The sequence below is a fragment of the Clostridium boliviensis genome (genome assembly GCF_033342255.1).
GTDB classification, from domain to species: Bacteria; Bacillota; Clostridia; order Lachnospirales; family Lachnospiraceae; genus Lacrimispora; species Lacrimispora boliviensis.
On record NZ_JAWONS010000133.1, the window covers coordinates 1 to 216,596 of the forward strand.

Consider the following 216,596-nt stretch of genomic DNA (forward strand, 5'->3'; position numbering starts at 1 on the left):
ATAGTTTAAATTCTATATTATTGATTACATACGGTAAATCTGGTACGGATAAACTGTGGATTTTCCACTTCATCCAAAATAGCAACAGCCATGGTTCCGCTTGTCACAACTGATTCGCCTTTGGAGGAGGTCAGCAAATGATCCTTTCCTATAACAGGGACCGTAGCTTCTCCTGGGACAAATTCAGCCGATGGGGATACGCCTACCCAGTTCACATTTTCAATGTTTCTCAAAAAATTAAGGGTTTTATATGCCTCCACTGGAATGGAAATCCAGGGTGCGACATCAGGTATGGTTTTCAAAGTGTCTAGAAACAGCTTGTTGTTTTCATCTAACAGGCTGGCTGCACCTAGAATAAAAAACAGTCTGGGCTTTCCGGTTTCACGGAAAAAACTTACGAGTGGATTGTCAACACTTTTTTAGACAACTTTTTTAAGGTTAGTAAGTCGATACTCTTTGGGGGTCAAATAACCAAGCGAGGAATGAATCCTATGGTTATTAAACCAGTTTACATAATCAGCCAATTCGTATTGTAACTGCTCTAGCGTCTCATATTCCTGACCTTTCATAAATTCGGTCTTGATTATTTTAAATGTAGCCTCTGCTACCGCATTGTCATAAGGACACCCTTTCATGCTCAGAGAGCGGCGAATGTGAAATGTTTCAAGCGTTTCATCCAGAGTTTTATTTTTAAACTCATTCCCACGGTCGGTGTGGAAAATCTGTATTTTTTCCAGATTTACATTGACTCTGGAAAAAGCTTTGCTCACCAGCTTGGCATCTTTGCTCTTGCCAGCACTGTAACCAATGATTTCCCGGTTGAACAGATCAACAAGCACACAGATGTAATTCCAGCTGTTTCCTACCCGTACATAGGTCAAATCGCTGACTACAACGTTATATTGCGGCTGATCGGAGAAATCCCGGTTTACTATGTTTTGCACTTTGGATTCATTACATTTATCCACATGCGGCTTGTATTGTGCTACGGTATAGGAAGATACAAGCCCCTCTTGCTTCATGATTCGCCCAATGCGTCTACAGGAAACCCTGAGGTCTTTTTTGGAAAGCTCCACTTTGATTTTCCGGGTACCATAATTATTCCGGCTCTGCCGGAATATCTCCCGGATTTCAGCTGGCAGACTATCTTCTGGTTGTTTCTGCGTTGCTTCATAATAATAGGAACTTCTAGGGATGTTTAGGACTTTACACATTGCTGATACAGAGTATTTGTGAGCATTTGCCTTAATCACATTTACTTTCGTCCTAAAATCAGCGCTGCTTGTTTTAAAATGTCGTTCTCCATCTCCAATTGTTTATTTCGTTTACGCAGTTCAATTAATTCTTGCTGTTCTGTGGAACGGTTATCTTTCTCGTGGAAAGAACCAGAGGTGGCAGACTGCTTGAGCCATTTATCCAGCAATGAGGTGGCAATATCGTATTCACGACAGATATCACATTTTCTTTTTCCATTATGGTACAGCTGAACTAACTGCTGTTTAAATTCATCCGCATAAGAACGGGGCTTTCTTTTTTCGGTCATGATCATTACTCCTTTTCTATCTTCTATTTTACATGACCTTAAAATATCTGTCCAATTTATTGTAGCCTATCCACATTCAACCATAGATGGATACGGCAGTAATGGAGGGGATGCAATTGAAGTTCCTAAGCCACCCACCGCAGAAGAAACTGAAAGCGTGCTGCTGGATTATTACAGGGAGTTCTTAGATGTGTGTTATGTCGTACTTCCATCTGATAAAATTAAGTTAAATCAAGCAGTTGAAATCCCTGTTTTGCCGGATAGCAAGATTATTGTTGAGGCAAGTTCAGAAACAACTATTTTTGATAATAGTGCTAAAAATCCAGGTTCTGTAATGTGTGATATAAGCAATGGGCGAGCATTTTCAGGTCAAATAGATCTTGGTGATATGATTTCTATTACCTTAGAGGGATTTGAAGAGGCTCAGAGTATTCTTGATATTGTATTTGATATAAATTCATCTGTGGAAGTAGGTGCTTCAGTACTTGAATCAGGGCTAAAAAGTGACGAAACAGGAAATTGGGCATATGTAGCATATTCAATTAAAAAAGAAGTTATGGTAAAAGACGATTTTCCACCAGTGGAATTTGTTTTCAAATTTACATATTGTGTAAAGATCCACAATGGAGGGGACCCTACTATATTTGACCCTATCTTTGCATTTGTTGAAGAACACAGAGAGGAACTAGAAATAGTCGGGGTTGCATTAATTGTTATTATTGCTGCTGTTATTGCGTGGGAGGTAGGAGCAGGAACTGCAGGAACTGTAGCGACTGGTGCTTTTATTGAAAAAATATTAAGTAAACTTGCTCAAATTATTTAAACACGATTTTATTTGATCCTTACATTATTTTTATATAGATAAAAAAAGAAAGGTTGTTTTCGCAATTTAGAGAAAACATTCATTCTTTTTTATTATTGCCTTAGCTTTATTTTTTTAACATTAGTACATTTCTTTTTTAAAAAAATTTTTAAGTTCTCTTTTGACACATTAGATAATGAGTGTTTTGTTATAATTACAGGGTTTCCTGCTTTTGTTTTCATAAAGTAATGATTTTCTGTTTCAATTATTTTAACAAAATCAGAATATGGGATTTGAATATTGATATCTGCTTCATTGATGGACACACAAAGGTACTCATCATCAAATCTGAGCTTATAAACCATATTTTCTGTATGCATATATCCTTTCATACTTTGCATATAGCGATTAACGATCGAAATTAGTTTGTGGCGATATATTAAATAAACCAATAAAGCTAAAAAAATAAAAAAGATTGACATGAATGTAGAAGCATGGAGTATCTCATATATAGATTGACATAAAAAAACTATGCTCGTTATTGTCATCATGGGGCAGATAAAGCCAGGTAGCAGATATTTTTTTGTTTCCATTAATGTTTCCTTATTTGATACGCCTATAGCTTCAAACGTATGATGCATATAAAAAAGCTCCTTACTGTATATTGTACAATTTTATTTTTTTGTTTTTATCTACTATATAATCCATCCATTCGTATTTCTCGCTATCATTATAAAATGTATTATAAACGGGAAAACACATATTTTCACGGGTAAATAGCGCGATATATTTTTTTGTCTCAGTAATACGACTAATATTAATGTAATCTATATCAAAACCGGATTCATCTGATTCTTTGGATATAGTCATATGATCATCATAAAATTTCAATTTATAATTAAAGTCTAACTGTTCAGGACTTATTACAACAAGCAGCCTTTTCATAATCAATTTTCTTCCAAGTATTTTTTCAATATATATGAATAATGCACCTATAAAAAAAATATTAGCAAGAGAATTGAACCTAAGCAAAAAAAAGAAAAGTGCCAATGATACAGATATTAATATGACAATATTGATAAATAGAGTAAATGATGGTCTGTGTAAATGTTTTTCAAAACTTTTTAGTGTTTTTTTGTTTATTGATCCTCTTACAACAAAATTAGGTTCCATTTATCTCCTTTCTTTTTATTTATATGAAGTTAATAATATAAAAGCAACGGTTATAGTGTTGGATTTTTATCTCCATCCAGTTATTACTATTATTATATTTTATTATAAAAAGTTGTGTCAATTAGTTTTAGCTTAAATGATAACAGTAATCGTGTGTTCTGGTTTAATTATCATAGCATTGAATTTAAAAATATGCAATTCGCTATTAATTATGTGATTTTATTTATTAAGCAGATAAATTAATTTTTTTGATAGAAATGTAGTACTTTAATTGTAAAATAATTTTTCCGTCTAAAAAGGAAAAATATAACAAGAAAAAACATAATTTATACTTACCTAAGTTTCCCCCATAATTATGATAGATTTCACGAATCTTATCACATATTTCCTTTTTCTCCTGACGGTATTCTTTCTTAGCTGCCTTCAGATAGTTGTAATAAGCGTTCGGTAGAATATTCATATGGATCAGAAGCCATCTCAGTCCATAGATATCCTTGTATTCGTCAATTAATCGATATGCCACTAATCGATTTCCTTCGCAAAGAATGCCGCTGCTTTTTTTAAGAAGTCGTTTTCCTTTTCAAGTTCAGCCTTTTCCTGGCGAAGCTTACCAACTTCTTCCATTAATTCTAACTGGGATTTGGCAACATCATCTGTTTGGCATTCTTCACGGTATGCACGTACCCAATTTGAAATTGAGGCTTTGGAAACGCCATATTCTGCAGCAAGACTTGCGAGAGTTCTTCCTTCTTGAATATGCTGCTTTACGATTTTTTTGCGTGTAGCATCTGAAAACTGTGTCATTGGCTTACTCCTTTTCTAATGAATATTCTACTCATTAGGCAGGAGTGTTACTTAATTGGAGAAAACATTTTTTGTATAAAAGTAAAGAAAAAACAAAATATGATGTTATTCCTGTTATGAATAAAATGGATGTAAAGAAGAATATTGGGAAAAATATTGAGGATATAAACCATTTTTTGAACTTATATGTAGATAGAGGTTTTACGTTATCACTTGATAAAATAATGGAAAACTATGGAGTTGATGTATATTGTGATAAAAATATAATTTCTAGAAGCATATTAAAGCAAAAAACATCATTGACAGACGCTGATGATTTAGGAAATGTAGATCTATTAATAACTAATGTGCCATTTGGAAAAGTAACAGATGCGACCGAACAAATAATGGAAAATGGAAAAAAGAAATATGGAAAATCATTAGAAGTAAATGCATTGTATGAATGTATTGATTTATTGAAGCCAGGTAAAATAAAGGGAATAAATAAGGTAGAAGAGGGTGGAGTTGGAATAATCATAGTTCCGGATTCTATTTTAGAAAATACGAATAAGTCAATAAGGGATTATATGATTTCTAGATGTGATATTCTTGCAATAAAAATGAATTTTTTCTCAAACTACCATTAATAAATCCAATTGTCTTACTCATAAAATATACCTCCATTTTTAGTTTGAATTCTATATTATTGATTACATACGGTAAATCTGGTACGAATAAACTGTGGATTTTCCACTTCATCTAAAATGGCAACAGCCATGGTTCCGCTTGTCACAACTGATTCGCCTTTGGAGGAGGTCAGCAAATGATCCTTTCCTATAACAGGGACCGAAGCTTCTCCTGGGACAAATTCAGCCGATGGGGATACGCCTACCCAGTTCACATTTTCAATGTTTCTCAAAAAATTAAGGGTTTTATATGCCTCCACTGGAATGGAAATCCAGGGTGCGACATCAGGTATGGTTTTCAAAGTGTCTAGAAACAGCTTGTTGTTTTCATCTAACAGGCTGGCTGCACCTAGAATAAAAAACAGTCTGGGCTTTCCGGTTTCACGGAAAAAACTTACGAGCTTTGCAGCCAGATCCAGGTGTAAATACGCTTTAGCGGGAGCTGTTGCAAAGGCATTTATAATGACATCAAAGCCCTCAAGATCTGATCTTGTTAGATCAAATACATCTTTATCAATTACTTTTACTCCGCTTCCTAACAAAGATACTGCCTTATCCTTATGCCGGACAATTGCAGTGACTTCGTGTCCGCGTGATACACTTTCTTTGTAGAGGGCAGTGCCGGCCATACCGGTTGCACCTATGATTGCAATTTTCATATTTGCTCACATCCTTTCTTTTTCTTTCAGACTCAAATTTTAATCAAATGAGTCGGAGTTGCTTTATATAAATTCTTTTATAATGTCAGCCAGGCTAATGGCAGATAACTTTTCCTCTGTTGCTGATTGTATGTTGTTGTATAAATGTTTCAATGTGACTTCTATCTTTGCCCCTACTGGACAGTTTGGATTGGTGTTGCTATGAATACTAAACAAATCCTGATGGTCTTCTGCTGCAAAAAAGATATCAAGAAGTGAAATATCTTTCGCCTCTCTGGCAAGACCTGTTACACCAAGCTTCGTACTCGTTTTAATTAGCTTTGCCTTCTTTAGACGGCTCATTAAACGTCTCACAAGGGCGGGATTGGTGTTAATGCTGGAAGCGATGTACTCAGATGTGACGGGCTGCCCCTCCATCAGTACAATCACACTCAATATATGAATGCTTACCGATAATTTAGTTGAATACATAAGTGCCTCCTTCTGTAACTATTTTAGTTACAAATATGCGTTTTGTCAAGTGCTTATTTTCCTTTTTTTCTGGTATGTTTGTTCCATAGTCCCGATTCTCCTAAACAAATGACGACTTAGGGTAGTTATATGTCATAAGAATAAACCATTATCGTTTAAGCAGTCCGCAATTTATGTGTAAAATATATTTTACGGAGCAGCTGCAAATTTTACTAGTATTATTTAGTGGGTTTGGACCACAAACATTAAGGATTAAATTTATTTGGAATATTAAAATTTTAATAGTATAATGAATTAATTAATTTTTAGTTGTAGTAAACGTTATATATATAATAGGGAGGGGTAAATAAATGGAATTTAGAAAAGTATTTGATACGATTCCAGAGAAGTTTGACAAATGGCGGCCTAAATATTGTAAAGAGGCTTTTGACTGTATTATTAACAATGCAGAACTTGATTCTTCTAAATCTGTACTTGAAATTGGTCCGGGAACTGGTCAAGCAACTGAACCGATTTTAAGAACTGATTGTAATTATCTTGCAATAGAGCTTGGAGAAAACCTTTACGAGTTTACGAAAAATAAATTTAAGGATTATTGGAATTTTCACATTGTAAATGGGGATTTTGGAAATTACGATTACGGTGATAAGCAGTTTGATTTGATTTATTCAGCAGCAACAATTCAATGGATACCTGAACAAATTGCCTTTACAAAAAGCTATAAACTGCTTAAAGGTGGTGGACATCTCGCTATGATGATGATGCGTGGAGATTATAAAACGCCAAATGAAACTCTATTTAATGAAATTCAAAACGTTTATTCCCAGTATTTTAAACCAGAAACACCGTACACACAGAAATTGATTTATCGTAACGCAGTTAATTATGGTTTTGTAGATTTTCAAGAATTTAAGTTTCACAGCAAACGGGAATTTAATGCTGAAAATTATATAGAGTATCTTGGTACACATTGCGACCATATTGTTTTAAAAGAGCCTTATAGATCAGACTTCTTTAAAGGTATAAAATCTGTAATACAAAATCATAATAATCGAATTGAATTTTACGACACTATTACTTTGTATTTGACCAAAAAGCCGTAACTAATATATGAATTTGGAGTGAAGATTATTTGTGCTTTTTATGGGAAAGGAGATATTACTATGCAATATAAGTTATATAATGATGTGCATGAGTTTTATAAAGATACATATGACGTTCTAATGCGTGATGAGGCGCAAAATATGATTCTTCTAGGCAATATTATAATCGGTAATGAAGGGAAAGATAAAACAGATTGGCGTGACTCTGCTAAGTGGGTGATGGCAACTGTTTCTGATGTTAACGGTATTTGCCTTACTGCTCTGATGACGCCTCCACATAATATCACACTTTATTCTACAGATAATATAATTAATCATCAAGCTATAAAATGTTTAATAGATGGATTGGCTGAATATAATATTCCGGGTGTGACTACCGAAAAAAAACTAGCGGACATATTTGCTAAAGAATATACTGCTCAAAAGGGATTAACATTTAAGACAACAATGAGTCAGAGAATATATGAGCTTACTGCTGTGAACCCTGATATTGAGCAACTTGGAGTTGTTAGATTATTGGAAGAAAAAGATATGCATTTTTTCCCATATTGGCTGGAAGCGTTTAATGCGGCAGTAGATTATGGAAAAACAGAAATGTTTATTCCTCAAGATGCTAACGTGTATCATTATAGATTGTCTACAAAAAAACTTTATGTTTTAGAAATTGAGGGCTCGCCTGTTTCTATGGCTGGCTTTACGAGAGAGATGCAGACAGCTGTGGGTGTAGCATTTGTATATACACCTCCATATTTTCGTGGCAATGGTTATGCATCATCATGTGTTGCACAATTAAGTCAAATAGCATTAGAGAAAGGCTTTACTAAATGTGTATTGTACACGGATTTGTTGAATCCAACATCCAATAGTATATATCAAAAAATCGGATATAAACCGATTTGCGAGTCACTTATGTTAAAATATGAGTAGTTATGGAAAAGACTTCGATTCAATAAGATGAACGGTAAAACTAATTCCGTAGTCAGAGTAGTTGCCAGATCGTTGTTAAAAACTAAAAATACGGTAAATATAACGCCGCCCAAAATGGGCGGCGAACTTATTGACTTGGTCTGGTTATTTACTATTTACCGTATTATCATTAATTTGGTGGTTATTAGTTTTTTCATTATTTTTCTGATGAATCGGGAATAGATTTTTTTGAATAGACTGATTTTTGCGTTTGTATAATATTCTTTTTCGAACCATCCATGCTCTTTCCAGTATTCAAATGATATATCCTTTTTCTTTGAGGATCCTAAGGCTTTAGATTGCATTGCCCTGAACATTGCCAATTGATATAGGGTAGGGGTTGATTCTTTGTTTTTAAATAGGTTATTAACCAAATGGTTAATATTGTTTTGAACATTCTGCTTATAAGCCTCGTCTGTTTTTAGCGTAGCTCCACAGACTCCTACAGTTCCGGCAATTTGAAATCCCCATCCAATTGCGCACATTTTCATATAGCTCAGTGTTTCTTTTAATCCAGATCCTCCTGTAGAAGAAACCAGAATTGCCCTTTTATGAAAGAAACGGGGTCTGTGGAACATGAAGGAAAAGTTATCATAAAAATTTTTCATTAATGCTGTTACATGCTGCTCATAAACGGGGCTGGCAAAAATCACAACATCGCACTCCAGCATCTTATTTAAAAGCATGGTGGTCACTTCCTTATGGGGGCAGTACTGCTCTCCTTTTGTGTAGCACAAAAGGCAGCTTTTACAGAATCCAAGTTCGATATCATTAAGATAAATATAATCTATTTGGGTTTCCTCTACCCTGTTAAAACTTTTTTGAAGCATTTCTATTACGTTAAAGCAATCCCCTTTTTTTCTTGGACTGCCTAAAATAGCTGTAACTTTCATCAGATTTTTTCTTCCTTTCCTTTAAAAAAATTTCACCAGACGAATTGTAAGTTTAAATGTTATGACTCCAATTGTCTAAAAAGTCTGTTGTTTGCCTCCAGCTTTCCAGACATGCCTGTTTCCATTCTTCCAAGCCTACATTCCATTTCTTTAGATTGGCAATTGACTGATATGGTAAAGTAAGCATATGGCCTGCTTTTTCATAGGTACAATGCTTGTAATGGTGTTGAAACTTTTTTTCGTATAGTCTATGTACTGCTGTTTCACAATGAAGGAGAGAGGGCCATATTGAATCTGATTCTGAGGAAAGAAATAATATAGGGCCATTGATCTTTTCAACGGCAATACTGGCTTTATCCGTCTCTCCCCTTGTAATTAACTGCTGATACATCCACCGTATAAGGTCTTTTTGCCCCAGCATTTTTTTAATTATCATCTGAAATAGAATAGAATTAGAAAACTTTAGGAATGGAAGTTCCTTTCCACCATAAGTCCACGAGGAATGACGTGAAGTGATCTTATCTTTTAATCCTTCATAGACATAACAACTGGGTGTGTTGGCGATTACACAGGTAATGTCAGGAAAGATTGAGGCAGCTTCAAGAACAAGTTCTCCGCCCTTGGAACGTCCATAAATTCCAATCTGTTTTTCGTCGACACTTTCCTGTTTCTTTAACCATTCAATGGCGTTTTCTATGATTTCTAGTGGGATCTGGCTCAGATTTGGTGAAGCACCATTCATTCCGAAATAACAGATTGCTAATGCACAATATCCGCGCTGAGCCAGGACCTCTGCAATAGCTTGTGCAATCTCTATTCTTCCGTCACTTCCACTTACAACAATAACTGCAGGTCTTTTCTTGATGATATCTGAGGTAAAACAGCGTGCAATAAGACCTTTTTGAACAATGGTTTCGCTTTTTATTGTTTCATCGCAGAACTGCCGGGTATGTTCTTTAGAAGTCAGAATCTCACCATTGGCCTCTACGGTAAAAAGAATATGAAAACTCCGATTTTCACTTACTTCGGAAAGTTCTTTTGTAAGTTTTACCGGACAGTGTTCCCGAATTTTCATTGAGTAGAAAAGTCCCATTGCATCACACATTTGATATGTCCCCTTAACCGGCGCAGCCTTTCCTAATGAAAGATTGCCATTATCATCTGCTATAAAAACGCCATAGGACTCCCATACTGAATTTTGTCCCTGCTCTGACATTCCCGAGTTAATGCAATAATAATCATTGCTTACAGCACGAATAATGACCTTTTGATTTTGCTGCAATCCGGTGAGTGTAATATCAACTGATTGGTCGATGAGGGATCTTTCGGGAATGATATTTATATCACAATTTGTATCCATTCTATAACCTCCAATTTATTCAAGAGAAATTTTCTCCTCGTAGCCATGCCAAGCGCTGCCGTCATAAGTAGTGAGCTTCTTCAAAAGTTTCCATAATGTCTCAGCTTCCACTTCATCAAAATCCTTAAACAGTTCGTTTAAGTAAACATTACCTCTATTATAGTAATTGTTTAAAATGTTTCTGCAATTTTCTGTGACCTGAATACATACGGCACGGCGATCGGAATCACTTTTTCCAATTGTGACAAATCCTTTTCTTTCCAGGACAGTTACCAGTTTTTTCGCATTTTGTTTTGAGTACCCCATCATGTCGGCAATTTGATTATAATTGGCCTTGGCCTCTGGCAGGTGCAGGATAGTCAGCAGTGTCATCCACTGCCGGACGGTAATGTCTCTATCTAACTTATCTCCTTCTGTTTGGATTTTATTGGATAAATAAAATATTGTAGAGAAGATTTGCTGTAAATAAAATTGTTTCATGATACCTCCTTGAAAATATAGGACAACTTGTTGTCTATTAGTATATCATGTGATTTTTGCTTGTCAAGTATTCTTATAAGTGAATTTTAAAGTAAAGATATGGTAATTATAGTGTTTTCTTCAGTTATTACACTGGTTCATTTTACAGAGAGCAGCCTGTGTTTTGCCGCTGAATTGATAAAGGTTAACAAGAGTACGTTTAGATCTCTCTTTTTTGAATGCTCTGACTTATTAAAAAAAGTATTTTGGTTAAGAATTGAAACAATTTAAAACAATACAAAATAATAAAATAAATATTGACACAACCACCACATATCTGTATAATTTAAATAATTTTATAGGTAAAATGCTATAAATTAAGACGAAACAATAAAAGTAATACAAAAGGAGAGGAAAAATGAAAAAAAGAGTATTAGCTTTAGGTACTGCAGCATGTCTGGTAATTGGAGCTCTTTCTGGTTGTGCATTTACCGGAGGTACCGGCGGCACAACTACTGGTGATTCTTCACAGAGTTCAGGTGCAAGTGAATCTGTTTCTGACAAAACGACGGCTCCGGCAGCAGGTGATCAGGTGCTTAGCATTTATGCGAACGCAGAAATCAAGACTCTGGTACAGTGGGCAGCTTCTGACAGCCAGTCCTCCATGGTAAATAACAACGCATTTGAGGGTCTGCTTCGCCTGGATGAAAAAAATGAGGCCCAGCCTGCACTTGCAAAAAGTTATGATGTTTCAGATGATAAACTTACATACACCTTTCATTTAAGAGATGGCTTGCAGTGGAGCGACGGAACTCCTTTAACAGCCAGTGATTTTGTATTCTCCTGGTTAAAGCAGATGAGCGCAGATGCGACTAACGGTTACAGCTTTATTATGACAGATTATATTGTAAATGGTGCTGAGTACAATGAGGGTAAAGTTAGTGCGGAAGAAGTTGGTGTGAAGGCTCTTGACGACAAGACATTCCAGGTAACAATTAAAGCACCTACTCCTTATTTTGCACGTTTAACCGTACTCTGCCAGTTCTTCCCTTTAAATGAGGCATACGTTACTTCAAAAGGCGACCAGTATGGCTTAAGTGCAGATAATATGATTTACTGTGGTCCTTACGTAATTACCAGCTATGATCCAGCAGTTGGTGCTACCCTCAAGAAGAATGATAAGTACTGGGATGCGGCAAATGTAAAGATTGAAAATACGCAGGTAAGAGTTATGAAAGATGCTTCTGCAGCTTTAAATGCTTATCTGGCAAATGAGCTGAGCCAGGTAGCACTTGATTCTTCCAATGTGGCTGCTTACGAGAATAATCCGGAATTTAAATCTGAAAGCGAGTTCAGAACAGAATATCTGCAGTTTTCCTTAAGCAATCCGGTTATGAAAAACAAAAATATTCGTAAGGCTGTTTCTGCAGCAATTGACCGTGATACTCTGGCTAAGGTGATCCTGGCAGATGGTTCTTCTTCCAGCATTGGTCTTGTAGCGGAAGGTATGTATGGGGACGGAAGTAAGACCTTCCGTGAGCTTAACGGAAATTTATGCCCGTTTAATGCAGAAGAAGCGAAAAAGTATTGGGAAGAGGGATGCAAGGAGTTAGGTGAGACTCCGAAACTGACACTTCTGGTACGTGATGATTCTGTGACAAAAGCTGTTGCGACTTACATACAGAGTGAGTTAAATAAGAATTTAGGCATTGATATTACAATCGATACGAAGACGGTTCAGGCTAGAAATGAATTAATGGATAACGATAATTATATGTTTGCTTCCACTGCATGGGGCGCTGACTATGATGATGCCATGACTTATCTTGATTTATGGACCAATGGTACTCCTTACCGCGGCTCCTATCAGAACGAGAATTATAATAAGCTGATCAACGATGCAAGAGTTGAGACTGATGATGCGAAGCGTCTGAATATGCTGCTGCAGGCGGAGAAACTTCTGGTTGATGAAGATGTGATTGTTGCTCCTTTGTATCACAGAGGATCTGCTACACTGACTAAATCAAATGTAAAAGGACTGGTTAACCATCCCTTCGGACCAGATGTTGAATTTAAGTACGCTTACTTTGAATAATCCGCGGCGGGCAGAGGTTTGCCCTTACAGCTAAAATGCGGGAAATGAGAAGAGCCGCCCCTTCTTTTTCGAAATTGGAGGAGGACGGCTCTTTTTGGAATCTTATGAAAATAGGAATGCAAAGGAGGATACAGCATGATAAAATATATCTGCAAGCGTCTGATTTATCTGGTGCTGACATTATGGGTCATTGTAACGGCGACATTTTTTCTGATGAAAAAGCTGCCCGGCTCTCCTTTTGATGCGGAACGTTTTAATATGATGTCTGCACAGCAGCAGCATGTTGTTTTAGAACAGTATGGATTAAATGAATCTCTGCCAAAACAGTATGTAAAGTATATGGGAAATATTCTCCATGGGGATTTCGGAACTTCTTTTACCTATACGGGACAAAAGGTAGCGACTGTAATAGGAGGAAGAATCGGTCCGTCGGCATTGATCGGAATTCAGGCGGTATTGATCGGTTTGGCTCTGGGACTTGTCCTGGGAATTATTGCGGCGTGGAAACACAACAGCGGAATTGACTATTTTACCATGATTGTGGCTGTGCTGGGAGTTTCTGTTCCCAATTTTGTGGCAGCGGCTCTGCTTCAGTATTATGTGGCTTTAAAATGGGGCATCCTTCCGGTTGGCTTCTGGACGGACTGGAGATGCTCGGTTCTTCCTTCTATTGCCCTGTCTTTTTCTGCGACTGCCATGGTCGCACGGTTTATCAGGACAGAGATGTTAGAAGTATTGGAGCAGGATTATATCATTACTGCTAAGGCGAAGGGACTGAGTCCTATGAAAGTACTGATGCGTCATGCAGTGAGAAACTCTATTATTCCTGTGGTAACTATTCTTGGACCGATTGTTGTAAATCTTCTGACGGGATCTCTGGCAGTAGAAAATATTTATACCATTCCGGGAATCGGCAGCTTATTTGTGGATAGCATTAAGGCCAATGATTATTCTACAATCATGGGAATTACGATTTTTTACAGCGCTTTTTACATTTTTGTAGTATTAATCGTTGACATCGCTTATTCTCTGATTGATCCAAGAATACGCCTGGCAGCAGGAAAGGAGGCGTGAGTATGGATGAATTATTTGTGAGGGTTCATGTGGATGAATCTGAAAAAGAACATATTGCTCATCCCAATCTGACCGCATTTCAGGAGGGATGGCTCCGTTTGAAGAAAAATAAAGCGGCTGTTGCCAGTTTGTTTACTTTAATAGCAATTGGTATTTTGGCAATACTGGCTCCGGTATTTTCTGCTTATTCTTATAAAGAAACGAATTATGATATTATTTATCAAATTCCTTCCATCACACATTTGTTTGGAACGGATCAGTTTGGACGGGATCTGTGGGTGAGAACGTGGATGGGGACCCGGATATCACTGCTGATTGCATTTGTGGCTGCATTTTTGGATTTAACTGTTGGGGTAGCGTATGGAGCGGTTTCTGCCCTTATAGGCGGAAAAGTGGATGCGGTTATGCAGCGGTTCATTGAAATACTGGTGGGAATTCCTCACTTGATTATTGTGATTCTATTGATGATGATTATGCCGGCTGGCATTTGGACTATTGTTGTGGCTCTTTCTATTACCGGCTGGGTGAATATGGCCCGTCTGGTCAGGGCGGAGATTTTAAAGCTTAAGAATCAGGAGTTTGTACTGGCAGCCCGTGTTTTGGGAACCAGCACTTCCCGGATTATATGGAAGCATCTGATACCCAATACGGTTGGGGTAATTGTCATCAATGCTATGTTTACCATTCCGTCTGCCATATTTACAGAGGCTTTTTTAAGCTTTATAGGTATTGGTATGCAGGAGCCTAAGGCCTCTCTGGGAGTTTTGATTAATAACGGATACCAGGTGCTTCGTAATTTTCCCCATGTACTGATTTTTCCTGCCATTGTTATTGTTCTTATTATGGTATGTTTCAGTATTCTTGGAGATGGTCTGCGTGATGCACTGGACCCAAGAATGAGAAAGTAGGTGAAGAGTCAGTGAGCAGATTACTAGAAGTTAATCAGTTACGGGTACAGATACAGACACAGCACGGTACGGTTCAGGCGGTCCGGGGAATCAGTTTTCATTTGGATGAACAGGAGACTCTGGCAATCGTAGGGGAGTCCGGTTCTGGCAAGTCCATTTCTGTAAAAAGTATTATGGGACTGCTTCCTAAAAATGGAAAAATTGTAGAAGGCAGTATACTTTTAGAAGGAAAGGATCTTGCAAAACACAGTGAGCGGCAGATGCAGGCAGTTAGAGGATCTGATATTTCTATGATATTTCAGGACCCGATGACCTCTTTAAATCCTACTATGACCATTGGTAAGCAGATTGTGGAGGTGCTGAAAGAACATCGGAAGGATATGACAAAGGCTCAGATGAAAGACCGTGCTCTTGAACTGATTTCTTTGGTGGGCATATCTAATCCGGAGGCAAGGTATGACCAGTATCCCCATCAGCTTTCCGGAGGTATGAGACAAAGGGTAGTTATTGCAGTGGCTCTGGCCTGCGATCCAAAGATTTTAATTGCTGATGAGCCTACAACAGCGCTGGATGTAACGATTCAGGCCCAGATCCTGGATCTGATGAGGGATTTACAGAAAAAAATTAAAACTTCTATTATTATTATCACTCATAATCTTGGAGTTGTGGCTAATATTGCAGATCGTGTTGCTGTTATGTATGGAGGACAGCTGGTGGAAACTGCTGATGTGAGAGAGTTGTTTTATGAAACTGCTCATCCTTACACAAAAGGGCTTCTGGCTTCTATACCAAAGGCTTCTGAAAAGGGAAGTGAGCTGACTGCAATTCCGGGGACACCTCCGGATTTGATGGAACCGCCAAATGGATGTCCGTTTGCGGCCAGATGTACGAAGACCATGGAGGTCTGCAGGCAGTATCCTCCTGAGGATATGCTTTGCGGCAAAACCCATTATGCGCGCTGCTGGCTGCTTGATGAGCGGGCAAAGGCCCTAAGGGAATAGGAGGAAACCAGAATGTCGGCGGATAAGAAACCTTTATTAGAAGTAAAACATTTGAAAAAGTATTTCCATGTGGGGAAAAACCAGACTTTAAAAGCCGTGAGAGATATCAGCCTGGATATTTATAAAGGAGAGACTCTGGGACTGGTGGGAGAGAGCGGATGCGGAAAGTCCACTTTTGGCCGGACGGTAATTCAGCTGTATGAACCGACTGAAGGAACAATTAAATATGATGGGCGGGAAATTAATAACAGTCTTTCGCAGGCGGATCGTCATGATTTTACAAGGAAAATGCAGATGATTTTTCAGGATCCTTATGCTTCCTTAAATCCGCGCATGAAGGTCATGGATATTATTGCAGAAGGAATGGACGCTCATGGAATCTGTAAAGGACAGGAGCGGAAAGAGAAAGTAATTGAGCTTTTGGAAACGGTAGGGCTTTCCGGGGAGCATGCAAACCGTTTTCCTCATGAATTTTCCGGGGGACAGCGGCAAAGAGTCGGGATCGCCAGGGCATTGGCTGTTGATCCGGAGTTTATAATCTGTGATGAACCCATATCCGCTCTTGATGTTTCCATTCAGGCTCAGGTAATTAATCTGCTGAAGGAGTTACAGAAGAAGAGAAGCCTTACATACCTCTTTATTGCTCACGATCTTTCCATGGTGAAACACATCAGTGACCGGATTGGCGTTATGTATCTGGGAAGTATGGTGGAACTGGCAGACAGTGAGACGTTGTTTGATGATCCGGTGCATCCATATACACAGGCATTGCTTTCTGCAATTCCAATCCCTGACCCGGATGTGGAGAAGACCCGGAACAGAATCATGCTGGAAGGAAGTCTTCCTGATCCTATCCGTCTGACGCAGGGGTGCCTCTTCGCCGGACGATGCCCCTATACGGAAGAACTCTGCAGCAAAAAAACACCGGAGATGAAAGAAGTAAGACCGGGACATTTTGCGGCCTGCCATAAAGCGAAATAAGATGGCAATGAAAAAAAGATTGTTAGGAGAAAATGATGAAAGACTATATCTTGGAGGTCTGCGTGGATTCTGTGGAGTCTGCAATAGCGGCAGTACGGGGAGGAGCCCAAAGGCTGGAGCTCTGTGCGAATCTGGTGATTGGAGGAACTACTCCTGGAGTGAGCCAGTTTAAGCAAATACGCAAAGCCTGTGATATTCCCATAAATGTACTGGTTAGGCCCCGGTATGGCGACTTTTTGTATACAGATTATGAGTTCCAGATGATTGCTGAGGATGCCCGGATGTTCCGGGAGCTTGGTGCAGATGGTATCGTGACAGGCTTTTTAAAACCGGATGGAAACCTTGATGTGGAACGGTTAAAGGTGCTTAAAGAAAAGGTGGGGAAAGGCAGTCTGACTCTTCACCGTGCTTTCGATGTATGCCGGGATCCTTATAAAAGCCTTGAGGAGGCCATAGAAGCGGGAGCAGATACTATACTGACCTCGGGACAGCAAAATACCTGCTTAGAGGGGAGAAAGCTTTTGGGGGAACTGATCCGCAAGGCAGCAGGCAAAATTGATATTATGGCCGGCAGCGGAGTAAATGTGAGTACTATGGCCTGTCTGATGGATGAGATAGGCGCCAGGATTTTTCATATGTCAGGCAAGGAGATCGTGGACAGCGGTATGATTTACCGGAAAGAGAATGTAAGCATGGGAATTCCGGGAATCGGTGAATACGATATCTTCCGCACGAGGGAGGAAGAGATACGCCAGGCAAAAAAATTAATGGAGGAAAAAGCATGTTTACGGAAGAACGTTTAGACAGGATATTACAGATTCTTCAGGCTGAGGGAATGGTGAAGGTAAAGGATTTAAGTGCCCTTTTTCAGGTGACAGAGGATTGTATACGAAAAGATCTAAAAAGCCTGGAAAATGCCGGAAAGCTGAAACGAACCTATGGGGGAGCTTTATTGTCCCAGGATTATCCACTGAAAAGAGATGTAATTGACCGAAGGGATACGAATATTGAGAAAAAGATGTTAATTGCCCAAAAAGCGTTTGATCTCATAAGCGGGAATGAAACCATTTTTCTGGATATTTCTACTACAAATATTATGGTTGCGGATCTGCTTGCCAAGTCCCATAAGCGGGTGACTGTAGTGACAAATATGATTGATATTATGCAGACACTTGCTGTGAATCCCAGTATTGTCGCTATCGGAACCGGAGGAATTATGTACCATACGGTCAATGGATTTATGGGAGCGGCGGCCATTGAGATCATTAAGCAGTACAGTTTCGACCGGGCATTTATCGGGACCTGTGGTCTGGATCTTACCGATAATTCCATTACTACTCTGGGGGTGGAGGATGGGCTGACAAAGAGAGCTGCCATTGCCAGCAGCAGGCATAAGTATCTGATAATGGAAAAGGATAAATTTTATTTTAATGATTCTTATAAATTTGCCCATTTTGATGACATTGATGGAATTATTACGGATTCAAGTCCAGATGAAGCTACGTGCAAAAGGCTTTATTCAGCCGGGGTCACCATCCTTTAATTGTTTGATGAAGGCTTTATGGAAGAATAAAATGAGATGATTACGCGGAGGAAAATTTGTAATGTTTACAGAACATTTGCAGAGGTATGCCCAGGAAAAATATGAACTCAGACTTCCCTATTTAAAAGGGTTAAAAGGGGAAGTTGAGAAAGCCATGGAAGGCTGTAGTTTTGAAGAACAGGTGCTCATGAAATTTCTATATGGTACGATGCCCCTTAGGGATGCCGGAGAATATGAGTTTAACGTATTCCTGGGATTTGTAAGGCACTCTCTTATGGTTTATGAGCAGATGGAATGGTGTCAGGAGATTCCGGAGGATATCTTTTTACATCATATATTATATTACCGGGTCAATACGGAAAACATTGAAGACTGCCGTCAGTTTTTTTATGATAAGCTAATTGACCGGGTTAAAGGACTTTCTGTGAGAGATGCAGTGCTGGAAATCAATTACTGGTGTGCAGAAAACGGAACTTATGAGTCGTCCGATAACAGGACCATTTCTCCAGTAACCGTATATAAATCAGGAAAAGGCAGATGCGGGGAAGAATCCACCTTTGCAGTTACAGCCTTCCGGAGTGTGGGCATACCGGCGAGACAGGTATATACACCCAGATGGGCCCATTGTGATGATAACCATGCATGGGTTGAGGTGTTCGTGGATGGCAAATGGTATTTTCTGGGGGCATGTGAGCCGGAGGAAGTACTTAATAAGGGCTGGTTTACCAATGCTTCTTCCAGGGCATTGCTGGTACATACCAGAACCTTTTCTGATTATTCAGGTGATACAGTGAATGAGTGTCTGGGACAGGAGGATTTGCTGGTTTATTATAATGAAACGGCCACCTATGCCTGGACCAGATTTTATGAAATACAGGTGCTTGACGAGGAGAGTAATCCTGTAGAAAACGCTTTGGTTTCGATTGAAATACTTAATATGGCGGAATATTGCAGCGTGGCGTCCCTGGTAACGGACAATCAGGGTAAGGTGACAATTACCATTGGTCTGGGCGATGTACATGTCTGGGCAGGTAAAGGAAAACTTAGCTGTGAAGCATGGATCTCACCAGAAGAGGAAGATCATGCAGTGCTGTATTTAAGGGATGAAAACAGGAAATCCTTCCGGGAAGTTTGGATCGATACAGATGTGAGAGCTCCAAGGGACTATCCTATGCATACGTTTAAGCTTACCAGAGAACAAAAACAAAGAAACAGAGACAGGATTAACAAAGCGAATCAGGTGAGAGAGGAAAGGATTGCAGGGTACTTTAGAGAAGAGGACTCTGTGAGTTCCGGGCAGAACCACATTCTACGGTTATCGGCGGGTAATTTTGATGAGATTTACAGGTTTATGAATCAGGATAAGAACCCGGATCGGAAAATTATGCTGGAGAGTCTGACTATCAAGGATTATAAGGATGCCAGTGCGGATATCCTGGAAAGTCATTTAAATGGAGCGGCTCCGTACCGTAAGATCTGGGAAGAGAACAAGAAACTGGATGTTTATGGGAAGTATATACTCTGTCCCAGAATATTGCTGGAAGAGATGACGGACTACCGGGGATTTATTGATGGATTCTTTGGTGAGAGGCAAAAGGAAGAATTCCGAAGAAATCCAAGGGCTATTTGGCAGTACGTGAAGCACAACATAGGTTTTGAACCGAAGCTTGATTATAAGACCATTTTTTCTACACCAGCTGGAAGCCTTAAGCTTTTACAGGGCAATCTCCTTAGCCAGAAGATATTATTTGCAGCGATCTGCCGTACCTTGGGCATTCCCGCCAGGATTAACACTGTGAATCTGGAAGCGGAGATATATGAAAATGATGGTTTTGTATCTGTGACTGGAGAGGATGAAGGAGCAAAGCCTCTCACTGGTGAAAAGGGAAAACTGTTATTGCACGCAGATACGGATATTGTACCAGTTTACTATCAGACGTGGACCATTGGTATGAAAAAAGATGGGCAGTTTATAACTTTGGATTATACTGGGTTAAAGTTTAATGAAGGCTTTTTGAATCTGGATTTAGCACCTGGAGAATATCGCCTTGTTACTTCCGTCCGCCTTCCAAGTGGAAACCAAAATGCCAGTGAATATTTATTTGAGTTGAAAACTGATGAAGTAAAGACGGTCTCTATGCGCCTTAGGATTGGAAGAATGGAGGACATGCTGGTTGACTATGTGATAAATGATTTTGAAGTGAACATGAAAGATCATGTGGGCGATCATATGGTTTTTGCATCGGAACTTATGTCTGAGAAGGCCAATATACTGGCTGTCTTATCTGAAGGGCAGGAACCCACCGAGCACGTCCTTAACGAAATGCTGGAGCAAAAGGATTCCTTAAATGCTCTGGATGCCCAGATTATTTTTCTGCTGCAAGGCGAAGATTCTTTAAAAAATTTAACCGTGCAAAAGGTTCTCAAGGCAATTCCCGGAATCAAGGTGGGTTACTTTAACTTTGATGAGGGGGTAGAACCGTTGGCTCGTAAAGTGTATGTGGATCCTGAAAAGCTTCCGCTTTTAATTGTCACGAACCCAGGGTTAAACGCAGTTTACGCATGCAGCGGCTACAATGTTGGGAGTGTGGCTCTGATGGAGAAGCTATTATGTTTAAGTGAGTAAAATGCAGTTAGAGAAGATGCTGTGGGGTATAAGTTTTGGCGCTGTTTTGTCATAATGACGGACAGCGCCGTTTTGATGTTCTGATTAAATTCTTTTTCTAATCGCTTGAAATTTATTACGTTTAGTGATATGGTTATTACAGTAAACGTAATATAGATGGGAGCGATAATTATTCGGGATAATATAAAAGGCGGTGCATTGACTGAAACAACCTTTCTTGTTTTACTGGCCGTATATCAACCCAATCATGGGTATGGAATCATGCAGTTTATTGATAAAGAAACCAATGGACGGGTTGTTTTAGGCGCGGGCACTTTGTATGGAGCTATTAATACATTAGTAAAGAAGAAGTGGATTGTTTCTTATGATGATGAAGCTGGCAGCAAGAAAAAAGAATATGTCATAACTGATGTTGGAAGACAAAAAGCGGAGGAAGAGTTACAACGAATGAGAGAGGTTGTGAAATTGGCTTCTGTTATCATGTCAGGGGGTAAAAGCGAATGAGTAAAATAGTATTCCGATACTTTTTTGATTTTATGGACGGTCAGGAAAGATGGTTAAATCGTATGGCTGAGTGCGGTTTTCGGCTAAGAAAATGTGGTAAGATCACCTATGTTTTTGATAAATGTGAGCCTGATGAATATGAATATAAAGTAGAATTTGTGGGACATAGGGCGTATCTCCAGGCGAAGGACTATGGAAGATATCTTGAAAGCATGGGATTTCAGACCTTTTCAAAAAATATTAATCTCAACTATTCATTTGGCAGGATCAAATGGCGGCCATATGCAATAGGATTGGGACAGATTGCTACATCACCAGGAGGGATCAATAAGGAACTTTTGATTTTAGAGAAAAAAAGGGATGGTAAACCTTTTGAACTGCATACAGATCTGGCTGATAAATTGGATATATATAAAAGGGTTAAGCGAGCGTATGCCTGGGCCGTGTTAATGATACTTCTGCTGGAAGTTGTGACGTTAGTGCCAAATACATCTTCAATATCGGATACAATGCTTTTGACAGTCAGAATAGTCCTGATATTTACTGGCGGGCTGTTTCTTATCCCATTGGTAAAATATTTCAGATTGGTAAAGTGCCTGAAAGAGGAAGGGAAAATCTATGAATAAGTAATATCTGAATGAGAGTATTGATCCATTGCGTAATGCAATAGACAAATCGAAGCATTCTGTGACAGGATGAATATGTTCCATTTTGTTATTATTACTTTGTCAGGAGGTGTTTGAATGGAATGGGTCAGGAGTCTTAACAAAGCAATTGAATATATGGAAGATCACTTGCTTGAAGAGTTAACCTGTGAGGAAGTCGCGGCGCACGTCTATATTTCTAATTTTCACTTTCAAAGGTGTTTCAGTCTGTTGACAGATATGACCGTGGGAGAGTATATCAGAAACAGACGTCTTTCTCTTGCTGGTCAGGAACTTGCTTCGTCTGATAAGAAAATAATCGATGTAGCATTAAAATACGGGTATGAGACACCGGAAAGCTTTACAAAGGCGTTCGCGCGTTTTCATGGAGTTACGCCGACTCAGGCTAAGGTTGAGGGTTCCGGGCTGAAATCCTTTAGTCGCCTTTTGATCAAAATAAAATTGGAAGGTGGAACTGTTATGGATTACAAGATTATCACGAGAGAAGCATTTAAGGTATTGGTTATGACAAGGCTGTTTAAAACGGAAAGTAGTTTTACAGATCTTCCGGATTACTGGACGGAATATTTTTCGAAGGGTTACGATAAGCTGGTACCCGGCGATATGGGGATTTGCGAGCCGGAACTGCCGGATTCTGATGAATTTAGATACGGAATCGGTCAGGAGTATGCCGAAGGAGCAGAAGTTCCAAAAGGATATGAACTAATGACTATTCCGGCAAATACCTGGGCCGTATTTAGGTGTATTGGTCCCATGCCTTTAGCCATGCAGGAAGTCTGGAAGCGAATTTATAGTGAATGGCTGCCACAGGCAGATTATGAGCGTATTCAGGGAAGCGATTTTGAGGTATATACAGAAGGCAATAATCAGAGTGAGGACTATGTCAGCGAAATCTGGATACCTGTCAGAAAGAAATAAATACAATGCTTTCAACTGAGACAATAGCAGATGAGGAAAAAGGAAGATGCCTTTTTTCTGATTTGCTATTGCTGTTTTATAAGAATTTAGGTTACTCACTCAAAGCGTGAGAAAACTCTTAGAATGCGTTATTCTAAACATGAAATTCTTATGTTAATATCTATATATGAATATAAGGAGGGATTAGCGGATGAAAATCATGATTGCCGAGCTTAGAAAGAATAAAGGAATCAGCCAGCAGGAACTGGCAGATGTTATGGGTGTGGCATACCAGACTGTAAGCAAATGGGAAACAAATGTGACATTCCCGGATATAACGCTTTTGCCTCAGCTGGCGCAATACTTTGATGTTTCAGTTGATGAGCTGCTAGGATTAAAACCTTTGCCGTCACTAACCTATATTCCTTCTGAATCGGGGATGAAAGGTTACTGGAGTGAGCGCCTGGAATACTTGAAAAGAACCCGGGATTCTTTATGGAATAAAGATTATCTGCAATTTCTGATAGAAAAGGTTTGGAAAATTAATAATCCAGTCAATATTCTGGATTGTGGCTGTGGCTATGGTTTTTTAAGCAGTATGCTTATGCCGCTTATGCCTGAAGGCAGTACTTATACAGGAGTAGATTTTAGTGAAAACCTTATTAACGAAGGTAGAGAGGCACTTGGCAGTGTCAACAATCATATAAGATTTATTTGTGATAATGTGTTGACATATGAATCTGATTTAAAATACGATTTTGTCATAACACAGGCAGTTTTAAGGCACATTGATAATCCTCAGTTGTTTCTTGAAAAAATGATTTCGTTTACAAAAAAAGGTGGCTGCCTTGTATGTGTTGAGGTCAACAGAGAATTGGAAAATGCGGGGCTTTATATTGAGGGTATGGATTATGACTATTTATGTGAAAATCCTGGATTTAGAAAAATGTGGAGCACTGAATTGGAACGTCAGGGAAGGGATTATTCCATTGGTATGAAAATTCCCCACATGATGAGACAGCTTGGAGTGAAAGATATTGATATAAGAATGAGTGATAAGGTTAGTTTTATTTCACCGGAATCTTATAATTATAATGAAAAAATGACAGATTTTATACAAGCTCAGGAGTTTTATGAGCATAAAACAGATGCCTGGAGAACAAGGGCTATTGACCGGTTTATGAATCACGGAATGGATAGAAAAGACGCAGAACATTACTGCAATAAGCAAAATAACATTACTGATTATATATATCACAACCGTGAGACACTGGCTTATACACATTTATATGGACTTCTTATCTCTTTTGGCACAATATAGTTTAGTATGTGAAAGCTTGGTATTGATTATCAGCAGTTAATGGGCTAAAATTATGAGTAACTATTAGGTGGATAGGAGGATATCATATGTCTGAAGAGAGATTTGAGAGAATTTATGCGCAGGGAAAGATTGCAACTGTGACGGAAATATGGGTAGATAAGCAAACGGGTGTAAACTATATATTTCACAGAAATGGCAATGCATCTGGGTTTACTCCCTTGCTTGATGAAAACGGAAAGCCTGTTATATCGGCTAAATGATATGGGAGGGAAGAGGATATGAATGTTCTGCAGATAAAAGACAACCTGGTTTGCGAAATATCAAAATGTAACAATGTTATGGGCATAGCGCAAACAGGTGATATAAATGCAAAACTGGTACCTGGGCAAAGTGATATTGATTTGTTCGTTCTTTGTGAGGCTATCCCGGACTGGAAAGAACGCGAACAGGTACTGGAGAATGGATAACATGATTCTCCTCTTATTTTATTGGCTGTCTGGATAAGTTGACTAAAAAATCATAAGCTTTCTTCTTCTCTGTCTCAGGCAGTGTTAAATAAATTTCTGCTATGGCTGCCATCTCATCCATATCTCCGGTCCGGTAGATATCATCATACGTTTCTTTGAGCAGTATCCCATCCTCTGGTTTGAATGTACCGCTCTGCCAATGGCTGTTTTCAGTAAAGTAATTCTGACAGCCAATTAAATAATCTGGAGTTGTTTTCAGAATCACTGCTAATTTTTCCAGAACGTTTGCAGGGACTTTCTCAATATTGCCATTTTCATATCGGAAGACTGTCGATCTTGAAACACCTAACAGACTTGCCACATCGTCTGCGCGCATCCCTAATTGTTTCCTTCTTTTTTTAATTCTTTGACCCGTTATTGACATATTTTTACCTCCTGATTGTATCATAGCATTAATGTTGCAAGAATGCAACAAATATAGAAGCAAATATGCGATTAATGATTGACATTTCATTACGTATGAGCTATCCTATATATCATATAGTGGCATAAATGCAACTGCATGGGAGTGGTAATAACCTTATGCTGTATTTTTTTATTATACAAGTAGCATTAAAGCGACTGAACGCGATTGGAGAAAGTTGCAAAGATTAATCAAAAGGGGGGGCTTATCATGAATCAGCGAATTGTATCAATCATCAATGACCTGGCGCCGGAAGGTAAGATCAGTCTGGATCAGCTAAGCCAGCATTATCAAATTTCTAAAAGAACATTGCGTAATGATATCAATGCAATTAATGAATTATTAATTGATAATGGATTTTGCCCCATTACATTTGATAAAGGGCTGGTGATTCGGCAAAGTGATTTTGGGAGGATCATGCCGTTTGTACCAAAACAGGACTTATATTCTTATCGATTATCAAGAGAAGAACGGGGGTCTCTGGCTGCTTCCATTTTAGTTTCTTCTTCTGGCTTCATCACACTTTCAATGATTGCAGATTATCTGTATGTGAGCAGGGCAACGATCATCAAGGATATGGATTTAATTAAAAATATATTAAAGGATACTGGCTTAGAGTTAATATCTTACCCCAACAAAGGATTGTGGGTACAGGGTGCAGAAAGCTTAAAAAGAAAATTTATTCTTGGTCTGATACAAAAGGAACAGATGTTTTTAACGGAGGATGAAAAAGGGAAAACAAAATTTGTCCTGCAGGCCGGGAATGCGATTGTCATTCGTAAAATTATTACTGAGCAGGAAAAGCTGCATGGTTCTCATCTGACAGAGGAATCATTTCATTTTATAACAGATTATATCCGGGTAATGATACAGCGCAATAAACAGGGGGAATATGTGGAGCCTCAGGGATACGGAACAGTTGGGAAACAATACCGCATGGCACAGGATATTTTAAAATTCATTTCACAGTATTGCAATATCTTATCAACTGAAGATGAAGTACTATTTTTAGCTAATATATTGGAGGGTGTCCGTTATCTGAAACAGAAAGATTTTGCAGATGGAAATACAATTAAAATTCAGCTTCTCACCAGAAAATTAATTGAAAATATTTCTGATGATTTAAATATAAACCTTAACGACGATTATGATTTTTATGAGAATTTGTCCAACCATCTTCACTCTATGTTCTATAATAAAACTGGTTATCTGCCTTGTGAAGATTCGTTTCAGACGATTATTCAGAATAATCCGGAGGTTTTGGAGGCTGTGCAAAGATGTGTCAGTCTTTTTTTCCCATACATAAAGAGGAAAGTTGAGCAGATTGAACTAATTTATATCACAATCCATATTTGTGCAGCCATAGAAAGAAAAAAGAATAAAGATGTGGCATTTCATGTTGTACTGGCCTGTAATGGAGGGGTGGGAACCTCCCAGCTGCTGTTGGTAAGATTGAAGAAGCATTTTAACTTTAAGGTGGTGGATATTGTGTCCTCTCATGAAGCTATGCTGATAACGCCGGACCAGGCAGACTTGATAATTACTACAGTTCCGTTAAAAGATTGCCTGGTTCAGCATATTGTTGTCAGCCCTCTTCTTAATGATGAGGATTATATTCGTGTGGGCAGTAAGATCGATACCATTCGGGATAGCAGGCATTTACCAATTCGCAGGGAGAAAAAGGAGATAACGGTAAATAGTATTATAAGAACTATGCTTCCGGTTATTAATAAGTATCTGCCGGAAGCGGAACGGTCCTGCATGGAAGAGATAAAACTGTGTCTGGAAAATTATCTGGGAGAAAAGGATACGGGAGATATCTTTTCCCCCTGTCTTCACCATTTGCTAACTGCAGATTTTATTTTACTGGATGTGGAATGCTCCGATTGGAGGGAGGCGGTGAAGCGGTCTGGTGAAATTCTGATGAGGAAAGGATATATTGAAGAGCAGTACATTGATGCTATGATACATAACATCGAAGAGAACGGGCCATATGTTATGATCTCAGAAGGGTTTGCTTTTCCTCATGAAGGTCTAGAGAGGGGAACTTTGAAACTTGGGATGTCTCTGATTCGTCTGAAAACTCCCATTTCATTTGGAAATGAAGAATTTGATCCGGTAGAGTTTGTCTGCTGCCTTTCTGCAGTTGATCAAAAGTCTCATTTAAAGGCGTTTTTTCATTTGGTGAATATGCTGCAGAATCAGGAATTTAAAAGAGCGCTGCGGGAGGCTGTGGATACGGAGACGATGATTGCTATAATTGAACACTTTGAATATCGGGTGGACTAATTGTGAAAAAGGTTCTTTCATAATTTGTGCAAAGAAATATACTAATCTAATTTCCTGCACAATTTATGAAAGAACCTTGACTGTTTTTTAGGCATGTTTGATGCTATGATCGAACCAGTAAGGAAAACACAGGAAAGGAGAGAAGAAGATGCTGTGGAAGGAATTAGACAGGGAATTGATTTTTCTTGATTTAGATGTGCAGTGCAGTGACCAGGTAATGGATATTTTGGGCGGAACATTGGTGAAGGCGGGATATTGCAAACCAGATTATGTGAAAGCGCTGAAAAAAAGAGAAAAAGAATTTCCCACAGGGATCGATACGGGCTTGTTAGGAATCGCAATTCCTCATACAGCGGTTGATTATGTAAACAAGGGTAAAATTGCAATAGCCAGATTAGTGAACAAGGTGCCGTTTCATCAAATGGGGAATGATGAGGAGGTGGTAAATGTAAAACTGGTTTTTATGCTGGCTGTTGACAATCCTGAGCGGCATTTGACAAAGCTTCAGAGCATTGTGGAGGTAATTCAGGATGAATCCATATTAATGAGGCTTCTGAATGCGAAAACGGAAGAACAGATGATTGATGCAATTAAGGAAAAGGAGATGAGTGAATGCATAAGAAGGTGATTGTGGCATGCGGCGGTGCAGTTGCAACTTCTACTATAGCAGCAAATAAGGTGGTGGATTTATGCAAAAAGAATGGAATCGATGTTGAGATCTGCCAGATACGCATATCTGAGATTGATTCTTATTTGACGGGAGCAGATTTAATTGTTACAACTTCAAAGGTTAAAAGGGATTATGGAGTACCTTTGATAACGGGGATGCCATTTATTTCGGGGGTTGGGGTTGAAAAAACGGAGCAGGCAATTCTGGCTGTATTAAAGAGCTAAATTATTAAAAGAAGGAGGAGTATAAGATGGGGGTATTTGGTGATATCATTAATTACATCATTCATATGGGCGCATCGGTAATGCTGCCTATTGTCATATCTGTTTTAAGCGTATGTTTAGGTGTGAGAGTGGGGAAAGCGATCCGGTCCGGATTGATGATTGGCGTGGGATTTGTGGGGCTTGGACTGATTGTCGATATGATGAATGCACAATTGGGACCTGCAGCAAAAGCAATGTCACAAAATTTTGGTTTGACTTTAAGTGTAGTGGATATTGGGTGGCCGGGAGCATCTCCCATGACATGGGCATCCAGTATTGCAACGGTTGCAATTCCGGTTGCAATCGGGGTGAACATACTTATGCTTGGATTGAAATGGACCAAAACAGTAAATATTGACATCTGGAACATCTGGCATATGACTTTTACTGGTGCCATTGCTTATGTGGCAACCGGAAATTTTGCAATAGGAATTGCAGGAGTTATTGTTCATGCAGCAATATCCTATAAGTTTGGAGATCTCTGGGCTCCTTTGATGTCGGATTACTTTGAACTGGATGGATTGACAGTGCCGCACGGTACCTCTGCCTATATGGCTCCGGTTGCCTGCGCCATCGATTATATACTGGATAAAATACCTGTTATTAAGAATATTGATATTTCTGTTGATTCACTTCAGGAAAAGGCAGGAGTATTAGCAGAGCCAATTGTAATTGGCGGAATTCTGGGTTCCGTTGTTGGATTTCTGGCAGGGTACGGACCTCAGGAAGCGTTACCACTTGGCATTAAGATGTCCGCCGTTATGGTATTAATGCCGAAGGTTGTAAAGTGTATTATGGAAGGTCTGATGCCCTTATCTGAGAAAGCAAAAGATATATTATCTAAAAAATTTGGCAGTGCTGATTTCTATATCGGACTGGATCCCGCAATTCTCCTTGGAGATCCTCAGGTAGTGACAACCGGACTTATTTTTATTCCTCTTACCATTCTAATAGCAATTATTGTACCGGGAAACACCATTCTTCCATTCGGTGACCTGGCAACAATTGGTTTCTTCATTGCGATTGCTGTTGCTGTGCATAAAGGAAATCTGTTCCGTTCCATTATATCCGGCAGTGCAATTATGTTCTTTACAATCTGGGTGGCCAATGAAACCATACCCTGGGTAACGAAACTGGCCCAGACCACCAATTCTACAGATGGTGCAAATTTAGTGGCGGCATTGGACCAGGGAGGGTGCCCGATTACATATATCTATACACAGATTTTTACACAGAAGAATATAATAGGCCTTATGGTTGTTGCGGTTATCTATACAGTTTGTATTGTTTTTGCAGTCATGCATTCCAGGAAGCGTCAACAGGATTTGAATGTTTAATAATTACTCGGTACATTAATATTTTTAAATTTTGGGGAGGGCAGAAGCGCTCTGTGGCATTTCTGCGCCCCAAAACAGAAAGGATTGTATATGAAAGCAGGAGTGGTTCATGCAAGGGGAGATATTCGTTATGAGGAAATTCCAACACCTCAGGTTAAGCCGGGGCAGGTTTTGATTAAGGTGAAGTACACCGGTATCTGTGGTTCGGATATTCCCAGAGTCAATGGCGATGGGTGTCATTTTTATCCCAATGTACTGGGGCATGAATTTTCCGGTACGGTTGCAGCGGTTGGAGAGGGAGTACATACAGTTTCGGCAGGTGACCGCGTGGCAGGAGTTCCCCTGGTTCCATGCTTGTCCTGTGAGGATTGCCAGAAGGGAGATTACTCTCTCTGTAAAAATTATAGCTTTATTGGTTCAAGGGAATATGGAAGCTTTGCTGAATATGTAGTGGTTCCGCAACGGAATGCAGTTAAATTCAGTGACGAAGTTTCGTTTGAACAGGGGGCTTTTTTTGAACCTTCTACCGTTGCACTTCACGGCCTGATTGGTGCTGATTATCAAGGCGGAGGAACCGTAGCAGTTCTTGGTGTAGGTACAATTGGTTTGTTTACCATGCAGTGGGCGAAAATCTTTGGTGCTGCAAAAGTGGTGGTTTATGATATTTGTGAGGAGAGGCTGGAACTTGCAAAAAGACTGGGAGCGGATGGAACGGTAAATACAAAGTCACCGGATTTTCTGGAACAGGCAATGGATGCTGTTGGCGGTAAGGGATATGAATATATTTTCGAAACTGCAGGTAATACGGAAACCATGAAACTGGCGTTTTTGCTGGCGGCAAATAAAGGCAAATTAAGTTTTATTGGTACACCTGCCAGAGGGTTGGTTTTTTCTCCAAAAGAGTGGGAAAACCTAAATCGGAAGGAACTTCATCTGACCGGATCATGGATGTCCTACAGTCCGCCGTTTCCGGGAAAAGAGTGGGATCTTACCGCACTTTATTTTAAGAACGGTCTCTTGAAATTTTCATCGGATCTGATTTACCGGATTATTCCTTTAAGTGAGATTGATTCTGCGTTTCAACTATTTCAGAGACCTGGGGAAGTAAAAGGAAAGATATTAATTGACAGTGAAAGGTAGTGATGTGCCAATGATAACAACAGTGACTATGAATGCCTCCATTGACAAAGCATATCAGATAAAAGGATTTTTATATCCTGGTACAGTGATGAGAGTGTCTGGTTACAGAAACAGTGCAGGAGGAAAAGGATTAAATGCAGCCCGTGTGATCCGTTTATGCGGTGTGCCGGTAAAAGCAACGGGAATAGTGGGAGGATGCAATGGTGATTATCTGTTAAATCTGTTAAGCCAGGATGGGATTGAATATGATTTCTTTCGGGTTAGAGGAGAAACAAGAAGCTGCATCAACGTTTTAGGGGAAGCGGGGTCATCAACTGAATTTTTAGAGCCGGGCTGTGAGGTTACAGAATCGGAGCAGGAAGATTTCCTGGAATTTTTCCGTCATACAATTCAGGATAGCAGCATGGTCATCTTATCAGGCAGTGTACCCAGAGGATTTCCACCTGACATATACGGCAGACTGATACGAATTGCCAGGGAATCTGAAAAAACAGTTTTTCTTGATACAAGAGGCAGCTACTTAAAAGAAGGAATTACAGAGAAACCGGATTTTGTAAAGCCGAATAAGGAAGAACTGGAAGAGCTGATGGGACGCAGGCTGGAATCCATGCAGGCGCTGATTGAAAGCGGAATTAAGCTGCACAAACGGAATATACGGTATGTGGTTGTATCTCTGGGAGCAGACGGAGCGCTCCTGATGTGTGATGATGGGTGTTTTCATGGGATATCACAACGGATTTATGCAGCCAATACAGTTGGCTGCGGTGACTCTATGGTAGCGGCTTTTGCAGCAGCATTGTACCGGAAAGAAAAACTGAAGGATTGTCTGGCTTACTCGGTTGCTGTATCAGCGGCAAATGCACTGTCAAAGAAGACGGGGTATTTTGAGCGGGATGACTTAGAGCGGGTTTTAGGGGGAGTGACCGTAAAACGGCTATGAGGGGAAAGGAGAAACTATGCCTCTGGTAACAACTAAAAAGATGCTTTTAGATGCGCAGAAAGGCAATTATGCCGTGGGAGCCTTTAATGTGGAGAATATGGAGATGGTGATGGCAGTCATTCAGGCAGCAGGAGAACTGAATGCGCCTGTTATTTTGCAGACCACACCTTCCACCGTAAATTATGCGGGACTGGAGTATTATCTGGCAAATGTAAGGGCAGCAGCAGAGAATGTCAACGTTCCGGTTGCCATGCATCTGGACCATGGTTCCAGTTTTAAATTGGCAATGAGGGCTTTGCGTATCGGCTATACATCGATTATGATTGATGGATCACGGGAGCTTTATGAGGCGAATATCAGATTATCCAGAAGAGTGGCAGATGCATGTGAAGCCTCTGGTATTCCGGTGGAAGCGGAACTCGGTAAAGTGGGCGGAAAAGAAGATGACCTGGACGGAGGCGGGGGGAGCGCCTATACCGATCCAAAGGAAGCAAGAGAATTTATTGAAAAAACAGGAGTTGATTCTCTGGCTGTTGCAATAGGTACCGCCCATGGCCTGTATAAGGGGGAGCCCAGGCTGGATTTAGACCGGCTTTCAGAGATTGCAGCAATGGTACCGGTGCCGCTGGTCCTTCACGGAGCCTCAGGAGTGCCGGATGAAATGGTAAAAAAAGCAATATCCTGTGGGATCTGCAAGGTAAACTATGCAACGGAACTGAGAATCGCTTATAGCGAAGGGGTAAAGGAAGTGCTTTGCCGGGAACCTGGTGCCATTGATCCGAAAAAATATGGTGCATTAGGAATTTATAAGGTTAAACATTTTGTTATGGATAAAATGCATACCTGTGGTTGTGTTGGAAAGGGGTAAGGGAAAATTACAAATGGTTTATGAAATCAGTAATTTTGCTCTGTCTGCGAAAGTCAGTGAAACAGGTGGAGAGCTGTTATCCATTCGGAATAAAAAGGGGAGAGAATTCATCTGGCAGGGGAATCCGGATTACTGGAGAGGTCACTCACCGATCCTGTTTCCGATATGCGGAAGCTTAAGAAATAATCAGGCCAGATTAAGGAACGGGAAAATGGTTAACCTCTGCCGCCACGGATTCGCGAGAAAAATGATATTTACCTGTGATTTTGCAGGAGGGGAAAAGGCTCAGTTTACGTTAGTGAGCAACGAAACCACGTTTGATGACTACCCGTTCCCGTTTTCTTTGGTAATCCGTTATGAACTGAAGGGAGCGTCTGTTGAGACCAGATACATTGTTACCAATACAGGGAATGAGGATATGCCGTTTTATATTGGCGGACATCCTGGGTTTTGTTGTCCTGTTGATAAGAATGCGTCATTTGAAGATTATCTGGTTGAGTTTGAACACGAAGAAACATGTACGATACCGGCCCCTGTTCTTGAAAACGGATTAATTAATATGGGAAGCAGGAGGAAGTTCTTAGATAAGCAGAAGGTTATTAAACTGACTAATCAAATGTTTGATAATGATGCAATTATTTTAGATCAGCTGCATTCCAGAAGGGTTCAGTTGATCCATAAAGACCGGACGCATGGTGTGGAGCTGGAATTTTGTGATTTTCCATATCTGATTCTGTGGTCAGTTCCAGGTGCGGCATTTGTTGCCTTGGAACCTTGGAGTGGACTTTCTACGTGCGACGATGAGGGGGATATTTTTGAAGATAAAAGAAATGTCATGATTTTAAAATCCGGAGAATCGCGAACGTATCGCTATACGATTAAATTATTGTCTTGATAATAATTCTTAAAAGACAGCAGCCCCATATTACTTTATATAAAGGGGCTGCTTGCTATTTTATTGTGAGATTTCAGATTACTGAAGTTCATTTCTCCAGCAGGCTATCCACAAGTGTTTATTCTTCGCTCAATAGTACACGTTCAATGTGCATGGCTAAATAACCGATTTCTACTTCTTTTATTTCCAGTTTTAATGCGATACTTAATTCGTCACAGATTGTAGTTGCTATCGTAAAGGAATCCGGAATTTTAAATTCCAGATAGTCATTGATGTTCAACTTTAATTCTTCGTTCTTTACCACTCTGGCTACCATATATTTTACATGGTTCATAAGCCTGTTATAAGACAGGGACATGACATCGATCTTACATTTTTTTTCATTTTCAATGATGTCTACACATCTTCTTACCGCCTCAGCCATCTTCATCGAGATTGAGGTGTGAATATCCTCTTTAGCAGCATGAATATGCAGGGAAACATATCCGATTTCATCATCATCAATATAAATGTTCTTTTCTTTTTTTAAAATATCACGTAAAATCAATGCTGCCTTAAATTCGCTATGGAATAATGCCTTTATATCTTCTGTGAGCGGATTATATATCTGCTCCCCATTCTGGATTCTCTGTACCGCAAATGAAATATGATCCGCCATTGGAAACAGGATGCCCCGGTCAAGCTTTCCAACCCTTTTCTCTGCCTCATCTAAAATTGCATTGGCGTATTCAAAATATTCAGGTGAAACACTCTTAACCAGATCTTTGTTCGTACCTCGTTCTGACTTTTCCTGTAAAGAGTAAACAGAGCAATCCTTTGCTGACTCAAAACGTTCTGATACCTTTTTCCCAAATCCAATTCCTTTTCCCAATAAAATATATTCTTTATTATCATTCATATCAATTGCGATTATACTGTTGTGATTTAATATCTTACTTATGCGGTACATATCGTAAACGCCATCCTCTCTGTATGTCTATTCTTTCCATTTTATCATGAATAAAACAGAAAGAATAGGACATTTACAATCGGCATTTTACTATTACTTATTCAAAAGTATCCACAGCAAATAATGGCTCACCTGCTTTAACCGCACCATTTGCAATTAGTCTTATCTCCTGATTATCCTGGAGTTCTGTGCAGATGACTGGAGAGCATATGGATGGTGCTGCTGTTTTTAAGTATTCTAAATCTATTTTAAGGAGTTTATCCCCTTTCTTGACCTTTTGTCCATTTTCCACAAATACCTCAAACCCTTTTCCGTTAAGTTTGACCGTATCCATTCCCACATGGATAATCATCGTGATACCAAGGTCCGTTTGATAACCTATCGCATGTTTTGTATCAAAAACAAAACAGACTTCCCCATCTTCGGGTGCAGTAACTATTTCTTCTGTTGGCGTAACTACAGCACCATCTCCCATCATTTTTCCTGCAAATCCTTCATCCGGCGCAGTTGTAATATCTGCAGCCTCCCCTGTAAACGGACTGGAAATGATTATGGAATTAATCACCTTTTTTTCTTCTTTAGATCTTACGTTTTCTGACGAATCATGGTTCTCTGTATAATTAAAGTCTGACTCCTCTGGTGCAGTCTCTAAATAGTCTTCAAAATTTGACTTGATAATAGTCACTCTCGGGCCATATATAATCTGTACGCCGTTTCCTTTATGCACGACACCACTGGCACCTGTTGCTTTTAACACATTATCGTCAACAAGTTTTCCATCTGTTACTGTGCAGCGAAGTCTTGTCGCACAACAATCCACTGATGTAATATTCTTCTTTCCTCCAAGGCCTTTTAAGATACCTGCTGAAACAAAGTCATCCAGGGTTTCTTTGTTTCCATTTTTTTGAGCATTTACATCGGCTCTTGTATACAGTTTTATTTCTTCCTGCTTATCACGGCCTGGTGTCTTTAAATCCAATTTCTTGATTAAGAATGAGAATAGAATATAATAAACCAGGAAATATCCAATACCTACGATTACAATCCATATCCAGCTGGTCTTTGCATTTCCCTGAAGTATACCAAATAAAAACATATCAATAAGTCCGCCGGAAAATGTCATGCCTACACCAACACCACATATATGCATGATCATATAGGCTGCGCCTGCCAAAACACAATGAATCCCGTACAGTAACGGAGCAACAAATAAGAACGTAAATTCAAGAGGTTCCGTGATACCTGTAAGCATTGAGGTAAGTGCTGCGGATAATAATAATCCTCCAACAACCTTTTTGTTTTCGGGTCTTGCAGTGCGGTACATGGCAAGTGCTGCTCCTGGAAGTCCGAAAATCATAAGCGGAAATTTTCCTGACATAAAACGTGTAGCCGAAACAGCAAAATGTTTTACAGTAGGATCTGTAAGCTGGGCAAAGAAAATATTCTGCGCACCTTCGATCATTTTGCCAGAAACCTCTAACCTTCCACCAATACTTGTCTGCCAGAATGGCAGGTAAAATACATGATGAAGACCAAATGGTATCAGAATCCTTTCCATGAAACCATAAACCCATGTTCCGGCATAACCACTATTTAAAACAACATTTCCTACTCCATATATTCCCAGCTGAACAACTGGCCAGACATAATACATGAGAATACCTACAAAAACATATACCACTCCGGAAACAATCGGTACAAATCGTGTTCCCCCAAAAAATGACAGCACCTGCGGAAGTTGTATCTTATAAAATTTATTATGAAGTGCTGCTACTCCTAAACCTACAATAATACCTCCAAAAACACCCATCTGCAATGATGTAATACCGCAAACGGAAGTTGTAGCACCTGCTAAAAGGCCTTCTCCATTATCATGAATACTGATTAATGAGCTAATAGAAGCATGCATAATAAAAAATGCAATTGTCGCAGCCAAAGCTGCAACTTCCTTCTCTTTATTTGCCATACCGATTGCAACGCCAATTGCAAAAATAATTGGTAAATTCGAAAATACAATATTACCTGCACTATTCATGATCTGTAGCAATGCATTGAGAACGGTTCCTTCGCCCATGACCTTTGTAAGCCCATAGGCGTCTAACATGGTTTGGTTGGTAAAAGAACCACCTATTCCCAACAGCAGACCAGCAACCGGTAAAATTGCTATTGGTAACATAAAAGATCTGCCAATTCTTTGTAGTACTCCGAAAATTTTGTCCTTCATTAATAAGACTCCTTTCAACTTCTTAATTATATAATCTTTGATTTTGAAATGCTTATCATAAAGCTTTTTCGTTTCCGGACACAAAAAAAGCATTAACCAGCATAAACATTCCAAAAATATTCATGCATAGTTAATGCCTGATTAATCAGTAACACACTATAACTGTTAAATTATATATTATTCTTTCAATTTTGTCAAACATTTTCATCTTGAGTTTCCGTAGATTTAACAACAGTACCTTCATTTCGTAGGTGATTTATTATAGATGAGTATAAACAGAGTTTCACTCTGGGCATTTATGGTAATAATACAGAGACAGAATTTGCTCCTTTTCTAAAGAAATTAAATGCGGCCGGATTTTTTACTGCTTTCCTCTGAAGAGAGAATCAGGTACAATAAGACCAGGAGGGATGTGATCGGGCTTTTGAGTAAAAAAGTGGAATGTATTCTATGTCTTGATGATAACCTCTGTATGAGGGGATTGAATAAATGTGAGTGGGGACTATGGAGAAGAAACGATGAATAAAAAAATTATAATGAGTCAGGAAAGGTTGCTGCACGGAGGTGATTACAATCCGGAGCAATGGCTGGATTCCCCGGATATTCTGAAGCGGGATCTGGAGCTTTTTTTGAAGGCTGGTATTAATACGGTCACAATGGGGATGTTTTCCTGGGCATTATTGGAGCCTGAGGAAGGAAGATACCAGATTGACTGGCTGACTGAAATCGTAGATCAGCTGTATCAAAAAGGAATTTACACAATTCTAGGAACACCTTCCGGGGCAAGGCCTCAGTGGCTGGCAAAGCGGTATCCGGAAGTACTGCGGGTTGATGAGAAACGACAACGGAATTTGTTTGGAGGACGGCAAAATCATTGCTATACATCTCCGGTTTATCGGCAGAAGGTTAGAAAAATCAATGTGATTTTGGCGAAAGAGCTGGGAAGCCATCCCGGTGTTCTGCTTATTCATCTTTCCAACGAATACGGAGGAGACTGTCATTGTCCGTTATGTCAGGAAAAATTCAGGGGCTGGCTGAAGGAACGCTACGATACGATAGAGGAATTAAACCGCAGATGGAGTACCACATTCTGGGGGCATACGTATCAGAGTTTTGAACAGATTGAGAGCCCTTCGTCCAAGGGGGAGCTGCTGCTTCATGCCTTGAATTTAGACTGGAAAAGATTTGTAACCGCCCAAACGGTGGATTTTGCCGCACAGGAAAAGAAAGCAATCCGGGATGGTGGCTGTCAGAAGCCTGTTACCACTAATTTTATGGGGGATTATGATGGGCTGAATTACAGAAAATTTAAAGGAGTTATTGATGTCGCATCCTGGGACAGTTATCCGGAATGGCATAGAAAACCTGTACCTCAGACTGCCGCAGAGACTGCGTTCCAGCATGATTTTATGCGCTCGCTGCTAAAAAAACCATTCCTGCTGATGGAATCATCGCCTTCCTCTACAAACTGGCAGGAGGTGAGCAAACTTCGAAAACCGGGAATACTGCACGCCGCATCTTTGCAGGCCGTAGCTCATGGCTCTGACAGTGTGCTGTATTTTCAGCTGCGCCAAAGCAGGGGGGCATCGGAAAAATTTCATGGTGCCGTGATTGACCATTATGGAGGTGAGGATACCAGGGTTTTTCAAGAAGTGTGTCAGGTTGGAGAGACACTTGGAAGGCTGTCAGAACTTGCTGGAACGGTTCAAAAACCAAAGGTTGCGCTGATCTGGGATACGGAAAACCGGTGGGCATTGTTTGATTCACAGGGACCTAGAAATGCCGGTATACCCTATAAAGAAACGGCAGAAAAGATGTATGCAGGAATGCGCAGGCTTGGACTTGATATGGATATCATTGACATGGAGGATGATCTGGAGAATTATCGTATTGTTCTGATTCCCATGCTTTATCTGTTCCGTGGAGGAATAGGGGATAAAATCAGGGAATTCGTAAAAAACGGCGGAACTGCTGTAATGACCTTCTGGTCCGGAGTAGCAGATGATACGGACCGCTGTTTTCTGGGAGGTGTACCTGGAAAATTAACGGATGTATTTGGTCTCAGGAGAACAGAAATTGATGGATTATATGAAGGGGAAGAAAATGCTGCGCTTCCAGTTAAAGATAATTTTCTTTCTCTGGAAAGAAGATATACCTGCCGGAATCTGTGCGAACTGGTAAACGTCTCGGATGCCAGGGTGCTTATGACCTATGAGAAAGATTTCTATAAAGATCTTCCGGTTGTAACCTGTAATCAATACGGAAAAGGGAAGGCATATTATATCTGTGCTGATATGGAACAGCAGTTTTATAACGATTTCCTGGAAGCAGTGCAAAAGAACGATAAGATTGAAAAACCCCTCCCTGATATTCCGGATGGAGTAGAAGTGACTACAAGAGAGTCTGAGGAAGCAACATATGTGCTTATACAGAATTTTAATGCAGATTCGGTTAATCTAAAATTGCCCGACCATGGCTGTGAGGTAATTTATGGAGAAACAGAGGGCAGTCTGAAGGGGCTTTCATCTGTTATAATAAAAATATAAATTTATGCTTTTATAAAATCAGGGCAGGAATCCTGTTTGGGGAATCCTGCCCTTGTATAGAATGATTCTAAATAGTAACATCTGGATTTTGAAATAATTTGAAATAAGTGATAGTCTCCTGATAATCTGCCTCATCTTTATATATATTTGCTGCTTTTCCAATGGCAAGTGCAAAATCCACATATTCATTACCAGGGCTTAATACGATATTGCCGTCTAAAGTTTGAGTATGATGTGAATTGGCTTCAATACATAGTGCCTCTGCCACAACATCCCTTCCGGCGCAAATACCACCGATTACTTTATTATTCTTTTTACATTCTCTGATTAATTGATTAAGTTCTGACAGCTCCCCTTGTTAAATTAGACTGTAGCTTTTGAGTTACTTAAGAAGAAAGCGCTAAATACCATAACAACAAAACATATGATAAGAAAAGCAATTACAGCAGTACCATGTGCATACCATGCGGCAATGATCATAAAAATACAGCCTGCAAGGGATATACAGGGCATTATGAACCGGTTAAATATGCTTAAACCTTTGCCTTTTACTATAAACATAATAAAGATAGGAATGTACAAACCATACACGGTAACAATGGGAAGTTCGGATGAATCAAAAGTGAAAAATCCGAACCAGCTGGCAGTAAGATTCGCACCGTAAAAATAAAACAGCCAGATACCACAGAGAAATAATCCTAAGATTGCAGAGTTAACAGGCATGTTGGTCATAGGGTCTACCTGATTGAAAACCTTAGGCTTCGGACCTAAACCTCTTGCTGCAAGAGAGTAAATTCCGCGGGTGCAGCCAAGCATCAGTCCGTTTAACGTCCCCAGACAGGATATAATTACAAATACAAATAACAGGTTGCCTCCGATTGATGTGAAGACAGTCTGGAATGCCAGTTTGGCTCCTGCTTCTCCGCCTGCCATAATTACTTCGTTCTTAACGGTGCCGGCGAGTCCGATGTAATACAGAATGTATGCGGTCATGGTAATTAAGGTTCCGGTAATCAGAGCGAGAGGAAGATTTCTTTTTGCATTCTTAAGCTCTGCATTAATACAGGTTGCAATAATCCAGCCCTCATAGGCAAAGCTTGCAGCAACGATGGCTGTAAACAGTCCGTTAGAGGTGCTTTGAGATACGGTATGTGTAAAGTTGTAAACGGTCATACCGTTGTGAAGACCGGTAAGAGTTCCGATAATTGCCATTAAAAAGAGAGGAATCAGCTTAATGACAGTGGTGCTTACCTGAAATTTTCCTGCTAAAACAGGAGATAAAGCGTTAATGGTAAAACTGGAAATAAGGTAAAGGCAGGCAATCGTCATACACTCACCTCCGGTAATGGAAAAACCAAAGATAACAGAAGTATACCGTGCGGATACCCATGCAAGGACGGAGGTGATTGTAGGATAGTAAATAATTGCCATAAAACTGCCAACGTAATAGGCAAATGATTTTCCCACCGTTGCCTCTGCATAGTCTACAATACCGTTAATGTACTGATATCTGGTAGCCATAACGGAAAATGTGTATGCACAGGAAATCATAATGATGCCGCCAATAACCCATGCAAGAATGCCCTGCTTTAAATCGCCCCCTGTTGCAGTCAGAATCTTTTCTGCCTTAAAAAATACACCGCTTCCAATTACGATGCCTACAACCATAGCGATGGCTGTAAATAAACCGTACTTTTTTTCTAATTTCGCTTCCATAGTTCAACTGTTCCTGCTCTTCTATCGTATTTTTGTGAAAAATCCTTTATATTTTATCATAAAATGATTTACAATTCAGCAAGATTTTATTACCAGGAGCAAGTTTTTTAACTGCGTAAACCTATGAGAAACAGCTGGGTCTGATTAATCTTTCTCTTCTTCACAGCCTTGGGATGCATTCTGGGATTGATTCCGGTACTTTGGCTGTTCGTATAGATCCATAATATAATCATTGGCTTTTCTTTTTGCGGAATCCGTAAGCGTTAAGTAAATCTTCGCCATAGCGGTGATCTTATAGCGGTCGTCCTGGCAGGCGTTTTCCAGAATCGCCCGTAAGCTGTCCGTGTGGTAGCCAAGGCCTTCGTCTTCCCTGAATAAGCAGGCGTTTTCTGCATCTGCATTGACATGCATCCAGACGGGCGCATCCCAGCTTGGATGTTCAAAGCAGTCGTCCTGCCAGCCCATCAGATATGCAGGGGTGGTTTTAAGAATGCCTGCCAGCTTTTCCAGAACATTGGCAGGTACCTTTTCTATGTGTCCGTTCTCATATCTGAAAATGGTAGACCTTGAAACGCCTAATTGGGCGGCTACATCGTCTGCACTCATCTCTAATTGATTTCTTCTTTCTTTGATTCTCTGACCAGTGATTGACATATTCATACCTCCTGAATGTATCATATCATCAATGTTGCAAAAATGCAACGGAAACAGGTGCGTTTTTGCGATTTATATATTGACTTTTTAATTTCTTTGAGCTATCCTTATATTACAGTAGTAGCATTAATGCAACTGGAAAGGGGTGTATTATTTGAACATACAAATGTTAAAGGAGAAGATGGCAGAATCAGCTTTGACTCAGGAAGCAGTTGCAGATGCCATTGGAGTAAGCAGATGTACATTTTATCGCAAGATGAAGAGAAAAGGGAACACGTTTACAGTGGAAGAGATGAACAAAATTATGAAGATGATCCCTCTGACAAAGGAAGAAGCAGCAAGAATTTTTTTTGCCTGGTAAGTTGCATTTATGCGACTGCATATGATCTGCAGAATTATTATAGATTATATGTCAACTTATTCCTGAGTGGTTACATAGACGCTGGTGTACCTGATTATCAGGTATTCCAGCGTCTTTTAGCAGGAGTGCTCCCGGATATGGATTTTCAGAAACTGAAAAGATTTTCACTGCCATTTTCTCTATAATAGCAGGTAAGCAGAATTTTCATAGAAAAGAGAGGTGGAATCAGTGATCTATACGTTGACAGCAAATCCGGCGATTGATATGAATCTCTCGTCTTGTGGAATTATGGGAAAGGTGGTGAACCGTACCTTTGATGCGGTTTACACTCCCAACGGAAAGGGGTTGAATGTCAGCTACTGCTTAAAGCGGTTTCAGACCCAGTCTGCTGTTCTGGGGTTTTTCGGGGGCTTTTCCGGTCGTTTTGTTGTTGATGAGACCAGGAAAAGGGGAATTAAGACTTATCCGGTCTGGGTGAATGACACAACCAGAATTAATATCTTTTTAAATGATGGAAAGGAGGAGTATAAGTTTGTAAATGAAGGTTCCTATGTTTCGCCGGGGAAGCAGAAGAATCTGTACAGGCTATTGGAGACACTCAACGATATGGATACGTTAATCATCAGCGGCAGTCTTCCAAAGGGGGTTAAGGATTCCTTTTACGATGAGGTGATGGAGATTTGCCAGAGAAAACGGACGCCCGTTATCCTGGATATCAGCTCACCACATTTAAAATATCTAATCGGCTGCCGGCCGTATCTGATTAAACCTAATGACGAGGAGATTAAAGAAATCTTTGGAATCGTGATGCGGGATGAAGCAGATGTTAAAGATGTGCTGAAAGATCTCTATGAAAGTGGAGCCAGGAATATTCTTCTCACCTTAGGAGATCGGGGGTCTTATTTTTATAATGGCAGTGCTCTGTACCATGCAGGGACGAAGAAAGTCCGGCTGGTCAGTTCGGCCTGTGCCGGTGATGCAGCACTTGCCGGTTTTTTAAGCATATGGATGAATCAGCCATATGAGATAGAGGGAGCATTAAAACGTTCCGCAGCAGTAGGAGCCAATGTGGCAGAGAGCAGCGGACTGGGTTTAATGGATAGAGTGGAAGATTATACAAAAGAAATTATTGTGAGAAAGGTGGAGGGTGTATGAGATTACTTGGAGTAACCGGTTGTCCTACGGGAATCGCCCATACGTTTATGGCGGAAAAGGCTTTAAAAGCGGCAGCTGAAAAACTGGGGTGTCAGATCAAAGTGGAAACTAACGGAGCCATAGGGGTTGAGAATGCTTTAACGGAGGCTGACATACAGGCGGCAGATGCGGTTATTATTGCCAGTGACAAGAGTGTAGATCTGGAACGTTTTAACGGCAAGCCGGTTCTGGAGGTATCGGTGGGAGATGGAGTCAGCAGGGCGGAGGAACTGGTAAAAGCATGTCTGGCTGGAAGTGTTCCTGTCAGGAGAGGAACGATCAGCCGCAATCTGAATCCTCAGCCGCAGCAGAATGCTGTCCGTCAGATTTATAAGCATCTCATGAACGGCGTTTCTCATATGCTTCCGCTGGTGGTGGCAGGAGGTGTTCTGACAGCGGTCTCTTTTCTGTGGGGAATCTATTCTTTTGATCCGGCATCGGAGCAGTATAATCCGATTGCTGCCCTGATCAAGTCGGTAGGCGGCTATTCAATGGGATTAATGGTCACGGTTCTGAGCGGTTTTATCGCCCAGTCCATTGGCGGGCGCCCAGGGCTCCTTGCAGGACTGGTGGGAGGTGCTATTGCGGCAGGAACGGATGCCGGGTTCCTGGGAGGAATTGTCTCCGGCTTTTTATCCGGATATCTTTCTCAGGGAGTTGTCAGCTCATTAAAAAGGCTTCCCAGGCAGCTGGAAGGATTAAAATCTATTTTTATAGTTCCAATCATTACCATTGGAGGTGTTGGCATACTGATGATGCTGTTTGCCCAGCCATGTGGGGCCCTCAACCAGTGGATGATGGCGGCATTGACAAAGATCCAGAATACCAGTCCGGTACTTTTGGGAATTGTTATTGGAACCATGTGTGCGTTTGATATGGGAGGGCCGGTTAATAAGGCGGCTTACGTGACGGGAACCGTTCTTCTCGGTCAGGGAAATTATTATTTTATGGCGGGCGTTTCGGCGGCCTGCATTACTCCTCCCCTGGTTCTCGCCATTGCCGCCACTCTTAAGAAAAACAGGTTTTCTGAGGAGGACCGGACTGCAGCAATGGTTAATTATGTCCTGGGTTTTACCCATATTACGGAGGGTGCCATTCCCTTTGCAGCAAAGAATCCATTGAAGGTAATACCGATTCTTATGCTGAGTTCATCTATTTCAGCCGTTTCCACGTATCTTATGAAGATAGAAGTGCCTGCGCCCCATGGTGGATTTCTGATTCTTGGTTTGGTTAATAAACCGGCTGCATGGGTTCTCTGCATACTACTGGGTTCTTTCATCGGCGCTATATTATATATTTTAGTGACTCCAGTTGCAAAAAAGGAGACAGCGCAGTGGAAAACGGCAGGGGCCTCTTTCCTTCCAGCCTCTTTAATAAAGGAGGAAACGATATGCCTTACTCTTGAAAATACCGGAAAAGAGGAGGTGATTGATGAGATGGTGGCAATGCTTTATGCAGATGGAGTATTGCAGGATGCAGAGGCATTTAAGAAAGAGATTATGAAACGTGAGGAAGTCTCTTCTACGGCATTTGGCGGTGGAATTGCGATTCCACACGGCAGATCACAGGCGGTTCGTATGCCTAGAGTTGCAGTTGGTTTATCAAGGAAGGGAATATCATTTGACTCATCGGATGGTGAACCGGTTTATGCCGTGTTTATGATTGCCGTGGGAGAGGAAGAAGATGATGTTCATTTAAAACTCCTTTCTGCTCTTTCTCAAAAGCTTATGGAGCCAGGATTTTTATCAAGGCTCAGGGAATGCAGGCAAAAGGACCAGATTACACGGCTGATTACGGAAGAATAGGAGAGATAAAATGCCATTAGTTACTTCAAAAGATATGTTGCTGGATGCTCAGAAAGGGAATTATGCGGTTGGTGCCTTTAACGTGGAAAATATGGAGATGGTCATGGCAGTCGTGGAGGCTGCACAGGAGATGCAGTCACCTGTTATTTTACAGACAACGCCGTCTACGGCCAGATATGCTGGTCTGAACCTCTATTATGCCAATGTAAAAGCAGTGGCTGAGAGAGCGACAGTTCCGGTTGCACTTCATCTGGATCATGGCAGCAGCTTTGAACTGGCAGTTCAGGCATTGCGGGAAGGGTATACCTCTGTTATGATAGATGGCTCCCATCTGCCATGGGAGGAGAATAGCCGGTTAGTCAGACGTGTTGTGGATGCATGTCGCCCCTGCAGGGTACCGGTTGAAGCGGAATTAGGCTGCATCGGAGGGAAAGAGGATGATGTGGACAGCGGCGGAACCGGTCTCACCTCACCGGAACAGGCTGTGAAATTCGTAGAACAGACCGGTATTGACTTTCTTGCAGTAGCAATAGGAACTGCACATGGTGTCTATAAACGGAGCCCCAACATTCGGCTGGATCTTTTAAAAGAGATAAAAAAGAGAGTTTTTATCCCCCTGGTGCTTCATGGGACCTCTGGCTTAGAGGATGAGGTTGTGAGAAGCTGCATTCAGGAAGGAATCTGTAAGGTGAATTATGCCACGGATTTAAGAATTGCGTTTACTGATGGCATGAGGCGGATTCTCAGTGGGGACAAATCTGTCATAGATCCCAAGATTTATGGGAATATGGGAAAAGAGCTGGTAAAACGATATGTGCAGGATAAGATCTGGGTTTGTAAAAGCAGCGGGAGAGGGTTTTAAAAAAGAATAATTACCGGCACTGTTTATATAATGGTAGAAATAGAAGGAATCCAGATTGTTGCTGGTAAGGGGGATGCATGATATTATCTGATGATCGGATCCGTGAGGGGTATACAATCGAAGCGGTTGGCGAAGAGGACTTAGACCAGTACGTGGAATTAAGAAAAGAATTCTTGAAACCATTTGTGGATCAGTATTATGGCGGCTGGGTTGATGAGATACAGAGGATTATTGCAGACGACCTATTTCATAGAATGAGAAAAGATGCAAGTTTTTTAAGCGTCCGGATGAACGGAATAATCATAGGATATCTTACACATAAGGAACAACCGGACCAGATTACAGATGTCTCTGTTATCATGTCTGCGTCCGGCCGGGAGAGAGAACTGCTGGGAGAATATCTTGATTACATTACCTGCTTATCCGATCGGACTAAAAAACCAATCTTGTTAACGGTCTATCAGTCGTCCCCTCTTGCAGATCTTTACCGGAAACATGGATTTACTGTCTATGGTACATCCAGGACCCATTACCTTATGAGCTATAACATAGAAGATGCCAGTGGTTTGGGGGACTATAAAAAACGGATTTTTTCAAGATAAACATAAAGAATATATCACAATCATTAAATAAGTTCATGCGTTTGTAGAAATACAAGTGTATGAACTTATTTTATTTAGTTAGTACTGTGAGAGAACCAGCAGGAAAAGTTACACAAATGATAGGAAAAGTTACATTAAAAGAAAAAAGAGTTACATTTATGATATCATGCAAGCAACTTTAAAGAGTGATAAAGCTCAATTTAGAATAAGTACCTGCACTATTCTATCAAGAGGAAGGGGAATTTAATATGAATAATATGAGAAATGCAGTGAAAAGAATTAATTTTATTAATCCAGTTGGTAATGTTATGAAAGAAATGGAAGAGGCAGAATTAAACAGAGTTTCAGCAGGTGCCGGAGTACTGAGAATGTCTGGCGGTGTTGTATGTACAGCAACAGCAGAATGCTATTATGGCACTTATCTTAAAAGATGTTGTCCTAAATAAATTAATACATATTAACTATTAATTATTAATTAAGAATAGTGCAGGTATTTATTGTGAATTGAGGAGAAAATATTATGATGTCAATAAAGAGTTATTATATAAAAGAAAGAAAAATATTAGATGAAAAAAAGGGAAAAGAGGAGGTTATGGATTACTGGAGGAAGATATTAAAGGGTGTAGATATGCATATTTTCCCATCAGTATATGGAATTTCATTTAAGTCTATTTTGTTTCCGAAGTATACTGAACCTGTATTTACACAGGATATGACTCTTCTGAGTCAAATAATGATTTTATATAAAGAATACCAATCGGATCCTCTCGAAACGGTAACAATTCCGGTCGATAAAATGTTCTTTTCAAGTTTTTATAATCATTTTCTTCAATTTGGAGTATTTACGTTAAAAAAAGTATTTTCTGATTTACAGCCAAGTATTATAAAAAGCTATTCAAGGGCACTGCTAGATAAACTTGGAAGTGTTTCTTTAAGAACTTTAATATTTGAGATGTATATAAGTAAAGAAAGTGGACTTTTAGAGGGAAATCCATCTGAACAATATTTGCAATATAATGAAGATTATTTAAAAGATAAGAATTATATAGCAGAGCTTTTTCAGTTATATCCGGGTTTGGAACGGTTATTATTTGAGTCTATTTTAATTACTAATAAATGTTATATTTCTTTTTTTACACGACTGAATAACGATTGGAAAAAAATATGTAATAATTTTGAAATAAAGGACAAAAACTTAGTTGTTGAATCTTTAAAATCAGACACATCAGATTCTCATAATGGTGGAGAAACTGTATTTATCCTTGAACTTAAGAATAGGAATAAACTGGTATATAAATCCAGAAGCTTAAAAGCAGAGGTGTATTTGCAAAAAACCATAGAATTTATAAAACCCGGTCTTAAATATGATTTGGGAAAATTCAATATACTTGACTGTGAAAACTATGGTTGGGAAGAGTTTGTAGAAAGTGATTGCTGCAGAAGCCACGAACAGTTAAAACGATATTATTATAGATTTGGATCACTTATATTTATCAGCTATATTCTTAATGCAAATGATTTTCATGAGGAAAACTTAATTGCAAATGGCGAATATCCCAAAATCATAGATGCAGAAACTATTCTTGAGAATTGGAAAGCATCTGACCAGCTATATGCAAGAGATAACATAAATATCATGCTAAGACAATCGGTTTTGTCTTCGGGTCTTCTACCAAAGAAAAGGTTTGATAAGAAGGGGCAAGGAATTGACATGAGTGCAGTGGGAGGGCAGGGAGGAACGCTTTACCCATTCAAAATTCCACATATTGTTGTCGAATATACATCCAATATGCATCTTGAGTATAAAAATCCTGTGAAAGAGGAGCGGGATAATCTGGCCAGGTTAAATGATTTATTTGTGCCTGCTGCAGAATTTTCGGATGATATTGTGGAGGGATTTAGTGATGCATATACATATGCTTTTGCTAATAAGAATAGTTTGTGTGATCTATTAAATAGTTTTGGTGATTTAAAAGTGAGACACCTGATACAAGATACCCAAAAATATAGTATGATACTGCATCTGTCTTATCATCCTGATTTTCTTCAGGATTGTAAAGATAGAGAATTGTTTTTATGTTCTTTATACAAAGACTGTACGTCTGATAAATCGGAAGACATAATCAAACATGAAGTGGATGATATGCTTCATATGGATATACCGTATTTTACAGTTATGGCAAATGAGACTATGTTAAGAGATGGCAGGGGGCAGTGTATTGAAGATTACTTTTCTCATACAAGTATTGAATATGCATGCCATAAAGTAATGGAGTTGAGTGAAGCTGATTTGGAGAAACAGGTGATGTTTATAAACATTGCTTTGGATGATGTGGATAAAACAAATGAAAGGAACTCAAAGATTAAACATATTACTTCAAATAAATCTGTTTTGACATATGAGTCTGAATGCGAAGAAACAGTTAAAAAAATTGCTGATTACCTTATACGTAAAGCCGTGTGGGGAAAAAATAAAAAAGATATTAGCTGGGTCGATGTACTGCCTCTTGGTGATGATGATAGCTTCTCGTGGGATATACGACCTATTTCCGTTTACTTGTATGAAGGTCTGGCTGGTATTGCTATATTTTTTGCTGCTCTTAATAAAGTTTTTCAATGTGAAAAATATGAACAGGTTTTAAATGCAGTAGCAGAATCATTATTTCAATATACAGATAACTTATTGGAAGACAGACAGGATCTTAATGAGGAAGATAGTGGTATTTTTAATGGAGAGGCTGGTCTTGTTTATACATATTGCCTGTTATTTAAGATCACAAACAGTAAAATCTATTTAGAATATGCGGTCCGTCACGTAGATATTTTGGCAGCAGCTATTCAGAATGATAAAAAGTTTGATTTGGTATATGGAAATTCCGGAGCTGTAATCGCACTGGTTGAAATGTATGAAATAACAAATGATAAGTCTTATTTACTACTGGCACAGCAAGCTGGAGATATTTTGATAGTATCACAAAATCACAATGGGGGTTGGACCGGAAATCCTAAAATGTCTGCGCTTGCCGGAATGTCTCACGGAACCAGTGGAATCATTTATGCGCTGACAAGATTGTGGGAATATACACAAAATGAATATACGCTAAATGCCATAAAAAATGGATTGAAGTTCGAACAAACTCTATATGACCAGACGTATAAAAACTGGAAAGATGAGAGGCACTTTAAGGGAGAAAAAATTTCAGATAAAAACATCTATACAGTTGCATGGTGCCATGGTGCTCCAGGAATTTTATTGGGAAGAATTGGCATGTTAAGTAGTTTTAATGATGAGTGCAAAAAAATTATCTTACAGGATATACAAAATGCTATTGAAACTGTTTATGAAAATGGGATCAGTAATAATAATTGCTTATGCCATGGTAATATTGGGAATACAGAGATTATACAGGAATATTGTAAAAAAATTGGTGATATAAAATTAGAGACGGACATTAAAGAAATTAGAAAAGAAATTGTAGCAGGTATTGCTCAAGACGAATGTCTGGGGGTAAGCTCTCTATATGGTTATTGTTCAATAGGATTTATGAATGGAATGTCGGGGATTGGGTACTCGCTTCTTAGAGATTTATCGGGTGAATTGCCCTGCGTTTTAGCAGTTAATATGAGGTGATAATATGCCAAAAAAGAAAAAGGTTCCATTGATCAGACAATTAGGTACAACTGATTGTGGAATTTCATGTCTGACGATGATTTTTCAGTATTATGGTTGTAAATTTAATCAAAATGATATAAGAGCAAATTTAAATATTGGTCGTGATGGATTATCTTTGTCTGATATGAAATATATTGCAGAAGAATATGGATTTCAATTTACGGCCTATGAGGATTTTTTGGTAGAAGAAAATATCAGCGATAATTTACCGCTTATAATGTGCACAAAAAATAACCATTATTTTGTAGTAACACAGAAAAAGAAAAATAAATATGTTATAAATGATCCAGTTAATGGATTAAGGCATATGTCATTTCAGGATTTGTTAAATGAATGTGAACGATATATTATTAAAATTATACCAACAAAGGACATTAGAAAAAAGAGTAAACATGTTATAAGTTCATCTATTAAAATTAAATATTCTTCTGTTGTTTTTGCATTTATATTGACTCTATTAACTCAGTGTATTGTTTTGCTGCCTTCACTTACAATTCAAAAGATAGTAGACAAAATGGGAGAAGGTCCTGGCGTATATAAAACTCTTATATATTTTGGAATTGCATTCTTTATTATGATTGCTTTTTTTTGTGCGAATCTGTTGAAACAAAACATAATACTTCTGGTACAAAATAGTCTTTATAAAGAAACAATACATTATATGATTGATAAATTGTTTCATATTAATTTAAAATTTTATGAAAGTCATTCATCTGGTGACCTGCAATATAGATTTAACAGTGTAAACGACATCTATGATTTTGTTTCATCGTTACTTATATCAACTATTGTAGAAATAATAACAGGAATTATATGCGCTATTTTTATGATAGGACAATCATTTGTTTTATTTTTAATGACTTTAATAATAATTCTTCTTCAGTTAATCTATATTAGTTTGATTAAAAAAAAGTTAGATGAATTGGTTATGAACTATATGGCGGAGAGAAGTAAGCTTGAGGGAAAAATGGTAGATACTTTAGTAAATATCCAGCAGATCAGATGTATGAGATTAAGTGAGATATTAAATACGGGTCTTAAACATGATTACGATAAGGTGATAAATTTATTACGGAGAAAGAGCATTGCAGGAAATTTTCTTGAATCAGGTATTAATGCAATAGGTATCATAACTCCACTATTAATTTATATCTGTGGATCATACTTTGTCTCTCTAACAGAAATGACGATAGGGGGGCTTATTGCTTTTGTGACGTTATCATCATATTTTATGGCACCGTTTAATACGGTATCGATTGTAATTCCGCAGTTAGGTAACTTAAAAGAGACATTATTAAGAATGGAGGAATTCCTTACATATAATGAAAATGCTGTGAACGGACAGATATCAATACCACATTTCGAGCATCTAAAGCTCAAAGAACTCAGTTTTTCTTATGGTAACAGTAATAAAAAAGAATTATCTGATATTAACTTTGAATTAAGAGCAGGTGAACGTATTGCTATAGTAGGTACATCTGGAAGTGGAAAGTCAACACTATTAAAAATTATAATGAATGTTCTATTTAATTATGCAGGTAAAATCACTCTAAATGGAATTGATATAATTCAAATTAACAGAGATGATATCGACAGGATATTTACGATAGTTACGCAGACACCGGTTGCTTTTAGTGGTTCAATTAGGGATAATATAGACGTCCTGAATACCCTGTCTGATGATAAACTTAATAAAGCTGTCAGGGTTTCAGAAACACAGGACTTTATTCAAAGCTGTCCAATGGGTATTAATACTTTTATTGGGGAAAACGGCCAGAATATTTCAGGAGGACAAAAGCAGAGAATTGCAATAGCCAGGGCAGTAGCACTTGAACCAGAGGTCATAGTATTTGATGAGGCAACAAGTAATTTAGATACAATTACAGAAAAGAAAATTTATGAAAATATAAAGAATGAAGGTGTAAGTCAGATTGTAGTTACCCATCGCTTAAATACGATTCAGGATTTTGATAGGATATATGTGATCGAATCGGGAAAAATAATTGAGTCAGGAAAACATGAGGAATTATTGAGCAATAAATCATTGTATTATAGATTAATTAACTCTAAACCTTAGGTGAATGCCCTCATATAGGAGGTTATATTCTATATGAGGGCATTAGTCTGCTAATTCAAAAGATGAGGTACTACTACAAATGTTAAAATGCATAAGAGATACTTTCATAATGAAATCTCTCCTTATTGTTATATGGGCGATACTTTAGCTCTGGCTCTTTTGCCCTTGTCGTAAGAACTTATTGTTTTTTTTATTTTTTACTGTTTTATGAGGTGGGTTAGTGAATAAAATAATTTGGCTCGTGAGCAAAAGTACGACAGCCAAAGTTAAAATAGACATAAAAAGATTAGCAGGTTCAGCAGTGTTCATGTATATTCCTGTGTCAAACCGGATAACGGTTAGACCAGATAAAATCGGGTATATACTGCGAAGAGTGGCATTTTTAATAAACATAGAACTATATCCAAATAAAAAAGATATGATAACTCCTCCCATAAAGGCATCACGTTTTCGGCTTGTGAAAGTAATAATGGGAAGAACTGAAATAAATGTACAGAGTGCTATACCAGGCATCTGAATAAGACCTTTCAACAAAATAGTTGTACTTAAACCAGTAATGCCAGTTACTAATCCCACAATAATAGTTATTAAGAAACTATAAAAACCAAATAACACACTTAATATACTCATAGTAATCAGCTTACCTATAATAAGATTTTGAAAATTGATTGGAATTGTGAATATATTTTTAAGTGTATCATCTGTATATTCACGATTAATTAAATACCCCCCAATCAGTGTGAAGGTAACTGGCATAAAAATAGTTGCATTGTTCCAGATAGTATTATCTATCATTGCTGAGATATTAAAATTTTTTATCTGAGATTCGGGAGTAGAGACAGTTTGCGTAAAAACTGAGAGAATAGCTGGGAATGTCATTCCAATCATACCAATAAGCAGAATATGAAATCGTTTTAATTTTATAAACTCTGTTTTTATAATGCAGAACATGAAGAAGCTCCTTTCTTAATTTTCTCTGCTGTTGTAGATGCAAAACATTATATAAATACATGCAAATGCCTCCAGCAGAAGTACTAAAAAGCAAATGGGTGTAGATGCAAAATATTCGCTAAATCTGTGGTAAAAAGCAGTTTGTATATCTCCAACTGGATTATAAAACTGATATAACCATCTAAATATCATTGGGACAGGCATTAATGTGCCAGCGTTTAATCCAATGGGCTGCATCATTATCGCATCGCTGAAATGCATTACATAGTTTATAAGCGTATAAAAGAAAACAATGATAATAGAAAGCAAGTAGCTTTTATTAAACCAAACAACCAGAACAATGCATGGGAGGGCTGCGGCCCATATCAATATGCCGGTGGAAACAGTCAAAAAAAATTGGAAAAAAGGTTGAATAATGGGTATGTTTTGTACGATTGCAATTGCCGTACTGACAGCAAAACCAGTAATCTGAAATACAATTGAAAAAAACAATAAAACCAACAGCTTTGCAATCACCAGTTTTTTTGGTGGTATAGGAATACAAAGTAGATTTTTAAGAGTGTTATTATCCTGCTCCACAAAAAAAAGATTGGATGCCAAAATGATAAGCATAGGCATTAATAATAAAAAAGCATTGTCTTCTCTTACGCCAGATTGTATACTTGCAAAATTAGATTCCGATAACAGCGCAGAGTTAAAAACAGGAAAAATTATTGCAGCCAGTATACCAAATAAAAAGATTCTTCTTCTTTTAAATTTAATAAACTCTGCATGAAGAAGATTATGCAATTCCTTCACCTCCTGTTACTCGTTTAAAGTAATCTTCCAATGTATCTTCGCATGTATGTGCTTCTGAGACCTCTAATCCATTCTCTATGAAAGTTCGGTTTAATAAAGAAACAGATACTTTATCATCATATATACGAATGCTGTGGTTTCCTCCTACTATAAAGTTTACTGTTTTAAAGTCTTTTTCCAGTATTCTGGCGGCCTGAGCTGGATCAGATACTATAAAATTAATATATTTACTATTTTTATCTTCTAAAGCAGAAAGACTTTGTTCTTCCAGCAGAATTCCGTGATCAATAATTCCAATATCGTCTGCCAGTAAAGCTATTTCAGAAAGTATATGGCTTGATATTAGAATTGTTTTCTTTTTTACCTCGCATAGTTCACGTATAAAGGAACGGACTTCAGCAATTCCGATAGGATCAAGACCATTAATTGGTTCATCTAGTATCAGCAGCTCCGGATCGTGCATAATAGCAAGAGCAATAGCCAGGCGCTGTTTCATACCAAGTGAGTATTGACAGAACAACTTCTTATCATTGTAAGGTAACCCAACTACTTCTAAAGCATCTTCAATTGCTTTGCGTTTTGATACTCCTCTGAGAAGAGCAAAAATTTTCAAATTTTCCGTTCCTGTTAAATTTGGATAAAATCCGGGTGATTCTATCAGGCTTCCGATACGTGGTAAAATTTTTCTTTCGTTACCATATATGTTTTCACCAAATATCCGGATTTCCCCAGAAGTGGGATTAGATAAATTTAACAGCATTTTCATGGTTGTTGTTTTACCTGCCCCGTTTCTGCCAAGCAAACCGTAGATTCGCCCTTGTTTTACGTGTAGATTCAAGTTATCAACACTTTTTTGCTCTCCATAATGTTTAGAAAGATTTTTTGTTTCAATCATTAATTCATCCAAACCGTAAACCTCCTTTTTTAAAATTATACTAACACCCCAATCTTGCATTAACCTTGCCCTAACCTTGCATTAACCTTGTATTTGGCCTATGTGCTCTTAATCTCTATGGGAAAACGGACTATAAAAATGGTATAGTGATTTGGTTCACTCTCTGCGTCAATCATTCCATTCATCTTTTCCACCAGCTGCCTGACAATTGATAAACCTAACCCACTGCCTTTGTCAGAGCGCCCCTTATCGCACTTGTACAACCGTTCAAAAATGTGCTGCAGATCAGCAGCATCAATCCCGATTCCGTTGTCTTTTATGCGGACTGCAATATCGGTATCTTCTTTTTCCATTTGTATTTTTATTACGGAAGCCTGGCTGTGGCTGATAACATTTTGAACAAGGTTGTTTATAATTCGTTCATAACAGTCTGGATCTACATTTGTCAAAAAAGGCTTTTCGGGAATCTCTATTTCAAAATGAATCTGTTTCTCTTCAAAAATAGGAACCCAGTTTTTTAAGATATTACGTGTCAGCTCAGCAAGTTCAATCTGCACTGGTGATAAAGTAAATTCACTGGAATTTAATTTAAACCAGTCAAATAGTACATCAATATAATTTTTTAGATCATGAGCTTTTAATCTTGCTGTTTCAATATAATTTTCTTGATCTTCCGGGGAGGCTACGCCCCTGTGTATTGCGTCTAAATATCCGATCAGAGTAGTTAGGGGTGTTCTTACATCATGAGAAAGGCTGGTCATAAGCTGCCGGTTCGCTTCGTCCGCTGATCTGAACTGATAAATTTGTTCCTCATAGTTATAAACAATTTCATTTAATTTATAGGAGAGCTCTGCAGTCAGTTCATTGCTGGCAGCCAGAATTTTCCGGTTTCCATTACCACTTACGATATCTGATAAAGCCATTGCCATTTCCTGTAATTGTTTCCTGATATTAATTAATTTTGCAAAAAAAATTCCGCAAAGAAATAATGATATGCATAGAATTAAAACTAGAGTATACGTCAGTGTCACTTTATACCTCCCTGTTAAACCGGTAACCGATACCTTTTACTGTCTGAATATACATTGGCGATCCTGAATCAGGTTCTATTTTTTTTCTAAGACGACTTATAATAGCCATAATATTGCTGTCATCGTATACATAATCTTCACCCCAGACTTCTTCGTATATCTGCTGTTTGGTTAATATTTTTCCCTGATTTTTTGCACAGAAAAGTAAAATATCAAACTCTTTTGGAGGTAATTCAAATGTACCATTTTTAGTAGTAACACTTCGGTTATCAATATCAATGATCAAATCTTTATAGGTAAGTGGCTGTGATGTGTCGCCCGTAACATTAAAACGGGTGTATCTGCGGATCAGTGAGATTATTCGGGCGATTAATTCTTCCATATTAAAAGGCTTTGTTAAATAGTCATCAGCACCGGAACGGAGACCGAAGATTTTTGATGCGTTGTCGTTTTTGGACGTCAGCATGAGAACCGGAATGCTGCTTATATGTCGTATTTTCTCAAGAATCTGAAAGCCATCCATTCCAGGTATCATTACATCCAGGATAATAAGCTGATACTCTTTTTTTTCAAGAATAACTAGTCCGTCCAGACCTGAGTAACAGTAATCTGCAATTATATTTTCTTTTGAAACACTCTGCTTGATTAAAGAACACAATTCTTTATCATCATCAATTACTAAAATATTATAGTTCATATTTTGTCCCCCTGACCTTATGGTTTTTCATTTTTAGTGTAAGCTTTGAAACGAATAATTTCAAGAGAATTAAATTTTGATAATAATGTTGACTTAAACAAATATAATTTACTGCAGATAAATATCTCCTATTTTTTCTTGATTATGTCATTTTTGCAAAAAAAAATGTTAAAATATAATTGCTGTATCTAATCAGTTATTTAATTTAGGGGGGCTAACATGATTAATAATGAAGGGCGAAAAATGGATTTGAGACTGGGCTGGAAATGATATTTTATTCCAGTCAGAACCTATGCAGGTGGTTTGCATATGACAAATTTCTGGTCTTGTTTTTTGCTTTCCTGTTTGATTCAGGTTGGGGTATTAATGCTTTTCGAAATGGTTTGTATACCACTCGTGGTCTCATGGCTGCTTATTGCAATTTCAATGATCATGCTTTTGGTGATTGCACCTGTTCCAACTATTAACAGGCAAATAGATGATTTAGAAAGCAGGTACATGAGTAAAAAATTAAAATTAGTTTTTATACTCATTATATTACTAAATATGATTTTAACTTATCTTTCTTATGTAAATTATCTTTCATTAATTGCAATAACTATGATAGTGGTTTTATTCTCAGCAATTGCAGGAAAAATAAAATATTACTATGAATTGAGTAAAAACAAGATTTGATAATTACCCTAATAGTTTAACACAGTTCTTTTCTGTGTCTTACTATTAGGGTATTGTTTTTAAAGGCTTTTTGCCAATAGTTGTGGTTTCCATATCCCGACCTTTTTTCTATGATGTACTGTGAAGTATCCGGGTACGGAATCGGTTGATTAGATGATTACCGGCTGAATCTGTTTCCCTTCCAGCGCATATTCCAGTGTCTTACAGATCAGATCTGTGCGGGCAATCATAGAATTTGGCTTCTTAATCGGATTATCCTGGCCAAAGGGTACAAAATAGATGTTTTTAACATTGTAAAGAGTACCAATATTTTTAAAATTCATACCAAGTGCATCATTGGTGGAAAGGGAGATAACCAGGGGCCTTTCGTTTCTTAAATGAGCTTTTGCAGCCATAAGCACCGGAGAGTCGGTGATTCCGTTAGCCAGCTTTGCCAGTGTGTTGCCGGTGCAGGGGGCAATAAGAAGGATATCCAGATATCCTTTGGGACCGATTGGTTCTGCATCCTCCAGCCGGAGTATAGGCTTGTTGCCTGCTATCTCCGTAATCCGGTCAATATATTCTTTTGTGCTGCCAAACCGGGAATCAGTGGTCTGGACGTTGGAAGAAAAAACAGGGTAGATATCTGCGCCCTCATCAGCAAGGACTTTTATTTCTTCTTCTATTTTGTCAAAAGTACAAAAGGACCCGGTAATCGCCAGGCCTACTTTCTTTCCTTCCAGTTTCATATAACACTCCTTTGCCTAAACAGTTTCAGATAAACAGGTGAGAATCGCTTCATACAGAATTTTAGCCGAGGTTTCGGGAGCATAGATTCCAGGGAGACCGAGGCAGAGTTTTGCGCGGATTCCCTGCTGCCTGCAGGCTTCAAAGTCCACACCGCCAGGGGCGGAAGCAATATCGATAATGGTTGCTGTCCGCGCTGCCAAAGAGACCAGTTCCTCAGGAATAACCAGCGCGGGTATGGTATTGAAGATAAAGTCGTATCTGCCTATTTCCTTTTCTAAATCGCAAAGCAAGACAGTCTGAAAACCCATGGATGAAGCGAGGGCCAGCTGGTTTGCTTTTCTTCCAGCAATGGTGATTGTAAGATCAAGCCCTTTCAGCTTCAGAGCCAGTGTTCTGGCACATCTTCCAAAGCCGGTAATCAGGCATTTGCTTTGATGGAGACATCCGGGGCTTAACCGAATGGCCTCGGCAATGGCGCCTTCTGCAGTTGCTATGGTATTTTTTATGGTTACATCTTCCATATCCATATAGTCGAAGCAGCCTATTTCATTTTTTCTGGCATATTCTTTTACGTAAGACGGAATGCTGCCTCCAAACAGGATATGATTGGAGGTGAGATGGCTTAAGAGATCGCCGATTCCAAGGTTGCTTATAACATGCTCAGAAGACAGGCTGATTTTATCCCTGGTAAATGGAATAGGGCAGAGAATAATATCGCAGTTTTCCATGGCTTCCTTCAGAGAGAAGTCCGGATCGTCTCCGCCAGAATGAAGAACATTAAAAAAGCCGTTTTCAGATAAAATGCGGCTTAAATAAAGCTGTCTTGAGTCGCCGCCTAATAGAAGAAATTTATGCATACGGTCATCACTCCTTATACTGGTTTATATGATTAAAAAAAATGATTTGTGTATGGTACCAACCGGGAATGTTTGTCATATTTGTTTAGTATGAACCTATTTTTGGGAATGAGTGTTTATGAATAATGGGATTTTTAAAGGCTCTGCTGCAGCCATTGTTACCCCTATGGATAAACAAGGCGGTCTGGACCTTACAGTAATGGAACGGCTGCTGAAATTCCAGCTGGAGAATGGTACCGATGCGATTGTAGTAAACGGAACAACAGGTGAATCCTCGACTCTGCAGGAAAAGGAAAAGCTGGAACTGCTGGAATTCGTGATACATTATGTAAATCACAGAGTTCCGGTTATTATGGGAACAGGAAGCAATTCAACGTCCTGTTCTGTCCGGCTTTCCAGAAAGGCACAATCGTTGGGAGCATCGGCGCTTTTGCTGGTTACACCATACTATAATAAGACATCCCAGCACGGACTGGTGGAGCATTTTAATACCATAGCGGACCGCGTGGATATACCGGTGATCTTATACAACGTCCCCACGCGTACAGGAGTTAATATTGAACCAGAAACTTATTTAAAGCTTTCAGAACACCCCAACATCAGAGCTGTAAAGGAGGCCGGAGGAAATATCTCTCACATTGCAAAGATAGCAGCTCTCTGCGGGGACCGGCTGGACCTTTATTCCGGAAATGATGATCAGACGGTTCCGGTTATGTCTCTTGGAGGAAAGGGTGTGATTTCCGTTCTGGCAAATATCATGCCTTACGAGATGCATACCATGTGTGAGCTGTTTTTTAAGGGAGAGATAAAAAAAAGCAGGGATATGCAGCTGGAACTGCTGCGGATCATGAATGCCATGTTTATGGATGTGAACCCTGTTCCTGTTAAGGCTGCCTTATCCATACTGGGGTTGTGTGAGGAAAAATACAGGCTGCCTCTGGTTCCGTTAAAAGAATCGGATAAAGAAAAACTGAGGGAAATTATGGATTTATATTTTCCGATGCAGACATAATAAAATAAAGCGGGGCGTTAAGCGGATTTGAAACGGCCCCGCTTTTATTTCTTTCTAATATTAACCAAATTCTTTATTTTATTAATTGATATTCTTTGCGGTTGCTATCCAGAAATCTCCATGCTATATTAGGAATAATTATGGGGAGAAAGGATGTCTATGATAAACAAGAGAAAAAAACGCATATTTACAAAGCTGCTCTTCGGGATTTCCATGCCAGTTATCATCATTTTAATCTTATCAGGATTACTGATTACCACGCAGGTGGGAAAAAGTATGGAACACCAGTCTATGGAAAATCTTAATTCGGCTTCCTTAGCGGCAGCAAATCAGGTGGACTCGTTTCTGACTTTTTATCTGGCGGAGATGAAGAGTGCGGCTGCAAGCCAGCAGGTGGAAACGTATTTAAAGAATGCCACTGGAAAAGTCCGGCTTCCTGATAGTGAAGGATATCCGGAAATTCGGAAAACCCTGGATAAGCTGCAGGCAACGGATAAGGACAATATTCTTGCTGCATGGATTGCAGATCTGGATCTCAGTCAGGTCACGCAGTCTGATAACTTCACATCTGAAGACGGCTGGGATATCTCAAGCAGGCCCTGGTACCGCGCCATGGAGCTGGATCACCCGATACTGACAGAACCATATGTGGATGCAAGCACAGGACAGGTGATTGTCAGTGCTGTCTGCGGAGTTTATGATGGCAGTACAGGAAAACCACTGGGTGTAATGGGACTGGATATTAAATTGTCCCAGCTTGTTACGATCATGGGCAATTACCGGATCGGAACAGACGGATTTGTAGTACTTGCTACAGAGGGCGGACAAATTGTATATCATCCGAATAATGACATGATTCAGAAGAATGTCACGGAAGTGGATGTGTCTGAGAATATAAAACAGGCCATAACCACGCAGGCAGCAGGAAGCTATAAGTACACCATGAATCAGAAAGAGTATTTTGGGGCCGTAAACCGGGTGGGGGACTCCGGGTGGCTTGTACTTTCCAGTATTCCAAAGTCAGAAGTGCTTGCTTCCCGTATGGCTGTGACCACTACAATTACAGCAGTATTTTTTCTGGGTTCAGCGCTGCTGGTATTATTAATTGTTCTCATTTCCAAGGGCATGACAAAACCGCTTAGAAAACTGTCTCATGTTGCAGAACAGATTGCAGAAGGCAAATTGGATCTCGCCATGGAAAACTTTGATAATGACGAAATCGGTATGGTTGCTTCTTCTTTAGGCAATACCGTATTGCAGCTGAAAGATTATGTAAACTATATCGATGAGATTACTTCGGTTCTCAATCAAATTGCAGACAGAAATCTTGCCTTCCAGCTGGAATATGATTACAAAGGGAATTTTGAAAAGGTAAAGAGTGCCCTGCTTAAGATCCGGACAACCTTAACCGCGACGATGGAGCGGATCATATCTGCATCAGAACAGGTGGCTTACGGATCACAGAACATATCCGGCAGTGCACAGTCTCTTGCCCAGGGAGCAACGGAGCAGGCCAGCGCTGTTGAGGAACTGGCAGCTACCATCAATGATATCTCACATAACATTGATAAGAATGCACAGGATTCTACCAGTGCCAATGAGCAGGCGGTTAATGCAGCCAATGAACTGGAAATAAGCAGCAGGCATATGGAAGCCCTGGTTAATGCCATGGAGGAAATCAGTGAAAATTCCGCTCAGATCAGCAAGATTATAAAGACCATTGAGGATATCGCCTTCCAGACTAATATTCTGGCGCTGAATGCAGCTGTGGAAGCAGCCCGGGCAGGAGAAGCGGGAAAAGGCTTTGCAGTTGTAGCAGATGAAGTCCGCAACTTAGCTTCTAAAAGCTCGGAAGCAGCGCAGAATACCACACATCTGATTGAAAGTTCCATTCAGTCTGTTATGAATGGTTCCAGCCTGGTAAAGGAGGCGGCAGAGTCCTTATCAACAGCAGTAGCTGGCACCCGTTCCGTATCCGGAATGATTGAACGGATTTCACAAGCCTCCGTCAGACAATCGGAAGCGATCCGCCAGGTTACGGTAGGGATTGATCAGATTTCAGCAGTGGTGCAGACGAATTCCGCAACTGCGGAGGAAAGTGCTGCAGCCAGCAAAGAGTTGTCTGATATGGCAAATGTGTTAAAAGAACTGGTAGAAGAATTTAAATTAAATCATCAATAAAATAAATATGAGGCTGTTAAACCAATCAATTAAGATTCGGTTTCGCGGCCTCTTTTTGTTATTATGTATTGGTTATGCAGTTTTTTGATCTACCAGAAATTCGGATATGGATTCCAGAACTTCGTCATGGTGGTTGTTGTAAATAATCAGTTCCAGATCGGTGTCGGAACAGATGGTCATGATACCCAGAAAGGATTTGGCATCTATGATAATACTGCCTCGGCAAATGTCCATATCACATTCAAATTTACTTACTGTTTTTACGAATGCAGTTGCTTCTTCAATGTTTGTTAAACGTATTGGATATCTTTTCATATGTCCCACCTCTTGCGTTTTGTGATAATTGTATTAAAATGAATACATCACTAGATTATAGGATTCATTTTAAAAATAAACTATGTCCAATTTTGTATAAAAACCGTCTTTTCTTGCAAACAATGTGGAAAAGGTGTTATAATAATTGGGGGGAAGGTCATGTGAGGCTGCCGTTTGGAGGTAAAAATGGATAGAAAACTTCTGAAATTTTTAAGGAATACATCGGAAGAAAAAAACGGTATTATCAAAGATGCATCTTCAATTGTGTCATACTATTTAAAAGAGCCGGGAAGCAATGTGGTAGATAAAGATAAGCTTATTGAACCGGGAAGACTGATGAGCCTTTACTGTCAGCCGCCTCATATAGCAATTCCGGACCACAGTCATAATTATGTGGAGTTGGTTTATATGTACAACGGTTCCACAACCCAGGTAATTAATAAAACCAGACGAATTAAGCTGGAGACCTACGATCTTCTTCTTTTAAGGCAGGGAACCAGTCATGCCATAGAACCAGCCGGCGAGGATGACATCGCAGTTCATTTTTTCCTCTTACCGGAATTTTTTTCCCATCCGTCGTTAATCACAGAGGATGGAAGTATTTTAAGACATTTTATTGCAGGTGCTGTATTAGGAAATCATTCGGTAGCCGATTATCTGCATTTCCGGCTTCAGGATATTCTTCCTGCCAGGAATCTTCTGGAGAATATGATCTGGTCCCTGATGGTGGGGAAAAAGTGCAGGCAGGAGATCAATCAGGTGACGATGTCTATGCTGGTAATGGAGCTGCTTCATGACGCAGATGAGATAAAATCATACGATACGGTCCGGTATGAAGAGCAGATTGCATTAACTGCGCACAAGTATCTGGAGAATAATTATTCCACGGCGACACTGGAGGAATTTTGTTTAACGGTCATGCAGCCGACCTATTATGTAAGCCGTCTGTTTAAGCGTTATTATCAGATGACTTTTACCGAATGCCTGCAGCTCATCCGGCTTTGCAGGGCAGCCAATTGTCTGACTGCATCCTGCAAACCTGTGGAAGAAATTATACAGGAAATCGGATATGAAAACAGCAGTTATTTTCATCGGCTGTTTAAAGAACGCTATGGTTTGACGCCAAAGCAGTACCGGGATAAATCCAGGGATTAATTCTGAAAAGATTATGAAATATGTGCTCATAACATTGACTTTGGCTGGATAGGTTATTATAGTTAAGGCAAAGAAAAGGGGCGATAACAAAGCATGAATCAAATGAAAGATCAGTTTATAAGATTTATGACCGGAAGATATGGCGCCGATAAGCTGGGACGGTTTTTAACGGCAGCAGCATTTGTACTATTTATAGCTGGTCTGTTAATAAGGGGTTCCTGGTTGGATTTTATAGCGGCGGCAGTCCTTGCGGTAAGCTACTATCGTATGTTTTCAAGAAATATCAGGAGACGTTTTGAAGAAAATCAAAAGTTTGAACGGCTTTGCTTTTCTGTTGCGGAAGCTTTTCGCAGATGGCGTTTCCGGCTGCAGCAGGCAGTGAAGTTTCATATATATAAGTGCCCTGACTGCGGACAGAAAATCAGGATACCAAGAGGAAAAGGAAAGATAAAAATTCATTGTCCCAAGTGTAATGCTGATTTTATTAAGAAAAGCTAGTGATAAAATATAGAAGGGAATAATTATGAGTTTACAATTTAAGCCGATCGAGGCGATCGATGTTGAAAAGATGGCTCCATTTTACGCCTTACGGCCAAATAAGACCTGTGACAGTGTGTATCTGGATTGTTTTATCTGGAGAGAGTACTATCATGTGAAATACGCAATCAGTGATAACAAGGCGCTTCAGTTTTTAATGGAAAAGGATGGCCAGCCATTTACAGCCATGCCGATGTGCAGGGAAGAAGATCTTCCTTATTATTTTAACGAAATGGTGGATTATTTTAATAAAGTATTAAACAAGCCCCTTCGGATCTCTCTGGCGGATGAAGCAGCTATTCAGTATTTAAATCTGGATCCCGGCCAGTTTGAGGTAAAAGAAGTAGAGGATTTAAAGGATTATCTTTATAGTGCCGAAGCATTAAGGACATTATCCGGGAAAAAGCTTCATAAAAAGAAGAATCATCTGAATTCCTTTTTAAAGGAATATGACGGAAGATACGAATACCGGACGCTGTGCTGCTCAGACAGGGACAGTGTAGTGGAGTTCTTAAATGAATGGTGGGAGAATAAGGTTGAGGCTGCGGAATTTGCCCGTCAGCTGGATTACGAAGTTATGGGTATTCACAGTATCTTAAAGAACTGCGCCTTTTTAAATGTAAGAATGTCAGGCGTATTTATAGACGGTGTATTAAAGGCCTTCACTATAGGAAGCTACAACCCATTTGAAAAAATGGCAGTCATTCATATTGAAAAGGCCGATCCTAATGTAAAAGGTCTCTATCAGTTTATTAACCAGCAGTTTATCACACATGCATATCCGGAAGAGTTACTACTGGTGAACCGGGAAGACGATGTGGGCATGGAAGGCTTAAGAAGAGCGAAGATGTCCTATTATCCAATTGATTTTGCAAGAAAATACGCGGTAGTACAGAAGGGTTTCTAACTATGGTACGGTATTTGAAGCAGGAAGAAAAAAGTGAAAGCCGGGCATTATGGGAAAATGTTTTTTCAGAAGATTCCAAGAGCTTTCTGGATTATTATTATTCGGACAGAGTCCGGAAGAATAAAATATTAACCGCATGGAGCGCAGATCATTTAGCTGCAATGCTTCATCGGAATCCTTATGATGTGGTGGTAAAGGACCGCATATGGAAGGTGGATTATATTGCTGGAGTTGCTACGGATCCGGCATTCAGGCACCAGGGCTATATGAAAAGGCTGTTAAACCGGTGCTTTTTGGATATGTATATGGAACGTATGGAATTTTCCTTTCTGGTTCCGGCTAATCCTGCTATCTATCATCCCTTTGATTTTACCTATATCTGTGATCTGCCGGAACGTGTGCTCAATGAAAAAGGCAGGACCCAGTTAAGCCGCCGTGCGTTTATGGAACGGTCGGATGACAGCAGAGAGGCTGCCAGATTTGTAGGCCGTCAGCTGGAAAAGAAGTATGAGGTATATGCTCACAGAGATGAGGAGTATTACCGGAATTTATGCAGAGAGGTAAGAAGCGACAGAGGAGATATGCTCTTTTTGTTTACCAGAGATGAGAGGGAGCGGCTGGCAGGTGTCTGGGCTTATTACGGAGAACTTGCTCAAACACAGAGAGAACTAATTGTTCTTGATGATTATGTGAAGGAAGTCGGCAGCTTAAGACCTGCTGTTATGGGCCGCATCATTCATCTGGAGCAGTTTGTAAAAGTGATCCGGCTGAAAGAAGACTGCCCAGTCAGCGAGATGGAGCTGTTTATTGAAGTAAAGGATGAGTTTATACGGCAGAACAGCGGTGTATTTCTCTGGAAACTTAAAAAAGACGGTTCTGATATGACCCCGGTATCTGAGAATAATAAAATAAAACCTCATCTGTCCATGGGAATCAGTGAACTGACTTCCTGGCTTTTCGGATACGGAAAGCCGGAGGTGCCGGAAAACCGTCAATCAATGGTTGAACGGATCAGACCTTTAGATGGTGTATATTTTGATGAAATAACCTGATTTTTCTTTACTGGAGATCAGTTTGGGGCGGATTCAGCTGAATCCGCCCTGCATATTGGAGGGATAAGAAGATGAATGAACAAAGTCTGTTAAAGGACTGGATCAGTGAGAGCCAAAATATTGTATTTTTTGGCGGAGCAGGCGTATCCACAGAAAGCAATATTCCTGATTTCAGGGGCGTGGACGGGCTCTATCATCAGGAGTATCAGTATCCTCCGGAAACCATCATCAGCCATAGCTTTTACCGTTTCAATCCAGGAGAGTTTTACCGTTTTTACAAAAATAAGATGCTGTATCCCGAAGCAAAACCCAATGCGGCTCATTTAGCCCTTGCAAAGCTGGAGGAGATGGGAAAATTAAAGGCGGTTGTGACTCAGAATATCGACGGACTGCATCAGGCAGCCGGCAGTAAGAATGTGCTGGAGCTTCATGGATCGGTCAGGAGAAATCATTGTACCAGATGTATGAAGTTTTTTACATTGGAAGAGATGCTTTCTTCCATGGGGGAAGATGGGGTCCCAAGATGCAGCTGCAAAGGGATTATCAAGCCGGATGTAGTGCTGTATGAAGAGGGTCTTGATGAAGATGTGATCAGCCGCTCGGTGGCTTCCATTTCCCAGGCGGATTTGCTCATTGTAGGCGGAACATCACTTACGGTCTATCCGGCAGCCGGACTGATCGATTATTACAGGGGTAAAAGAATGGTGCTTATTAATAAAACCGTCACTCCAATGGATGACAAAGCGGATCTGGTGATCAGCGGCAGCATCGGGGAAGTACTTTCCCGGGCAGTTGGCATTTAAAAGCGTTTCAGGAGAAGAAGGAGAGTAAAACGATGTATCAGGCAGCAGAAGACAGATATAACACAATGAAATATAAGCGTTGCGGAAGAAGCGGAATCATGCTCCCCATGGTTTCTCTTGGATTATGGCAGAATTTCGGGCTGGAGAAGCAGCTGCCAGAACAAAGAGAGATTCTTCTGAAAGCATTTGATATGGGAATCACCCATTTTGACCTGGCAAACAATTATGGATTTCCGGCACCTGGAAAAGCAGAGGAAAACTTTGGTAAGATTTTAAAGAGTGATCTGTTTCCATACAGGGATGAACTGATTATTTCTACAAAAGCCGGATATGATATGTGGCCGGGACCCTATGGTAACTGGGGATCCAGGAAATACCTCATGTCCAGTCTGGATCAGAGCCTGAACCGCATGGGACTGGAATACGTTGATATTTTCTACCATCACCGGCCAGATCCGGAGACTCCTCTTGAGGAGACCATGGGAGCACTGGCTGACATTGTGAAGCAGGGAAAGGCTCTCTATGCAGGAATATCCAATTACGGAGAACAGGAAGCCGTAAAAGCTATTTCCATATTACGGGACATGGGAGTACCATGCCTCATTGACCAGCCAAGATACAACATGCTGGAACGTGGCGCAGAGGAAGGCCTGTTTGGAGCCTTACTGGAACAGGGAACTGGCTGCATCTGCTACAGTCCGCTTGCACAGGGCGCGTTGACGAATCGTTATTTAAATGGCATTCCGGCGGATTCCAGAGCAGCCAGAAAAGGAACTACCATTGGTGGCCGTTATCTGACGGAAGAAAGGCTTGGACAGATCAGAAAACTACATGAACTGGCTGGAAACAGAGGTCAGACACTGGCGCAGATGGCTCTCTCCTGGGTACTGCGGGAACCTGCAGTCACTTCAGTTTTAATAGGAGCCAGCAGCGTAAGACAATTAGAGGATAATACCGCCTGCTTAAAGAATCTGTCATTTACCGGACAGGAACTGAAGGAAATCGATAATATATTAAAATAGCTGTTTATTGAATGGTGAGACTGAGCGGATAGGACAGGTGTATGTATGATCTATGAAGTTGGAGATGTTGTAAAATTAAAAAAGCAGCATCCATGCGGAAGTCAGGAGTGGGAAATTCTGCGTGTCGGAGCAGATTTTCGCTTAAAATGCATGGGCTGCGGTCATCAGATAATGGTTTCCAGGAAGCTGGTAGAGAAGAATACCAGGGGACTTAAGGGAAAAGATGGACAGCCAAAGTCATAAAATGTCCATATGACAAGAAAAAACAATGAAAGTGGGAAAAGGACTTGCTTTTATTAAAGAGTTACGGTATAATATTGTACCGTGACATATATTAATCCTTGCTCCTGTAACTGAAGACAGGGGCCAGAGACCACAAGGAGGTAAACAAGCATGAACAAATATGAATTAACCGTTGTTCTGAACGCAAAGCTGGAAGATGAAGAGAGAGCAGCTGCCATGGAAAAAATTAATGGTTACATTACTCGTTTTGGCGGCACTGTAACTGGCGTTGATGAATGGGGTAAGAAGAGATTAGCTTACGAAATTCAGAAAATGAAAGAAGGATTCTACTACTTCATCAAATTTGATGGCGCGTCCACAACACCTAACGAATTAGAAGAAAACATTCGTATTATGGAGCCGGTTATCAGATACTTATGCGTGAAACAAGAAGCATAATAGATAAAGAAAGCGTGATCGTATGAACAGAGTAATCCTTATGGGCAGATTGACCCGTGATCCAGAAGTAAGATATTCTCAGGGCGAGCGTACTATGGCCATCGCAAGGTATACCCTTGCAGTTGATCGTAGAAGCCGCAGAAGTCAGGACGGCAATGAGCAGACGGCTGATTTCATCAACTGCGTTGCATTTGACAGAGCAGGTGAATTTGCTGAGAAGTATTTCCGCCAGGGTATGAGAGTACTGATTTCCGGAAGGATCCAGACTGGAAGTTATACGAACAAAGACGGCGTAAAAGTATATACAACTGATATCGTTGTAGAAGATCAGGAATTCGCAGACAGCAAGGGCAGCGGATCAGGCGAAGGCGGAGGCTATCAGCCAACCTCAAGACCTGCTCCTTCCAGTGCAGTCGGCGATGGATTTATGAATATTCCGGATGGAGTCGAAGACGAAGGACTACCATTCAACTAAATCTAACAGGAGGTATACCAATGGCATTTAACAGAAATGATAAAGCTGACGGCCCAAGAATGAGAAGAGGCGGCATGCGTAGAAGAAAAAAAGTCTGCGTATTCTGCGGCGAGAAGAATGGCGTTATCGATTATAAAGATGTAAATAAATTAAAAAGATACGTGTCTGAAAGAGGAAAAATCCTTCCCAGACGTATCACTGGCAACTGTGCAAAGCATCAGAGAGCACTGACTGTTGCAATCAAAAGAGCTAGACATATCGCTCTTATGCCTTATACAATGGAGTAAATCCTTATTTTATAAGGGTTTGCCAGCTGGGTAAGAGAGTTTTACTCAAAATTTACTCAAAACGGGATGATATTTCCGGGCGGTTTACTGGCTGGGGAGAGAGTTTCGTGATATAGAAAGACTTCACATGAGAGTGTGGGGTCTTTTTGCTCTTTGTCAATAGTTGGGGTGGGATTCCTATGAATCCCGCTCCTTTCTAACGTTTAGAGCTGTTTCAATGGTTCATACTACTGTATGCTGTTTTTGGGCATGCCAAATAAGCCTATAAGAACTTCGTTTTAATACCTTAATCTTATTGTTAAATCCTTCTGTAACGCCGTTTTTTATGCCATATTTAAAGGCATCTAAGATTTCTATTCTCCAAGACTGGAACATTTTCGCACATTTTTCGAATTCTTTAATACCGTCTTTTTTTTGATGGAAATAAATAGGCTGAGGTGTTGAGGATAGGGAAATGGAAATGGTCTGTGCGGGAATGCTTTTAAGACAAGCTGGTTAAAGATGGAAATTTTGATTAATATGGTATATAATTAGTTATTGATAGAGTATTGCATATTTATATACATTATAGCTATAATGAGAAGTTGACTGAGTCATTTATTATAATACACTATTTTCTAAATGATGAATAGGGAGACATAATATGAAAAACTTCACTATTTTTTGTGAATGCCATGATTTAAAGAACCAGCTACTGTAACGTGATAATATTTAGTGTTCTATGCATGGTCATCCATATACTCTGAAAGGTGGATTATCAATAGTTTTCTAGACAACTTTTTTAAGGGTAATCATTCTGTATTACACCGGTGTCAGGTATCCCATTGAAGAATAAATCAGATAGGTGTTGTACTGTTTAAGAGCAGCAACATCTATCTTTTAAAATTATACTATATCATATGTTTCCAGATTATTTTTTCTCGCTAATAGCACCATCACGATAACCATTCCGCAACTTAGCATCACTTTATTGTTGAAATATAATAATAAAGTCAGTATATGACCATGCATTAGAGTGTTTGCCGATGTTCCATCTACGAAATGTATTATTACCCGTCATCGGGGCGATTTCAAATTCACCTTTTTCTTCAACAAGTGAAATACAGCGAGAGATGAACTCTTGTACGCTTTTATGGGCATCATGAACCATTGTAAAGGCTTTTAATGTATCCTCATTCATCATATAAAATCCCCTAAAACCGGAAAATCCTTTTTCATAAAAATAATGAGTTAAATCATTGCAGATTGGACATCTTCCCTAATTATTCAAAAATGAACCTATCAAAACAAATGCAGCAAGCATAGGGAAGCCAATTATCTTTTAATTGCTCAGTATGTCTTTCCGTAATATTCCAGTCTCATTGTTTTGAGGTGTTAGTAAGGAATGATGGGATAAAGTGCTAATATTGGTACTTAACATGTATAATATTGGCACTATGGTTGTAAAACTTATAATCTGCATTATACTAAAAACAGAGAACGAGTAGTTTGTCTATAAAATTGGGAGGTGGTATTTATGCAGATAGTACATTGAAACTGATAAATTTAGTCTGGAAAGGAATAATTAATGAATCATAATTTAATGAAGAAGGTTGGTTTTGTTAAAAAAGGAACAACAGATTATTGTAGGTGGTGCCAGTACAGCTGCTGGTCTTATAATAAGCGCTTTAGGACTACCGGGCGGGACTGCTTTAGCTATTGGTGGTTATATATATACTATCGCGGCGGCTGTTTCTCCTTATAAGATGGTAGTTAATCAAAAATTATATGAGGTATATTTTTCATATGATAACGTATATTATACTCACTGCTATCATGAAACAATAAAGTCATATGATACAGGCAATCATCTTGTTGATACAAGGACAGAGTATCATCAGTCTGTTGGTGGCTAATCAATACATGCTAGAAATGAGGATTTAATAATGAATAAAAATGAAACTTTTATTCTGTCTCCAATTGGAATTATTCCACCATGCATCTTTGAAATGTTTATCTTTCTGTGCTTTCGTTTTGCAGATTGGAGACGGGAATTAAACTCCGAATTACAATTGCGGGTATTGTGGGGAACAATAGCAATAACGCTGTTTTTCGCTATATATTACATTTCTATGCTTATCTGGGTAAAGAAGAATTATAAGAAAGAGGACAGAACCAATCTGATTTTTAAAATTTGTTTAGTAGCAATACTGGGGTTTATGTCATCTATTGTAGGCTATTTTTTATAAGAAAGAACTGAGTAGTGATCTTTTGATTTACTGTAGTGCAGATGAACTGGAAAATTAAAGCGCGGTCAGGCAGTAGTGGCAATCTGTCTGACCGCTTTTCTTTGTTCGCCAATGGGATATTTAATTTTATCAATTTGGTTGAACAAAATATGATATACGTTATAATGAAAGAAACAGAGCAATAACTTAACAGCACTAAATAATGATTAGATGTAAGAAATGAGGTTTCCGTCTATGTATGAAAGAATGCTCGACAAATCGGTCCGGCCCGATTTGGATCAACTGATTGAATGGTGTGGTAGATACGGTAGCTGAAACGTATGAAAAATTGCGTCCTGGATATGTTCCGGAGTTGTACAAAGATATTTTTAAATATATTCCAATTAATAAGGCGAGTAAGGTTGTAGAAGTTGGAATTGGTGGCGGTCAGGCGACACTGCCGATTTTGGAAACGGGATGTAACCTGACAGCTGTGGAATATGGATCAAACTTTACAGAACTATGTCGTAGAAAATTCAACGGGTACTCCAATTTTTCGGCGGTTACGGCAAAGTTTGAGGATTTTAAATGCGATGAGAATACATGCGATTTAATATATTCAGCATCAGCGTTTCATTGGATACCTGAGGAGATTGGTTATACAAAAGTATACAAACTATTAAAAAGCGGTGGTACTTTTGCACGTTTTGCCAATCATTCGTTTAAAGATAAAGGGCGGGAAGAGATTCATGAAGCTCTTCAAAAGATTTATTCTGTCTATATGCCAGGAAAGCTAAATAATGTTGAATACAGTGAATCAGATGCTGAAAACCGTGCTGAAATAGCCCGGAAATACGGTTTTATTGATATTGGTTATAAATTATATCATAGAACTAGAACCTTTACTGCAAAAGAATACACATTTCTGCTTGGAACTTATTCCGACCACATAGCTATCGATAAATGTACAAGAATAAAGTTCTTTTCAGAAATAGAGGCTGCGATAAATAATTTGGGCGGTAAAATTACTATATACGATACGATGGATTTACAGCTTGCAAGGAAGCCATAGGCGTTGCGTTTGGATACATAGAGGGGGGAGTAATGGAAATAAAAACAGACTCATTAAATATTATAGACTCATTAATGGCAATATTTGAGAAACATAAAATGCAGCGAATTTGTATATTAGCAACTACTTGCTGTGGTAAGTCTACATTAAAACAGAAGATTCCTGGTACCGCGGATATGGATGAGGAATTGTGGCCTCAATTAACCAGGGATGAAGAAGCATTTATCTGTCAAAAACCATGGACGAAGGAGATTGGAGATTTTGCAGGCAGGCTTGTGAAAGAAAGAGTGGCAGTTAAAGCGGGTCATCCATTATTTTCTCTGATACTTCTGGATTGTGAAGTGATTGTTTATCTGGATATAAGCGATGAACTGCTTGCAGAGCATTGTAAAAAAAGGGGAACAGACTTTCTGGATGCCAAAAATGTTAAGAATGCTATTGAAAATACATGGCAAAAGCAGCGGGAAAAGAACGATAAGATATGTTACTATCTGGAAGTCACACAATGACAGGAAAGAACAGATCGTGGGGGGAAGCTGATGAACCAGGATATAATAAATTATTACAAAGTATATGATGAAGAAGGCAGGTTGTTTCGGAATAACAGTCACAAGATTGAATGGCTGACCAGTATGCATTATCTAACGAAATGGATAAAAAAAGGCTCCTTTGTATTGGATGGCTGTGCCGGGACTGGGAATTATGCATTTCCATTAGCTGAGATGGGTTATAAGGTAATTGCCGGAGATATAGTGCCTGAAAATGTTGATATTATCAGGGAGAAGCAAAAAAGTAATCCCGTATTAAATGATATCTATGTTGGAAGCATGCTTGATCTTTCGCAGTTAAAGAGTGAAAGCTTTGATACTGTTTTATGTATGGGGGCATTTTATCATATTGATAATGAAATGAGATCAAGCATAATGAAAGAATGTCTCCGTGTATTAAAGCCGGGTGGATTGCTGGCAGTTTCTTATATCAATGCAATGGCCGGTGTAATTGCTGGTCTGGGTGATAATTTACAAAATATGGATGAGGCGGAGAAGTGGTTTGAAAACAAAACATCAGATGGACTATTCATGTATATGACTCCTATGCAAATGGAGGAAATGGCTTTGAATTTTCATACCCGGATAGTTACTCACTTCGCAGCTGACGGGATAAACTACTTACTTTCCGGTAAGTTTGATACGGCTTCTGATGATAATTTCAATCGGTGGTACCAGTTTCATTTAAAAACGTGTGAGGATAAAAGTCTGTTAGGATATAGTTTACATGGAATGATAATTTTGAGAAAATAAATAATTAAAGAGGGTGCTGAATGTTATTGCAGAGAAAGCAAACAGAACTGTGATTTATATGAGGCAGAGGAAATTGTTAAATCAGGAAATAAATATCCTGGTATGGTGTGTCATTTAATACACTATCCAGAGGGAAATGTATGCAGCCCATTTAAATTAAAAGAGAATGTTTTTGAAGAGCGGCCAATCTGGAACAAGGGAGTTTTTTATTTTTTAGAAGTTGATTTTTCAAAACAAAAGATACAAATATATAGCTATATCCCACACAGCCAGAAACTTGAGATTGTAAAAGATCTGCCCTTAGAGCTTGTGGAAGATTGCTATAATCTGAGACTGGCAGTGTAACCTCTCATGCTCACCCGAGACGGGAATGATGGAATTTATGAAATCGTCTGGCCGGAGAATAAAAAAATAGAAATAGGGGAAACGGAATACAAATTATGAAAACTGAAATTATTTATTTTTCTGCAACAGGTACAACAAAAGCAATAGTCACAGCAATTTCAAAAGGTTTAAGAGGTGAAGTGCATTTTACTGATATAACTCTGCCAGAGAAACGAAAAGACGCAATTGAAATAGATTGCGATTTAGTGATTGCGGCGATTCCTGTTTACGGGGAAAGAATTCCTGATTTTCTGTATGATTATATAAAGAATGTTCAAGGAAATGGAACATACCTGGCAGCAATATCCGTTTATGGAAATATAGGATTTGGTATCAGCCTGGAGCAATGGAAACGTTTTGCAGAGACGAACCATTTCAGATTAATTGCTGCCGGGGCATTCATAGGTCAGCATACCTATGCCTCCAGAGAAGCTCCGGTCGCTTATGGAAGACCGGATGAATCAGATATACGGGAGGCCCGGACTTTTGCCGTAAATATTCAGAAAAAAATAGATACTGGTGACTCTAAGTGCCCTGAAATACCTAAATGTACATTGCCTGGATTTATAACAAAACTTCCGGATTCGGGTACACGGCTTCTGGTAAGGCAGCCCCGGATAAATAACAGGACTGCCTGCAATAATTGCGGAGCCTGCGTCCGAAAATGTCCGGTGGGCGCTATTGACTCCGAGACCTTGGAAATCAGTGAAAATAAGTGCCTTCGCTGTTATGCCTGTGTGAAGATCTGCCCCAAAAAGGCCAGAACAGCCGGTCTGCGGCTGCCCGTTTTACGTACTGTATTCAATCGTGCAGGTATGAGAAAGAAGGAAAATCAAACATTCCTATAGAAGGATACATCGGTATTTGAATATCCAGGTGAGTAAAAAATGGGCCGCCGGATTCGGCCCTTTTAGATAGAACGGGACAAATCCGGAAGCCCATTATTATTTGCGTTTAAACCGTTTTACAATTTCCATAATCGGTATAATTAAAACAGAGATCAGTACGGCTACCGCATATTCCATAAGTGAGATATGCTCGAAAGAGAATGCTCTCCTTAAAAATGGAACGTAAATAACAGAAGTTGTCAAAACAAAAGACAGAAGCAGGGAACCATTTAAAAATCCATTTTTCGTTTTCAAGGTAAAGATAGAGTTATATCTCGATCGCATGTTAAAGGAGTGAAACATCTCGAGCAGTGACAGGGTAAGAAAAGCCATTGTCATGCCGTCTGCGCTTTTCGCAATTTCCCACACCCCGCTTTCTAAGTAGTGTCCGATAAAATACGCTGCCAGAGTCAGGAATGCGATCACAAATCCCTGAAAAGCAATTTCAACACCTACACCACCTGCAAATATACTGTCTTTCGGGTCACGAGGCGCCCGTTTCATGATATCGGCCTCTTCTGCTTCCATGCCAAGTCCGATAGCAGGAAAGCCATCGGTGATCAGATTAATCCACAGTAAATGAACCGGCTTTAAGATGGTGAAGCCCATGAGGCTGGCGGAAAATACGGCGATTACTTCTGCCAGATTGGACGAAAGCAGAAACTGGATTGCTTTTCTTATATTATCATAGATTCTTCGGCCTTCGGCTACTGCGGCAACAATGGTGGCGAAATTATCGTCAGCCAGAACCATATCTGCAACGTCTTTGGTGACATCAGTTCCAGTGATGCCCATTCCCACTCCAATATCCGCTTCCTTGATGGCAGGAGCGTCGTTGACTCCATCGCCGGTCATGGCAGTTACTTTTGAGAGCTTTTTCCATGTTTTCACAATGCGGACTTTATGCTCGGGCTGTACTCTGGCATAGACAGAAAGCCCCGTAATCCGTTTTTCCAGCTCCTCGTCTGTTAATTTTTCCAGCTCTCCGCCTGTGATGGCCATGCTTTCATTTTCGAGAATGCCCAGCTCCTTTGCGATGGCTACAGCAGTCGCCTTATGGTCACCGGTGATCATAATCGGACGGATGCTGGCACTCTGGCATTCTTTGATGGCTGCTTTGACTTCCGGACGGACCGGATCGATCATACCGGATAGTCCCAGGTAGATCAGGTCATTTTCCAGAACTTCAGGAGTGAAGGAAGGTGGCTTATCCTGCCATTCCCGCATAGAAGCGCATAATACGCGAAGTGCCCGGTCGGCCATGGCTTTGTTTGCCTGTATAATATCCTGACGGATGTCGTCGGTCATGTTTACAATGCTGCCTTTCATATATGCCTTGCTGCAGCGTTTCAGGACTTCGTCAGGTGCGCCCTTTGTGAACTGGATTATGCTGCCGTCTTTCTTTTTGTGAACGGTAGACATCATTTTTCGAACGGAATCAAATGGTGCTTCACCAATTCGCTCATAATCTTTAGTCAGATCGGTTTTTGACAGGTTGTATTTATTTGCATCATTTACCAGAGCGCATTCTGTAGGTTCGCCTACTGCCTGATGGCTTTCCGGGTCAAGCACGGCATCAGAACAGAGTGCCATGGCGGTCATAAGAAGGTTATCATCAAAAGATGAGTGTTCCACTACGGTCATCTTATTCTGTGTTAAGGTTCCGGTCTTGTCAGAACAGATAATCTGGGTGCAGCCTAAGGTTTCTACGGCTGTCAGTTTTCTGACAATTGCGTGCTTGCGTGACATCTTTGTTACTCCTATGGACAGCAGTATGGTAACCACCGCTGCCAGTCCTTCCGGAATGGCGGCAACTGCCAGAGAAACAGCAATCATAAAGGTGTCAACCATTTCTTCCAGCCGTGGGCTGTTTCCTGATGCTGTAATTCTTATAATATTTACAGCAAACATTAAGGCACAAATCACCAGAACCATGATGGACAGCACCTTGGAGAGCTGGTTTAATTTGATCTGAAGAGGTGTTTCCTCGTCTTTTGCTGTATTAAGGGCATCTGCAATATGACCGATCTCGGTTTCCATTCCTGTGTGGCAGACTACGGCTTTTCCCCTGCCGTAAACGATAGTAGAACCGGTATAGATCATGTTTTTTCTGTCTGCCAGCCCAACCTCTCCCTTTTCAGCATTTATCACATCACTGATTTTAGAGACAGATACCGATTCACCTGTCAGTGCGGCTTCTTCTGCTTTTAAGCTGGCGCTCTCCAAAACCCTGGAATCAGCGGGGACTGAATCGCCTGCCTCCAGAACGATGATGTCACCAGGTACCAGCAGTTCTGAGCGGATGATCTCAAGTTTATCATTTCGAATGACTTTTGATGTGGCAGCAGTCATTTCCTGTAAGGAAGCTATGGCAGATTCAGCTTTGGACTCCTGATAAACACCCAAAATGGCATTAATAATGACGACTAGCAGGATTATAACTGTATCAATCATGCTTTCCCCTTCATAAAGGGAGGTAACTCCGGAAATAACTGCGGCTGCAATCAGAACAATTGTCATAAAATTAGAAAGCTCTTTTATAAATTTTTTGAAGAGACTTGTCTGCTTTCCTTCTTTTAATTTATTTAACCCGTATTTACCCTGCCGTTCGTCGGCCTGGGCCTGGGTGAGCCCTTGAGGAGATGTCTCAAGCTGGATTAAGACTTCATTGGATTCCAATAAGTATTCTTTTTGCATTATTTTTCTCCTAAATTTACTTTTTATGTTGCAGTTGACCAGTGATAGATAGTGTTTCCCTTTTTTGCATTATTTATCAGAATAAATCAGTCATCATAAGGTGGTCTGGCTGATTTCCGGGTTTTTTGCAGACTAGAGGAGATCCATGAATTTTCTCAGTCCGTCCCGCGTGTCATCACTGTTTAATTTAGAGTAGGATGCAGCCTTTTGGAATGACTGAAACGATTTTACATCTTCAGTCAGAAAATTATGAAACAGCAAATCGAAAAGTACCAGTATGAGGATTTCTCTGCTTATAATGTTGCTGCTAAGAAGCAGGTCAGTTTTTGGTATCAGCAGAATGATGCTGGCATAGGGAGAACACAGGGATTTCTCATAATTGGTTATGAGCAGAATATCGCTGCCGTTTTTTTTAAAATCAGCCAGTATGGAAGCCAGCTGCTTATGATTGCCGGAGAGAGATAACGTGATAAAGAGATCACTCTCCTGAGAGAGGCTTTGATATAACTTGAGTGTATCATAGTTGGTAAGTGCCTGTACGGTAAGACCCAGAGTCATAAATTTGTGAGTAATAATCTCGGCAGTATTCTGATTAAAGTTAAGACCAATAATAAAAATCCTTCTTGCTTTTAACATCAGCTCTCTGGTGTGGTTAATGTCTGATGGGTTGGTTAGATGAAAAAGGCTGTCTAAGAGCATCTTGTAGTCATTGAGCAGAGCCGAATAATCAGAATGATTGACAGAAGAAGAACTTTTATCAATTTCCTTCTGCATGGTATATTTTAATTCGTTCAATCCGGAGTACCCTACTTTCTGGGCAAAACGGATAATGCTGGCATCCGAAGTTCCAATCTCCTTTGCCAGCTCCTGGGCACTGAGTTCAATAAATTTCATTGTGGATTTTTTAATGTATTGCACGATTTTCCAATCCGTTTTAGTGAACTGGTTGGACATGCCGTCAATGCGGGCCATTAATGTAAACAGTTCATAGTTTTCTTCCATTTATGGTATATTCTTCCTTTCAATCTTTCCAAATTGGAAAGCCGTATTGTTATTTTTGTAGCGGTTATGTAGTGAATTTCAAATCAATTATATCATATTTCTAATTTAAAATACAATATTCCTTCATTAAAAAAGCTATAATTACAAAAAAAGTAGTATAATACATAAAATAAATTGTGAAAATAATATAAATACAATATTGACATAAAAAATGTAGTATGCTACAATTCGAATTACAAAGGGATTAAAAATATGTTATACGAGGAGGTACGATATGGAGAAACCGCAGATTTTGCTCTTAACTCACGGAGGCTGGGGAAAGGCGCTGACGGAAAGTCTGAAAATGATTATGGGAAGCGTTGGTTTTGTTCATGAGATCCCGCTTCTTCCTGAAGTTACGTTTGCTGAGTATTACGCCAAGGTGGATGAATATGCAGCCGGAATGCCGGAAAAATCCCTGATTTTTACGGATGTATTTGGCGGAACAACCACCAATGCAGGTGCAAAAATCGGACGGGAGCGGAATATTAAGGTGGTTTCAGGACTGAATGCTCCACTCATGATTGAGGCCTGTACCCAGATCCAGTACACCGGGGATTGCAACTTTGATGTGGTTTTGCAGCAGGGGCAGTCATCAATTATTGATGTAATCAGTGAGGTCACAAAGTCAATGGGAAAGAAGGAGAGCTAAAATGGCAGAAATTGTATTATGCAGAATTGACAGCAGATTGATCCATGGACAGGTTATGACCAAATGGGTCAATCAGTCAAAAGCCAATCGGATTGTTGTAGTAAGTGACAGTCTGGCTGCGGATGAATTTATGCTGGAGATCTACTTAATGTCTGCACCTGCAGGGGTTAAGGTAGAATGCTTAAGCAGGGCAGATGCAGTAAAGAATTGGAATGAAGACCAGTTTGGCAGCGGCCGGGTACTTTTACTGCTTCCGGATTTAGAAAGCATGAAGGAAGTATACGATGGAGGAATAAAGGTCACTGATATTCAGGTAGGAGGGCTTGGGGGAGCTCCTAACCGGAAAGTGGTATTTCAGAATATCACCTTGGATGATGCAGATGTGGAAAAGTTGATTTCGTTACAGGAGGCAGGAGTAAAGATTATCTTCCAGACAATTCCGGAAGATGTACCGCAGGATTTTCACACTATTTTAAAAAAATACAATAACTAAGGAGAGTATGCTATGAGTGTGTTGATGTTAGCTGTATGTATGGGGTTCTATTACTGGTTCTGTCGTTTGAGATTTGGTTATACCTTTTCTTCCATGCTTCTTCAGCCGGTAGTCATTGGTGTTTTTGTAGGGCTTCTGACGGGAAATATGCCTCTGGCGATGAAGATTGGTGCAGGACTTCAGCTGGTTTATTTAGGGGTTACATCTACTCCCGGCGGTAATGTACCCAGTGATCCTGCGCTTGCAGGATGTATCGCTATTCCTCTTGGAGTAATGTCCAATATGAGTCCCGAAGTAGCCATTGCTTTGGCGATTCCATTTGGAGTCATTGGAGTATTTGTGGATCAGTTAAGAAGAAGTACCAATGCAGTCTGGGTTCATATGGCAGACCGTTATGCGGAAAAAGCGGATACGAAAGGGATTTTACGGGCAGCGTTTCTTTACCCGGCAATCGCAGGTCTGGTAATCCGTTTTCCAATTGTGTTTGCTATTGACTATTTTGGTGTTACAGCAGTAGAGAAGCTGATTGCGGTTCTTCCTCAGTGGCTGATGCATTCCTTTGAAATCATGGGAGGAATTCTTCCGGCTCTTGGTTTTGCAATTACCTTATCCGTGATTGGTAAGAAATCACTGATACCGTTCTTTATAACAGGATTTTTTGCAGTTATGTACTTAAAGCTTGATACTATGGCTGTAGCAATTTTCGCAACCTGCGTTGCATTGCTGTTAGGTTTATTCCAGATAAAGGAGGAGGCGATTTAAGATGGGAGAGCAGACAAAGGTAAAAAAACTGAATAAAAAAGATATTACCAAATCTATGTGGATTTATTATGCCGGCGCAGAACTTTCCAATTCCTATGAGCGTCTGCAGAGTCTTGTATTCTGTGCGTCCATGACGCCGGTTTTAAAGAAGCTGTATGATACAGACGAGGAACTGAGTGCAGCCTTAAAACGCCATCTGGTTTTCTTTAACACGGAAGGAATCTTCGGAGCAATCATTCAGGGAATTGCCATTTCTATGGAAGAGCAGAAAGCCAATGGAGAGAATGTAACAGATGAGGCAATTACAGGTATTAAAACCGGACTGATGGGACCGATTGCAGGAATGGGAGATGCGATTGTATGGGCAGCAATCATGCCGATCATTATTTCTATTTTTCTTCCATTTGCAAGCAGCGGTTCTGCACTGGGAGGGATACTGCCTCTGATTCTCTACCCCGCGATTACCATTGCCATTGCTTACTGGCTGATTCATAATGGCTACACGTTAGGTAAAAAGTCAGTGGTGTCACTGCTTCACGGCGGCAAGATGAAATCAATTATTTTCACTGCAAATGTCATCGGTCTTACCATGATGGGGGCATTATCCGCAAGTTACGTTACCATATCCACTCCGCTTAAGTTTGGTTTTTCCAGCGGAACGCAGATTGTGGTTCAGGACATATTGAATACGGTAGCACCAGGACTTCTTCCTCTCGCAGCCGTGTTTATCATCTATTATTATCTTAGAAAGAAAGGACCGTATTATAACAGAATTCTGCTTACAGTCGTGGCAGTATCTGTCATTACTTCTCTGCTTGGAATTCTTTAATGGTCTTTAAGGAGCAATCATGGAAAACATATACAGTAAAAACGGTCTGCAGGCCGTGATTAATGCCTCCGGGAGAATGACAAAGCTGGGTGTTTCCACCATATCGAAAGGTGTGGGGGAAACACTTGTGGAGGCAGCCGGCAACTATGTGGTAATTGATGATCTCTATGTTTATGCAGGCAGAAAAATTGGGAATCTCATTGGAACTGCGGATGCCTGTGTTACATCCAGTGCCTCCGCAGGAATCGCACTGGCAGTAGCTTCGTTAATCTGCGAAGGTAATTTACAGAAAGTGAAGCACCTTTACGACCTTCTGCCTTCTGTTTCTAGAAGGGAAGTAATTCTCTTAAAAGGGCAGAACGTGGATTTCGGTGCTCCTGTTGCAGAAATGGTGCAGATTGCAGGAGGAAAAATCGTAGAGGCCGGATATTCCAATGGTGCTTCTGTTGAAGATATAGAACAGGCAGTAACAGAGGATACACTTGCCATTCTTTTTGTGAAATCCCATCACTGCGTTCAGAAGGATATGCCAGATGCCAGATCTGTAATCGAGCTGGCAGGTCGTCTGGGGATCCCGTGTATCGTGGATGCAGCAGCAGAAGAAGATTTAAAAATCTATGCAGCCATGGGCGCCGACTTTGTATGCTACAGCGGTGCAAAAGCCATAGAAGGGCCAACCAGCGGTTTTGCTGCCTGTAAGACAAGGGAACTGGCAGACAACATGAGACTTCAGTACAAAGGCATTGGCAGAGCCATGAAAGTAGGGAAAGAGTGCACCATGGGACTTGTAAAGGCAGTGCAGGAATATATTGCAGGGGAAAAGACAAGTCCTGTCTCCAAAGAAGAGCTGGAACGGTTTGCAGCCTGTGTAGGGGAGATACCAGGCTGTAAAACATCAATTATTAAGGATGAGGCGGGAAGAGAAATATTCCGCTGTAAAATTGATTTTAATCCCCAGCTTTACGGGATGAATGCCAAAGATGTGGTAAGAGAGCTGCAGCGGGGAGATGTAGCTGTATTTACAAGAGATTATCAGGCAAATATTGGTTCCATCGCAATTGATCCCAGGCCTTTAAACAGTGATAAAGAACTGGATATCATTGAGCAGAGGCTTAAAGAGATTCACAAATCAGCAAATGGAGGGAAGTAAGGGATGGAAGGATTAAATTTTTACAAAGGAAGAGTCTGCTTAAACTGCCTGACAAATTCTGTTGACAATGCTAAAGCAATCTATGAGGCTGCTGAGGGTCACGTTGCAGTTGGAATTTTGTCCGCAAATTATCCGGATACCCAACAAGCGGCGGAGGATATGAAACGATATCAGGAAGCAGTAGACAATAACATTTCCGTTGGTCTGGGTGCAGGAAATCCCGGACAGTGGAAAGCAGTTGCGGATATATCCGGGCAGATTAAGCCCAAACACATTAACCAGACATTTACGGCAGGCGGTTATACCAGAGCCAAAACAGGAGAGGGACCATTTTTAAATTCCATGGTTGCTCCCTGCGGAAAAGTGGGATATGTTAAAATCTCAACCGGTCCTCTTAGCAAGGACATGGATCCGGCAGTCGTGCCGGTGAAAACTGCGATTGCGATGGCAAAGGAGCAGGGAGCTGATTCTTTAAAGTATTTTCCTATGGGCGGCCTGAAGGTGAAAGAGGAATATGAGGCGGTTGCCGCAGCCTGCGCAGAGAACGGTTTTGGGCTGGAGCCAACCGGAGGTATCGATCTTGATAATTTTTCTGAAATCCTGCAGATTGCAGTTGACGCAGGAGTGGAACACATTATTCCTCACGTATACTCTTCGATTATTGATAAAGAAACGGGAGCCACAAGTATATCCGATGTTGTGAAACTTTATGATATGATACGAAAAATTTTAGATTAAAAAAGGGCTGTTTTCCTGTCTGTAGGGCGGGAAAACAGCCTTTTTACATTATTCATTTCTGTATTCACTGGGACTGATGCCGTAAACATGTTTAAAAGTTTTGCTGAAATGGAATGGGTCAAGATAACCAGTGAGCTGACTTACATCGGCTATGGATAATTCGGGATTACGCAGAAGCTGCCTGGCAATATTGAGTCTGTAATTTCTTAAATATTTGGAAGGCGTAATATCTGTGTATTTGAAAAATATTTTGCTCAGATAGGGTACCGAGAATCCGAATTCAGAGGCCAGTGTGGTAAAATCAATCTGAGTTTCATAGTTTTTGTGAATATATTCCTTTATCAGTTCTACGATTTCTTTTGCTCTGTTTGAGGAGTGAAGCAGGGTGACCGAATCAAACCGGTCCTGGGTCGCCAGGAGTTTTGTTTCCAGTGCAGCCAGAGTCTTTTCCAATTCATCATAGTTTACAGGTTTCAGCAAATAATTGCTTACATCATATTGGAGAGCCTCTTTTGCGTATTCAAAATCCGTGTAACCGCTGATGATAACGCACAGAATAAAGGGGTACTTTTCATGGATATTCCTGGCCAGCTCGAGTCCATCCATCTCCGGCATCCGAATGTCCGTGAAAATCACATTAGGCGGATTCTCTTTGACCATATTCAGTCCCTCAAGGCCGTTTACAGCAATTGCTGTCACCTCAAAAGCGGGATTTAGCTGCTCAATTCTTCTGGCTATGTTCCTGGCGATTAAGGCTTCGTCTTCTACAATTAAAACAGAATATTTCAAGTAATCATACCTCCTATTACAACGATTGCACCATGAGGCACATTGTTGCTCAGCTTAAATATATGGTTTCCGCGATATAGAATTTTAAATCGAATATAAATATTCATCAACCCCATACCGTCTATTTCCAGATTTGGCAGGACGCCGTTTTTCTCGATTAAATCTATCTGGTTTTTCAGCTTTTCCAGGTCTTCATTTGAAAAGCCAGGACCGTTGTCACGGATCTGCAGCTCCCAGTAGGTGCTTGTCATGATACCCAGGATTTTCACATTCCAGGGGGGACTTGATCTGGTGGAGTATTTAATAGCATTCTCTACGATCAGCTGAAGGCAGAGCTTTGGAAGCCGGACCTGATGCATTTTCTCCGGTATGTCGAATTGGAATTGAAGAGATTCACAGTATCTCACTTTCATGCATTCCAGATAGTCACGGGTATGGTTAAGTTCATCCGCTAACAGGACCATCTGTTCACTATCAGAGGAAATATAACGCAGGATTCTGGAAATAGTCTGACACATGAGAATGATCTCGCTGTTCATGTTTTCGTCGGCCATGGCCTGAATGGTTGCCAGTGAGTTATAAAGAAAATGGGGATTCATCTGGGCTTGCAGTGCCAGCATTCTCGACTGCATGTCACTGTTTTGAAGCTGCAGCTCCCGTTCCATTGATTTTCTTGCCTGTCTTTGCATCTTCAGGAAAGCCTGGTATAGGGTATTCACCTCTGTAATGCCAATTTCTATATCTTCAAATTCCACATTTTTTTCTTCTCCAGTGAGCTGGAATGCCCTCACCTGATGATAGATCTTATAGAGCGGGGTGGCAATTCTGCGTGAGATCAGATAGGAGACCATAATGGTTATAAGCATGACGGAAAACAGAAGAATTAAGGCAGTAATCAGATATTGATAGACTGGCTGCATCAGCATACGGTTATCTATCACAAGAGCTGTGGTAAAACCGGTATAGTCAGATGAGGAAAAGATCAGGTATTTGTTTTCCTGCTTTAAAAAGATCGGGTCAGATCCGGAGCCTTTTGAGGGAATATCTTTGTGAGCCCGGATCAGTTCATAATAGTTTACGGATGTATTGAGATCCCCGGTCTGATAGATGGTTTTTCCTTCCGGGTTGAAGATGTAAACATGTTCTTTATACGGGCTGCTAAAGGTATTTACTGCACCTGAGATACTTTTAAAGGATTTTTTAACCTCTACAATTCCCTGGGGTATATTAAGAGGGCTGTAATACATGCGGCAGAGCGATACGAAGAAGTTATCACCGGAATAGGAATAAAAGCGGCCCAGGGTATCGTCCTTATCGCAGTAAATAAATTTCTTCCCCTTTGCCTGTATCACCTGACTGCACCAGTCTTTTTCCGTCACCCGTTCCTTTGATGAAGTATTATCAAGCCCTACGCCGAATTTACCGTAATCAAGGGAATAGAGGTAGGTCTGGTCAGCCGGAGAGTTGGGGCCGATCATAGCGATAATAAGGTCAAACAGGATCTTGGTATTATTAATGTTTTCGTAGATTTCATCGGAGCTTAAGGCATTGTCCTGGTAATTTATGTACACCCCGAATTTTTCTTTGATGAGATTGGAGTAAATAATATTCTGGGATACGGTATCCAGATCGTGGATAACGGAATCAAAGCTGCCCATGATCATGGCAGCATTATTTTGAAGAGAGGAAAAGGCATTAACTTTAATTTTTCCTGTTTCATTGATAACGGTATGTGCTGTAAATGACAGAATGACAGTTATGAACAAAGCTGTATAGGGAAGAAATAGTGTTGTCATTATGCTTTTCTTTTTTGCTCTCTTTGCTGTAAATATCGCCATTTTACACCTTCTCTTTCAGCAACTCTGCCCTTTGGTTAAAAATATACATGAAAACCATTCAAAATGTTCATTCAAAAATGTATATAATACACTATATAATACAGATAACATGATAAAAGTCAACAATAAATTTTGGGGAGGTATTTTTTATGAAGTTAAAAAAACTAGCAGCAATAGGTCTTGTTTTGACCGCAGTCCTTGCATTTTCCGGCTGTGCGAAAGAGGATAATGCTTCGCAAAAAAGTAATACGGCGGGGGAAAGCACTTCGGCAGAGGCTAAGACCTCGGAAGCATCGGGAAAAAGCAGTGTGACGCTGTCCTTTATGGCAAGTCAGGACTGGATTCAGGATGCTGAAATTGAGCTGTCCAAAAAATTTACAGAAGAAACTGGAATTAAGGTTGATTATCAGATTATACCTTCCGACCAGTATGTGAATCTTCTGATGACAAAACTAAACACTGGGGAGTGTACGGACATCTTTGGGGCACAGAGCGGTAAATTTGATATAAAAGCTCAGATTAATGTGGAGAAAAATGCAGTTGATCTGTCAAAAACATCCTGGGGCAGTCAGGTGGAACCTTTGGTTGCGGACCAGCTTTCCGTAGATGGAAAACTGTATGGTCAGCCAATCCAGGACGTATCATCTGTCTGGGCGATTGGCTATAACAAACAGATTTTTAAAAAGCTCAATCTGGAAATACCGAAGGATTATGAAAGCTTTAAAAAGGCCTGCGATTCAATTAAGGCCGCAGGAATAACTCCCGTTTATGAGTGTGTGTCAGATGGATGGCATCATACACTCTGGCTTCCGGAAACAGGAGTTCAGGCAGAGACTAAGGATCCTGGCATTGTTGACAAATGGAACAGTAATGAAGCTGCCTTTGAAGGGAATGAAACATTAATGACTATTTTAAGCCAGATGAACGACATGGTTTTAGAAGGCTACTGGGGAGAAGACTATATGTCCAATACCTACGCAGATTCAGCTAAAAACATCGCATCAGGCCAATTTGCAATGACAATTGCAAATCAGGGGTTTGGAGTTGAAGTTAATAAGGTTAATCCTGAAATTGAAGTGGATGATATTGGTTATTTTGTAATTCCGCTGGCTGACAACCAGACATTAAACGTGAATCCGGCAGGCCCTGCAAGATTCATATTCAGCGGTTCTAAGCACGCAGCAGAAGCTCGGCAATATTTAGATTTCTTAGCCAGGGAAGAAAATCTTAAGTACCTCACTGAAAATGTAGGCAAATTCAATAAATTGCCCTTTAACAATGCTCCCAGCATGTATACAGAAACAATTCAGGATTTTTACAACCGGTATGACAAAAAGGGAACTGTAATTCAGACAGCTGTAAAATATGTAAATCCACAATGGAGTGAAATGGGAGCTAACCTATCTGCTATGATCGTTGGGGAAATGACTCCAAAGGAAGTGCTGGCTTCCATTGATGAAGTGAGAACCCAGCAGGCAAAGGCAGCAGGCGATCCGGCCTGGAAATGACAGCCTGAAAGATCAGTTGAAAGAGAGTGTATACTATGAATAGAAAAAAGATATATCCTACGTGGTTTGCGGCTGGAGCATTGCTCTTATATACAGTGTTATTCGTCCTTCCGGGAGTGATTGGAATTGGCTATTCCTTTACAGACTGGTCATCCTATTCAGATCAGCTGAAGTTTGTGGGGCTGGAGAATTTTAAGACTGTATTTTCGGCTGATGGAAATTATTTAAAGATCATGAAAAACACTCTGGTATTCACTCTTGGAACAACTGTAATAAAAAATTTACTGGGGCTTGTGCTTGCAGTTCTGCTTACGAAGTCCATTCGCTTATTGAATTTTCACAGGGGAGTCATGTTTATGCCTTCTGTGCTTTCAACCCTGATCCTCGGTATGATTTTCACCTCCATACTGAATCCGTCAACCGGGTTATTAAACACATTTCTCCGGGGAATCGGGCTTGGTATTCTTGCAAAACCCTGGCTTACAAGTCCGGCGTTCGCATTCAAATCGGTGATGGCGGTGGATATCTGGAGAGGGACCGGTTATATCATGACAATCCTGATTGCCGGAATCCTGTCTATATCATCGGATTATTATGAGGCCTGCAGCATTGACGGAGCTTCAGGCTGGCAGAAGTTCCGGTTTATCACGCTGCCGCTGCTTTTGCCCACTCTTGCAACAACCACTGTTTTAAATGTAATATACGGACTGAAGGTCTTTGACATGATTTATGCTTTAACAAACGGAGGCCCGGGTAAGGCGACAACGGAGGTTCTTTATACGGCTGTATTTAAAAAATTTGGTACTGGTCAATATGCCATTGGTACGGCTCTTTCCTCTGTTATGTTTTTGTTCATGGTGTTTATCGGATTCTTTATGATCCGCCTGATGACGAAAGACGAGGTGCAGGAATAATGAAAGCAAAAAAGAAAGCCGCTGCTGTTGCGCTAAATGCAGTGGCGTGGCTCATAACAGCAATCTGTCTTGTTCCCATGCTGCTGATATTATTAAATTCTTTGAAAGACAGTCTTGGGGCATCGGAGATGAATTTAAGGTTTCCGGCACTTCCTGTTCAGTGGAGCAATTTTCTTGTAGTGATTGAAAAAGGTAAGCTCCTCACATCGTTTATGAACAGCTGCATCTACTCTGTTTTAAGCGTTTTTCTTTGTACCGTACTTGCTGCCATGGCTTCTTATGTATTTTCAAGAAACAGGTCAAAATGGAACCGTTTTCTGTATCTGTACATGGTGCTTGGAATTACCATGCCAGTTAATTATGTGGCATTGACAAAAGTGATGATGTTACTTAAACTGAATAATACAAGGCTGGGTATCGTCCTTTTGTATACGGCTATGCAGCTGCCGTTTTCGGTATTCCTGATACATGGGTTTGTGGCAAAGCTTCCGGCTGAGCTTGATGAAGCAGCAGTCATCGATGGCTGCTCTCCGGTCAGATTGTTTGTTTCAGTAATTCTTCCGCTGCTGAAGCCTGCCATTGCCACGGTAATTGTGCTGACCTTTTTAAATACCTGGAATGAATTTGTTTCTCCGCTGTATTTTTTAAGCAGTTCTTCGAAATGGCCGATGACCTTATCCGTATATAATTTTTTTGGTATGTATTTTAAAGACTGGAATCTGGTTTGTGCAGATATTTTGCTGACCAGCCTTCCGGTAATCCTGGTGTATCTGCTGGGACAGAAATATATTGTTTCCGGTATGACTGCCGGAGCGGTGAAAGGATAACGTTATGTCAGATAATAATAGCAGACCGGTTGTCATAGAGTTAGGGGAGCTGACCCTGACTTACAGAGTGGTTACATCAAATATCATCCATTGCAGCTGCAGTAAAGACAGAAAGAAACCGTTAATCTCTCCTCTGGGAATTAAACGGAAGGAGCAGGGAAAACTGGAGTGCCGGAATATGCAGGCGGCTCATTATATTGGAAATGAAAGGTTGAATGCAGAGGTTGACATAAGGTCTGGAGCGGTGCGCTGGACTCATGGGGAAACAGGAAGGCTGCTGTTTGAAGAAGCAGGAAGGGAACTGGAGGAGATACCGGTCTACCATTATACTTCAAACGGGGAGAGCCTCGATGTACAACGGGTGAAGACGGTAGACGGAGAACGGAATTTTATTCAGAATCTGGTCCGTCAGAAGGTGAGGACTGCTTACAGGGGAAAACTGTATTTTAACTGGCAGGAGAACGAACGGATTCATGGGTTGGGACAGGGAGAGGAAGGAATCTATAATTATAGAGGAACGACCCAGTATCTGTACCAGCATAATATGAGAACTCCGATGCCGGTTGTAATTTCAGACCGTGGATACGGGATATTGTTCGACTGCGGTTCGCTGATGACATTCAATGATGATTCCAGGGGTTCTTATGTGTATTTTGATACGGTGGATCAGCTCTCCTACTATATTATACAGGGAGATAATCTGGATGAAATAATCTCCGGCGTGAGAAGACTGACCGGTCATGCCCCCATGCTGCCCAAGTGGTCTTTTGGGTATATACAGTCAAAGGAGGCTTATCATACCCAGGAAGAACTCCTCTGCGTGGTAAACGAATACAGGAAGAGGGAAATTCCAATTGACGGGATTGTACAGGACTGGAATACCTGGGAGGATGGAAAATGGGGGAATAAAATACTGGATAAGTCCCGTTATCCGGATTTTACCGCAGCAGTAAGTGAACTGCACAGGAAACATACTCACATAATGGTATCCGTATGGCCCAATATGAGCTCTCAGGGAGAAAATTATGAGGAATTTTTAAGTGAAAACCTGCTTTTAAATGATAATTCCACTTATGATGCGTTTAATCCGGAAGCAAGAGAGGTATATTGGAGCCAGCTCGAACAGGAACTTTTTTCGGCAGGTGTGGATGCGTGGTGGTGTGATTCCACAGAGCCGTTTTCCGGACCTGACTGGAATGGAAGTTATAGAAGGGAGCCGTGGGAAAGGTATTTGCTTGTGGGAGAAGAACATAAGAAATACTTAGATCCCGGAACAGCTAATTTATACGGTGCGGTACATGCCAGAGGAATCTATGAAAATCAGAGAAAGCACTGCAGGGATAAGCGGGTCTTAAATCTCACACGCTCCGGCTATGCAGGTTCTCAGGCATATGGGACGGTTCTCTGGTCGGGAGATATCTGTGCAACCTGGGAAACATTACAAAAGCAGATCCCGGAAGGCTTGAATTTATGCATGAGCGGGCACCCTTACTGGACTCTGGATGCAGGTGGTTTCTTTGTCGTTAAGGACAATTGGAAGAAACGTGGCTGCGGCTGCCAGAATGATCCGGAGCCCAAATGGTTCTGGCAGGGTGGTTATGAGCTGGGAACAGAAGATGCAGCATACCGGGAACTTTATGTAAGATGGCTCCAGTTTAGTGCATTTCTTCCCATGTTCCGTTCCCATGGAACTGATACTCCAAGAGAGATCTGGAAATTCGGAGAGCCTGGAACCATGTTTTACGATGCACTGGAGCAATGCATTCGTATGAGGTACCGGCTTTTACCATATACCTATTCTCTTGCAGGAAAGGTGATGCTGCATGATTATACCATGTTCCGCAGCCTGCTGTTTGATTTTCCGTATGATGAAACTGCCTGTGAATTGGGTTCCCAGTTCATGTATGGGGACTCCCTGTTAGTTTGCCCTGTAACAGAACCGATGTATTATGAGCCGGAAAACTGCAGCTTAGAGAAAAAGAAACAGTGGAACTGCTATCTCCCCTCTGGTTTTTGCTGGTATGATTTTCAGACAGATGAAAAATACGAAGGCGGACAGTGGGTAACAGTGAATGCAGCCATTGACCGTATACCTGTATTTGTGCGGGAAGGTGCAATTGTTCCCATGGAGCAGGGACTTCAATATACAGAAGAATCTGTGGATACCCCATTTGAATTCCATATATATGACGGAAAAGATGGATTTTTTGAATTGTATGAGGATGCAGGAGATGGGTATGAATATGAAAGTGGAAAGTATAACATGATTCCGGTTTCCTGGAATAATACTGAGAAAGAGCTGAGTTTCGGTGAAAGCAGTCATGTATTTTCCCAGTCCATAACCAGACGTACCTGTGTAATATATACTGCCTCCGGAAGAACTAAGACGTTTTCTTATAATGGGAAAGCGTTGAGAATAAAGCTTGAAGATGCGGGTCAGGAATAATGATAACCGGAGAAATGTACCAGTGTCATGGTGCATTTTTCCGGTTTTTAACAGTTTTATTGTTTAACCGAATATACCATCAGCTGAAGCTCTTTTAGCGTTTCTGGTTTTCCAAAGTAATTAGAATAAGTCTGTTTAATCACCATATTTCGTTCCTTTAAGATTCCTTCCAATTCCTTATGGGAATAAAGACGGATGGGATCGCCTAAAATAATTTCCGGCTTGACGAAAGGATCACCATAAGGGAGGGGTTTACCGCCGTAAAGCATGATCTTTTCCTTGCTGTTCCACTCAAACAGCGAGAGAGAAAGAGTAGTTTCTCCTGCTTCCCAGCCGGTTGCCGGAAAATGTGATTCTGCATATTCCGCATTGCATATATCCATAAAATGTTTTCCCCCAGGCTTTAATGCACTCGCTATTACATCAAAGATCTTTAAGTTCTCTTCCTCGTTTTCCAGATAACCAATCGCGCCGTCCGCTAAGTTTAACACAGCATCGAATTCCTGATCAAATTTAAGATCACCCAGGATTGGTTCTTAATATCAAGGCTCCATATAGTTTTATACCAGTTTGATTCTTTTGCTATCATTTTCGTATCCTCCAATTATTGATTGCCGGCATTATTTATTTTAAACGAATTAAACAAAAAACTGTAGACTTGAATTGAAAAATATGGTACGATTGATAATAGAGTGCGACCATGTGCAAAGTACTTGTTTTGTGCAAATTCGACAAAAATACAGTATATGTTTATCGGATTTGTATATAGATCTCCATAGATTTACATGGTATACTGTACTTAGAAAATAGATGTGTAGTTTGTGACTGGTAAAGCAGGCAAGATCTACAGGGTTGATATCACATGTTAGTGGAATGTGATAAGTGGTCCTTGTAGCTTGTCTATTTTTTTTATCTGAAGGGGCTTATGAAGATAGAGAAGGTTCTGAATAATAATATGGTATTAACTTATAATACTGAAGGAAAAGAAATCATACTGAAAGGGAAAGCCATCGGTTTTGGAAAGAAAAAAGGCGATGAGGTGGACCACAAACTGGTAGAGCGGGTTTTTATTCAGAATGATAAGCGTGACGCCCGTCATTTTGAAGAATATTTTGCCAAGCTTCCTCAGGAATACTGGGAGATCAGCGAGCAGACTGCTGATTTTGCCAAGAGTGAGTTTGGAATGCAGCTGGATACCAGGATTATACTGACAATTTGTGATCATATTGCAGGTGCAGTTGAGCGTTATAAAGAAGGAGTTATTCTTCGTAATGCCATGCTCTGGGAAGGCAAACGTTTCTATCCCAGTGAATTTAAGGTTGGTCAGTATGCGGTTGATTTAATCCGGAGAAGACTTAATATTTCCATGGAAGAGGATGAAGCCATGTTTCTGGCGTTCCACTTTGTCTATGGTCAGAACAACAGACAGGAATCTGACAATCTGGAATTAATTACGGGAATTATCCGGGATATTGTGGATATTGTTGAAGCTGCTTATCAGGTTAAATTAAATACGGAAACCTGGGATTACCGGCGTTTCGTAACACACATTCGATTTTTTGCCCAGCGCATGCTGCAGAACAAGCAATATGAAACCACAGATGATGAATGGTATCAGCTTTTAAAGAACAAATACCGTAAATCATACAACTGTATTGTTAAAATTGCGGATTATATCCATGACCGGTACTATTATGAAATGGACCGGGAAGAGATGATGTATCTGATGATTCACATAGAAAAAGTAACGAGAGAACTGATTTAAAACAGAGAGTTGGGATTGTTACCGGACCGGAAGGTCTGGGCAGGACCCTGCACATAAGCAACTGCTAGTAAAAAAAGCAGTTTGCTTTTGGCAGGGTCTTTTTTATTCTTTTATAGAATGTTAAGGCGTCCAAAACGGATACTTTTTCAGATAAATTAGAAAAATAACCTTATAAAAGGGGGAAAATTTTATGGCAGTAAATTATGCGAAAACCGCCGAAACAATCTTAGAAAAAGTTGGCGGAGAAAAAAATGTATCAGGATTGACACACTGTATGACTCGTCTGCGGTTTGTATTGAAAGATTCAGCAATTCCTAAGGACGCGGAAGTGGAGAAAATTCCGGGAGTCATCCGGGTAATACGCCAGGGCGGACAGTATCAGGTAGTAATAGGAAATGAAGTCAGCAATGTTTACAAAGAAATGTTAAAAATGGGGCATTTTGAAGAAAGCACAGGCTCATCAGAAGGCGGTTCCAAGGAGAACTTATTTTCAAGACTTTCCGGTTTTGTTGCTGGCTGTATGACACCATTGCTTCCTGCCATGCTTGGCTGTGGTATGATTAAGGTAGTTCTGACACTTCTTACTACATTTAGTCTGATTGACAGCACAGGCAGCACTTATGTGATTTTAAATGCAGCAGGAGATGCATTCTTCTACTATATGCCGATACTGCTTGCTATGACAACTGCTAAGCGTCTGGGTTCTAATATTTACCTTGCGATGGTAGTTGCGGCATTAATGATTCATCCAGACATTACAGGACTTTTGGGACAGGGAAATACCACCTATTTCGGACTGCCGGTAACAGCAGCTTCTTATCCATCCTCCGTGCTGCCGGTACTTCTGATTGTACCGCTTATGGGTTACGTGGAGAGGTTTGCAGATAAAGTCTGCCCAAGCCTGGTCAAGGTATTTATGAAGCCTTTACTGGTAATTTTTATTACGATTCCTATAGCTCTCATTGTAGTTGGACCAATCGGAAGCATTCTTGGAAATTATCTGGCTTCTGGTATTAATTTATTATACAGTCAGGCTGGCTGGCTGGCAATTATGATACTTTCTGCCGGTATGCCGTTTATCGTAATGACAGGCATGCATTATGCATTACTTCCCATTGCGTTAACGGGTCTTTCAAGTCTGGGATTTGATGCAATCTTAATTATTACCATGTTCTGTTCTAACTTAGCACAGGGCGGTGCATCTTTAGCAGTTGCAGTACGCACGAAAGACAAAGACGCAAGATCTACAGCATCTGCATCAGGCATTTCTGCAATTATAGCTGGTGTAACAGAACCCGCTATGTATGGTGTTACATTAAAATATAAGACTCCAATGATCGCTGCTGTAATCGGTGCCGGTGCAGCAGGTCTTTATGCAGGAATCACGAATCTGGTAGCTTATTCCATGGGAGGATCTCCATCCGGATTATCTTTAATTCAGATGATCGGCGGAACAGGATTTGGCAACTTATTAAACGGTGTGGTAGCTCTTGTTATATCACTGGCTGTTTCCTTTGTTATGACCTTAGTTCTTTATAAGCCGGAAGTAAAGGAAGAATCACCAGAAGAAATCGTCGAAGTTCCTGTTCAGGAGAAGAGGACACTGGTAGAAACAATTGAACTGATAAGCCCTTTAAGCGGAGATGTAATTCCGTTGAGTCAGGTAGAGGATGCGGTTTTTGCCGGTGGAGTTTTAGGAGAAGGTCTGGCAATCATACCTTCTGAAGGAAAAGTATATGCTCCTGCTGATGGGGTAATCAGTGCAGTTGTCGATTCCAAACATGCAGTAGGAATTACCACAGATACAGGAGTTGAAATTCTGATTCATGTAGGCCTTGATACCGTTCAGCTGGGAGGGGAAGGATTCACACTTCACTGTAAGGCTGGAGATAAAGTGAAAAAAGGCAGTCTTCTGCTGGAATTTGATATGAATAAAATTAAAGAAGCTGGTTTTCCGGTTACCACTCCGGTTCTGGTTTCCAATATGGTAAATTTTATAAGCCTGAAGACCACTGATAAAAAACAGGTAAAAGCAGGTGAAACTTTATTAACAATTGTCTAATAATGAATGAGGTGTAAGATGTCTATATTTTCTGATAATTTTTTGTGGGGAGGCGCAGTAGCAGCCAATCAGTGCGAGGGTGCCTGGGATGCAGATGGAAAGGGAATTTCCGCTTCCGATGTATGTACCGGAGGTTCCCATACAAGATCCAAGCGGATCACAAGAACCTTAGAGCCTGACACCTTCTACCCAAGCCATGAAGCCATTGATTTTTATCATCACTATAAAGAAGATATTGCTCTGTTTGCAGAGATGGGATTTAAAGTTTTTCGTTTCTCCATTGCCTGGACCAGGATTTTTCCTACAGGTATGGAGGAAACTCCAAACGAAGAAGGGCTTGCTTTCTATGACCGTGTGATTGATGAATGCAGAAGTCATAATATCGAGCCTCTCATCACCATATCTCATTATGAGATGCCATTTGCACTAACTGAAGAATACAACGGCTGGTCCTCCAGAGAATGCGTTGATCTGTTTGTAAAATATGCTGTGACACTGTTTAAGCGTTATAAAGGAAAGGTGAAGTACTGGCTGACTTTCAATGAAATTAATGCCGGAACAATGCCTATGGGAGGTTTCCTTTCTCTTGGCATTTTAAATGAGGGGACTACGGATTTCACCAATCAGATTGATAATCCTCAGCTTCGCTTCCAGGGTCTGCATCATCAGTTTGTTGCCAGCGCTCTGGCCGTGAAGGCAGGCCATGAAATTGATCCTGACTGTAAAATCGGCTGTATGATCTGCCACATTACCACCTATCCAATGACCTGCAATCCTGATGATATTCTGGAAGCTCAAAAGAGAAATCAGATCTTAAACCAGTTTTGCGGCGATGTTCAGGTGCGTGGTGAGTATCCCAGATTCATGGACCGTTATTTCAAAGAAAATGGTCTTGTGATTAAGATGGAACCAGGGGATTTAGAGATTATCAAAGAAGGCTGCGTGGATTATTATACCTTCAGTTACTATATGTCCAATTGCGCTTCTGCGGATCCGGAACTGGAGAAAACTTCCGGCAATTTAATGGGAGGAGCCAAAAACCCATACTTAGAATCAAGTGACTGGGGCTGGCAGATTGATCCCAAAGGTCTGCGTTATACATTAATCGAGCTTTATGGCCGCTATCAGATTCCGCTCATGGTTGTGGAAAATGGTCTGGGTGCTTATGATAAGAAGGAAGAAGACGGAAGCATTCAGGATGATTACAGGATCAGTTATTTAAAGAAACACATTGAGCAGATGCGTGAAGCTGTTGCAGACGGGGTGGATCTAATGGGTTATACTCCATGGGGCTGCATTGATCTGGTCAGTGCTTCCACAGGAGAAATGGCAAAACGATATGGTTTTATCTATGTTGAAAAATACGATGACGGAACTGGAGATCTGACCAGAAAGAAGAAAAAATCTTTTGACTGGTATAAGAAAGTAATTGAAACCAATGGAGAGGTATTAGAGTAATAAAACTGGGGAGTTTTTAATATGAAAAAAAGAGGTTTGGCAGCAGGACTTATTTTAATGTCAGCAGTTATGACCGCAGGCTGTGGAAATTCTGCAAAGACAGAAACAACAGCTGTACAGACAACGGCTGAGACGGCAGCAGTGGAAACGACCGCTGCTGCAGAGAGCACAAAAGAAGGGGGCGTAGTGGCTGCTACCACTTACGGTCCGGTAAAAGGAATTCAGGCTGGGGAGATCCTGACATGGTACGGAATTCCATACGGAAAGGCACCTGTGGGCGAACTAAGGTGGAAGGCACCTGCGGCTCCGGATGCGTGGACAGAGGAATTAGACTGTACAGAAGAATCAGAACAGGCAATTCAGCTTTCCGGAACTGAGGTAAAAGGAAGCGAGGACTGTTTAAAGCTTAACGTCTATGCAAAAGAAGGAAGCAAAAAGCTGCCTGTGCTGGTATTTATTCATGGCGGAAACAACCAGACAGGAAAGGCAGGTGAGATTCCCGGAGCTGACCTGGTAAAAAATGATAACTGCGTTTATGTGTCAGTCGATTATCGCCTTGGTTTATTGGGATTTAACTGCCTTCCCGCTCTGACAGACGGGGATAAAGGGACTGGAAACTTTGCCATGCTTGACATTGCATATGCGCTTGACTGGGTGAAGGATAACATCGAAGCATTTGGCGGTGATCCGGAGAATATAACCATATCCGGTTTCTCAGCAGGCGGCCGTGATGTAATGGCTATGTTAATCAGCCCTCAGTTTAAGGGAAAATTCCAGAAGGCAATTGCATTCAGCGGAGGTATGACTACTGCACCGGAAGATTTAAGTGCAAAGAAGATTGCAAAAGCGATCGCTCCGCTTGCTGTTGAGGATAAGAAGGCAGCAGATGAAGAGGCCGCTTATCAGTGGCTGTTGACAGATTCAGCTGATGTAAAGGAATATCTTACCTCTATTTCGGCTGAGCGGCTGGCACCTCTTATGGGAAATGCAGCAATTCGTATGAGTGTATTCCCTCATCTCTATGAGGATGGGGTGGTAATTCCGGAAAATGGCTTCGATACGGCTGAATACAACAGCGTGCCTCTTATGATGCTGACCGGAAGCTCTGAATTCTCTCTGTTCTGTCTGGGAGACGGTTTTTTTAAAAGTGATGATATGGCGGGATATTCTGAGGCAGAGGTGAATGCAGCCAAAGCATTTGCCAGTAAATACGGCAGCAATATGTACCGGATCTTCAATGCGCAGGAAAGCGCAGCAAAGATGTCAGAACACTACAGTTCTAATATTTATATCTGCCAGGTTAATTACGGAAGTGAACAGTCTTCCATTCGGGATTTAGGCGATTATGGCGCTTTTCATGGTATTTTTGTCCCTATGCTTTCCACAAAGCACAATTATCTGGAGTTCTTCCCTGATGCATTTAATAAGGAAGGCTATCAGGCTATGGCTAAGCAGTATAACAGCTATCTTGCAAACTTCTTAAAAGCAGGTGATCCCAATGGGGACGGACTGGCTGAATGGAGCAGCTGGACACCGGATAAGAAGGTCTCCATGGTATTTGATGGGACAGATACAGATGCAGTTGTGAAAGAAGCAGATGTTACTACTTCCTATCAGGACATTATGGCGGACATGGATCAGGACACCAGCGTTTCTGATGAAATAAAGGATAAAATGATAAAAAATGTTTTAAACGGACGTTGGTTCAGCAGGGCGCTTGATGAACATTACGGCAATCAGAGTCTTTGGAATGACGTAGAATAATGATTCAAAAAGGAGATTTGTAATTCCGGAAACCCGGGAGTTACGAATCTCTTTTTTTGTGGTAATATATGGGAAGAGGTATGTTTTTTTACGAATGATAATAAAGCAGCGGAAATTATTCTCTTATATTTCCAGAGAGGATTTTATATAATCGAATCATAGAAATACGGCTGACAGGGGGAATCAGACATGGTTAAGATATTTCTTGCAGAGGATGAAAAGATCGTCCGTGAAGGAATTAAGAATGGCATTGCCTGGGAAAAATATGGGTTTGAATTTGCAGGGGAGGCACCGGATGGAGAACTGGCCTATCCAATGATATTAAAGTCAAAACCGGACATATTGCTTACGGATATCCGTATGCCTTTTATGGATGGACTGGAACTGGCAGAGATGGCAAAACGGGCTCTGCCGGATATACATATCATGTTTTTCAGCGGATACGATGATTTTGAGTATGCCAAGCGGGCCATTAAGATCGGAGCTGCGGATTATCTGTTAAAGCCGGTGAGCAGCAGCCAGCTTCTGGAAGCACTGGAACGCATGAGCGAAACCATCATGCAGGAAAAGAGTGAAAAGGGCTATAAGCAGGAGTTTTTAAAGCAGCAGGAAGAAAGAAAGCAGATGGAACGGGACCGGCTGTTTGATATTATTGTGTCGGGAAAACTGAGTCTTCCTGAGCTGCTTAGAAAGGGGCAGGAGCATAATCTCTCATTATCTGCTCCTATGTATAATCTCATTTTGTTTCAGGCGAAGGGTGCGGAGAGTCAGGAGCAATATTCGGATGAGAGTGTACTCTTTGATAAACGACTGAAGGAAGAACTGGAGGGTAGAGCAGATATCGTCGGATTTAACCGTTTGTCGGAGGGATATGGTTTTCTGATTATGGGAGAAGCATCCGACATGGAGCGAAAGATGGCATATTATTCGGAGCTGCTGATACGGCTGGCAGAATCCTTTCCTGAGATGGAATACTTTGGAGGGACCGGAACGAGCGTCTGCAGGCTCAGTGAGATCCGCGCTTCATTTAAGGCAGCAAGCAGGGCGTATGCCTGCCGCTATATGCTGGACCGCAACCAGATTTTAACCGCAGAAGCTGCTGTGCGTATTCATAATGATACGGAAAACATCAGCTTAGAGGGGATAGATATTACAAAGCTAAGCCGCGATATTATACCTAACTTTTTAAAGAACGGATCGCTTCCTGAGGTTAAATACTTTGTTGAGGAATATATGGAGGCCTGCGGCAATAATATAAATTCGCTGATATTCAGACAGTACATACTGATGGATGTATATCTGGCAGTCATTGGCTTTGTAACTCAGCTGGGGTTTGAACCGGAGCAGGTTCTAAAGGAGTTTGGAGATGCCAAGACACTGCAGCCCTGTGTGAATTCCATGGAGTCTGCAGTAAAGTATACCAGGGAGATTCTAACTAAGGCGATCGGTTTTCGGACTACCTGTTCCCAGAAAAAGTACCGTCTGGTATTGGAAAAAGCGGTGGATTATATAGCGGCTCATTATCAGGATGAAGATATTTCCTTAAATGCGGTGGCATCGGCAGTGAATATCAGTCCCAATCATTTCAGCACCATATTCAGCCAGGAGATGGAAATTACATTTGTGGAGTATCTGACAAAGGTACGTATGGATTCAGCCAGGGAACTGCTTATGAATACGGATTTGAGAACTTCTGAGATCGGATATCAGGTAGGGTATAAGGATCCCCATTATTTCAGCTATCTGTTTAAGAAGATTCACGGAATCACGCCGAAGTCATATCGTTCAGGGGGAGAAAATGAAGTACAAAAGTGATTCGATAAAAACAAAATTAAAAACCATGCAGGCAATCGTATTCATCCCAGTCATTATTATGATTGGGATCTTGCTGTATACCATGGAGTGGCAGAATAAACAATACCGCCAAAGCATACAGAACTTAACCATGGCAACGGAATTTAATTTTGATTTTAAATCTAATATTGATTATAAGATGTACCGGATCGTTATCGGAGCCGATACCTTTGAGTCCTTAAACCCCTATGAGGATCTGGAAAATTCCAGAAAGATTTTTCTTGAGCTGAAAGATTCCACACCTCAGGAAACCAGCAAAAAGGGGCTGGACGGAATTGTTGTTTTAATTGGTATGCTGGAAAAGCGGATCAGGGATATTGAAGCAAGCAACATTATCGGAGACTATGACAGGAATATGGAGCGCCTTGACCAGGATATTTATGCAATCACAGATTTAATCCAGGAGTCCATGTCTGATTATATCTATAATGAGACAAAGACGCTGGAATCGGTGCGCCAGAAGCTGGATTCCCAGACAAGGCAGGTGATTGCTCTTTGTATTGTGATTGCTTCGTATCTGATTGTATTTTTAATTGCCTCTTTCTCCTCTTTTGGGAAAAGAATTACGAAACCCATTGAGGCCTTGTGTGAATATACCATGAAGCTGGCGGACGGAAATTTAGAGGTCAGCGCACCTAAGAGCAACATCCGGGAGATTAAGGTGCTGGGGGAACAGTATGACCAGATGGTGGTACGAATCGGGGAACTGATCCGTCATATTAAGGAAGAGCAGGAATTAAAACGAAAGACGGAGCTGAAGCTGCTTCAGGCTCAGATCAACCCTCATTTTCTTTATAATACCTTAGATACCATTGTCTGGCTGGCTGAGGGTAAGCAGCATCAGCAGGTTGTAGAGATGATTACCGCACTGTCTTCTTTTTTAAGAATTGGTCTGAACAATGGAAGGGATTTTATCACCATAAAAGAGGAAGCAGAACATATAAAAAGTTATCTTTTGATTCAGCATTTCCGTTATGAGGATATTATGGATTATGAAATTGATTTTGAAGAGCTGATCGGGGACTATTCCATATTAAAGCTTACTTTGCAGCCCATTGTGGAAAATGCACTCTACCATGGAATAAAAAACTGCAGAAAAAAAGGATTTTTACGAATCAGCGGAAGACAGGAAAAGGGAGATATTCTTTTACGTGTGGAGGACAACGGCATCGGTATGAAACCGGAAGAGGTAAAGAAGATGGAGCATCAGATTGCCGGAGGCAGCAAAGAAGATTCTCATGAAGGGGAAGGGTTTGGGATTGCTAATGTGGCAGAGAGGATCCGGTTGAATTTTGGTAATGCCTATGGGCTTACAGTTGAAAGCACGTACGGAGCAGGAACGGCTGTTACGGTGAGAATTCCTGCAGTGCTGTGGGAAAATAAATAAAATAATCAACTTTTATCCGAAAAAAATCAACTAAATTTTGGAAATTAAAGAAATGACGTAAAAAACTCAACCCTTTGCAAAAGATATTGCATTGAGAAATCGGGGGGCTGGGTCTATGATACATGTAGTTACTTTAAACGATTCTTATTGGAGGGAACGGATATGAAGAAAAGAGTTTTAAGCTTTCTGACAGCTGCGGTTATGACGGCAGCTATGGTATTATCCGGTTGCAGCGGATCACAGACAGCTGCGACTACAGCAGCTCCTGCTGAAACAAAAGCGGAGGCAGCAGCAGAGACAACAGCAGCTAAAACGGAAGCAGCCACAACGACTGCGGCACCTGCGGAGAAAAAAGAGATCGTGGTGGGATTCTCTCAGGTTGGTGCAGAATCTGACTGGAGAACGGCCAATACCGAGTCCATGAAATCAACGTTTACCGAAGCAAACGGTTATAAGCTGATTTTTGACGATGCACAGCAGAAACAGGAAAATCAGTTAAAGGCAGTCCGCAACTTTATACAGCAGGATGTTGACTATATCGTTATTGCACCGGTTACTGAGACCGGTTGGGATACCGTTTTACAGGAAGCTAAGGATGCAGGCATTCCGGTAATCATCGTTGACCGTATGATCAATGTATCTGATGATTCCTTATATACCGCATGGGTTGGCTCCAATTTCCTTCAGGAAGGTTATGATGCGGTTGCATGGCTGGATGAGTATTTAAAGAAGAATAACAGAGCGGATGATGACATCAATATTGTTACTCTTCAGGGTACCATCGGTTCTTCTGCACAGATCGGACGTACCAATGGTGTGGAAGAGAAGATGAAAGACCATCCGAAGTGGAAGATGTTAGAGCGTCAGACCGGAGAATTTACTCAGGCTAAAGGTCAGGAAGTTATGGAATCCTTCTTAAAGACTTATGACGACATTGATGTTGTAATTGCTGAAAACGACAATATGGCATTTGGTGCCATTGATGCCATTAAGGCTGCAGGAAAGACCTGCGGACCAAAGGGCGATATCATCATCATTTCCTTTGATGCAGTTGCTGCAGCATTTGACTCCATGATTGCTGGAGATATGAACGTATCTGTAGAGTGTAATCCTCTTCACGGTCCTCGTGTAGCTGAGATCATTCAGAAGCTGGAGAAGGGCGAAGAAGTTGATAAGATTGCATATGTAAAGGAAGGCGTATATCCGGCAGATACAGCCGAGGCTGAAAAACCAAAGAGACAGTATTAGTTGGTTGGGACTAAGGCGCTGAAAGCAGAATGATAGCCAGAGAAACAGGTGCAGGAATGGAGGACGGGGACAGTCCTCCTCCAGGCACCTTTTTTAATCTCCGAACGTGCAGTGAAAAGCAAAATAGTGGAGAAAAAAGGAGGAGATCTTATGCCCAATGAGATAGTACTTAGCATGAAAAACATATCAAAGACATTTCCCGGGGTGCGTGCCTTAGACCATGTGGATTTTATCTTACGAAGCGGGGAGATCCATGCTCTCATGGGAGAAAACGGAGCAGGGAAATCTACCCTCATAAAGGTTTTGACTGGGGTAGAGGAATTTGAATCAGGTGAGATACAAATTGAGGGTGGAAGCAGGTCAATTATCAACCACTCTCCGCAGGAAGCCCAGGAGCATGGGATCAGCACAGTATATCAGGAGGTAAATCTCTGCCCTAATTTATCGGTTGCGGAAAATCTGTTCATCGGAAGGGAACCAAAGAGAGCCGGACTGATTGACTGGAAGACAATGAACCGGAAGGCAGCAGAGCTTTTATCCAGACTTGAAATGAATATTGATGTGACAAGAGCGCTGGAGAATTATTCCATTGCTTTGCAGCAGATGATTGCTATAGCGAGAGCCGTAGATATGTCGGCAAAAGTTCTGATTCTCGATGAACCCACGTCTTCCCTTGATGACAACGAGGTTGTGAAGTTATTCGGCCTGATGAGGCGTCTGAAAGCAGAAGGAGTCGGTATTATTTTTGTAACCCATTTTCTGGAGCAGGTTTACGAGGTATGCGATAAAATTACCGTACTCAGAAACGGAGGACTGGTAGGGGAATATGAAACGGAGACGCTCCCCAGAGTTCAGCTGGTAGCAAAGATGATGGGTAAGGATTTTGATGATCTGGCAGCTATTAAAAAAGAAGGAAACCGTGTTCAGAAAAACAGTGAAGCAGTGATTGATGCAATGGGAATCGGCAGGCATGGCACTATAAAACCATACGATTTACAGATCCGAAAGGGAGAAGTAATCGGGCTTACCGGTCTTTTGGGATCCGGCCGTTCTGAACTGGCAAGAAGTCTTTATGGAGCGGATAAACCGGACAGCGGACATCTGAAGGTGAACGGCAAAGCTGTGGTCATCCGCACACCCATTGATGCCATGATGGCTGGTATGGCATACCTTCCGGAGAACCGGAAAGAAGAAGGAATTGTCGCTGATTTATCGGTCAGGGAGAATTTGATTCTGGCTTTGCAGGCAAAGAGAGGAATGTTTCATCCCATTGGAAGCAAAGAACAGGAGGAACTTGCGAACAAGTATGTGGAATTGCTGCAAATCAAGACAGCAAGCCTGGACACTCCGATAAAAAGCTTAAGCGGAGGAAACCAGCAGAAGGTAATTCTGGGCAGATGGCTTCTGACTGATCCTGATTTTCTGATTCTTGATGAACCTACAAGAGGAATTGATGTTGGAACAAAAACTGAGATTCAGAAACTGGTGGTTCAGCTGGCAAAAAAGGGCGTTACCGTTATGTTTATATCTTCGGAAATTGAGGAGATGATCCGAACCTGCAGCCGGATGGCAGTTTTAAGAGACAGGGAGAAGGTTTCTGAACTAAAGGAGGAGGAACTTGACCAAAACCATATCATGAAGGCAATTGCAGGAGGTGGAACCAATGAATAAGGGAAAGGCATTTATAAAAAGACTGACAGGATACCGCTTATTTCTTCCCATCTTCTGTCTGGTGCTTGTTCTGATATCCAATTTGATTAAAACACCAGGTTTCTTTGAAGTTACAATTAAAAACGGCGTTCTTTACGGATATATCATTGATGTGATTAACCGCGCCAGCGATCTGGTAATTTTATCCGTTGGTATGACATTGGTGGTTGCTGCCTCCGCAGGTACAGATATTTCGGTAGGGGCTGTTATGTCTGTGGCAGGCGCTGTGTGCTGCTTTATTCTTTCCGGCGGACAGCAGACGGTGAATGAATTTGCCAATCCCTATATTCTGGGTGTATTGGCGGCAATTCTTGCAGGAATCCTCTGTGGTTGTTTTAATGGCTTTCTTGTGGCAAGGCTTAAGATTCAGCCTATGGTGGCGACTTTGATTTTATTTACGGCTGGCAGGGGAATTGCACAGCTGATTACCAAGGGACAGATCACCTATATCCGTGTGGAATCTTATAAGATGCTGGGAGCCAGCATTCCTGGAATCCCCATACCCACTCCGGTGTTTGTTGCGCTGATCGTGGTGCTTCTCACCTATGTTCTGTTGAGGAAAACTTCTCTGGGGCTCTACATTCAGACGGTGGGAATTAATCCAAAAGCTTCTAAGCTTATGGGAATTAAATCTTCCATGATTATTTTTCTATCCTACGTTTTCTGCGGTCTTTGTGCCGGCATATCCGGTCTGGTGGCTTCTTCAAGAATCTATTCTGCTGATGCCAATAACATCGGACTGAACCTGGAGCTGGATGCCATTTTAGCTGTCGCTTTGGGCGGCAACAGTCTGGCAGGAGGAAAATTTTCACTTTTAGGAAGTGTAATTGGAGCATATACCATTCAGGCATTGAGCACAACCCTTTATGCCATGGGCGTTTCTCCCGATCAGATTCCGGTTTATAAAGCTATTGTCGTTGTCGTGATTGTAGCGTTGCAGTCAACGGAATTAAAACGCATGGTCAATAAACTTCAGATGAATGTTAAATCAGGAAAGAAGGTGGCATAAATGAAAAAAAGGGAAAAAATTGATGGAAAAGTATTTTTACTGATCATCACCATCCTTCTCTTTTTGGTGATGTATGCAGCTGGTCTGATTATATTTAACAGCAAAGGGTTTGCAAAACCCCAGGTGTTTTTAAATCTGTTCATCTCCAATGCCGGTCTGATCGTCATTGCAGCCGGCATGACCATGGTAATGATAACCGGAGGAATCGATATTTCAGTGGGGTCTGTGGTTGCGATGACCTGCATGATGCTTGCGTGGATGATGGAAAATAAGGGAATAGGGGCGGTTCCGGCGCTTTTGATGGTTCTTTTTATGGGCATTGTATTTGGTCTGGTTCAGGGCTTTTTCATCGCTTATTTAAAGCTTCAGCCTTTTATTGTAACACTGGCCGGAATGTTCTTTGCAAGAGGTATGACAGCCATTATCAGCCAGGAAATGATCAGCATTAAAAATGAAATGTTTTTAAAATGGGCAAAGAGTAAAATTAACCTGGCCTTTTTAGGGGGGGCGGTAAACAAAAAAGGCGTGATAAATTATCCGTTTATTTATCCCAGTGTAATCATCGCACTGGTGACTCTGATCGGCATATTTATTCTTTTAAAGTTCACCAAGTTTGGCAGAACAATTTATGCGGTAGGAGGAAATGAACAGTCTGCACTCATGATGGGACTGAATGTCAGACGGACCAAGCTGCTTGTTTACGTGATCAATGGATTTTTATGTTCTCTGGGAGGCTTCCTGTTTGCATTGAATACCTGCGCGGGATTTGTTGAGCAGGCCAAAGGATTTGAGATGGAAGCAATTGCTTCTGCTGTAATCGGCGGAACCTTACTGACAGGAGGTGTTGGCAATGTATTCGGCAGTCTGTTCGGTGTTTTGATTAAGGGAACCATTGAAACCTTTATTACATTTCAGGGAACACTCTCTTCCTGGTGGACTAAGATTACAATTGCAGCACTGCTTGCGTTCTTTATTATTCTCCAGAGCCTGTTTGCAAAGGCAAAAGAAAAGTAATAAAACGGGAAAGAAACAGAAGCCGGGGGAATATGCCTTCCCCCGGCTTCTGTTTCTTTTTATCTTTGGCCGCTTTTTTTCTGGTTTTCCGGTCTGCGGTTAAGATTGCAGCAGTCCATTGTCTGATTACCAAAGGTTTCCCTGTTCGTTTTAGCCATATCAGCCAGGTAGTTCTGAAATGCTTTTTTTATTCGTTGTCCAGGTTTCATCGGATTTACCTCCTGTAATTGGTTTTGTATTAATGGTAGTATTCTGATTTGTAGAAACTATGGAGAAGTTTTGATTGCCTTTGCAGGTTTTAAATATTATAATCGAGTATACCTGCATTACACAACAGCAGGAATGAAACTGGCAAAAACGGAGGTTAACAGAAAAAGTACGCTTTTACTGGAAAGTATGATGAACAAATTAATAGGAAATAAGGCATTTTATAAAAAGGTGCTGATCATTGCAATTCCCATTATGATCCAGAACGGAATTACCAATTTCGTCAGTCTGCTGGACAATATTATGGTGGGAATGGTGGGGACCGGGCAGATGTCCGGGGTGGCAATTGTGAATCAGCTGATATTTGTCTTTAATGTCAGTATCTTTGGCATTGTTTCTGGTGCAGGAATCTTTGGCGCTCAGTTCTATGGCAGTGGCAAGCATGACGGAGTAAGGCATACATTCCGGTTCAAATTTTTATTTTGCCTTCTTCTGTCAGCTGTGGCTGCAATTATATTTTATTTTTACGGAGAAAACCTGATTTACCTTTACCTTCATGGAGAAGATAAGGGCGGAGATCTTTCGGTTGCCATGAATAGTGGCCGCAGATATATGCTTGTTATGATGCTGGGGCTTCTACCCTTTGCCCTTGAGCAGGCGTATACCAGCACTCTTCGTGAATGCGGGGAAACGGTGATTCCCATGAAGGCCGGAATTGCTGCAGTACTGGTTAATGTGGTCCTTAACTATATTCTTATCTTTGGTAAATTCGGAGTACCGGCTTTTGGCGTGGTGGGGGCAGGAATTGCCACTGTTGTGGCAAGGTATATTGAGACTGTAATTGTAATCGTCTGGACCCATAAGCATAAGAGACGCTTTCCATTTATCGTGGGTGCATATAAGAGTATGCATATACCAATGAGCCTGATCGGTAAAATCTTTGTGAAGGGTACGCCTTTGATTGTAAACGAAGCTTTGTGGGCAAGCGGAATGGCTATGTTAATGCAATGCTATTCCATCAGGGGACTGACTGCTGTGGCTGGATTAAATATTTCCAATACCATTGGCAATTTGTTTAATGTAGTTTATATAGCTCTTGGAGTTTCTGTTTCCATTATTGTAGGTCAGCTCTTAGGTGCGGGAAAGATGGAGGAAGCCAGAGATACAGATACGAAACTGATCGCATTTTCCGTTGCCTCCTGTGCTGTTATGGGCACAATACTGGCAATTGTGGCACCTCTTTTCCCTATGATATATAATACAACTGATGAGGTGAAGAACTTAGCGGTTCAGTTAATCCGTATTCTGGCTCTTCTCATGCCAATGAACGCATTTATGAATGTTTCTTATTTTACACTGCGTTCTGGAGGAAAGACAGTTGTAACGTTTTTCTTTGATAGTGTGTTCATGTGGGTGGCAAGTATTCCGGCTGCGTATCTGCTTAGCCGGTATACCCAGATTCCCATTGTTCCGCTGTATTTTATGTGCCAGATGGTAGAGATTATTAAATGTATTATTGGTTTTGTTCTGGTAAAAAAAGGGGTATGGATCCAGAATATTGTTTTAGATCAGGAAGCATAAGAGAGGAGATGGTATCATGTTTGAGTCAGTTACTGTTGATACGACCATTGGAGAACTTTGTACAAAGAAAGAGCTTGAACCGTTTTCTAAGTATTTTTTCACTAACATGACAGAGGATGTGTGGAATCGGAAAATTGGTGATTATGGAAACGAGCGCTGTGGACTTTTGCCTGCAATTAAACGTATTTATGAAGTAATGGAAGTAAAAAGCCAGATAATCTATGATGTTTATCCGAATGAGGAATGGGATACAGAACCGGACAAGGAGCAGGTGAAGCTGATTCATATGCCAGGGGATCCGGATAAGCCCTTTGTGCTGGTGTGCCCTGGAGGAGGGTATGCAAGAGAATGGGTCCTGGTTGAAGGGTATCCCATTGCGGAGCAATTAAACCGGATGGGGTATTCTGCATTTATCTTAATATACAGAACAGGACAGAAAAAGCTTCTTCCAAAGCCCCTGAATGATATCGCAGCTGCCTTAAAATTCCTGGCGGACCATAAGAATGAGTTTCAGATCCGTATGGAAGGATATGCGATGGCGGGATTTTCAGCAGGGGGCCATCTGGCGGCTGTGTGGGGAATAAAAGAGAAAGGATATGAAGCCTATGGTCTAAATAAGCCGGCTGCATTGTTCCTTGGTTATCCAAGCATCTCAACGGTTCAGTTTTTAAAGGATATGGAGCGGGCAACAGATTCAGAGCGGGCGGCTGCCGTGAAGTATTTAGAACGGATCGGAGGAGAGCATTTTACAAAAGAGGATTTGGCAGAGTATAGCGTGGAGTATCATATGGATCAGGATTATCCCCCTTGTTATCTGGTTCACAGTAAGGATGATCCTGTGGTTAATATAGAAGCCAGCTGCGTCATGCAGGAACGGCTAAAGCAGTTTAATATTATGAACAGAGTAAGGTTTATGGAGCAGGGCGGTCACAGCTTTGGTCTGGGGAACGGGACTGAGCTTGATGGCTGGCTGGCAGACGCCGTCAGATTCTGGGAAAGGTGCGGTAATTTTAATTAAATGCACTCACCCCTGTTCTTTCTGATCGGCGTGCTGTTTACGGCTTTTGGAGGGTGACATGCCTATAATAGACTTAAATACACGGTTAAAATGAGTTACATTGGAAAAACCCACCTCTTTGCTGATATCGGTGATAGTGCGGTTTGTCTCCATAAAAAGCCGCTGGGCATGAATAATACGTATGTTATTGATATATTGAATAATCGTGCTGTTGGTATAGCGCTTAAACTCCCGGCATAGATAATAAGGGCTGATGTAAAAACGGGAGGCAAGGTCCTCCAGAGTAATATTTTCCGAATAGTGGTTATGAAGGTAGTGAAGGATTTCTGTAATGCGGCTCTGGTTTTCCGGGGCCGCTGTTTCATCCGATCTTCTGGCAGTTTTAATTAAAATCTGATTTAATAACATCTTCATGGCATCAAAATGATACCCTTCTGCGTCTTCCTGCTCTTTAAGGATTTCCTTCAGAAGGAAGTGGACAGACTGGCTTGTTTTGGTGTCAAACCGGTATACTCCGGCCGACTGGCTGAATATGTGGAGAACTTCGGGAACCATAACTGTTTCCGGCGTAAAATAAACGAGAAGACGTTTAAAGGGTACATCATTATCTCCGTAAGAATGGTGCATGGAATACGGCGGAAAGATGATGAATTCTCCTGAGTTTAAGGAATAGATACTGTCGTCTACCATATGGTAACGCTTCCCATATTCCAGATAGTACAATTCATAATATTCATGATAATGAGATTTGGCCATATTATCGTTCACGCCCTGTATGCGTTCACTGGCTATCATACGGCCTCCTGCCATCATAAAACTTGCTATGTCAATCAAGTAAATTACCCCCTCGTAAGGAATGCTCTTAAGTATGGTTACATCGGCTGGATTCATTATAACGTTTTCATGACACGATATCAATACGGGATTAAAAGGAATTACTACTACAAAAACCGCCCCTGTAACTGTATGACAGGGACGGTTTTTAATATTGCTTTATTTGATTAATCCAAGAAGCTTTGGCAGTGCCAGAGACAGAGCCGGAATATAGGTAACTGCCAGTAACAGTGCCACCAGTGAAAATAAGTAAGGCAGGAGCTGCTTTACAACCTGTTCAATGGAAACCTTGCTGATTCCGCAGGAAATGAACAGTACTGATCCTACAGGAGGTGTCATGGTTCCAAGACACATATTAAATACAAGCATAACACCAAAATGTATCGGATCCATTCCAAAGCTTGTGGCGATTGGAAGGAAAATAGGTGTGAAAATCAGACATGCCGGAGTAATATCCATGAATGTTCCGATTACTAAAAGTACTATGTTCATAAGCAGAAATACGACATATTTGTTGTCTGATACGGACATGATCGCATTGCTGATAGCTGCAGGTATTCCGGAATAAGCCATAACCCATGACATTGCTGAGGAGGCGGAGATCAGAAACAGTATGATTCCGCTGGTACATGCGCTCTTTAAAAGGATATCCAGAAAATCCTGGAAGGTGATACTGCGGTAAACCAAGGATAAGATAAGGCAGTACAAAACTGCAATTCCTGCACCTTCTGTTGCGGTAAATACGCCGCCTACAATACCTCCTATTACAATAACAATGAGAAGAAGGCTTGGAATTGCTTCCATCGTGGTTTTAACTGCCTGGTTGAAGCTTACTTTGGGAGATACTGGGTAATTATGTTTCTTTGCATAAAAATAAGCAATCAGCATGGTTGATAGTCCCATAAGAAGTCCAGGTATGTAACCGGCCATAAACAGAGCGGAGATGGAGACGCCCCCTGCAATGGTAGAATAAACAATAAATGCGCTGGTAGGCGGAATCAGAAGCCCGGTTGGAGCGGAAGCAATATTCACGCAGGTAGAAAATGCCGGATCATAACCTTCCTCTTCCTCCATTGGATTCAGAGTGCCTCCGATCGCAGCTGCGGCAGCTACGGCAGAACCGGAGAGTGCGCCGAACAGCATATTTCCAAGAACATTGGTCTGGGCCAGAGAACCGGGAATCCGTCCGGAGATAATCTTTGCAAAATTAATCAGCCTTCTTGCAATTCCACCGTTGTTCATGATGTTGCCGGCCAGAATAAACAGGGGTACCGCAAGAAGTGAGAAGCTTTCCACACCGCTGTTCATCTTCTGCATTACAATGAAAATAACCTGATCCCAGGAGAGGTTTGCCAGTGCGGTAGCAACGGAGGATACCAGGATGCTGATGGAGATGGGGCAGCCTAAGAACAGAAGCACCCCGAAAACCGCAAATAGCACGATGGTTGAGATAATAATATTCATGGATTAAACTTCCCCCTTTGCTTTAATGGTAATACCGGTTGCGTCTTCCCAGATGTTGATAATCTGTACAATGATAATGAAAACGCCGGATATGGGAGCCATGCTGTAAACAAGACTTCTGGATATACCAAGAAGTGCTGAATACTCCATTCTCGCGCTGATTGCCAGTTTTGCTCCGCCTATGGTCATTACAAACAGGGCAAATGCCAGTACCAGTAAATCGGTGAAAATCATCAGGGATTTTCTGCTTACAGGATTTAACTTGTCCCTTATGAATAACAATGCCATATGCTGTCTGGTACTGAACGCATATGCTGCTCCCACAAACCCGGTCCAGATCAGCAGATAGCGCACGATTTCCTCCGTGAAATCGCTGGGGTTGTTCAGTACATAACGTGTAAATACCTGATAGATTACCAGAAAGCTCATAACTGTTAAAAGGACAGCTGCGATTCTGGAGAGCAGGTAATTGATTCCGCTTTTAATATTAGTCAGTAAGTGTTCCATTTTTGTCCTCCATGTTAGTCGACGGAATTGATGATGTTTAAAACATCCTGTACCTTTGGATATTTTTCAGAATAGCTTTCAATCATTTCCTTGGTTGCAGAGCGGAAGGCATCTTTATCCACATCTTCAATAAAGGTAACGCCCATCGTATCTTTGGCTTCAGAAATTGCTTTTTCAATGCCGGCATCCCACGCAACCTTATGTGATTGTGTTGATTTTTTCGCAGCACTGATTAAAATATTCTGATCCTCTGGTGTAAGCTGTTTCCAGATCACGGAACTGATTACCAAAACGTCGGGAATCATTGAGTGCTGGTCAACAGAGTAATATTTGCAGATTTCACCGTGTTTTCCTGTAGTCAGGGCAGTTTCGTTATTCTCTGTTCCATCGATAATGCCAGTCTGTAAGGAGGTGAACACATCTCCCATAGCCATAGCAACTGGGGTTCCGCCCAATGCTTTGATCATATCGGTCTGGGATTTCATATCCTGGACACGGATTTTTAAGCCCTTTAAGTCTTCAGGCTTCCGGATCGGTTTGTTAATGGTGTAAAATGAACGGGATCCGGAGGTATAGTAAGTCAGAGTAACAAATCCGTCTTTCTCACTGGAGCGGAAGAAGTCACCCATGGCATCTGAATCCATTACATCGTAATAGTTCTGGGTATCTTTAAAAATATAAGGAAGACCAAAGGTATGGTAGCCTTCATTGTAAGTGGCAAGTCCGGGAGCTGATACTCTGGTCATACCTACTACACCGGCCATGAGCTGCTCTAAAACTTCCGTTTCAGAACCTAACTGTCCGCCGGGGTAAATCTGTATTTTAATTCTTCCGTTGCTTTCTTCTTCTACCAGATCGGCAAAATCCTGCAATGCGATTGAGGTAATATGTGTCTCGCTTAAGTTATGAGCCAAAGTCAGCACCATGGGATTTTCAGGGGTCGCTTCAGCGCTGTTTTTTACGCCCGATTTACCGCATCCTGCCAGCATTGCGGCAGAGACAGCACAGGCTGTAAAGAGTAACAATAGTTTTTTCATTGTGTACGAACTCCTTTATATTTACATACCGATCATATCGAACTGCTGGAATGAGATTACAAGCTTGCAGTCTTTTTTCGGATTTTTATATTTAATCTGAACAGATTTTAATGTCTGGCTGTAATACCAACCGCATTCTGCTGCTTCAAATTTTTTGCGGTATAGGAAATGCGGCAGTTCTGTTCCGTCTAAAGTGATCCAGAATGGCGCTTTTTCTCTGTGGATTACATCCAGGTAAATGGTTTCTACTGCAGTCTGATAGCTGCCTTCCTGCTTAAATTCTACCGTTGTCTGTTCTCCGGCGGTCATTTCAATGACAGTCTTTATATAATCCCCATTCTGATAATTCAGGGTAGTACCGTCATCTTCATAGAGTGTAAATGTGTTGCTTTTACCGGCAGCTAAAAGCAGGCGAATACCGGTGACGGTTTCGGTGGATAAGTTATTCATCTGGTTAGCAGCCATAGGGATAATGGCACCTTCCCTGACAAAAAGAGGTATGCTTTCCAGTGTGACCGGAAGCTCCACGGTCTGTCCGCCCTTAAATTGCTCTCTTGTATAGAAATCATAGAAGGTCTCTCCGGCAGGTAAATAGACTTCTCTTGTAACAGCGTCTTTTTCCACCACATTTGCTACCAGAAGTGAGTCTCCGATCATAAAGTCCACACCCTCTTCATAACAGCGGGCATCGTGTTGGAATGCGCTGCACATAGGCTCCATAATGGGGAGTCCTGTCTCATGGGCACGTTCCATAAGAGAATACAGATAAGGAATCAGTCTGTAACGGAATTTGATGGCATCCCGGATATAGCCTGTGCAGTTTCCGTACATCCAGGGTTCCGTTACCGTATTATCTGTATTAACGGAGTGAACGGAGAATCGTGGCTGAAAAATTCCGTTCTGTATCCAGCGCACCATCAGCTCTGCTTCCGGAGACGTTCCATAAAATCCGCCGATGTCACAGCCCTGGTTTGCCACACCGCTTAAGCTCATGCCAAGTATGGTTGCGATGTTATATTTAAGAGAATCCCAGCAGGTTAAATTATCCCCAGCCCAGGTCTGGGCATAGCGCTGAATTCCGCTGTGTCCGGACCGGCATACAATAAACGGCCTGGTGTTGTCAAAGGTTTCATGTATGGCCTCATCGGTGATGTGGCACATTATGTTGGACATGACAGATTTTAACTGTCCGATGGTACCGCCTTTTCCTTCGAAATCACAGCGGCAGTCCTTGTCCACCATGCTGTCATATTCACAGTTGTCATTCCAGACAGAACAGGTTCCCATTTCCAGAACGTTTTTCTTTAACAGGTCCTTCCAGACAGTACGGGTTACGGGTTTTGTAAAGTCAGCAAAAACACCTTTTCCGCCCCACCAGGTTCCGATTCCAGGCTCATCGCTCTGGCTGTCTTTTACAAAAATACCTTTGGCCTTCATCTTGTCAAGATCCGGATGAGATAAAAGAATCCCTGGTTTTACGTTTGGAGATACGGTGATTCCTCTTTTTCTCATTTGTTCAAAGAAATCTTTGGGATTTTTAAAGCGTTTTTCGTTCCAGGTAAATACACAGCGTTTTATACCCTGGTCTGTTTCCTGAGAGGTATAACCGGATGAAAGCTGAAAGCCGTCTACCGGGATATCTTCTTCTTTTGTTGTGTCAATAAATTCTGCGATTGCATCGTCGCAGTCCGCTTCCAGTTCAGGGTAATACATGGAGGAACCCAGGTAGCCCAGTGCATAACGGGGAAGCATGGCAGATTTACCGGTGAGATCCGTATACCGGGAAACAACTTCTCGTATAGAAGGTCCGGCAATCAAAAACAAGTCGATATCACCACCGTCTGTACGGTACCGGCTATGGGGTTTCCAGTAATTGCTTTTTTCTCTTCCCATATCAAAATCACATTCATACGTGTTGTGATAGAAGTAACCCACGGCTTTTTTTGAGCTGCGGTTCAATTTCACATAAAACGGTATGTGCTTATAAAGGGAATCGGTTTCTTTGGGATTATAACCCATCGCATCTTTGGGGCTCATGGATAAGAATTTCTGTGCTTTATTCCATTGACCGCTCTTTTCTCCAAATCCATAGAAACAATCTTCTGGTGAGATTTCACTGGTATGGATTCTGCGGTGATTGCTGTCTTCCTGATAACCAAGGTCTACGATATCGGAATGGAGGCAGGTACCTTCCTTATCATAAATACAGATGCGGAATGGATCTTTTTCAATAACGACCTTTAAACTGGCTCCCTGAATCACAGCCTGGTGTTCTGACTGAATTAGTTCTGCTGACGCAGGAATAATCTTTTTGCGTTGATCTTTCATCAGCTCATCCATGCGGTCTTCCCATGCTGTCATGACGAGACTGTAGGATTCTTCTGCAAAGTCTCCGTCAAATCCGGCGCGGATCCGAAGAATGGAATCTGTAAGGAATAGTACCCGGATTTCAACAGAATTGGTGGCAATGCTAAAATATTGATCTATCTGCTTTACTTCAATTGCGTTTGTGCATAGCTTCATAGGGTGTATTCTCCTTTACTTGAATGTTAAATCTGTTAGCGTTACTATCATAAAGAAAACGGCATAAAAAAACTAGACTAAAATTGCAGATTGTAAGCCAAAACTATACATATCTTGCACTGTTTTAATATAAAACATGCCCGAAATTGCTAAAAAATTGGATTTAAAATGGCAATATAGGTATAAGATATATAAAAACAGTGCAATTTTTGTCTAGTTCTGAAACGAGAAGATGCCTATAATGAAATAAAGAGGAAGCAGATTGCTTCCGGCAAAGAAAGAGGAGGTTTTAACCATGGCCAGTATGAATTGTCATTATTATAGTTATTCTTTGGGACATACCGTGGATGTCAATGTATTTGTACCAACACCGGAGGGAAATGAGCAGATTACCAGTGACTCGGCAAAGAAAGCATTTCCTTATGAGAAGGGACTGCCAGTCTTATATCTGCTCCATGGAGCGTTTGGAGATTATAGCTCCTGGATGCGTTTTTCCAATATTGAGCGCTATGCCCAGAAACATTGCTGCGTGGTTGTCATGGCGTCTGCGGAAAACAGTTTTTATCAGGATATGTACCGTGGAAACCGCTACTTTACCTTTTTTACGGAAGAATTGCCTGCATTTATTAAAAGCATTTTCCCAGTATCTAAAAGACGGGAGGACACCTTTGTGGCAGGTCTTTCCATGGGTGGCTACGGAGCCTGGTTTTTAGGACTTTCAAAACCGGAGCAGTATGCAAAGGCCGCCAGTATGTCCGGTGCGCTGGACATTGTAAAAACCTTTGAAGGAATGAAAAACGGGACGATAGAGGGACCATTTCCATGGGATAATATTTTTGAAAATCCTGATAATCTGTCAGGAAGCAGCGCTGATCTGATGCAGCTGTATGACTGCTGTGTGAAAAATGGTGTGGTGCCGCAGCTTTATCAGGCATGCGGAACAGAAGATTTCCTTTTTGAAATGAACAGAGAAGTAAAGAAGATTATGGAAGACAAGGGAGCCCACGTGTTATATGAAGAAGGACCGGGCGGTCATAACTGGGATTTCTGGGATCATTATATTAAGAATGTCCTGCAATGGATGCTGCCTGTTTAATTGAGAATTCTTTTCAAACAGAGGGCTTGTTTTTTTAGATATCTTATGTTATTATAATGACAGTTAGTTATTGCTAACTACGTGTGAATATTCTAACATCAGACTAACCCTCTGAATGTATCCTTCATTTGACCCGTGAGGGATCATGACTCCTACGAAAAAGCCGTACCTGTTACCGCATGACAGTACGGCTTTTTTGGTTAGGAAACGGGCAGGTTTTTCGTGTATCGGAGGAAGAAATGGAAATTAAACAACTGGAATACTTTGTAGCTACTGCGGACCATGGCAGCTTAAACAAGGCGGCTGAGCAGCTTTATACATCTCAGCCTAATGTCAGCAAGGTGATAGCTAATTTAGAAAAGGATTTAGGCGTAATTTTATTTGAACGCAACAGCAGGGGGATGCGTATGACAGAGCAGGGAAAGATGCTCTACGGTCACGCCCTTACTATACTGAAAAATTCCAATATAATCCGGTCTCTTGTTCAGAAAAAAACAGGAAATTATTTTTCAGTTTCAGGGTATCCCAGCAGCATTCTTGCAAAGCTGATGGCGGATAACTATGAAGCTCATAAGGATCAGAACGTTACGTTCGGGTTCAGGGAAGGGACTGTGGAAGAGATTACGGACGATGTGTCTGAGCACATATCGGAGATCGGTATTGTTTATCTGGCACATACCCAGCTGCAGTGCTTTAAGCATATTATCTGGCATAAAAAACTGGAATTTTTTCCTCTTGCCGAGCTTTCCATCTGTGTTTATTTAGGGAGCCATCACCCGTGGTATAACAGGGAATCTGTAGAGCTGAAAGAACTATCCCAGTTAAAATTTATTGAGGGGACCAAGGATTTTTTTGCAATGGAGCATCATATTGAACGGATCAGTGTGGGTGCGGTTCAGATGGAGAACTTAAATAATGCGGTCTGCACCAACAGCGACTATCTGATCACCAGTATGTTAAAGCATACGGATGTCTGCTGCCTGGGTATCGATTTTGTTTCCCGGGAATATGAAGGACAGGGAATACGGGCACTGAAGGTGATGGACTGTGAGAAATTTCTGACTTTGGGATATGTAAAACAGAAGAAAAAGGATCTGTCCTATGAAGCACGGTTTTACATAGAAGAGTTAAAAAAAACGCTGGGGACCTATAACAGATTGTTATAGCCGGTTCTTCCTGATTTGTATTAGTAAGTCAAGACTAACTGTGTTATAGTTAACACCATAGCAAATCAGGAGGAGCAATTATGAAAAAAAGATTATTATATACCTGCCTGGCAGGTGTCATTTCTGCAGCCCTTTTATCAGGGTGCCAGAAGCAGGGAAGTAAAGATGCTGCAGCAACTGGCAAAGAACAGGCAAACACAGAAGCGGCTGCATCCAAAACATCTGAGGGGACGCCAAAAGATGAACTGGTATTTGTAAATTTTCGGGATATCAGGGATTTGAATCCCCATCTGTATGCCGGAGAGATGTATGCCCAGGAAATGCTTTACGAGACTCTGGTCACTATAACCGCTGACGGATATGCCCCCTGCCTGGCAGAAAGCTGGAACATAAGCAATGACGGGAAAACCTATACATTTAAAATCAGGAAGGGCGTTACCTTCTCTGACGGTGAGGCGTGTGATGCCAATGCCATTAAGGCGAATTTTGATGCGATCATTGAAAACAAGGAACGCCATACATGGCTGGAAATGATGAATCTGCTGGTGGGAGTATCCGCTCCTGATGCAGAAACATTTGTCATTGAGCTTTCACAGCCGTATTATCCCATGCTGACAGAGCTGGGAGTTACAAGACCATTTGCAATGATCTCTCCTAAGGCCATGAAAAACGGCAGCACAAAGGATGGCGTGGAAGCTTATATCGGAACAGGTCCTTATGTACTGAAGGAATCTGTTACAGACGAATACGCTGTATTTGAGGCCAATGAAAACTACTGGGGTGAGAAACCAAAGGTGAAAAAGATCACCGTTAAGGTGATTCCGGACAACCAGACCCGAGTTCTGGCACTGGAAAAGGGTGAAATTGATTTAATCTTCGGAAAGAATATGATCGATGCTGATGCAGTGAACAAATATAAGGAAGGTGATAGGTTTTCTGTTGCATTGTCTGAACCTACGTCTACCAGACAGATTGTAATTAATACTACGAATGATATTTTAAAGGATAAGGCAGTGCGTCAGGCAATTCAGCATGCTACCAACCGCCAGGCAATTTCAGACGGTATTTTCTACGGCCTGGAAGCGCCGGCTGATACGCTGTTTTCCAAGACTATCCCTTACTGTAACCTTGATTTAACTCCCTATGAGTTCAGCCAGGATAAGGCTGCGGAAATGTTAGATGAGAGCGGCTGGGTTATGGGAAGCCAGAACATAAGAGAAAAGGACGGAACTCCTTTAAAACTGTCTCTTTTATACAACAGCGACAGCGTTACGGAAAAGACCATTGCAGAATACCTTCAGTCTGAATACGGCAAGCTTGGGATAGGCCTGGAGATCAAGGGCGAAGAAGAACAGTCTTATCGTGACAATATGAAAACAGGAAACTTCGACATGGTGTTTAATATCTGCTGGGGAACGCCCTATGATCCACAGTCTTCTCTGGCTGCCATGAGACAGCGGGTATACGGAGATTATGCAGCACAGCTGGGACTTGAGGATAAAGCAGAGATTGATGAGGCAATTACGGAAATACTGATATCTACAGATGAGGAAAAACGCCAGGAGCTGTACCGCTTCGTTCTGACCAGGCTTCATGAGGATGCAGTTTATATCCCTCTTACCTATGAGTGCAATAAGGCAATCTATGGGTCAGATTTAAAAGGGGTCGGATTTACCCAGACTCAGTATGAAGTACCTTTTGCGCAGATGTATTTTGAATAATTTCCGGGAGGGATTAGAACATGGGAAATACCGGCTGTCTGTATGTCAGGCTGCCGGTTTCCCGTGTTTTTTCATACCTTTCCGCATAAGATGGAGGCGTATTTATGAAGTCCTATATTATTAAGCGAATTCTGTCAGCGATTCCTCTGCTGCTCATGATTTCATTTTTGTGCTTTGTGTTTATCAATATGATTCCCTCCGACCCGGCGGAGGTGGCGCTTAGAGTCCGCCAGACACCGGTTATTACAGAAGATGCCATTTTGCAGGTCAGGGAAGAGCTGGGTTTAAATGATCCATATGTAATCCGGTATCTGCGTTGGGTGGGGAACTGCCTGAGGCTGGATTTTGGTGTCAGCTATACCAATCCATCCAGAACTGTTCTGGGGGAGATTTCCAGATGTTTTCCTGCTACATTTGTACTCGCCATGTCTTCTCTGGTGTTTGTGATCGTCTTAAGCCTCCCCATCGGTTTCTTTTGTGCTGTCTATAAGGACAGCCTGTTTGACCGGATAGTACGGGGGATTGTATTTATGACAACTGCCATGCCGGCATACTGGGTGGGCCTTCTTTTAATATGGCTCATCAGCATTCGGTGGGATCTGCTTCCTACCAGCGGAAGCGGAAGCATAAAGCACTTAATTCTTCCTTCCTTTACCGTAGCACTGACCTATATTTCTACTTACATAAGGCTGATCCGCAACAACATGCTGGAAAATATGAAAGAAGATTACGTTTTGTATGCCAATGTAAGAGGATTAAAGCAGAGAACCATTCTGATAAGGCATATTTTAAAAAACTCCCTTCATACCTGTATTGTGGCTATTGGTATGAGTGTGCCCCAGCTGATGGCGGGGACCATTGTAGTGGAAAATGTTTTCGCATGGCCCGGACTTGGAAAGCTGTGCATTGCATCTATATTCAACCGGGATTATCCGGTAATCCAGACTTATGTGCTGTTAATCGGAACGCTGTTTGTTGTATTTAACCTCTTGTTTGATATTATTCAAAGTATCGCTGATCCCAGACTTCGAAGGGAGGTATCCTAAGATGTGGAGACGTTTTTTGAAAAATAAAATGGCAGTAGTCATGATGGGATTTCTGACTGTAATCGCTTTAGCGGGTGTATTTGCTCCGCTTCTGGCGCCCAATGATCCATATGCAAATGATATTTTAAATAAATTTGCAGGTATCAGTTTTGAGTATCCGTTAGGAACGGATCAGCTTGGACGGTGTATTCTCTCAAGAATGATATACGGTATCCGGCCTACCTTGTTTTTATCTCTTCTGACTATGGCAGGAACCATCGGACTTGGCTGTATCTTAGGATTGCTTGCCGGATATTTCAGAGGACCGGTGGAGGAGATTATAATGAGAGCAGTGGACGTGATGATGTCATTTCCCAGCCAGATCATGGTATTTGCCGTGGTGGCTCTTTTAGGAGTGGATGTGCGCAATGTAATACTTGCAAATGTTCTGATTAAATGGGCATGGTATGCCAGAATGATCCGTACTAATGTTATGAAATACAGGGATAAAAACTTCGTACTGTTTTCCAGATGCGTGGGCAGCGGAGAACCGTATATCCTTTTTCGCCATCTTCTTCCCAGCATTGCATCGGAAATGGCGGTTCTGGCCACTCTGGATATTGGCTGGGCCATTTTAAATATCTCCACTCTTTCCTTTTTGGGACTTGGAGTTCAGGCGCCAACACCGGAATGGGGAGCCATGCTGAATGAAGCAAAAAATGTTATGACAACCAATCCGGTGCAGATGATCGCACCCGGCGTTGCCATAGTTATTGTAGTCGCCGCATTTAACTTACTGGGAGATGCCCTGCGGGATGCCCTGGATCCGAAGGAGGTGGAAGTTTAATGGAACCTGTTTTAGAGGTAAAGAACCTGTTTGTGGAACACTGCAGGAAGAAGCAGAAACAGACCATCATTAAAGGGATTGATTTTAAGGTCTTTCCGGGACAGTGCCTGGGAATATTAGGAGAGAGCGGAAGCGGGAAAAGCATGAGCTTAAAAGCAGTTATGGGGCTTTTGGGAGCTGACTTTTCCGTAACAGGGGAAGCGCTTTTTGGAGGAGAAAATCTGATTGGAAAGACAAAGGAACAGCTTCGCCAGATCAGAGGAAAAAGAATCGCCATGATTCTGCAAAATCCCATGACCTGCTTTGATCCCCTTTACCGGATTGAAGACCAGCTGTCAGAAACCTACAGAGAGCATACGGAGCTGACCAGTAAGGAAATATATGAAAAATCACTGGCAGTTCTTACCACCATGCAGATAAAATATCCGGAGGAAGCTGTTAAAAAATATCCCCATCAGCTGAGCGGAGGAATGCTTCAGCGGATTATGATCGGTCTCGCCATGTCCATGGAGCCGGATCTTCTGATTGCGGATGAGCCGACTACCGCCATTGATGCAATTACCCAGTATGAAATCATGAAGGAATTTATCCGGATAAAAAAAGAGTCCAATACAGCCATGATCTTTATCAGCCATGATTTGGGAGTAATCTCTGCAATCTCTGATGAGGTCCTTGTGCTGAACAAAGGGAAAATGGCAGATCAGGGAACCTTCCGGCAGATATATGAGCAGCCGAAGGACCCTTATACCCGCCTTCTGGTAGAAAAAAAGAAAGCGGTTATGGATCAGTATCACAGGGCCCTTAAAAGGAAAGGTGTGGTGAAACAATGATAAAAGCCGAACATATTGACGTCAGCTTTAAAAATGAAAACCAGACAACACTGTTTGGCAGGGAGCGTCAGCAGGTACTCTTTGATGTATCCTTTGAGGTGAAAAAAGGGCAGTGCCTGGGCATTCTGGGAGAGAGCGGAAGTGGGAAAAGCACCTTGGGAAGAGTTTTATGCGGACTATTAAAGCCGGATAAAGGAAGTGTCTGTTTTGAGGGAGGTAAAAAGACGGTAATCAGTGTGGTGTTTCAGGATTACACCACATCCGCAAATCCCAGATTTACAGTAAAAAGCCTGATTGGAGAAGGGCTGATGGTTAGAGAAAAGAGGGAAAAAAGTGCATTGGACCGCAAGGAAGAGACTGGTCAGCTTTTAAAGCTGGTTGGGCTTGATGAAAGCTATTTACACAGACTTCCCCATGAACTCAGCGGAGGCCAGCTCCAGCGCGTCTGCATTGCCAGGGCACTGGCGGTGAATCCGGAGGTGATTTTGTTCGATGAAGCAATCAGCTCCTTAGATGCCCACACACAGGTACAGATCATGGATCTTTTAAAGCAGATACAGGAAGAGAAAGGGCTGACCTATATTTTTATCACCCATGACTTAACTTCTGTCACCTATTTATGCAGTCATGTACTGTTTCTTTATAAAGGAAAAGCAGTGGAGGTAAGAGAGACAGAAGCAATCAGTGAGGTAAACCATCCTTACGCGAGGAAGCTGCTGGATGCAATACTTGATGTGGAGGAAGTATACAAGCCCAAGGTTCCAGAAGAGGCTGTTTCTTAGAAAGAGAGGAAAAATAATATGTTTCAGACAGGAACCATGAAACTGGAATCCGGTAAGCGGTTGAAAGGATTACTGCAGGTTGAAAACCATGATTTAAAGCTGCCCGTCTGCGCAGTGTGCGGCTGTAATGAGGGACCGGTGGTTCTTATAACAGCCGGAATACATGGAGCGGAATACATCGGAATACAGACAGCCAGAGAATTGTCTAAGGAGCTTAACCCGAAAGAGTTAAACGGAACCATAGTGTTTCTCCTTGTGGCAAATCCCCAGGCAGCATTTTCCTATACCCGGCTTTTTGTCCCGGAAGACGGGAAGAATTTAAACCGGGCATTTCCTGGAAAAAAAGATGGGAGTCTTTCCGAAAAAATTGCTTATACCATAGAGCATGAGCTTCACAGCCAGGCAGATTATTACATAGATCTCCATGCAGGAGATACCCACGAACAGGTAATGCCTTTTGTGTATTATCCAGGAGTAGCAAAAGAAGAAGTTATGGAAAAATCCAGAAAAATGGCTGAGGCCACAGGAATGGAGATCCGTGTTAAGTCCTCCGCAACTACTGGTTCTTATAATTGCGCAGCGATCGAAGGAGTTCCGGCGATCCTGATGGAACGGGGAGGAGGAGGCAGCTTTACAAGTGAGCAGCTTGCTTCCTATAAACGCGATGTAGTTAATGTCCTTTCGGCTCTTGGCGTTGTAAGCAAAGACCGGGGAAAAGAAAAAAATACTATACAAAATGAAGTAATAAATGCAGTCTACACGGATTCTCTGGCAGAAGGCTTCTGGCATCCGGCGAAACAGCCTGGTGAGCGCTTTTTAAAGGGAGAGCTTTTGGGAATAGTGGAGGATGTGTGGGGAACACCCCTCCAGCTGTGTCATGCCGAGTATGACGGAATCGTATTATATGAGACGACAGCTATGGGAGTGAGGGAAGGAGATTCCCTGATTGCTTATGGGGAATGCCGCCAGTTGTCAGAAGTCGCCCAATGAGCTATAATAAAAAGAGAAATGCCATTGGAGGAATAGAATGAAATCTTTAATTATAGCAGAGAAACCGTCCGTTGCCCGGGATATCGCCCGGGTACTTCATTGTACAAAGAATCAGGGAGGCGTTCTGGAAGGAAATGCCTATGTGATCACCTGGGGATTAGGCCATTTAGTCACTTTGGCAGACCCGGAGGATTACGATCCCAGATATAAGGAATGGAAGATGGAAGATCTCCCCATGATGCCGGATCAGTTTAAGCTTGAGGTAATAAAGCAGACCGGTAAGCAGTACAGTGTGGTGAAAAAGCAGCTTCACAGAAATGATGTGGGGGAAATTATCATCGCAACCGATGCGGGCCGGGAAGGCGAACTGGTAGCCCGTCTGATTCTTGAAAAAGCAGGAAATAAAAAACCGATTAAACGGCTTTGGATCTCTTCTGTCACAGATAAAGCCATCAAAGAAGGCTTTGCCCGTTTAAAAGACGGTCATGAATATGATAATCTCTACGATGCAGCCATGTGCCGTGCAGAAGCCGACTGGCTGGTGGGAATCAACGCAACCAGAGCTCTGACCTGCAAATACAATGCCCAGTTAAGCTGCGGGCGTGTGCAGACACCAACCATAGCCATGATAGCAAGGAGAGAGGAAGAAATCAAAAGCTTTGTGCCAAAGTCTTATTACGGCATTACTGCAAAGGCTTCCCAGCCGGCGCTGACATTTATATGGCGGGATGAAAAGTCGAAAAGTTACCGTTCTTTTGACCGGGAACGGTTAGAAGGGTTATTAAAGCAGATGAACTCCCGTAAGGATGGTGTAATTACCGAGGTAAAAAGCACTCCGAAAAAAAGTTTCGCTCCCCAGCTGTATGATCTGACTGAGCTTCAGCGGGAGGCAAACCGGAAGTTTAACTATTCTGCGAAAGAGACCCTGAATATCATGCAGAGACTGTATGAGAATCATAAAGTACTGACCTATCCAAGAACAGACTCCCGTTATTTAAGTGCAGACATTGTCCCTTCTATCAAAGAAAGGCTGGAGGCCTGTGGAGTAGGACCATACAGGAAACTTGCAGGGAAATTATATAACGTAAAGATTGAGGCCAGGTCATATTTTGTAGATGATAAGAAAGTTTCTGATCATCATGCAATTATTCCCACGGAACAGTTTGTCCAGCTGGATCATATGACTATCGACGAGAGAAGAGTTTATGATCTAGTTGTGAGAAGATTTCTGGCAGTTTTATACCCTCCATTTGAGTATGAGCAGACAGAGCTTGAGGTGATGCTGGGAGAGGAAACTCTCGTTGCAAGAGGAAAGACGGTAAAGGCACCAGGCTGGAAAGAAGTCTATGAAGCCCCGGACCAAGACGAGGATGAAGAGGTGGAAGTAAAAGAGCAGAATCTACCTTCTGTGAAGAAGGGCGATCTGGTAAAAGGAATTACCCTGCTGCTGACAGAAGGAAAGACAAAGCCACCGTCTCCATTTAATGAAGCAACTTTGCTTACCGCCATGGAAAACCCTGTATCTTATCTTGAGACAAAGGACCGGGATATGGCAAAAACCCTGGGAGAAACCGGTGGTCTTGGGACCGTGGCAACCAGGGCGGATATCATTGAGAAGCTCTTTTCCAGCTTCCTTCTTGAGAAAAGGGGAAAAGATATTTTCCTGACCTCAAAGGCAAAGCAGCTTCTGACTCTGGTTCCGGATGATTTAAAAAAGCCGGAGCTGACTGCTGACTGGGAGATGAAGCTGTCTGCTATAGCGGCTGGAAAACTAAAGCGTGGTTCCTTTATGAAGGATATCAGACTGTATTCAGAGAAATTAATTCAGATGATCAAGGCTGGGGAAGGAAGCTTCCGCCACGATAATCTAACTAATACCAAATGTCCGGTCTGCGGGAAGCGAATGCTTTCTGTTAAAGGAAAAAACAGTGAGATGTTAGTCTGTCAGGACCGGGAATGCGGACACCGGGAAGTAATTTCGAGAACCAGTAATGCCAGATGCCCGGTCTGTCACAAAAAGCTGGAGCTGAAAGGCAAAGGGGACGGACAGATCTTTGTCTGTAGATGCGGATATAAGGAAAAGCTGTCTGCTTTTAAAGACCGGCGTGCCAAAGAAGGTGCCGGAGTCTCTAAAAAAGATGTGGCAAAATATATGAACAATCAGAAAAAAGAGGCAGATGTACCGATCAATTCTCCTTTTGCAGATGCTTTTGCAAAGCTGAATTTAGACGGAGAAAAAGACTGACAGAGCTGATAGAATACCGGAGGGAAACTTAACTTTCTTTCCGGTATTTCTAATTATGAAAAGTTTTTTACATACTTTGGTAAAAGTTTAGTAAAATTTTACTTTGCTTATTGACGGTGACATAGAGTGTTATTATAATGAGTTTGAAAGGTGAGGATATAGATTATGGCTACAATTAAAGAAATTTCAAAGCTTGCGGGTGTTTCGGCTGCAGCAGTATCCCGGGTACTGAACCAGGATGATACCATTGCGGTGAGTCCGGAGGTAAAAAAAAGGATATTTAAAATTGCCCACGAATTAAAATATGTCCCACCCAGAATGCGTCACGCGCAGAAAAAGAAAGAGATAGTCATAGGAGTGGCTGACTGGCATATTATCCGCAAGGACAGGACAAACATCAGGCTTTCCTCCCTGGACTTAATTGTAAAGTCTATGTCAGGGAAACAGGAAGTCAGATTTTGCCGTCTTGATAAGAATCAGCCGGGCCAGTATGACGGGATTATGGCTTTCGGTGTTTTTTCCCAGGAAGAGATGGAGTTTTTAAGAATGCAGAGCTATTCCATTGTATTCATTAACTCAGATCCCAAGAATTATGAGTATGACAGCATTGTAATGGATTTTACAAAGGGAATCTGTGAGATGCTTGATTATCTTATGGTGCGGAAAAAGTACCGCTCTGTCGGGTTTATAGGTGGTCTTTATGAGGAAGGTCAGGTAAAGATCGGCTACCGGAGACTGGAGGGAATCCGGGCTTCTTTTACGGAGAGCGGCTATTATGAAGAAGATAATTTCTACATAGGAGACATTAGCCGGGAAAGCGGATATGAGCTGGCAAAGAAAGCCATTGAATCGGGTCATATGCCCGAAGCTGTTTTATTAGGCAGTGAAGAAGTTGCGGAAGGAGCTTTAGAAGCATTTCAGGATGCAGGACTTCGTGTGCCCAAGGATATAGCTGTGGTTATTTACAAGGACATTGAGACGATTGAGTCCAAATGGCCAACCTATACCAAAGTCCGAATGTTTCCTGATATTGTATGGCAGACAGCCATCAAGCTTTTGCTGGAGCAGATTACAGAAGGCCGGAAAGACAATATGACAATTTTTCTTCCCACCAAGCTGGAGGTGGGAGACAGCGCGTAATGCCTCATGATCCCAAGAAAAACCGATGAATCACACGAAAAGGAGAGCAGTATGAAAAAATCAGTTTCTGTATTAATGGCAGCAGCACTCTGTGCATCTTTGATTGGCGGATGCTCTGGCGCAGGCAAGACCGGAGCCCCGGCAGAGACAACCCAAACAGGGACAGAAAGCGCTTCTTCTGCAGCAGGAGCTACAACTGCAGCGGAGACAAAAGCAGAGAATAAGAAGATTGACAAGCTGAATGTTTATTTTGTACCTTCCAGAGAGCCGGAAGAGATCGTTACCGCTACGGAGCCTTTAAAAGGTCTGTTAAAGACAGAGCTTGGCAAAGAGGGATATGATATCGGCGAAGTGGTAATTACTGTAGGAACCAGCTACGAAGCAGTAGGGGAAGCTCTTTCTGCAGGCACCGCAGACATCGGTTTTATTCCAGGAGGCACTTACGCACTTTATGATGACGGCGCTGAAGTGATTCTTACTGCAACCAGAGACGGACTGAGCAAGAATTCCGATCAGGCAAAGGATTGGAATGACGGCAAGCCAACTGAGGCTACCACAAAACAGGCAACCTCCTACCGGTCACTGATTATTGCAGGACCTTCTGAAAAGGGAAAAGAGCTTGCAGCAAAGATTAACAGCGGTGAAGCACTGACCTTTGAAGATTTAGACGGAGCAAACTGGAGCGTTATGTCTTCTTCCTCATCAGCAGGATACATTTACCCGTCCTTATGGCTTCAGAAGAACTTTGAGAAGAACATTTTAAACCTCTCACATGCCGTTCAATCCGATTCTTACGGCAGCGCGTTTGCCAGACTGGCTTCCGGTCAGGTAGATGTTTTATGTACCTATGCGGATGCACGCAGGGATTATGAGGAGAAATGGAAATCTGAATACGGCAGAAGCGGATCTATCTGGGAAGAGACCAATGTGATTGGCGTAACCCCTCCAATCTTTAATGATACAGTCAGTGTAAGCAAGACTTCCAAGATCATGGATGACAGTTTCAAAAAAGCGGTTCAGACTGCAATGATCAATATCGGAAATACAGATGACGGCAAGAAAGTCATTGCTATTTACAGCCATAAGGGATATCAGGTGGCTAAGAGCTCCGATTATGATGACGAACGCGCTGCTCAGAAGATGATCAAGGAATTAAATGCGAAATAAATAATAAAACAGGCTGCGGAGGCGTCGTAAACGAAAAAAAGCGGCGCCTCTGTTTTTTACTGGGAAATGAGGGTATGTATGATTGAATTTAATCAGGTGGGCAAAACCTATTCCAACGGTTTTCAGGCTTTAAAAGACGTTAACTTAAAGATTGAGCAGGGAGAATTTGTAGCCATAATCGGTTTATCCGGAGCTGGTAAATCCACTCTTTTAAGAACGATTAACCGCATGCATGACATCACAGAAGGGACTCTTACTGTGGACGGAGTCAATGTCATGGGCTTAAGAGGCATGGCGCTGCGCCGCTTCCGCCGGAGAATCGGTATGATCTTCCAGTCTTTTAATCTGGTAACGAGAACACGGGTGATTAATAATGTTCTTATGTCAAAGGTACCGGACCTTTCGTTTATTAAGGCTCTTTTTGGTGTCTTCCCAAAGAAGGATAAACTGGAAGCGCTAGAGGCTCTTGATAAGGTGGGAATCCTAGATAAGGCGTTTGTCCGTGCGGACCAGCTCTCAGGTGGCCAGCAGCAGAGAGTGGCTTTAGCCAGAACACTGGCTCAGAATCCCCAGATCATTCTGGCAGACGAGCCTGTGGCTTCCCTGGATCCGGTTACGGCAAAACAGGTAATGGGGGATTTTTTAAGGATAAACAAGGAGATGAACATTACCATCCTCTTAAACATCCATCATGTGGATTTAGCCCTTCAGTATGCAGGCCGGGTGGTGGGAATCCGGGCAGGAAGAATTGTCTATGACGGTCCCGCATCGGAAGTAACCCAGGAAATTCTTGATGAGATTTATGAAGGGAAAGAAGAGGAGGAAGCAGCAGGATGAGTATTTATGACAAGGTATTTCCGCCGAAGAAAATGGAGCTTTCAAACGGAAAAACAGTCTTAAAGCCAGCTTCCAGACTTCCTTTCATTATGTTGATTCTGGTTTTCTTAACTGCTCTTTCCGTTAAGATTACAGGGTTTGATTTAGGGGTTTTACGGGAACGGGGAGGCCAGTTTTTTGTAATTCTTGGTATGATGGCTCCTCCGGAATGGGGCTATAGCACCCAGATCTGGAAACCTCTGTTTGATACCTTAAAGATGTCACTTCTTGGCACTTTCATCGGTGCCGTGACTGTTATCCCCTTTGCCATGGCGGCCTCTACTAATATTGTAAAGAATAACGCAGCAGTGGGAATTGTGAGGTTATTTTTAAGCATAGTGAGGACGCTTCCAACACTTGTTACAGCTTTGATAGCTACTTATGTGTTTGGACTGGGGACTCTGGCTGGAACGACAGCCATTGCCGTGTTCACATTTGCCTATATGGGAAAGATCCTTTATGAAGAGATTGAAACAGCCGATATGGGGGCATTTGAAGCAATGGAAGCTATCGGGGCTACAAAGGTCCGGGCGTTTGTCAGGGCTATCATCCCACAGGTACTTCCGTCTTACATATCAAATGGGCTATTCTGTTTTGAGGGAAATGTCCGTTACGCCGCTATTCTTGGATATGTGGGAGCGGGCGGCCTGGGGCTTATTTTAAATGAAAAACTGGGCTGGAGAGAGTATCCCAGTGTCGGCATGATACTGATCATGCTGTTTGTTACCGTATTTTTCATAGAGTCGGTGAGCCGTTACTGCCGCCGGAAACTGGTATAGGAGGCAGTGTATGAATAAACAGATTGAAAAGGCTTATGAAGAGCGTCCCAGGAATACCATATACCAGGTTACGGTGTCTGTGATTGTTCTGGCACTGCTTATCTGGTCCGGATCAGCAGTTGATGTCTCCAAAACCGGACTTTCCGGAGTACAGATTGCCGGAAATATTTTAAGCGGAATTTTTCATCCGGAGCCAAAACTTTTATTTAATTTTACAGCACAGGGAGTTCCGTATCTTCTTTTAGAGACGGTCTGTATTGCCTTTCTGGGAACGATTGTAGGCGCGTTTCTTGCAATTCCCTTATCATTTTTATCCGCTTCTAATTTGATGCCTGCCCCCATCGCTTATGTCACCCGTCTGTTCATTATGGCAGTGCGGACCATTCCCGCATTTGTATATGGACTGATGTTTATCCGTGTCAGCGGGCCGGGAGCATTTACAGGATTATTAACCATGTCCGTCTGTTCCATCGGAATGGTTTCCAAAATGTATATAGAGGCAATCGAGGATCTGGATACCAGAATTTTAGAATCCTTAGATGCCTGCGGCTGCAATGCCTTTCAAAAGATCCGGTACGGAATTCTTCCTCAGCTGATTCCGAACTTTGCTTCAACGGTAATATACCGGTTTGATATTAACTTAAGAGATGCGACTGTTCTTGGTCTGGTGGGAGCGGGAGGTATCGGTGCACCCTTAATCTTTGCCATGAACTCCTATCGGTGGAATGAAGCAGGGGCAATTCTGGTAGGACTAATCCTCCTGGTACTGATGGTGGAATATATATCCACCAAAATCCGGGTGAAGCTGGCAAGGGGGTAACTGATTGAAAAAACAAGTAAAAATTTATTATACATCGGATGTTCATGGGTATTTATTTCCGACAAGTTATGGAGATAAAAAGGAACGCCCCATGGGACTTTTAAACTGTATTTCCAATTTTGAAAAAGATGGCAATACGCTGATTTTTGATGGGGGAGATACCATATCCGGATCTCCCATGGCGTCTTTTCTTACAGAGCAGGCAGGTGATCTGCTGCAAAGTGAGCCGATGGCTATGGTGTACAATGCGGCTGGATATGATGCAGTTGTACCTGGAAACCATGATTTTAATTTTGGCTATGACCGGCTTGCCCACTATATGGGAAAGCTGAATGGTGTCTGCATTTGTGCCAATGCGAAAGACTTAAAGGGTGAGACAGGAGTTGTGTCCAGTCATATCTTTACACTGGAAAACGGGCTCCGTCTGGGGGTCAGTGGTATAGTTACCGACTATGTAAATATATGGGAGAACCCTTCACATCTGGAACAGATACAGATTACCGATGCATTTGAGGCTGCCAAGGAAGAGCTTTTGCGTTTAAAGAAGGAGTCTGATATTACAGTCTGTATCTATCATGGCGGATACGAAAGTGATCTGGAAACTGGTGCGGTACTGACAACAGGTAGTGAAAACATCGGTTACCGGATATTAAAAGAGCTTGATTATGATGTTTTGTTAACCGCTCATCAGCATATGACGGTTATGGGGAGAGACTGCTTTGGCACTCATACGCTGCAGCTGACAGCCAATGCCATTCAGTATGCATGCATTGAGATCTTGTATGAAGAGGATGCCTGCACGGTTACCTCCACCATTCTGCCGGCAGGTTCCTGTCATAAGCGTGATCCATATGAATCTCTGCTGCCATTGGAAGAGCAGGTGCAGAAGTGGCTGGACCTTGAGATTGGCAGTTTAAAGGAAGCTATTCCGGAAAGAGAGAAACTTGAGATGGCACTCAGGGGTAGCGGAGTGGCAGATTTTTTTAATCAGATTCAGCTGGCGTATACGGGCGCCGATATCTCTTGTATTGGTCTGGGCAATAATCCCATCGCCCTGCCTGCCCGGGTCACCATGCGGGATCTGGTAAGAGTTTATCCATTTTCCAACACTCTGGTAGTTTTAGAGGTTACAGAGGATATTCTAAAAATGGCATTAGAACGCTGCGCACAATACTTCACGGTAATGAATGGAGAGATTGCAATATCGGAGATATTTTTAAAGCCGAAGGTAGAGCATTATAATTATGATTATTTTGCCGGAATTGAATATGAGGTTGATTTGAAAAAACCGGAGGGGGAACGGGTGGTAAAGATCCTTTTTAAGGGAAAACCAATTCAGGGAAGGAAATTGAAACTGTGCATGAGCGATTACCGCGCCAGCGGAACCGGAGGTTATGAGGTTTACAGACAGTGTCCGGTACTTAAGCGGTTTAGCATAGAGGTTCCACAACTGGCTCTGGAGTATTTAAAAAATCATCCTGGTGCAGAAGTTGTCCCAAATGGCGGACTTGTTTTATATAACTCCGGGTTATAGGCCTGAAAAGCTGGAAGATATAAAAGAAATCATGGAAGAACTGAAATTAAACGGATTAAGTATTATGCAGGTTATGGGATGCGGAAACCAGAAGGGATGGACGGAATTTGTCCGGGGTGCAGAGGTGGATTATAATTTCCTGACCAAAATAAAAATAGAGATGTTTGTGGCGGACAATCAGGCAGAGCCTGTTATTGCTGCAATCATGAAGAGAGCGTATACCGGTGAATACGGTGACGGTAAGATTTTCATCTCCGATATACAGGATGCAGTCCGGATCCGAACCGGAGAACGGGGAGAAAATGCAATTAAATAGTACCTGAAATAAGGCAGTAAAGCCAGATACGCCGGTTTTACTGCCTTATTTATGTTAGAAACATTTTTTTATGGGAATGAATAGAATAGATCGGGTGTATGCCCATTGAAATATAAGAAAATTGTCGTTATAATAGACATATTTGAAAGAATCAGCGGAGGAGTTATGAACATCAGGGTTGTAGTTGTAGATAATTCAGAGGAACTATTGGTAAAACTCACAGGAATCTTAAAAGGTATGAGTGAGATAGAGCTGTGCGGCAGTTTTCCGGAAGCCATTGCCGCCATGCAGTATATCAGGGAGCATCCGGTTGATCTTGTATTTTCTGATATTGTTATGCCGGATATCAGCGGAATTACGCTGGCTTCCAAATTGTACGAACTTCCGGACCCGCCGGAGGTGGTGCTTTTATCCGGGATCCCGGGATTTTCACTGGAAGCATTTAAAATCCATGTATTTTCTTTTATTGTCAAGCCTTATACAAGAGCTCAGATCAGCAAGGTGATACAGTCATATAAAGAGACAAGGTTATCAGGTGAAGCTGCTGACCTTCAGGAAGGCTGAGATAGTCCGGATAAGCCCTGTTTTAGCTTTTTAATGGACGAACCCTGTATCCTATGTTATAATAAGAAGATAGCGAAAAAAGAACCTTTTTTCCATAAGGAGTCGAATATGAAAGAGAAGTTTAAAATAAAGGGACAGCTGGGGATCTACATGCAATGGCCTCTTTACTTAACCGGGCTTTTAATTGCTGCCAATGCAGTGATTGGCGCAGTCAGTACAAAGGCGGGGATTATTATGGCCCTGTTCACGCTGATCTACGCAGGAATTGCATTCTGGCTTTCTTTTTATAGAAGAAGACGTCTGTTAAGCGGCCTTGTGGAATTCTCAGCAGAGTACTCCTGGATGCATAAGCAGCTTCTGAATGATCTTGCGATTCCATATGCGATCGCAGATGAAGGAGGCAGGATTCTCTGGGGGAATGAAGCATTTTCCGCTGTTCTGGGAGAGGAAAAGCATATCAGGGCAACTGGGAAGAATCTCACCATTCTATTTCCTGAAATCACAAAAGAGGTATTAAATCTGGGAGATGGAGCTGCAGTACTTCACGGCACATGCAATGACAGGAAGTTTGAGATCTCGCTGAAAGCAGTTCATATGAAGGATACCTCAGAACTGATGGGTGATACGGCAGGCAGGGATCATGATGAACAGATGCTGCTGGCAGTTTATTTATTTGATGAAACAGAAATACTCAAATACAAACAGATGGTAGATGACCAGAAGATGGTAGCAGGTCTTATTTATCTGGACAATTACGATGAAGCGCTGGAAAGCGTGGAGGAGGTACGGCGCTCGCTGCTTACCGCTCTCATAGACCGTAAGATTACAAAATACATTGCGGGCATGAACGGAATTGTGAAAAAGCTGGAGAAGGATAAGTACTTCTTTGCCATCAAGCAGTGTTACATTGCAGAGCTGAAAGAAAACCGTTTTTCCATTCTTGAAGAAGTAAAGACTGTCAATATCGGAAACGAGATGTCAGTGACATTAAGCATCGGTCTTGGAATGAATGGAGAAAGCTATTATAAGAATTACGATTATGCCAGGATAGCCATCGATATGGCACTTGGGCGCGGAGGCGACCAGGCAGTGGTGAAAGATGGAGAGCGGATTCAGTATTATGGCGGAAAAGCGCCGCAGGTGGAGAAGACCACCCGTGTCAAGGCACGTGTTAAGGCTCATGCACTTCGGGAGCTGATGGAAACCAAGGACCGTATCTTAATTATGGGCCACCGTATGACGGATATCGATTCCTTCGGTGCTGCAGTAGGAATCTACCGGATCGCCACCGCCATGGATAAAAAGGCGAATATCGTTATCAATGAAGTTACCACCTTCGTCCGACCCATGAAGGACCGCTTTATGGGGAATTCAGACTATCCGGATGATATGTTTTTAAAAGGTGATGAAGCAGCAGAACTGGTAGACGCCAATACACTGCTTGTCGTAGTTGACGTAAACAGACCCAGCATTACCGATGAACCCCAGTTGTTGAGTCTGGTGAAAACCATAGTGGTACTGGATCACCACAGACAGAGCAGTGAGATCATTGACAATGCAGTTTTATCCTATGTGGAACCATATGCATCCTCTGCCTGCGAGATGGTAGCGGAGGTGCTTCAGTACATTGCAGACGGGATTAAGGTTAAATCTGCGGAGGCAGACGCACTTTATGCCGGCATCGTCATTGATACCCATAATTTCACCAATCAGACAGGTGTAAGAACCTTTGAAGCAGCAGCGTTTCTCAGGAGGAACGGAGCTGATGTGGTTCGTGTCAGAAAGCTGTTCCGTGACAATCTGGACGATTACAGGGCAAAAGCGGAAGCCGTTAGAGAAGCTGAGATATTCGAAGGAAGCTTCGCTATCAGCCTTTGTCCCTCTGAGGGGATTGACAGCCCTACCGTAGTGGGGGTACAGGCAGCCAACGAGCTCCTTGATATATCAGGGATCAAGGCTTCTATAGTCATGACAGAGTATAACGATACAGTTTATTTAAGCGCCCGTTCCATTGATGAGGTCAATGTTCAGGTGATGATGGAGAAGCTTGGCGGCGGCGGGCACAGATCCATTGCAGGTGCCCAGCTTGCTGGTGTAAGCATAGAGGAAGCAAGAAACCAGGTAAAAGCGGTTATTAAAGAGATGTTAGAGAAGGGAGACATATCATAATGGAAGTTGTATTATTAGAAGATGTAAAAGCACTTGGGAAAAAGGGACAGATCGTCAAGGTTAATGATGGATATGCAAGGAATTTTATTCTCCCGAAGAAACTGGGAATTGAAGCCACCACAAAGAATTTAAATGATTTAAAGCTTCAGAAAGCCAATGAAGCAAGGATTGCGGCAGAGCAGCTGGAAGCAGCAAAGGAGCTTGCAAAGAAGATAGAGGAATCATCGATTACCGTTACAATCCGTGCAGGAGAAGGCGGAAGAGCATTTGGTTCCGTATCAGGGAAAGAGATCGCCCAGGTGATATCCAGCCAGTTAGGATTAGATATTGATAAGAAGAAGCTGGTACTTCCAGAGCCGTTAAAGACCTTTGGTACTCATGAAGTTCCTATTAAGCTGCACAAGGATGTAACTGCAAAATTAGATGTTAAGGTATTAGAAAGCTAGGAGGCACAGGTATGGATGAGGCCCTGATCAAACGGATCCTCCCTCACAGCATTGAGGCAGAGCAGTCCGTCATCGGATCCATGCTGATGGATCGGGATGCGATCATTGCTGCTTCCGAGATCGTTACAGCAGGAGATTTTTATCAGCACCAGTATGGCGTCATGTTTGAAGCCATGCTGGAGCTTTTTAATGAGAATCTGCCGGTTGACTTAATCACCCTGCAGAACCGCTTAAAGGAAAAAGATGTACCCCCCGAGGTGTCCAGTCTGGAATTTGTCAGAGACATTATCACAACGGTTCCCACCTCTGCCAATGTAAAGTCTTATGCTAAGATTGTGCGGGATAAGGCAGTATTAAGACGTCTGATTAAGGTAAATGAGGACATAGCGAATACCTGTTATGCAGGAAAGGAACCGCTTGAAAATATTCTGGCATCTACGGAGAAGACCATATTTGACTTACTGCAGAACCGGAATTCCGGAGATTTCGTTCCTATCCGTCAGGTAGCCATGAATGTACTGGAGAAGATCGAGGAAGCGTCAAAGAATCAGGGAACTGTAACAGGAATTCCTACAGGTTTTATTGATCTGGACTATAAGACTTCCGGTCTTCAGCCCTCTGACTTTGTTCTGATTGCCGCCCGACCCTCCATGGGAAAGACGGCATTCGTTCTGAACCTGGTAGACCACATTGCTGTAAAGAAGGGGCTGCCCGCTATGGTTTTCAGTCTGGAGATGTCAAAAGAGCAGCTGGTAAACCGTATGTTAGCCATGGAGTCCAATGTAGATTCCCAGAAGCTAAGAACCGGAACCTTATCCGACAGTGACTGGGATGCAGTGGTAGAAGGAATCGGAGTAATCGGAAATTCCAAGTTAATCATCGATGACACTCCCGGTATTTCCATTATGGAGCTACGGTCGAGGTGCAGGAAGATGAAGCTGGAATATGGGTTAAGCATTGTAATTATCGACTATTTACAGTTGATGAGCGGAAGCGGAAAAGGCGGAGACAACCGTCAGCAGGAGATATCCGAGATATCCCGGTCATTAAAAGCCCTTGCAAGAGAGTTAAGTGCGCCTGTAATTGCATTATCCCAGCTAAGCCGAGCCTGTGAGACAAGGCAGGATCATCGCCCCATGCTGTCGGATCTAAGAGAGTCAGGAGCGATCGAGCAGGATGCCGACGTGGTAATGTTTTTGTACAGAGATGATTATTATAATAAAGATACGGACATGCCAAACATAGCAGAAGTCATCATAGCCAAGCAAAGAAATGGTCCGATTGGAACTGTGAATTTAGTATGGAGACCGGAATACACCAAATTCGCAAACATGGCCCGGCAATGAGCAGGATAGAAAAAGGGGGAGATCTATCCTGAGTGTTGTATAATAAATTTAGTGTGGTTGGAAGAAATGGCTGCTTTCTGGGAATGAATTAGATAAATCAGTATGTTATAAGAAAGAATATTTTCCTAATAACTCTATAGATGGGGTGTGGCTGAGCCCACTTAAAGAAAGCTAGAGGTAACGATTATTTTTGCTGTCCGAAACAATATAACAAGAAATCAGGGGAACTACTGATAAAAACTTATGTTTGGAATTGCAAATAAGTTCCCGAATTATAGGAATCTACTACATATCTAATTCAATTCCAGATAGTTGTTTACTCTCCGGACACAAGAAAATTTACGCTCTCTAATGAAATAGTGGACATATCTAATTATCAACATAGATAGTCCACTATCATTTAACTTTGTCTTCAATTTTAATTATCTTTTATATCCTTGATAATCTTTACTGCTACTTTTGTAAAGATTATTACAATCAAAACAAAAATCATATTCCAGAATTCTGACCTAATAACGTTTACCCATGTGGCATGAGTTGAAACTTTAGTTCCAATTATCATTGCTGCAAAAATTAGTATATATCCCAAATAATCGATTGTTTTTAAAAGTTCGAATAGTACGTTCTGCTGTTTTTATTTGGAGCACGTACTTTGATTATATATGCTACTACTGCAGCAGTAGATGATACAACAACACCTGTTACAGGATTAATATTGGATACAGTACAAATAGTTTTTCAATACTACCTTTTTCATAATTAAAATCTGTTCTTACGACATCATTTATTTTTGTTTGAGCAAATGTACTTGTTGCCGTAGTTGATAGAATTGTAAGTGTTAATAAAATTGAAATCACCTTCTTTTTTTCATTAATAATAGTATTAATAGCTTCAAATTTCAATGCAAGTGCTAAAACTGTACATGTTGAGTTCCAAAATTTGCACATAACAGATTAGCATATCCGCTTTTTCCCTTTATTCTGATGGTTGCGATCCACTATAAGATTCGTAAAGATGGTTGGATTCCCGTTCCCTCCCATTCCTTTTATATTTTTTCATCCCCCCAACAATTCCTTCCCCTTAAAAATTTTTTTCAACATCTTATTCATAATCCGTATCATACCCGCATATGATATAAATAGTAAGGTTATGAAAACTAAACGAACCAAAGGAGAGGATATAGCTATGGCTGAGATACATTACTTAATATCGGATGCATCAAAGAAGGTTGATGTAGAATCCCATGTCCTTAGATACTGGGAGGACGAGCTAGAATTAAACATTCCCAGAAATGAGATGGGACACCGGTATTACACCGAAGCACACATCCGTTTATTCAGGCAGATCAAGGACTTAAAGGAAAAGGGATATCAGTTAAAAGCCATTAAGACAGCGCTTGAAAAAATCATTGGGGACGGAAAGGATCCGGTTATACCCGATGAATTATTGGAGGGGCAGATGACCCAGGAATTAAAAGACAGCGGACTTACCGGACAAGACGGTGAGGCGGGCCTGGAGGTACATAACACAGCACAGGTCTCTATTGCACAGGAGAAGATGGAACAGTTTCAGGAAATTATGAATCATATCATTGGACGTGCTTTGGAGTTAAATAATGAGCAGTTGAGCCAGGATGTCAGCAGTCTGGTCAATGACAAGGTCATTAAGGAAATGGAATACTTAATGAACCTGAAAGAGGAAAAAGAAGAAGAGCGTTACAAACAGCTGGACGAGCTTATGCGGACCTATCAGAAAGATAACAAAGGCCGTGCAGAAGCAGCAGCATCTAAAATCCCCTTCTTTAACCGCAAGAAGAAGTTTGGTCGAAACGGAAAAAAGTTATAGCATACTCTCACTTTCAGATAAAAAGAGTCCAAAAGAGGCTCAGGCAAAAAATCCGCAGCTGCCACTGAACGTGTAAACTGCGGATTTTTTTAGATTTTTTTCAATTCTCAGCAAGCAGCTTCTATAAATCTCTTAAAAAGCCGAAACGCTTCCTCATTGTTTTCCCAAAGATACTCCGGATGCCACTGCACCCCCACAAAGAAGGGATAACCAGGCATTTCCAAAGCCTCAATCAAGTGATCCGGGGAGTAAGCCGATGCTGTCAGCCCCTGTCCTAATTCCTTCACAGCCTGATGATGCATGCTGTTGACTCGCAGTGTATCCGCACCACAAATCTTATGCAGCAGCGTGCCCTGTGTCAGAGAAACCGTATGGCTGGGCATATGATAAGCAAAAGGCTGGGAATGGGCAATAGGAAACTCCGGTTTTGTCATAGAAAAGATATCCTGCCAGATGGTACCGCCCAGGGCTATATTCAGCACCTGAATCCCTCTGCATATTCCAAGAACCGGCTTTTTTCTCTCCAGAATCAGGGGGAGCAGAGAAATCTCCATCCGGTCTCTCGCCTCCGAAACATTGCCGCAGTGGGCCTGCGTCTCCTCACCGAAAAGAAATGGATGAACATCCGGTCCGCCAGTGAACACAAATCCGTCCAGTTCATCAACCAGCCGTATCCAATCATCCTCATCTGCCTCCAGCGGCATAACAACAGGAATTCCTCCCGCCGCCTTTAACGCCCGTAAATAAGTAGGTCTCATCTTAATATCATTGTTATCTGTATCGTGAACAGGTGTTAATCCTATCAGCGGTTTTTTCATATAAACTTCCTTTCAGAAATAACATGAGTGATAATAAAAGATATGGAAATCCATAACAAAATGCCCCTCCCTTCCGGGAGAGGCATATATGTATTCGATAATTATGCTTCAGAAATTGCTCCTGTAGGGCATACACCTTCACAAGCGCCGCAATCGATACAAGTATCTGCATCAATAACAAACTGAGAATCACCCTGGCTGATAGCGCTTACTGGGCATTCGCCTTCACATGAACCACAACTAACACAAGCGTCACTAATAACACGTGCCATGATAAATTACCTCCTTATATTCTATACATTTTTCTATATTTTATACTATTAATAAAATTTAATCAAGTAGTAAATGTAACAATTAATGTTTAATTTTAGAAGCAATAAGGATCGGGTTCGCCGCTTCGGGCATCCCGGATTCCGTTAAGAATTATTTTTTTGGCAGAGATAGCATCTTCCTTTGATAAAGGAGGTACACCCTTTAGGGGATAATCCAGCCCCATACTCTCATATTTTACTTTTCCCATATCGTGATAGGGAAGTACATCAAGGGCTTTCGCGTTCTTCAACTGACCGATAAAACGTCCAAGATGATATAAATCCGGTGCTTCGTCTGTGATGCCGGGCACCACCACATGGCGGATCCAGACAGGTATTTCTTTCTCATCAAGATAGCGGGCAAAATCCAGAATTGGTGCATTGGAATGACCAGTTAATGGCTTGTGCCGGATATCATTAATCTGCTTGATATCCAGCATAACCAGACTGGTGGAAGCAAGAAGACGGTCGATTTTCTTTACATATTCCTCATTGCTTCTGTTAAATGTCACTCCAGAGGTATCCAGACAGGTGTGAATATCCTTTTTTCTTGCCGCTTCAAACAGTTCAGTAAGAAAATCCAGCTGCATAAGCGGCTCACCTCCTGTGGCAGTGATACCTCCGCCCCGGTAAAAATGCCGGGACGACTCAAATTGTTTTAATAGTTCTTCCACGGTCATCAGACTGCCGCCTGCCAGCTCCCAGGTATCCGGGTTGTGGCAGTACTGGCAGCGCATGGGGCAGCCCTGAAAAAACACCACCATGCGCACGCCCGGACCGTCTACAGTACCAAAACTTTCGATGGAATGGATACGTCCTGTCATAAGTGCATCGCCTTCTTTTCTGATTGTTACATATTGCTGTGGAATGTTCTGGAAATAACCTCATCCTGCTGTTCTTTTGTCAGTTTTATAAAGTTCACGGCATAACCGGAAACACGAACTGTCAGCTGAGGGTAATTCTCCGGATGTTTTTGTGCATCCAGAAGAGTATCCTTTGTAAAGACATTCACATTTAAATGATGTCCGCCTTCTTCCACATAGCCATCTAATAAGTTCACGAGATTGTCGATCTGAGATTTACTGATATTTGCCATTTTATTATCCTCCTTATGAGTCTTAGTTCTGATTGCCCCGGACTGCTTAAAGGTCATCCTCTTCCCGGTCCATGCCCTCAAACAGGGTAGGAACACGGCAGGCAGTATCACCTTCGGCGCAGTCAAGGGAATTGGCAGTAGTAATTGTTTTCGCCATAGTTTTATGGGCGTTTACGGTACCGTCCTCTGCTACCCGGATGTTCATATGACCGCCGTTGTTGGCCATAAATGAATCCAGCATTGAGACAATATCATCAATTTGTTTTTCGTTTGGATCTGCCATAACAGTCACTCCTTACTTCTGGTCCTCGTTTAAAGCCAGTTCAAGATCCACTTCCAAATCACCGGAGAAGATCTTATCCTCTTTTCCAAGAGCACCCGGAACGATGGAGAAGGTATTGGAGATACCATCCTGTGCATCCTTAAATGGAAGCTTGGCAACAGAGGCTAAGGATGATACCGCACCATGGGTATCTCTCCGGTGCATTGGGTTTGCACCTGGTGCAAATGCTTCTCCCTTCTTACGTCCGTCAGGAGTTGCTCCTGTGTTTTTACCATATACTACGTTGGAAGTAATTGTCAAGATGGAAGTTGTAGGAATTCCACCGCGGTAAGTATGATTTGCCTTCACAAAGTTCATGAAGGTGTGTACCAGGTCATTTGCGATCTGGTCCACGCGGTCGTCATTGTTACCGTATTTCGGGAAATCTCCCTCAATTTCGTAATCCACAACAATACCGTTCTCATCACGGATTGCCTTGACTTTCGCGTACTTAATGGCGGAAAGTGAGTCAGCTACAACGGAAAGACCAGCAATTCCAGTTGCGAACCAACGAGTTACTTTTTTATCATGAAGAGCCATCTGAATGCGCTCATAGCTGTATTTATCATGCATATAGTGGATGATGTTCAATGCATTGACATAGACTCTTGCGAGCCACTGCATCATATCCTTATAAGCATCCATTACCTCATCATAATTTAAATACTCAGAAGTAATCGGACGGTACTTCGGGCCCACCTGATTCTTGGTTATCTCGTCAACGCCGCCGTTGATTGCATATAAGAGACATTTTGCCAGGTTGGCGCGTGCGCCGAAGAACTGCATTTCTTTTCCCACTCTCATGGAAGATACGCAGCAGGCAATGGCATAGTCATCACCGTGGGTAACTCTCATTAAATCATCATTCTCATACTGAATGGAAGAAGATTCGATGGAAGTCTTCGCACAGAAACGTTTAAAGTTATCAGGAAGCTTTGTTGACCACAGAACGGTTAAATTGGGTTCCGGTGCAGTTCCCAGGTTATGGAGTGTATGGAGATAACGGTAGGACATCTTTGTAACCAGATGACGTCCGTCAATTCCCACACCGCCGATGGATTCCGTTACCCAGGTAGGATCCCCGGAGAAAAGCTCATTGTATTCCGGTGTACGTGCAAACTTCACAAGACGAAGCTTCATAACGAAGTGATCCACAAATTCCTGAACCTCTTCTTCGGTGAATGTGCCTTCCTCTAAATCTCTTTGAGCATAGATATCAATAAAGGTGGAAGTACGTCCCAGGGACATGGCAGCACCGTTTTGTTCTTTTACTGCAGCTAAGTAAGCCAGATAAGTCCACTGAATCGCTTCCTTCACATTCATGGCAGGTTTTGAAATATCAAATCCGTAAATGGATCCCAGCTTCTTCAATTCCTTTAAAGCACGAAGCTGCTCAGACAGCTCTTCTCTGTCGCGGATTACATCGGAATACATGGTAGTACGGGTTGTATTCTTCTGTTCTTCCTTATCTTCAATCAGACGGTCAATTCCGTAAAGAGCCACTCTACGGTAATCACCGATAATACGTCCGCGGCCATATGCATCCGGAAGTCCGGTGATGACGTGGCTGGAGCGGCAGTTACGCATTTCCTCTGTGTAGGCATCAAAAACACCTGCGTTATGAGTTTTCCTGTGTGTATTAAAGAATTCCTTTATTTCAGGATCAATGGTATATCCATTGTCTGCACAAGCCTTTTCTGCCATTCGAATGCCGCCATATGGCTGCAGGGAACGCTTAAACGGCTTATCTGTCTGAAATCCTACAATTGTTTCTTTATCTTTGTCTAAATAACCAGGGCCATGAGAGGTAATTGTAGAAACCAGCTTTGTATCCATATCAAGAACTCCGCCTGCTTCCCGCTCCTTACTGCTTAATTCCATAACCTGTGCCCACAGTTCATCTGTTTTACTGGTGGGTCCTGCAAGGAAGGAATCATCTCCGTCGTAAGGGGTATAGTTTTTCTGAATAAAGTCTCTGACATTAATCTCATGTTCCCAGATGCCGTTGTTAAATGCTCTCCATTCCGGTCTCATTTGTTTGTACCTCCATATAGAATCTTTATAATAAGTATCAATAATAAATAAGTGTCGTCAAAGGTTATAATTCCTAGGACCTTTGTATGAATACATTATATATGAATACTGTATACAATGTCAATAGTGCTTATTGAGAAATTTTTCTATCAACGTTTAAAAAGAAAAACGGTATGAAACCCTTGCTAATTAACTGAAAAAGTATTATATTATAGAAACAGTATGTACAATTTTATAAGGAGGAATACAAGATGCAGATTGATAAAAATATGCTGATCGGAGCATTGCTTGAGATGGATGACAACATTGCACCGATGCTTATGCGTGCAGGAATGCATTGTCTTGGCTGTCCGGCATCTCAGGGAGAGTCTTTGGAGGAAGCTTGTCAGGTTCATGGAATTGACTGTGATGTTCTGGTTTCTCAGATTAATGAAGTCTTAGCAGACAGATAGAGTGTTTAAGGAGGCGGTCCTATGGATCTGCCTCCTTATTTTTCATTTCTTTTTTTTCTTCCCGGTAGTGTCTGGGACTCATTCCATATTCCTGTTTAAAAATCTTGGAAAAGGTCAGAGGGTTATCATAACCGATGCTGGTGGCTATTTCCTGTATGGACCGGTTGGTACCGGCCAGTTCCTGTGCGGCTATGTTTAAACGAAAACGCATTAAATACTCCTGAGGAGAAACCTCAAGTTTCTTTTTGAAAATTGAGGTTAAATAGGAGCGGTTAATGCCGATATAATCCGCAATATCCTGAACCCTGATACGGTCATAGTTCAGCTTAATATACTGCAGGGCATAATCGATATAGGTATCAATGGAGTAATCATACTGATTCCTGCTGGTGCGCAGGCTGCTCTGTGTTTCAATCAGTGTGGACAGTATATCGTATAAGTATCCCACACGCTTTATCTCATTGGCAAAAGTCAGCTGGTTGGTATCCAGAATTTTCTGTATCATGGGAAGGTAGCAGCGGTTGGGGATCTGGGAATGGATGGCACAATGTTCGCTTAACAGACCTGCATACCCTAAATAGGCCTCTGCCATCGTACCGTCAAAGGTGATCCACATATATTCCCATGGGTTTTCGTAATCAGCATGATATTTAATCGGCTGTCCTTTCGGAATCAGAAAAATATCATCAGCCTCCAGTTCAAAGCGGGTTCCCCCTGTTTCAAGAACACCTGCCCCTCCCAGGACAAAATGGAGATGGTATTCATTAGGGATTTTGTGGTTGTAGGTATATCCGGGAGGACACTGCTGAATGCCGCAGTGGACCAGATACAAATCACTGGTTTGACGCTTGATGTTTCTTAAACAACGAAATCCTGCCACGCATTTATAACTCGTCTGTTTTTCAGCCAAAGCTATGCCCCCTCAATCGGATACTGATTATATATCTATTATACAGGATGCTGGTTTTACTTGCAAATCTTATTTAGGACAGATGCGTCAGCGGTACATACTCATGTAATCGCCGTGCGCGTCAATCAGTTCATCCACCATAGCCCGGATATCTTTTATGCTCAGCTCAGCGCTGGTGTGAGGATCCAGCATGGCGGCCTGATAAATTGTCTGCCTGCATCTGGTACGGGCGGCTTCGATGGTGATCAGCTGGGGATTGATATTTGTCATATTCATGGCGGCAAGCTGGACTGGAAGACGGCCCACATGACAGGGAGTGATTCCGCTGCCATCCACCAGACAGGGTACTTCCACACATGTATCGGAAGGCAGATTCTCAATCAGCCCCTTGTTCAGTACGTTACCGCCGATCTTATAAGGACGGTTGGTCACAATTGCTTCCATAATATAGGAAGCATACTCCAGAGAACGGGTATGCGTTACCGCGCCATTGTTTAAAATAGACTTTTTCTCTTCTTCCCAGCCATTGATCTGTTTGATGCACCGCCTTGGATATTCATTCAGGGGAATATTAAATTCTTCAATCAGCTCTGGATAGCGGGACTTTATAAACAGAGAATTATACTCTGCATTGTGCTCACTGGATTCTGTGCAGTAGTACCCCAGGTTTCGTATGTACTCATATCGCACCATATCCTTATGACTGCCCGCCTGATTCATCTCAAGAGATTTCTGACGGATCATGGGGTATAGATCCTTCCCGGAACGGTCCCGGATATCTAAAAGCCATGCCATATGGTTAATTCCTGCAATGAGTTCGGTGCGGCCCTCCATAGAGTCTTCCATCCCTAATTCTTTCAGCAGTTTTTCTGAACAGACCTGAACACTGTGGCACAGACCTACGGTTTTAATAGAAGTGTAGCGCTGCATGTATCCGGAAAGAATCGCCATGGGATTTGTATAATTTAAAAACCAGGCATTCGGACAGACCTCCTCCATATCGTTTGCAAATTCTTCCATGACTGGAATGGTTCTTAATCCCCGCATAATACCGCCGATGCCCAGTGTGTCGGCAATGGTCTGACGAAGACCGTATTTCTCCGGTATCTCAAAATCGGTGATGGTGCATGGATCATATCCGCCCACTTGGATTGCATTTACAACAAAAGTTGCATCAGATAAGGCTTCCTTCCGGTTCTCCGGTCCTAAATAGGTACGTATTTCCGCCCTTCCATCGTTCACATTTTTGTTGATTGCATTTAAAATAAGCTGTGAATCGGAAAGTCTTATAGGATCGATATCATACAGAGCGATTACAGCGTCACGCAGTACGGGCGTGCACATACAGTCGCCCAGGACATTCCTTGCAAATATCGTACTCCCGGCTCCCATAAAAGTGATTTTTATCATTGCTTTTCCTCCTTGTTTTTCTTGTATGCCTGATGAGGCTATTGTATAATCACAGCATAGAAAAAAATAGGAAGTTTGTTTCAAATTATTGTCATTTTGTTGTATGGAGGTGAGATGATGAATCAATCGGCAAGGGGACTTACCATTTATTACTGTGGTCACGAGCAATGTTCGCCCGGTCATTTTTTTGGACCTGCAGTCCGTAAGCATTATCTCCTTCATGTTGTTCTGAAAGGAAAGGGGATTTACAGAACTTCTGACAGGGAATACAGGATTGCGAAGGGAGAAGCATTCTTAATTAAGCCTCAGGAAGTAACCTACTATCGGGCAGATAGCAGAGAGCCATGGGAATATGCCTGGGTTGCATTTTCTGGAACAGAGGCAGACCGTCTGGTATCGGAATACCGCAGAGATGAGGAAGGATACTTCTTTTGCTTTGAGGGCGGAAACCGGTGGCGTGAGATCATACTGGCGCTGGTGGATTCGTTTTGTGGTACCGCCCATAACCTGGACGAGATGAGAGGGTATCTCTATCTTTTGTTTTCCAGGTTTCAGGGTAATGCACCACAATCAGATTGCTATGAAAAAAGCTATCTGGAACAGGCGGAAACTTATATCCGTCACAATTACAGCTATCCGATACAGATTGCAGATGTGGCAAGATTTATAGGCATTGACCGGACTTATCTCTACCGGATATTTATGAGGCATAAAGGGGTGTCGCCCAAGCATTATCTTACCGAGTACCGGGTACTGGAAGCAAAGCGGCTGCTGGAGGAAACCCGATTAAGCATAACAGAAACAGCTCTTTCCTGCGGTTTTCACGACGCATCTGTTTTCTGCCGGTGTTTTCAGAAGACAGAGGGTGAATCTCCCCTCCGGTACAGGAAGGGAATTCGGGAAACGAATTCAGGTATGTAACAAAACACCATATATAAACAACATTTATCTATGTAAAATAAACAAAAAAACAATTATAATGAGGAATATAATAATAAAAAGTAACAAATGTATTGGGGAAATTCTGTAACTATTAAAAAGTAACAAATTATGGGAGGTAACAAAATGAAGCGAAGATGGGGATTACCGGCAGCAATGGCAGTCATTGCTGTATCTGCACTGATTGGCTGTTCCAGCCAGCAAAGCAGTCAGCCAGCAGATCAACAGGACACCAAGCAGGAAGCAAAGCAGGATTCATCAAGTGCAGCGGAGACAGAGAAGGAAAAGGGCGGCTCATCCGGAACGCTTACTGTAGCGATTTGGGATAAAAACCAGGAACCTGGTCTGACAAAGATCATGGCTGATTTCACAAAGGAGACAGGGATTAAGACACAGATACAGGTTACACCATGGGACCAGTACTGGACCATGCTGGAAGCAGGGGCTACAGGAGGTTCCCTTCCTGATGTATTCTGGATGCATTCCAACGAGATTGCACGGTACTCAGAATATGAGATGCTTTTGGATTTAACAGACCGGATTAAATCCAGCAAAAAGCTGGAGATGGATAAATTCCCCAAGGAGATTGTAGACATCTATAACTGGCAGGGAACCAAGCAGTATGCAGTTCCAAAAGACATCGATACCATCGCTCTCTGGTATAACAAAACCATGTTTGATGAGGCGGGAGTCTCTTATCCAGACAAAGACTGGACATGGGATGATTTTGCAGATGCGGCGAAAAAGCTTACAAAGGCCGACGGCAGCCAGTATGGCTTTGCAGTTAATCCGACCAATGACCAGGCAGGCTGGTGCAACCCCGTCTATGATATGGGCGGCTATGTAATCAGTGATGACAAAAAATCTTCCGGTTTTACTCAGCAGGGTACCATAAAAGCGCTTACCTTCCTTACGGACCTTATGAAAGAAGGATATGCTCCTCCTTATGAGGTAATAGCAGAGAACAAGGAAGAAGCGTTATTTGAAGCAGGTAAGGTCGCCATGATAACCCAGGGCTCCTGGATGCTTTCAGAGCTGTGTAACAATGATTATGTAAAGGCTAACTGTGATATTGCAGTTCTTCCGAAGGATAAAACGACCGGAAGACGTGCTTCCATCTATAATGGCCTTGGATGGGCAGCTTCCGCCAATACCTCCATGCCGGAGGAAGCATGGCAGCTGATTGAATACATGGGTTCGAAAGAAGCTCAGCAAAAGCAGTCTGATCTTGGTATTGTAATATCAGCTTATCAGGGCACCACAGATAACTGGATTAAGGCTTACCCGGATTTCAACTTACAGGCTTATCTTGATATGATGGATGATTTAGTAATTCGTCCATATTCCAAATCAACGGTGGCATGGACCAATATGATTCATGAAAAGCTGATTGATGCATGGAACGGAAATAAAAGTGTGGAGGATGTCTGCAAGGATATTGATAAGGAAATGAATGCCATGCTGGCGGAAGAGTAGGTATGGTCGGGGAGGCAGATACAAGAGATGCCTCCCCTTTTAACGAATTTGCGGAGGGACTGCATGAAGAGAGAAAAATCGGTATCAAGACGGGAAAAAAGTGAATTTTTGTGGGGCTGGCTTTTTTTGCTGCCGACCATGACAGGCCTCATAATTTTAAATATTATACCAATCTTTCAGACCATTTATCAGAGCTTTTTTAAAACAGGAGCCTTTGGAAAAGGCAATGTATATGTGGGACTCAGTAACTACAGCAAGCTGATTAATGATGGAACAGTCTGGCAGGCACTTTGGAATACATTTAAATATACGCTTGTTGAAGTTCCTTTTTCCATAACAATCGCACTGGTCCTTGCTGTCATACTAAATGGAAAAGTGAAGGGCAGGTCCATATGGAGAACCATCTATTTTCTGCCTATGGTTGCAGCGCCCGCAGCAGTTGCCATGGTGTGGAGGTGGCTTTATAACTCAGAATTTGGTTTATTAAACCATCTTTTGAACCGTATCGGACTTTCCTCTGTGAACTGGATTTCAGATCCTGGAATTGCTTATATATCCATAGCCATCGTGGGAATCTGGTCCGTTATCGGCTATAATCTGGTTCTGTTTTTTGCCGGATTGCAGGAAATCCCAAGAGATTATTATGAAGCTGCAGAAATTGACGGAGCCGGGAGTGTGAAACAATTTTTCTACATAACGCTGCCGCTGATTTCTCCCACTATGTTTTTTGTTACAGTGACAAGAGTAATCGGAGCCATGCAGGTATTTGACAGTATATATATGATGATGGAAAAGGCTAATCCGGCACTGGTGAAGACCCAGTCCCTGGTTTACCTGTTCTATAAATATTCCTTTGTTGAGGGTAACAAGGGATATGGCTCAGCCATTGTCATGCTGCTGCTTCTGGTAATTCTGCTCATTACGGTAATCCAGCTTCTTTGGCAGAAGAAGTGGGTTAATTACAGCTAGGGAGGAGAACGATGGATAAGAATAGAAAATTTAATTCAGGTATTCAATACTTCATACTGACGGCAGGTTCTGTTATTATGCTGGTTCCTTTCCTGTGGATGATTCTTACGGCTTTTAAATCAGCTTCAGAGGCGACTCAGATGAATCCGTTTATCATTTTTCCTACTGTCTGGAAGAAGGAAGCATTTTTATCGGTAATCAGTAAGATGAATTTTTTGAGACTGTACTGGAATACACTGGTACTCATCGTTGAACGGGTGGTTTGTGCAGTACTTACGGCAACTATGGCGGGGTATGCGTTCGGAAGACTCCATTTTAAAGGGAAGAATCTTGCATTCTCCCTGGTTTTATTCCAGATGATGGTGCCGACCCAGATTTTTATTATTCCTCAGTATTTGATGGTAGGCCGGCTGGGACTGTTAAATACTTCCTTTGGCCTGCTTTTTCCAGGGTTGGTTACAGCGTTCGGAACTTTTTTACTGCGTCAGGCGTATATGGGTCTCCCCTTATCGTTAGAGGAGGCGGCCAGACTTGACGGCTGCAACATCGGCCAGACATTTCTCTATGTCATGGCACCCCTTACGAAATCTTCCATGGTAGCACTTGGGATTTTTACAGCACTGTTTGCATTTAAAGAACTGATGTGGCCTTTAGTTGTTAATACGGAACAGAATACCATGCCTCTTTCTGCAGCACTTGCAAAACTGCAGGGACAGTTTGTGACAAACTATCCGGAGCTTATGGCTGCTTCTCTGCTGGCCTGTATTCCTATGATTATCATATATCTGATTTTCCAGAAACAGTTTATCGAAGGAATAGCAACATCAGGAGGAAAACTATAAAGGAGTATACACTATGCCAATCATTTATCACCAACAAGCAAATGAGTTTCATCTGTATAACAAGACGGTCAGTTATATCATTCAGATCATGGGAAACGGTCAGCTGGGTAATTTATATTATGGAAAACGGATTAAGGACCGGGACTCCTTTGAGTATCTTTTTGAAACAGGTGAGCGCCCCCATGCAGCAATCAGCTGTCCCAGACCTGTAAATTTGTGCCTGCAATATACAAAACAGGAGTATCCGGCATACGGAACCGGAGATTACCGGTATGGCGCATATTCCGTCAGACAGGAAAATGGCAGCAGAGTTACAAATTTCATCTATGCAGACCACACCATTTTGAAGGGAAAACCGTCCATTGAACCCCTTCCTTCGACATATACGGAAGAGGATGGCGAAGCAGATACATTAAAGATCAGGCTTCATGATGATCTGATTGACACCGATTTAATACTCACTTATACCATATACAAAGAGAGACCGGTGATTACAAGAAACGCCTGCTTCAAACATAAAGGAACGGAACATATCGTACTCTTAAATGCCATGAGCGGGGCAGTGGATTTACCGGAATCCGGATATGACATGATACATTTATCCGGTGCCTGGTCCAGGGAACGTTATGTAAAGCGGCGGCCTCTGGAACAGGGAATCCAGTCTGTTTACAGCATGAGGGGAATCAGCAGTGCAGAACATAACCCATTTTTGGCATTAACGGAAAAAACGACCACAGAAAACAGTGGCATTGCTTATGGATTCAGTCTGGTTTACAGCGGAAGCTTTCTTGCACAGGCAGAGGTATGCGCCCATGATACCACCAGGATCTTAATGGGAATTCACCCTGATACCTTCGAATGGCCTTTAAAACCCGGGGAATCGTTTCAGACGCCGGAACTAGTTCTGGTGTATACGGACCAGGGATTGTCCCATATGAGCCAGGTCTATCACAGTCTGTACCGGACCAGGCTCGCCAGAGGATACTGGAGAGACAGGGAGAGACCAGTTTTGTTAAATAACTGGGAAGCCACCTATATGGATTTTGATGAAGAAAAGATTCTCTCCATTGCAAAGAAAGCGAAGGAAACAGGTGTGGAACTGTTTGTGCTGGATGACGGCTGGTTTGGGGACCGCAGTCAGGATGACCGCGGTCTGGGAGACTGGTATGTAAACAAAGAAAAACTGCCGGGAGGCATATCTGGCCTGTCCGAAAAGATTGAAGCCATGGGGCTTAAGTTCGGTTTGTGGATTGAACCGGAGATGGTTAATAAAAACAGCAGGTTCTATGAGGCTCATCCGGACTGGATTATCTCTGCTCCAGGCCGTTATGAAACACCCAGCAGGCAGCAGCATGTCCTGGATTTCTCCAGACGGGAGATTGTGGATTCCATTTATCAGATGCTGAAACAGGTAATAGAAGGGGCAAAAATATCCTATATTAAATGGGATATGAACCGTTATATTACTGAATGCTATTCAAGAAGTACACCAAATAACCAACAGGGCATGGTGATGCATAAATATATTCTGGGCGTTTATGATCTTTACAGCCGCCTGATTCATGATTTTCCTGAAATTCTCTTTGAATCATGTGCCAGCGGAGGCGCAAGATTTGATCCTGGTATGCTTTATTATGCGCCCCAGGCGTGGTGCAGTGACAATACAGATGCCATAGACAGACTGAGGATCCAGTATGGGACCAGTATGGTATATCCGGTATCCAGTATCGGTGCCCATATTTCAGCTGTTCCCAACCATCAGATCCATCGGATCACTCCCTTAAAAACAAGAGGAAACGCAGCATTTTTTGGCGCCTTCGGATATGAGCTGGATTTAAATCACTTAAGTGAGGAAGAAATACAGCTGGTCAAAGAACAGATTGCAATTTATAAGGAAAACAGGAAACTTTTGCACCAGGGAACGTTTTACCGGCTGAAAAGTCCGTTTGAAGGTAATGATACTGCATGGATGGTGGTTTCAGAGGACCAGACACAGGCGATTGCTGCCTATTATCAGATCTTAAATTCGGCAAATGCAGGATGGCTTCGATTTAAATTTACCGGACTTTGTGAGGATATGCTCTATCAGGTAACCGCGGATGGGGAAACCGGGGAATATTACGGAAGCCAGCTCATGTATGCAGGGCTGCCAGTTGACAGAAATCGCTTCTTTAAGGATACTGGTGATTTCGCTTCCCTTCTTTTCTTTATTAAGCAGAAGATAGTATAGAAAATAATTTATACATAGTAAGTCCGGTCCCGTGCGAGCCGGACTTTATTAATGTAATATTTTACATTATTTTTTCTGAAATCTGGCGATTTTATTGAAAAATATTTTATCGCGTGATATAATTTTAAAAAATTATGGGTGTTTCCTCATATAACTGAACAAGAGGAGGGTTTCAATGAAGGATTATAATGTGCATTTGACGCTGATTGATCGGATCATACTGGATTCCTATAAGGTTTTATTGGAAGGGCTGGCAGATTATCTGGGGAGCGGTTATGAGATGGTGCTTCACAGCCTGGAGGATACAGAGCATTCTGTGATTAAAATTATTAATGGCCATCATACCGGCCGGACAGAAGGGATGCCCATTACAGATCTGGCTCTCCAGATGCTGGAAGAGATAAAAAAAGAAGGGGAGAAGGGTTACATTTCTTATTTCACAAAGAACAAGAAGGGTGAACCTTTGAAATCTACTACGATTGTTGTACGGGGAGAAGAAAACCGGATTATTGGACTGCTTTGCATTAATTTTTATTTAAACACAGGTTTTTCTGAGATTCTTTCCGGATTTATACCCGAAATATCCTCCCGCGCCCAGGTTAAAACTGAGACATTCGCAAGTAATTTAGATGAATTGATTTACAGTAAGGTTACCGAGGTCCGAAACGAGGTGATGGGCAATGACCAGATTCTTCCCTCTCTTAAAAATAAAGAGATTATCAATATTCTGTGCCAGCAGGGCGTATTTACCTTAAAGGATGCGGTGGTTAAGGTAGCGGAGTATCTGGATATTTCCAAAAACACAGTATATATGCATATACGCAATGCCGGGTCAGGAGCAGAAAAAGAGAATAAATAATAAGCAAATTTAAACTTAAAACTTAAAGGAATAAAAAAATATCTTGCGTTGTTTGTCAAAACGAACAAAAAATAACGCAGGATATTTTATTTTTTGCGTAATAACACAAAAATATTGCATTTATATCATGTTTGTGATAAAATAAATTACACTTAAACCAATAAAAAATAAAAAAAATTTTATTCACAAATGAAAGGGAGGTATTGAAATGGAAGGAAAGAAAAAGAAACTTGGACTTGTTCCCAAATTAATCATTGCCATTGTTATTGGTATCTTGTTGGGACTGTATGCTCCAAGTTTTGTAATCTCCATTTTGATTACGGCGGCAGATCTATTTAAACAGTTTTTGATGTTCATCATTCCGCTGATGGTTGTAGCTTTTGTAACGATGGGAATTGCAGATCTGACACAGGGGGCTGGCAAACTGCTGGCATTTACGGCCGCTGTTGCCTATGCGTCGACACTGCTTGCAGGAAGTGCTGCTTATTTTGTAGCCAGTAACTTTTTCCCCACCTTTGTTAATCAGGAGGTTGTTTCCAAAGTGGCAGCTGCAAGCGACAGAGCAATTGGAGGGTACTTTTCACTGACCATCACTCCTCTGCTTGAAACAACGGCAGCGGTAGTATTAGCTTTTGTACTGGGGGTGTCGATTAGTACAATGAGAGGAAAGGAAATCGGCAATGCCCTTTATAATGTAGTAAAGGAACTCTCTGAAATTATCACTAAGGTTTTAAATCGTGTGATTATTCCGCTTCTGCCCCTGTATATTTGCGGAACCTTTGCAAAAATGACTTATCAGGGGACTACCTTTGCTATTATGTCTGTACTTTGGAAGGTATTTCTTGTTGTAATTATCCTGCATGCCCTTTACCTGTTAATTGCGTTCACCTTCGCAGGAACTATAACAAAACGCAATCCTATCACCATGTTAAAGAATCAGATTCCGGGATATTTAACAGCGATCGGTACTCAGTCTTCTGCAGCGACTATACCGGTTAATATTAAATGTGCACAGAACAATGGGGTTTCTGAGGAGATCCGTAATTTTGTGGTGCCGTTATGCGCCAACATTCATATGGCAGGCTCCATGATAACTATTACCTGCTGTGTGACAGCGACTTTACTGATCTATGGAATGCCTCACGGTTTCCTTACGCTGTTTCCGTTTATCTGCGTTTTAGGAATTGCGCTGGTGGCATCTCCGGGAGCTCCGGGTGGTTCCATTTTTACAGCCACTCCGTTTTTCCCCATTGTGGGAATCCCGGCAGTGGGAGACATTGCCAGTCTTTTACAGGCAATGTATATTGCACAGGACAGCTTTGGAACAGCCTGCAACGTATCCGGTGACAATGCAATCAGCGCGCTGGTAGAAGCGTTCTACTGTAAGTATATTAAGAAAGAAAAACGGGACTAGATGTTTTGAAAGGAGCAGATGTATGTCGTCAATCAGTATATTTGATGTGATCGGTCCCAATATGGTGGGACCGTCAAGCTCCCATACGGCTGGTGCCGTAGCGATTGCACTTCTGGCAAGAAAATTATTTCCTGGTTCTATTAAAAAAGTTGAATTCGTATTATACGGTTCCTTTGCCAGGACTTACAAGGGGCACGGTACAGACCGTGCCTTGCTGGGTGGAATGCTGGGGTTTGAAACTCACGATTTGAGAATAAAGAATTCTTTTCAGCTTGCGAAGGAACAGGGGTTATCCTATTCCTTTGTAATCAATGAAAAAGAAACCGAAGTTCATCCCAATACCGTTGAGATTCATTTAACCGGCACAGATGGATCTGTGATGTCTGTCAGAGGAGTGTCTGTAGGCGGCGGTAAGGTAAAGATTGTTAAAATCAACGGCGTTGATGTTGATTTTACAGGAGAGTACTCCACTCTGGTAATCCGGCATCTGGACTATCCTGGAATGGTGGCTTATATCGCTACCTGCTTAAGCGAGAGAAATGTTAACATTGCATTCATGCGGCTGTACCGGGAAAATAAAGGGGCGACTGCCTATTCAGTGGTGGAATCAGATGAAGAAATTCCCCAGGAGCTTCTTGATAAACTGCGGGAACATGAAAAAGTAGAAGATGTAATGCTGATTCAGGTTTAGGAGGAGCTATGGATTTTATATCAGGACAAGAGTTACTGAAATTGTGTGAAGAGAACGACTGCCGGATCTCCGATATCATGCGTCAGCGTGAGATCAGTGAATTTGGAGCGTCTAAAGAAGAGATAACAAAACGAATGAGTGAAGCGTTCCGGATTATGAAAGAAGCCTGTCATAAGCCCTTAGATGAACCGGTGCCCTCCATCGGAGGTCTCATCGGAGGAGAGGCAAAAAAAGTAAGGGACAGAAGACGACAGGGGAAATCCATATGCGGAAGCATGCTATCCAAGGCGATTACCTATTCGCTGGCTGTTTTAGAGGTCAATGCATCCATGGGGCTGATTGTGGCGGCACCTACTGCCGGTAGTTCCGGAGTTCTTCCTGGTCTGTTACTGGCCCTTGAGGAAGAATTTTCACTTGATGATGAGCAGATTATTGACGGACTTTTTACCGCAAGCGCCATCGGATATTTAATTATGAGGAATGCCTCCGTCGCAGGTGCCCAGGCTGGCTGTCAGGCTGAAGTTGGTGCAGCCTCGGCCATGGCTGCGGCTGCGGCTGCTGAAATTATGGGGGGAACGCCCCAACAGTGCATGGATGCGGCTTCCGCGGCAATTGTGAATTTACTTGGGCTTGTTTGTGACCCGGTAGCCGGACTGGTAGAATGTCCGTGTCAGAGCCGTAATGTCATAGGCGCTTCCAATGCTCTTGTCTGTGCAGAGATGGCACTCTCCGGAATCCGCCAGCTGATTCCGTTTGACCAGATGGTGGAGACCATGATGGTAGTTGGCCGTTCAATACCATTTGAACTAAGGGAGACGGCACTGGGAGGATGTGCGGCAACAGAGGCTGCCTGCAGCAGAGCCTGCCAGATTTTCCAGAATTAATATACCAATAAGATAAGGTAAGAACGGACCGGTTTCAATACCGGTCCGTTTGTTATTATTTTTTTTTCGTTATTAACACAAAATAGTTGCGAATGCAACTATTTTGTGTTATGCTGTTTTCGAGTGATACCAGGAGGTGAATAATTTGGATAAACACAGGGAAATCGGAAAGTGTATTTCGATTCTCCAACGGCTTAATAATATGTTTTACGCAAACCGGTTATCCTCTTTTCAGATAGGCTGTGGACAACAGTTTTTTTTATTGCAGGTTTTTAAAAATCCAGGCATGAATCTTCATGATATGGCGTTAAATGGCCACTATGATAAGGCAACAGCTACACGTGCGGTAAAAAAACTGGAAGAAGAGGGATATGTCCGGACAGAAACAGAAGAAGAGGATAAACGGGTTCGGCGCATCTATTTAACAGACCAGGCAAAACCGGTTGTGGAGAAGACGGTTGAGTGTGTAGATGAATGGACAGATATAATTTTAGCGGGGTTTACAGGAGAGGAGCGTCAGGAAGCAGAACAGCTTCTTATAAGAATGGCTTCTAATGCACATCATTTTACAACAAGGCACAGAGGAAAGGAATAACACACTTTATGGAACACAATGAGATAAATCAGGGAGCGAATCCCTTAGGCTACAAACCAATCGGACACCTTTTGATGCAGTTTGCACTTCCTGCAATTATCGCGATGCTGGTTAATTCAATCTATAACATCGTGGATCAGATCTTTATCGGACAGGGGATCGGTTATCTGGGAAATGCGGCTACCACCATCGCTTTCCCCATCGTAACAATTCTTTTAGCAGTTTCTACACTTCTGGGCGCAGGCGGAAGTGCTTATGCAGCCATCAAGCTTGGTGAAAATAAGGAAGAGGAAGCACAAAAAACTCTTGGCACTGTGACGGTTCTTACTCTGGCAGCAAGTGCAGTTGTAGTGGTTTGCGGTTTTCTGTTTTTAGATCCGATGTTAAAGCTTTTTGGGGCGACAGACAATACTATGGAATATGCCAGGCAGTATACTTCTGTAATTTTGATCGGAACTCCATTTAACATGCTGGCAGTGGTATTAAGCAATATGGCAAGAACAGACGGAAGTCCTGCCTTGTCTATGTATGCCATGCTGATCGGAGCATTTTTAAATACTATACTGGATCCGATTTATATTTTCGTATTTAAATGGGGAGTTACAGGTGCTGCGATTGCAACCATCACTTCCCAGATTATTTCAGCAGTGACTTTAATCGTATATTTTATAAAAAAGGGCAAGAATATGCGTATGCAAAAAAATACCATGCGTATTGATCCTGAAATATGCCGTCAGGCACTCCCGCTTGGAATCTCCAGCGGAATCACACAGGTGGCAACTACTATACTGCAGGTTGTCATGAATAATTCTCTGGTGTATTATGGGAATCAGACTGCAGTAGGCGGTGATGTGGCACTGAGTGCCATGGGGATTGTCAACAAGATCGGTATGATTCTGGTGTCAGTCTGCCTTGGGATTGGTATTGGATCTCAGCCAATTTTTGGTTTTAATAAAGGCGCAAATCAGCCAAAAAGGGTGAGAAAAACATTTTTGGTTGCAGCAACAGCATCGACCAGTGTGGCAGTGTGCGGCTGGCTGTTATGCCAGCTTTTTCCCGGAGCAATTTTAAGTCTGTTTGGTACCCAGGATCCTCAGTTTAATACATTTGCTGAGCGCTGCTTAAGGATTTATATGCTTGGTATATTTACAGCCGGATTTCAGGTTGTCAGCACCAGCTATTTCCAGTCAACCGGACAGCCCTTAAAAGCATCTATTTTGTCTATGCTCCGACAGCTTGTGCTGTTAATTCCTCTGCTTTTGATTCTGCCTCTGTACTTCGGACTGAATGGCATTTTGTATGCCGGACCGCTGGCAGATATTACATCAGCAGTGATCGTCAGTCAGTTTATTATCTATGAATTAAGAAAATTGGACAGGGCCTGCCGGGCCTGATTCATAATCTTTAGCCGGAAGGAGAAGGACAGCTGTGAGTGTAAAAATACAAATGATAAAATTTTTAGCAGGCATCGGTAATGCAGAAAAGAAGATGGAAGCAAAGCTTGCAGCACCGCCAAGAGGCGGTAATAAAATCGACCGGGAACATTTCACCAGGAAAGTCAGGGTGAAGGAATGGTACACAGATGGATTCGGAGGAATAACGGTCAATGGGAGTTATACCAGCAGGAAGCATATCTTGCTGCTGCCAGGCGGTGCTTATACACTGGAACCCTCCCTCCGGTATGTGAATATATCAGAATATTTTGCACTTTCCCAGAGAATGAAGGTGACCATACCTTTTTGTCCCCTCTCACTGGAACATAATGTTCTGGAAGTACACCAATACCTGCTTCATGCGTACAGCAGCCTTATCAAAGAATATCCGGAAGATGAATTCTTTTTCATGGGGGACTTTTCCGGAGGAGGTCTGGCGCTTTCTTTTTTACAGGAGCTTCGGGATATTCATGATCTGCCTATGCCGGTTAAGACTGCTGTGATTTCGCCATGGCTGGATATTGCATTGGATAACCCTATGATAAAAATCGCCAAAAAGGGGGATCATTTACTTCCGAAAGAAGCATTAAAGGAAGCTGGAAACCGCTACTGCGGTCCGCTGCCGTCTGATCATCCGTTTGTATCTCCTATATATGGGGACTGGAACCATCTGGGGAAAATTCTTATCTTTTCGGGAACGGAAGATATTATGACGCCAGACTGTGAACTGCTTGCAGAGCGGGCGGGAAGCCTGGATGGAACCGAACTTGTCTATAAAAAGGGAGCAGGCATGATCCATGACTGGATTTTAGTTTCCTGCAGGGAGACAGATGCTACATTGGAACTGATTTCAAATTATTTTCAGGATAGCGGAGAAATTTAAAAATGAGGTTCGACCCGTATTATGGGCCGAACCTCATTTTGATTTGTGATGAAGTACTATGAACAAAGGAACGGATTAAAGTCTTGAAAGTGACTGAAGGGCATTCCCCTCAATCAGGACCTCGTAATGTTCCTTGTAGTACGCTTCGGAAGCGTAATCCTGATGAATCTTGGTTCCGTACTCTGCGAGAAGATTGCATACACGGCTGAAGTCCAGAGACTTCTCTGGTGTGTTGCTTATGACCAGATAATACTGTCTGGTATTAGGTTTTTTATATAAAGTATTGCTGCCATCATAAACCTGTCCGATGATCTTTGCTGCATCAGAAATTTGATCCAGACTTTGAAAACAGTAGATTCTCACTGAGGAAGCATTTGACTGCTCTTTTGGTTTTTCTTCTTCCGGCTCTTCTTTTTTGTCGATTCCCAATAAATTCAACAGGCCGTCAGCACCTTCTAGAAGCTCGCTTGCCAGATCTGCAGGCATGGAATCCGAGTCTTCGTCTGTTGTTGGTGAAAATTTTGCAAACCTTGTATCTAATTCTTCCGGATCATCGATCTTGGTGATAACTAACATCACGCTTTCGTTGGATAACGGAATTGCTTCTACCATGAGAGGAATGTCTTCGGCTTCAAATCCCACTTCGTTAGAGGCTTTTTGAATCATCTCGCGGAACAGGTTGCGGGCTTTTTCACTGCCATAGGCAAGTTCGCCTAAATTTAGGTTTCGGACGCTTAAATCAAAGCTGGTAAGCGTGCAACGGATCTGATTTTCATTGATACGTTCTATCTTCATAGGATCACTTCCTGTTCTTTTTAAAATGGTAAATATTTTCTACATACTTCCTCAACATAACTATACTATATATTATAGCAAAAAGGCAATTACTATGTGAAAAAATTTATATAATTTTAAGGTTTATATGCTAGAAAACGGGTATCCTATTTAATTACTGGGATTTATAATTTTTATATTTGGCGTGGTTAATAACGTATCGTTATTTAATGACAGAAGTGGCAACGAGTAAAAAAGTCAAAATGGGATTGATTATGACAAATAAATAATGTGTGCGTGTGCCTTGGGAGGTAATGCAGATGGAGTTGTAAAGAGTTACACAATAGTTATTTTAAGGATTTTTTTGTTAAAAAACCATAAATTGGTTGAAAAATTATTGATCTTATATTACAATATTTTCCAAGAGATGATATTGGACAGACACAAGGAGGTGATTTTCGTAAGCACCGTTCTGTTTGGTAAATATCAGCTATGCGGTATCTTGGGAACCGGTCGGGAAGGCACTGTTTTTCTGGCGGTTCATCTTGGGCTTGAGGAATACAGGGCAGTTAAGCGGGTATCCAAAAGCTTTCTCAATTATGAACAATTCAGGCGCGAGGCATTGATCTTAAAGGAACTGCGCCATCCTGGAATTCCCATTATTTATGACGTTGAAGAAGACGAATATTTTAGTTATTTAATTGAAGAGTATCTGGAAGGAGATTCTTTATATGATCTTGTAAAAAGACAGGGTCATCTATCGCGGGAGCTGACCGTATTCTATGGAATTCAGCTTGCCAGCATCATTAATTACCTGCATCTCGCAGGAACAACCCCTATATTACATTTGGATTTACAACCGAAGAACCTGTTATTATGTCATGATACCATAAAACTGATCGATTTTGGACTGGCTGCTCCTCTCAAAGAGGCAAACCAGCCGGGAGAGCGGTATGGTACGGTGGGATGCGCTGCACCGGAGCAGTATGAGACAAATGGAATGCTTGATGAGAGAACAGATATTTTTGCCATTGGCACGATCCTTAATTATCTGTACACCGGGAAATTCCCTGTATTGCCTTATCAGCCAGACCAGTCAATGGATTCCGGTCTTTCCTCCATTATCAGCCGATGCGTATGCAAAGAGAAAGAAAACAGGTTTCAAACGGCACAGGAACTTATGGAACAGCTTTGTCTGTTAAAAGAAACGGGAACGGATGCAAAAAAACGTCTGGAAACATCATCTCTTACAATTGCTCTTTCCGGGAGCAAATCCGGGGCAGGAACAACCCACATTGGTATTGGCCTGTCTGTCTACCTTAGAAATCATGGATATCCCAACTTATTAGAAGAAAAACTGGACTCTTTTATGGGAACGGGTCTTTCTGAATTCACAAAAGCAAAGCGTGACAGTTACGGATTGCTGCATTACAGAAATCTGATTTTAAAGCCATACTACGGCCCGGGGGTGAAATTAAAAGATCCGCCATTTGGTGTGCGTCTCCTGGATTGGGGAGAGAATCTATGCCAGGCGGTCAGTATGGCACCGGATGCACTGATTCTGGTGTGTGATGCCAGTATCTGGAGCAGTTCCCGTGCCTGTGATGCTGTAGAGGCAGTGATGAAATCTAAAATACCCTATGCGGTCATATTCAACCATTGCTCTGCGGGGGCGAAACTTTTCCTGCCAAAAGGTGTAAAGTCCTCTTTTTTCTTCCGGGCTCCATTTTTCTCCGACCCGTTCACTGTACGCGATGAGACGGAGGCATTTTATCAGGCTTTAATTAATGTAATATTAACCGGGAACAGGAAGAAAAGTAAAAAAATCCGGTTTTTGAACTGGGTCAGAAGCATGACTCGCAAAAGCAGGAACAGGTAGAACTGTATGGAGAGGAGAATAATTTATGAAATTAAGGGCAAAAAAATCCTGGGATTTTTGGAATCCCTTTAAGCGGAGAAAAGTGCCGGAATTTATTGGTATCATTGGCACCGGCAGAGGCACGGGGGTAACACACTTTGCGATCATGACAGCTGGATATTTATGCGGTGTGAAACGATTGAAGTGTGCAGTATTGGAATGGAACTGTCACAGTGCTTTTGGATCTATGGGAACTGCCTGTTCCGGTGAGAAACAAGGTGAAGGTTCATTTCGTATTTTGGAGACAGACTATTTTGAAAAAGCGGGGATACATACACTGTTGTTGTGTAAAAAATCCGATTATCAGGCTGTGATTGTGGATTATGGAACTGTAAAGGAGGAAAATCTGGAAGAGTTTTACAGATGCGGCAGGCAATTTTTGATCGGAAGTCTGAGCGAGTGGCAGATAAATGAGTTTCTGGATTTTGAAAAAAGAGAGAGGAAAGCGGATAAAGGCTGGGATACTCTGGTATCATTTGGCAGTGAGGAAGCAAGAAAAAATCTGGAAAAAAAACTGAAGAATCCTGTCAGAAGAATTCCATTTTCAACAGACCCATTTTCTGTTACCGCTGAGACCATACGCTTTTACGAACACTTATTTTAAACAGTACGAAAGAAAAAATGGGGTCAGGTGAATATGAATAAAGAAGACAGTAGTATATGGAAAGAGGGGAAAAGAACCCAGTATCTGGAAGGACTGAAACGATACAGGAACAAAGGAGTATCCATTGTGATTGACGGAGAGGAACTTCCTGAAACAGACTGGGAAAGAATATTTGAGATTAGAGAGGATGATAGTTTTTATATGGCAGATTACGTTCCCGATGAGGTAACCGGAAAGCTGCAGGAAATCCGGTTTGACCGTGTCTACAACCGGTAATCTTCTGGGAAATGCCATCAGGGGGCGCGGACGGATTCCATCTTCAGCCCGGAGAGAATCAATTTATGCGCGCCAGGGAGGGATTGGGGATCAGAATGTAATGAAAATGTAAATTTCAAAAATAGAGAAGTATGATATAATCTAGAAGATATCAGAGCGATATGTTCAGATGATACGATCCATAATCAGGAGGAAAACAGATGAAGAAGAAAGCGGTGCCGGTAGTGGTGGCGCTGGGATTGATTTTGCTGGTCCTGGCCGGTTTTGTTGGAAGCCGGTTTCTGGAACAGTATATTCCATCCAGTGAGCAGGCAGACTTGACTGAGTTTTTTGGAGTAAAAGGTGATGAGGTTGCAGTTTATTTAAATGATAATCTTCAGGAAGCCAAAGGTCTTTTTATAGATGGCCAGACATATATTCCGATCCGATGGATCAATGAGATGTTAAATGAGCGCTTTTATTGGGACAGTAACGAGAAGCTGCTGGTATACGCCCTGCCTGATTCCATAGTTTATGCAAATTCTGATACAAGGGGAGCTGCCGGAAATTCCCTGATCCAGATTCGGGATGATGATGTATATTTATCTATGGGACTTGTGGCTAATTATACAGATGCTGAGTTTACCGCGTATGATACCACTCAATACAAACGTGTGTTTATTAACAATAACTGGACGGATAAAGAACGGGCTCCGGTTATGAAAAGCGGGAATGTGCGTATCAAAGGGGGAATAAAGAGTCCGGTTACAACTCACATTCTTCCGGGAAGCAGAGTGACGATTCTGGATTCTATGAATAAATGGGTTAAGATCCGGACAGAAGATGGTTTCATAGGGTATATTGAAGGCAGACGTCTTGCAAAAAGTCAAAAAGAGGCATCTGTAAGTTCCTTTGAAAAGCCGGTTTATAAGAACATAACCATGGACCAGCCAGTCTGTCTGGTGTGGCACCAGATGACGAAAGCAGACGGAAATGCTACTTTTGACAGTCTTATTGCCAATACATCCGGTGTCAACGTAATCTCCCCCACATGGTATGAACTAACCGATAATGAAGGCGGTTTTCGATCGCTGGCAGATGCGGAATATGTGAAAAAGGCTCATAAAAAAGGATTAAAAGTATGGGCGCTTATAAATAATTTTAGTTCTGATGTAAATACGGAGATTCTGATGTCCAGGACATCTACCAGAAAGAAGCTGATTGATGCTTTGATGGCAGAGGCTAAGACCTATGGATTTGACGGTATTAACCTTGATTTTGAAGGCATTAAAGAAGAAGCAGGGCCTCATTATATCCAGTTTATCAGAGAGCTGTCTATTCCATGCAGGGAGAATGGACTCGTCCTGTCCGTGGATAATTATGTCCCTGTACCGGGGAATGAATTCTATAACCGAAAGGAACAGGGAATTGTTGCTGACTACGTGATTATCATGGGATATGATGAGCATTATGCGGGAGGAGAAGCAGGTTCTGTTTCATCCATTCAGTATGTGGAAAATGGAATTAAGGGAACCCTTAAAGAGGTACCAAAAGAGAAAGTCATAAATGCCATTCCATTCTATACCAGAATATGGACAGAAGGAAAAGATGGTAAGACTTCATCCTCTTCCATAGGAATTGCGAATGCCAGGGAATGGGTCAGGAAATATGATGTAAAGCTGTACTGGCAGGAGGAATTGGGCCAGTATTATGGCGAACTTCAGACACAAGAAGGCAAAAAAGCCGTATGGCTTGAAGAGGAGCGTTCCATCGGGCTTAAGATGAATCTGATCCGTCAATACGATCTGGCTGGCGTGGCATGTTGGAAGCTGGGTTTTGAACCGGCTGATTTGTGGGAAAAAGTCCGGCTGGATCAGGAATAACGTAGGAAAGGGATAGGCAGGAAGGTCAGGTTATGAAAAAAAGGGTATTATTGGCAGCATTGGCGGCAGTCATATGTGTGTCCTCCGGCTGTTCTTTCAAAAAAGAATTACCAGAATCTTCGCAGGAAGAGAGTACGGTGCAGCCAGAGACAGCAGTTACAGAGGCTCCGGCTTCTTCTGCAGCAGAGATTCCTAAGACAACGGAGGCATCAATTCCAGAACAGCCGAATGAGCCGGAGGAAGAAACCGCCAGGATCGTGATTGCTACAGACATTCATTATCTGGCCAGGGATTTGACCGATATGCAGAAAAGCTATGAATATACGGCTGATCACGGAGATGGAAAAGTGATGAAGTATATTTGGGAGATTACCGATGCATTTATCGAAGAAGTGAAGGCGGAAAAGCCGGATGTGGTAATATTGGAAGGCGATCTAACCTATAACGGGGAGAGGGAGAGCCATAGAGAGCTTGCCGGGAAGCTGAAATTGATTGAGGATTCAGGAATTCCGGTTATAGTCATTCCTGGTAACCATGATATTAACAATCCTGAGGCCTCCCGCTTTGAAGGAGAGTCCATTGTCAGTACGGAGAGTATTACGCCGGACGAATTTGAAGAAATTTATGATGAATTCGGTTATAATGAGGCGGTCAGCCGGGATCCTGCCTCTTTAAGCTATATCTACCAGATCAATGATAAAACCAGGGCATTGATGCTTGACAGCTGCCAGTATGATCCTCAAAATCTGGTAGGCGGCATGATAAAAGATGATACATACAGCTGGATTGAGGAACAGATGGAGGAAGCCTGGAACCTGGGCATGAATGTCATTCCGGTGGCGCATCACAATCTGCTTGATGAAAGCGAAGTCTATCTTCAGGATTGTACCATTGAGCACAGCGAGCAGCTGATTGATCAGCTGGAGAGCTGGGAGGTTCCATTATTTTTAAGCGGACATCTTCATGTCCAGCATTATGAAAGATCACATGATGATTCGGGAATTTATGAGATTGTGACAGGTTCACTTTCCACACCGCCCTGCCTGTACGGGGTATTGGAGTATGGAGAGAAAGGAAACTTTGAATATCATACTAAATCTCTGGATATGAAAGCCTGGGCAGAAAAAACAGGAAACAAGGATAAAAATCTTTTGAATTTCAGCGATTATGGAAAAAAATATCTGAACAAGGTATTTTATAATCAGGCTCAGGATGAGCTGAAAGGACTGAATTCCGTGCAGGGTCTGAATGAATATCAGAAGGACATGATGGCGAAGGTGTATGCTGAGCTGAATTGTGCGAGCTATGAAGGCAAAGTAGCGGATATCCGTGAGAAAGTCATGGCAAAACAGGGGTATAAGTTGTGGCAGAATGAAGGCTTTCCCAGTATTTTATCTCAATATCTGGAGTGGATCACCGCCGACGGAGCCAGAGATTATAATTCATTAAGTGTTAAATAAAGGAAAGTCGTTTGTACCGGTTCTTTTTTAATTCGCCAAAAAGTATAATTCAATAAGAATATGAATCGGGTAAAGAGCGTGAAATTAAAAAAATGGGAACCGTTTATGGCGGTAATTTTGCTGATATTGGTTTATATCATATCAAGTCAGGCGGGTAAGATTGCAGCAGTAAATAACGCCGCATCTGCGCAAAGGAAGAGACCGGTGGTAGCCATCGATGCGGGGCATGGTGGAAATGATCCTGGAAAGATCGGTATTGACGGCACCCTGGAAAAAGATATTAATCTGAAGATCGCTATGAAACTGAAAAAATATCTGGAAGCATCAGATGTGGACGTTGTTCTGACAAGAGAAAACGATAATGGGCTTTACTCAGCAAAAGACAGCCGGAAAAAAATGGCAGATATGACAAAGCGGTGTGATATTATTAATGATGTCAAGCCTGCTCTGACTGTGAGTATCCATCAAAACAGTTATCATCAGGAGGAGATCTCAGGAGGACAGGTGTTTTATTATAAAAAATCGGAGAAGGGGAAAGAGCTTGCCGAAATTATACAAAAACGGTTTGATTTCCTATTGGGGGAGAAGAATACCAGGCTTGCAAAGCCCAATGATAACTATTATCTGCTGCTTCATGTAAGGACGCCGATTGTAATCGTGGAATGCGGATTCTTAACTAATAGTAAAGAGTCTGCACTGCTGAATACTGAGGATTATCAGGACCGGGTGGCTTATACCATTCATATGGGAATCATGAATTATTTAAACGCCAGATAGAGCTAGCAGTCAGAAACAGGAACCCATAAGTAAGGGGTTCCTGTTTTTTTAGTGAGTTTAATTTTCAAATTTTGACTGTAAGTCATTTCCTTTTACCCCAGCTTCAGTCTGAGTGGCACCGGTAAAAGCGGGCAGTTAAAGAAGAAATATATTGTTCTTCCTGCATTCTGTACGCATGTCTGCGGGCCAGATACTGGCCTGAACTTCGCCGACGTGGGCGCGGTCTAATAAAAGCATGCAGAGGCGGGACTGTCCGATTCCGCCGCCAATGGTATATGGAAGTTCTCCGTTTAGAAGCATCTTGTGGTATGGAAGTTCCTTACGTTCCTCGCATCCTGCTTTCTTTAACTGTTCCGTCAGGGCTGTTTCATCAACGCGGATTCCCATACTTGAGATCTCCAGTGCGCAGTTTAAATGCTCAAACCAGAAAAGAATGTCTCCGTTCAGCTGCCAGTCATCATAATCCGGTGCTCTGCCGTCATGAGGTTTTCCGCTGCCTAATTTATCCCCGATTTTCATGAGAAAGACACAGCCGTGCTCTTTTGTTATGTTATTTTCACGCTCCTTGGGCGAAAGATCCGGATAGAGGTCCTCCAGCTCCTGGGAGGTTATGAAAGTGATATCATCAGGAAGCTGCTTGACTGCCTGAGGATATTTATACCAGACTTCATGTTCCATGTGCTTGATGATTTTAAAAATAATTTTTACGGTTTCCTTTAATGTAGTTTCGTTTCTTTCGTCCTTTGTAATCACCTTTTCCCAATCCCACTGATCCACATAACAGGAGTGAAGATTATCCAGTTCCTCGTCTCTTCGTATGGCGTTCATATTGGTATAAAGTCCTTCGCCCGGCTGAAAACCATATTCGAATAGAGCCATCCGTTTCCATTTGGCCAGGGAGTGTACAACTTCCATGGTTTCACCGGGGACCCCTGAAAGATCAAACTGTACCGGACGTTCTACTCCGTTTAAATTATCATTTAGTCCGCTGCTTCGCTCCACAAATAAGGGGGCGGATATTCGCTCTAAGTTCATTTCCCTGCCAAGCTCTTTTTGAAAGGTATCCCTTATGTATTTGATCGCTTTCTGAGTTTCTCTGACAGAGAGCCTGGGATCATAGTTTTGGGGTATAATCAGTTCCATATTATTCTCCTCTTTTAACATATACTGATATTATGGTATCATTGATAAGAAAAACTTACAACTGCTATTTCCGAGCGTCTTGGAAAGCCCTGTTTGCAGGGGGTAAAAGCATTGCATGAGCCTGTACGCTGTGATATGATAAATGGAAGTGAAAAGAAAAGAGCGAAAAGATATGAACACGAAACGAATTATATTAAAAGACAAAGAGCATCCGGATTTAGAGCAGCTAAGAGAACCGGCCAAAATATTGCGGGAGGGCGGTCTTGTAGCTTTTCCTACGGAAACTGTCTACGGTCTTGGGGCCAATGCGTTAAACGAAGAGGCTGCAAAAAAGATTTATGAGGCAAAGGGAAGACCATCGGACAACCCCCTTATTGCTCATATTGCAGATTTTGATGATCTGCTTCCTCTGGTAGCGGAGGTTCCGGAGACTGGGAGAAAACTCATGGAAGCATTCTGGCCGGGACCCCTGACCTTGATTTTCCCCAAAAGTGCTCTGGTCCCCTATGGAACCACCGGGGGACTTGATACAGTGGCAGTCCGTATGCCTGCAGATCCCGCAGCAAGCGCTCTGATCCGTCTGGCAGGAGTTCCCATAGCAGCCCCAAGTGCCAATACCTCAGGACGTCCAAGCCCTACGACTGCAGATCATGTCTGGCAGGATATGAATGGAAAGATACAGATGATTGTGGACAGCGGTGCTGTGGGAATCGGTGTGGAATCTACGATTATTGATGTCTCAGGGGAGGAACCCATGATATTGCGGCCTGGCGCGGTTACCAGGGAGATGGCTTCTAAAGTATTAGGTAAAGAGATCTTTTTAGACCCTGCTATCACTTCAGGTCCATTAAAGGCCGATGTGAGACCAAAAGCGCCTGGTATGAAGTATAAGCATTATGCTCCCAAAGCAGATCTTACACTGGTGGAAGGGGTAGAAGATGCGGTGACAGCTGCAATTAATAAACTGGTACAGGAAAAACTGGAAGCAGAATGCCGGGTAGGTGTAATCTGTACTGATGAGACTTTGAAATCATACCCATGGGGTATGGTCAGGAGCATTGGAAGCCGTGTACACGAGGAGTCAATTGCCCACAATTTATACGCAGTATTGAGGGAATTTGATGATCTAAATGCAGACTATATATTTTCTGAAAGCTTTTCCAGAAATCATCTGGGACAGGCAATCATGAACCGGCTGACGAAGGCAGCAGGATACCACATTATTCAGGTTTGATAAGGAGGCACAGGAAAGATGACTGGAAAAAGAGAAGACTATATTACCTGGGATGAATATTTTATGGGAGTTGCAGTTTTATCGGGGAAACGGTCCAAAGATCCAAGTACACAGGTGGGAGCCTGTATCGTCAGTCAGGATAATAAGATATTATCCATGGGATATAACGGTTTTCCGATGGGCTGTTCCGATGATGAATTTCCCTGGGATAGAGAGAATGAGGCAGAGGATCCCTATAATGCCAAATATTTCTATTCCACTCACAGTGAATTAAATGCTATTCTTAATTACAGGGGTGGAAGCCTGGAAGGCTCTAAGCTTTATGTAACATTGTTTCCGTGTAATGAATGTGCAAAGGCGATTATACAGTCCGGAATTAAAACAATCGTTTACGGGTCGGACAAGTATGCGGGAACACCGGCGGTGAATGCATCCAAGCGCATGCTCAATGCAGCAGGAGTCCGGTACTATCAATATCAGCCATCTGGCAGAAAAATAGAGATTGAGGTTTAATATGAAGTTCTTACTGGCGGCGTTAAATGCCAAATATATTCACTCCAATCCTGGCATTTACAGTTTAAAGGCTTATACCCAGGCCTGGCTGAAAGAACCGGAGCTAAGTGATGGAAGTTTACAGATAGAAATCGGCGAATATACCATTAACAATCAGATAGATGAGATATTGAGCGATATTTATAGAAGAAAACCAGATGCAGTGGGATTCTCCTGCTACATCTGGAATATTTCCTATATTTTAGAACTGGTACGGGACCTTCCGAAAGTTCTCCCTGATGTGGAGATCTGGCTGGGAGGTCCTGAGGTGTCTTACGATGCAGCCCGGATTTTAGAGGAAGAGCCTAATGTGTTCGGCATCATGATGGGGGAAGGGGAAGAAACCTTCAAAAAAGTGATACGCTGCTATCTTAACAGGCAGAGAGGAAGAGAAGACTGGGATAGATACACTTTTCCGGAAACAGAGGGAACTGCCATACGGGGGAAAGACGGCAGACCGGTTGTCAATCCTTTAAAAACCGGGGTTGATCTAAATACAATTCCGTTTCTGTATCAGGATATGGACGGGTTTGAAAATAGGATCGTTTATTATGAAAGCAGCCGTGGCTGTCCATTCTCCTGCAGTTATTGCCTTTCCTCTGTTGATAAGTCTGTCCGGTTCCGTGACACGGATCTGGTATTAAAGGAACTGGAATTTTTCCTGCAAAAGAGGGTACCGCAGGTGAAATTTGTAGACAGAACCTTTAACTGCAGACGGGATCATTCGTTTCGCATCTGGGAATATTTAATTGAACATGATAATGGTGTGACGAACTTTCATTTTGAAATCTCTGCGGATTTGCTGAATCAGGATGAACTGCAGCTGATGTCCCGTATGAGACCGGGGCTGATACAGCTGGAGATCGGAGTGCAGAGTACCAATGAGAACACGATCAGGGAAATCCGCCGGAGTATGGATCTGTCCATATTAAGAAAGAATGTGGAGATCATAAACAGCTATGGAACCATTCACCAGCATCTGGACCTGATTGCAGGACTTCCGTTTGAAGATTATGACAGCTTCCGGCGTTCCTTTAACCAGGTATATGATATGAAGCCGGAGCAGCTTCAGCTTGGATTTTTAAAGGTGTTAAAGGGATCCTATATGTCACAAAAGGCGGACGATTATGAGATTCGTTATAAGGAAAAGCCTCCCTACGAAGTGTTGTCTACCAGATGGCTGACTTACGGAGAGGTTTTAAAATTAAAGAGACTGGAAGAAATGCTGGAGGTTTACGGCAACAGCGGACAGTTTCAGGCGACCATGGAAGAATTTTGCCGGGAATTTAACACACCATTTGATATGTTTGAAGCATTGGCTGAATATTATGATAAACAGGAATTGTCAAAGGTGAGTCACAGCCGGATGGCAAGGTATGAGATATTAGAGCGGTTTATCAGCCATCGGATTCCAAAAAGACAGTCTTATTACAGGGATCTTCTGGTATATGACTTATATTTGAGGGAAAACTTGAAAAGCCGTCCTGATTTTTCCGCTGATCAGGAGCCTTATAAGGATCAGATTAAGGCATTTTTTGCTGATGAAGCGGTTTCACGCCGGTTTCTGAATGAAGGTTATGAGGGATTTGAAGCCAGGCAGCTGATTAAGATGGCCCATGTGGAGGTATTTCATGACGGAAGAGCTGTTCTTTTTGATTATAAGAAAAGAGATGCGCTTTCCCGTAATGCGGCAGTCCATGAGCTTGGTATATGGAGGAGATAATGGCTAAAAAAGAGACAAAAGCAGAGAAAAGAGCCAGAGTAACCAAAGTTTTAGAGGCTCTAGACCGGGAATATGGAACGGAATATATCTGTTATTTAAACCATGAGACACCATGGCAGCTGCTGATTGCTGTTATTTTAAGTGCCCAGTGCACCGATGCCAGAGTCAATATGGTGACAGCAGATTTATTTCAGAAGTATGATTCTCCGGAAAAGTTTGCAAAGGCTGATTTAAAAGAGCTGGAGCAGGATATTCATTCTCTTGGCTTTTATCATATGAAGGCCAAAAATATTATATCCTGCTGTACAGATCTGATGGAAAAGTTCGGCGGTGAAGTTCCTGGGACAATGGAGGAATTAACAAGTCTTGCGGGAGTGGGAAGAAAAACGGCGAATGTCATATTGGGGAATATTTATTTTGAACCAAGCATCGTGGTTGATACGCATGTAAAACGTATTTCAAAAAAATTGGGCTTTGCCAAAGCAGATGATCCGGAAAAAATTGAATATGAACTGATGGAGATTTTGCCAAAAGATCATTGGATTCTATGGAACATTCAGATTATCACGCTTGGAAGATCCATCTGCATTGCAAGAAATCCCAAATGCAGAGAATGCTTCTTAAGTAAGCTGTGCCCCAGTGCTGTAACAGGGGAATGAGAGGAAAGGAAGAACAGGACGTGATATCATCTTATGTTGCTGTGGATTTAGAAACGACCGGTCTGGATCCCAAACATGATAAAATTATTGAAATTGGAGCAGTGCGGGTGACGGAGGATACGCCAGGAGCTACGTTTGAGAGTTTTGTTAATCCCTACCGCAGCCTGGAAGAACATATAATTTCCCTGACTGGAATCAGAGATGGACAGCTTAAGACGGCACAAGGAATTGAAACGGTAATCAGCCGGTTCCTTGATTTTGCAGGGGATCTTCCCATTCTGGGACATCACATTATATTTGATTATAGTTTTTTAAAACGCGCAGCAGTAAATAAAGGATTTGGTTTTGAACGGCAGGGAGTCGATACATTAAAGCTTGCAAGAAAATTTATACCGGAAGACAGACCCAAGAAACTTCTGGACTCCTGCCTGTATTTCGGGATAGAAATGAAACAAAGCCACCGGGCGCTGTCTGATGCGTTCGCAGCACATGAACTCTATCAGTCAATGAAATTTAAGTACGGTCAGATTGAACCGGAAGCTTTTTGTTCAACCGGGCTGATTTATAAGGTAAAAAAAGAACAGCCAGCGTCAAAAAGACAAAAAGAACACTTGCAGGATTTATTAAAATATCATAAAATAACTTTAGCTGCGCAATTGGATCATTTAACCAGAAATGAAATATCAAGAATCACGGATAAGATCATTGCACAATATGGAAGAATATAAGAGAGGTGATACAAAATGATTAATTTTAATAATAAGAACAATAAGAAGTTAATGTCAATCGCTTTAATCGTAGTAGTAGTTTTACTGATCATAGCAATGGTACTTCCCATGATGTTCAGCTTTATGAGATAGTTTTTATTGGAAAACCGCCGAGCGGAACAATAGAGTAAGAGGAATGAATATGAAAAAAAGAACTTTGTCCATATGCCTGGCAGCCACCATACTGACAGTGGGAATCGGACTATTCTCACCAGCATACGTAATGGCTGATACGCTCCCCGACGGGATCTATGTGGGAGATTATAATCTGGGCGGTTTGACAGAGGAAGAAGCCGGGCAGAAAATTCAGGGCCTGGTTAATGAGATGGAAAACCAGAAGATTACACTGGTTGTAGATGGACAGCCGGTGGAGACGACAGCGAAGGATCTGGGTTTTCATTGGAGCAATCCGGAAGCAGTTGCCCAGGCTGCATCCTCCTGGCAGGGAGGAAATTTATTAAAACGGTATTTTAATAAAAAGGATATCGAGCATAATCCGGTGATCATACCTTTGGAGACAGCATTGGATGACGGGAGATTAGCCTCATTTGTAGCTGAAAAGTGTGCACCTGCAGTTACAGAACCAAAGAATGCCTCCATTGTCCGTCAGAACGGAGCATTTACAGTCACACCCTCTGTTATTGGAAAGACTGTAGATGTGGAAGCTACAAAGCAGGAGCTTAATGCGGCTCTTGCCAATGGCTTAAAAGAACCGGTTACAGTCAATGCAGTGATAGCAGAGGCGAAACCTGCCATTACAACAGAAGATTTGTCCTCTATACAGGATGTACTGGGAACGTTTTCCACAAACTTTTCATCCAGCGGTTCTTCAAGGAGAAAGAACCTGAAGGTGGGATCAGGAAAGATTAACGGTCATGTGCTTATGCCAGGAGAGACACTATCCGGATATGAATGTATGCACCCCTTTACGGTTGGTAATGGATATGCCACAGCATCTGCATATGAGAACGGGCAGGTAGTCGACAGTGTGGGAGGCGGAGTGTGCCAGATTGCTACTACGATATATAATGCGGCACTTCGTGCGGAATTAGAGATCAGCCAGAGGCAGAATCATTCCATGGTAGTAGGCTATGTAAAACCATCAGAAGATGCAGCTATTGCCGGAACCTATAAAGATATTAAGTTTACCAACAATTACAGCACCCCAATATATGTGGAGGGTTATACTTCCGGAAGTACTATTACCTTTACCATATACGGAAAAGAGACCAGACCTTTAAACCGCACTTTTGATTTTGTTTCAGAGACACTTAGTGTGACAGATCCGGGAGCACCCAAAGAGGTCATGGATCCGGCCATGCCGCCTGGCAGCAGAAAGCAGATTCAGTCCGCGCACAGAGGCATTAAATCAAGGCTCTGGAAGATTGTTTATGTAGATGGCGCAGAACAGAGCAGGGAGATACTTCATACAGATACCTATAATCCCTCCAAGGCGATTATTAAGGTGGGACCCGCAGCTCCGGTAATGGCAGATCCGGTACCGGTACAGCCAACGGAAACTCCTGGAATTGTTACTGACCCATCCGAAGAGCCGGAGGAGACACCTGATACCGGGGCAGCACCAGGTCCTGGCTGGGAAGATGCCGGGGACGGTCCGCAGACAGGACCGGGAGTATAAGCAGAGACGATGAGACGAATTGAACGTGAAAATACAGGAATGGTAAGACCGGGCCAGGATCTTGTAGCAGCAGGCTATGCTGGATTCGCCGGAACAGTGAAAATAGTAAGAGAAAGAGAAGGAGAACTGCATCAGTGGTTCTCCTCGCAATATATTCACCGGATTTTAGAAGGAGATTTTATATTGCCGGTGAAAGAACCGGGAGAATTTAAAAATCTGGGGGCAGCAGAATGGGAGCCGGTAATGGAGGGCGGAATATTAAAAGCCCTCTGGGATTTGTCCGGTGCTTATATGACTGGCATTCGTTTTGAACTTCATAAAATTCCTGTAAGGCAGGAAACCATAGAGGTCTGTGAGAGGTACGACTTAAACCCATACCGGCTTTACTCAGAGGGCTGCTTTGTATTGGCAGCAGATCACGGTGGCGATTTAGTATCTGCCTTAAAAGAGAATGGGCTGGAAGCTGCAGTCATCGGGAAAGTGACCGGCGGCATCAAACGGATTATTGTTCATGAGGATGGCAATGGTTATCTTGACCGTCCTTCGAAGGACGAACTTTATAAGGTATTATCCAAAATAGGTTAATCGGAGGTAGGATATGAGAGAAAAGATACTGGCAATTATTGAAAAAAACAGCAGAATTGATTTAAAGGATCTGGCGGTTCTTCTTGGTGAAAGTGAGGCAGCTATTGCCAACGAGATCGCTGATATGGAGAAGGAGCACATCATCTGCGGATATCACACTCTGATAAACTGGGATAATACCAGCGATGAAAAGGTGGTGGCGCTGATCGAGGTTAAGGTTACGCCGCAAAGAGGTATGGGATTTGACAAGATTGCAGAACGTATCTACCAGTACAGCGAAGTAAATGCGGTTTATCTGATGTCAGGAGCTTTTGATTTTACTGTATTTATCGAAGGAAAGACCATGAGAGCAGTGGCTCAGTTTGTTTCTGAGAAGCTGTCTCCCATGGAATCCGTATTGAGTACAGCCACTCATTTTGTACTGAAGAAGTATAAGGATCATGGGACGGTACTTGCGGAAGAGACACCGGATGAAAGGATGTTGATAACGCCGTGAGAAATCCATTATCAGACCGAATAACAGGGATTCCATCCTCTGGAATCCGTAAATTTTTTGATATTGTCAGTGATATGAAGGATGCCATCTCTCTGGGTGTGGGAGAGCCTGATTTTGATACACCCTGGCATATCAGGGAAGAGGGCATTTATTCCCTGGAAAAGGGCCGGACGTTTTATACCTCCAATGCCGGATTAAAGGAGCTTAAGACGGAGATCTGCAGTTATTTAAGCCGCCGTTTTGAGGTTACATATGATCCGGATCATGAGGTGATGGTAACTGTAGGCGGAAGCGAGGCCATTGATATTGCGCTTCGTGCCATGTTAGACCCCGGTGATGAGGTGCTGATTCCCCAGCCCAGCTATGTTTCCTATGTGCCCTGTACCATACTTGCCAATGGAGTTCCTGTCATCATAGATCTGGAAGCGAAGGACCAGTTTAAGCTGACAAAGGAAAAGCTTCTTGAAAAGCTTACTCCGAAAACAAAGGTTTTGATCCTCCCATTTCCCAATAACCCTACAGGGGCTGTTATGAATGCTGATGAGCTGAAGGAGATAGCAGAAATCATTCTTGAGAAGGATCTGTTTGTAATTTCAGATGAGATTTATGCAGAACTGACCTATGGCGGCGAGCATACAACAATCGCAGCTTTTCCGGGAATGAAGGACAGGACTGTTTTGATTAACGGTTTCTCAAAAGCCTATGCAATGACAGGCTGGAGACTGGGGTATGCCGCCGCGCCCAGAATGATTTTAGAGCAGATGTTAAAGATCCATCAGTTTGCCATTATGTGCGCACCAACTACCAGCCAGTATGCAGCAGTTGCAGCACTGCGGGATGGGGATAAGGATGTGGCAGTTATGCGGGAATCCTATGATCAGAGAAGACGTTATTTAATGCATGCGTTTCAGGAGATGGGGCTTGAATGCTTTGAGCCTAACGGTGCTTTTTATACATTTCCCAGTATCAAACGGTTTGGGATGACCTCCGATGAATTTGCTACCCGGCTTTTGATGGAAGAGAAAGTGGCGGTTGTGCCTGGAACTGCATTTGGAGACTGTGGAGAGGGATATCTGCGTATCTCTTATGCGTATTCCTTAAAAAGTTTAAAAGAAGCTTTAAGCCGTATGGAACGCTTTATTAAGAAACTGGATGGAAAGGCGTAATTATCATGAATATTGTACTATTGGAACCGGAAATGCCGGCAAATACGGGAAATATCGGAAGAACCTGTGTAGCGACGGATACAAGGCTGCATCTGATTCAGCCTTTGGGCTTTAAGCTGAATGATAAGCTGATAAAACGGGCTGGGCTTGATTACTGGGATAAATTAGATGTTACCGTATACAGCGATTATCAGGATTTTTTGGACCGGAATCCGGAAGCAAAAATTTATATGGCAACTACAAAAGGACATCATGTTTACTCTGACGTAAAGTATGAGCCGGACTGCTTTCTCATGTTTGGAAAGGAAAGCGCCGGAATACCCGAAGAAATTCTTGTGGACAATGAGGAACGCTGTGTGAGAATTCCCATGTGGGGTGACATACGTTCCCTCAATTTGTCCAATTCGGTATCCATTGTTCTTTATGAGGCATTAAGGCAGAATGGATTTGAACGTATGACTATGCAGGGGGAACTTCATCATCTGCATTGGAAGGAATAGAATAAAAAACGTCTTGACCGGTACAATGGTTAAGACGTTTTTTCGTGTGTAACAGCTCTTTTTGCTTACATGACTGGGAGGGAGGCGGTAGCCTGACCTTCCTCAGCCTGATTTTCCAGTTTCACATCATTAATCTCATCTAATGAAACCGGACGGAAGGCATCTGCCTTTTTTATGATCTTTACCCAGAAGAACGCAAAAAGTAAAGTGATAATAAGCAGTGCAAAGTAAATCTTATAAATAAATATTCTGGCATCGCCTTCTGCAATATTCCAGATCATGTAAACATCTCCAATAATACAGATAATCTGGGGAATTCCCCAGAAAGTAAACCGTTTATCTCTGCCGGGAGCATCGGGATAGCGTCTTCGCAGTACCAGGACTGTAAGGTTGACAAGGATATAGGAGGTGAGCCAGAAACAGGAGGCTGCAAGCAGGAAGTTAGTTAAACCTGAGGAGGTTGCAATACCGCTTACCAGAATAAAAGCGATTACACCTGCCATAAGGAAAAGTCCTGGTGTTGGAGTTCCACTTTTATTTTTTTTACTAAAATGGGATGGCATTAAACCTGCATCTGCCATGCCGCTTAATATTCTGGTTACGCTTCCCAGTACTGTGTTGATGGTGCTGACTCCGGCAAGTATGGTGATAAGTCCCATCCAGTAGCTGCCGGCTTTCCCCATAACCCGTTCTGCAAAGATAATATGTGGCATGCTGTTGGTACGAAGTTCTTCCAGTGAAACATAATTTCTCATGCCGGTGCTTAATAAGCTCTGAACAAGAAAAAGGAGACATACACCAAGAATCATGGCCAGTGGGACATCACGTTTTGGATTTTTTAAGTCCTTGGAAATCGGTATGACAAATTCAATTCCAATAAACATCCAGAAGGCTAAAGCGGTAAGAGAGAGGATACCGGAGAATCCCGTTACAACTGGGGACATCTGAGCACCAGGTGCAAGTGGAGTTCCCACGCCTAATTTGAAAGCACTGAGGACTCCAAGAAGAATCAGAGAACCAATTAGTGCGATGACAGTTAAGTTCTGTATTTTAGCAAAGATATTTACGCCCAGGTAATTGACAATAGTTAAGAAAGCAAGAATAGACAGGCTGATTACCAGCACAGGAACTCCTTTTAAAAAGGTCTGCTGAATTACCAGTCCGCACATGGCCAGTTCTACGGAACCGGCCAGTATATTGGTAATGACATAGGCAGAAAGGTTGGATACAATGGAAGGGACAGGACCCAGTCCCGCCAGTGTATACTGCCCCAGTCCGCCTTCCGCTTCCGGCATCAAATTGTGAAGCTCACGAAAGGAAAGTGCAAGAAGAATATTTAAAATTACAACAATGAACATGGCAAGGATAAAGCCTTTTCCGGCAAGGCCGGTACCAAGCCCTAAAGATAGCAGGCAGCTGGTAGCCACGATTAATCCAACACATACGGAAACTGCACTTCCAAGTCCCATTTTTTTACTGTTCATATAGCTCCTCCTTTTATGCGGTCAATAATGTAAAAAAACAAAGACATCTCTTAAAGACGTCTTTGCCATTGGGTCAGATCTTTGTATGAAACCGGTCATACCGGAAATCTTTTATGCTTAAAACAGGATCTTCTCCTGTGGCCATCTGGGATAGAATAGTCCCTACTGTGGGAGAAATACCAAAACCGTGACCGGTAAATGCACAGGCAAGAATCAGTCCGGGAACCTCTTCTACATGGCTGATAACGGGAACGTGATCGGCACAGACATCAATAAATCCCGCCCATGTTCGAACGATCTTGGCATCGGACAGACAGGGGAAATATTTCATAATACCCCGGCAGATGCAGGAAGCTGTCTGGCTGTTGGTTACAGGAGTTCCATTGTTCTTATTAAAGTCCTCAAATCCGGAGGAACCGCCAAAAACAAAGGAACCGTGGGTGCTTTGGTGCCCGTAGAAATCGGCCATTGCGGTGCCCAGCATCTGGTAGAACATGGGGGGCTGAGCCTCTGTAACCAATACCTCTAAAAGAGCCTGGGTCATAGGAATATCAACCCCAACAGAAGCTGCAATTTTCCGACTTTCATATCCAGCTGCAAGTATAATAGTTTCTCCTTCGTACACACCGCTGTCTGTAATGACCTGCCTTGCTTTTCCCTTGTGTTTTATGATTTCTGTGACCGCTTCTCCGGTGATGAAACGCACGCCCAGCTGTCTCGCTTTTCTGTAATAAGCAAGGGTCGCAAGCATAGGATTGGCATGGCCATCTGTGGGACACCAGCTTGCGCCAATGACCTCATCGGAAAGATATGGACAGATATCCTTTGCTTCATTTCCGTTAATCATAGTGACTCCCAGACCCTGGGCATTTGCCCGCTCAGTAAGACCATTTAATATTTTCAAATGATCCTCAGTTTTTCCAAGTCGTAAGTTTCCATTCTGATAATATTCCACATCCATTCCAAGCTCATCAGAAAGCTGAGGCCAAAGGTTGGCGGCTCCGTACATTGCCAGGGGAAGTTCCCGTTTGTCTCTGCCCGACTGGCGGACACCGCCTCCATTTCGGGAAGAACCTCCACCCCCTATGTGGTCGCTTTTTTCCAGGACTATGACAGAACAACCCTTCTTTGCGAGATAATAAGCGGTTGAATTTCCAATAATTCCGCTGCCTATAATAATTACATCTGCGCAGTTTCCCATTCCATCAGACCTCCTTCCTGTCGTTGCCTAAAATCTTCATTTCTATGGGCCGCATGGGCGCACGAGATACTGCCGGTTCTAAATTACCCGGGGGCAGCCCCAGTTCTTTTGCTACAATGGATTTTACCAGTTTCGAGCAGGTCTGCCCCTGGCAGAGCCCCATTCCAGCTCTCAAATATCTTCTTATTTCTGTTAAAGTAAACATGCCGTCGTGAACGGCTTTTCGAATCTCACCCTTTGTTACTTCTTCGCAGCGGCAGATAATCATATCATCATCCGGTTGGGAAATAAATGGTCCGATCTCTGTAAGACGGTCGTTTCGTTTATTCATGGGAACACCCCCTGCTTTTATAAAATCTTGCTTTCATTGCCATATCAAGTGGAACCTTCATGGTGAGTAAGTTGGTATGATCAAAGGCTTTTGGTGTTTTCACTTCAATAATCTCCGCCTGGCATACTTCTTTTCCGCTTCGGTCAAGAGCCATTCCAGTATCCCCTTTCACAGGCAGAGGAAGGAATTCGTAGGGAAGAGTAACGGAAGCGTATCCTGGTTCGTAATCCTCGTTTAGAAGAAAGATTGCCTGCCCGGAACAGGAAGCGACACACATACCGCAGCCATTGCATGAATTCTCTTCATCTATAAGCGGAAGGGAGGTTATGTTTTCTCCGATTTTAATGCATTTTCTGGGACATGCATCCTGACAGGGATTGCAGGGAATGTTCTGGGTGCATTCCATCACGGGGTGAATTCCTTTTCTATTTGCGATTCCAGGGAAACGGTCTAATTCGTCTTCGTCTAAATAACCTCTTGTTAAAAGGCTGTCTGAGACTGGGATACCTTCGTCAGTCAGGGTGATTTTCTTTCCCCTGTTTTCCGGTGCAAACATGCCTTTTCTTAAACGGTCAAGTGCCAGTTCCAATCCGGCCGTTGTTTCCTTAGCTATATCCTCTGAAAGAAAACCAAGATACTCCGCCGCTTTTGTTCCTGCAATCCGCCCCTCGATCATGGCAGAGCTTGCCTCTTCAATACCGGAGACGTCTCCAGCTGCATAAATACCGGGTACACTGGTGACACCATTTTCATCAATGACAGGAACGTATCCAAGAGGAGTATCCTGCATCTTGCAGCCTGCCATGTGAAGCAGCTGTGACATGGGAGACAGACCAACTGCAAGACAGATGGTGTCAACATCAAAATGCTTTTCTGTGCCTGGAATCAGCTGAAAGGAAGAATCTACCTTTCCGATTACAACTCCCCTGACACGGTCCTCACCCTCTGCTTTTATGATAGTATGGGAAAGATAAAAGGGAACACCGCATCTGGAGACTTTGGCAGCATGCACACCGTATCCCCCTATCTTCGGAGCGGCATCCACAAGCGCAGCAACCTGGCAACCGGCCTGAAGCAGCTGGAAGCTGACAACCAGCCCTACGTTTCCGGTTCCAAGCATCAAAACCTTGTTTCCAGGTTTAATGTGATGTAAATTCATCATGGTCTGGGAAGCACCAGCTCCAATGACGCCCGGTAGTGTCCAGCCTTCAAAGGGTACCATATTTTCCGTGGCTCCTGTAGCAACGATCACGGCATCACCTTTATAGTGGCAGATTTCTTCTCCGATTTTAACGGTTATTTCCTTATCCTGATAAAGCCCGGTTACAATTGCGTCTAATACAACCGTAACCTTCAATTGTTCTGCTTCTTTTAATAATTCTTCTCCGATTCGAAAGCCCCGGATCTTAGCCTTATGTTCTTTCGATCCGAAGAATTTATGGATTTGTTTAAAGAGCTGTCCGCCAGGTTTGGAATTTTCATCGAAAACAATTACGGACAGTCCGTTTTTAGCAGCACTGATGGCAGCAGATAATCCAGCAGGTCCGGCTCCTATAATAATTAAGTCATATCGATTCATGATTATTCCTCCTGTGCCGATACCCCGTACTGGGTTTGTATGTTCATACCTTCTTTTAACGGAGTGATGCAGGTCCTCACATTGGGGATTCCGTCTACAACCATGACACAGTCCGTACAGCGGCCGATTGCGCAGAAGACCCCTCTTGGTTTGTGGTACTTTTTTGTGTAGCGGTGAATCATTATGCCTGCAGCTTCCAGAGCCATCGCGATAGGTTCCCCTTCATAACCAGTAAGCGGCGTACCGTCGTATGTAAATGCAATGACTTTTCTCTCTTCCGGTTTTCCCAGTATGGGGTGTTCTTCTATTCTCATTTAGTCAGCTCCTGTTCTTTGATTTTTATGCGAGGTAGGGTTCTTTCCACAGATTCAGTCTGGTTCCTATCCCATTTTTGAGGGCATTTCTGTAAACGATAGTTCCCCATGCCACATCCTCTATGGGCATTCCACCAACGGAATATATAACGATTTCATTCTCTTTTCTGTGAACAGGAACCTTTCCAGTGAGCATATCGCCCAGATCATCAACCTGATCCGCCTTCATAATGCCGTCTTTTATTAAATCCATACAGTGAACTGCAGGTATGGGGACGGAATGATAAGAAGGATAGGGGATTTCTTCCGCCCAGGCTTCATATAACTGAATATTATCTGCTACATTTCTTGCTCTGTTTAAGATAAAGTCATCATCAAATCTGGCCGCTGCCGGACAACAGAGAATTGCACCTGGTTTGATCCATTCCTCTTTAATATAAGGATAAAGGGACGGATCTCCGGTAGGGCTTGAAGTGGCAATACTTACAATATCCGCATCACGGACTGCTTCTTCATCTGAGTCCACTACAATCAGCTCTTTGATCTGGGGATATTTTTCTCTGACATACTGGATGAATCCGTCCACTGATTTCTGACTTCTTCCCTTGATTTTTACTGTCTCAATCTGATCCCTGACTGCCATTGCGGCATCAAAAGCCGTTTTGCTCATAACCCCGGGTCCGATAATGCCTACCACTTTGGAATCTTCTCTTGAAAAATATTTGATTCCGACTCCAGGCACCGCTCCTGTCCGAAAAGCACTTAAAATGTTTGCTGACATATAGGCAAGTGGTGCTCCCGTATCTTTGTCGTTCAGTGTCAGCATGAGAATGGATCTGGGGAGTCCTTTTTTTCGATTCTCCGTGTTGGAACCATACCATTTCATACCTGCCATATCAAACTTACCGCCCAGATAGGCTGGCATTGCCATAAACCGTCTGTCAGGTCCGTCTATGGGCATATTCGGAAATGGAGAGGTCTCTGGAAATGTCATCATAATACCGTGTGAATTGGCATTGGAACCACCCATTCTAAAATCGCCTGCTTTCAAAAGCCGGAACATTTCTTCCATAGCCTCTACACAGCCTTTCATATCAGTAACCCCTGCCTTTACCATATCTTCTTCATTGAGATAAATAAAATCAACCTCAGGATATGCCATATGTTTTTCCTCTTCTTTCTTAATTTTCATGAGTTATGAATGCTTCCACTTCTCAGGCGTTTGCTTCTTTTAATAAGCTGATCAATTTCCGGAATATATAATCTGCCTGTTCCAGAGGTGTATCCCCGTGGACAGTTCCGTCAGGCAGGACGGAAGTAGTACCTCCAATATAAATGTGTTCCTGGATTTTAATCATCCTGGAATACCCCACCAGTTCTTCTAGCGGAGCACCAGAGGAAAAGTTGATGCGTCTCATCGAATGCGCCTCCTTTCATTAAAAAAAGCCTTATGATATGGAATCATAAGACCTCTCTGTCCTTTTTTTGTCATTCTAACTGTTTCCGGTATAAGAGTATTGTAAAAATCGGAAGTCAAAAGGAAAGAACTGACAGTGCGTAAATGAGAATATTTCTTGACCTTGTATAAAGATGGTGATAAAATGCAACAAAAGACACGAAGGAGTTCTGTACCCTTCGTGTCTTTTGTGTTTTTATAAGGAATCATCTCTTTTCCTTTAAATAGGACAATACAGAAAGGAGCAGGTAATATGAGCTATGGATGGAGCAAAGAAGATGTTAGAACACTGAGCCCGAAGCAGCCTGAGTTTGTGCTGGTCACTACAAACTATTCGAAGAAATGCATAATGAAATATAATCTTTCCCATTTTTATCAGTTCACTGCCGAATCAGACCATATGGGAGTGATTCCTGATGCCTGTATTGATATGTTGTTCTGGGAAAAGAATGGGGTAGTAAAAGCCAAGGCAGCAGGTACACTTTTGGAAAAAGGAACAACAAAAACAGAACTAAACTGTCGGTATTTCGGAGTTCGTTTTCTGCCGGGAGTAAATCCTGTTACCGGTAATGTAAAGCTTAGTGAGCTTGTCAATAACGAGATCAGTCTGGAAGACATTATAACCGGCACTGGAGAAAGAGAAGTTTTGCTGGAGCGTATGCATGAGGCCCAGTCCTTTCATAAAAAAACGGAAGTATTTCTTGATTTTTATCTAAACCATTTTTTAAACCATACAGAAGATAGAAACAGTTTAAAGTATGTAATTCATGATCAGATCCTAAATTCAGACGGAAGTCTGAAACTCTCGGAATTAAGCAGATACACAGGTTATTCCGAGCGTTATTTAAATCAGAAAATCCATGAGGATTTTGGCATGAATCCAAAAAACCTGATCCGGTTTATCCGCTTTCAGAAATCAGTCAGCAGGCTGGTAGAAACCATTCACTGTGCGAATGGAGCAGATACTGCATCGGTATCAGGATATTATGATCAGTCCCATTTCATAAAAGAGTTTGTGAAAATGTCGGGATTTACACCCTCTGCTTATGTAGAGACCCTTTTGGGCAATGCTTATGATAAAAAGCTTCATGTGATTAATTAAATAGAATACAAAAGGTAAAAAAATATTGTGGCTTGTTCTTGCATATGAGAACAAGCCAATTTTTTCGCAATTTCATGTCTGAAATTGTCGATTGCAATTCGTTATTATGAAAAGTTGTACATACAACTTAACAAAAAAACTTAAAATGTTAAAAAATCTATTGACAAAACATTGATGAAATTATATATTTGATTTATAATTTAATTTGGTAAATATAACCATAAAAATGAAGATTAAAAAAGATATTGTAACATATGTCACATCGTGAATCTGCTATAATTCGACAAAACATGTCGAAACAAACAAAATACATATTTGCAATATGTGCAAATTGTATATACTAAAAAAGTGATTATTAGGAGGGTATGAAATGATGAAACGAAAAGTACTTGGAGTCATGCTTAGTGCAATGTTGGCGGCATCTGCATTATTTGGATGCAGCAGTTCCCAGACTTCCGCAACCACGGAGGCTGCAACCAAAGCAGCGGAGACCAAAGCTGCAGAAACCACAGCTGAGACAACCGCTGCATCCACAGCTGCCACAGAAGCGGCAAAAGCAGCAGGAAGCGGCGGAAAAGTTGGCGTGGCCATGCCGACCCAGTCTTCTGAGCGCTGGATTAATGATGGTGCCAACATGAAGAAGCAGTTAGAAGCTCTGGGTTATCAGGTGGACTTACAGTATGCAGAGGATGATGTACAGATGCAGGTGTCCCAGATTGAGAACATGATAGCCTCTGGCGTAAAATGTCTGGTTATTGCTTCCATCGATTCCTCGGCTTTGGTTAATGTAGAAGCTCAGGCAAAAAGTGCAGGAATTCCCATTATTGCTTATGACCGTCTGCTGATGGATACAGATGCTGTTTCCTATTACGCAACCTTTGACAATAAGGGAGTAGGTACAGCCATTGGTGAGTACATAAAAGAAGCAAAACAGCTGGATAAAGCAAAATCAGAGGGAAAATCCTATACCATTGAATTTTTCATGGGATCTCCTGATGATAACAACGCATTATTCTTATACAACGGGTTAATGGAAGTATTAAAGCCCTATCTGGATGACGGAACTCTGGTTTGCGAATCCGGACGTACATCCTTTGAAGACACCTGTATCTTAAGATGGTCTCAGGAAACAGCTCAGCAGAACTGTGAAAACTACTTAACCGGTTTCTATGCAGATAAAAAACTGGATATCTGTGCTTCCGCATTTGACGGATTTGCTTATGGCTGCAAGGCTGCATTAGAGGGTGCAGGCTATAAAGTAGGCGTTGACTGGCCGTTAGTAACTGGCCAGGATGCAGAATTAATGGCAGTAAAAAATGTTATCTCCGGTTATCAGACCATGTCCATTTATAAAGACACCAGACTTCTGGCTGAAAAGTGCGTAACTATGGTTCAGGCAGTTCTGGAAGGCGGAAAGCCTGAGATTAATGATACAACCCAGTACAACAATGGTAAGGTGGTAGTACCTTCCTATCTGTGTACACCGGTTGCAGTTGACAAGGACAATTACAAAAAGATTATTATTGATGGCGGTTATTATACAGAACAACAGCTGGCACAGTAGCAGAGACGTACATACAGGCGGCGGTGAAAAAGACTGCCGCCTGTTTTCGTGAAGGATAAAAAGAAAAGGAGTTGGAAAGATGGCCGAATATGTTCTGGAGATGAATCACATCACCAAAGAATTTTATGGTGTAAAGGCACTTGATGATGTGAATATCAAGGTGAAACGCGGGGAAATCCATGCACTCTGCGGAGAAAATGGGGCCGGAAAGTCTACGCTTATGAACGTACTGTCCGGCGTTTATCCTTATGGAACCTACAGTGGTGATATTGTCTATCACGGAGCAGTGTGCCAGTTCCATAATATTAAGCAAAGTGAGGCAAAAGGCATTGTAATCATTCATCAGGAGCTGGCATTAAGTCCTTATCTGTCTGTGGCAGAAAATGTATTCCTTGGAAACGAGCAGACTGGCCAAAAAGGGATTATTGACTGGACCAGAACACATAAGCGGGCCCAGGAGATGCTTGCAAAGGTGGGCCTTGAGAATGAGAACTTAAATGTTCCAGTGGGCGGCCTTGGAGTAGGCAAACAGCAGCTGATTGAAATTGCAAGAGCCATGGCAAAGCAGGTGGAACTTCTGATTTTGGATGAACCTACGGCAGCTCTCAATGACGAGGAAAGTAAACGTCTTCTAAACATTATGCTGGAACTGAAAAAGCATGGAATTACCTGCATTATGATTTCTCATAAGCTAAATGAGATCAGTTATGTGGCGGATTCCATTACTGTAATCAGAGATGGAAAGACCATAGAGACACTTGATAAAGAAAAGGATGAAATCAGCGAAGACCGGATCATTAAAGGAATGGTAGGCAGGGAGCTGACCAACCGTTTTCCGGAGCGGACCAGCAATATAAAAGATAAGATATTTGAGGTAGAGAATTGGAATGCCTATCGTCCCGATGATCCGAACAACCATGTAATACAGGATGTTTCCTTCCATGTGCGGTCAGGTGAAGTGGTGGGATTTGCCGGGCTGATGGGGGCTGGCAGAACAGAACTGGCAATGAGCATTTTCGGAAGATCCTATGGCCAGAAAATCAGCGGAACCATAAAGATAAATGGAAAGCAGGTCCTGATCAGAAATGTCAGAGATGCCATTAACAACAAGCTGGCATACGTATCAGAAGATCGTAAGAATTATGGACTGATTCTCATAGACACTGTGAAGGGAAATATGACGCTGGCAGCTCTTAGAAATTTCTTTTCCAGAAAAGGAATTGTTAACAAAAACAAAGAAATCATTTCTGCAGAGGACTACCGGAAAAAAATTAATGTTAAGTCCAATTCCATCAACCAGACAGTCAGTTCTCTCTCCGGCGGCAACCAGCAGAAGGTGGTCCTCGCCAAGTGGATGATGACCCAGCCGGATATCCTGATTCTGGATGAACCGACCCGGGGCATTGATATTGGCGCCAAGTATGAGATATACTGCGTTATTAATGATCTGGCTAAGGCCGGGAAAGCAATTCTTGTTATATCATCAGAACTTCAGGAGCTAATCGGAACCTGTGACCGTATCTATGTCATCAACAGCGGGCATATCTGCGGAGAGCTTACCAGGGAAGAATTCTCACAGGAAAAGATTATGAAGTGTATCATGGAAGATAACGGAAAGGAAGAATAGAGATGGATAAGAAGAAAACAGTTAATATTAATATGAAGCAGTATGGTATGATTCTGGCTCTTATAGTGGTTTTCTTAATCTTTGCTGCAATGACCGGTGGTAAAAATATGTCTCCGGCAAACATTAACAATTTAATCATGCAGAACAGCTATATTGTAATTCTGGCGGTAGGCATGCTTCTTTGCGTTCTGACCGGTAATATCGATCTGGGGGTTGGTTCCATTGTTGCAGTATGCGGAGCTGTTGTGGGAATTATGATTGTAGACCATAAGACCAGTATGTGGATTGCGATTCTGGCAGCGCTTGCCATTGGCACTCTGTCTGGTATGTTTGTTGGATTTTTTGTTTCAAAGCTTTCTATTCCTCCTTTTATTGTTACCCTTGCAACCATGCTTATGGGGCGCGGGCTTACCTATACGCTGTTAAAGGCACAGACCAAAGGTCCCCTTCCGGCTGATTATACCTACATAGGTGCGGGGTTTCTCCCTACAGTAAAAATTCCCTTTGGGGGAGGAACTCTCGATCTGGTTTCCATCACAGCAGCCCTCATTGCTTTCGCCTTTATTATCTTATCAGAGATCAGGAGTATTCAGACAAAAAAGAAATACGATTTTCCAGTTAATCCCCTGTGGCAGACCATAGCCAAGGTGGGTGTTATTATGGTGATCGTGTGGTTTTTCTTCTATAAACTGGCACGCTACAACGGGATTCCTTTTGTTCTCGTGGTGATGGGCGTTCTGGTCGCCTTGTATCATTTTATCACAAGTAAAACTGTAGCAGGAAGGCAGATCTATGCATTGGGCGGAAATGCCAAGGCAGCCCGATTGTCCGGTATTAATACGGAAAAAGTATTTTTCTGGGTTTATACCAATATGGGTATTATGTGCGCAATTGCAGGGATCGTTCTCTCCGCACGAAATGCATCTGCAACACCCAAGGCAGGGGATCAGTTCGAGTTGGATGCCATTGCAGCCTGCTATATCGGCGGGGCCGCAACATCAGGAGGAATCGGAACTATCATAGGCGCGGTAGTAGGTGCATTTATCATGGGAATCTTAAACAACGGCATGTCACTTTATGGCTGGTCAACGGATATTCAGAAGATCGTAAAAGGAGCTGTTTTATTAGGAGCAGTTATGGTTGACTTATTATCCAAAAGAAAAAAATAGCAGATGACAGAGCGAGATCACATGAAGCTACAGGAAGCAAAATATATGGCTGTTGTAAACTGGGTCATGGAGCAGATTCAGAATGGTGTATTCCGTACAGGGGATAAACTGCCCTCAGAAAACGAACTGAGCCGTGAGTTTAAGCTGAGCAGGCAGACTGTCCGTCATGCTATCGATGTGCTGGAACAGAAAAATATGCTGACCAGAATCAGAGGCAGCGGAACCTATTTAGGCGTGGGAATCAGGGAAGAGAGAAAGGAACGGTATCAGAATATTGCAGTAATCAGTACCTATGTAGACAGCTATATTTTTCCGCCAGTTTTAAAAGGAATCGAAAAAACGTTGTCAAAAGCCGGATATACCATGCAGGTAGCGTTTACTGGAAACAGAATTGAAAAAGAAGGGGAAATTCTTTATAAACTGCTGGAAAAGGGATTTATTGACGGTCTGATTGTAGAACCGGCAAAAAGTGCACTGCCAAATCCCAATCTGGATTCCTACTTAAGACTGGCAAAGCAAAAGCTTCCAATTTTGTTCTTTAACAGCAGTTACCCCCAGCTTCCGTTTCCCTGTGTGGCACTGAATGATGAGCTGGTAGGACAAAAGGCTGTTGAGTATCTGATCCGTGCAGGACACAAACGAATTGGAGGAATCTTTAAATGCGATGACGGGCAGGGGCATCTTCGATATCTGGGATTTATAAAGGCTATGAAGCAGGCTGGCTTTCTTATAAACAGAAGGGGAATCGTCTGGATTGATACAGAGAGTCAGAATGATCTGGAAGCCTGGTCCGAGTATCTTTTTGACCGGATAAAGGACTGCACGGCCCTGGTTTGTTATAATGATGAGGTAGCTTATCTGCTGTCTGGGATATGCATGAAGAGAGGAATTATGATACCAAAAGATTTATCCCTGGTCAGTATAGATAATTCAGAACTGGCTTCCCTGGGTGAGGTTCCCATCACTTCTTTTCCCCATCCCATGGAGGCTCTCGGGAAAAAAGCAGCAGAAAATATGATACGAATGATTGAGAATCCCTATTATGACGGGAATTATCTCTTTGATTCAACGGCAGTGGAGCGCAATTCCGTTCGTTCCAGAGGATAGGAGGAACATGAGTAAAGATAAGAAGCAGCAGGGGGAGTCACCTGCACCAGTTACCATTGGTTTAAGGCTTGTAGGAGGAGGTTATCTGGTCTGTCTTGCATTTCAGATGGTTCCGGAACTGCTCATCTCCTCCGGGTTCAGATACATAATTCAATTGGTCTTTATGGCATTATTTTTTATTACAGGCACAATTCTGGTCATCTGGTCATTAAGAAAGATGCTGATTAAAGGGCCAGCCAAACCAGGGGCGTGCGGGGAAGACGAACAGGAGCATATATCATAAAAATTAGGTTTTCTGGAACCGGATTCCAGAAAAAAGAAACTGTTTTTACATTTCTTTTACGAAACTTTGGTTACAGAAGAAATTAGAAAAGGGTATAATCAGATTTACAGAAACCAATGTTTCTGAAATTGCAAAGGAGTCCGGTAAATGACAAAAACCTATGTGGTAGATACCAATGTTCTGATTCAGGCGCCTTATGCCATCAATTGTTTTGCTGATAACCGGGTGGTCCTTCCGATAGCTGTTTTAGAAGAGCTGGACCACTTAAAAAAAGCTGAGGGCGAAACAGGTGCCAATGCAAGAAAGGCTATAAGGCTTTTAGAGGAGCTGCGTCATCAGGGAGATTTACTGACAGGAGTAATGCTGGAGCATGGAGGGACAATCAGGATTGAGAAAAACTTTGTAGATGTGGTACTGCCTGCGGATCTTCCAGACGACAAAATGGATAACCGCATTCTCAAGGTGTGCAGAGGACTTGAGGGAGAGGTTATACTGGTAACGAAGGACATTCTGCTGCGTGTGAAAGCGCAGATTATCGGAATCCGGGCGGAGGATTTTACAACTGAGCAGGTATCCGGGCGTGAGGCGCAATACACCGGAAGGATTGAGGTTTTTGCTCCGGAGGAGAATTTTAAGGAATTTAAGAAAAAGGGAATATTAGCAGAACGGGTATACATAACCGATGAGGCTGGAAAAAAATACAGCCCAAAGCTGTATGAGAATCAGTTTGTGATTTTAAAGGCGGACCAGTCAACCAGAAAAACAGTACTGGGACGGGTAAATGGAGATAAAATAGTTCCCCTTGATTATCAGAAAAGCAGACCTTATGGGGTAACGCCCAGAAATGCAGGCCAGTATTTTGCTCAGGAGGCTCTGATGCAGCCGGCTGAGACGGCTGCGCTGGTCATTATTAAAGGCATGGCAGGAACAGCAAAGACCTTTTACTCTCTTGCTGTGGGGCTTGAAAAGCTTTTAAATAATCCCACGGGGGAATACAGGCGGATCATCGTCAGCCGGCCCAATGCACAGTTTGATTCTGACATTGGATTCCTTCCGGGAGATGAACAGGAGAAGATTTCCCCATTGATGAGGCCAGTGATCGACAACCTGGAACAGCTCATTGATTCTAATGAGGAGAAGCGGTATGAAAATGAAGAAGAGCTGGCTGGAAAGATAGAAGAGATTTTTTCCAGAGGTCTGATAAAAACAGAGGCATTGACCTTTATCCGGGGCCGCTCCATTGTTCAGACCTATCTGATTATTGATGAAGCCCAGAATATGACGCCGAATCAGGTGAAGGGTATTATCACCCGTGCTGGAAAAGGCACCAAAATTATTCTTCTGGGAGATCCCAATCAGATTGACCGTCCATTTCTGGATGAACGGACCAATGGACTCAGCTATGCTGCAGAGCATATGAAGGGCAGTTCCTTGTGCTGGCAGATTACGCTGCAGGCGGAGGAATGTGAACGGTCCCTACTGGCAATGGATGCGGTAAAACGATTGTAAACCAACAAAAAAACAGGCATGCGCCATCCGAACGCCGGATGGATCGCATGCCTTATAAATTTGTTGATTTTGGAAGGCTGAAGATAAATTCTGATCCAACCCCCTCTGTGCTTACCACGTCGATATTTTCTCCGTGAGACTGAATGATCTCCCGTACGATAGCCAGTCCAAGCCCGGTTCCTTTTTTATCCTTACCTCTGGACAGATCCGATTTATAGAACCGTTCCCATATCTTTTTGATGCTTTCTTTTGGAATACCGATCCCCGTATCTTTGATTGAGATAAAGATTTTTTCATACTTGCTGGAAGTCTGAATGTAAATCGTGGAATCCATATGGCTGAATTTGATCGCATTGTCAATGAGATTATAAAGGACCTGCTGGATCTTCCCCAGGTCCGCATATACCATCTGGATGTTGTCGGAGAAGGTGAGATCAAACGTGATATTTTTAGTGCTGCAGGTGCCTTCAAATGAAGCGGCTGTGTCCTTTACAACCCGGTTAATATCGAAATTGGTACGGTTTAAATATCCTTTGCTGTCAAGGGTATTAAGGGTCAGCATGCCCTGCGTCAGTTTGTTCAGCCGCTCTGTCTCGGAAATAACACGGGTTAAATACTTCTCATGCATCTGGGGCGGGATGGTGCCGTCTAAGATCGCTTCTAAGTAGCCTTTAATCGAAGTGAGGGGTGACCGGAAATCGTGAGAAACATTAGCGATAAAGGTTCTCTGGTATTCCTCCATCTTATTAATCTCATCAGACATATAGTTTAACGTGGCAGCCAGATAACCCATCTCATCCCTTGTATTTACATCGATGTGATGTGTTAGATTACCCTGGGCATATTCATTGGCCCCTGCAGTGATTTTTTTCAGGGGTATATAAACATTTTTTGTGAAAACAAGTAAAATAATGAGAGAAAATGCGAATACCACAGCGGAGGTAATATATACGATATTCAGTATTCCGTTCCTCTGGCCCTGCAAATAGGACAGGGGAAGGTGGATCACCACATATCCGTGGGTGGTATAATTCCCTGTTATGGGAGCATGAACACTTAATACGTCGTATGGAAATTCGTTGTAGTAAGTGCCAATGGTATAGGATTTATTCCCCATAATGGTAGGGTCAAAATTGGCTATCATATCCCCATCCTTACCTGGCTGCTGGCTGTCTGATACAATCTTACCCTGACGGTCCACAATCCATATACGGGCGTGGAGATAATCGGCTTCATTGACAAGTTCGGGATAGGAAGAGGAAAGCTTCATATCCTTTCCGTGATACATGCTGCTGAAGGAAGTGGCAATCTGGTTTGCTTCATCATACAAACATTCGGATTGCTGGTGAAGAAGGTACTGATCGGTAATTCTGGATGAGAAGGAAGCGATGGTAACAAAACCCAGAAGGCCGAAGAGTAAGTAACCCATGATGAATTTGTAATACAGGGAGTGTGTCATGAAATGTTCACCTCTAAACTATAACGTCTTAAATTTCACTGAAAATTTTACAGATATTGCATTAAGTATACATCTTTTTTATAATCATGTCATTCATATTCAACTTTTTGACTACATTCAGATGGCAGTGGGTGGTGAGACAAAAGCGTCTTATCTTTTCACCTCAAATTTATACCCGATTCCCCATACCGTGGAAAGTGCCCAACCGGTATGGTCCTTGATCTTTTCTCTCAGACGCTTGATATGAACATCCACAGTTCTCGTATCACCGATATATTCATACCCCCAGATATGATCCAGAAGCTGTTCCCTGGTAAACACCTGGTTAGGGGAGGAGGCAAGGAAATAAAGAAGCTCCAGCTCCTTGGGAGGCATCTCAATGGAGTGCCCCATATAGATAACGGAGTAATTGGTTAAGTTGACAATCAGATCCGGATATTCCACATAATCGCCCTGCTGGTCCGTATGGGAAGCAGCAGGAACAGGACCTGACTGATATCGTCTTAACACTGCCTTCACCCGCGCCACCAGTTCCTTGGAATCAAATGGTTTGATCATATAATCATCAGCTCCCAGCTCCAGACCCAGTACCTTATCAAATACCTCGCCCTTTGCTGACAGCATGATAATCGGAATCTGGGACCCGGTACGAAGCTCCCGGCAGACCTGATAGCCGTCCATGCCCGGAAGCATTAAATCAAGCAGGACAAGATTTGGCTTAAATTCAGGAAAAACCCGAAGCGCTTCCTCTCCGTCTCCGACGATTTCAGTTTCATAGCATTCCTTTAAAAGATATAGGGAAATGAGTTCTGCAATATTGCTGTCGTCGTCCACAATTAAAATCCGCTGTTTCTCTGCCATAATGGATCCCCCTTTCAAATTTATTTAAATGAGACAATGGTGACTCCCGAATCTCCTTCGCCGAAGACACCAAGCCTGAATTCTTTTACATATTTTAATCTCTTTAAATGCTTATGCACCGCATTTTTTAAGGCACCGGTACCTCGGCCGTGTACCACCCGTACCTGGGGAAGATGGGCAAGATAGGCATCGTCTAAATATTTATCAAGCTGAGGTATCGCCTCATCTGTCGTCATACCGATCAGATTGATCTCAGGTGAAATGGAGAAGGACTTGGAGATACGCGCAGTACTGCTTCCGCTTCCTGATTTTTTGGAACCTCCGTTTGCAGATGTCAGAATCGTGTCGTCATGAAGCAGCTCTAAATCCGACAGGTTAACAAGTGACCGTAGGATACCCATCTGAACGTATAAATCACCTTTTGCATTGGGAAGGGAGCTTACTGTTCCGTTTAAGTTCATGCTTAAGACCCTGACTCCGTCTCCCAGCTTCAGCTTCTTCGGATCAATTCCTTTTGCGGGATTTTTCTGCTCTCTCTTTATGGAAAGGGAAGAGTCCACATCCTTTAGCTTGTTTCTTAACCGGCTGCGTTCTGCCTCCAGCTCCTTGCCAACTCCGGAGTCGGAAGCCAGCTTGTTAATCTGGCGGATGGTCTGATCAGCAGTATCCTTCGCGTCCCGTAAGATTTTCCGGGCCTCTTCTTTTGCATCCTGAATCACCTTGTCCCGGCGTTCATTAAGCCGCTCTTCCTTCTGGGTTAATCGGGCTTTTAACTGTTCCACTTCCAGTTTGTAGGATGCAATCTGGATTCGTTCTTTTTCTATAGTAACCCTGTTTTCTTCCAGATGTGTCAGCAGATCCTCAAATGTTTCATCCTTTGCTTCCAGATGAGTCTTAGCCTCATCTATGATATATTCCGGAAGTCCCAGCTTCTTTGAGATGGCAAAGGCATTACTTTTGCCTGGAACGCCGATCAGGATCCGGTAAGTGGGCTGAAGTGTCTCTACATTGAATTCGCAGGAGGCATTCTCCACACCGGGGGTGGTAAGGGCAAAGACCTTTAACTCGCTGTAATGAGTGGTTGCCATGGTCCGGCACTTCATATTGTGAAGGAACGAAAGGATGGAGATAGCCAGGGCAGCCCCTTCTGTAGGGTCCGTACCGGCTCCAAGCTCATCAAACAGGCAGAGAGAATTGCTGTCTGCCTTACTTAAGATCTGTACAATATTTGTCATATGTGCGGAAAAAGTACTAAGGCTCTGTTCAATGCTCTGCTCATCTCCGATATCTGCAAACACTTCATCAAAGACTGACAGCTCAGAACCGTCAAATGCCGGTATATGAAGACCGGACTGTCCCATCAGGGTAAACAGACCTACTGTTTTTAATGATACCGTCTTACCGCCGGTATTAGGTCCTGTAACAATTAAAAGATCGAACGTTTTTCCTAAGTGAATGGTAATGGGGACAACCTTTTTCGGATCCAGCAGAGGATGACGCCCTTCTTTAATACGAATCTCATGTTTCTTGTTAAAGATTGGCTCGCTGCCGTTATAATGTTTGGCAAGTGCTGCCTTTGCGAAGATAAAATCCAGTCTGGTAAGAGTGTGGAAGTTTGTCTCAAGTTCTTCCAGGTAAGGTGCCAGCTGATTGCTTAAATCCGCAAGAATCATCTCTATTTCCTTCTGTTCCTGAATTTCCAGAGCTCTTAAATCGTTATTCAGTTTAACGATTGCCATTGGTTCGATAAAGAGCGTTGACCCGGTAGAAGACTGGTCATGAACCATTCCGGAAACCTGGGATTTGTGTTCGGACTTCACAGGCAGACAGTATCTTCCATCCCTCATGGTGATAACCGCATCCTGTAAGTAGGAACGGTTGGAATTTAAAATGGAATTCATCTGGGTATGGATCTTATCATTAATAGAACGCATGGAGCGTCTGACATGGTGAAGCCCGGGGCTGGCATCGTCACTGACCTCTTCCTCCGAAATGATACAGCGCCTGATCTCGTTGTTAACCGGAGTCAGGGGTTCCAGAATGCGGAAAAACTCTTCCAGAGAATCTTCAGAAATCTCAGCATCCTCATGCCTGCCATATGCCTTTGCTCTTGCAGATGCTGTGAGAAGGGAACTAATGGATAAAATTTCTATGATTCCAAGAGAACTCCCCACTTCCAGCCGCTTTAAGGAAGCACGGATATCCTTAACTCCTCCAAAGGAGATTCCGCCCTTCTGACGGACTCTGGTAACTGCATCGGTGGTTTCTTTTAAGGAAGTGGTTATCTCCTCATAATCCGTGGAGGGTACCAGTCTGCGGCACAGCTCCTTCCCGGACTCACAGGAGGCATATTCGGTAAGTTGTTCGATGATTTTATAATATTCTAACGTTTTTAGTGCTTTTTGATTCATAAGTTATACCTTAATTATTCTGCTTTCTTTGTGAATATTTAACCGGGATCATAACCGGTTTTTGAATAATGGGAACGGTTACAGTATAGCATAGGAAAGACAAATACTGCAATCCTCAGGTTGTTGTTTTTACCACTGTTTCATATGTTTTTCTTGCATAAAACAGGGAAGAACCTTATAATAGTACATAGGTCTTCTGAAAAGGAGGGTAAGTATGCCGGAAAATAACGGGCCAGATGATAGAAAGGCGGAGACCCGCCGTTTTATCAATGAAAAGATTGTAAGACAGCCCATGTCAAAAAGGGATATGTTTAAGAGACTTCTGGGTCTTTTAGTGACTGCAGTTATTTTCGGAATGGTTGCGGCAGTTACATTTGTCATATCCAGACCTGTAGCTGAGAGATTACTAGTGGGAGAATCCACCGGTGAGATGACTCCGGTGACCATACCAAAGGATGAGCCTGAGACCGTTACTTCTGCGGCGGATACCACTACGACTGCTGCGGAGACGGAACCAATCGAAGACATTTTAAAGTCTGCCATGGAGAAGTATCCATTTTCCGTGGACGATTTAAATACTCTTTACGGAAGCTTAAAATCTGTGGTGCAAAAGGCGGACAAGGGAATTGTTACGGTTCATTCCGTTAAGACACAGAAGGACTGGTTTAATAATCCGGTTGAAAACTCCGGACTTTACTCAGGTGTGATTACTGCCTCTGCAAATGAGGAACTCCTCATTTTAACACCGGAAAGCGCGGTAGAGGATGCAGAATCGATTCGGGTTGCTTTCTCCGACGGGAAAGAGGTTCAGGGAAAGATTAAACAGAAAGATAAGCTGTCTGGTATGGCAATTGTCAGCGTTTCAACTGCTGATTTAGACAGGACGCAGCTGGAAGAGGTTAAAGCGATTGAACTTGGCAACTCTTATTCAGTAAAGCAGGGAGACCTTGTGATTGCAATCGGCGGTCCTGCAGGGATGGTTCATTCCACCGGATATGGTTTTATTTCTTTTATTACGAAGAATGTTCAGATCATTGACGGTATGACCAGAATTCTGTATACCGATGTTAAAGGGAATGCTGGGGCCGGTACGTTTCTCATGAACACAAATGGTCAGATTATCGGCTGGGTGACAGATGAATATAAAAACGACAGCAGCAAGGATATGACAGCAGCCATGGCCATATCAGATTATAAGAGTATTCTGGAAAAGCTAAGCAATGGTGCACCATTCCCATACTTTGGAATCAAAGGGCAGGAAGTGAGTGCAGTGATGAACAGCAGCGGTATGCCTCTTGGTGTATACGTGGTGGAAGTGAATACAGACAGCCCCGCTTACAATACAGGAATACAAAGCGGTGATATCATCACCGAGATGGGCGGATCAGCCATTGTCACTATGAAGGATTTTCAGGTGGTTCTGGAAAAATCCACTCCTGGACAGGTAATTCCTGTGACTGTATCCCGTAATGGCCGGGAAGAATATAAAAAGATACAATATCAGGTAACCATCGGAGCCAGGTAAATATCCTGGCTTCCTTGTTGCTTTCAGTAAGATATGGAGGAAAAAAATGAAATATATTGAATCATTCCGGGAAGGAATGCATGTTTCTGATGTGTTTTTGTGCAAAAACAGGCAGATTTCCCTTACCAAATCAGGAAAGGAATACGGCAACCTGATACTTCAGGACAAAACAGGGACTGTAGATGCTAAAATCTGGGACCTGGGATCCCCGGGAATCGGTAACTTCGAGACACTGGATTATGTATACATAGATGCAGATGTAACAGTGTTCCAGAATTCCAATCAGCTGAATATAAAGAGAATCCGGAAAGCGGAAGAAGGGGAATATACTCCTGGTGATTATCTTCCGGTTTCTGCAAAAGATATTAAAGTGATGTATGAGGAACTGACAGGCTTTATCCGTTCAGTAAAAAGTCCATACTTCAGAGCGCTGTTAGAAAGCTTCTTTACAGAGGATGCAGATTTTGCCAAGGCATTCCAGTTCCATTCCGCAGCAAAAAGCGTACATCACGGTTTTGTAGGCGGTCTGCTGGAACATACATTAAGCGTAGTAAAGCTCTGTGATTATTATGCGGGGTATTATCCTCTGCTTAACCGGGATCTTTTACTGACTGCCGCAATGTTTCATGATATTGGAAAGACAAAAGAACTTTCCACGTTTCCGGAGAATGATTACACCGATGATGGACAGCTTCTCGGCCACATTATGATCGGTACGGAGATGGTGTCAGAGAGAATCCGCTCCATTCCGGGATTCCCGGAGAAGTCTGCTACCGAATTAAAGCATTGTATTCTGGCCCATCATGGGGAACTGGAATACGGCTCACCGAAAAAGCCGGCTCTGATTGAAGCTCTGGCTCTTAACTTTGCAGACAATACAGATGCAAAGATGGAGACCATGATTGAAGTGTTAAAAGCTGCAGGAGACAATCACGGGTGGCTTGGTTTTAACAGATTAATGGATACAAATATCAGAAAAACAACGAATGAAATCTAAATCACAAGGTGCATAAGGAAGCTGATTTCCTTAGCACCTTTTTTTGCCTGCATAGAAGTACGGGGAATTTTAGAATTTCTTTCGTTTTCTCTGTCAATCATTTTAAGAATGGTATTTTATCCTAAGATTGTAGAGAATTAGTATAGGAGTGAGTTGTAATTGTTGCAGAAGCCGGCGGTATGAATCGGCGGATTATGATAGATAAGGAGAGATCACATGGAGGCAAACCATATCTTATTAGTTGAAGATGACAAAGAAATCAGAGAGGGAGTTGAAATATACTTAAGAAGTCAGGGATATGAAGTATTTCAGGCGGCAGATGGTCTGGAAGGTCTTAAAATACTGGAACGGGAGGAAATCCACCTGGCGATAGTTGACGTAATGATGCCGCGTATGGACGGGATTACCATGACTGTAAAGCTGCGGGAAAAACATGATTTTCCAGTCATTATTCTGTCTGCCAAGTCGGAAGAGGTGGATAAGATCATGGGTCTTAACATCGGAGCAGATGATTATGTTGCAAAGCCGTTTACCCCGATGGAACTCCTTGCCAGAGTAAATTCCCAGCTGAGACGGTACAGAAAATATATGGATATGCTGGAAGAAAAGGAACAGAAAGAGAAAAGTAATGCCTACTCCATCGGCGGGCTGGAATTAAATGAAGATACAGTTGAGGTTACGGTAGATGAAAAGCTGGTAAAGCTGACACCCATTGAATTTAAAATACTTGCTCTTCTCATGAAGAACCCCGGCAGAGTATTTTCTGCGGAAGAGATTTATGAAAGAGTCTGGAATGAGCGGGCGATCAATACGGATACAATTATGGTGCACATAAGAAAAATCCGGGAAAAAATTGAATTAAACCCGAAGGAACCTAAATATTTAAAGGTGGTGTGGGGCGTTGGATATAAAATTGAAAAACAGTCATAAATTCAGTGCGTTTATTGCGGTAGCAGTTGTATTTGCAGCGGCATTAGTTATGGTGGCGCTTTATCCCTTCTTTCAGAATGAATCTACCCGTAGCGGAACTCCTGTCTATGAAGAAAATACTTTTTTACGACATCTGTCTTATGGGAATTATGTTCTGTCAATGGAAGATGCCCAGTCAGAACAGAATAAGATTCTCTCTCCTTTTCAGTATTTTCTGCCGGAAGCCGAAGCGGAGCTGAAAGCCGGAAATAATACAGAATATCTAAGGGAACTGCGGCAGAATTGTATACGGGAATATGAAAACTGGAACCGTTATTTTGGGAGAATCCGAAAGTCCATTGATTATCAGATGATAGATGAAGGCGGAAATGTGGTTCTTGATCATGCTGAAGGACGGTTTATTCCAAACAACAGCCATTACGTGTTTCAGGCAGTTCTGCATTATGATGAACAGGGACGTATGGACATATCCTGTATAAGCGGTGAGAATACGGCTTACTTACTCAATACACTTCAGCAATTCGGGGATTCAGATCCTCTGCAGAGCTATTACGACGACCAGTACTTTACTGATGGGAATATAAAACTTTCCAATCCCAGAAACATGTCCTTTGCCTATGGCATGTCAAAACAGCAGGTTGATGCTTTAAAAGATACAAACAGCAATATCTGGACCGCCTATGAAAACTCAGGAAGCGTTACCCGTATCTTTATCGGGCTGATTTGCGCAGTTGCCGCGCTTGCGTTATTGTTTTCCTGTTTTGACGTAAGCCTGGCTGATGATGTTGCGCTTTTAAGAACGCCCTTTGAGGTGGTGGCCGGAATCGGAGCTGGTGCAGTCGCCTTTGGCGCAGGTCTCACAAGCCTGGTAGCGGTGACAAACCGCGGGGATTTATACAGTGCTCTTTTGCGTGCCAATTTTCTTCCGGAAGCAGCCAATATCATGGTAAAGCTTTGGAATATGCTGTGGTGGCTGATACCCTTTACAGTGGTATATTGGTCAGTCCTGTGTATCAGAGATGTATTTCATATAGGGATAGGCCGTTATTTAAGAGAAAGAACCATCTGCGGCCTGTTTTGGGGCTGGGTGATCAGATGTGTGAAAAAAATATACCATTATCTTGGAGAAATCAATTTACAGGAAAAATCTGACCGGACAATCTTTAAGATTGCAGCAGTGAATTTTATTGTACTTACCATTTTGTGCAGCCTGTGGTTTCTGGGCGTGGGAGCATTCTTCCTTTACTCTGTTATTTTGTTTTTTGTCATGAGAAAGTATTATCAGGATCTGAGCAGCAAATTTAACATACTGTTAAAAGCAACAAACCAAATTGCTGAAGGTAATATAGAGGCGACAATTGAAGAGGATTTAGGCGTATTTGATCCCTTTAAAAAAGAAATACAAAAGATTCAGAACGGGTTGAAAGTAGTTGTGAATGAAGAGGTAAAGAGCCAGAAGCTGAAGACTGATTTAATCAGCAATATGTCCCATGATTTAAAAACCCCTCTGACAGCCATTATAACCTATGTAAATTTGTTAAAAGATGATCACGCCACACCGGAACAGCGCAAAGCCTATATAGACATTCTGGAACAGAAGTCCATGCGGCTTAAAGCTCTGATTGAGGATCTTTTTGAGATCAGCAAGGCAAACAGCAACAATGTGACACTGAATCTGGAAGATGTTGATATTGTCAGCCTGTTAAAAGAGGTGAGCTTTGAGCTTAGTGATAAGATTGAGGAATCAACCATTGACTTTCGGTGGTATTTACCGGATGAAAAAATAATACTTTCACTGGACAGCCAGAAGACTTACCGGATATTTGATAATCTGCTTACGAATATAATCAAATATGCGATGCCTGGAACACGGGCTTACATTGATTTGAAAAAAGATAATGACTGGGTTGTTATTATATTAAAAAATATTTCAGCTGCAGAGTTGACTTTTAATCCGGAGGAGATAACCGAACGTTTTGCCAGGGGAGATCAGGCAAGGAATACAGAGGGGTCGGGTCTGGGAATGGCAATCGCTAAAAGCTTCGTGGAACTGCAAAACGGTAAACTTACTGTTGAGACAGAGGCTGATTTATTCCGTGTAACCATACGCTGGCCAATTATGTAGGATGAAATTTCCGAAAAGTGAAATAAAATAAAAAAAAATTCCAAAACTTCTTGAAAACCGGAAACGAACTGATTATACTAAAAGAAAGGTCAGGTTCAGCCTGTCACACGTCATCCGGAAGTAGAGAGGAGCAGGAATATGATTATACAGAGCAAACGTGTCTGGATTGCAGGACAGTTTATTCCGGTACAGCTTGAGCTGTCAGAAGGAAAAATTCAGGCTGTTTATGAATATGGAACGCATACGGCAGATCAGGATTATGACAGCTGCCGGATTGTGCCGGGCTTTATTGATATCCATACCCATGGCGCATATGGTTATGATACCAATGATGGAGATTCCCAGGGACTTCGGGACTGGATCAGGCGTATTCCCGAAGAGGGGGTTACTGCACTTTTGCCGACTACGGTCACGCAGATGCCCGGAGTTTTAGAAAAGGCAGTATCTAATATAGCAGATGTGGTAAAAGACGGTTATGAGGGAGCGGAAATCCTGGGAATTCATTTCGAGGGTCCTTATCTGGATATGAAATACAAGGGCGCACAGCCGCCGGAAGCCATAGCAATACCGTCGGTTGAGCAGTTTAAGAGCTATCAGAAGGCTGCAAAAGGAAAGATTAAATATATCACTCTTGCTCCGGAGCGGGATGAAGGTTTCGCTCTTACAAAATACTGTAAAAGCCATGGAGTAGTGGTAAGTATGGGCCATTCAGCCGCTACATATGAACAGGCACTCATGGGAATTGCCAACGGGGTCACTTCCATGACTCATGTTTACAACGGTATGACGGCATTTCATCACCGGGAACCGGGGCTGGTAGGAACTGCTCTGAGAGTGCGGGATATTTACGGAGAAATCATCTGTGATGGCTGTCACAGCCACTTGGCTGCACTGAATAACTATTATACGGCAAAAGGCCGGGATTACGCCATTATGATCAGTGACTCCTTAAGAGCTAAGAACTGTCCGGCAGGAGGATGCTATCAGTTAGGCGGTCATGAAATTGAAATCAGGGAAAACGGTCTTGCCTATTTAAAGGGAACGGAAACCATAGCAGGCAGTACTTTAAAGATGAACCAGGGATTAAAGCTTTTAGTGGAGGAAGCGATGGTGCCGTTTGATTGTGCCCTTAATTCCTGTACCATTAATCCAGCTAAGTGTCTGGGAGTGGATGACAGGAAAGGACGTCTGAACGCAGGATACGACGGAGATCTGGTTGTACTGAGTGACTCTTACGATGTAATACAGACTTATTGTAAAGGAATAAGAATGCTTGATAAAGCTGATTTAAAGCTGTAAAATATGTGCATATTGCACAAATGAAGTGCGATTAATATGGAATGATACACAATTGATTAATCTCTCTGTCCTGTGTTATACTTGTATTATCATATTGGGATTGTAACTGTTCAGCAGGCAACACCTGGATTAGTGTGCATAAGAAACTATGCATACTGATTTAGGTGTTTTTTATTTAGAAGAGGAGGAATCAGAAGATGAATTATCATGTTAAAAAAATATACAACAACAATATTATTTTAGCAGAAGATGATAAAATGTCTGAAGTGATACTCTTAGGCAGAGGAATTGCATTTCAGAAACAGGTCGGAGAATTAGCAGACATAGATAAGATCGATAAAAAGTTCGTGTTTGAATCTCCTGAAACCTATTCTAAATATATTTCATTATTAAAAGAGGTTCCTTTAAATCAGGTGGAACTGGCAAACAAAATTATCGAACAGGCTCAGGAAGAATTGCAGGTAACATTTCATGACAGTATATATATTGGCCTGACTGATCATATCAGTTATACCATATCCAGATATAAAGCCGGACTGACGATAAAAAATGCCCTGCTTTGGGAGATAAAGAATTATTATCCCAAGGAATATGAGGCTGCAAAAAATTCGCTGAAACTCATCTGGTATTACGAAAAAATTCATCTTTCTGATGATGAAATTGGTTTTATTGCCGTTCACTTTATCAATGCGCAGCAAAATGGAGAGAAGATTCAGCAGACCATGGCGGTTGCGGAGATTGAGCATGACATACTAAATCTGGTGAAATACCATTATCAGATTGAATTAGATGAAGATACGTTAAATTACAGCCGTTTTGTCACTCATATTCGTTTTTTCGCCAGAAGAATGCTAAAAAAAGAAATATTTATGTCAGAGGATAATTTCCTGTATGACCAGATTAAAGCAAAGATGCCTCAGGCCAAGGCATGTGCAGATAAGGTTAAAGATTATTTCATAAAAAAATACGGCATTACGATTTCACAGGAAGAAATGATTTATTTCATGCTGCATATTAATCGTGTTGCAGAGAGGGAAATAAAAAACAGAAACCAGATTTAATAAAAAGGAATGTCGACACCTTTTTGTTTCATATAGATATAAACCTAGAGACAGGAGAAGAAGATTATGAATCATTATGAATTGGCAAAAGAGATTCTGGACCATGTGGGCGGAAGCAGCAATATCACACAGTTAAACAATTGTGCTACCCGTCTGAGAATGAATTTTAAAGATGAATCAAAAATTGATCTGAATAAAATCAAAGAAATACCAGGTGTACTGGGAGCAGCAAAAAAATCAGGCCAGTATCAGATCATTATAGGTACCGATGTGTCAACCGTTTGTGAGGAAATAAGAAAAATGGGCCAGATTGATGAGGCAGCAGCACCTGCGCAAAAAGTTGGGAAATTAGATTCGTTAATGGATATTTTTGCTTCTATTTTTACTCCGGTTATTCCAGCAATTACTGCTGCAGGTATGATAAAAGCGATTTTAGTTATATGTGTTCTTCTGGGAATGAATAAGGACTCCCAGGTGTACTCCATATTAAGCTTTATAGCAGATGCCGGTTTTTATTTTCTGCCGGTGATGCTGGCGTTCTCCTCAGCAAAAAAACTGGGCTGTAATCCCTATCTGGCAGTTATGATGGGGGGGATTTTACTTCACCCCAATTTTGCTAAGATGATATCAGCCGGTGACCCGGTTTTCTTTCTGGGCCTCCCGGTTAAACTGGTTAATTATGGTTCCAGTGTAATTCCCATTATACTTGCTGTCTGGCTCATGACCTATGTAGAGCGGTTTGCAGATAAAGTTTCACCGAAACCGGTTAAATTCTTTATGAAGCCAGTCCTTACAATATTAATTGTTGCGCCGGTTGTATTAGTTGTTTTAGGACCGATCGGTTCTTATATTGGTACGGTAATTGCCATAGTAACGGATTTTTTAAACAACCATGTAAGCTGGCTGGTTCCCATGCTGATGGGAGCTTTTATGCCGCTTCTGGTTTTAACAGGAATGCACTGGAGCTTTCTGCCGATACTGATGACCTCCTACAGTACGTACGGGTATGAAGCAGTTATGGGACCAGGAAGTCTGGTTTCAAACATCTGCCAGGGCGCTGCCTCTTTGTGTGTGGCTATGAAAACTAAGGACAGGCAGTTTAAGCAGCAGGCATCCTCTGCAGGAATCACGGCACTTATGGGAATAACAGAACCAGCCATGTATGGTGTTACAATCAAGTATAAAAAAGTATTGCTGTCTGTAATGCTTGGAGGTGCAGCAGGCGGATTTTATTCCGGTCTGATGGGAGTCGTTCGTTATACGTCAGGTACCCCCGGCCTTCTGTCAATTCCGATCTTCATTGGGGAAAATCCAATGAATGTGGTAAATGCCCTTATTTCCTGTGTTATTGGATTTTCCATAACCTTTTTATTAACCTGGTTTTATGGATTTAAAGAAACAGAGAATGACAAGGTGGCTTCACCGGGTTATAATAAACAAGAAGAGGAATCTGGATTAAAAAGTAAAAAAATCAGTATATCCAGTCCGGTAAACGGCAATAAAGTGAACCTTTCAAAAGTAAATGATGAGACATTTGCAAAAGAAATTGCCGGAAAAGGAATGGCAGTAGAACCTGTGGATGGTAGAATCACAGCACCGTTTGATGGTGAGGTAGTAACAGTGTTCCGTACAAAGCACGTGATTGGACTGAGAAGCAATGAAGGAGCAGAACTGATGATCCATATTGGAATTGATACGGTTGAGTTAGAAGGAAAGCACTTTACCGTTCATGTATCAGATGGGGATCAGGTGAAAACCGGTGATCTTCTCATTGAATTTGACAAACAGGCAATTGAAGCAGCCGGATATGAAACAGTAGTTCCGGTTATTGTAACCAATACAGGAGATTATCTTGATATTATACCAAGTGAAGAGGGACCGGTTAAGAGCGGACAGCTGCTTTTTACAATACTTTAAGGAGATTATATGAAATTAAAAACAGATTTTCTATGGGGAGGAGCCGTAGCTGCAAATCAGTGTGAGGGGGCTTATCTGGAGGATCAAAAAGGATTGTCGCCCATGGATATCCTTCCGTCAGCACAGTATGGAAGAAAAGAAGCAATGTATCATCCGGAACTGGCGCTTAAAAAAGATTATGGCTATTATCCCAGCCACGGTGCCATTGATTTTTATCATCGGTACAAAGAAGATCTTGCACTGATGGAAGAATTAGGTATAAAAGCGTTCCGCACATCAATCAGCTGGGCCCGTATATTTCCGGAAGGAGAAGGAGAACCCAACGAGGCGGGTCTGCAATTCTATGATAATCTGTTTGACGAATGCAAAAAACGTCATATGGAACCGGTTGTGACCATCTGCCATTTCGATACACCCCTTGCGTTGACGAAAAAATATGGCGGCTGGGAGAACCGGGTACTTATAAATCTGTATTTAAACTATTGCAGTCTGCTTTTTAAACGGTTTGGAAAGAAAGTAAAATACTGGATCACTTTTAATGAAATCAATATGATTACACACATTCCATTTTTCGGCGGCGGTATGTTGACAGAGGATATAGAAAATGTCAGCCAGATTGCCTATCAGGCGGCACACCACCAATTGGTAGCCAGTGCGCTGGCTGTGAAAATGGCACATGAGTGCAAAGAAGAACTTCTGGTTGGCTGCATGCTTGCGGCGGGATCTTTTTATCCATATAGCTGCAATCCTCAGGATGTTTGGGAAGCTGTGGAGAAAAATCAGGAATCGTATCTGTTTATCGATGTGCAGGTACGGGGAAAATATCCATCCTATGCACAGAGAATCTGGAAAGAAAAAAGAGTTTCATTGAAAATGGAAGCCGGAGATGAAGAAATTCTGCGATGTAATCCGGTGGACTATATTGCTTTTAGTTATTATTCCAGCCGCCTGGCTGGTGTCAGTCCGGAAATCAGCGGAAAAACTGCAGACGGCAATGCCATTCATACACTTAGAAATCCTCATCTGGATATTACGCCATGGGGAAGACAGATTGATCCTCTGGGACTGCGCATTACAATGAATGATTTGTATGACCGATATCAAAAGCCTCTTTTTATAGTTGAGAATGGTCTTGGTGCAGCAGATAAAATAGAATCCGACGGAACCATCAATGACGATTACCGTATTGCCTATACCAGAGATCACATAGAAGCCATGAAAGCAGCTGTAGAAGATGGTGTGGATTGTCTTGGTTATCTTTCCTGGAGCTGTATTGATCTGGTAAGTGCAGGAACAGGTGAGATGGAAAAACGCTATGGATTTATTTATGTAGACAGAGATAATAATGGAAACGGCACACTGGAGCGCAGGAAGAAAAAGTCCTTTTACTGGTATAAGAAAGTTATTGAAAGTAATGGTGAAATGATGGATTAGCATGGAGATGGCAGCAGCAGTCGATTGGATAAGGAGAATCAGATTATGATAAAACGAAGTGTAGTAGTTGCAAATGATTTAGGACTTCATGCCAGACCGGCATTGCTGCTTGTCAGACTTTTAAAAGAGTATCCATGCGACATTCAGGTTTATAAAAACGAGCTGATTTCTAAAAAGTACCAGCCAAAAGATATTCTTTCAGTTATGTCTATGGATGCGGTAAAGGGAGATGTGCTGACATTTGAAGCGGCTGGGGTAAAAGCAGAAGAAGCATTGTTAGCAGTGGAAGCATTTATAAGAAACAATTGCGGTGAGTAACAGGCCTGAAAATGCCGCGAAACAGTTGGACAGCAGCTGTTTCGCGGCACTTTTGCTTCGTATGCTGATTATAAAATCCGAACATTTTTCAAAGCACCGGTTTTAGAAAATTCAGTCCACTCACATACATTTACCGCATGATCTCCGATACGTTCTAAATATTTGGCAATCATCAGTAGATCAATACACTGGTCAATATGCTCAGCCGATTGTTTTAATAAATCTACCACATCGAGCTTCACCTTTCCGAACAGTTCATCCACCACATCATCTTTTTTCTCAATTTCCTTTGCTGTATCCACATCCTGCTGGATAAATGCTTCTATAGAACTGCGGACCATTTCTCTTGCTGCAACTGCCATAGACGGAATATGGCGGACAACATGATAGACATGCTCACCCTTAATCCGAAGGATCAATTCTGCAATATCAGATGCGTGATCCCCGATTCTTTCCAGATCTGTTACTACCTTTAAAGCACTGGAAACCACTCTTAAGTCACCGGCTACGGGCTGCTGGCGAAGAATAATGGAAAGACAGCGTGCTTCTATGGAGCGTTCTAAATCATTAATGGTTCGGTCACCTTTAATAATGTCCTCCGCCTTTTCAAAATCCTGATCTTCAAAAGCGATGAAACACTGTTCAATTGAATTCTCTACTAACCGTCCCATCTCCTTTATATCATCATTTAAAAGATTTAACTCATGTTCATAATTTACTCTTGTAGTCATATAAGGTTCTCCTTTTATACGTAATAGATTGATTAACCGAAACGTCCCGTAATATAATCCTCAGTCCGGGAATCCTTAGGAGCAGTAAAAAGTTCCGTAGTGGGAGCGTATTCCACGACCTCACCCACAAGAAAGAATGCGGTCTGATCTGCAATACGGGTTGCCTGCTGCATATTGTGAGTTACGATTGCAACCGTATATTTTTCCTTTAGTTCATCCATTAAGTCCTCGATTTTTAAAGTAGATATCGGATCAAGGGCGGAGGTTGGTTCATCCATTAACAGAACCTCTGGTTCCACAGCCAAAGCTCTGGCAATGCACAAACGCTGCTGCTGGCCGCCGGACAGACCCAGCGCCGATTTTTTTAACCGTCCGGATACCTCATCCCACAGTGCGGCTCCCTTCAGGCTGTTTTCTACAATGGAATCAAGTTCAGATTTATTCTTGATGCCATGAATTCTGGGGCCGTAAGCAACGTTGTCATAGATGCTCATGGGAAACGGATTAGGCTGCTGAAACACCATGCCGATTTTCTTACGAAGCAGCGTAGTGTCAACTCTCGGATCGTAGATATTTTCACCGTCTAACATGACTTCACCCTCAATTTTTACATTGGGAACCAGATCATTCATGCGGTTTAAGGTTTTTAAGTAAGTAGATTTGCCGCAGCCGGAAGGTCCGATAAATGCGGTGATTTTGTTGGTATAAAGTTCCATGCTCACATCCTTTAAGGCGTGATTGGTTCCATAATATAAATTCAAATGACTGGTTGAGATTTTTATTGTATTGGTATTCACTATTCTTTCGCCTCCGTGTTAAATTTATGGGACAGAAACTTTGCAAGCCCATTAATTGCAAGTACGATTACCAGAAGTACTACCGCAATTCCAAAGGCTGCGTCATATTTGGCTTTCTGCATGCACAGATAGAGCTGAATGGTCAGCGTGCCGCCGGATTCCAATATTTTTCCGAAGAAGCTTCTTGGAAGAATATATCCGCTGCCTGCCGTGAACAGAAGAGCTGCTGATTCCCCGACAATTCGCCCGATAGCAAGGATAATTCCGGTAACAATACCGGGCATGGCGCTGGGAAGTAAAATTGTGCGGATCATATACCATTTTGTAGCACCAATACCCAGGGCGCCGGAGCGGTAGGTTTCAGGAACTGTTTTTAAAGCCTCTTGTGTGGTTCGTGTGATAAGAGGAAGAACCATGATGGATAGGGTCAGTGCACCGGTCAGAATGGAGTAACCAAATCCCAGTGTGCTTCCAAAGAATACATATCCAAAAAGTCCGAATATAATTGAGGGTATTCCGGATAGAATTTCGGTTGTAAACTCAATTATACGAACCACCTTCCCCCCTTTTGCGTACTCATTTAAATAGATGGCAGAGCCAACACCCAGAGGGGTGGCAATAACCAGGGTGATTACTACTACATAAAGAGTATTTACAATATTTCCCAGAATGCCGAAAGTTCCTTTAATAGTGCTTGGTACGGTAGTCAGAAACTCTACATTAAGCTGAGGAACTCCTCTGACGAAGACATACCCCATGATGCCGATCAGTATAAAAATAGAAATAAATGCACATAAATAAATAAGTAATGTTAAAAGTGAATCTGAAACTCTTTTTCTGCCATTATAGATACTATTTACAATAATAGAATCTCTGTGAACAGGGATTACGAGATCATTTGTCATTTTTATCCGCTCCTTTCTTTAGAAGACTGTTTAGAATTACATTAATCAGCATAATAAAGACGAACAGAACCAGTCCGATGGTAAACAGAACCTGTTTGTGAAGTCCGGAAGCATAAGACATTTCTGATACAATTGCTGTTGTAAGAAAACGGACCGAATGGAATGGCAGCGGAAGGTTTACAGAACTTCCGGATACCAGACTGATCGCCATTGCCTCGCCGATAGCCCTTCCGGTTCCCAGAACAATTGCAGTGATAATTCCTGATTTTGCTGCAGGGATTACCACCTGGAAGATGGTCTGTATCTTTGTTGCACCCAGTGCCAGGGATGCGCTTCTTAAATGATGGGGAACAGATCGCAGGGCGGTTTCGCTGATATTAATCACAGTAGGCAGGATCATAAGAGCAAGCACCAGTACGGCAGAAATCAAGTTAGCACCGCCTGTAAACTGATGAGTGGAAGAACCTTTAAAAATCTTCAGTTCCAGATCATACATAAGCGGATTTAAAATCAGAATACCCAGAAGTCCATAAATGACAGATGGGATTCCTGCCAGAAGTTCTACTGCAGGCCGGACGATATTGGCCAGTCTTTTAGGGGCTACCTCCGCCAGAAATACGGCTGTCAAAACTCCAATTGGCACACCAATTACTATTGACAGAGCAGTTCCGACAATTGAGGTTAAAATAACATAAAGAATTCCAAAGCTTGGTATGGCTGCGTCCGGCTTCCAGACGGAACCAAATAAAATATCAAGAATCCCAACTTTAAATAAAGCAGGAGTACCGCTTGTTAACATATAGATACTGATTGACGCCACAGCCAGAACAGCAAAGAAGCCGCAGATGGTAAATATCACTTCTGCAGCATGTTCAATACCAGATTTACTTCCGTGACCGCCAAATATGGAATAAGATTTCGGTTGCATATCATGGCTCCTTTCGTACAATAGGGACGTAGCGTAAGCCTTTAGCTGCGTCCCCATGTAATTCATTCATTATGTGAAGGAAAAATGATTCCTATTAGTTAGCTGGGATTAAGCCAACAGATTTTACTAATTCTTTTCCTTCATCAGAATAGATATAATCAAATAATGCTTTTACGTTATCGTTCTGTTCGGATATTTCACCTTTGGTAGCCATAACAAACGGACGGCTTAAGAAGTAGGAACCAGCTTTGATGTTTTCAGCTGTAGGATCAACGTTCTCCAGCTTAAATGTATTTACTGTATTATCAAGTACATCAAGAGAAACGTAACCGATGGAACCAGGAGTAGATGCGACCTTTGCCATAACTGCACCAGTGCTGTCAAGTTCGTTGCTGTATTTGCATGCATCTTCCAGCTTTAATAATTCTTCAAATGCGCTTCTGGTACCGGATCCGGACTCACGGCCGATTACTACGATAGGCTGATCTGCGCCGCCTAAATCTTTCCAGTTTGTAGTTGTCCCGTTGTAGATGGCAATCAGCTGATCCTTTGTCAGATTGTCAACTGCATTGGCAGGATCGGTTACAACTGCAATTCCGTCAATTGCTACAATATTTTCAGTAATACCTTTTGATTTTTCTTCGTCTTTTAAATTACGGGAAGCATTTCCGATGTCAGCAGCTCCGTTGGTAACAGCTTCAACTCCAGCTCCGGAACCAACAAATTCAGCCTGAACGGTAACGTTAGGATATTTTTCCATAAATACTTCACTTAAAGCAGTTGCAAGCTTTTCCATTGAAGTTGAACCAACCATGCTGACGGATCCTTTTAAGTCTGCTGCTTTATCAGCGGTTGTTGCTGCAGCAGTTGTTGTATCTCCTGCGCCAGAAGCTGTAGTTGTTTCAGCGGCTTTTGTTTCAGCAGCAGTTGTTTCAGTGGTGTTGCTGCTGCAACCGGCTAAAACTCCCATTGTTAATACTGCCATTCCGGCTGCTGTAAGTATTTTAATTAAATTTTTTTTCATAATCATTTTCTCCTCTTTTCATTTAAAATGCTTTCGCTTACATGTTGGAGTATATCAGTCAGTTAATGTTCCTGATATCATATTTTAGTATAGTGTTTGTAAAGCTTGTGTAAAACGCGGTTACTGGTGTATAATTTCACTTATATTAGTATCTGCAGAAATGTGCTTAAGATTCCTGCCAGATTGGTTCCTGTTTCTTAAAATGCTCCAAAATCAGCCAAAATACCGAAAAATCCTTTTATTTATTATAAAAATAACGGGATGGACTGGACAGACTGGGAACAAATGTGGTAAATTGTTACGTGCATTTTATTATTCTAATTAAAAGTAAAGGTTCCGTAATTTTAAAAGACGGATACAAAGGATACGAGAATGGAGGACGTTTTCATGGGAGCATATCAATTGAAAATCACGATCAAAGGAAGCAAGCCGCCGATCTGGAGAAGGATTCTGGTACCTGAAGGGATAACGTTTGAAACACTTCACCACATGATTCAGGCGTCACTGTGCTGGTCCGGCCAATACCCGTATCAATTTGAGTTTCGTTCTGAAAAAGTGCGGGTAGCATCAGATAAGGTTGAGCATTCAGAAAAGTATAAGTATCTACCGGCTGATGGAACGATTGACGGACAGATATCGAAGGATACTAAATTTACATATGTATCATTTAATGCCGGAAGCTGGGAGTTTGTGGTTCTGACAGAAGATTATTTAGAAGAATGTCAGGATAATTCAGCAAAAGTTATTAAATATAAAGGTGACATAATCCCGGAGTCCTGCAGTAGTTTAGAAGAATATGCAGGCCTTATAGAAGTATCAGCAGTTAAAGGATTGGAATATGATATGGACGCAGTGAATCTTCGCCTGGACCAGATGGCAGAAGATTCAGGTGAAGTTCATATTTCCGATGTATTTGACTGTTATGATAGAAACAGCATTCTAGAGATTGCAAAAAGACATCATATGAACGGAACAAGCAAGTTAAAAAAAGAAGAATTGGTACAGAAGACTATTTCTTATATATTAGATGAAAAAATAATGAAGCCGTATTTCCTTTGTGTCCGCGATTGTGAAATTGAGGCTTTTGAAAAGATTATGTCCGGCAGCGGACAGTTAAACCAGTTGGAATCGGAAAGTATGGATTATATTTATGCCGGAGGATATGTAACTTCAGGAGCCAATCACTGCTTTCTGATATCAGAGGAAGTAATTAAGGCATATAAGGCAATTAACACTGCTGAATTTCAGGCAGAGAGGTCCCGCTTAAGCAGGATCGGAGATTATCTATGTGCTGCAAATTCTTTGTATGCCATAACCCCTCCGTCTGTTGTGCTGGAAACATTTAATAAATATGAAGAAAAGAAGCTGACGCTGGAGGAACTTTTAAGCGCTTATGAGTGTCTGCGCCCTTACCGCTGTATGGTAACCTATATAGATGGTAACTTTGCAGACGCAGCACTGTCGTCAGAACAAAAAGGCTATACCACACTTTTACGTACACAAAAGAAAGTTCCCTATTACATTCCGACTGAACAGGAAATCCGTTTTATGTCGGACAACTCCGGATTTTTAATGAATGAGCAATTATACAGGCTCAACCAGTTTTTAACTTCCGAACTAAGTGTGCCGGATGAGATGATCCCGCTCATACTCCGTCAGGTCCAGGCTGAACTCAGTCTGGGAGGGCAGCTTCAGGATGTGATAAATGATTTAGAGGCAGCTGGAGTTCTTTTGGAAACTCCTGAACATATGGAGATGTTTGCTTCTATTATAACCGATACCTGGAATCATACCAGAATGGTGCAAAACAGAGGGCATAAACCATACGAGATGGTAATGAAGGGATTGGAAGATGTGAGTGCTCAAAGGAAAAACATTCAGAAGATATATCCCAATGATGCCTGCCCTTGCGGTAGCGGCAAGAAATACAAGAAATGCTGTGGTAAAAACGCCTGATTCTATATTGAAACGCAGGAGCTCATTTTACAGTTGGAATGAGCTCCTTTTATGTCTCAAAATCATGAATTACATGTTTTTCAAAATAATTAAAAAATTTCGAAAAACATGTTGACTTTTGTCGAAAGCTTTGGTATGATATATCTCGCCGCTGAAAACGGCGGCAAACTTCTTCAAAAAATACATTGATGACCGATGAGAAAAGTTTTGAAGAAAGTGAAAAAAATGGTTGACAAAAAC

At 42.0% G+C, this 216,596-nt stretch carries 206 protein-coding genes and 1 pseudogene; 144 read left to right on the top strand and 63 right to left on the bottom strand.

What is annotated here, in order from left to right:
* Positions 1-17 precede the first annotated feature (17 nt).
* Together RZO55_RS08990 and RZO55_RS08995 are read right to left on the bottom strand one after the other, a co-directional pair.
* Entirely contained in the window at positions 18-233 is a 216-nt protein-coding gene (locus RZO55_RS08990; RefSeq protein WP_318063943.1) for an NAD(P)-dependent oxidoreductase, read from the bottom strand.
* 186 nt (positions 234-419) lie between these two features.
* Positions 420-1,543, bottom strand: a protein-coding gene (locus RZO55_RS08995) for an IS3 family transposase (RefSeq protein ID WP_439100039.1) whose coding sequence is annotated in 2 segments (ribosomal slippage) — positions 420-1,285 and positions 1,285-1,543 — 1,125 coding nt in all. Because the reading frame shifts where the segments join, the coding sequence is not laid out codon by codon here.
* On the opposite strand from RZO55_RS08995, the gene RZO55_RS09000 reads away from it, so the two are divergent.
* Entirely contained in the window at positions 1,542-2,366 is an 825-nt protein-coding gene (locus RZO55_RS09000) for a hypothetical protein (protein WP_318063944.1), read from the top strand. The genes RZO55_RS08995 and RZO55_RS09000 overlap by 2 nt on opposite strands.
* Before the next feature lie 92 nt (positions 2,367-2,458).
* Here RZO55_RS09000 and RZO55_RS09005 read toward each other — a convergent pair whose 3' ends face one another.
* From RZO55_RS09005 to RZO55_RS09015, 3 genes and pseudogenes are all read right to left on the bottom strand, one after another.
* Positions 2,459-2,986 carry a YcxB family protein gene (locus RZO55_RS09005; RefSeq protein ID WP_318063945.1) on the bottom strand — a complete coding sequence of 176 codons (528 nt, stop codon included), beginning with the start codon at positions 2,984-2,986 and terminating at the stop codon, positions 2,459-2,461.
* Between the two features lie 13 nt (positions 2,987-2,999).
* The gene (locus tag RZO55_RS09010; RefSeq protein ID WP_318063946.1) at positions 3,000-3,518 is read right to left on the bottom strand and encodes a hypothetical protein; all 519 of its coding nucleotides are present in this window, start codon (positions 3,516-3,518) and stop codon (positions 3,000-3,002) included.
* Between the two features lie 343 nt (positions 3,519-3,861).
* Positions 3,862-4,322: pseudogene (locus RZO55_RS09015) on the bottom strand (transposase); the annotation flags it as partial.
* A 71-nt stretch (positions 4,323-4,393) separates the two neighbouring features.
* Between RZO55_RS09015 and RZO55_RS09020 the strand changes: the two are divergent.
* Positions 4,394-4,948: a DNA methyltransferase family protein gene (locus RZO55_RS09020; protein WP_318063947.1), complete on the top strand. Its 555-nt coding sequence runs from the start codon at positions 4,394-4,396 to the stop codon at positions 4,946-4,948.
* A 56-nt stretch (positions 4,949-5,004) separates the two neighbouring features.
* Here RZO55_RS09020 and RZO55_RS09025 read toward each other — a convergent pair whose 3' ends face one another.
* Together RZO55_RS09025 and RZO55_RS09030 are read right to left on the bottom strand one after the other, a co-directional pair.
* Entirely contained in the window at positions 5,005-5,646 is a 642-nt protein-coding gene (locus RZO55_RS09025; protein ID WP_318063948.1) for an NAD(P)-dependent oxidoreductase, read from the bottom strand.
* Between the two features lie 63 nt (positions 5,647-5,709).
* A complete protein-coding gene (locus tag RZO55_RS09030) occupies positions 5,710-6,117 on the bottom strand; it encodes an Rrf2 family transcriptional regulator (RefSeq protein ID WP_318063949.1) in 408 nt (135 codons plus the stop codon).
* A gap of 350 nt (positions 6,118-6,467) precedes the next feature.
* On the opposite strand from RZO55_RS09030, the gene RZO55_RS09035 reads away from it, so the two are divergent.
* Positions 6,468-7,220, top strand: a complete 753-nt coding sequence (locus RZO55_RS09035) for a class I SAM-dependent methyltransferase (RefSeq protein ID WP_318063950.1) — start codon at positions 6,468-6,470, stop codon at positions 7,218-7,220.
* Between the two features lie 60 nt (positions 7,221-7,280).
* Positions 7,281-8,147 (top strand): GNAT family N-acetyltransferase, encoded by an 867-nt coding sequence (locus RZO55_RS09040; RefSeq protein WP_318063951.1) that lies wholly within the window; start codon positions 7,281-7,283, stop codon positions 8,145-8,147.
* Between the two features lie 155 nt (positions 8,148-8,302).
* Here RZO55_RS09040 and RZO55_RS09045 read toward each other — a convergent pair whose 3' ends face one another.
* From RZO55_RS09045 to RZO55_RS09055, 3 genes are read right to left on the bottom strand one after another with little or no spacing between them, the layout of a single operon-like run.
* Positions 8,303-9,079, bottom strand: coding sequence for a flavodoxin family protein (locus RZO55_RS09045; RefSeq protein ID WP_318063952.1), 777 nt, complete (start codon positions 9,077-9,079; stop codon positions 8,303-8,305).
* 52 nt (positions 9,080-9,131) lie between these two features.
* Positions 9,132-10,439 carry an acyl-CoA thioesterase/bile acid-CoA:amino acid N-acyltransferase family protein gene (locus RZO55_RS09050; protein WP_318063953.1) on the bottom strand — a complete coding sequence of 436 codons (1,308 nt, stop codon included), beginning with the start codon at positions 10,437-10,439 and terminating at the stop codon, positions 9,132-9,134.
* A gap of 15 nt (positions 10,440-10,454) precedes the next feature.
* Positions 10,455-10,919, bottom strand: coding sequence for a MarR family winged helix-turn-helix transcriptional regulator (locus RZO55_RS09055; RefSeq protein WP_318063954.1), 465 nt, complete (start codon positions 10,917-10,919; stop codon positions 10,455-10,457).
* 397 nt (positions 10,920-11,316) lie between these two features.
* On the opposite strand from RZO55_RS09055, the gene RZO55_RS09060 reads away from it, so the two are divergent.
* The 14 genes from RZO55_RS09060 (at position 11,317) to RZO55_RS09125 (ending at position 24,980) form a co-directional block, all read left to right on the top strand.
* Positions 11,317-12,993, top strand: coding sequence for a peptide ABC transporter substrate-binding protein (locus RZO55_RS09060; protein WP_318063955.1), 1,677 nt, complete (start codon positions 11,317-11,319; stop codon positions 12,991-12,993).
* Positions 12,994-13,128: 135 nt separating this feature from the next.
* Positions 13,129-14,067: an ABC transporter permease gene (locus RZO55_RS09065; RefSeq protein WP_318063956.1), complete on the top strand. Its 939-nt coding sequence runs from the start codon at positions 13,129-13,131 to the stop codon at positions 14,065-14,067.
* A gap of 2 nt (positions 14,068-14,069) precedes the next feature.
* The gene (locus tag RZO55_RS09070) at positions 14,070-14,975 is read left to right on the top strand and encodes an ABC transporter permease (RefSeq protein WP_318063957.1); all 906 of its coding nucleotides are present in this window, start codon (positions 14,070-14,072) and stop codon (positions 14,973-14,975) included.
* An 11-nt stretch (positions 14,976-14,986) separates the two neighbouring features.
* Complete coding sequence (locus RZO55_RS09075; protein WP_318063958.1) at positions 14,987-15,976, top strand: ABC transporter ATP-binding protein; 990 nt, start codon at positions 14,987-14,989, stop codon at positions 15,974-15,976.
* 12 nt (positions 15,977-15,988) lie between these two features.
* Entirely contained in the window at positions 15,989-16,957 is a 969-nt protein-coding gene (locus tag RZO55_RS09080; protein WP_318063959.1) for an ABC transporter ATP-binding protein, read from the top strand.
* A gap of 35 nt (positions 16,958-16,992) precedes the next feature.
* Positions 16,993-17,760: a copper homeostasis protein CutC gene (locus RZO55_RS09085; protein ID WP_318063960.1), complete on the top strand. Its 768-nt coding sequence runs from the start codon at positions 16,993-16,995 to the stop codon at positions 17,758-17,760.
* Entirely contained in the window at positions 17,739-18,500 is a 762-nt protein-coding gene (locus RZO55_RS09090) for a DeoR/GlpR family DNA-binding transcription regulator (protein ID WP_318063961.1), read from the top strand. The genes RZO55_RS09085 and RZO55_RS09090 overlap by 22 nt, the downstream gene beginning before the upstream one ends.
* A gap of 61 nt (positions 18,501-18,561) precedes the next feature.
* Positions 18,562-21,126, top strand: a complete 2,565-nt coding sequence (locus tag RZO55_RS09095) for a transglutaminase domain-containing protein (RefSeq protein WP_318063962.1) — start codon at positions 18,562-18,564, stop codon at positions 21,124-21,126.
* A gap of 156 nt (positions 21,127-21,282) precedes the next feature.
* The gene (locus RZO55_RS09100) at positions 21,283-21,630 is read left to right on the top strand and encodes a PadR family transcriptional regulator (RefSeq protein WP_439100040.1); all 348 of its coding nucleotides are present in this window, start codon (positions 21,283-21,285) and stop codon (positions 21,628-21,630) included.
* Positions 21,627-22,256 (top strand): DUF2812 domain-containing protein, encoded by a 630-nt coding sequence (locus RZO55_RS09105; protein WP_318063963.1) that lies wholly within the window; start codon positions 21,627-21,629, stop codon positions 22,254-22,256. Before RZO55_RS09100 ends, RZO55_RS09105 begins: the two co-directional genes overlap by 4 nt.
* A 117-nt stretch (positions 22,257-22,373) precedes the next feature.
* The gene (locus tag RZO55_RS09110; protein WP_318063964.1) at positions 22,374-23,213 is read left to right on the top strand and encodes an AraC family transcriptional regulator; all 840 of its coding nucleotides are present in this window, start codon (positions 22,374-22,376) and stop codon (positions 23,211-23,213) included.
* 190 nt (positions 23,214-23,403) lie between these two features.
* Complete coding sequence (locus RZO55_RS09115; protein ID WP_318063965.1) at positions 23,404-24,513, top strand: class I SAM-dependent methyltransferase; 1,110 nt, start codon at positions 23,404-23,406, stop codon at positions 24,511-24,513.
* 86 nt (positions 24,514-24,599) lie between these two features.
* Positions 24,600-24,773, top strand: a complete 174-nt coding sequence (locus RZO55_RS09120) for a DUF6440 family protein (protein WP_318063966.1) — start codon at positions 24,600-24,602, stop codon at positions 24,771-24,773.
* An 18-nt stretch (positions 24,774-24,791) separates the two neighbouring features.
* Positions 24,792-24,980 carry a hypothetical protein gene (locus RZO55_RS09125; protein ID WP_318063967.1) on the top strand — a complete coding sequence of 63 codons (189 nt, stop codon included), beginning with the start codon at positions 24,792-24,794 and terminating at the stop codon, positions 24,978-24,980.
* A gap of 13 nt (positions 24,981-24,993) precedes the next feature.
* Here RZO55_RS09125 and RZO55_RS09130 read toward each other — a convergent pair whose 3' ends face one another.
* Positions 24,994-25,404 carry a helix-turn-helix domain-containing protein gene (locus RZO55_RS09130; protein WP_318063968.1) on the bottom strand — a complete coding sequence of 137 codons (411 nt, stop codon included), beginning with the start codon at positions 25,402-25,404 and terminating at the stop codon, positions 24,994-24,996.
* Between the two features lie 249 nt (positions 25,405-25,653).
* Between RZO55_RS09130 and RZO55_RS09135 the strand changes: the two genes are divergently transcribed.
* From RZO55_RS09135 to RZO55_RS09170, 8 genes are all read left to right on the top strand, one after another.
* A complete protein-coding gene (locus RZO55_RS09135; protein ID WP_318063969.1) occupies positions 25,654-27,732 on the top strand; it encodes a BglG family transcription antiterminator in 2,079 nt (692 codons plus the stop codon).
* 148 nt (positions 27,733-27,880) lie between these two features.
* Complete coding sequence (locus RZO55_RS09140) at positions 27,881-28,360, top strand: PTS sugar transporter subunit IIA (RefSeq protein ID WP_318063970.1); 480 nt, start codon at positions 27,881-27,883, stop codon at positions 28,358-28,360.
* Positions 28,345-28,626: a PTS galactitol transporter subunit IIB gene (gene gatB, locus RZO55_RS09145; RefSeq protein WP_318063971.1), complete on the top strand. Its 282-nt coding sequence runs from the start codon at positions 28,345-28,347 to the stop codon at positions 28,624-28,626. Before RZO55_RS09140 ends, gatB begins: the two co-directional genes overlap by 16 nt.
* A gap of 26 nt (positions 28,627-28,652) precedes the next feature.
* Positions 28,653-30,002, top strand: a complete 1,350-nt coding sequence (locus RZO55_RS09150; RefSeq protein ID WP_318063972.1) for a PTS galactitol transporter subunit IIC — start codon at positions 28,653-28,655, stop codon at positions 30,000-30,002.
* 90 nt (positions 30,003-30,092) lie between these two features.
* Complete coding sequence (locus tag RZO55_RS09155) at positions 30,093-31,142, top strand: galactitol-1-phosphate 5-dehydrogenase (RefSeq protein ID WP_318063973.1); 1,050 nt, start codon at positions 30,093-30,095, stop codon at positions 31,140-31,142.
* Positions 31,132-32,082, top strand: coding sequence for a 1-phosphofructokinase family hexose kinase (locus tag RZO55_RS09160; protein WP_318064137.1), 951 nt, complete (start codon positions 31,132-31,134; stop codon positions 32,080-32,082). Before RZO55_RS09155 ends, RZO55_RS09160 begins: the two co-directional genes overlap by 11 nt.
* 16 nt (positions 32,083-32,098) lie before the next feature.
* Positions 32,099-32,950: a tagatose-bisphosphate aldolase subunit GatY gene (gatY, locus tag RZO55_RS09165; protein WP_318063974.1), complete on the top strand. Its 852-nt coding sequence runs from the start codon at positions 32,099-32,101 to the stop codon at positions 32,948-32,950.
* 13 nt (positions 32,951-32,963) lie between these two features.
* The gene (locus RZO55_RS09170) at positions 32,964-33,845 is read left to right on the top strand and encodes an aldose 1-epimerase family protein (protein ID WP_318063975.1); all 882 of its coding nucleotides are present in this window, start codon (positions 32,964-32,966) and stop codon (positions 33,843-33,845) included.
* Positions 33,846-33,963: 118 nt separating this feature from the next.
* On the opposite strand, the gene RZO55_RS09175 is transcribed toward RZO55_RS09170, so the two are convergent.
* Entirely contained in the window at positions 33,964-34,794 is an 831-nt protein-coding gene (locus RZO55_RS09175) for a PRD domain-containing protein (RefSeq protein WP_318063976.1), read from the bottom strand.
* A 97-nt stretch (positions 34,795-34,891) separates the two neighbouring features.
* On the bottom strand, positions 34,892-37,018 hold the full coding sequence (locus tag RZO55_RS09180; RefSeq protein ID WP_318063977.1) for a PTS sugar transporter subunit IIABC: 2,127 nt from the start codon (positions 37,016-37,018) through the stop codon (positions 34,892-34,894).
* A gap of 518 nt (positions 37,019-37,536) precedes the next feature.
* On the opposite strand from RZO55_RS09180, the gene RZO55_RS09185 reads away from it, so the two are divergent.
* Positions 37,537-39,564, top strand: coding sequence for a beta-galactosidase (locus RZO55_RS09185; RefSeq protein WP_318063978.1), 2,028 nt, complete (start codon positions 37,537-37,539; stop codon positions 39,562-39,564).
* Positions 39,565-39,631: 67 nt separating this feature from the next.
* Here the strand turns inward: RZO55_RS09185 and RZO55_RS09190 are convergent, their stop codons facing one another.
* The 3 genes from RZO55_RS09190 to RZO55_RS09200 all read right to left on the bottom strand — a co-directional run bounded on the left by RZO55_RS09190 (position 39,632) and on the right by RZO55_RS09200 (position 41,934).
* Positions 39,632-39,832 (bottom strand): hypothetical protein, encoded by a 201-nt coding sequence (locus tag RZO55_RS09190; RefSeq protein ID WP_318063979.1) that lies wholly within the window; start codon positions 39,830-39,832, stop codon positions 39,632-39,634.
* 95 nt (positions 39,833-39,927) lie between these two features.
* Positions 39,928-41,280, bottom strand: a complete 1,353-nt coding sequence (locus RZO55_RS09195; protein ID WP_318063980.1) for an APC family permease — start codon at positions 41,278-41,280, stop codon at positions 39,928-39,930.
* Positions 41,281-41,424: 144 nt separating this feature from the next.
* A complete protein-coding gene (locus RZO55_RS09200) occupies positions 41,425-41,934 on the bottom strand; it encodes a helix-turn-helix domain-containing protein (RefSeq protein WP_318063981.1) in 510 nt (169 codons plus the stop codon).
* A 166-nt stretch (positions 41,935-42,100) separates the two neighbouring features.
* Between RZO55_RS09200 and RZO55_RS09205 the strand changes: the two genes are divergently transcribed.
* The 8 genes from RZO55_RS09205 (at position 42,101) to RZO55_RS09240 (ending at position 52,508) form a co-directional block, all read left to right on the top strand.
* The gene (locus RZO55_RS09205; protein WP_318063982.1) at positions 42,101-42,295 is read left to right on the top strand and encodes a helix-turn-helix domain-containing protein; all 195 of its coding nucleotides are present in this window, start codon (positions 42,101-42,103) and stop codon (positions 42,293-42,295) included.
* A 228-nt stretch (positions 42,296-42,523) separates the two neighbouring features.
* Positions 42,524-43,450, top strand: coding sequence for a 1-phosphofructokinase family hexose kinase (locus RZO55_RS09210; RefSeq protein WP_318063983.1), 927 nt, complete (start codon positions 42,524-42,526; stop codon positions 43,448-43,450).
* On the top strand, positions 43,447-45,294 hold the full coding sequence (locus tag RZO55_RS09215; protein ID WP_318063984.1) for a fructose-specific PTS transporter subunit EIIC: 1,848 nt from the start codon (positions 43,447-43,449) through the stop codon (positions 45,292-45,294). Before RZO55_RS09210 ends, RZO55_RS09215 begins: the two co-directional genes overlap by 4 nt.
* Positions 45,295-45,304: 10 nt before the next feature.
* Positions 45,305-46,156, top strand: coding sequence for a class II fructose-bisphosphate aldolase (locus tag RZO55_RS09220; protein ID WP_318063985.1), 852 nt, complete (start codon positions 45,305-45,307; stop codon positions 46,154-46,156).
* Between the two features lie 77 nt (positions 46,157-46,233).
* Positions 46,234-46,758, top strand: coding sequence for a hypothetical protein (locus tag RZO55_RS09225; RefSeq protein ID WP_318063986.1), 525 nt, complete (start codon positions 46,234-46,236; stop codon positions 46,756-46,758).
* A 248-nt stretch (positions 46,759-47,006) separates the two neighbouring features.
* Positions 47,007-47,204 carry a plantaricin C family lantibiotic gene (locus RZO55_RS09230; protein WP_318063987.1) on the top strand — a complete coding sequence of 66 codons (198 nt, stop codon included), beginning with the start codon at positions 47,007-47,009 and terminating at the stop codon, positions 47,202-47,204.
* 74 nt (positions 47,205-47,278) lie between these two features.
* On the top strand, positions 47,279-50,389 hold the full coding sequence (locus tag RZO55_RS09235; protein ID WP_318063988.1) for a type 2 lanthipeptide synthetase LanM family protein: 3,111 nt from the start codon (positions 47,279-47,281) through the stop codon (positions 50,387-50,389).
* Between the two features lie 4 nt (positions 50,390-50,393).
* Positions 50,394-52,508: a peptidase domain-containing ABC transporter gene (locus tag RZO55_RS09240; RefSeq protein ID WP_318063989.1), complete on the top strand. Its 2,115-nt coding sequence runs from the start codon at positions 50,394-50,396 to the stop codon at positions 52,506-52,508.
* A gap of 144 nt (positions 52,509-52,652) precedes the next feature.
* Here the strand turns inward: RZO55_RS09240 and RZO55_RS09245 are convergent, their stop codons facing one another.
* The 5 genes from RZO55_RS09245 to RZO55_RS09265 form a co-directional block, all read right to left on the bottom strand.
* Positions 52,653-53,459: an ABC transporter permease gene (locus tag RZO55_RS09245; RefSeq protein WP_318063990.1), complete on the bottom strand. Its 807-nt coding sequence runs from the start codon at positions 53,457-53,459 to the stop codon at positions 52,653-52,655.
* A gap of 15 nt (positions 53,460-53,474) precedes the next feature.
* Positions 53,475-54,248, bottom strand: coding sequence for an ABC transporter permease (locus RZO55_RS09250; protein WP_318063991.1), 774 nt, complete (start codon positions 54,246-54,248; stop codon positions 53,475-53,477).
* Positions 54,241-55,152 (bottom strand): ABC transporter ATP-binding protein, encoded by a 912-nt coding sequence (locus RZO55_RS09255; protein ID WP_439100045.1) that lies wholly within the window; start codon positions 55,150-55,152, stop codon positions 54,241-54,243. Before RZO55_RS09255 ends, RZO55_RS09250 begins: the two co-directional genes overlap by 8 nt.
* Before the next feature lie 98 nt (positions 55,153-55,250).
* Entirely contained in the window at positions 55,251-56,183 is a 933-nt protein-coding gene (locus tag RZO55_RS09260) for a sensor histidine kinase (protein ID WP_439100042.1), read from the bottom strand.
* A 1-nt stretch (position 56,184) separates the two neighbouring features.
* Positions 56,185-56,880 (bottom strand): response regulator transcription factor, encoded by a 696-nt coding sequence (locus tag RZO55_RS09265; RefSeq protein ID WP_318063993.1) that lies wholly within the window; start codon positions 56,878-56,880, stop codon positions 56,185-56,187.
* Positions 56,881-57,156: 276 nt separating this feature from the next.
* Between RZO55_RS09265 and RZO55_RS09270 the strand changes: the two genes are divergently transcribed.
* A complete protein-coding gene (locus RZO55_RS09270) occupies positions 57,157-57,555 on the top strand; it encodes an accessory gene regulator B family protein (protein WP_318064139.1) in 399 nt (132 codons plus the stop codon).
* Positions 57,556-57,704: 149 nt separating this feature from the next.
* Here RZO55_RS09270 and RZO55_RS09275 read toward each other — a convergent pair whose 3' ends face one another.
* Entirely contained in the window at positions 57,705-58,283 is a 579-nt protein-coding gene (locus tag RZO55_RS09275; protein WP_318063994.1) for a dipicolinate synthase subunit B, read from the bottom strand.
* A gap of 15 nt (positions 58,284-58,298) precedes the next feature.
* The gene (gene dpsA / locus RZO55_RS09280) at positions 58,299-59,141 is read right to left on the bottom strand and encodes a dipicolinate synthase subunit DpsA (RefSeq protein WP_318063995.1); all 843 of its coding nucleotides are present in this window, start codon (positions 59,139-59,141) and stop codon (positions 58,299-58,301) included.
* 118 nt (positions 59,142-59,259) lie between these two features.
* Between dpsA and dapA the strand changes: the two genes are divergently transcribed.
* Positions 59,260-60,153: a 4-hydroxy-tetrahydrodipicolinate synthase gene (gene dapA, locus RZO55_RS09285; protein ID WP_318063996.1), complete on the top strand. Its 894-nt coding sequence runs from the start codon at positions 59,260-59,262 to the stop codon at positions 60,151-60,153.
* A 159-nt stretch (positions 60,154-60,312) separates the two neighbouring features.
* Positions 60,313-62,334: a methyl-accepting chemotaxis protein gene (locus tag RZO55_RS09290; protein WP_318063997.1), complete on the top strand. Its 2,022-nt coding sequence runs from the start codon at positions 60,313-60,315 to the stop codon at positions 62,332-62,334.
* A gap of 72 nt (positions 62,335-62,406) precedes the next feature.
* Here the strand turns inward: RZO55_RS09290 and RZO55_RS09295 are convergent, their stop codons facing one another.
* Positions 62,407-62,649: an HPr family phosphocarrier protein gene (locus tag RZO55_RS09295; RefSeq protein WP_318063998.1), complete on the bottom strand. Its 243-nt coding sequence runs from the start codon at positions 62,647-62,649 to the stop codon at positions 62,407-62,409.
* 186 nt (positions 62,650-62,835) lie between these two features.
* On the opposite strand from RZO55_RS09295, the gene RZO55_RS09300 reads away from it, so the two are divergent.
* The 10 genes from RZO55_RS09300 (at position 62,836) to rpsR (ending at position 69,568) form a co-directional block, all read left to right on the top strand.
* Positions 62,836-63,804 (top strand): AraC family transcriptional regulator, encoded by a 969-nt coding sequence (locus tag RZO55_RS09300; RefSeq protein ID WP_318063999.1) that lies wholly within the window; start codon positions 62,836-62,838, stop codon positions 63,802-63,804.
* A 93-nt stretch (positions 63,805-63,897) separates the two neighbouring features.
* Entirely contained in the window at positions 63,898-64,302 is a 405-nt protein-coding gene (locus RZO55_RS09305) for a hypothetical protein (protein ID WP_318064000.1), read from the top strand.
* Between the two features lie 25 nt (positions 64,303-64,327).
* Positions 64,328-65,248, top strand: a complete 921-nt coding sequence (locus RZO55_RS09310; protein WP_318064001.1) for a DUF2156 domain-containing protein — start codon at positions 64,328-64,330, stop codon at positions 65,246-65,248.
* A 2-nt stretch (positions 65,249-65,250) separates the two neighbouring features.
* The gene (locus RZO55_RS09315) at positions 65,251-66,300 is read left to right on the top strand and encodes a GNAT family N-acetyltransferase (protein WP_318064002.1); all 1,050 of its coding nucleotides are present in this window, start codon (positions 65,251-65,253) and stop codon (positions 66,298-66,300) included.
* A gap of 71 nt (positions 66,301-66,371) precedes the next feature.
* On the top strand, positions 66,372-67,103 hold the full coding sequence (locus RZO55_RS09320) for an NAD-dependent protein deacylase (protein ID WP_318064003.1): 732 nt from the start codon (positions 66,372-66,374) through the stop codon (positions 67,101-67,103).
* Between the two features lie 32 nt (positions 67,104-67,135).
* Entirely contained in the window at positions 67,136-68,125 is a 990-nt protein-coding gene (locus RZO55_RS09325) for an aldo/keto reductase (RefSeq protein ID WP_318064004.1), read from the top strand.
* A 45-nt stretch (positions 68,126-68,170) separates the two neighbouring features.
* Positions 68,171-68,368 carry a DUF951 domain-containing protein gene (locus tag RZO55_RS09330; protein ID WP_097004574.1) on the top strand — a complete coding sequence of 66 codons (198 nt, stop codon included), beginning with the start codon at positions 68,171-68,173 and terminating at the stop codon, positions 68,366-68,368.
* Positions 68,369-68,518: 150 nt separating this feature from the next.
* Positions 68,519-68,806, top strand: a complete 288-nt coding sequence (gene rpsF, locus RZO55_RS09335) for a 30S ribosomal protein S6 (protein WP_318064005.1) — start codon at positions 68,519-68,521, stop codon at positions 68,804-68,806.
* A gap of 22 nt (positions 68,807-68,828) precedes the next feature.
* The gene (locus RZO55_RS09340; protein WP_318064006.1) at positions 68,829-69,281 is read left to right on the top strand and encodes a single-stranded DNA-binding protein; all 453 of its coding nucleotides are present in this window, start codon (positions 68,829-68,831) and stop codon (positions 69,279-69,281) included.
* A gap of 20 nt (positions 69,282-69,301) precedes the next feature.
* Positions 69,302-69,568 (top strand): 30S ribosomal protein S18, encoded by a 267-nt coding sequence (gene rpsR / locus RZO55_RS09345; protein WP_318064007.1) that lies wholly within the window; start codon positions 69,302-69,304, stop codon positions 69,566-69,568.
* A 222-nt stretch (positions 69,569-69,790) separates the two neighbouring features.
* Here the strand turns inward: rpsR and RZO55_RS25885 are convergent, their stop codons facing one another.
* On the bottom strand, positions 69,791-70,045 hold the full coding sequence (locus tag RZO55_RS25885) for a transposase (protein ID WP_369293204.1): 255 nt from the start codon (positions 70,043-70,045) through the stop codon (positions 69,791-69,793).
* 490 nt (positions 70,046-70,535) lie between these two features.
* Positions 70,536-70,751 (bottom strand): hypothetical protein, encoded by a 216-nt coding sequence (locus RZO55_RS09355; RefSeq protein WP_318064008.1) that lies wholly within the window; start codon positions 70,749-70,751, stop codon positions 70,536-70,538.
* Between the two features lie 415 nt (positions 70,752-71,166).
* Between RZO55_RS09355 and RZO55_RS09360 the strand changes: the two genes are divergently transcribed.
* From RZO55_RS09360 to RZO55_RS09390, 7 genes are all read left to right on the top strand, one after another.
* On the top strand, positions 71,167-71,463 hold the full coding sequence (locus RZO55_RS09360) for a hypothetical protein (RefSeq protein ID WP_318064009.1): 297 nt from the start codon (positions 71,167-71,169) through the stop codon (positions 71,461-71,463).
* A 30-nt stretch (positions 71,464-71,493) separates the two neighbouring features.
* Positions 71,494-71,796: a hypothetical protein gene (locus tag RZO55_RS09365; protein ID WP_318064010.1), complete on the top strand. Its 303-nt coding sequence runs from the start codon at positions 71,494-71,496 to the stop codon at positions 71,794-71,796.
* 295 nt (positions 71,797-72,091) lie between these two features.
* Positions 72,092-72,847 carry a class I SAM-dependent methyltransferase gene (locus RZO55_RS09370; protein ID WP_318064140.1) on the top strand — a complete coding sequence of 252 codons (756 nt, stop codon included), beginning with the start codon at positions 72,092-72,094 and terminating at the stop codon, positions 72,845-72,847.
* Between the two features lie 32 nt (positions 72,848-72,879).
* Positions 72,880-73,356: a hypothetical protein gene (locus RZO55_RS09375; protein WP_318064011.1), complete on the top strand. Its 477-nt coding sequence runs from the start codon at positions 72,880-72,882 to the stop codon at positions 73,354-73,356.
* Positions 73,357-73,386: 30 nt separating this feature from the next.
* Positions 73,387-74,148, top strand: coding sequence for a class I SAM-dependent methyltransferase (locus RZO55_RS09380; RefSeq protein WP_318064012.1), 762 nt, complete (start codon positions 73,387-73,389; stop codon positions 74,146-74,148).
* 102 nt (positions 74,149-74,250) lie between these two features.
* The gene (locus RZO55_RS09385; protein ID WP_318064013.1) at positions 74,251-74,493 is read left to right on the top strand and encodes a hypothetical protein; all 243 of its coding nucleotides are present in this window, start codon (positions 74,251-74,253) and stop codon (positions 74,491-74,493) included.
* Between the two features lie 95 nt (positions 74,494-74,588).
* Entirely contained in the window at positions 74,589-75,380 is a 792-nt protein-coding gene (locus RZO55_RS09390) for an EFR1 family ferrodoxin (RefSeq protein ID WP_318064014.1), read from the top strand.
* 96 nt (positions 75,381-75,476) lie between these two features.
* Here RZO55_RS09390 and RZO55_RS09395 read toward each other — a convergent pair whose 3' ends face one another.
* Positions 75,477-78,116: a cation-translocating P-type ATPase gene (locus RZO55_RS09395; protein WP_318064015.1), complete on the bottom strand. Its 2,640-nt coding sequence runs from the start codon at positions 78,114-78,116 to the stop codon at positions 75,477-75,479.
* Between the two features lie 132 nt (positions 78,117-78,248).
* Positions 78,249-79,118, bottom strand: a complete 870-nt coding sequence (locus RZO55_RS09400) for a MurR/RpiR family transcriptional regulator (protein WP_318064016.1) — start codon at positions 79,116-79,118, stop codon at positions 78,249-78,251.
* A gap of 274 nt (positions 79,119-79,392) precedes the next feature.
* Here RZO55_RS09400 and RZO55_RS09405 point away from each other — a divergent pair, with 274 nt between their 5' ends.
* From RZO55_RS09405 to dagF, 6 genes are read left to right on the top strand one after another with little or no spacing between them, the layout of a single operon-like run.
* Positions 79,393-79,809, top strand: a complete 417-nt coding sequence (locus RZO55_RS09405) for a PTS sugar transporter subunit IIA (protein WP_318064017.1) — start codon at positions 79,393-79,395, stop codon at positions 79,807-79,809.
* A 1-nt stretch (position 79,810) separates the two neighbouring features.
* Positions 79,811-80,302 (top strand): PTS sugar transporter subunit IIB, encoded by a 492-nt coding sequence (locus RZO55_RS09410; protein ID WP_314462872.1) that lies wholly within the window; start codon positions 79,811-79,813, stop codon positions 80,300-80,302.
* Positions 80,303-80,314: 12 nt separating this feature from the next.
* Positions 80,315-81,064 (top strand): PTS mannose/fructose/sorbose/N-acetylgalactosamine transporter subunit IIC, encoded by a 750-nt coding sequence (locus RZO55_RS09415; protein WP_318064018.1) that lies wholly within the window; start codon positions 80,315-80,317, stop codon positions 81,062-81,064.
* Between the two features lies 1 nt (position 81,065).
* Positions 81,066-81,893 carry a PTS system mannose/fructose/sorbose family transporter subunit IID gene (locus RZO55_RS09420; protein WP_318064019.1) on the top strand — a complete coding sequence of 276 codons (828 nt, stop codon included), beginning with the start codon at positions 81,066-81,068 and terminating at the stop codon, positions 81,891-81,893.
* Positions 81,894-81,912: 19 nt separating this feature from the next.
* Positions 81,913-83,043: a DgaE family pyridoxal phosphate-dependent ammonia lyase gene (locus RZO55_RS09425; RefSeq protein ID WP_318064020.1), complete on the top strand. Its 1,131-nt coding sequence runs from the start codon at positions 81,913-81,915 to the stop codon at positions 83,041-83,043.
* A gap of 3 nt (positions 83,044-83,046) precedes the next feature.
* Positions 83,047-83,781 carry a 2-dehydro-3-deoxy-phosphogluconate aldolase gene (gene dagF / locus RZO55_RS09430; protein WP_318064021.1) on the top strand — a complete coding sequence of 245 codons (735 nt, stop codon included), beginning with the start codon at positions 83,047-83,049 and terminating at the stop codon, positions 83,779-83,781.
* Positions 83,782-83,829: 48 nt separating this feature from the next.
* Here the strand turns inward: dagF and RZO55_RS09435 are convergent, their stop codons facing one another.
* A complete protein-coding gene (locus RZO55_RS09435; RefSeq protein WP_318064022.1) occupies positions 83,830-84,570 on the bottom strand; it encodes a response regulator transcription factor in 741 nt (246 codons plus the stop codon).
* Positions 84,567-86,408: a sensor histidine kinase gene (locus RZO55_RS09440; protein ID WP_318064023.1), complete on the bottom strand. Its 1,842-nt coding sequence runs from the start codon at positions 86,406-86,408 to the stop codon at positions 84,567-84,569. Before RZO55_RS09440 ends, RZO55_RS09435 begins: the two co-directional genes overlap by 4 nt.
* A gap of 149 nt (positions 86,409-86,557) precedes the next feature.
* On the opposite strand from RZO55_RS09440, the gene RZO55_RS09445 reads away from it, so the two are divergent.
* The 4 genes from RZO55_RS09445 to RZO55_RS09460 are packed head-to-tail and all read left to right on the top strand — an operon-like array spanning position 86,558 to position 92,103.
* On the top strand, positions 86,558-87,916 hold the full coding sequence (locus RZO55_RS09445; protein WP_318064024.1) for an ABC transporter substrate-binding protein: 1,359 nt from the start codon (positions 86,558-86,560) through the stop codon (positions 87,914-87,916).
* Between the two features lie 35 nt (positions 87,917-87,951).
* Positions 87,952-88,830: a carbohydrate ABC transporter permease gene (locus tag RZO55_RS09450; RefSeq protein ID WP_318064025.1), complete on the top strand. Its 879-nt coding sequence runs from the start codon at positions 87,952-87,954 to the stop codon at positions 88,828-88,830.
* On the top strand, positions 88,830-89,657 hold the full coding sequence (locus tag RZO55_RS09455) for a carbohydrate ABC transporter permease (protein WP_318064026.1): 828 nt from the start codon (positions 88,830-88,832) through the stop codon (positions 89,655-89,657). The genes RZO55_RS09450 and RZO55_RS09455 overlap by 1 nt, the downstream gene beginning before the upstream one ends.
* 4 nt (positions 89,658-89,661) lie before the next feature.
* A complete protein-coding gene (locus tag RZO55_RS09460) occupies positions 89,662-92,103 on the top strand; it encodes a glycoside hydrolase family 31 protein (RefSeq protein WP_318064027.1) in 2,442 nt (813 codons plus the stop codon).
* 56 nt (positions 92,104-92,159) lie between these two features.
* Here the strand turns inward: RZO55_RS09460 and RZO55_RS09465 are convergent, their stop codons facing one another.
* Positions 92,160-92,594 carry a class I SAM-dependent methyltransferase gene (locus RZO55_RS09465; RefSeq protein ID WP_318064028.1) on the bottom strand — a complete coding sequence of 145 codons (435 nt, stop codon included), beginning with the start codon at positions 92,592-92,594 and terminating at the stop codon, positions 92,160-92,162.
* A gap of 434 nt (positions 92,595-93,028) precedes the next feature.
* Between RZO55_RS09465 and licT (RZO55_RS09470) the strand changes: the two genes are divergently transcribed.
* The 10 genes from licT (RZO55_RS09470) to RZO55_RS09515 all read left to right on the top strand — a co-directional run bounded on the left by licT (RZO55_RS09470) (position 93,029) and on the right by RZO55_RS09515 (position 107,374).
* Positions 93,029-93,868 carry a BglG family transcription antiterminator LicT gene (gene licT, locus RZO55_RS09470; RefSeq protein ID WP_318064029.1) on the top strand — a complete coding sequence of 280 codons (840 nt, stop codon included), beginning with the start codon at positions 93,029-93,031 and terminating at the stop codon, positions 93,866-93,868.
* Between the two features lie 190 nt (positions 93,869-94,058).
* The gene (locus RZO55_RS09475) at positions 94,059-95,930 is read left to right on the top strand and encodes a beta-glucoside-specific PTS transporter subunit IIABC (protein ID WP_318064030.1); all 1,872 of its coding nucleotides are present in this window, start codon (positions 94,059-94,061) and stop codon (positions 95,928-95,930) included.
* 18 nt (positions 95,931-95,948) lie between these two features.
* Positions 95,949-97,388, top strand: coding sequence for a glycoside hydrolase family 1 protein (locus RZO55_RS09480; protein WP_318064031.1), 1,440 nt, complete (start codon positions 95,949-95,951; stop codon positions 97,386-97,388).
* A 21-nt stretch (positions 97,389-97,409) separates the two neighbouring features.
* Positions 97,410-99,152 carry a carboxylesterase family protein gene (locus RZO55_RS09485; protein WP_318064032.1) on the top strand — a complete coding sequence of 581 codons (1,743 nt, stop codon included), beginning with the start codon at positions 97,410-97,412 and terminating at the stop codon, positions 99,150-99,152.
* Between the two features lie 189 nt (positions 99,153-99,341).
* Positions 99,342-100,967 carry a response regulator transcription factor gene (locus tag RZO55_RS09490; RefSeq protein ID WP_318064033.1) on the top strand — a complete coding sequence of 542 codons (1,626 nt, stop codon included), beginning with the start codon at positions 99,342-99,344 and terminating at the stop codon, positions 100,965-100,967.
* Entirely contained in the window at positions 100,951-102,393 is a 1,443-nt protein-coding gene (locus RZO55_RS09495; RefSeq protein WP_318064034.1) for a sensor histidine kinase, read from the top strand. The genes RZO55_RS09490 and RZO55_RS09495 overlap by 17 nt, the downstream gene beginning before the upstream one ends.
* 162 nt (positions 102,394-102,555) lie before the next feature.
* Positions 102,556-103,641: an ABC transporter substrate-binding protein gene (locus RZO55_RS09500; protein ID WP_318064035.1), complete on the top strand. Its 1,086-nt coding sequence runs from the start codon at positions 102,556-102,558 to the stop codon at positions 103,639-103,641.
* Positions 103,642-103,791: 150 nt separating this feature from the next.
* Positions 103,792-105,312 carry a sugar ABC transporter ATP-binding protein gene (locus tag RZO55_RS09505; protein ID WP_318064036.1) on the top strand — a complete coding sequence of 507 codons (1,521 nt, stop codon included), beginning with the start codon at positions 103,792-103,794 and terminating at the stop codon, positions 105,310-105,312.
* Positions 105,305-106,360, top strand: coding sequence for an ABC transporter permease (locus tag RZO55_RS09510; RefSeq protein WP_318064037.1), 1,056 nt, complete (start codon positions 105,305-105,307; stop codon positions 106,358-106,360). The genes RZO55_RS09505 and RZO55_RS09510 overlap by 8 nt, the downstream gene beginning before the upstream one ends.
* Complete coding sequence (locus RZO55_RS09515; RefSeq protein WP_318064038.1) at positions 106,361-107,374, top strand: ABC transporter permease subunit; 1,014 nt, start codon at positions 106,361-106,363, stop codon at positions 107,372-107,374.
* Between the two features lie 59 nt (positions 107,375-107,433).
* On the opposite strand, the gene RZO55_RS09520 is transcribed toward RZO55_RS09515, so the two are convergent.
* Positions 107,434-107,583: an LDCC motif putative metal-binding protein gene (locus RZO55_RS09520; protein ID WP_318064039.1), complete on the bottom strand. Its 150-nt coding sequence runs from the start codon at positions 107,581-107,583 to the stop codon at positions 107,434-107,436.
* Positions 107,584-107,716: 133 nt separating this feature from the next.
* Between RZO55_RS09520 and RZO55_RS09525 the strand changes: the two genes are divergently transcribed.
* Together RZO55_RS09525 and RZO55_RS09530 are read left to right on the top strand one after the other, a co-directional pair.
* Positions 107,717-109,162, top strand: coding sequence for an MATE family efflux transporter (locus RZO55_RS09525; RefSeq protein WP_336624282.1), 1,446 nt, complete (start codon positions 107,717-107,719; stop codon positions 109,160-109,162).
* A 16-nt stretch (positions 109,163-109,178) separates the two neighbouring features.
* Positions 109,179-110,180: an alpha/beta hydrolase gene (locus RZO55_RS09530; RefSeq protein WP_318064040.1), complete on the top strand. Its 1,002-nt coding sequence runs from the start codon at positions 109,179-109,181 to the stop codon at positions 110,178-110,180.
* Between the two features lie 6 nt (positions 110,181-110,186).
* Here the strand turns inward: RZO55_RS09530 and RZO55_RS09535 are convergent, their stop codons facing one another.
* The 5 genes from RZO55_RS09535 to RZO55_RS09555 all read right to left on the bottom strand — a co-directional run bounded on the left by RZO55_RS09535 (position 110,187) and on the right by RZO55_RS09555 (position 116,545).
* The gene (locus RZO55_RS09535) at positions 110,187-111,014 is read right to left on the bottom strand and encodes a helix-turn-helix transcriptional regulator (protein WP_318064041.1); all 828 of its coding nucleotides are present in this window, start codon (positions 111,012-111,014) and stop codon (positions 110,187-110,189) included.
* A gap of 159 nt (positions 111,015-111,173) precedes the next feature.
* Complete coding sequence (locus tag RZO55_RS09540; RefSeq protein ID WP_318064042.1) at positions 111,174-112,478, bottom strand: TRAP transporter large permease; 1,305 nt, start codon at positions 112,476-112,478, stop codon at positions 111,174-111,176.
* A 3-nt stretch (positions 112,479-112,481) separates the two neighbouring features.
* Positions 112,482-112,985 (bottom strand): TRAP transporter small permease, encoded by a 504-nt coding sequence (locus RZO55_RS09545; RefSeq protein ID WP_318064043.1) that lies wholly within the window; start codon positions 112,983-112,985, stop codon positions 112,482-112,484.
* A gap of 14 nt (positions 112,986-112,999) precedes the next feature.
* On the bottom strand, positions 113,000-114,022 hold the full coding sequence (locus tag RZO55_RS09550; RefSeq protein WP_318064044.1) for a TRAP transporter substrate-binding protein: 1,023 nt from the start codon (positions 114,020-114,022) through the stop codon (positions 113,000-113,002).
* Positions 114,023-114,043: 21 nt separating this feature from the next.
* A complete protein-coding gene (locus RZO55_RS09555; protein ID WP_318064045.1) occupies positions 114,044-116,545 on the bottom strand; it encodes a glycoside hydrolase family 31 protein in 2,502 nt (833 codons plus the stop codon).
* Positions 116,546-116,840: 295 nt separating this feature from the next.
* Here RZO55_RS09555 and RZO55_RS09560 point away from each other — a divergent pair, with 295 nt between their 5' ends.
* From RZO55_RS09560 to dnaB, 20 genes are all read left to right on the top strand, one after another.
* Positions 116,841-117,641: an alpha/beta hydrolase gene (locus RZO55_RS09560; RefSeq protein ID WP_318064046.1), complete on the top strand. Its 801-nt coding sequence runs from the start codon at positions 116,841-116,843 to the stop codon at positions 117,639-117,641.
* Positions 117,642-117,880: 239 nt separating this feature from the next.
* Positions 117,881-118,807, top strand: a complete 927-nt coding sequence (locus RZO55_RS09565) for a LysR family transcriptional regulator (RefSeq protein ID WP_318064047.1) — start codon at positions 117,881-117,883, stop codon at positions 118,805-118,807.
* 80 nt (positions 118,808-118,887) lie between these two features.
* Positions 118,888-120,528 (top strand): nickel ABC transporter substrate-binding protein, encoded by a 1,641-nt coding sequence (gene nikA / locus RZO55_RS09570; protein WP_318064048.1) that lies wholly within the window; start codon positions 118,888-118,890, stop codon positions 120,526-120,528.
* A gap of 104 nt (positions 120,529-120,632) precedes the next feature.
* A complete protein-coding gene (opp1B, locus tag RZO55_RS09575; RefSeq protein WP_318064049.1) occupies positions 120,633-121,574 on the top strand; it encodes a nickel/cobalt ABC transporter permease in 942 nt (313 codons plus the stop codon).
* A gap of 1 nt (position 121,575) precedes the next feature.
* Positions 121,576-122,400, top strand: a complete 825-nt coding sequence (gene opp1C / locus RZO55_RS09580) for a nickel/cobalt ABC transporter permease (RefSeq protein WP_318064050.1) — start codon at positions 121,576-121,578, stop codon at positions 122,398-122,400.
* Positions 122,400-123,230, top strand: coding sequence for an ABC transporter ATP-binding protein (locus RZO55_RS09585; RefSeq protein WP_318064051.1), 831 nt, complete (start codon positions 122,400-122,402; stop codon positions 123,228-123,230). Before opp1C ends, RZO55_RS09585 begins: the two co-directional genes overlap by 1 nt.
* Positions 123,227-124,012, top strand: coding sequence for an ABC transporter ATP-binding protein (locus RZO55_RS09590; protein WP_318064052.1), 786 nt, complete (start codon positions 123,227-123,229; stop codon positions 124,010-124,012). Before RZO55_RS09585 ends, RZO55_RS09590 begins: the two co-directional genes overlap by 4 nt.
* Before the next feature lie 18 nt (positions 124,013-124,030).
* Entirely contained in the window at positions 124,031-125,002 is a 972-nt protein-coding gene (locus tag RZO55_RS09595; RefSeq protein ID WP_318064053.1) for a succinylglutamate desuccinylase/aspartoacylase domain-containing protein, read from the top strand.
* Positions 125,003-125,039: 37 nt separating this feature from the next.
* Entirely contained in the window at positions 125,040-127,247 is a 2,208-nt protein-coding gene (locus RZO55_RS09600; protein ID WP_318064054.1) for a DNA topoisomerase III, read from the top strand.
* A 165-nt stretch (positions 127,248-127,412) separates the two neighbouring features.
* On the top strand, positions 127,413-128,387 hold the full coding sequence (locus tag RZO55_RS09605; RefSeq protein ID WP_318064055.1) for a LacI family DNA-binding transcriptional regulator: 975 nt from the start codon (positions 127,413-127,415) through the stop codon (positions 128,385-128,387).
* Between the two features lie 51 nt (positions 128,388-128,438).
* Positions 128,439-129,554 carry a phosphate/phosphite/phosphonate ABC transporter substrate-binding protein gene (locus RZO55_RS09610; RefSeq protein ID WP_318064056.1) on the top strand — a complete coding sequence of 372 codons (1,116 nt, stop codon included), beginning with the start codon at positions 128,439-128,441 and terminating at the stop codon, positions 129,552-129,554.
* A gap of 78 nt (positions 129,555-129,632) precedes the next feature.
* Positions 129,633-130,391: a phosphonate ABC transporter ATP-binding protein gene (gene phnC, locus RZO55_RS09615; protein WP_318064057.1), complete on the top strand. Its 759-nt coding sequence runs from the start codon at positions 129,633-129,635 to the stop codon at positions 130,389-130,391.
* The gene (gene phnE, locus RZO55_RS09620; protein ID WP_318064058.1) at positions 130,388-131,209 is read left to right on the top strand and encodes a phosphonate ABC transporter, permease protein PhnE; all 822 of its coding nucleotides are present in this window, start codon (positions 130,388-130,390) and stop codon (positions 131,207-131,209) included. The genes phnC and phnE (RZO55_RS09620) overlap by 4 nt, the downstream gene beginning before the upstream one ends.
* Before the next feature lie 10 nt (positions 131,210-131,219).
* Positions 131,220-132,029 (top strand): phosphonate ABC transporter, permease protein PhnE, encoded by an 810-nt coding sequence (gene phnE, locus RZO55_RS09625; protein WP_318064059.1) that lies wholly within the window; start codon positions 131,220-131,222, stop codon positions 132,027-132,029.
* Positions 132,030-132,033: 4 nt separating this feature from the next.
* Positions 132,034-133,563: a bifunctional metallophosphatase/5'-nucleotidase gene (locus RZO55_RS09630; protein ID WP_318064060.1), complete on the top strand. Its 1,530-nt coding sequence runs from the start codon at positions 132,034-132,036 to the stop codon at positions 133,561-133,563.
* Entirely contained in the window at positions 133,529-133,879 is a 351-nt protein-coding gene (locus RZO55_RS09635; RefSeq protein WP_318064061.1) for a P-II family nitrogen regulator, read from the top strand. Before RZO55_RS09630 ends, RZO55_RS09635 begins: the two co-directional genes overlap by 35 nt.
* Before the next feature lie 165 nt (positions 133,880-134,044).
* Complete coding sequence (locus RZO55_RS09640; protein ID WP_318064062.1) at positions 134,045-134,443, top strand: LytR/AlgR family response regulator transcription factor; 399 nt, start codon at positions 134,045-134,047, stop codon at positions 134,441-134,443.
* Between the two features lie 108 nt (positions 134,444-134,551).
* On the top strand, positions 134,552-136,612 hold the full coding sequence (locus RZO55_RS09645; RefSeq protein WP_318064063.1) for a DHH family phosphoesterase: 2,061 nt from the start codon (positions 134,552-134,554) through the stop codon (positions 136,610-136,612).
* On the top strand, positions 136,612-137,058 hold the full coding sequence (gene rplI / locus RZO55_RS09650) for a 50S ribosomal protein L9 (protein ID WP_097004634.1): 447 nt from the start codon (positions 136,612-136,614) through the stop codon (positions 137,056-137,058). Before RZO55_RS09645 ends, rplI begins: the two co-directional genes overlap by 1 nt.
* A gap of 11 nt (positions 137,059-137,069) precedes the next feature.
* Positions 137,070-138,404: a replicative DNA helicase gene (dnaB, locus tag RZO55_RS09655; RefSeq protein ID WP_318064064.1), complete on the top strand. Its 1,335-nt coding sequence runs from the start codon at positions 137,070-137,072 to the stop codon at positions 138,402-138,404.
* Between the two features lie 701 nt (positions 138,405-139,105).
* Here dnaB and RZO55_RS09660 read toward each other — a convergent pair.
* Positions 139,106-139,351: a hypothetical protein gene (locus RZO55_RS09660; protein ID WP_318064066.1), complete on the bottom strand. Its 246-nt coding sequence runs from the start codon at positions 139,349-139,351 to the stop codon at positions 139,106-139,108.
* 238 nt (positions 139,352-139,589) lie between these two features.
* Here RZO55_RS09660 and RZO55_RS09665 point away from each other — a divergent pair, with 238 nt between their 5' ends.
* Entirely contained in the window at positions 139,590-140,249 is a 660-nt protein-coding gene (locus tag RZO55_RS09665; RefSeq protein WP_318064067.1) for a helix-turn-helix domain-containing protein, read from the top strand.
* 107 nt (positions 140,250-140,356) lie between these two features.
* On the opposite strand, the gene RZO55_RS09670 is transcribed toward RZO55_RS09665, so the two are convergent.
* From RZO55_RS09670 to pflB, 6 genes are all read right to left on the bottom strand, one after another.
* Positions 140,357-141,067 (bottom strand): gamma-glutamyl-gamma-aminobutyrate hydrolase family protein, encoded by a 711-nt coding sequence (locus RZO55_RS09670; protein WP_318064068.1) that lies wholly within the window; start codon positions 141,065-141,067, stop codon positions 140,357-140,359.
* 101 nt (positions 141,068-141,168) lie between these two features.
* Positions 141,169-141,339: a 4Fe-4S ferredoxin gene (gene fdxA / locus RZO55_RS09675; RefSeq protein ID WP_318064069.1), complete on the bottom strand. Its 171-nt coding sequence runs from the start codon at positions 141,337-141,339 to the stop codon at positions 141,169-141,171.
* Between the two features lie 95 nt (positions 141,340-141,434).
* Positions 141,435-142,202 (bottom strand): pyruvate formate-lyase-activating protein, encoded by a 768-nt coding sequence (gene pflA / locus RZO55_RS09680; RefSeq protein WP_318064070.1) that lies wholly within the window; start codon positions 142,200-142,202, stop codon positions 141,435-141,437.
* A 26-nt stretch (positions 142,203-142,228) separates the two neighbouring features.
* Positions 142,229-142,474: an autonomous glycyl radical cofactor GrcA3 gene (gene grcA3, locus RZO55_RS09685; RefSeq protein WP_097004639.1), complete on the bottom strand. Its 246-nt coding sequence runs from the start codon at positions 142,472-142,474 to the stop codon at positions 142,229-142,231.
* A 46-nt stretch (positions 142,475-142,520) separates the two neighbouring features.
* Complete coding sequence (locus tag RZO55_RS09690; RefSeq protein ID WP_318064073.1) at positions 142,521-142,757, bottom strand: hypothetical protein; 237 nt, start codon at positions 142,755-142,757, stop codon at positions 142,521-142,523.
* A 12-nt stretch (positions 142,758-142,769) separates the two neighbouring features.
* The gene (gene pflB / locus RZO55_RS09695) at positions 142,770-144,830 is read right to left on the bottom strand and encodes a formate C-acetyltransferase (protein WP_318064074.1); all 2,061 of its coding nucleotides are present in this window, start codon (positions 144,828-144,830) and stop codon (positions 142,770-142,772) included.
* A gap of 251 nt (positions 144,831-145,081) precedes the next feature.
* On the opposite strand from pflB, the gene RZO55_RS09700 reads away from it, so the two are divergent.
* Positions 145,082-145,282 (top strand): DUF1858 domain-containing protein, encoded by a 201-nt coding sequence (locus RZO55_RS09700; protein WP_097004642.1) that lies wholly within the window; start codon positions 145,082-145,084, stop codon positions 145,280-145,282.
* Between the two features lie 19 nt (positions 145,283-145,301).
* Here the strand turns inward: RZO55_RS09700 and RZO55_RS09705 are convergent, their stop codons facing one another.
* Together RZO55_RS09705 and RZO55_RS09710 are read right to left on the bottom strand one after the other, a co-directional pair.
* The gene (locus tag RZO55_RS09705; RefSeq protein WP_318064075.1) at positions 145,302-146,192 is read right to left on the bottom strand and encodes an AraC family transcriptional regulator; all 891 of its coding nucleotides are present in this window, start codon (positions 146,190-146,192) and stop codon (positions 145,302-145,304) included.
* An 87-nt stretch (positions 146,193-146,279) separates the two neighbouring features.
* A complete protein-coding gene (locus tag RZO55_RS09710; protein ID WP_318064076.1) occupies positions 146,280-147,602 on the bottom strand; it encodes an alpha-glucosidase/alpha-galactosidase in 1,323 nt (440 codons plus the stop codon).
* A 114-nt stretch (positions 147,603-147,716) separates the two neighbouring features.
* On the opposite strand from RZO55_RS09710, the gene RZO55_RS09715 reads away from it, so the two are divergent.
* From RZO55_RS09715 to RZO55_RS09770, 12 genes are all read left to right on the top strand, one after another.
* Positions 147,717-148,523: an AraC family transcriptional regulator gene (locus RZO55_RS09715; protein ID WP_318064077.1), complete on the top strand. Its 807-nt coding sequence runs from the start codon at positions 147,717-147,719 to the stop codon at positions 148,521-148,523.
* Between the two features lie 144 nt (positions 148,524-148,667).
* Complete coding sequence (locus RZO55_RS09720) at positions 148,668-150,017, top strand: ABC transporter substrate-binding protein (protein ID WP_318064078.1); 1,350 nt, start codon at positions 148,668-148,670, stop codon at positions 150,015-150,017.
* Positions 150,018-150,080: 63 nt separating this feature from the next.
* Positions 150,081-150,986, top strand: a complete 906-nt coding sequence (locus tag RZO55_RS09725) for a carbohydrate ABC transporter permease (protein ID WP_318064079.1) — start codon at positions 150,081-150,083, stop codon at positions 150,984-150,986.
* Positions 150,987-150,997: 11 nt separating this feature from the next.
* Positions 150,998-151,828: a carbohydrate ABC transporter permease gene (locus tag RZO55_RS09730; protein WP_318064080.1), complete on the top strand. Its 831-nt coding sequence runs from the start codon at positions 150,998-151,000 to the stop codon at positions 151,826-151,828.
* A 13-nt stretch (positions 151,829-151,841) separates the two neighbouring features.
* Entirely contained in the window at positions 151,842-154,058 is a 2,217-nt protein-coding gene (locus RZO55_RS09735) for an alpha-galactosidase (RefSeq protein WP_318064081.1), read from the top strand.
* Positions 154,059-154,233: 175 nt separating this feature from the next.
* Entirely contained in the window at positions 154,234-154,917 is a 684-nt protein-coding gene (locus RZO55_RS09740; protein ID WP_318064082.1) for a helix-turn-helix transcriptional regulator, read from the top strand.
* A 208-nt stretch (positions 154,918-155,125) separates the two neighbouring features.
* Positions 155,126-156,331 carry a dicarboxylate/amino acid:cation symporter gene (locus RZO55_RS09745; RefSeq protein WP_318064083.1) on the top strand — a complete coding sequence of 402 codons (1,206 nt, stop codon included), beginning with the start codon at positions 155,126-155,128 and terminating at the stop codon, positions 156,329-156,331.
* Positions 156,332-156,353: 22 nt separating this feature from the next.
* Positions 156,354-157,022: an L-serine ammonia-lyase, iron-sulfur-dependent subunit beta gene (gene sdaAB, locus RZO55_RS09750; protein ID WP_318064084.1), complete on the top strand. Its 669-nt coding sequence runs from the start codon at positions 156,354-156,356 to the stop codon at positions 157,020-157,022.
* 8 nt (positions 157,023-157,030) lie between these two features.
* Positions 157,031-157,906 carry an L-serine ammonia-lyase, iron-sulfur-dependent, subunit alpha gene (sdaAA, locus tag RZO55_RS09755; RefSeq protein WP_318064085.1) on the top strand — a complete coding sequence of 292 codons (876 nt, stop codon included), beginning with the start codon at positions 157,031-157,033 and terminating at the stop codon, positions 157,904-157,906.
* A 145-nt stretch (positions 157,907-158,051) separates the two neighbouring features.
* Positions 158,052-158,501 (top strand): MarR family winged helix-turn-helix transcriptional regulator, encoded by a 450-nt coding sequence (locus RZO55_RS09760; protein ID WP_369293203.1) that lies wholly within the window; start codon positions 158,052-158,054, stop codon positions 158,499-158,501.
* Positions 158,502-158,509: 8 nt separating this feature from the next.
* Positions 158,510-159,895 (top strand): MATE family efflux transporter, encoded by a 1,386-nt coding sequence (locus RZO55_RS09765; RefSeq protein WP_318064087.1) that lies wholly within the window; start codon positions 158,510-158,512, stop codon positions 159,893-159,895.
* A gap of 52 nt (positions 159,896-159,947) precedes the next feature.
* Complete coding sequence (locus RZO55_RS09770; protein WP_318064088.1) at positions 159,948-160,817, top strand: alpha/beta hydrolase fold domain-containing protein; 870 nt, start codon at positions 159,948-159,950, stop codon at positions 160,815-160,817.
* Between the two features lie 75 nt (positions 160,818-160,892).
* On the opposite strand, the gene RZO55_RS09775 is transcribed toward RZO55_RS09770, so the two are convergent.
* Entirely contained in the window at positions 160,893-161,612 is a 720-nt protein-coding gene (locus RZO55_RS09775; RefSeq protein WP_318064089.1) for an adaptor protein MecA, read from the bottom strand.
* A 412-nt stretch (positions 161,613-162,024) separates the two neighbouring features.
* Between RZO55_RS09775 and RZO55_RS09780 the strand changes: the two genes are divergently transcribed.
* From RZO55_RS09780 to RZO55_RS09805, 6 genes are all read left to right on the top strand, one after another.
* Positions 162,025-163,470 (top strand): serine/threonine protein kinase, encoded by a 1,446-nt coding sequence (locus RZO55_RS09780; RefSeq protein ID WP_318064090.1) that lies wholly within the window; start codon positions 162,025-162,027, stop codon positions 163,468-163,470.
* A gap of 25 nt (positions 163,471-163,495) precedes the next feature.
* A complete protein-coding gene (locus RZO55_RS09785; RefSeq protein ID WP_318064091.1) occupies positions 163,496-164,113 on the top strand; it encodes a hypothetical protein in 618 nt (205 codons plus the stop codon).
* Positions 164,114-164,146: 33 nt separating this feature from the next.
* Positions 164,147-164,389 carry a hypothetical protein gene (locus tag RZO55_RS09790; protein WP_318064092.1) on the top strand — a complete coding sequence of 81 codons (243 nt, stop codon included), beginning with the start codon at positions 164,147-164,149 and terminating at the stop codon, positions 164,387-164,389.
* Positions 164,390-164,589: 200 nt separating this feature from the next.
* Positions 164,590-166,251 (top strand): glycosyl hydrolase family 18 protein, encoded by a 1,662-nt coding sequence (locus RZO55_RS09795; protein WP_318064093.1) that lies wholly within the window; start codon positions 164,590-164,592, stop codon positions 166,249-166,251.
* Between the two features lie 32 nt (positions 166,252-166,283).
* On the top strand, positions 166,284-167,711 hold the full coding sequence (locus RZO55_RS09800) for a metallophosphoesterase (RefSeq protein WP_318064094.1): 1,428 nt from the start codon (positions 166,284-166,286) through the stop codon (positions 167,709-167,711).
* 78 nt (positions 167,712-167,789) lie between these two features.
* Positions 167,790-168,488 (top strand): N-acetylmuramoyl-L-alanine amidase, encoded by a 699-nt coding sequence (locus RZO55_RS09805; protein WP_318064095.1) that lies wholly within the window; start codon positions 167,790-167,792, stop codon positions 168,486-168,488.
* A 135-nt stretch (positions 168,489-168,623) separates the two neighbouring features.
* Here RZO55_RS09805 and asnA read toward each other — a convergent pair whose 3' ends face one another.
* On the bottom strand, positions 168,624-169,631 hold the full coding sequence (asnA, locus tag RZO55_RS09810; RefSeq protein WP_318064096.1) for an aspartate--ammonia ligase: 1,008 nt from the start codon (positions 169,629-169,631) through the stop codon (positions 168,624-168,626).
* A 142-nt stretch (positions 169,632-169,773) separates the two neighbouring features.
* Here asnA and RZO55_RS09815 point away from each other — a divergent pair, with 142 nt between their 5' ends.
* The 10 genes from RZO55_RS09815 (at position 169,774) to trmL (ending at position 178,952) form a co-directional block, all read left to right on the top strand.
* Positions 169,774-170,865, top strand: coding sequence for an L-threonylcarbamoyladenylate synthase (locus RZO55_RS09815; protein WP_439100043.1), 1,092 nt, complete (start codon positions 169,774-169,776; stop codon positions 170,863-170,865).
* 18 nt (positions 170,866-170,883) lie between these two features.
* On the top strand, positions 170,884-171,378 hold the full coding sequence (locus tag RZO55_RS09820; protein ID WP_318064097.1) for a deoxycytidylate deaminase: 495 nt from the start codon (positions 170,884-170,886) through the stop codon (positions 171,376-171,378).
* Position 171,379: 1 nt separating this feature from the next.
* Entirely contained in the window at positions 171,380-173,140 is a 1,761-nt protein-coding gene (locus RZO55_RS09825) for a B12-binding domain-containing radical SAM protein (protein WP_318064098.1), read from the top strand.
* Positions 173,140-173,799, top strand: a complete 660-nt coding sequence (gene nth, locus RZO55_RS09830) for an endonuclease III (RefSeq protein ID WP_318064099.1) — start codon at positions 173,140-173,142, stop codon at positions 173,797-173,799. The genes RZO55_RS09825 and nth overlap by 1 nt, the downstream gene beginning before the upstream one ends.
* 20 nt (positions 173,800-173,819) lie before the next feature.
* Positions 173,820-174,527, top strand: a complete 708-nt coding sequence (locus tag RZO55_RS09835) for a 3'-5' exonuclease (RefSeq protein ID WP_318064100.1) — start codon at positions 173,820-173,822, stop codon at positions 174,525-174,527.
* A gap of 181 nt (positions 174,528-174,708) precedes the next feature.
* Complete coding sequence (locus RZO55_RS09845) at positions 174,709-176,205, top strand: VanW family protein (RefSeq protein WP_318064102.1); 1,497 nt, start codon at positions 174,709-174,711, stop codon at positions 176,203-176,205.
* 9 nt (positions 176,206-176,214) lie between these two features.
* Complete coding sequence (locus RZO55_RS09850) at positions 176,215-176,790, top strand: AIR synthase-related protein (protein WP_318064103.1); 576 nt, start codon at positions 176,215-176,217, stop codon at positions 176,788-176,790.
* Between the two features lie 13 nt (positions 176,791-176,803).
* Positions 176,804-177,286: an Lrp/AsnC family transcriptional regulator gene (locus RZO55_RS09855; protein ID WP_097004673.1), complete on the top strand. Its 483-nt coding sequence runs from the start codon at positions 176,804-176,806 to the stop codon at positions 177,284-177,286.
* Positions 177,283-178,452: an aminotransferase class I/II-fold pyridoxal phosphate-dependent enzyme gene (locus tag RZO55_RS09860; RefSeq protein ID WP_318064104.1), complete on the top strand. Its 1,170-nt coding sequence runs from the start codon at positions 177,283-177,285 to the stop codon at positions 178,450-178,452. The genes RZO55_RS09855 and RZO55_RS09860 overlap by 4 nt, the downstream gene beginning before the upstream one ends.
* Before the next feature lie 5 nt (positions 178,453-178,457).
* Positions 178,458-178,952: a tRNA (uridine(34)/cytosine(34)/5-carboxymethylaminomethyluridine(34)-2'-O)-methyltransferase TrmL gene (trmL, locus tag RZO55_RS09865; protein WP_336624283.1), complete on the top strand. Its 495-nt coding sequence runs from the start codon at positions 178,458-178,460 to the stop codon at positions 178,950-178,952.
* Positions 178,953-179,017: 65 nt separating this feature from the next.
* Here trmL and RZO55_RS09870 read toward each other — a convergent pair whose 3' ends face one another.
* From RZO55_RS09870 to RZO55_RS09900, 7 genes are all read right to left on the bottom strand, one after another.
* Positions 179,018-180,436, bottom strand: coding sequence for an APC family permease (locus tag RZO55_RS09870; protein WP_318064105.1), 1,419 nt, complete (start codon positions 180,434-180,436; stop codon positions 179,018-179,020).
* Positions 180,437-180,509: 73 nt separating this feature from the next.
* Positions 180,510-181,637, bottom strand: a complete 1,128-nt coding sequence (locus tag RZO55_RS09875) for an NAD(P)/FAD-dependent oxidoreductase (RefSeq protein WP_318064106.1) — start codon at positions 181,635-181,637, stop codon at positions 180,510-180,512.
* Positions 181,638-181,641: 4 nt separating this feature from the next.
* Positions 181,642-181,968 (bottom strand): (2Fe-2S)-binding protein, encoded by a 327-nt coding sequence (locus RZO55_RS09880; RefSeq protein ID WP_318064107.1) that lies wholly within the window; start codon positions 181,966-181,968, stop codon positions 181,642-181,644.
* A complete protein-coding gene (locus RZO55_RS09885; protein ID WP_318064108.1) occupies positions 181,961-183,547 on the bottom strand; it encodes an FAD-dependent oxidoreductase in 1,587 nt (528 codons plus the stop codon). Before RZO55_RS09885 ends, RZO55_RS09880 begins: the two co-directional genes overlap by 8 nt.
* Before the next feature lie 2 nt (positions 183,548-183,549).
* Entirely contained in the window at positions 183,550-183,861 is a 312-nt protein-coding gene (locus tag RZO55_RS09890) for a (2Fe-2S)-binding protein (protein ID WP_318064109.1), read from the bottom strand.
* Positions 183,862-183,886: 25 nt separating this feature from the next.
* Entirely contained in the window at positions 183,887-185,053 is a 1,167-nt protein-coding gene (locus RZO55_RS09895; protein WP_439100044.1) for an ornithine cyclodeaminase family protein, read from the bottom strand.
* A gap of 22 nt (positions 185,054-185,075) precedes the next feature.
* On the bottom strand, positions 185,076-185,279 hold the full coding sequence (locus RZO55_RS09900; protein ID WP_318064110.1) for a RidA family protein: 204 nt from the start codon (positions 185,277-185,279) through the stop codon (positions 185,076-185,078).
* 291 nt (positions 185,280-185,570) lie between these two features.
* On the opposite strand from RZO55_RS09900, the gene RZO55_RS09905 reads away from it, so the two are divergent.
* The 7 genes from RZO55_RS09905 to RZO55_RS09935 all read left to right on the top strand — a co-directional run bounded on the left by RZO55_RS09905 (position 185,571) and on the right by RZO55_RS09935 (position 193,678).
* Positions 185,571-186,419 carry a helix-turn-helix domain-containing protein gene (locus RZO55_RS09905; RefSeq protein ID WP_318064111.1) on the top strand — a complete coding sequence of 283 codons (849 nt, stop codon included), beginning with the start codon at positions 185,571-185,573 and terminating at the stop codon, positions 186,417-186,419.
* 370 nt (positions 186,420-186,789) lie between these two features.
* Positions 186,790-187,983 carry a multiple monosaccharide ABC transporter substrate-binding protein gene (gene chvE, locus RZO55_RS09910; RefSeq protein ID WP_336624284.1) on the top strand — a complete coding sequence of 398 codons (1,194 nt, stop codon included), beginning with the start codon at positions 186,790-186,792 and terminating at the stop codon, positions 187,981-187,983.
* 79 nt (positions 187,984-188,062) lie between these two features.
* Positions 188,063-189,610, top strand: coding sequence for a multiple monosaccharide ABC transporter ATP-binding protein (gene mmsA, locus RZO55_RS09915; protein ID WP_318064112.1), 1,548 nt, complete (start codon positions 188,063-188,065; stop codon positions 189,608-189,610).
* A gap of 2 nt (positions 189,611-189,612) precedes the next feature.
* Positions 189,613-190,779 (top strand): multiple monosaccharide ABC transporter permease, encoded by a 1,167-nt coding sequence (gene mmsB / locus RZO55_RS09920; RefSeq protein ID WP_318064113.1) that lies wholly within the window; start codon positions 189,613-189,615, stop codon positions 190,777-190,779.
* A 21-nt stretch (positions 190,780-190,800) separates the two neighbouring features.
* Positions 190,801-191,886, top strand: a complete 1,086-nt coding sequence (locus tag RZO55_RS09925) for a GntR family transcriptional regulator (protein WP_318064114.1) — start codon at positions 190,801-190,803, stop codon at positions 191,884-191,886.
* Positions 191,887-191,893: 7 nt separating this feature from the next.
* Positions 191,894-192,169, top strand: coding sequence for a hypothetical protein (locus RZO55_RS09930; RefSeq protein WP_318064115.1), 276 nt, complete (start codon positions 191,894-191,896; stop codon positions 192,167-192,169).
* A gap of 147 nt (positions 192,170-192,316) precedes the next feature.
* Positions 192,317-193,678 (top strand): PhoH family protein, encoded by a 1,362-nt coding sequence (locus tag RZO55_RS09935; RefSeq protein ID WP_318064116.1) that lies wholly within the window; start codon positions 192,317-192,319, stop codon positions 193,676-193,678.
* A 52-nt stretch (positions 193,679-193,730) separates the two neighbouring features.
* Here RZO55_RS09935 and RZO55_RS09940 read toward each other — a convergent pair whose 3' ends face one another.
* The 3 genes from RZO55_RS09940 to RZO55_RS09950 form a co-directional block, all read right to left on the bottom strand.
* Entirely contained in the window at positions 193,731-195,137 is a 1,407-nt protein-coding gene (locus RZO55_RS09940) for a sensor histidine kinase (RefSeq protein ID WP_318064117.1), read from the bottom strand.
* Between the two features lie 150 nt (positions 195,138-195,287).
* Entirely contained in the window at positions 195,288-195,998 is a 711-nt protein-coding gene (locus RZO55_RS09945) for a response regulator (protein WP_318064118.1), read from the bottom strand.
* A gap of 20 nt (positions 195,999-196,018) precedes the next feature.
* Positions 196,019-198,409, bottom strand: coding sequence for an endonuclease MutS2 (locus tag RZO55_RS09950; RefSeq protein WP_318064119.1), 2,391 nt, complete (start codon positions 198,407-198,409; stop codon positions 196,019-196,021).
* Between the two features lie 214 nt (positions 198,410-198,623).
* On the opposite strand from RZO55_RS09950, the gene RZO55_RS09955 reads away from it, so the two are divergent.
* The 9 genes from RZO55_RS09955 (at position 198,624) to RZO55_RS09995 (ending at position 210,015) form a co-directional block, all read left to right on the top strand.
* Positions 198,624-199,934 carry a S1C family serine protease gene (locus RZO55_RS09955; RefSeq protein ID WP_318064120.1) on the top strand — a complete coding sequence of 437 codons (1,311 nt, stop codon included), beginning with the start codon at positions 198,624-198,626 and terminating at the stop codon, positions 199,932-199,934.
* A gap of 46 nt (positions 199,935-199,980) precedes the next feature.
* The gene (locus tag RZO55_RS09960) at positions 199,981-200,931 is read left to right on the top strand and encodes a 3'-5' exoribonuclease YhaM family protein (protein ID WP_318064121.1); all 951 of its coding nucleotides are present in this window, start codon (positions 199,981-199,983) and stop codon (positions 200,929-200,931) included.
* A gap of 216 nt (positions 200,932-201,147) precedes the next feature.
* Complete coding sequence (locus tag RZO55_RS09965; RefSeq protein ID WP_318064122.1) at positions 201,148-201,861, top strand: response regulator transcription factor; 714 nt, start codon at positions 201,148-201,150, stop codon at positions 201,859-201,861.
* Complete coding sequence (locus RZO55_RS09970; protein ID WP_318064123.1) at positions 201,833-203,986, top strand: sensor histidine kinase; 2,154 nt, start codon at positions 201,833-201,835, stop codon at positions 203,984-203,986. Before RZO55_RS09965 ends, RZO55_RS09970 begins: the two co-directional genes overlap by 29 nt.
* Before the next feature lie 138 nt (positions 203,987-204,124).
* The gene (nagA, locus tag RZO55_RS09975) at positions 204,125-205,285 is read left to right on the top strand and encodes an N-acetylglucosamine-6-phosphate deacetylase (RefSeq protein ID WP_318064124.1); all 1,161 of its coding nucleotides are present in this window, start codon (positions 204,125-204,127) and stop codon (positions 205,283-205,285) included.
* A gap of 197 nt (positions 205,286-205,482) precedes the next feature.
* Entirely contained in the window at positions 205,483-206,346 is an 864-nt protein-coding gene (licT, locus tag RZO55_RS09980) for a BglG family transcription antiterminator LicT (RefSeq protein ID WP_318064125.1), read from the top strand.
* 66 nt (positions 206,347-206,412) lie between these two features.
* Complete coding sequence (locus RZO55_RS09985; protein WP_318064126.1) at positions 206,413-208,263, top strand: beta-glucoside-specific PTS transporter subunit IIABC; 1,851 nt, start codon at positions 206,413-206,415, stop codon at positions 208,261-208,263.
* 9 nt (positions 208,264-208,272) lie between these two features.
* The gene (ascB, locus tag RZO55_RS09990) at positions 208,273-209,697 is read left to right on the top strand and encodes a 6-phospho-beta-glucosidase (protein ID WP_318064127.1); all 1,425 of its coding nucleotides are present in this window, start codon (positions 208,273-208,275) and stop codon (positions 209,695-209,697) included.
* Positions 209,698-209,742: 45 nt separating this feature from the next.
* Entirely contained in the window at positions 209,743-210,015 is a 273-nt protein-coding gene (locus tag RZO55_RS09995) for an HPr family phosphocarrier protein (RefSeq protein ID WP_318064128.1), read from the top strand.
* A gap of 68 nt (positions 210,016-210,083) precedes the next feature.
* On the opposite strand, the gene phoU is transcribed toward RZO55_RS09995, so the two are convergent.
* The 5 genes from phoU to RZO55_RS10020 all read right to left on the bottom strand — a co-directional run bounded on the left by phoU (position 210,084) and on the right by RZO55_RS10020 (position 214,400).
* Complete coding sequence (phoU, locus tag RZO55_RS10000; protein WP_318064129.1) at positions 210,084-210,746, bottom strand: phosphate signaling complex protein PhoU; 663 nt, start codon at positions 210,744-210,746, stop codon at positions 210,084-210,086.
* 32 nt (positions 210,747-210,778) lie between these two features.
* Complete coding sequence (pstB, locus tag RZO55_RS10005) at positions 210,779-211,543, bottom strand: phosphate ABC transporter ATP-binding protein PstB (protein WP_318064130.1); 765 nt, start codon at positions 211,541-211,543, stop codon at positions 210,779-210,781.
* Positions 211,543-212,448 carry a phosphate ABC transporter permease PstA gene (gene pstA, locus RZO55_RS10010; protein ID WP_318064131.1) on the bottom strand — a complete coding sequence of 302 codons (906 nt, stop codon included), beginning with the start codon at positions 212,446-212,448 and terminating at the stop codon, positions 211,543-211,545. The genes pstB and pstA overlap by 1 nt, the downstream gene beginning before the upstream one ends.
* Complete coding sequence (pstC, locus tag RZO55_RS10015) at positions 212,438-213,376, bottom strand: phosphate ABC transporter permease subunit PstC (protein WP_318064132.1); 939 nt, start codon at positions 213,374-213,376, stop codon at positions 212,438-212,440. The genes pstA and pstC overlap by 11 nt, the downstream gene beginning before the upstream one ends.
* A 94-nt stretch (positions 213,377-213,470) precedes the next feature.
* The gene (locus RZO55_RS10020) at positions 213,471-214,400 is read right to left on the bottom strand and encodes a phosphate ABC transporter substrate-binding protein (protein ID WP_318064133.1); all 930 of its coding nucleotides are present in this window, start codon (positions 214,398-214,400) and stop codon (positions 213,471-213,473) included.
* A gap of 387 nt (positions 214,401-214,787) precedes the next feature.
* Between RZO55_RS10020 and RZO55_RS10025 the strand changes: the two genes are divergently transcribed.
* The gene (locus RZO55_RS10025; RefSeq protein WP_318064134.1) at positions 214,788-216,356 is read left to right on the top strand and encodes a plasmid pRiA4b ORF-3 family protein; all 1,569 of its coding nucleotides are present in this window, start codon (positions 214,788-214,790) and stop codon (positions 216,354-216,356) included.
* The last annotated feature ends 240 nt before the right edge of the window (positions 216,357-216,596 follow it).

What these genes read in the sequence shown, in the direction of transcription:
- chvE (WP_336624284.1), top strand. Translation starts at nt 186,790, where the DNA reads ATGATGAAACGAAAAGTACTTGGAGTCATGCTTAGTGCAATGTTGGCG.
- RZO55_RS09085 (WP_318063960.1), top strand. Translation starts at nt 16,993, where the DNA reads ATGAAAGACTATATCTTGGAGGTCTGCGTGGATTCTGTGGAGTCTGCA.
- RZO55_RS09870 (WP_318064105.1), bottom strand. Translation starts at nt 180,436, where the DNA reads ATGAACAGTAAAAAAATGGGACTTGGAAGTGCAGTTTCCGTATGTGTT.
- RZO55_RS09175 (WP_318063976.1), bottom strand. Translation starts at nt 34,794, where the DNA reads ATGTACCGCATAAGTAAGATATTAAATCACAACAGTATAATCGCAATT.
- RZO55_RS09095 (WP_318063962.1), top strand. Translation starts at nt 18,562, where the DNA reads ATGTTTACAGAACATTTGCAGAGGTATGCCCAGGAAAAATATGAACTC.
- RZO55_RS09495 (WP_318064034.1), top strand. Translation starts at nt 100,951, where the DNA reads ATGAAGTACAAAAGTGATTCGATAAAAACAAAATTAAAAACCATGCAG.
- RZO55_RS09965 (WP_318064122.1), top strand. Translation starts at nt 201,148, where the DNA reads ATGGAGGCAAACCATATCTTATTAGTTGAAGATGACAAAGAAATCAGA.
- nth (WP_318064099.1), top strand. Translation starts at nt 173,140, where the DNA reads ATGGCTAAAAAAGAGACAAAAGCAGAGAAAAGAGCCAGAGTAACCAAA.
- RZO55_RS09940 (WP_318064117.1), bottom strand. Translation starts at nt 195,137, where the DNA reads ATGACACACTCCCTGTATTACAAATTCATCATGGGTTACTTACTCTTC.
- RZO55_RS09460 (WP_318064027.1), top strand. Translation starts at nt 89,662, where the DNA reads ATGTCAGATAATAATAGCAGACCGGTTGTCATAGAGTTAGGGGAGCTG.
- RZO55_RS09925 (WP_318064114.1), top strand. Translation starts at nt 190,801, where the DNA reads ATGAAGCTACAGGAAGCAAAATATATGGCTGTTGTAAACTGGGTCATG.
- RZO55_RS09745 (WP_318064083.1), top strand. Translation starts at nt 155,126, where the DNA reads ATGGAAGGAAAGAAAAAGAAACTTGGACTTGTTCCCAAATTAATCATT.
- RZO55_RS09205 (WP_318063982.1), top strand. Translation starts at nt 42,101, where the DNA reads ATGTTAAAGGAGAAGATGGCAGAATCAGCTTTGACTCAGGAAGCAGTT.
- RZO55_RS09355 (WP_318064008.1), bottom strand. Translation starts at nt 70,751, where the DNA reads ATGATGAATGAGGATACATTAAAAGCCTTTACAATGGTTCATGATGCC.
- RZO55_RS09670 (WP_318064068.1), bottom strand. Translation starts at nt 141,067, where the DNA reads ATGAAAAAACCGCTGATAGGATTAACACCTGTTCACGATACAGATAAC.
- RZO55_RS09135 (WP_318063969.1), top strand. Translation starts at nt 25,654, where the DNA reads ATGAATCAGCGAATTGTATCAATCATCAATGACCTGGCGCCGGAAGGT.
- phnE (WP_318064059.1), top strand. Translation starts at nt 131,220, where the DNA reads ATGAATAAACAGATTGAAAAGGCTTATGAAGAGCGTCCCAGGAATACC.
- trmL (WP_336624283.1), top strand. Translation starts at nt 178,458, where the DNA reads ATGAATATTGTACTATTGGAACCGGAAATGCCGGCAAATACGGGAAAT.
- RZO55_RS09770 (WP_318064088.1), top strand. Translation starts at nt 159,948, where the DNA reads ATGATAAAATTTTTAGCAGGCATCGGTAATGCAGAAAAGAAGATGGAA.
- RZO55_RS09385 (WP_318064013.1), top strand. Translation starts at nt 74,251, where the DNA reads ATGGTGTGTCATTTAATACACTATCCAGAGGGAAATGTATGCAGCCCA.
- RZO55_RS09420 (WP_318064019.1), top strand. Translation starts at nt 81,066, where the DNA reads ATGGGAGAGCAGACAAAGGTAAAAAAACTGAATAAAAAAGATATTACC.
- RZO55_RS09730 (WP_318064080.1), top strand. Translation starts at nt 150,998, where the DNA reads ATGGATAAGAATAGAAAATTTAATTCAGGTATTCAATACTTCATACTG.
- RZO55_RS09640 (WP_318064062.1), top strand. Translation starts at nt 134,045, where the DNA reads ATGAACATCAGGGTTGTAGTTGTAGATAATTCAGAGGAACTATTGGTA.
- RZO55_RS09600 (WP_318064054.1), top strand. Translation starts at nt 125,040, where the DNA reads ATGAAATCTTTAATTATAGCAGAGAAACCGTCCGTTGCCCGGGATATC.
- RZO55_RS09700 (WP_097004642.1), top strand. Translation starts at nt 145,082, where the DNA reads ATGCAGATTGATAAAAATATGCTGATCGGAGCATTGCTTGAGATGGAT.
- RZO55_RS09140 (WP_318063970.1), top strand. Translation starts at nt 27,881, where the DNA reads ATGCTGTGGAAGGAATTAGACAGGGAATTGATTTTTCTTGATTTAGAT.
- RZO55_RS09490 (WP_318064033.1), top strand. Translation starts at nt 99,342, where the DNA reads ATGGTTAAGATATTTCTTGCAGAGGATGAAAAGATCGTCCGTGAAGGA.
- sdaAB (WP_318064084.1), top strand. Translation starts at nt 156,354, where the DNA reads ATGTCGTCAATCAGTATATTTGATGTGATCGGTCCCAATATGGTGGGA.
- RZO55_RS09375 (WP_318064011.1), top strand. Translation starts at nt 72,880, where the DNA reads ATGGAAATAAAAACAGACTCATTAAATATTATAGACTCATTAATGGCA.
- rpsR (WP_318064007.1), top strand. Translation starts at nt 69,302, where the DNA reads ATGGCATTTAACAGAAATGATAAAGCTGACGGCCCAAGAATGAGAAGA.
- RZO55_RS09560 (WP_318064046.1), top strand. Translation starts at nt 116,841, where the DNA reads ATGGCCAGTATGAATTGTCATTATTATAGTTATTCTTTGGGACATACC.
- RZO55_RS09520 (WP_318064039.1), bottom strand. Translation starts at nt 107,583, where the DNA reads ATGAAACCTGGACAACGAATAAAAAAAGCATTTCAGAACTACCTGGCT.
- RZO55_RS09945 (WP_318064118.1), bottom strand. Translation starts at nt 195,998, where the DNA reads ATGGCAGAGAAACAGCGGATTTTAATTGTGGACGACGACAGCAATATT.
- RZO55_RS09030 (WP_318063949.1), bottom strand. Translation starts at nt 6,117, where the DNA reads ATGTATTCAACTAAATTATCGGTAAGCATTCATATATTGAGTGTGATT.
- RZO55_RS09105 (WP_318063963.1), top strand. Translation starts at nt 21,627, where the DNA reads ATGAGTAAAATAGTATTCCGATACTTTTTTGATTTTATGGACGGTCAG.
- RZO55_RS09855 (WP_097004673.1), top strand. Translation starts at nt 176,804, where the DNA reads ATGAGAGAAAAGATACTGGCAATTATTGAAAAAAACAGCAGAATTGAT.
- RZO55_RS09330 (WP_097004574.1), top strand. Translation starts at nt 68,171, where the DNA reads ATGATCTATGAAGTTGGAGATGTTGTAAAATTAAAAAAGCAGCATCCA.
- RZO55_RS09010 (WP_318063946.1), bottom strand. Translation starts at nt 3,518, where the DNA reads ATGGAACCTAATTTTGTTGTAAGAGGATCAATAAACAAAAAAACACTA.
- RZO55_RS09825 (WP_318064098.1), top strand. Translation starts at nt 171,380, where the DNA reads ATGAAGTTCTTACTGGCGGCGTTAAATGCCAAATATATTCACTCCAAT.
- RZO55_RS09450 (WP_318064025.1), top strand. Translation starts at nt 87,952, where the DNA reads ATGAATAGAAAAAAGATATATCCTACGTGGTTTGCGGCTGGAGCATTG.
- RZO55_RS09690 (WP_318064073.1), bottom strand. Translation starts at nt 142,757, where the DNA reads ATGGCAGATCCAAACGAAAAACAAATTGATGATATTGTCTCAATGCTG.
- RZO55_RS10025 (WP_318064134.1), top strand. Translation starts at nt 214,788, where the DNA reads ATGGGAGCATATCAATTGAAAATCACGATCAAAGGAAGCAAGCCGCCG.
- RZO55_RS09025 (WP_318063948.1), bottom strand. Translation starts at nt 5,646, where the DNA reads ATGAAAATTGCAATCATAGGTGCAACCGGTATGGCCGGCACTGCCCTC.
- RZO55_RS09340 (WP_318064006.1), top strand. Translation starts at nt 68,829, where the DNA reads ATGAACAGAGTAATCCTTATGGGCAGATTGACCCGTGATCCAGAAGTA.
- RZO55_RS09245 (WP_318063990.1), bottom strand. Translation starts at nt 53,459, where the DNA reads ATGTTCTGCATTATAAAAACAGAGTTTATAAAATTAAAACGATTTCAT.
- RZO55_RS09610 (WP_318064056.1), top strand. Translation starts at nt 128,439, where the DNA reads ATGAAAAAATCAGTTTCTGTATTAATGGCAGCAGCACTCTGTGCATCT.
- RZO55_RS09565 (WP_318064047.1), top strand. Translation starts at nt 117,881, where the DNA reads ATGGAAATTAAACAACTGGAATACTTTGTAGCTACTGCGGACCATGGC.
- RZO55_RS09850 (WP_318064103.1), top strand. Translation starts at nt 176,215, where the DNA reads ATGAGACGAATTGAACGTGAAAATACAGGAATGGTAAGACCGGGCCAG.
- RZO55_RS09070 (WP_318063957.1), top strand. Translation starts at nt 14,070, where the DNA reads ATGGATGAATTATTTGTGAGGGTTCATGTGGATGAATCTGAAAAAGAA.
- RZO55_RS09235 (WP_318063988.1), top strand. Translation starts at nt 47,279, where the DNA reads ATGATGTCAATAAAGAGTTATTATATAAAAGAAAGAAAAATATTAGAT.
- RZO55_RS09775 (WP_318064089.1), bottom strand. Translation starts at nt 161,612, where the DNA reads ATGAAGATAGAACGTATCAATGAAAATCAGATCCGTTGCACGCTTACC.
- fdxA (WP_318064069.1), bottom strand. Translation starts at nt 141,339, where the DNA reads ATGGCACGTGTTATTAGTGACGCTTGTGTTAGTTGTGGTTCATGTGAA.
- RZO55_RS09040 (WP_318063951.1), top strand. Translation starts at nt 7,281, where the DNA reads ATGCAATATAAGTTATATAATGATGTGCATGAGTTTTATAAAGATACA.
- RZO55_RS09120 (WP_318063966.1), top strand. Translation starts at nt 24,600, where the DNA reads ATGTCTGAAGAGAGATTTGAGAGAATTTATGCGCAGGGAAAGATTGCA.
- RZO55_RS09080 (WP_318063959.1), top strand. Translation starts at nt 15,989, where the DNA reads ATGTCGGCGGATAAGAAACCTTTATTAGAAGTAAAACATTTGAAAAAG.
- pflB (WP_318064074.1), bottom strand. Translation starts at nt 144,830, where the DNA reads ATGAGACCGGAATGGAGAGCATTTAACAACGGCATCTGGGAACATGAG.
- RZO55_RS09265 (WP_318063993.1), bottom strand. Translation starts at nt 56,880, where the DNA reads ATGAACTATAATATTTTAGTAATTGATGATGATAAAGAATTGTGTTCT.
- RZO55_RS09820 (WP_318064097.1), top strand. Translation starts at nt 170,884, where the DNA reads ATGACTGGAAAAAGAGAAGACTATATTACCTGGGATGAATATTTTATG.
- RZO55_RS09295 (WP_318063998.1), bottom strand. Translation starts at nt 62,649, where the DNA reads ATGAAAAGATATCCAATACGTTTAACAAACATTGAAGAAGCAACTGCA.
- RZO55_RS09875 (WP_318064106.1), bottom strand. Translation starts at nt 181,637, where the DNA reads ATGGGAAACTGCGCAGATGTAATTATTATAGGCAGCGGAATTATTGGA.
- RZO55_RS09400 (WP_318064016.1), bottom strand. Translation starts at nt 79,118, where the DNA reads ATGGAAGAAAACTATGAACTGTTTACATTAATGGCCCGCATTGACGGC.
- dapA (WP_318063996.1), top strand. Translation starts at nt 59,260, where the DNA reads ATGAATAATGGGATTTTTAAAGGCTCTGCTGCAGCCATTGTTACCCCT.
- RZO55_RS09845 (WP_318064102.1), top strand. Translation starts at nt 174,709, where the DNA reads ATGAAAAAAAGAACTTTGTCCATATGCCTGGCAGCCACCATACTGACA.
- RZO55_RS09930 (WP_318064115.1), top strand. Translation starts at nt 191,894, where the DNA reads ATGAGTAAAGATAAGAAGCAGCAGGGGGAGTCACCTGCACCAGTTACC.
- ascB (WP_318064127.1), top strand. Translation starts at nt 208,273, where the DNA reads ATGAAATTAAAAACAGATTTTCTATGGGGAGGAGCCGTAGCTGCAAAT.
- gatB (WP_318063971.1), top strand. Translation starts at nt 28,345, where the DNA reads ATGCATAAGAAGGTGATTGTGGCATGCGGCGGTGCAGTTGCAACTTCT.
- RZO55_RS09225 (WP_318063986.1), top strand. Translation starts at nt 46,234, where the DNA reads ATGATATTATCTGATGATCGGATCCGTGAGGGGTATACAATCGAAGCG.
- pflA (WP_318064070.1), bottom strand. Translation starts at nt 142,202, where the DNA reads ATGACAGGACGTATCCATTCCATCGAAAGTTTTGGTACTGTAGACGGT.
- RZO55_RS09305 (WP_318064000.1), top strand. Translation starts at nt 63,898, where the DNA reads ATGAATCAAATGAAAGATCAGTTTATAAGATTTATGACCGGAAGATAT.
- RZO55_RS09220 (WP_318063985.1), top strand. Translation starts at nt 45,305, where the DNA reads ATGCCATTAGTTACTTCAAAAGATATGTTGCTGGATGCTCAGAAAGGG.
- RZO55_RS09380 (WP_318064012.1), top strand. Translation starts at nt 73,387, where the DNA reads ATGAACCAGGATATAATAAATTATTACAAAGTATATGATGAAGAAGGC.
- RZO55_RS09425 (WP_318064020.1), top strand. Translation starts at nt 81,913, where the DNA reads ATGGAAAACATATACAGTAAAAACGGTCTGCAGGCCGTGATTAATGCC.
- RZO55_RS09060 (WP_318063955.1), top strand. Translation starts at nt 11,317, where the DNA reads ATGAAAAAAAGAGTATTAGCTTTAGGTACTGCAGCATGTCTGGTAATT.
- RZO55_RS09785 (WP_318064091.1), top strand. Translation starts at nt 163,496, where the DNA reads ATGAAATTAAGGGCAAAAAAATCCTGGGATTTTTGGAATCCCTTTAAG.
- RZO55_RS09090 (WP_318063961.1), top strand. Translation starts at nt 17,739, where the DNA reads ATGTTTACGGAAGAACGTTTAGACAGGATATTACAGATTCTTCAGGCT.
- RZO55_RS09880 (WP_318064107.1), bottom strand. Translation starts at nt 181,968, where the DNA reads ATGAATAAACGAAACGACCGTCTTACAGAGATCGGACCATTTATTTCC.
- RZO55_RS09525 (WP_336624282.1), top strand. Translation starts at nt 107,717, where the DNA reads ATGAAACTGGCAAAAACGGAGGTTAACAGAAAAAGTACGCTTTTACTG.
- RZO55_RS09055 (WP_318063954.1), bottom strand. Translation starts at nt 10,919, where the DNA reads ATGAAACAATTTTATTTACAGCAAATCTTCTCTACAATATTTTATTTA.
- RZO55_RS09445 (WP_318064024.1), top strand. Translation starts at nt 86,558, where the DNA reads ATGAAGTTAAAAAAACTAGCAGCAATAGGTCTTGTTTTGACCGCAGTC.
- rplI (WP_097004634.1), top strand. Translation starts at nt 136,612, where the DNA reads ATGGAAGTTGTATTATTAGAAGATGTAAAAGCACTTGGGAAAAAGGGA.
- RZO55_RS09100 (WP_439100040.1), top strand. Translation starts at nt 21,283, where the DNA reads ATGGGAGCGATAATTATTCGGGATAATATAAAAGGCGGTGCATTGACT.
- RZO55_RS09365 (WP_318064010.1), top strand. Translation starts at nt 71,494, where the DNA reads ATGAATAAAAATGAAACTTTTATTCTGTCTCCAATTGGAATTATTCCA.
- RZO55_RS10020 (WP_318064133.1), bottom strand. Translation starts at nt 214,400, where the DNA reads ATGAAAAAAAATTTAATTAAAATACTTACAGCAGCCGGAATGGCAGTA.
- RZO55_RS09550 (WP_318064044.1), bottom strand. Translation starts at nt 114,022, where the DNA reads ATGAAAAAACTATTGTTACTCTTTACAGCCTGTGCTGTCTCTGCCGCA.
- RZO55_RS09000 (WP_318063944.1), top strand. Translation starts at nt 1,542, where the DNA reads ATGATCATTACTCCTTTTCTATCTTCTATTTTACATGACCTTAAAATA.
- RZO55_RS09275 (WP_318063994.1), bottom strand. Translation starts at nt 58,283, where the DNA reads ATGAAACTGGAAGGAAAGAAAGTAGGCCTGGCGATTACCGGGTCCTTT.
- RZO55_RS09725 (WP_318064079.1), top strand. Translation starts at nt 150,081, where the DNA reads ATGAAGAGAGAAAAATCGGTATCAAGACGGGAAAAAAGTGAATTTTTG.
- RZO55_RS09985 (WP_318064126.1), top strand. Translation starts at nt 206,413, where the DNA reads ATGAATCATTATGAATTGGCAAAAGAGATTCTGGACCATGTGGGCGGA.
- RZO55_RS09155 (WP_318063973.1), top strand. Translation starts at nt 30,093, where the DNA reads ATGAAAGCAGGAGTGGTTCATGCAAGGGGAGATATTCGTTATGAGGAA.
- opp1C (WP_318064050.1), top strand. Translation starts at nt 121,576, where the DNA reads ATGTGGAGACGTTTTTTGAAAAATAAAATGGCAGTAGTCATGATGGGA.
- RZO55_RS09510 (WP_318064037.1), top strand. Translation starts at nt 105,305, where the DNA reads ATGAATAAGGGAAAGGCATTTATAAAAAGACTGACAGGATACCGCTTA.
- RZO55_RS09530 (WP_318064040.1), top strand. Translation starts at nt 109,179, where the DNA reads ATGTTTGAGTCAGTTACTGTTGATACGACCATTGGAGAACTTTGTACA.
- RZO55_RS09815 (WP_439100043.1), top strand. Translation starts at nt 169,774, where the DNA reads ATGGAAGTGAAAAGAAAAGAGCGAAAAGATATGAACACGAAACGAATT.
- RZO55_RS09300 (WP_318063999.1), top strand. Translation starts at nt 62,836, where the DNA reads ATGGATAGAAAACTTCTGAAATTTTTAAGGAATACATCGGAAGAAAAA.
- gatY (WP_318063974.1), top strand. Translation starts at nt 32,099, where the DNA reads ATGCCTCTGGTAACAACTAAAAAGATGCTTTTAGATGCGCAGAAAGGC.
- RZO55_RS09890 (WP_318064109.1), bottom strand. Translation starts at nt 183,861, where the DNA reads ATGAGAATAGAAGAACACCCCATACTGGGAAAACCGGAAGAGAGAAAA.
- RZO55_RS09800 (WP_318064094.1), top strand. Translation starts at nt 166,284, where the DNA reads ATGAAAAAAAGGGTATTATTGGCAGCATTGGCGGCAGTCATATGTGTG.
- RZO55_RS09905 (WP_318064111.1), top strand. Translation starts at nt 185,571, where the DNA reads ATGAGCTATGGATGGAGCAAAGAAGATGTTAGAACACTGAGCCCGAAG.
- nikA (WP_318064048.1), top strand. Translation starts at nt 118,888, where the DNA reads ATGAAAAAAAGATTATTATATACCTGCCTGGCAGGTGTCATTTCTGCA.
- RZO55_RS09595 (WP_318064053.1), top strand. Translation starts at nt 124,031, where the DNA reads ATGTTTCAGACAGGAACCATGAAACTGGAATCCGGTAAGCGGTTGAAA.
- RZO55_RS09230 (WP_318063987.1), top strand. Translation starts at nt 47,007, where the DNA reads ATGAATAATATGAGAAATGCAGTGAAAAGAATTAATTTTATTAATCCA.
- RZO55_RS09505 (WP_318064036.1), top strand. Translation starts at nt 103,792, where the DNA reads ATGCCCAATGAGATAGTACTTAGCATGAAAAACATATCAAAGACATTT.
- RZO55_RS09485 (WP_318064032.1), top strand. Translation starts at nt 97,410, where the DNA reads ATGAAAAAAAGAGGTTTGGCAGCAGGACTTATTTTAATGTCAGCAGTT.
- asnA (WP_318064096.1), bottom strand. Translation starts at nt 169,631, where the DNA reads ATGGAACTGATTATACCCCAAAACTATGATCCCAGGCTCTCTGTCAGA.
- RZO55_RS09605 (WP_318064055.1), top strand. Translation starts at nt 127,413, where the DNA reads ATGGCTACAATTAAAGAAATTTCAAAGCTTGCGGGTGTTTCGGCTGCA.
- RZO55_RS09410 (WP_314462872.1), top strand. Translation starts at nt 79,811, where the DNA reads ATGGCAGAAATTGTATTATGCAGAATTGACAGCAGATTGATCCATGGA.
- RZO55_RS09545 (WP_318064043.1), bottom strand. Translation starts at nt 112,985, where the DNA reads ATGGAACACTTACTGACTAATATTAAAAGCGGAATCAATTACCTGCTC.
- RZO55_RS09500 (WP_318064035.1), top strand. Translation starts at nt 102,556, where the DNA reads ATGAAGAAAAGAGTTTTAAGCTTTCTGACAGCTGCGGTTATGACGGCA.
- dagF (WP_318064021.1), top strand. Translation starts at nt 83,047, where the DNA reads ATGGAAGGATTAAATTTTTACAAAGGAAGAGTCTGCTTAAACTGCCTG.
- RZO55_RS09045 (WP_318063952.1), bottom strand. Translation starts at nt 9,079, where the DNA reads ATGAAAGTTACAGCTATTTTAGGCAGTCCAAGAAAAAAAGGGGATTGC.
- dpsA (WP_318063995.1), bottom strand. Translation starts at nt 59,141, where the DNA reads ATGCATAAATTTCTTCTATTAGGCGGCGACTCAAGACAGCTTTATTTA.
- RZO55_RS09995 (WP_318064128.1), top strand. Translation starts at nt 209,743, where the DNA reads ATGATAAAACGAAGTGTAGTAGTTGCAAATGATTTAGGACTTCATGCC.
- grcA3 (WP_097004639.1), bottom strand. Translation starts at nt 142,474, where the DNA reads ATGGCAAATATCAGTAAATCTCAGATCGACAATCTCGTGAACTTATTA.
- RZO55_RS09955 (WP_318064120.1), top strand. Translation starts at nt 198,624, where the DNA reads ATGCCGGAAAATAACGGGCCAGATGATAGAAAGGCGGAGACCCGCCGT.
- RZO55_RS09660 (WP_318064066.1), bottom strand. Translation starts at nt 139,351, where the DNA reads ATGTGCAAATTTTGGAACTCAACATGTACAGTTTTAGCACTTGCATTG.
- RZO55_RS09720 (WP_318064078.1), top strand. Translation starts at nt 148,668, where the DNA reads ATGAAGCGAAGATGGGGATTACCGGCAGCAATGGCAGTCATTGCTGTA.
- phoU (WP_318064129.1), bottom strand. Translation starts at nt 210,746, where the DNA reads ATGACTACAAGAGTAAATTATGAACATGAGTTAAATCTTTTAAATGAT.
- RZO55_RS09710 (WP_318064076.1), bottom strand. Translation starts at nt 147,602, where the DNA reads ATGATAAAAATCACTTTTATGGGAGCCGGGAGTACGATATTTGCAAGG.
- RZO55_RS09180 (WP_318063977.1), bottom strand. Translation starts at nt 37,018, where the DNA reads ATGAAGGACAAAATTTTCGGAGTACTACAAAGAATTGGCAGATCTTTT.
- RZO55_RS09735 (WP_318064081.1), top strand. Translation starts at nt 151,842, where the DNA reads ATGCCAATCATTTATCACCAACAAGCAAATGAGTTTCATCTGTATAAC.
- pstA (WP_318064131.1), bottom strand. Translation starts at nt 212,448, where the DNA reads ATGACAAATGATCTCGTAATCCCTGTTCACAGAGATTCTATTATTGTA.
- phnC (WP_318064057.1), top strand. Translation starts at nt 129,633, where the DNA reads ATGATTGAATTTAATCAGGTGGGCAAAACCTATTCCAACGGTTTTCAG.
- RZO55_RS09415 (WP_318064018.1), top strand. Translation starts at nt 80,315, where the DNA reads ATGAGTGTGTTGATGTTAGCTGTATGTATGGGGTTCTATTACTGGTTC.
- phnE (WP_318064058.1), top strand. Translation starts at nt 130,388, where the DNA reads ATGAGTATTTATGACAAGGTATTTCCGCCGAAGAAAATGGAGCTTTCA.
- RZO55_RS09635 (WP_318064061.1), top strand. Translation starts at nt 133,529, where the DNA reads ATGGCGGACTTGTTTTATATAACTCCGGGTTATAGGCCTGAAAAGCTG.
- RZO55_RS09960 (WP_318064121.1), top strand. Translation starts at nt 199,981, where the DNA reads ATGAAATATATTGAATCATTCCGGGAAGGAATGCATGTTTCTGATGTG.
- nagA (WP_318064124.1), top strand. Translation starts at nt 204,125, where the DNA reads ATGATTATACAGAGCAAACGTGTCTGGATTGCAGGACAGTTTATTCCG.
- RZO55_RS09110 (WP_318063964.1), top strand. Translation starts at nt 22,374, where the DNA reads ATGGAATGGGTCAGGAGTCTTAACAAAGCAATTGAATATATGGAAGAT.
- RZO55_RS09935 (WP_318064116.1), top strand. Translation starts at nt 192,317, where the DNA reads ATGACAAAAACCTATGTGGTAGATACCAATGTTCTGATTCAGGCGCCT.
- RZO55_RS09320 (WP_318064003.1), top strand. Translation starts at nt 66,372, where the DNA reads ATGAATGAACAAAGTCTGTTAAAGGACTGGATCAGTGAGAGCCAAAAT.
- RZO55_RS09395 (WP_318064015.1), bottom strand. Translation starts at nt 78,116, where the DNA reads ATGCAAAAAGAATACTTATTGGAATCCAATGAAGTCTTAATCCAGCTT.
- RZO55_RS09950 (WP_318064119.1), bottom strand. Translation starts at nt 198,409, where the DNA reads ATGAATCAAAAAGCACTAAAAACGTTAGAATATTATAAAATCATCGAA.
- RZO55_RS09515 (WP_318064038.1), top strand. Translation starts at nt 106,361, where the DNA reads ATGAAAAAAAGGGAAAAAATTGATGGAAAAGTATTTTTACTGATCATC.
- RZO55_RS09715 (WP_318064077.1), top strand. Translation starts at nt 147,717, where the DNA reads ATGATGAATCAATCGGCAAGGGGACTTACCATTTATTACTGTGGTCAC.
- RZO55_RS09585 (WP_318064051.1), top strand. Translation starts at nt 122,400, where the DNA reads ATGGAACCTGTTTTAGAGGTAAAGAACCTGTTTGTGGAACACTGCAGG.
- RZO55_RS09255 (WP_439100045.1), bottom strand. Translation starts at nt 55,152, where the DNA reads ATGATTGAAACAAAAAATCTTTCTAAACATTATGGAGAGCAAAAAAGT.
- RZO55_RS09185 (WP_318063978.1), top strand. Translation starts at nt 37,537, where the DNA reads ATGAATAAAAAAATTATAATGAGTCAGGAAAGGTTGCTGCACGGAGGT.
- RZO55_RS09290 (WP_318063997.1), top strand. Translation starts at nt 60,313, where the DNA reads ATGATAAACAAGAGAAAAAAACGCATATTTACAAAGCTGCTCTTCGGG.
- RZO55_RS09790 (WP_318064092.1), top strand. Translation starts at nt 164,147, where the DNA reads ATGAATAAAGAAGACAGTAGTATATGGAAAGAGGGGAAAAGAACCCAG.
- RZO55_RS09480 (WP_318064031.1), top strand. Translation starts at nt 95,949, where the DNA reads ATGTCTATATTTTCTGATAATTTTTTGTGGGGAGGCGCAGTAGCAGCC.
- RZO55_RS09195 (WP_318063980.1), bottom strand. Translation starts at nt 41,280, where the DNA reads ATGGAAGCGAAATTAGAAAAAAAGTACGGTTTATTTACAGCCATCGCT.
- RZO55_RS09405 (WP_318064017.1), top strand. Translation starts at nt 79,393, where the DNA reads ATGGAGAAACCGCAGATTTTGCTCTTAACTCACGGAGGCTGGGGAAAG.
- RZO55_RS09050 (WP_318063953.1), bottom strand. Translation starts at nt 10,439, where the DNA reads ATGGATACAAATTGTGATATAAATATCATTCCCGAAAGATCCCTCATC.
- pstC (WP_318064132.1), bottom strand. Translation starts at nt 213,376, where the DNA reads ATGCAACCGAAATCTTATTCCATATTTGGCGGTCACGGAAGTAAATCT.
- RZO55_RS09795 (WP_318064093.1), top strand. Translation starts at nt 164,590, where the DNA reads ATGAAGAAGAAAGCGGTGCCGGTAGTGGTGGCGCTGGGATTGATTTTG.
- RZO55_RS09240 (WP_318063989.1), top strand. Translation starts at nt 50,394, where the DNA reads ATGCCAAAAAAGAAAAAGGTTCCATTGATCAGACAATTAGGTACAACT.
- RZO55_RS09590 (WP_318064052.1), top strand. Translation starts at nt 123,227, where the DNA reads ATGATAAAAGCCGAACATATTGACGTCAGCTTTAAAAATGAAAACCAG.
- RZO55_RS09035 (WP_318063950.1), top strand. Translation starts at nt 6,468, where the DNA reads ATGGAATTTAGAAAAGTATTTGATACGATTCCAGAGAAGTTTGACAAA.
- sdaAA (WP_318064085.1), top strand. Translation starts at nt 157,031, where the DNA reads ATGGATTTTATATCAGGACAAGAGTTACTGAAATTGTGTGAAGAGAAC.
- RZO55_RS09440 (WP_318064023.1), bottom strand. Translation starts at nt 86,408, where the DNA reads ATGGCGATATTTACAGCAAAGAGAGCAAAAAAGAAAAGCATAATGACA.
- licT (WP_318064029.1), top strand. Translation starts at nt 93,029, where the DNA reads ATGAAGATAGAGAAGGTTCTGAATAATAATATGGTATTAACTTATAAT.
- RZO55_RS09455 (WP_318064026.1), top strand. Translation starts at nt 88,830, where the DNA reads ATGAAAGCAAAAAAGAAAGCCGCTGCTGTTGCGCTAAATGCAGTGGCG.
- RZO55_RS09170 (WP_318063975.1), top strand. Translation starts at nt 32,964, where the DNA reads ATGGTTTATGAAATCAGTAATTTTGCTCTGTCTGCGAAAGTCAGTGAA.
- RZO55_RS09005 (WP_318063945.1), bottom strand. Translation starts at nt 2,986, where the DNA reads ATGCATCATACGTTTGAAGCTATAGGCGTATCAAATAAGGAAACATTA.
- RZO55_RS09645 (WP_318064063.1), top strand. Translation starts at nt 134,552, where the DNA reads ATGAAAGAGAAGTTTAAAATAAAGGGACAGCTGGGGATCTACATGCAA.
- RZO55_RS09765 (WP_318064087.1), top strand. Translation starts at nt 158,510, where the DNA reads ATGGAACACAATGAGATAAATCAGGGAGCGAATCCCTTAGGCTACAAA.
- RZO55_RS09665 (WP_318064067.1), top strand. Translation starts at nt 139,590, where the DNA reads ATGGCTGAGATACATTACTTAATATCGGATGCATCAAAGAAGGTTGAT.
- rpsF (WP_318064005.1), top strand. Translation starts at nt 68,519, where the DNA reads ATGAACAAATATGAATTAACCGTTGTTCTGAACGCAAAGCTGGAAGAT.
- RZO55_RS09540 (WP_318064042.1), bottom strand. Translation starts at nt 112,478, where the DNA reads ATGAATATTATTATCTCAACCATCGTGCTATTTGCGGTTTTCGGGGTG.
- RZO55_RS09895 (WP_439100044.1), bottom strand. Translation starts at nt 185,053, where the DNA reads ATGAAAATTAAGAAAGAAGAGGAAAAACATATGGCATATCCTGAGGTT.
- RZO55_RS09215 (WP_318063984.1), top strand. Translation starts at nt 43,447, where the DNA reads ATGAGATTACTTGGAGTAACCGGTTGTCCTACGGGAATCGCCCATACG.
- RZO55_RS09200 (WP_318063981.1), bottom strand. Translation starts at nt 41,934, where the DNA reads ATGTCAATCACTGGTCAGAGAATCAAAGAAAGAAGAAATCAATTAGAG.
- RZO55_RS09315 (WP_318064002.1), top strand. Translation starts at nt 65,251, where the DNA reads ATGGTACGGTATTTGAAGCAGGAAGAAAAAAGTGAAAGCCGGGCATTA.
- RZO55_RS09900 (WP_318064110.1), bottom strand. Translation starts at nt 185,279, where the DNA reads ATGAGACGCATCAACTTTTCCTCTGGTGCTCCGCTAGAAGAACTGGTG.
- RZO55_RS09740 (WP_318064082.1), top strand. Translation starts at nt 154,234, where the DNA reads ATGAAGGATTATAATGTGCATTTGACGCTGATTGATCGGATCATACTG.
- RZO55_RS09310 (WP_318064001.1), top strand. Translation starts at nt 64,328, where the DNA reads ATGAGTTTACAATTTAAGCCGATCGAGGCGATCGATGTTGAAAAGATG.
- RZO55_RS09555 (WP_318064045.1), bottom strand. Translation starts at nt 116,545, where the DNA reads ATGAAGCTATGCACAAACGCAATTGAAGTAAAGCAGATAGATCAATAT.
- RZO55_RS09150 (WP_318063972.1), top strand. Translation starts at nt 28,653, where the DNA reads ATGGGGGTATTTGGTGATATCATTAATTACATCATTCATATGGGCGCA.
- licT (WP_318064125.1), top strand. Translation starts at nt 205,483, where the DNA reads ATGAATTATCATGTTAAAAAAATATACAACAACAATATTATTTTAGCA.
- RZO55_RS09325 (WP_318064004.1), top strand. Translation starts at nt 67,136, where the DNA reads ATGTATCAGGCAGCAGAAGACAGATATAACACAATGAAATATAAGCGT.
- RZO55_RS09065 (WP_318063956.1), top strand. Translation starts at nt 13,129, where the DNA reads ATGATAAAATATATCTGCAAGCGTCTGATTTATCTGGTGCTGACATTA.
- RZO55_RS09390 (WP_318064014.1), top strand. Translation starts at nt 74,589, where the DNA reads ATGAAAACTGAAATTATTTATTTTTCTGCAACAGGTACAACAAAAGCA.
- dnaB (WP_318064064.1), top strand. Translation starts at nt 137,070, where the DNA reads ATGGATGAGGCCCTGATCAAACGGATCCTCCCTCACAGCATTGAGGCA.
- mmsB (WP_318064113.1), top strand. Translation starts at nt 189,613, where the DNA reads ATGGATAAGAAGAAAACAGTTAATATTAATATGAAGCAGTATGGTATG.
- RZO55_RS09885 (WP_318064108.1), bottom strand. Translation starts at nt 183,547, where the DNA reads ATGAATCGATATGACTTAATTATTATAGGAGCCGGACCTGCTGGATTA.
- RZO55_RS09125 (WP_318063967.1), top strand. Translation starts at nt 24,792, where the DNA reads ATGAATGTTCTGCAGATAAAAGACAACCTGGTTTGCGAAATATCAAAA.
- mmsA (WP_318064112.1), top strand. Translation starts at nt 188,063, where the DNA reads ATGGCCGAATATGTTCTGGAGATGAATCACATCACCAAAGAATTTTAT.
- RZO55_RS09115 (WP_318063965.1), top strand. Translation starts at nt 23,404, where the DNA reads ATGAAAATCATGATTGCCGAGCTTAGAAAGAATAAAGGAATCAGCCAG.
- RZO55_RS09130 (WP_318063968.1), bottom strand. Translation starts at nt 25,404, where the DNA reads ATGTCAATAACGGGTCAAAGAATTAAAAAAAGAAGGAAACAATTAGGG.
- RZO55_RS09475 (WP_318064030.1), top strand. Translation starts at nt 94,059, where the DNA reads ATGGCAGTAAATTATGCGAAAACCGCCGAAACAATCTTAGAAAAAGTT.
- opp1B (WP_318064049.1), top strand. Translation starts at nt 120,633, where the DNA reads ATGAAGTCCTATATTATTAAGCGAATTCTGTCAGCGATTCCTCTGCTG.